Consider the following 224,971-nt stretch of genomic DNA (forward strand, 5'->3'; position numbering starts at 1 on the left):
GCACCTTCGAGGTCCGCGCACGTCCGCTCAAGCCCATCGAAGGTGCGCGGCCCGGCATGAGCGTGCTGGTGGACTGACCGGCGGCACGGATTCCCTCGATGAGCCTCCGCGGCTTCTCCACCGCCAGCGCACGGCGCGAGCTCGCGCTGCTGCGCGCGCGTCCGTGGGACCTGGCCATGATCTCCTGGGTGCCGCTGCTCGCGGTGTTCCTGATCTGGTGGATCTTCTCGGCCGGCCTGCCCGAGCGGCTGCCGATCGGCGTGCTCGACCAGGACCACTCCTCGCTCTCGCGGCAGGTGGTGCGCTTCCTGGACGCCACGCCCGGCCTGCGCGTGGCGCAGCGCTACAGCGACGAAGGCGAGATGGCGCGCGCGCTCACCAGCGGCGCGGTCGACGCGGCGGTGCAGCTGCCGCGCGAACTGAGCCGCGACGTCAAGCAGGGCCGAGTCGGCCAGGTCATGCTGCTGCACAACGCGCAGCTCGGCACGCATTCGAGCCTGATCCAGCGCGACGTTCGCACCGCCGTGGCAACGGTCTCGGGCGGGGTCGAGCTGACGGTGCGCAGCAAGCGCGGCGAGTCGATGACGGCCGCGCGCGTGAGCATGGAGCCGATCAAGGCGAGCATGGTGGCGCTGTTCAACACGTCGACCGACTACGAGCAGTTCCTGGGCGCGGCGCTCATTCCAGCACTGCTGCACATCCTCGCGATGACCGCCGGCGCATGGGCCGTGGGCCGTGAGCTGCGCGACCGCAGCATCGGCGGATGGCTGGGCGCCTCGCCGCGGTGGCACGAGGTGCTGGCCGCGCTTGCGGGCAAGCTGGCGCTGCCGTTCGCGAGCCTGTCGGCGGTGGCGCTGGCCGCGATGCTGTGGATCACCGCGGGCCGCGGCTGGCATCCAGTCGGTTCGCTCGGATGGACGCTCTTCGCGCTGGTCGTCTTCATGGCGCTTTCGATCGCGCTGGGGGCCTTCGTGGCGGCGCTCACGCGATCGCTGCGCACGGCCCTGTCGGCCACGGGCTTCATCACGGCGCCCGCCTTCGCGTTCGGCGGCGTGGGCTTTCCGCTGGTCGCGATGCCCGTGCTGGCGCAGGTCTGGGCCAACCTGCTTCCCTACACGCACTACATCCGCGTGCAGATGGAGCAGTTGCAGATGGGCTCGCCGGTGGCGTACTCGGCGGCGACGCCGCTGTGGATGGTCCTGGCCACGGGCGTGCTGCTTGCCGCGTGCGCTGCGGCGCTGGTGAAGGCCGCCAAGGCGCCCGAGAGCTGGGGTGGACGCTAATGACCGACGAACGGCTTCGCTTCGGCCCGGCATGGCGCGAGACCGCATTGGCGGTACTGCGCGACAAGGGCGTGCTGCTGATCATGCTGCTCGCGCCCATCATCTACGGCTTCTTCTACCCCTGGCCCTACGGCACGCAGGCCGTGACGCGCGTGCCGGTGGCGGTGGTCGACCAGGACCACACCGGCCTGTCGCGGCAGATCGCACGCTTCGCAATGGCCAACCCGCGGCTGGACGTGCGCATGGTCACTGGTGACGTCGGCGAGGCGCAGCAGGCGCTGTGGCGCGGCGAGATCGAGGGTTACGCGCTGCTGCCGGCCGACCTGAAGCGCAGCGTGCTGCGCGGCACCTCTGCGGTGGTCACCATCGAGGGCAACGGCGCCTATGCGCTGCTCAACAAGGCGGTGCTGTACGGTTTCTCGGAGGCCGTGGGCACCGTCTCGGCGGGCGTCGAGATCCGCAAGCTGCAGGCCGGCGGCCAGAGCGCGATCCAGGCGGCTCGCAGCCGCAGCCCGCTCAATACGCAGCTCGTCGCGCTCTTCAACCCGACCGAAGGCTACGGCAGCTACGTGGTGCCCGCGGTGGCCCTGCTGATCCTCCAGCAGACGCTGCTCATGGGCGTGGCGATGCTGGCCGGCACCTGGGCCGAGGCCGGACGGCTGCGGGCATCGATGGGCGCCTGGCTGGGCCGGCTGGGCGCGCTGTCGGCATTCGGCTTCCTCAGCGGCGTCTTCTACTTCGGCTGGGTGTTCTTCCTGCAGGACTACCCGCGCGGCGGCAATCCGTGGGGGGCGCTGGTGCTGCTCGCGTTCTACGTGCCGGCGATCTGCACGCTCGGACTGCTGCTGGGCTGCTGGTTCCGCGAGCGCGAACGGGCCTTGCAGGTGCTGTTGTTCACGGCACTGCCGATGGCTTTCCTCTCAGGCTTCTCGTGGCCCGTGGAGGCCCTGCCGGAGCCGCTGCAGGCGCTGCGCTGGCTCTTTCCGAGCACCGCGGGAATCCAGGCCTCGCTGCGGCTCAACCAGATGGGCGCGCCACTGCACGACGTGCTGCCCCATCTGGGCGTGCTGCTGGCGCTGACGCTGGCTGGGCTCTTCACGCTGTGGCTCGCTGCCACGGCGCCGAAGCATCGGCGGGCCTAGCGTCGGCTCTCTGCAGCCACTGCGCGCACGAGCCGCGTGGCGGGTTCCACCAGCTCGCGCAGATCGCCTGCCCTGTTCTGCTCGATTGCCTGCAGCACCAGTTCGTTGATGCCGCCCACCACCGTCATCGCCATCTCGCTCGTCAGGTGCACCGCGGGGCTGTCGGCATTGCCGTCCGAACTGGTGTTGATGGCGGTCTGGATGAAGTTGGCGATCTCGTCGTTCACGCGGCGGCGTACCGCGAGGCCCGGCAGGCCGAGCCCCAGGATCTCGACGAAGAGCGTGCGCAGCAGCGCCGGGTCTTGCGCAAGGTAATCGAAGTACGCCGTCATGGCCTGCTCGACCTGCGCATGCCAGGGTTGGGCCGGATCGAAGGCCTCGCTCACCGTCTGCAGCGCGAGGCGGCTTGCGGTTTCGTAGAGCGCGATCAGGCACTCGGTCTTGGTGCTGAAGTGCTCGTAGAAGGTGCGGCGCGACACGGCCGCCTCTCGCACGATGTCCGCAATGGTGGTCTCGGCATAGCCCTTGGCAGCCACGGCATGCGCCATGCCTTGGAGCAGGCGCGCGTAGTGCTCGCTCCCGGGGCCCTCCGCGGACTTGGACGGAGCAGTTTTTTCGATGGTTTCGCTCATGGACGACACATTTTCCTACGCCCAGGTACTTGACAGTACCAAATCACAATTGCAACATGGCGGCACGCGGTACGAAGATGTACCAGCAATTCCGCTCCACGCAATCAGTGCTTATTCGAGGCTTGTTCTCATGACCGATCTTGTCGTACGCCGCCTTCTGATCGACCTGCAACCGCCGTTCGCCCGTGACTGGTGTGGCGGCGACGCATTCTCTACCGCTTTCTTCAACGCGCTGTCGATGAGCTTTCCCTTCGGCGAGCAGTTCTTCATCGACGCGGTGCGCGACGCCGTCGCAACGCTGCCGCCAGAGCTTCAGGAGCAGCACAAGGCCGACGTGCGCGGCTTCATCGGGCAGGAGGCCACGCACCGGCGCATCCACTCGCTCTTCAACAACCATCTCGAGAAGCAGGGGCTGGTCGACCGCTGGACGGCTCGCGCCAGCAAGCGAATGGAACTGATGGAAGGCGCCGACCCGCGCCACGCGCTGGCGGTGACGGCGGCCACGGAACACTTCACCGCCATGTTCGCCGAATGGCTGCTGGCCCACCCGGGCGTGCTCGACGGCGCCGAGCCGCGACTGCGCACCATGTGGCTGTGGCACAGCGCGGAGGAGCTGGAGCACAAGAGCGTGGCCTTCGACATCTACAAGGCCGCGGGCGGCTCCGACGAGTGGCGCACGCGCTGGTTCCGCCGCGTCACCTTGATGTTCCTCGGCGACCTGATGCGCCAGACCGTCGACAACCTGCGCCACGAGAAACAACTGTGGAAGTGGTCGACCTGGAAGAGCGCCGCGCGCATCCTGCTGAGCCGCGACGGCCTGCTGCGCGGCAACCTCGCCGGCTGGCGCAGCTACCTGCGCGCCGACTTCCATCCGATGCAGCAGGACAGCAGCCTCTCGGCGCGCTGGCTTGCGGACAACCGCGCGCAGTTCACGCCCGTGGGCGCGGCGCCAGAGGCAGCTGCCGCCGGCTGAAGCCCGGCAGGCCCGACGGCGGAGCCGCGCTCAGTAGAAGTTGGCGCGGTTGGTCGTCGCGGCACCCGCCTGCTGGTGCTCGGGGCGCATCTGCAGATCGTGCAGGGTGTCGAAGTCGGAAGGGGCGTCCGGCACCCGCATCACCACTTCCAGTTCGTGCATCGAGGCCACCCAGCGGCCTGCCGGCGATTCGGCCGGCTCGTCGTTGGCGAACACGCCGTCGCGGATGTACAGGGTTTCGCCCTCGGGGCGCTCGGCGTGCAGCTCGATGAGGCGCGAGATCGAGAAGTTGTAGGTCACGAGCTTCTCGCGCGTCTTGCGGTCCTTGCCGCCGCAATTGAACGAGCCCTCGGCCGCGATGACGATGCAGGAGCCATCGACTCCGCCATCCATGTCGATCTCGTTGCCGGAACGCCAGATCGCGTTGGGCAGGCGAACGCGAACCTTGTCGATGACCAGATCGCGCTGCTTGTTGAGGCTGCCCAGCGGAGGCACCAGCGAACGCAGCTGCCGAAGACGCTCGGCGAAGTTGTCGTCCATCAGGAATTCGACATGGTGCGTCGCGCTGCCCGAGGAGCGCCTGACCACCTGCATGACCACGTGGCGCGACTTACCCATGGCAGAACCCCTTGGCAAAGGTTGAATTCCGTAGCCCGCGGGGGGTGTAAACGGCGTGGCAGCAATTCATTGGAAATCAGCTACTTAGTAGGACTCTTGATTACATGCAATTACATGCATCATTTGTGTCCAACTGTATAGCGAATCCCGGGAATGTGGAAGGCCATTCCGTGACTTATGCACGAGGAAATGTCGCCCAAATGCCACCCCTCTGTGGTAGCGGCTAACCCGCCCCGGGGGCTCGACGCGCCTACTCCAGGGCTTCGTCGAGGGCCTTGCACGAAGGCGCGCAGACCGTCTGCGATTTGCCCAGCACCTGGCGGGTGCGCAGCTGCGAGCGCACCCGGTGCTTGCCGCACATGAAGCACGACATGGTTGCCCCGCTGAACGAGGCCGAGGCCCGGAACGGGGAACCCGGCGCCTTCGATTTGTAGCGCAGGCCGTCCGCCACCACTGCCGTCTTCACTTCACCCTTCGCCATGCATCTTGTCCTTGCTGTTCGGTTCGGCACGGCGCATCGCGCGTGCAATGGCTTCCCGGGCGCTGATTTCGGCCGCCAGGGAAGCGTCCAACGCCGAGCGGCAAAGCCCGGCGTGCTTGTAGTTGAGGTTTTCGTACACCTCGGCCGCGGCCGGATAGGCATCGAGCAGGCGACCCAGTTCGGCGCCCTGCCCGATGTCCTCGAACTCGTGCACAAGATGTTCGACCACGGAGCGGTACTGTTCTGCACCCACGGGTACAGGGCTGTGCTCGAGCTTTTCCAGCAGCTGCGCCAAAACATGGGTCACCGCCAGATCGGCCTTGGAAGACGGATTATCGGTCGTGTTCATGGTCCGCATCTGGGGGCAGCATACGCCTATGCAAGTGGCTGCTCGTATAGGGTGGTCTCCGGCTGGCCGGTATTGCGCTGGGCCGCCTGCATCCGCTGCAGCAGGCTGTGAAGCATTTCGGTCGACAGCCCGTGGATCACCAGCCGGTGCCCCGCCCGCAGGGTCGACAGCGGCACCAGCGGGTGCTTGTTGTTGACCAGGATCAGGTGCTCCGGGGCGTTCAGGATCGTCGCCGCGTAGATGCCGATGGTCTCGTCCAGCTGCAGGGAGTTCGCCGCCCGCCAGAAATCGTTGTCCGTGAGCATCAGCTGGTAGAGCGGCGTGAACAGCTCGATGGCGCTTTGCAGGTCCAGGAAGTTCAGCCTGCCCTGGGGCATGTCCTCCAGGCGCAGCCCCGGCTCCTTGATCATCGAGAAGTCGACTTTTTCCGCCTTGCACAGCGCCAGCCCCTTGTCGCGCAGCGCGGTGTTCAGCCTGATCACGAAGTTGAAGAGGTTCAGGTCGTGCTTCAGGAACATCTCGTCCTTGAGCGCGTCGATGTCCGCCGGCTCCAGCGGGCTTGTGGCCACGGGCGCCGGCGAATTGCGCCCGATGAAGGCCAGGATCTGCGAGCCCAGGTGGAAGTGCCGCAGGATCAGCCAGTTGGCCTCCGGCGACACGAAGCGCTTCAGCCCCCAGGCCAGCAGGCGGTGCAGGAGGATCGAATGCGACCAGTTGCGCGGCACGAACACCTTCGCGATCTGGATCAGGATGATCGTCAGCCGCGCGATCGGCCGCAGGAACGGCAGCAGGTACTGACGCGAGCCCGAACTCGAATCGGCCAGCCAGGCGGACTTGACGTCGTCCGGCAGCGGCGTGCTCTGGTCGAGATACAGCGCCAGCCAGGGGCTGGGATCGCGTTCGTCGTGGGCTTGCTTCAGGAATTCAGGCGTTCGATCCATGGGGCATCCGCTGCGTGATGTGTTGGAACTGCATCAGGTACAGCGCGGCCGTGTGGCGCGCCGTCTCGACGATCTGGCTGGCGGCGCGCGACTGCCCTTCCACCGCCATCACCATCTCCACCGCCGTGAGCCAGCGGCCGAGGTGGTTCTCGTCGTTGTGGCCGTGGTACTCCAGGAAGCGGAAGGCATCCGGCGGCAGCTTCAGGCTCGCCTTGAGCAGCGGCAGCAGCGCAGGCACGATGCGCTGGCCCGTGCCCTCGATGATGTAGATCGCGCCCAGCAGGCCGATCGGGTCGCGCGTGGCGGCCAGTCCGTGCAGGTAGGCATTGAGCGCCTCGCCGCCCGGGTTGCGCCGCAGCTCCTCGATGTTCTCCACGGTGCCGCCGGCCTTGCGGTAGTCGCTGAAGAGGATGTTGAAGTCGTTCTGCTCCTCGCCCGCGTGCACGCCGATCAGCGATGCCAGCATCTGGTAGGGCTCGCTCAGCGAGGCGGCGCCTTCGCGCATCCACTTGCTGCCCTCGCGCACCTGGGGCACCCATTGCTCCATCCAGTTCAGGTAGTCGGGCACGGCGAAGCGGCGCTCGCGGATCTGGCGGACGAGCGGCGTGCGCCACACGCGCGAACGGTAGTCGTGCCAGATGGCGGCCAGCTCGGTCAGCAGCGCACCCAGCCCTTCGGGCGCGGCGGCAGGGTCGTGCGGGGGCGCGATCATGAGGTCGTCGTCCGGCACGGCCGCAGCGCGCGGCGCCACCGCGACGGGTGCCGCGTCGACGGCCTCCACCTCCCACAGCATGTACGCCGCCATGAAGCGCCCCGACTCCGGCACGTAGCAGAAGATCTGCTCGCCCGGCTTGAGCGCCTTGGTGTGCAGGAACTCGGCCAGCATCACCAGGATCGACGCCGCGCCCGTGTTGCCCCGCCATGCGAGGTTGCTCCACCAGCGCTCGCGCGGGATCGACAGGTCGGCCTTGGCCATCAGGTCCTCGACCACCGGGATGAATTTCTCCGACGAGTAATGGCACAGGAAGTGATCGACCCGCTTCGGATCGACCCAGCCGTCGCGCACCAGCCCCGCGTATTCGTGGATGCCGATGTCGAAGAGGTGCGGCAGCAGCCGGATGTCCTGGCGCAGCGACAGCGCACCCGCCGCCTCCGCCTCCGCCCACGAGCCGAAATCGAGATGGCCGCGCGCGCGGTCCTCGGTCAGCCCCAGCTGCATGCAGACCGGATAGTCGCCCGAGAAGGCGCGCTGGTGCACCCATTTCAGCTTCAGCCGCAGGCCCGGCGAGCCGGCCAGGGCCGATGCCCCGTCGGACAGCAGCAGGGCCCCTGCCCCGTCGGACAGCATCCAGCGCAGGAAGTGCGAGTCGAAGTCGGTCTCGTAGCCGCGCGCCGCGAAGCGCGAACGCTTGAAAAGGCGCGACGGCATCTCGCTGGCCACGGCCATCGCCGAGCGGTGCGCGCCGAGTTCGATGCCCTGCGCAGCCGTCTGGATCGCCGACACGCCTGCGGCGCAGATGCCGTGCACCGAGTGCGTCTCCATGGGCTTCGCAGCCAGCTCGCCCTGGATCATGTTGGCGAAGCCCGGCATCAGCGCGTCGCCGCCCGAGGAGCCGCTGGCCAGCAGCGATACCCGGGAGAGCTCGGCCCCGCCGCGCTGGAGGCAGTCGCGGATCGCGCCAGCTGCCAGCTGCGCATTGGTGTGCCGCGTCACGCCTTCGGTGTCGATCGCGTAGTGCCGAGTGAGGATGCCGTTCTCCGCCAGGATGCGCCGCTTGATGCGCTCCGACATGCGGTTGAGCGGCGCGATGTACGCGTCCATGCGCTCGTTGGGGATGGGCTCGCCCGGCATGAAGTAGCCGGCGCTTTCTAGGTACACGCGTTGGAATGGAACAGGCATGGTTCAGAGAGTTGATGGATCGCGGGGCATCAGCGGGCGGCTGCGGAATCGCGGCCACACGGTCCCCAGCACGAAGACGCGCACCATGTACGGCACCAGCCCGCCCTCGTTGAGCACCGGATCCACCTGCGCGCGGTAGTGCGTGTGATGCAGGCGGGTGAGCTCGGACCAGTGGGCATGCGGGTTCTCGTGGTGTGCGGTGTGCAGGCCGATGTTGAACAGCAAGGGGTTCACCAGCCCTTCGAAATTGCGCGCGTAGTTCAAGCGGCTACCCGCGGTATCGCGCGGTGCCCCCGGCGCGCCCTCCTGCGTGGGTTTGCGGCCGTCGGCGTGCGCGTGCTGCAGGTAGTTGGTCGCCAGCAGCCAGTGCAGGCCGTGCAGCTGTGGCACGACGACGAAGAGCAGCGCCTTGCGCCAGTCGATCGCCAGCAGCACCGCCCAGCTCGCCAGCCACACTGCGTACTGCGCCATGCAGTAGCGCCAGGCGCCGCGACGGTGCCGCCGCAGCCGGGCGAGCCATGCGAAGAAGAGCGGCATGAGCACCCACACGGCCTGGAACGGGTGCAGCAGGTAGCCCCGGAGGTGGTTGGTATCGCCACCGAAGCGGTAGGTGCGTGCCACGTCCTTCGGGCCATGGCGATGGCGGTGATGGTTGGCGACGTGCGCGGGCCAGAACACGAAGGTCGGGTGGCCCTGCAGCAGCGTGATCCAGAAATCGGTGAACCTGTTCAGGCGCCGGCTGCGCCACATGCGCAGGTGCACGTGGTTGTGGTGGATCACGCCGACGCCCAGCGTCAGGAACAGCATCAGCCCGTACAGCACCGCATCGAAGCCGTGGAACCACTGCCAGGCCGCCAGCCCGGGCAGCGCCAAGAGGTAGGCGATGCTCTGCCAGTCGCGCCAGTTGCGCAGCACCGGCAGGCGGAGGTTCGCCCCGGACCCTGCGTCAGGCCGTGGTCGCGCCATGCTTCTTGCGGAAAGCCTGAAGAACCGGTTCGGCCGCATCGGCCGCCACGCGCGTGCCGAACAGCCGGTCCATGAAGGTGAACTGGAAGCCGTAGTTGCCGTTGTGCACCGCGTGGTGCAGGTGGTGCCGGCGGCTCGCCGCGAACCAGTGGCTGTACGAGACGCCCGTGAAGAAGTCGTAGTTCGAATGCCCGACGCAGTTGAAGAACAGGCTGAATACCGGCACCGCCGCCAGCGACCAGAAGCTGAAGTCGTGCACCACCATCGGCAGCAGGATCACGTTGCCCAGCATCAGCGCCTCGACGGGATGGAAGCTGTAGGTCGACCACGGCGTGGTCACGAAGGAGCGGTGGTGCGGCCCGTGGAAGCGCCGCAGCCAGCGCGTGTGCAGCAGCCGGTGGTTGATCCAGAAGTGCACGTCGTTCCAGATCGCCAGCGCGACGATCTCCACCGCGATCTGCCGCCAGCCCGCATCGGGATCGAGCCGGGCCCAGCCCAGCTGCAGCAGCCCCCACGGAAACACCATGCCCAGCCCGAAGAGCAGCACCGACACGCCCGACTGCGTCAGCTCGCGCCGCAGCTGCCCCGGCTGCAGCGGCCGCGGATCGAGCACCCGTCCGATGCCCAGCGCCGGGAGCACGCGCCTGGTGAGCAGCCAGGTGGCGGCGCCGAAACAGAGATAGATGCCGCCGAAGAAAAGCAGGCCCCACAGCATGACCTGCGGGGCGGACAACGAGGTGAAGGTCTGCGCCATCCCCCGAGGCTACAACAGCATCTCGGGGACGATCGGCGCGATCAGCATGTTGTAGAAGCGCTGGAAGAAGCCCGACTCCGGCTCCGAGGTAAGGATCATTTCCTTCTCGCCGTCGTTCGTCAGCCATTGCAGCGTGCCGGTGTCCTTGGCCAGCCGCAGCCGGTAGGAGTTCTGCAGCTTGCTGATGTTGATCACCCGCAGCATCTCGCGCGCCAGCTGCGGGCTGTCGACCACCACGCCCATCTCGGTGTTCTGGCTGGCCGAGCGCGGATCGAGGTTCATCGAGCCGATGAAGATGCGCGTCTTGTCGATGGCCGCCGTCTTCGCGTGCAGCCGCCCGAGCGACTTGCCGAACATGCCGAAGCGCTCGCCCGCGCTGGTGCGCTGCGGGCTCAGCTCGTAGAGATCGGCGCCGCTTTGCAGCAGCCGCTCGCGGTAGCGTGCATAGCCGGTGTGCACCAGGGGCTCGTCGTTGGCCGCCAGCGAGTTCGTCAGCAGCGTGAGCTTGACCTTGCGGCGGGTCAGGTCCTGGAAGGCCTCCATGCCGCGCTCGCCCGGCACGAGGTAGGGCGAGGTCAGGTCGACTTCCGTCCGGGCATCCATCAGCAGCCCCCAGACCTTCATCGTCACGCTGGTGGCGATGGCCTCCTCGGCCGTCATCGTCTTCGGCTTGGTGGGCGGATCGGCGATCGCTCGGGCCTCGCCCCACAGCAGCCCCATGCGGCCGGCGTCGAGCTCCTCGCCGATGGGGCCGTAGCCCAGGATGTCCGACGGCGGCAGCACGATCTTCGGCGGCGGCGCGGCCATGCCTACCCAGTCGTCGAAGTCGGCGCCGGTCGGCTTGCGCCCGCGCTCGCCCGTCACGATGTCGGCGATGGGCCAGACCTGCTCGCTGTTCCAGTAGGCGTCGAAGATCGACTCGAACTGCGGCACCACCTTGCCGACCACCAGCGCGTCCATGTCGATGAAGTTCTGCGCCTCGCTGAGCACGAAATACTCCTCGGCGATGTTGCGCCCGCCCACTACCGCCATCACGCCGTCGGCAATGAAGAGCTTGTTGTGCATCCGGTGGTTGAGCCGAGAGATCTCCCACGGCGACGCGGCGAAGCGCGACAGGAAGCCGTTGCGTCCGCAGCAGAACGGATTGAACAGGCGCACGTCGACATTGGGCGTCTCCGACAGCGCCAGCAGCAGCTGCTGGCTCTTGACCGTATAGAGGTCGTCCACCAGCACCCGCACCTTCACGCCGCGCATCGCCGCCTCGCGCAGCGTGCGCAGCAGCAGCCGGCCGACCGGATCGTTCTCGAGCTGGTAGTACTGCACCACCAGCGAGCGCTGCGCCCGCTGGGCGAGCTGGATGCGCGCGTCGAGCGAATACACCCCCAGCGGCATCAGCCGGAAGCCCGAATGCTCTTCGGGCGGCGTGGAGGCAGCGGCGATCTTCGCGAGCGTGGTCGACGGATCGGCCGAGGCCGCGAATTCGGCGGGCCGCTCGCGCGCGGGCGGCAGCGAGCCGCAGGCGCCGAGCGCCGCAACCAGCGCGCCAGCGAGCGCGACGCGCAGAAGTGGTCGGAGCCAGGCAGTCATGATGATGCTTCCATGAGGTCGTCTTCTTGTGGTTCTTCGTCCTTGTTGTCCTGCAGTACGCCAGCCGGTCGGCCCCGGTTTCAAGGCGCTTCGAGCTCCTTCTCGGGAAGGCTCCGGCCTAGAATTCGATCCACACCGCTGCGGAGTTACATCATGGCCCGTTCGCTTCCCCACCGCATCGCCTGCCTCGCCTTTTTTGCGGCTCTTACGAATACCGCCTCGGCCGCCCTCGACATCGGCGACCCGGCGCCCAAGTTCACCGCCAACGCCGCGCTCGGAGGCAAGACCTTCCGCTATTCGCTGGCCGAGGCGCTCGCCAAGGGCCCGGTGGTGGTGTATTTCTTCCCGGCGGCCGACTCCAGCGACTGCTCCATCGAGGCCCACGCCTTCGCCGAGGCCATCGACCAGTTCGCCGCGCTGGGCGCCAGCGTGATCGGCGTCTCGGCCGACGACATAGGTACCCTGTCGAAGTTCTCGGTCAAGTCCTGCCAGAGCCGCTTCCCGGTCGCCTCGGACGAGAGCAAGGCCGTGATCCAGGGCTTCGACGCCCTGATGCAGACCCGACCGGACTTCGCCAACCGCCTGTCGTACGTGATCGCGCCTGACGGCAAGGTCGCCTACTACTACCAGAACCTGAACCCGGACAAGCACGTGGAGCGCATGCTGAATGCGGTGAAGGCGCTGCCGAAGACAACCGCCGCCAGCAAGTAATCGGCCTCGAGGCCAGGGTCGGGGCGGCGCAGCGGCTACGGGTTTCGCAGGCTTCGCGCAAAATCCCGCCCCATGCAGCTCAACTACATCGCCAACGCGAACGTCCCGTCCTCCTCCGGCCGCACCCTGCCGGTCATCGACCCCTCCGACGGCCAGCCCTTCGACGAAATCCAGCGCAGCAATGCCGCCGACATCGACTCCGCCGTGCGCGCCGCGCGCGACTGCTTCGATGGCGTCTGGCACAAGGTCAGCGCCGCCGACCGCGGCCGCCTGCTCTTCAAGCTCTCTCAGAAGATCGCCGAGCACGTCGACGAGCTCGCGCTGATCGAGCAGCGCGACTGCGGCAAGCCCGTCAAGCAGGCGCGCGCCGACGCGGTGGCGCTGGTGCGCTACTTCGAGTTCTATGCCGGCGCCTGCGACAAGCTGCACGGCGAGACCATCCCCTACCAGGACGGCTACAGCGTCTTCACCTGGCGCGAACCGCACGGCGTGACCGGCCACATCATTCCCTGGAACTACCCGATGCAGATCTTCGGGCGCAGCGTGGGCGGCGCCCTGGCGGCGGGCAACGTGTGCGTGGTCAAGCCGGCGGAAGACGCCTGCCTGTCGCTGATCCGCGTGGCGCAGCTGGCAGCCGAGGTCGGCTTTCCGGCCGGCGCGCTGAACATCGTGACGGGCTACGGCCACGAGGTGGGCGACGCGCTCGCACGCCACCCGGGCATCGACCACATCAGCTTCACCGGCAGCCCGAAGATCGGCACGCTCATCCAGCAGGTGGCGGCCGAACGGCATTGCCCGGTCACGCTGGAGCTGGGCGGCAAGAGCCCGCAGATCATCTTCGCGGACGCAGACCTGGACGCGGCCATTCCGGTGGTCATCAACGCCATCGTGCAGAACGCCGGCCAGACCTGCTCGGCGGGCTCGCGGGTGCTGATCCAGCGCGACATCTACGAGCCGCTGCTGGAACGCCTGGGCCACGCCTTCGAGGCGCTGCGCGTCGGCCCGGCAGCCATGGACCTCGACGTGGGGCCGCTGATCCGCCAGACGCAGCAGCAGCGCGTGTGGGACTTCCTGAGCGACGCGCAGCACGCCGGCATCCCGATGGTGGCGCAGGGCATCGTGGTCGAGGAAGCGCCCGAGACCGGCTTCTACCAGGCCCCCACCCTGCTGCGCGATGTGCCGGTGGACCACCGCCTCGCGCAGGAAGAAGTCTTCGGCCCGGTGCTGGCCGCGATGCAGTTCGCCGATGAAGACGAAGCCGTCGCGCTCGCCAACGCCACCCACTTCGGCCTGGTTGCCGGCGTGTGGACGGCCGACGGCGCGCGCCAGTTCCGCATGGCCAAGCGCGTGAAGAGCGGGCAGGTGTTCATCAACAACTACGGTGCCGGCGGCGGCGTGGAGCTGCCTTTCGGCGGCGTGAAGTCGTCGGGCTACGGCCGCGAGAAGGGCTTCGAGGCGCTGTACGGCTTCACGACGCTGAAGACCGTCGCCGTCAAGCACGGCTGAGCGCCTTGGCGCGCCGCGCGTGCTGGCGCGTCAGCCCAGGGCGGTGTCGAGCAGCATCATCAGCACGAAGCCGATCATCAGCCCGCTGGTGGCGAAGGCTTCGTGCCCCTTTCGATGCGACTCGGGAATGATCTCGTGGCTGATCACGAAGAGCATCGCGCCTGCCGCGAAGCCCAGCCCCCAGGGCAGCAGCATCGCCGAGTGCCCGACCACGGCCGCGCCCAGCACGGCGCCCAGGGGCTCAACCAGCCCCGACAACATGCCGATCAGCACTGCGAAGCCACGGCCGTAGCCTGCGGCCAGCAATGCCACCGCGACAACCAGCCCCTCGGGCACGTCCTGGATCGCGATGCCGGTGGCCAGCGCATCGGCGCGCAATCCGTTGTTGGCCGCGTAGCCCACGCCGATGGCAAGGCCCTCGGGCACGTTGTGCAGCGCGATCGCGAAGACGAAGAGCCAGGTGCGGCGCAGCTGCCTGGCTGCATTGCCTTCGCGGCCCTTGATGAAATGCTCGTGCGGCAGCACACGGTCCATCAGCATCAGCGCCATGCCGCCGAGCAGGATGGCGGAGCCGATCACCCCGCCCGCTGCCCAACTGCCGCCGCCGAAGGTGCCCGCGTTCTTCGCGGCCTCCAGGCCCGGGATGATCAGCGAGAAGGCGCTGGCCGCGAGCATCACGCCGGCGCCGAAGCCGAAGAGCGTGTCCTGCAGGCGCTCCGGCAGCTTCTGCGAGAACAGCACCGGCAGCGTGCCGAGCGCCGTCGCCAGCGCAGCGACCGAGCCGCCGAGCAAGGCATTCCACGCCAGCGGATCGGATCGCACGAAATGCCAGAACTGCACAACCCCCACCACCACGCCGGCCGCGACGATGGCGAAGCCGATCCGTTCGCGCAACGGCCTGGCGGGTCTCGGCTGCCTGCCCTGCGCCACGGCGCCCTGTCGCGGCTCGTTCATGGGCTTCTCCTCAGCCGCCGATGGCGGCAGCGTGGCGCCGGGCCACCTCGGCCCAGTTCACGACGTTGTAGAAGGCGGCGATGTACTCGGGGCGGCGGTTCTGGTACTTGAGGTAGTAGGCATGCTCCCACACGTCGAGCCCGAGGATCGGCGTATTGCCCGAGCCGATGCCGCGCATCAGCGGGCTGTCCTGGTTGCCGCTGCTTTCCACCGCGAGCTTGCCGCCGGGGCCCACGGAGAGCCACGCCCAGCCGCTGCCGAAGCGCGTGAGAGCGGCCTTGGTGAATGCATCCTTGAAGGCGTCGAAGCCGCCCAGGTCGGCATCGATGGCCCTGGCGAGCGCTCCGGTGGGCAATCCGCCGCCGCCTTGGCCGACCGGTGCCATGACGGTCCAGAACAGGGTGTGGTTGGCGTGCCCGCCGCCGTTGTTGCGCACCGGCGCGCGCAGCGGCTCGGGCAGTTGCTCGACCCCGGCGATCAGTTCGTCGAGCGGTGTCTGCTCGTGCGGCGTGTCTTTCAGCGCCGCATTGAGGTTGTTGACGTAGGTCTGGTGGTGCTTGCCATGGTGGATTTCCATCGTCAGCGCATCGAGGTGGGGCTCGAGCGCATCGAAGGCATAGGGCAAGGCTGGCAGGGTGTACGGCACGGTCGGGGCGCTCCTTTGGTTAGAAGAGCCCTTTGCGTTGACGACGTGTGCGTACTCAGGCGTCCAAATGATAGGAATTCTCATTGTCTACGTCAAGACATCGAGCGTTGAATAACGCAGACCGGCCAAGCCGGAAGCTTCCGGCAACGATCGATACACTGTCCTACGGCATGTTTACGGGAGATCACCAACGATGAAGCTCGCTCGATCCGTTCTTCTTCCCCTCGCGCTGCTCCTGGGTACCGGAGTCGCGGCAGCCCAGGCCAGCGGCAATCCGCCGGCAGGCGACTACATCTACGAAGGCGGCAGCGGCTCACTGCACATCAAGCCCGGCGGCCGCTTCGACATCACCACCATCGGCACCAACGCCCACACCTGTGCGCTCGACGGCACCATCGTGCGCGGCAAGGCCAAGCTGGACGACACCGGTTGCGTGGTGAGCTTCTCGGCCGAAGCCGACAAGCTGCAGGTCACGACCAACGGCTCCGATCAGTGCCGCGGCTACTGCGGCATGCGCGCCGCCTTCGAGGGCACCTACATCCGCCCGATTCCCTCCTGCACCGACAAGGCCGTGGCCGGCTCGCGCAAGACCTTCAAGCGCCAGTACGACGCCAAGGACTACGCTGCCGCCCAGACCACCCTCGCGCCGGTGCTCTCGGACTGCGAGAGGACGCTCGACTGGATCACCAAGGCCTGGCTGCGCAACGACCTCGCCCTCACGCAATACAAGCTGAACGACCGCGCAGCCTGCCTCAAGACGCTGCAGCCGCTGGCCGAGGACGCGGCCCGCACCGACGACGGCATCAAGGAAAACTATCCGCCGGCCGATGCCGACATCTATCTGCCCGTGGTCCGGGCCACGCGCACGAACCTGAAGCTCTGCCGCGGATAGCGCCGGCCAGCGGGCGGTTCGGCACGGGCGGCGCCACGGCTGCCCTGCACGGTTTTCGTTTTTTCATCCACCACAACGAGACGGAGACGACACCATGAGATTCCTGAAGCGCAAGCTGCGCGCCGCAACGCTCGGCCTGGCACTGGCCCTGCCCCTGCTCGCGGCGGCGCAGCAATTGCCCACGGCCACGCCCGAGGAGGTCGGGCTGTCGAGCCAGCGCCTGCAGATGCTCGGCGACGTGCTGAAGGCCGACGTGGCGGCCGGGAAGATCCCCGGCGCGGTGCTGCTGGTGGCCCGCCAGGGCAAGGTGGCGTGGTTCGAGCCGGTCGGCAAGCTCGACAGCGCCGCCGGCACGCCGATGCCGCGCGACGCCATCTTCCGCATCTACTCGATGAGCAAGCCCATCACCACGGTGGCCGCGATGATGCTGGTGGAAGACGGCCGGCTGAAGCTCGACGACCCGGTCTCGGCCTACCTGCCCGAATTCGCGAACATGACCGTGGGCGTCGAGAAGCCCGGCGCCGACGGCAAGCCGGTGCTCGAGACCGTACCCGCGCGCCGCCCGATCACCGTGCACGACCTGATGCGCCACACCTCGGGCCTGACCTACGGCTTTTTCGGCCCGGGCCTCGTGAAGCAGGCCTACAACGCCGCCAACCTGGGCGCGGGCGACCCCACGCTGGCCGAGTTCTCCCAGCGCCTGGCGAAGCTGCCGCTGGCCTACCAGCCCGGCACGACCTGGGACTACAGCCAGTCGACCGACATCCTCGGGCGGGTGATCGAGGTGGTCTCGGGCCAGTCGCTCTACCAGTTCGAGAAGGCCCGGCTCTTCGACCCGCTGGGCATGAAGGACACAACCTACTACGTGCCCGAGCCCGCACGCCAGGCGCGCATCGCCGAGCCGCTGCCCAGCGACCGCAGCTTCGGCGTCGGCGCCGACTTCAACAACCCGCGCATCGTGCGCAGGTACGAGTCCGGCGGCGGCGGGCTGGTGTCGACCGCGAACGACTACGCGCGCTTCCTGCAGATGCTGATCAATGGCGGCTCGCTCGACGGCAGGCGCTATCTCGGCCCGCGCACCATCGCGCTGATGACCGCCGACCACTCCAACGCGGGCGCCGGTATCGTGCCCGGCCCGCTGTACCTGCCGGGCCCTGGCTACGGCTTCGGCCTGGGCTTCGCGGTGCGCCGCAACGACGGCGAGGCGCCCTACCCCTCGGCGGGCGGCGAATACAACTGGGGCGGCGCGGGCGGCACCTACATGTGGGTCGACCCCAAGAACGAGATGTTCGTGGTGCTGATGCTGCAGTCGCCGAAATACAGGACACATTACAGAACATTGACCCGGGACATGATTTATGCGGCCGTGATCAAGTAGCCTGTGTTCCACAGGCCCTTGGGGCCTGGCGCAAAATCGGGCCACGCCCCCAGAAGCCATGAAAAGCAGCAGCGACAGCACCGTCATCCCGATCTCCAGCATCGGCCGAGCACGCCCCGCGGTGGCCGTGCCGGAGGTCGCCGTGCCCACCACCGGCATGCTGCTCGACCGGCTGGGCCGGCCCCTGACCGACCTGCGCATCAGCGTGACCGACCGCTGCAACTTCCGCTGCAGCTACTGCATGCCCAAGGATGTGTTCGACAAGGACTACAAGTACCTGCCGCACAGCGCCCTGCTGAGCTTCGAGGAGATCACCCGGCTGGCCCGCCTCTTTGCCGCGCACGGCACTCGCAAGATCCGGCTGACCGGCGGCGAGCCGCTGCTGCGGAAGAACATCGAAGGCCTGGTCGAGCAGCTCGCCCAGATCCGCACGCCCGCGGGAGAGCCGCTGGCACTCACGCTCACCACCAACGGCTCGCTGCTCGCGCGCAAGGCCGCCGGCCTGCACGCCGCCGGCCTGCAGCGCGTGACGGTGAGCCTGGACAGCCTCGACGACGCCGTGTTCCGCCAGATGAACGACGTCGACTTCCCGGTGGCCGACGTGCTCGCGGGCATCGACGCGGCGCTGGCCGCGGGCCTCGGGCCCGTCAAGGTCAATATGGTGGTCAAGCGCGGCACCAACGAGCAGGAAATCCTGCCGATGGCGCGCTACTTCCGCAAGCACCACGGCGGCAAGGTGGTGCTGCGCTTCATCGAGTACATGGACGTGGGCGCCACCAACGGCTGGCGCATGGACGAGGTGCTGCCCTCGGCCGACGTCGTCACGCGCATCCATTCCGAATTCCCGCTGGTGCCGCTCGGGGCCGCGACGCCCGGCGAGACCGCCCGGCGCTGGGCCTATGCCGATGGCGGCGGCGAGATCGGCGTCATCAGCAGCGTCACGCAGGCCTTCTGCCACGACTGCAGCCGCGCCCGGCTGTCCACCGAAGGCAAGCTGTACCTGTGCCTGTTCGCGAGCGCCGGCCACGACCTGCGCCCGCTGCTGCGCGGCGACGCCAGCGACGAAGACATCGCCTCGGCCATCGGCCACATCTGGCAGGGGCGCGCCGACCGCTATTCCGAGCTGCGCGCCCTGCGCGGCCCCGATGGCGACAGCGGCAACGGCGACGCCGGCTCGAAGGGCCCGCGCCGCGTCGAGATGAGCTACATCGGCGGATGAGGCAGGCGCCAGCCATGCCCGCGCACGCCAGCATCGCGTCCGCCGACATCACGGGGCTGCTGCTGGCCGGCGGCCGCGGCTCGCGCATGGGCGGCGTCGACAAGGGGCTGCAGCCTTTCAATGGAGAACCGCTGGCGCTGCACGCGATGCGGCGGCTGGCGCCGCAGGTAGGCCCGCTCCTGGTCAATGCCAACCGCAACCTCGCCGAATACGAAGCCCTGGGCGCGCCGGTCTGGCCCGACAGCCTCGCCGACCACGCTGGCCCGCTGGCGGGCTTCCTGACCGGGCTTGAGCACTGCGCAACGCCCTGGCTGCTGACCGTGCCCTGCGACACGCCCCTCTTCCCGCTGGACCTCGCCGCCCGCCTCGCCGAAGCGGCAGTCGCCGACGATGCAGACATCGCCATGGCCACCGCGCCCGAGCCCGCCGAGGACGGCGGCCCGCCGGTGCTGCGCCCCCAGCCCGTCTTCTGCCTGCTGCGCGCCACCCTGCGCAACAGCCTCCTTCGCTACACCGCCGCCGGCGGGCGCAAGGTCCACGCCTGGATCGCACAGCACCGCGCCGTGCAAGTGCCCTTCGACCGCCCCGGCGACGCGCCCGACGCGTTCTTCAACGCCAACACCCTCGCCGAACTGCACGCCCTCGAAAACCGATGAGATGAGCCGCATCGCAGAACTCGCTTCCGCCCTCACGGGCCAAGACGGCGCCGACCTGAGCGTCGAAGCCGTCCACGCCTTCCTTTCCCAGCTGACGGCCACGGCCGTCGTCACCGGGCGCGAGAACGTCCCGCTGGCCGAAGCGCTCGGCCGCGTGCTGGCCGAGGACATCGTCTCGCCCATCAGCGTGCCGCCGCACGACAACTCCGCCATGGACGGCTATGCCTTCGACGGCGCCGTGCTGCCCGTCGACGCGCCCAGCGACGCCTCCGTCACGCTGCGCGTGGTGGGCACGGCGCTGGCGGGTTCGGCATGGCGCGGCGCGCTCGGGCCGGGCGATGCGGTGCGAATCATGACCGGCGCGATGATGCCGGCGGGCCTGGACACCGTGATCCCGCAGGAGTTCTGCAAGGTCGACGGCGAGCTCGTCTGCTTCCCCGCCAGGGTGCTGCGCCGCGGCGACAACCGCCGCTTCGCCGGAGAAGACCTCATGAAGGGCCAGCCCGCGCTGCACAAGGGCGAACGCCTTTCGCCCGCCGCGCTCGGCATGGTCGCGAGCCTGGGACTGCCCGGCGTGCCAGCGCTGCGGCGCCTGCGGGTGGCCTGCTTCTCCACCGGCGACGAGATACTGAGCCTGGGCGACGCGCCGCGCGAAGGCGCCGTGTACGACAGCAACCGCTACACGGTGATCGGGCTGCTCACGCGGCTGGGCTGCGAGGTGCTCGACCTCGGCCTCGTACGCGACGATCCGGACACGCTCGCCGCCACGCTGCGGCGCGCGGCGCGCGAGGCCGACGCCATCGTCACCAGCGGCGGTGTGAGCGCGGGTGCGGCGGACCACACGCGCGCGGTGATGCAGCAGCTGGGCGACATGGCCTTCTGGCGCGTCGCGATGCGCCCCGGCCGGCCGCTGGCGGTGGGGCTGATTCCCGCGGAGGAAAGCGCATCGAAGCCGCCGGCCGTGCTGTTCGGCCTGCCGGGCAATCCGGTGGCGGTGATGGTGACTTTTCTGGCCTTCGTCCGGCCCGCGCTGCTTCGCATGATGGGCTGCCACGAGGCGGCGGCCGCACCGCCGCCACTGCTGCGCGCACGCAGCACGGGTCCGATCCGCAAGAAGCCGGGCCGAACCGAATATCAACGCGGTTTTGTGAAGACCGTGCCCGGCGCGCTGCCCGAGGTGTGCGTGGCGTCCAACCAGGGCTCGGGCGTGCTCAGCTCGATGGTGGAAGCGAACGGCCTGGTGGTGCTGCGCCATGACCAGGGCAGCGTCGCGGCGGGAGAGGAAGTCGACGTGATGATGTTCGACGGGAGTATTTAGCTCTCCCCCAGGGCTTCGCGCACTTCGTATCGCTTCGCCAACCCCCTCGCCGGGGGCGACACCTGAGGACCGGGTGAGCCGGTTCGTCGGTGTCCCTTGAAAGGTGCCTTCACCGCACAAGCCCCTCGGGGTTGCTCAGATTCGGCCCAGCGCCTTTTCCACGCCCTTGTTGGCCAGCATGTCGGCGCGCTCGTTGCCCGGATCGCCGGAGTGGCCCTTGACCCAGCGCCATTCGATCTCGTGGCCGCCTTCGGTCACGAGCTTGTCGAGCCGCTTCCAGAGTTCGGCGTTCTTCACGGGCTCCTTGCTCGCGGTGACCCAGCCCTTGGCCTTCCAGCCGCGGATCCATTCGGTGATGCCCTTGCGCACGTACTGGCTGTCGAGGTAAAGCAGCACCTTGCAGGGCCGCTTGAGCGCGGACAGGCCCTCGATGACGGCGGTGAGCTCCATGCGGTTGTTGGTGGTGTTGAGTTCGCCGCCGAACAGGTCCTTCTCGCTGGCGCCCGACTTGAGCCACGCGCCCCAGCCGCCCGGGCCGGGGTTGCCCTTGCATGCGCCATCGGTGTAGATCACGACTTCGTTCAAGCTGACGTTTCCTTCTTCTTCATTCGATTCCGATCGATCTTCATGTCTTTCAATTCTTGCCGTTTCCGTCGCGATGCACCTTGCCGGCGATGGGCACGGGCGCCGTCGCGCGGGCGCCGGCGCGGCGCCACTCGGCGCTCAGCAGGCGCATGCCGCGCACGCGCTTGACCGCCACCAGGAAATAGGCCGCGCCGAAGATGGGCCACCAGCGCTCGCCGACAGTGTCCATCCAGCGCATCCGCTCCAGCCAGGCCTCGCTGCGCACCGCCGGCCGGTAGATGCCGAAACGGCCCGATTCCACCTCGAAGCTCAGCAGGCGCAGCCAGTCTCGCATGCGCCAGTAGCCGATGAACTCCCCGCCCTCGGGCAGGTAGAGATCGCCGATGCCCAGCCGCCGATAGATGTGCGCGCGGCGCTGCCGCATGCCCCAGAGGCTGGTCGGATTGAGCCCGCAGATCACCACGCGCCCTTCGGGCACCAGCACCCGCTCGACCTCGCGCAGCGTGGCGTGCGGGTCGGGGCTCAGCTCGAGCGCATGAGGCAGCACCACCAGGTCGAGGCTGTTGGCCGCGAAAGGCAGGGCAGCGAAGTCGGTGAGCAGCGTGGCCCTGCCGCCGCGGGCCGGGTCGTCCAGCGCCAGCCAGCGGTGCGGCATGCGGTTGGTGCGCAGGCCATCGACCTCGGCGGCCCCCAGCTGGAGCGCGTGATAGCCGAAGATGTCGGCCACCGCCTGGTCGAACTGGGCCTGCTCCCAAGCCAGCAGGTAGCGCCCCGGGGGGGTCGCGAACCAATCCTGCAAACCTATAATTTGACCGCTCATGACCCTTGTTCCGCTGCCCGCTTTCGCTGACAACTACATCTGGATGCTGCACGACGGGCTCCACGCCATCGTGGTGGATCCGGGCGATGCCCAGCCGGTGTTCGACGCGCTGGCGCGCGACAAGCTTCAGCTGGCCGCGATTCTAGTCACGCACCACCACCCCGATCACACCGGCGGCGTGGCCGCGCTGCATGCCGCCACCGGCGCGCAGGTATGGGGCCCCGCGCGCGAGCGCATCCCCGAGCCCTTCACGCCGCTGGCGCAGGGCGACATCGCCGAGGCGCTCGGACTGCGCTTCGAGGTCATCGACGTGCCGGGCCATACGGCCGGGCACATCGCCTACTTCCTTCCGGCCGCGCAAACCTCGCGCGAAGACGCGCCCCTGCTCTTCTGCGGCGACACGCTCTTCTCCGGCGGATGCGGACGCCTCTTCGAAGGCACGCCCGCGCAGATGCTGGCCTCGCTCGACGCGCTCGCCGCATTGCCCGGGGACACCCGCGTATGCTGCGCCCACGAATACACACTTTCTAACCTGCGTTTCGCTCAAGCCGTGGAACCGGCCAACGCCGAGCTGACTCAGTACAACGCGCGCTGCGAGAACCTGCGCGCCAAGGGGCAGCCCACGCTGCCGTCCCAACTGGCGATCGAACGCCAGGTCAACCCCTTCCTTCGCAGCCGCGAAGCCTCTGTCCTTAGAGCTGTGCGTGCCCATGCCGAGCTGGCTGCCGATGCAGCCGAGGCCGACGTGTTCGCCGCACTGCGCCAATGGAAAAACGACTTCCGATGAAACTGATCGCTGCCACCTGCCTTGCAGGTTCACTGGTGCTCGCGGGCTGCGCGGGCACGAACAACAGCTCCAGCACCTCCTCTTCCTCCCCCTCCTCGTCGTCATCGGCCGGCGGCACCGGCTCCAAGGTGGCCGGCAGCGCCACCCCCGTCTATCCGCGCGACGCCCTCACTCCCCTTGCAAGCGGCCAGGCCCATTCGCAGAGCGTCGTCACGCTCGCGCCGCCGGCCGACATGTGGGACCGCATCCGCCGCGGCTTCAAGATGCCGGACCTCGACAACGACCTCGTGCGCGACCGCGAGCAGTGGTACGCGAGCAGGCCCGACTACATCCAGCGCATGACCGAGCGCTCGAACAAGTACATCTTCCACATCGTCGAGGAGCTCGAGCGGCGCAACATGCCCACTGAGCTGGCGCTGCTTCCGTACATCGAGAGCGCGTTCAACCCGCAGGCCATCTCCAGTGCCCGCGCGGCGGGCATGTGGCAGTTCATGCCGGCCACCGGCAACGACTTCGACCTGAAGCAGAACATCTTCCGCGACGACCGCCGCGACGTGGTGGCTTCCACCCGCGCAGCGCTCGACTACCTGCAGAAGCTCTACGGCATGTTCGGCGACTGGCAGCTCGCGCTGGCCGCCTACAACTGGGGCGAAGGCAGCGTGAGCCGCGCCATCGCCAAGAACCAGCGCCTGGGCCTGCCCACCACCTACAGCGACCTCACCATGCCCGCCGAAACGCGCATGTACGTGCCCAAGCTTCAGGCGGTGAAGAACATCGTGGCGAATCCGCAGGCATTCAACGCCGAGCTGCCGCTGATCCCCAACCACCCCTACTTCCAGACCGTCACGCTCACACGTGACCTCGACGTGGAGCTCGCCGCCAAGCTGGCCGACGTGCGCATCGAGGACTTCCGCGCGCTGAACCCCGCCGCGCACAAGCCGGTGCTGATCGCCGCCGGCACGCCGCAGATCCTGCTGCCCTGGGACAACGCGGCCGTGTTCCAGCGCAACTTCGACGCCTATTCGCAGGGCCAGTACGCGAGCTGGACCGCGTGGGTCGTGCCCAACACCATGACGGTGGCCGACGCCGCCCAGCGCTCGGGCATGAGCGAGAACGACCTGCGCTCCATCAACAACATCCCGCCGCGCATGCTCATCAAGGCCGGCTCGACGTTGATCGTGCCGCGCGGCTCCCGCGTGAAGGAAGACGTGGCGGCCGTGGTGGCCGACAGCGGCCACCTGAGCTTCCAGCCCGAGATCGTCACGCGCCGCACGACCGTGAAGGCCGGCCGCGCCGACAACGTCGCGAGCATCGCGCGCCGCTACAACCTCAAGCCTTCGGCCGTGGCCGAGTGGAACGACGTGAAGCCGAACCACGCTTTCAAGCGCGGCTACAGCGTGGTGGTCTACCTGCCGGTGCGCGCAACCCCGGCTGCCCGCGCGGGCACCGGCATCCGGGCCGTTTCGCATGCCGCGGCGCCGGTTCCCAATCGCCGTGGCGGCGCGCCTTCGAAGGCTGCCGCTCCGCGCGGCGCCGGCAGCGTCGTGAAGGTGCCTGCCAGCAGCAAGCAGCAGGTCGTGCGCGAGAAGCGCGGCGGCACGCCGTCCAAGAAGAAGCGCTGAAAGCCGCGAACCGAAGGCTCAGTGAGCCTTCGGCGCCTGCTGCGCCCTTCTGCGCACCACGGCCTCCATCGCGGCAACGCCGATCATGATGACGGTGGTGAGCGTACCCACCACCAGCACCGTCATGTGCGAGGCGAACACCGCGAGCAGCGCCAGGAAGCCCAGTCCGAAGAGATGCGACTGAGGCAGAAAGCCGCGCACCACGCGCTTGAAGAGCGCGTTGCCGAAGAGATAGATCGCGGGGCCGCCGATGAGCGCGCCCAGGTACTTGAGCTCCGCATGGTGCGAGCCCTCGCCGATCGTCAGCTCGTCGGCCACGGCGCAGACGATGATGCCGGCCACCAGGATCACGTGCGTGTAGTGGAACTTCGCGCCGATGGCGCCCGGGTCCTTCGCATGCTCGATGACGTGCGTGGCTTCCCTGGCGCTGGTGTCGAAGTACATCCACCACATCGCCAGGCTGCCCGCGAAGCCCACCAGCAGCGCGAACAGGTCGATGCCGTGCCACTCGACGTGGTGCCCGAAGGCGATGCCGGTGGCCAGCACCGACTCCCCGAGCGCGACGATCACGAAGAGCTGGCAGCGCTCGGCCAGGTGGCCGCCGTCGATGGTCCAGTCGCTGGTCAGCGAGCGGCCCAGGCCCGGGAAGCGCAGGCCGATCATCGGCGCGATGTATTCGCACAGCACGCCGCCGAACCACAGCGCGAGGCGCGCCTGCCCTTCGGCCAGGCCGCCGGCGATCCAGAACACGCCGGCCACGCAGTTCCACGCCAGCAGGCGGCGGAAATTGGGCGTAAGCGGATCGTTCGGGCCGATGGCGACCAGCATGCAGAAGGTGCGCCCCGCCTGGATGCCGACGAAGCACAGCGCGAACACCAGCCCGCGCTCGGCGAAGGCGCCGGGCAGCGCCGAGGCCATCACCATCGCCAGCAGCATGATCGCGAACAGCACGCCGCGGATGCGCAGCGTGCCGGGATTGAACCAGTTGGTCGTCCAGGCGGTGTACTGCCAGCCCAGCCACACCGCGAACCACATGACCAGCGTCTGCAGCGCCCCCAGGAGCGTGAGGTGGTCCAGCAGGTAGTGGGAAAGCTGCGTGACGGAGAACGCGTAGACCAGGTCGAAGAACAGCTCTTCGTTGGAGACCCTTGCCGCCTCGCTGCGCGAGCGCAGGGTCGTGGCCCGCTTGTGGTTGTCGTCGTGGCTCATTGTTCGTTCACTCCCATGAATCATTGCAGCGCCCTGCGGCGCCGCGCGCGATCATCGCACGGAGGCGAACTGGCGCCCTCCTAGAGCTTCTCGGTCTCGCCGGTCTTCGGCTGCCACTTCATCAGCCGTCTTTCGATGACCCCGACGATCCCATCCAGCGCCAGTGCGAAGGCCGTGAGCACCACGATGCCGGCGAACACGGTATTGACGTCGAAGGTGCCCTCGGCCTGCAGGATCAGGTAGCCCACGCCGCGCGCCGAGCCCAGGTACTCGCCCACCACCGCGCCCACGAAGGCCAGCCCCACCGAGGTGTGCAGGCTGGAGAACACCCAGCTGGTCGCGCTCGGCAGGTATACGGTGCGCAGCAGCTGCCGCTGGTTGGCGCCCAGCATCTTCGCGTTGGCCAGCACCACCGGGCTCACCTCGCGCACGCCCTGGTAGACGTTGAAGAACACGATGAAGAAAACCAGCGTGACCGCCAGCGCCACCTTGCTCCAGATGCCGAGGCCGAACCACAGCGCGAAGATGGGCGCGAGGATCACGCGCGGCATCGAGTTGGCCGCCTTGATGTACGGATCGAGGATCAGGCTCGCCGTGGGCGCGAGCGCCAGCCACAGTCCGCAGGCCAGCCCGAGCACCGTGCCGATGCCGAAGGCCAGCACCGTCTCGAGCAGCGTGGTGCCAAGGTGCTGGTAGATGTCGGCGTTGCCCTTCAGGCCTTCCGGAAAGAGCGCGTTGGCCGGCACCTCGAAGGGCAGGAACCAGCTCCAGATGCGCCCCGCCACCTGGATGGGCTCGCCGAGGAAGAAGGCGATCTGCTGGTTGCGCGAGGCCACATGCCACGCCACGAGGATCAGCGCCAGCAGCGCCAGCTGCCAGAAGCGCGCGTTGCGCTCGTTCAAGCCCGGCCGTGCCATCACGCGGCCTTCCTGAGTTGCTGCGCGTAGCCCTTGAGCACCTCGTCGCGCAGCACCTCCCAGATCTGGGTGTGCAGCTCGACGAAGCGCGGCTGCGTGCGCACCTCGGCCACGTCGCGCGGGCGCGGCAGGTCGATGGCGAACTCGCCGATGGGGTGCGTGGCAGGCCCCGCCGACAGCACCACCACGCGGTCGCTCATCGCAATGGCCTCGTCGAGGTCGTGCGTGATGAAGAGCACCGCCTTCCGTCCGTGTGAGCCCCCGGGCGCTGCGCGCCCACCCCCCGAGGGGGTGAGCTCCGGCCTTGGGGCGGCCCGGCGGTCTTCGCTCTGCGCGCTCCAGAGCTCTAGCACCTCGTTCTCCATGAGCTGCCGCGTCTGGATGTCGAGCGCGCTGAAGGGTTCGTCCATGAGGATGATGTCGGGGTCGAGCACCAGCGTCTGTGCCAGCGCCACGCGCTTGCGCATGCCGCCGGAGAGCTGGTGCGGATAGCGGTCGCCGAAGCCCGAGAGCCCCACGCGCGAGAGCCACGCCTCGGCCTGGTCGCGCGCCTGCGCCTCGGGCACGCCGCGGTACTGAAGGCCGACCATCACGTTGTCGATGGCGCTGCGCCAGGGCATCAGCGCCTCCGACTGGAACATGTAGCCCGCGCGCGAGTTGACGCCCGAGAGCGTCTGGCCGAAGACCTTCACCGTTCCCGAGGAAGGCTGCAGCAGGCCCGCGCCCACGTTCAGCAGCGTCGACTTGCCGCAGCCGGTGGGTCCGACCACCGAGACGAACTCGCCCGCCTTCACCCGCAGCGTGGTGTCGGCCACCGCCGTGTAGCGCTGGCCGGGGTCGTCCTTCGAAAGAAAGGTGCAGCTGATGGAAAGGAGTTCGAGTGCGTGTTCGGACATGGCAGAAAAAACCCGGCCTGAGCCGGGTCGCGGGACATGCGTAGTCAGGCTTTGAACCTGTCCTTGGCGCGCCTTGCAAAATCGTTGGTGTAGGTCCTGGCGAGGTCGATCTTTTCGGCCTTCACCGTGGTGTCGAAGCTCGCGATGGCGCTCAGCGCGGTCTTGGGGCCGTCGGCGGGCACGAGACCGTCGGTGGCGATCGACTCGCGCACCTTGTCGAACGAGGCGAGGTACAGCGCGCGGTCGCCCAGCAGGTAGGTCTCGGGCACCGTCTTGATGATGTCGCCCGGTCCGGCCGTCTGCAGCCACTTGAGGCCGTGCACGATGGCGTTCGCCAGCGCCTGGCAGGTGTTGGGATTCTTCTGGACGAAGTCTGACGACGCATAGAGGCAGGCCGCCGGCATCGTGCCGCCGAACACCTGCTGCGTGCCCTTGAGCGTGCGCGTGTCGCTGATGATCTTCACGTCGCCCTTCTGCTCCAGCATCGTCATCACCGGGTCGGTGTTGCTGATGGCGTCGATCTGGCCCGATCGCAGCGCGGTGAGCGCCCCCGCGGCCACGCCCACGCCGATGTAGCTCACGTCGCTGGCCTTGAGCCCGCCGCGCGACAGCACAAGGTTGGCCACCATGTTGGTCGACGAGCCGGGAGCCGAGACGCCGATCTTCTTCCCCTTGAGATCCTGGATGCCGGTGTAGCCGGCCATGTTCTTCGTCGACACGCCCACCGCGATCTGCGGTGCGCGCCCCTGAAGCACGAAAGCCTGGAAGAACTGGTTCTTGGCCTGCAGGTTGATGGTGTGCTCGTAGGCGCCCGAGCACACGTCGGCCGAGCCGCCCACCACCGCCTGCAGCGCGCGCGCGCCGCCGGCGAAATCGGAGATCTCCACGTCGAGCCCTTCGGCCTTGAAGTAGCCGAGCTGTTCGGAGATGGTGAGCGGCAGGTAGTAGAACGCCGCCTTGCCGCCCACCGCGATGGAGACCTTGGTCTTCTCAAGCTTGGCCTGCTGCGCGAAGACACGCGGCAGCGCGATGGTCGCGGCAGCGATGGCGGAAGCAGTGATGAGAGTGCGGCGATGAAGCATGAAGACTTGCCTGGAACTTGCCCGGAACTGTTGCCTGGACTGTTGCTTGTGGGCTCTGTGATTCGTAAGGAACTGAATCGAGCTTAGGGGCCGCAACTGGCAACTGCATCGGGGTGATCCCGTGCGGGTTTCCACGTAAGCATGAAGGCCTCGCAGAGAAGCCTTCGGCAAGGCTTCAGCGAGCCAGAAAAAGTATCGCGATATTGACCAGGAACGCGAGTGCCCAGACGGCGCTGCGCGCGCTGCCGACGCCCCTGATGTAGAGCGCGATGTAGATCACGCGAAGCACCACGTAGGCCACCGCGAGCATGTCGAGGCGCGCCTGCGCGGCGCCGAGCTGGTGCGCGATGACCACCGCGCCGATGAAGAACGGCAGGCCCTCGAAGCTGTTGGCCTGCGCACTGTTGGCGCGTGCACGCCAGCCACTCTGCTTCGCGGCCCATTCACGCGGATGCGTGTTGTCGCGCGGACCGAAGCTGCCCGCCTTGGCGATCCATGCCGCGACGTAGGGCAGCACGCAGGCGACGAGCACGCACCAGTAGGCGACGGTGAGCAGCGAGAGGGTCATCTGCCGATCTTCTACCTGCGATCCACCAGCGCATGCGCGATGGTGCCGAGATCGACGTACTCGAGCTCGCTGCCGGCCGGCACGCCGCGCGCGAGGCGCGTCACCCTGAGGCCGCGCTGCTTCAGCCCCTCGCCGATCACATGCGCCGTGGCCTCGCCTTCGGCGGTGAAGTTGGTCGCGAGGATGACCTCGCTCACCGTGCCGTCGCGCGCGCGGTCGAAGAGCTTCTGCAGCCCGATGTCATTCGGGCCCACGCCGTCGAGGGGACTGAGCTTGCCCATCAGCACGAAGTAATAGCCGCGGAAGGCGCCGGTGCGCTCGAGCGCGGCCTGGTCGGCCGGCGTCTCGACGACGCAGAGCTTGGTCGGGTCGCGCCGGGTGTCGAGGCAGACACTGCAGATCGGCGCCTCGGTGAAGGTGTTGCAGCGCTCGCAATGCCGCACCTGCCCAGCCGCCTGCTGCAAGGCGCGCGCGAGAAGCTGCGCACCCTCGCGGTCGTGCTGGAGCAGATGGAACGCCATGCGCGAGGCCGACTTGACGCCGACGCCGGGCAGGCGGCGCAGCGCATCGACCAGGGCGTCGAGCGAACTGGCGTCTGCCATCTATGCCTGCAGCCTGTTCAGAACGGCAGCTTCATGCCTGGGGGAAGACCCGGCATGCCGGCCGTGAGCTTGCCCATCTTCTGCTCGCTGGTTTCCTCGGCCTTGCGCACGGCGGCGTTGAAGGCAGCGGCCACGAGATCCTCGAGCATGTCCTTGTCGTCCGCCAGCAGGCTGGGGTCGATGGTGATGCGCTTGACGTCGTGCTTGCAGGTCATGACGACCTTGACGAGGCCGGCGCCGGATTCGCCTTCGACCTCGATGGTGGCCAGTTCTTCCTGGGCCTTCTTGAGGTTTTCCTGCATTGCCTGAGCCTGCTTCATGAGGCCGGCCAGTTGTCCTTTGTTGAACATCGTTGGTCCTGATCTGTCGGTTGGAAAGTGGGTGAAGGATACGGGAGACGCGAACTCAGGCCGGCTTGAGCGTGCCGGGGACGATCTTCGCGTCGAAATCGCGCATCAGCGCCTGCACCTCGGGGTCGCTCATGATGGCTTCCTCGGCCAGGCGCTGGCGCTCGTCGGCCGCCTGCCTGTTGCGGCGCGCGGGGCTGTCGACCACGCTGCCGACCTCGATGGCGAGCTTGACGCTGTGGCCCGCACCGTTGAGCGCCGCGGTGAGCTTCTCGCGGGCGGACGGCTGGTTGAGCGTCTCGCGCTCGATGCGCAGCAGCCACTGGTCGGTGTCGCGGCCCACCAGCTGCGACTGCAGCGCGAGCTCGCGCGCCAGCGCGGTGATGGCCTCCGCCGCGACCAGCTGCGTGACCGTGGCGTACCAGAAATCGCCGTCCTCGCTGGTCGGAATGGGGGTGAAGGTGCTGCGCGGCTCGTCGGCGCGCGGAGTGTCGCGGGCGCTAGGCGGCGGCTGCACGCGGATCGGCACGCCGACGACCTTGGCAGGCGCATCGCCATGGCTGTCGGCACGAGGATCGGCCTGCCGGGGTTCGTCCACCACAGCGAGGCGATGGCCTGCGGGAAGCGGTGCCGACTGCGCCGGGGCCGGCGCGACGGCAGGCTCCGCCGGAGGCCTGGCAGCAACGGGTGCAGAAGCGACGGGCGCCGGAGCCGGCGCAGGCGGCGAAACGCGCGCCGCGGGAGCCTGCGGCGCTGCGGCCGCGGCTTCATTCAGAGTTTTTTTTTCCGGGGTGGCCGTCGAGGCGGCCGCGCTGGAAGGCTTGAATGCCAGCAGCCGCAGCAGCACCATGGTCAGCGCGGCGTACTCGTCCGGGGCCAGGCCCAGCTCCCCACGGCCGTGCAGGCACAGGCTGTAGAGCAGCTGGGTCTCGTCGGCCGGCATCAGCGCCGCAAGGCGCGCGGTGTCGGCCGCGTCGGGGTCGGTGGCGGCATCTGCCGCCGCTTCCGCGCGGGAGGGCACGGCCTGCAGTACCGCCATGGCCTGCAGCACGGCCGTCATTTCCTCCAGCGTGGAGGCAGCGGACATGCCGTCGACGCGCAGTGCCTCGGAAGTCTCGACCACCGTCTTGCCGTCGCCCTGCGCCAGCGCCTCGATCAGTCGGAACACGTGGCCCCGATCGACGCTGCCGAGCATCTGGCGCACGCCGGCTTCGACGAGCTCGCCGTTGCCGAAAGCGATCGCCTGGTCGGTGAGCGAGAGCGCATCGCGCATCGAACCGCGCGCCGCCCGCGCCAGCAGGCGCAGCGCCTGCGGTTCGGCAGGAACGTTCTCGGTCTGCAGGACGGCTGTGAGGTGCTCGAGCACCGTCTCCGGCGCCATCGGCCGCAGGTTGAACTGCAGGCAGCGCGACAGCACCGTCACCGGCACCTTCTGCGGGTCGGTCGTGGCCAGCACGAACTTCAGGTACTCGGGGGGCTCCTCGAGCGTCTTGAGCATCGCGTTGAACGCGGTGTTCGTGAGCATGTGCACTTCGTCGATCATGAAGACCTTGAAGCGCCCCTGCACCGGCTTGTAGACCGCCTGTTCAAGCAGCGACTGCACCTCGTCCACGCCGCGGTTGGAGGCCGCGTCGAGTTCGGTGTAGTCCACGAAGCGGCCCGCATCGATGTCGCGGCAGGCCTGGCAGACGCCGCACGGCGTGGCAGTGATGCCGCCCTGCCCGTCCGGCCCCTGGCAGTTGAGCGACTTCGCCAGGATCCGCGAAACCGTGGTCTTGCCGACACCCCGGGTGCCGGTGAAGAGATAGGCGTGATGCAGGCGCTGAGTCGTCAGCGCGTTCTCGAGCGCCTGAACCACATGCCCCTGGCCGACCATCTCACCGAAGGTTTTCGGACGGAACTTGCGGGCGAGCACGAGATAAGACATTGCGGGCATTCTAAAAGGCACGAGGGACCCCTCCCGATAGCTCGGCAGGGCCTTTTCGCAGGACATCGAGGATCCGGGCTGCGCCGGTCCTCCGGTGTCGCCCCAGCAGGGGAATTGCCGAAGCGACACGAAGTGCGCCCGGCCCGGGGGGTTACAATACGCGCTGACGGGCCTCCCTGCATGGTGAAGTGGCCAACCGGGTCAGGTGGGGAACCAAGCAGCCCTAACTGCGTAGTCAGTGCCAGGGGTAAGGCTCGTCAACTTCTTCAGCGGTTTCGTTTCATTCCATGCGAAATGAAACGGGGCCCGCAAAAACAAATTTCCAGCAAAGAATCCGGCGCTGAGGCCTTCAAAGGCTCAGCCGCTGGATGGCGCCTCGCGCAGCCGCAGCGCCGCTGGCCATCGAAGCGGTCAGCAGGTAGCCGCCGGTCGGCGCTTCCCAGTCGAGCATCTCTCCCGCCACGAACACGCCTGGCAACGCCTTCGACATGAGCTGCGCATCCAGCGCATCGAAGCGCACGCCGCCCGCGGTGCTGATGGCCTCGTCGATCGGCCGAGCTGCGACGAGCTTCAGCGGCACTGCCTTGATGGTTGAAGCAAGCTCCTGCGGGTCGTGCATCGCCTCACGGCTCAGCGCCTCGTACAGCACGCCGGCCTTGATGCCTTCCAGGCCCAGCCTGCTCTTGAGATGGCTGCTGAGCGAACGCGCGCCGCGCGGATGCTTCACGGCCGCCAGCACCTGCTCGGCGCTGCGATCGGGCAGAAGGTCGAGCAGCAGCGTCGCGCTTCCCTTTTCGGCGATCTCGTCGCGCAGCAGGGCCGACGCCGCGTAGATCAGGCTGCCCTCGATGCCGGTCGCGGTCGCGACGAACTCACCCTTGCGCGCGAAGTGGCGTCCGTGGCTGTCGGTGAACGAGATCGCGACCGACTTGAAGGGCTGGCCGGCGAAGCGGCTGGAGAAATGCTCGCTCCAGCCCGCCCCATCGAAGCCGCAGTTGGCGGGCTGCAGCGGCGCGACATCCACCCCCTTCGCCTGCAGCCATGGAGCCCACGCGCCATCGGAACCCAACCGTGCCCAGCTCGCTCCGCCGAGTGCCAGCACGACGGCATCGGCGCTGGCCGTCACCTCGCCCGAGGGTGTCGCGAATCGCAGCGAAGCCGGATCGAGGGCCTCGTCGCCCACCCAGCGGTGCCGCATGTGGAACTGCACGCCCGCCGCGCGCAGCCGATGCAGCCAGGCGCGCAGCAGCGGCGCGGCCTTCATGTCGGTCGGAAACACGCGCCCCGAGGTGCCCACGAAGGTCTCGATGCCAAGGCCGGCCGCCCATTCGCGCACCTGCTGCGGCCCGAACCGCGCGAGCATCGGCTCCAGCTGCGCACGGCGCTCGCCGAAGCGGCTCATGAACGCATCGAAGGGCTCGGAGTGCGTGAGATTCAGCCCGCCGCGGCCGGCGAGCAGGAACTTGCGGCCCACCGAGGGCATCGCGTCGTAGACGTGCACCTGCGCGCCCGAGGCGCTCAATACTTCAGCCGCCATCAGGCCGGCGGGTCCGCCGCCGATGACGGCGACGGTCGGGGAAAGATTCATTCGAGATTCACCAGTTCGCCCTGCCCGGTGAGAAACGCGACACGCACGCTGGCACCGGGATAGGCATGTTGCACTGCCGCGCGATAGCGCTGCATCTGTGCGATCAGCGCGGCGTCCCGTTCGGGGCGCGCCGCGGATTTGTAGTCGAGCACCCACCAGACGCCGCTGTCGCGCTCGCGCACCAGCCGGTCGATGCGCAGGGTCTCGCCCTCGTGCACCAGCGTGACTTCATTGCCATGCCAGTCGACCCTGCGATCGTCCCACACCCAGGCCCCCTCGCCCGCGCGGATGCGCTGGGCCAGTGCGGCGGCACCACGCGCCTGCTGTGCATCGAGCAGGAATTCGCGGGCGGCGGCACGAACGTGCGCCGCCGGCAGCGGCTCGCCCGGTACCGCCCATTCGAGCAGGCGGTGCATGGCCTGCCCGAAGGCAGCGGCGCGGGCGTCGACGGTGGTGGTCGTGGCACCCGAGGCCTTCTTCGCGGGCGGCTCTTCCGCGGGCTCGGGCGCCTCGGGCATGCGCTTCATCGAAAAGCTCGCCGCGACGGTTTCGGCCGGCAGCGCGACCAGCGGCTCGTCGGCCTCGGTCGGCTCGCACAGCGGCTGCAGGCGCGACCACCAGCTGCCTTCGTTGGCGCGCGCAGGCTTCACCGACGAGAGCACCAGCCGCTCGCGTGCCCGCGTGACGGCGACGTAGAGGCCATTGAGCTCTTCGCGATGGCGCGCGCGCTGTTCTTCCTCGAGCAGCGAAGCGGCGCAGGCCGGCGGCGTCTTCTCGCTCGCCAGAAAGATGAAGCGCGTCGGCGCGCTGTCGCTGCCCTTCCACTCGACCAGCACGCCCATGGTCTGGGCGCGCGGCGGCGGGGCATCGCAGTCGAGCATGAGCACGGTGTCGGCCTCCAGCCCCTTGGCGCCGTGCACGGTCAGCAGTTGCACCGCCTCGGGTGCGGTCACGGTCGGGGCCCGCACGCCGCCGGCGCGCAGCGCGCGCACCAGCGCATAGGGCGTGACGAAGCGCGCGCCGTCGATGTCCAGCGAGGCCGACAGCACGCCGCGCAGGTTGGCCAGCGCGCCCTGCCGCATGGCGGCGGGAACGGCAGCGCCGAACTTCGCGAGCAGGTCGCCGTCGTGGAAGATCGCGTCGAGCGCGTCGTGGGGAGGCAGCGTCATCAGCCAGCGCTGCCAACGCTTGAGCCTCACGCCCGCCTCGACGAGCACGGGCGGCAGGCTCGCGTCCTTCTGGATCAGCGAGAACCAGCTCACCGGGCCGCGCTCGCGCTGACGCAGCGCGAGCTGCACCAGGGCCTCGTCGCCAATGCCGAACACCGGCGACTTCAGTGCCCTCGCCAAAGACAGATCGTGCGCGGGCGACACCAGTGCGTCGATCAGCGCGACCACGTCCTGCACCTCGGGGGCGTCGTACAAGTCGTTCTTCTCGGGCTGCTGCACGGGAATGTGGCGCTGGCGCAGCGCCTCCTGCATGGCCGACAGCCGGCTTCGCCGGCGCGCCAGCACCATGATGCGGCTGGGCTGCGTGCCGTCGGCGATGCGCTGCGCGACCCATCGCGCGGCCTGCTCGCATTCCTTCTGCAGCAGCTGCTCCTCGGGCAGCACGCGCGGAGTGACGAGGCTGTCGCGCCAGTGCAGCATGCCGTCGTCGGCGGGCGCTGCTTCGGCCGTATCGCCGCCGACCGCGTCGCGGTCGATGGCCGGCAGGTGCAGCAGCTCGCCGTCGTCGCGGCGCTCGGTGGTGTGGGCGCGGTAGCCGTCGAACTCGCCGGCTTCCTGCGCCGCCAGCATCGCCGCATTGACCAGCCCGACCACCGACTGCGCGTTGCGGTGCGTGTGGTCGCAGTTCAGCAGCTCGCCGTCGAGCCCTTCGCGCACGAACCTCTTCGCGGCGATGAACACCTGAGGCTCGGCGCGGCGGAAGCGGTAGATGCTCTGCTTCGGGTCGCCCACGATGAACACGCGCGGCGCACGGCCCTGCGCACCGGTGTAGGCGCTGAGCCAGCCGTAGAGCGCCTGCCACTGCAGCGGATTGGTGTCCTGGAACTCGTCGATCAAGAGGTGCGCGATGCGCGCGTCGAGCCGCTCCTGCACCCAGCCCGAGAGCGCCGACTGGCCCAGCAGCAGCAGCGCCGCCTGTTCGACGTCGTTCATGTCGACCCAGCCGTGCGCGCGCTTCACGTCGGCGAAGGCAGCGATCAGCAGGCGCGTGAGGCGCGTCATGCGCTGCTGGTAGAGCCAGGCGGCGTGCTGCGACTGCGCAGCGCACAGCACCTGAAGTTCGGCCTCGGCCTCCTGCGCAGCGGGGAACTTCTGCAGGTTCTTGTTGAGGCGGTCCTCCGTCGCCACGAAGAAGTTCTTGCGCAGATGGGCGAGCGCGGCGACCAGCGCATCGCCGGCCGGCTCTCCCGTGCCGAACACGTCGATGATGGCCTCGGCGGCCCTCTGCGGCGTCTTGTTGCTCTCGCGGCCCAGGGCGGAGGCGCGGTCGAGCCAGCGTCGGCGGACCTGTTCGCCGCGCAATGAGTCGGTCGGCTCGTCCAGTCCTTCGAGCGCCGGGTACATCGCGCTGAAATGCTGCACCGCGTGCTCCGCATCGGACAGCGAGAACTCCACGCGCTTGGACAGCGCCTCGCCCAGCGCCTTGGCCGTCTGCGAGCGGCCGTGCGTGGCGACGACGGCGTAGTAGTCGGCCAGCGCCTCCCTGTCGGCGGTCACGGCCTCGAAGAAAGGCCGCCACGTGCGGCTGCGCGCCTCCGCGTCGTCCTCGAGCAGTTCGTAGTTCGAGGGCAGGCCCAGCTCCCGCAGCACGGCGAGCGGCGCGTTGCGCAGCAGGCCCGCGAACCAGGCGTGGAAGGTGCGGAACTGCACCGGCCGCCCGCCTTCGAGCAGGCGCCGGTAGAGGCCCTTGAGACGCGGCACCGCGGCCGATGCCGCCGCAGGCTCCATGCCGCGCATCACCAACTGGGCGACCAGGTCTTCCTGCGGGCGTTCGGCGAAGTCCTCCAGCCACTGGTCGAGGCGCTCGCGCATCTCGCCCGCGGCCTTCTTCGTGAAGGTGATGGCCAGGATCTCGTGCGGCTCGCAGGCAGCCTCGCCTTCCTCGAGCAGCGCACGCAGGATGCGCGAGACCAGCATCCAGGTCTTGCCCGCGCCGGCGCAGGCTTCCACTGCCACCGAGCGGCGCGGATCGCAGGCGACGGTGTAGAAGGCCTCGCGCGTGACGTGGCGGCCGTTGTGTTCGTAGGCTGCGCCGTTCATTGGGTGTCGCCTCCGGCAGCTTCGACGCCCGGCGGCGGCGCCGCCTCGTCCCAGAAGTCCTTGCGGCACAGGCCGCGTGCGGCGCAGTACTCGCAGACCGCGCCTTCGCCCAGCGGCGGCAGCGACGCGCCCTGACCGATGCGCCTGAAGTCCTCGATGATGCCGGCCACCAGCGCATCGCGCGCCTCGACCACGGCCGGCTGCTCGACGGTCTGCGTGCCGGCGGCCTTCTCGCCCACGTTCACGTAGGCCGCGCGCAGGGTGTCGTCGGCCACCAGAGCGGCGTAGAAGGCCAGCTGGGTGTCTTCGGTGGGGTCCTTCACGCGCTCCTTGCTCACCGTGGCGGACTCGGTCTTGTAGTCGATCACGAAGGCCTGGCCGTCCGGCATGCGGTCGATGCGGTCCAGCCGGCCGATCAGGCGCAGGTCGCCCAGCGGCTGCTCCTTCCAGGGCTCGGACTCGGCGAATACCGCGCCGCTCGCCTCGTGCCCCGTGAGCCAGTTCAGGTAGCCGTCGCGCACGGCGGGCCATGCTGCGGCGAAAGGCAGGAACTCCGCGTCGGAAAGCCCGAGTTCCTGCGTAGAGCGGCGGGCAGCCTCCTCGATGAGGACGATGCGCTCCTGCGCATCCTGCGTCGGCGCCTCGGCCAGCGCCTCGTGGAAGTGGCCGAGCACGGCATGCAGCCAGTTGCCGAAGTCGCGCTTGTCGACCTCGGCATCGAGCTCGTCGGCACTGCGCAGGCCCAGCTGGCGCAATGCGAAGAAGCGATAGGGACAGCGGCGAAGGTCCTCGTACACGCTGGTGGAGATGTTCTGCAGCGGCAGGAGTGCGCCGGAGGGCGTCGGGTATCCGGTCGGTCTGAGGGCCACCTCGCGCGGCGCGCGCGGGTCGGCCGAGGGCTGCAGCGTGTGGTCGAGCTGCAGCGCCTGCACCAGCGGGCTGGGCCGCACGGGCTCGCCGCTGGCGTCGGAATGGCGCCAGATCAGCTCGCACGAGGGGTTGTGCAGCGCCGCGGCCCAGGCCGCGCGCTGGGCGGCTTCAAGCGCCTCGCGCGATGGCAGTCCGAGTTCGAGGCGCTGGGCAGCGCTCCAGTTGCCGGGTGGTTCGGGCGATGCAGGCAGGCGGCGATCGTCGCAGCCCGGGATGACCACGGCGCCGAAGGACCGGCCCAGCAGCTGGTAGAGCGGCAGCACCACGACCCGGGGAGACTGGTCGCCTGCCGGGGGCACGAAGCTGGCGTCCTCGAGCACGTCGCGGACCCAGGCGGTGAACTCGGCCAGCGTGTGGCGGCCGCCGGGGAACTCGTCTTCGTCGTCGCCATGCGCGCCGGCGTCGAGCCAGAGCGCACCGATCACCTTGCCGCCGGCCAGGTCTTCTTCGAGCAGGCCCCACTGGCCGCTGGCCTCCAGCAGCTCGCGCAGTGCGCGCAACCACTCGGCCAGGGGGCGCGCGCGGGCCATGGGCGCACGGCGGGCCTCGATGGCCTCGGTGAACACAAGCAGCGCGGTGTCCTTCGACTTCTCGCTGCGGGCCATCAGGCTGCACCAGGTCGACCAGTCGCGCATCGCCTCCTGACGCAGGCGGGCCTCGAGCGAATGGACGATGGGCGAATCGCCCTCGGCGCCGCTCTTGAGCCATTCGAGCACCTGGTCGCTGGAAGCGTCATGGGCGCAGGCGCGCAGCGCACTCATCAGCGTGGCGGCGGCGCGCGTCGTCGAGAGCTTCCAGCCCGTTTCGTCGTGCGTGACGACACCCTGCGCGGCGAGCTGGGCGCTGATGCGGCGCGTGAGCGCGCGATCGGTCGCCACCAGCGCGACGGGAGCACGGTCTTCGGCGAGATGGCGCAGCACGCAGGCGGCGGCAAGCTCGGCCTCGTCCTCGGGGTCCAGGGCGACGTGCGAGGCACATGTCTGAATGGGTGTCCCCGAAGGCACGAGCGAAAGATGAAGCGCGCGGTCGCCCCAGAGCTTGCACAGCGACTGCGTGAGCGCATCGGCCTGGAAGCCCTCCAGCACGATCAGCCCATCGACCTGGGCCCGCGTGGATTCGCGCTGCAGCACGTCGGTGGCGTAGCCCGAGGTCGAGGTCCATGCGACGGCGATGCGGATCAGCGCGCTCTCGATGCGGAACCACTCCGACTCGCTGCCGGCATCGGCCACGCTGGCGGCGCGAAGAGCCCATTCACCGCCCCGCTCTTCCGGCGTTACCGCGGCAGCCAGGGGGCCGAGCTGATAGGCGAGCTCGACGACCCGGCCGGCCAGGGCGAAGCGCTCCGCATGGAAGCCCGCCTGCGACAGCAGCGCCTGGGCCGTGACCAAGTCGCGCGCCATGTCGTGGGCGATGTCGTAGCCCATGGGCACGAAGCCGCCCGCACTGCGGGCCCAGTTGTGGGTGGTTTCGAAGCGAGGCACGAAGCCGGGGCTGCCGCAGCGCGCCCACATGGCCCGCGCCACGCCCATCAGCTGCGCATAGGGCACCAGCACCACGGTGCGGGCGGCATGCAGTTCGCGCTCCACGAGAGCGCGGACGATCCGCGCGACGATGCCGTCGGCGGGGTCGCACCAAAGGGCCTGCACGGGGTGGCCATCGTTCATGTCGTTCTGTCGAGGGGTATGGAGCGCTTCGCGCAAGGGCTTTGGCTATCGCTGCCATAGCGTCTCCATTCGGAACGCCACCCCTTGGTTTCTGTCACAATGACCAGCACTTTAGCTGCACCGAAACTCTCTGCGCACAAGGATTCACACATGGCCAGCGAACTCATCAAACACATCTCCGATTCCTCCTTCGAGGCCGACGTGCTCAAGTCCAGCCAGCCCGTACTGGTCGACTACTGGGCCGAATGGTGCGGCCCCTGCAAGATGATCGCCCCCATCCTGGACGAGGTGTCGACCGCCTATGAAGGCAAGCTGAAGATCGCCAAGCTCAACGTGGACGAGAACCGCGACATCCCCGCCAAGTTCGGCATCCGCGGCATCCCCACCCTGATGCTGTTCAAGGACGGCCAACTGGCCGCCACCAAGGTCGGCGCAATGAGCAAGGCTCAGCTCACGGCCTTCATCGACCAGCAGCTCGCCTGAGCGACATTTGAACCGGCCAGCGCGCAATGCGTTGGCCGGCGCGTTTTTCCTGTCATAATCTCTTCCAGTTCACCGGTCCTTCTGCATAGAGGCAACCGGTTCGAGTTCCCCGGTTGGTGAAGCAGTTCTCGCTTCACACCCAACCTCCCCCCGTTTTCCGTTCGATTGCCCCACGAGGGGTCATTCCATGCACTTAAACGAACTCAAGGCACTCCACGTGTCTGAAGTCCTCAAGCAGGCTGAAGCGCTTGAGATCGAAAACGTTGGCCGCATGCGCAAGCAGGAGCTGATGTTCGCGATCATCAAGAAGCGCGCCAAGGCCGGCGAGCAGGTCTTCGCCGACGGCGTGCTCGAAATACTGCCAGACGGCTTCGGCTTCCTGCGCAGCCCCGACACCAGCTTCACGGCCAGCACGGACGACATCTACATCTCGCCCAGCCAGGTGCGCCGCTTCAACCTGCACACCGGCGACATGATCGAAGGCGAGGTGCGCACGCCCAAGGACGGCGAGCGCTACTTCGCGCTGACCAAGCTCGACAAGGTCAACAACGGGCCGCCGGAGCAGAACAAGCACAAGGTGATGTTCGAGAACCTGACGCCCCTGTTCCCCAAGGAGCAGATGCGGCTCGAGCGGGACGGCATCAAGGGCGACGAGAACATCACCGGCCGGATCATCGACATCATCGCCCCCATCGGCAAAGGCCAGCGCGCCCTGCTCGTGGCGCCGCCCAAGAGCGGCAAGACGGTGATGATGCAGCACATCGCCCACGCCATCAGCGCCAACTATCCCGACGTGCACATGATGGTGCTGCTGGTCGACGAGCGCCCCGAGGAAGTGACCGAAATGCAGCGCACGGTGAAGGGCGAGGTCATTGCCTCGACCTTCGACGAGCCCGCCGCGCGCCACGTGCACGTGGCCGAGATGGTCATCGAGCGAGCCAAGCGCCTGGTCGAGCTCAAGAAGGACGTGGTGATCCTGCTCGACTCCATCACCCGCCTGGCCCGCGCCTACAACAACGTCGTGCCCTCGTCGGGCAAGGTGCTGACCGGCGGCGTCGACGCCAACGCGCTGCAGCGTCCCAAGCGCTTCCTGGGCGCGGCGCGCAACGTGGAGGAAGGCGGCTCGCTGACCATCATCGGCACCGCACTGATCGACACCGGCAGCCGCATGGACGAAGTGATCTTCGAAGAGTTCAAGGGCACCGGCAACTCCGAAATCCACCTCGACCGCCGCCTCTACGAGAAGCGCGTGTTCCCCTCGATCCAGCTCAACCGCAGCGGCACGCGCCGCGAGGAACTGCTGCTGGCGCCCGAGATCCTCCAGAAGACCCGCATCCTGCGCCAGCTCATGTACAACATGGACGAGATCGAGTCGATGGAGCTGATGCTCAAGAACATGAAGGCGACGAAGACCAATGTCGAGTTCTTCGACATGATGCGTCGCGGCGGGTAACTGTTGCCCGCCTCCAGGCTGCGTGCACTTGGTGTCGCTACGCCTGCCCCCTGTCGGGGGCGGTGCCGACTGACCGGCAGAGCCGGATCAGTGGCACCCCACGAATGAATGCCCGCCTTGTGCGGGCATTTTTCATGTGCGGATCGCTCGGCCCTCTCGAGCGCTTTGGCGGCCGAGGTCGAGCAACTCCATGAGGGCGACAGCCTGCTCGGGCGGCACCGGATTGGAGCCTTGCCCGAGGATGGCATCGCGAACCGCGGCGTAATAGTCGACGTAGTTGCCGGCCCGCGTGGGAATGCTTCGCCTGGTGAAGGTCCCGCCGGGCCCTGCCAGCGATAGCTCTCCGTCCAGCGGATCGGCGCCCCACCCTTCGGCGGGCGGCCGCTGCCCGGCACGCAGAGCGTCTTCCTGCGTATCGACGCCGTGCTTGACGTAGCTCCCGAGCGTGCCGTGGACGATGTAGCGCGGCGCCGCGTGAGCCGCCAGCGTCGTCGAATGCAGCACCACGCGCAGCGGTGCGTGCGAGCCTGTCTCATAGCGCAACACGGCATGGAAATAGTCCTCGACCACGGCGCCGTCGCGCAGGACCGCCGTGTCGAGCTGGATCGTGTCGGGACGGCCGAAAAGCTGCACCGTCTGATCGACCAGATGGGAACCCAGATCGACCCAGAGGCCCGCGCCAGGCACCGCCTGTTCGCGCCAACGCTCCTTCACTTCGGGGCGGAAACGGTCGAAATGGGACTCCAGGTACACAGGGCGACCCAGCTCGCCGGAAGCGAGGAGTTCCTTGAGGGTCAGGAAATCGGAATCGAAGCGGCGGTTCTGGTAGACCGCCAGGAGCCGATTGTTGCGCCGTGACAACAATTCGAGCTCCCTCGCTTCGGCCACGTCGAGCGTGAAGGGCTTGTCGACCACGACGTGCTTGCCAGCCTCCAGCGCCGCCTTGGCGACCGGATGGTGCTGGGCGTTGGGCGTGGCAACCACGATCAGGTCGATGTCGGGACGGGCCACAAGCGCGGACACATCCGGCACGACCGCCACGCCGGGCCAGTCTGCATGCACCTTGTGCGGCTGCGAACTGGCCACGGCCGCCAGCTCCAGCCCCGGAACGGCCGAAAGAACGGGGGCGTGGAAGGTCTGGCCGGCAAATCCATAGCCGACGAGGCCCGCGCGCAGGGGGCTGGAAGTCATTGGGCGCCTTCGGTTTGCTCGAAAATGGGGCAGTATGCGATAATCGCTGGCTCCGCGAAAAGTGCGGTCAGGCAGCTTCGCCTGGCTCCTCGGGTCTCCCCCGGGCAGCGCGCCACTGATGGCACGCTGGTGGCTCTCGCATCGACCGCGCATTGATTCCAAAAGCGCAAAAGGAAACACCATGGCAAAAGAAGGCATCCACCCGAATTACCGCGAAGTCCTGTTCGTCGACATGTCGAACGGCTTCAAGTTCGTGACCCGTTCGTGCGCGAACACCAAGGAAATGGGCAAGACCGACGACGGTCGTGAGCTGCCGCTGTTCAAGCTCGATACCACGAGCGAATCGCACCCGTTCTACACCGGCACGCAGAAGTCGGTCGACAACATGGGCGGCCGCGTCGAGAAGTTCCGCAACCGCTTCGGCAAGACCACCGGCGCCGCCTCGAAGTAAGGTACGCGCTTTTGCGTCGAGGGCAGCCCGGTTTACCGCGCTGCCCTTTTTCTTTCCCGCTCCTGCCTCTTCCGTCCACTTGAACCAGCCCACCCCCGCGATCGTTGCCCAGAGCGCCGTGCGCCGGCTTCCGCGCATCGCATTGCTGCTGCTCTGTGCGGCCTATCTGCTACCGGGGCTGGTCGGCCGGGGCCCCTGGAAGAGCGCCGACATCACCGCCTTCGGCTACATGGCCGAACTGGCCCACAGCACCGAAGGCATCGCGCGCTGGTTCGATCCGATGCTGCTGGGCCTGCGTCCGGAAACGCCGGCGCTGGTTCCGTACTGGATCGGCGCACTGGCCATCAAGATCGCCCCCTCGTGGGTCAACCCGGACCTGGCCGTCCGGGTCGCGTTCGCCTTCCTGCTCTGGGGCACCTTCACCGCCACCTGGTATGCGGTGTACTACCTGGCCCGCACCGCGCGGGCCCAGCCCCTGGCCTTCGCCTTCGGCGGCGAGGCCCGGCCGACCGACTATGCGCGTGCGATCGCCGACGGCGGCCTGCTCGCGCTGATCGCCTGCCTCGGCCTCGCGCAGCTCGGCCACGAGACCACGCCCGCGCTGGCCCAGCTCTTCTTCTCTTCGAGCCTCTTCTATGGCGTGGCCGCCCTGCCCTATCGCCGGGCCGGCCCGGTGATCGCGCTCACCGTGGGCACCCTGGGCATCACCCTGAGCGGCGCGCCCACCGTCGGGCTCGCGCTGGCCATCGGCAGCGTGATCTACGTCGCGTACGAGCGCAGGCTGGCGGCGAGGTCCGCCGGCGAAGACTTCGGCATCGACGATGAAAGCGTCGGCCCCGGCTACACGCGGGGGGGCCTTCTCACGATGATCGGCATCACCGCGCTCGCCGCGGTACTGGTCTTCAGCCTGAAGCTGCCGACGTGGAAGATCACCGTGATGGGCAACACGCTGGTGAGTGACTTGCGCGGCCAGGCCAAGCTGCTGGTCTGGTTCACATGGCCGGTCTGGCCGCTCGCCATCTGGACGCTGTGGCGCTGGCGGCGGCAGCTCACTGCGCGCCACGTCGCGCTGCCCTTCTGGTTCGCGCTGGTACCGCTGGCCGCCACCTGGACCACCGATTACTCCGACCGCTCGCTGCTGCTGGCCCTGCCTGCCTTCGCCACGCTCGCGGCGTTCGCATTGCCCACCTTCAGGCGCAGCGCCTCCGCGCTGATCGACTGGTTCAACGTTCTCTTCTTCAGCGGACTCGCCGTGCTGGGCTGGATCTACTGGATCGCGATGCAGACGGGTGTGCCGCCAAAACCCGCGGCCAGCGTCGCGCGGCTGGTGCCCGGCTTCGTGCCCGAGTTCTCGCCGATCGCGGTGGTGCTCGCAGTGGCCGCCACGATCGCCTGGTGCTGGCTGGTGCGCTGGCGCACCGGACGGCACCGCGCCGCGCTCTGGAAGACGCTGGTGCTGCCGGCCGGCGGCACCGCGCTTTGCTGGATGCTGCTGATGACGCTGTGGCTGCCGCCGATCGACTATGCGCGCAGCTACGTGCCGCAGATCCGCGCCGTGGCCGAGCGCGTGGGCCAGCCGCGCTGCATCGCGGAACTGGCGCTGAGCCGACCGCACATCGCGGCGCTGCGCCATCACGGCAACTTCAACGTGCAGCCGCTGCTGCTGGGCACCGACTGCCCATGGCTGCTGGCCAGCCCCGAGACGATCGAGCGCCTGCACACCATCATCCCGTTCGACCAGTGGCGCTTCGCCGGCACGCTGCGCCGCCCGAGCAGCGCGGCCGACGACCTCCTGCTCTACCAGAAGATCACGCCGCAGTGAGGAGCGAACGTGCCCTGATCGCGCGGCACGCGGGCACGGTGCTCGTCGGGCAGCTGGCGGTGATGGCCTTCGGCGTGACCGACACCATCATCGCGGGCCGCTACTCGGAGCATGCGCTGGCCGCGCTGTCCGTCGGCGCCGCGGTCTTCGTCAGCGTCTACGTGTCCCTGATGGGCGTGCTGCAGGCGCTGCTGCCGGTCTGGGCCGAATTGCACGGCGGCGGGCGCGGCGGCGAGGTGGGCCGGTCGGTGCGGCAATCGCTGTACCTGGCGGCCATCGCCATCGTCATCGGAATGGCGATCCTGCTGCTGCCAGGGTCGGTCCTGCGATGGACCCAGGTGCCCGCGGAGATGCGCGGCGAAGTCGAGGCCTACCTCGCGGTGCTGGCCTTCGCGCTGGCGCCCGCCCTTCTCTTTCGCCTGTTCAGCACGCTCAACCAGAGCCTGGGCAGGCCTCAGCTCGTGACCTGGCTGCAGCTGGGCTCACTCGGCGTGAAGCTGCCCTTGTCGATCTGGTTCACCTTCGGTGGCGCGGGCCTCCCGGCCATGGGACTGGTGGGCTGCGGCTGGGCCACGCTGTGCGTGAACTGGACCATGCTCGGCTGCGCCGTCTGGCTGCTGCGCAACCGGCCGTTCTATGGCGACTACGGTCTCTGGAAGCGCATCGAGGCGCCCGACTGGCAGCAGATCCGGAAGTTCGCGCGACTCGGCGTGCCCGGCGGCCTGGCGGTGCTGGTCGAAGTCACTTCGTTCACGCTGATGGCGCTGTTCATCGCCCGGCTCGGCACCGCCGCAGCGGCGGCGCACCAGATCGCGTCGAACCTGCTGGCGGTGGCCTACATGACACCGCTGTCGCTGGGCATCGCCACCAGTGCCCGCGTGAGCTTCTGGCTGGGTGCCGGCGATGAAGCGAAGGCGCGGCTCGCCTGCCGCAAGGGCTTCGGTCTGACCGCGCTGTGCGCGCTTGTCTATGCCGCGGCCATGGTCGTGCTGCGCGACGAACTCGCCAACGTGTATTCCGACAACCCAGCCGTCATCGCGATGGCGGCATCGCTGCTGCTCGCCGTCGCGGCTTATCACGTGGCCGATGCCGTGCAGACCTTCTGCGTGTTCGTGCTGCGCTGCTACCGGGTCACGCTCGCGCCGCTGGTGATCTACTGCACGATGCTGTGGGGCGTGGGCCTGGGCGGCAGCTACCTGCTCGCCTATCGTGGCCTCGGCCCGTGGGAGGCGATGCAGTCGCCGTTGGCGTTCTGGATCATGAGCGCCGCGGCGCTCGCACTGACCGCCCTGCTGTTCGGCGCGCTGCTGCGCTGGACGATGCGCCGGCGCGCGAAACGCAAGTAGCAGGAAGGCGAAGAAGGCCCCGAGGGCCTACCTGGCCATCACGCGCGCTTCCCGCACGCGCGCCGCCGGAAAGACCAGCGCGAAGCGGGACCCCTTGCCGACGGTGCTCTCGATGCGCAGCTCCGCGCCGTGCCGCTGGGCGATGTGCTTGACGATCGCCAGTCCCAGCCCCGTGCCGCCGGTTTCGCGCGAGCGGCTGCGGTCGATGCGATAGAAGCGCTCGGTGAGGCGCGGAATGTGCTCCGCAGCGATGCCGGGGCCCGTGTCCTTCACGGCGTACTCGCCGCGCCCGTCCGGCAGCACCCGCCAGCTGACGGCGACTTCGCCGCCACCCGGCGTGTAGCGGATGGCATTGCTCAGCAGGTTCGACATCGCGCTCTGCAGCTCGGTCGGCGCGCCGGACACCTCCGACTCGGCTTCCACGGTGAACGACAGGCGGTGCCCCTGCGGCGTCAGCCGTCCCGAGAGGCCGCGCCCCTCGTCCTCGCACTGCGCGAAAAGCGCGCGAATGCGAATCCACTGGCTGCCCGAGGGCGGCGCGCTGCCTTCGAGCCGCGACAGCGTCAGCAGGTCGTTCACCAGCGTCTCCATGCGGTGGGACTGCTGCCCCATCAGCGACAGATAGCGCGTGCGCTCGTCGGCATCGAGCGGCAGGTTCTGCAGCGTCTCGACGAAGCCTGCCAGCACCGTCAGCGGCGTGCGGATCTCGTGCGACACGTTCGCCACGAAATCGCGGCGCATCGCCTCGGCCTGCTCGAGCGCGGTGATGTCGCGGGTGAGCAGCATGCGGCGGTTGCCGGCATAGGGGTGCACCTGCACCGAGAGCCGTACCGGATGACTGCGCTGGTGGCCATGGCCCAGCCCCGGGCCGTCGATGACGACGTCGCGGCTGTAGTTCCAGGACGCGAGGTACGCGACGAAGGCGGGATCGCGCACGAGGTTCGCCAGATGCTGCGCCAGGTCGCGCTCGGCATCGATGCCGAACTGGCTGGCCGCCGTCTGGTTGCACCATTCGATGCGCCCCTGCTCGTCGAGCAGCACCACGCCGTTAGGCGACGCCTGGATCGCCGCAAGGAACTCCTGCAGGCGATCTTCGGCCTGCCGGGTCTGTTGCTCGCGGTCGCGCAGCAGCTTGCGGATGCGCTCGGAGAGTTCGCCCCAGACACCCGGCCAGCGAGATGGCAGGCCGGCAGCGTCGTTGCGCAGGATGCGCAGCAGCCGATCGGCGCGCCACGCATCCAGCGCCAGCCAGATCACCGCGCCGAGCCAGGCACCCAGCCAGCCGAATTTCCAGCCGAAGATGCCGGCGGCGCCCGCGCCTGCTGCCAGGGACGCTATTAAAAAGGTAGCGATGCGGAAAGGCATGGCGGGCGATTATCCGCGCCCGCGGCCAAGGGAAGCCACGGCGCTCAAACCGTGACTTGGGCGGTCAGCCGGTAGCCCGCTCCGCGGACGGTCTCGACCATCGGCGCGGCGGCACCCAGCGATTCGCGCAGGCGCTTGACGTGCACGTCGACCGTGCGCTCCTCGATGTAGACGTGGTCGCCCCACACCTTGTCGAGCAGCTGCGCACGGCTGTGCACGCGCTCGGCATGCTGCATCAGGTAGGCCAGCAGCTTGAATTCGGTCGGGCCGACCTTCAGCGCATTGCCCTGCCAGGTCACGCGGTGCGTGGAGGTGTCGAGGGCCAGCTCGCCGATCTCCACCCGCTCCGTGACCACTTCCGGCGCCCGGCGGCGCAGCACGGCGCGGATCCGGGCGAGCATTTCCTGCGTGGAGAACGGCTTGGTGATGTAGTCGTCGGCGCCGGCGTCGAGACCGGCGACCTTGTCGGGTTCGTCGCCGCGCGCGGTCAGCATCAGGATCGGGATGGCCTTGGTGCGCGGGTCCTTGCGCCACTGGCGCGCGAGCTGCAGGCCGCTCTGGCCCGGCAGCATCCAGTCGAGCAGGATCAGATCCGGCAGGAAGGCGTCGATCTCGCGCTGGGCCGCGACGCCATCTTCCGACCAGATCGGCTCGAAGCCGTTGTGGCGCAGGTTGACGGCGATCAGCTCGGCGATCGAGGACTCGTCTTCGACGATCAGGACTCGGGGTTTCTTCATGCTTTTCTTGGGAGTCTTGCCGCAGCCGTTACTGCAGCGCGGACTCGATTTCCTGCATCGAAGTGTGCCGCACATCGGCACCCTTGACGATGTAGATGATGAATTCGGCGATGTTCTTCGCGTGGTCGCCGATGCGTTCGATGGCCTTGGCCAGGAACAGCAGGTCCAGGCTGGCCGAGATGGTGCGCGGGTCTTCCATCATGTAGGTGACCAGCTTGCGCACGAAGCCGTCGAACTCCTTGTCGATCAGGTCGTCGTCCTTCAGGATCGACACGGCCGCTGCCGTATCGAGCCGTGCGAAGGCGTCGAGCGCCTTGCGCAGCAGGCCCGCGGCGAGGTCGGCGGCGATGCGCAGCTCGGTGGTCGGCAGCTGGCGGGCGGCGCCGCTCTCGATGATCGACTTGACCATGCGCGCGATCTTGTTGGCCTCGTCGCCCACGCGCTCGAGGTTGGCGGTCGTCTTGCTGATGGCGATCAGCAGGCGCAGGTCGCGCGCGGTCGGCTGGCGGCGCGCGATGATGGACGACAGTTCGCGGTCGATGTCGATCTCCATCGCATTGACGCGGTGCTCGGTTTCCATCACGCGGTTGGCCGCCTCGGGGTCGAACTGCAGCAGTGCATAGACGGCCTGGTTGATCTGCGACTCGACCATGCCGCCGAGCTCCATCACGCGCGACGAAACGCCGTTGAGCTCGCTGTCGAACTGGCTGGAGAGATGTTTCTCGGTCATGTTGTCTCCTTTGACTTCAACCGAAACGGCCGGTGATGTAGTCCTCGGTCTCCTTGCGCTGCGGCTTGAAGAACATCTGTTCGGTCGCGCCGAACTCGATCAGGTCGCCGAGGTACATGTAGGCGGTGTAGTCGCTGCAGCGCGCGGCCTGCTGCATGTTGTGCGTCACGATGACCACCGTGTATTCGTTCTTGAGTTCGGCGATCAGCTCCTCGATCTTCGCGGTCGAGATCGGGTCGAGCGCCGAGCAGGGCTCGTCGAGCAGCAGCACTTCGGGCTTGATCGCGATGCCGCGCGCGATGCACAGGCGCTGCTGCTGGCCGCCGGACAGGCCCGAGCCGCTTTGCTGCAGCTTGTCGCGCACCTCGGTCCACAGGGCCGCCTTCTTCAGGGCCCATTCGACGCGATCGTCCATTTCGCTGGCCGAGAGGTTCTCGAACAGCTTCACGCCGAAGGCGATGTTGTCGTAGATCGACATCGGGAACGGCGTCGGCTTCTGGAACACCATGCCGACCTTGGCGCGGATCAGCGCCACGTCCTGCTTCGAAGTGAGGAGGTTCTCCCCGTCCAGCGCGATGGTGCCTTCGGCACGCTGCTCCGGATAGAGCTCGAACATGCGGTTGAAGGTGCGCAGCAGGGTCGACTTGCCGCAGCCCGAAGGGCCGATGAAGGCGGTGACCTTGTTCTCGGGAATCTCGAGGTTGATGCCCTTGAGCGCGTGGAACTTGCCGTAGTAGAAGTTCAGGTCCTTGACCGAGATCTTCGAGCGCGTCGGTTGTGCGACAGTGTTTGGCATTTGTTGTCTTCTTCCGGATTCAATGTTTGTTGCGCGTCAGGACCCGCGCCAGGATGTTGAGGGCAAGCACGGCGATCGTGATCAGGAACACGCCGGCCCATGCCAGCTGCTGCCAGTTCTCGTAGGGGCTCATCGCGAACTTGAAGATCGTGACCGGCAGGCTGGCCATCGGCTGGCTCACGTCGGCGGTCCAGAACTGGTTGTTCAGCGCAGTGAAGAGCAGCGGCGCGGTTTCGCCGGCAATGCGCGCCACGGCCAGCAGCACACCAGTGACCACACCGGCGCGGGCGGCGCGCAGCGTGATGTTGGTGATGACGCGCCACTTCGGCGTGCCCAGCGCGTAGGCCGCTTCGCGCAGGCCCGGCGGCACCAGCTGCAGCATGTTCTCGGTGGTGCGGATGACCACCGGAATCACGATCAGCGCGAGTGCGATGGCACCGGCAAGACCCGAGAAGGTCTTGAAGTAGGCCACCACCACGGCATAGACGAACAGGCCGATCACGATCGACGGCGCCGACAGCAGGATGTCGTTGACGAAGCGCGTGACCGAAGAGAGCAGGCCCTTGGGGTTGTACTCGGCCAGGTAGATGCCGGCCATGATGCCGATGGGCGTGCCCACGAAGGTGGCCAGCATCACCATCACGAACGAGCCGAAGATCGCATTCGCGATGCCGCCCGCCTCGTTCGGCGGCGGCGTCATCTGCGTAAACGTGGCGATGGCCAGGCCGCCCACGCCCTGGCGCAGCGTTTCCCAGAGGATCCAGATCAGCCAGAACACGCCGAAGGCCATCGCGGCGAGCGAAAGCGTGAGCGCGATCTTGTTGACGCGGTTGCGCGCGGCGAACTTGGCCTGGCGCGTTTCGGCCAGTGCCTTGGCCACGAGAAGGTTCTGGGCGGTGCTCACGACTTGGTTCCTTCGCTCTTCTTCATACGGGCCAGCAGCATCTTGGAGAGCGACAGCACGACGAAGGTGATGAAGAAAAGCACGAGGCCGAGGTACATCAGCGCGGCCTGGTGCAGGCCGGCGCCGGCTTCGGCGAATTCGTTGGCGAGTGCCGAGGTGATGCTGTTCGCAGCCTCGAACACGGAAAGGGAGTTGAGCTGGTTCATGTTGCCGATCACGAACGTGACTGCCATCGTTTCACCCAGCGCCCGGCCGAGGCCGAGCATGATGCCGCCAATGACGCCGGCCTTGGTATAGGGCAGCACCACCTTGGAAACAACCTCCCAGGTGGTGGAGCCGAGCCCGTAGGCCGACTCCTTCAGCAGCGGCGGGGTCACCTCGAACACGTCGCGCATCACCGAAGCGATGAACGGGATGATCATGATCGCGAGGATGATGCCGGCCGAAAGAATGCCGATGCCCACCGGCGGGCCGGACACCAGCGCGCCGAGGTAGGGCACGCCGGAAAGAAGCTTCTGCAGCGGCTGCTGCACCCAGGTCGACAGGATCGGCCCGAACACCAGCAGGCCCCACATGCCATAGACGATGGAGGGCACCGCAGCCAGGAGTTCGATGGCCGTGCCCAGCGGACGCTTGAGCCAGCTGGGCGAGAGTTCGGTGAGGAAGAGCGCGATGCCGAAGCTCACCGGCACCGCGATCACCAGCGCGATGATCGAGGTGGCCAGCGTGCCGTAGATCATGACCAGGCCGCCGTACTCGTCCTTGACCGGATCCCACACGCTGCTCGTGAGGAAGCCGAGGCCGTACTTCGAGATGGCAGGCCAGGCGCCGGCAACCAGCGACAGCAGGATGCCGATGAGCATCGCCAGCGTCAGCAAGGCGGCGCCCTTGGCGGCCCAGCCGAACAGCCGGTCGGCCATCGGGCCGGAACGCGGTGCCTTCACAGGCGGCGGAGGTGCGGTGGCACGACCGCGCTCGGCCGCGAGGTCGAGGGAGGTGGTGGCGGCGGGAAAGGTGGATGACACGGGTCGCTCCGGCAAAGACGAAAGCGGCGCGTCCTCGAGCGAAGAGTTGCTCATGGGCGCGCCGTTCTGGACTGGTGGGTAGGTTTACTTGAACGCGACGGCCTTGCCCGACGAGTCCTTCACCTCACCCCATGCCTTGGCGATGGTGGCCTTCACGGCGTCGGGCATCGGCACGTAGTCGAGCTCGTCGGCCGTCTTGTCGCCGCTCTTGTAGGCCCAATCGAAGAACTTGAGCACGGTGGCCGCGTTGGCGGGCTTGTCCTGCACCTTGTGCATCAGGATGAAGGTGGCGCCGGTGATGGGCCATGCATCCTTGCCGGCCTGGTTGGTCAGCACCTGGTAGAAGCTCTTGTTCCATTCGGCGCCTGCGGCGGCGGCCTTGAATGCCGAGTCGTCGGGCGACACGAAGGTGCCGGCGGCGTTCTGCATCTGGGCGTACGTCATCTTGTTCTGCTTGACGTAGGCGTACTCGACGTAGCCGATCGAGTTCGGCAGGCGGTTCACGAAGGCCGCGACGCCCTCATTGCCCTTGCCGCCCGCGCCGGTGGGCCAGTTCACGGCCGTGCCTTCGCCGACCTTGGACTTCCACTCGGCGTTGACCTTGCTCAGGTAGTTGGTGAACAGGAAGCTGGTGCCCGAACCGTCGGCGCGGCGAACCGGGGCGATGGCGGCGTCGGGCAGGTTCAGCGAACCGTTCAGCGCCTTGATGGCGGGGTCGTTCCACTTGGTGATCTTGCCCAGGTAGATGTCACCCAGGACCTGGCCGTTGAGCTTCAGCTCGCCCGGCTTCACGCCCTGGATGTTGACCACGGGGATCACGCCGCCGATGACGGTGGGGAACTGCAGCAGGCCCTTGGCCTGGAGCTCGTCGTCCTTCAGGGGAGCGTCCGAAGCGCCGAAATCGACGGTCTTGGCTTCGATCTGCTTGATGCCGGCACCCGAGCCGACCGACTGGTAGTTGATCTTGACGCCGGTGGCCTTGTTGAAGTCGGAAGCCCACTTGGCGTACAGCGGTGCCGGGAAGCTGGCGCCTGCGCCGGTCACGTCTTGTGCGAAGGCGGAAATGGAGAACATCGCGGCCACGAGACCGGCTGTTGCAAATTTGAACGTCGTTTTCATGAAGCTTCCTTTTAGAAGTAAGAAGTAGTCCCTTTCGGGCTTGGGACGGACTCTAGAAAGCTTCTATGACATCAATGTGACACCCCTCCATCGAGGGAAAATGCCTTTCCGGCACCGGTGTTTCGTGTGACGCTGTCACATAACAGTCATTTGTTGTGCCTAGCCTCTCGAAACTCGCCGCTGCAGGTTCCGGGGGCGGCGCGCCCCGTCACGGCGCTACGATCGAAACGCGAAGAATCCCCGCCCTCTCTTTCAGAACACATGCAAAACGGCACCCGCCTCGCGGCAGTCGACCTGGGGTCGAACAGTTTCCGGCTCGAAATCGGACAGGTCGACCACGGCCAGATCCACCGGACCGAATACCTCAAGGAAACGGTGCGCCAGGGCAACGGCCTGGACAGCGCACGCAACCTGACCACGGAAGCCATGCAGCGCGGGTGGGACGCCCTCGCCCGCTTCGGCGAGCGCCTGGCGGGCTTCAAGCGCTCGCAGGTCCGGGCCGTGGCCACGCAGACCCTGCGCGAGGCGCGCAACCGGGAAGAATTCCTGCTGCGCGCGCGCACCATTCTGGGTTTCGGCATCGACGTGATCCCGGGGCGGGAGGAAGCCCGCCTCATCTACCAGGGCGTGGCGCACATGCTGCCGCACAACGACGCCTCCGACCGCGAACGCCGGCTGGTGATCGACATCGGCGGGCGCTCCACCGAAATGATCATCGGCCGCGCCCTGGTCGCCGACCGGATGGAGTCCTACCGCGTGGGCAGCGTCGCGTGGTCCATGAAGCACTTCGGCGAGGGCCTCTTCACGCAGGGCGCCTTCCGCGCGGCCGAAGTCGCCGCCAAGGCCGTGCTCGACGACGCGCTCGGCAGCTACGCGCGCGACCAGTGGGATGTGGCCTACGGCGCCTCGGGCACGATCGGTGCGGTCGGCGACGTGCTTGCGGCTGCCGGCGGTGACCCCGGCCTGGTCACCCGAGCGGGCCTCGACTGGCTTCTCGACCGCCTGCTCAAGGCCGGAAGCGCCGACAAGCTGCGCATCGACGGCATGCGCGAAGACCGCAAGGCAGTCATCGGCGGCGGCCTGAGCGTGCTGCGTGCGGTGTTCGATCTCCTGTCCATCGACGAAATGAAGGTCGCGCAGGGCGCGCTGCGCCATGGCGTGCTCTACGAACTGCTGGAACGCGACGAAAGCGTCGCCGACATGCGCACCACCACCGTGGCGCGGCTGGCCACCCGGTTCGCGGTGGATCCGGCGCAGGCCCGGCGCGTGGGCGAAACGGCCGCAGCCCTTTTCGTGCAGCTGGCACCGGCCGCGCGCGGCGGCAGCACCACCAACCGGGCCGGCCGCGCGCTGCGCAAGCTCGGATGGGCCGCGCAACTGCACGAGATCGGCACGCTCGTGTCGCACAGCGACTATCACAAGCACGGCGCCTACATCCTCGACAACACCGATGCGCCGGGTTTCGCGGTCAACGAACTCCATGCCCTGGCCCAGCTGGTGCTGGGCCAGCGCGGCAAGCTACGCAAGCTCGAGGCCTCGCTGGACGACGAGACCTTCGTGATGCAGTTGCTGGCGCTGCGGCTCGCGGTGATCCTGTGCCATGCGCGCCGCGACCCCGATCCGCAGGCGCTTCATCTTGCGGCGCTCGGTGCACGGGCCTTCACCATCGCCTGCGCCCCGGATTGGGCGGAGGCGTATCCGCAATCGGCGCACCTGCTGCGCGAGGAAGTGCTGGCCTGGCAGAAGACCAGCAGCTGGCGGGTCGAGCTCAGCGGCTGCTGAGCCCTTCCCGCCTTCCGATACGGCTGGTCAGAGCAGTTCAGGCGACTGCACCGTCACCACGACGGTCTGCACGTCGCCGTCGCGCTCGCGCGTGCGGATCCACCACAGCGCACCCTTGCGCACCGGGCAGCTGTCCTGCTTCAGGCCGAGCAGCAGCGAGATCGCCTGCCCCACCGAAGGCTGGTGACCGATCATCAGCACCACCGACTTGCCATTGGGCCAGCCGGCCGCACCGAGCATCGCCTCGGCGGTGGTGTCGGGAGCAAGCTCCGAACGCAGCTTGTACTTGCGGCCCAGCGCCAGCGCGGTCTGCTCGCAGCGCCGCGCCGGGCTGCAGATGATGCGCGTGCCGTCCGGCAGCTGCCTGTCGAGCCATGCCGCCATCCGCTTGGCCTGCTTCTCGCCGCGCGCGGTGAGCGAGCGCTGCATGTCGTCGCAACCCTCGGTCCAGTCCTCGGCTTCGGCGTGGCGCCAGAAGATCAAGTCCATGGTCATCGTCTTTCGATCGTCAGTTGCCGGATGCATCTCTGAGATGCCCTCGTGATGCGTAGCGGTTCATGAGCGCCGCCTGAGCGCCGTGGGCCTCGACGGCGGGTGAGGAACCGGCCTCGGCCGCGTGCGTATCGTGGTCGACGCGCGTGTAGGTGCCGTCGGCGCCCAGGTCCCAGGCGTCGCGGCCGTCGTGCAGGTAGGCCACCAGGCATTCGTCGATCAATCGCTGGCGCAGTCCGGGGTCGGTCACGGGCCACGCGAGCTCGACGCGCCGCATCATGTTGCGGTTCATCCAGTCGGCGCTCGACAGATAGAGCGATTCGTCTTCGCCATTGCGGAAGTAGAAGACCCGCGAATGCTCCAGGAAACGGCCGATGACCGAGCGCACCCGGATGTTGTCCGTGACGCCCGGCACCTGCGCAGGCAAGGTGCAGGCACCGCGCACGATCAGGTCGATCTTCACGCCCTTCTGGCCGGCACGGACCAGCGAGGAGATGATCTCGTCGTCGGTCAACGCATTCATCTTGGCGACGATGCGGGTCGGCTGGCCGGCCGCGGCGGCCACGCCGAGGGTATCGATCTGCGCGACGATGTTCTTGTGCAGGTCGAACGGCGCCAGCCACATGCGGTTGAGTTTCGGCAGGCGGCTCTGGCTTGCCAGGTGCACGAACACGGCCTCCATGTCGGCCGTCAGCAGCGGATCGGCCGTGAGGTGGCTGATGTCGGTGTAGAGCCTGGCGGTGCGCGGGTTGTAGTTGCCCGTGGAAAGATGGCCATAGCGGCGCATCTGCTTGCCCTCGCGCCGCGTCACCAGCAGCATCTTGGCGTGCGTCTTGAGGCCGACCACGCCATAGACCACCTGGGCGCCGATCGACTCGAGCATCTCGGCCCAGTTGATGTTGGCTTCCTCGTCGAAGCGGGCCTTCAGCTCCACGACCACCGTGACTTCCTTGCCGCGGCGAACGGCTTCGCGCAGCAGGTCCATCATTTCCGAATCGGCGCCCGTGCGGTAGATGGTCTGCTTGATCGCCAGCACCTGGGGGTCCTGCACCGCCTCGCGCAGGAATGCCAGCACCCCCTCGAAGCTCTCGAAGGGCTGGTGGATCAGCACGTCACCGCGCTGCAACTGCTCGAAGAACGACTGGCCAGGCGACAGGGTGACGGGGTACGAGGCGCGATACGGCGGAAAGCGCAGCTGAGGTTCGTCGAGCAGGTCCGCCAGCTGCGTGAGGCGGGCCAGGTTCACAGGGCCGTGCACTCGGTACAGCGCCTGGGGCGGCAGGTTGAACTGCGCCAGCAGGAAGCTCGCGAGCGATTCGGCACAGCTCGCCGAGACCTCGAGGCGCACGGCCTGCCCGTAGTGGCGGTGCTGCAGGCCCTGGCGCAGCGCGGTACGAAGGTTCTTGACGTCTTCCTCGTCCACGGCCAGGTCGGAATGCCGCGTCACGCGGAACTGCGAGAAGTCGCCCACCTCGCGCCCCGGGAACATGCTGCTCAGATGCGCGCGCACCACGCTCGAAAGCGCCACGAAGAGCGTCTTGCCCTCCGACACCTTGGCCGGCATCCTGATCAGCCGCGGCAGCACGCGCGGCAGCTTGACGATCTGGATCGGGTTCTCGCGCCCGAAGGCGTCCTTGCCGCCCAGCCGCACGATGAAGTTCAGCGACTTGTTCGCCACCTGCGGGAAAGGATGCGCCGGATCGAGCCCGACCGGGATCAGCAGCGGGCGCACCTCGCGCTCGAAATACTCGCTGACCCACTTGCGCTGGGCGGGATTGCGCTCGCCGTGCGAAATGATGCGGATGCCGTGCGTCGCGAAGGTGGGCATCAGCTCGTCGTTGTACAGCGCGTACTGCCGGGCCACCAGCTTGTGGGCCGCCTCCGCGAGCCGCTCGAACGATTCGACCGTGTAGGTGCCCTTGTGGTCGCCCGCACTGCCGGCGATCAGGTGAGGTGCGGCGCGGACTTCGAAGAACTCGTCGAGGTTCGACGAAACGATGCACAGGTAGCGCAGGCGCTCGATCAGCGGCACTTCCTTGCGATGCGCCCAGTCGAGCACGCGCTCGTTGAACGAAAGAATGCTGTGGTCGCGGTCCAGCAACGTGAAAGCAGGTGCCGCAACCTCGGGAGACGGGTTGGCGGAAGCGGGTGACATGGACACTGATTCTGAAGCAGGCGACACAGGAGGGAACACAGGCTGAAATATGACAGTGTCAGCCCCTCTTGTGACAGTTCCATGACTATTCGGTGACGCCTCGGCGCCAGCGGTCTGGCGGCCGAGGGCACCAGGCGAGGAAGCGAGCGGCCCTGTCTCGGGCCGGTCAGCCGCCGGCTTCATGAACCCAGGAAGTGCTTGCGGTAACGCGCCGGCAGGTCGTCGATGCGCATCAGCATCGGCAGGTCGGCAGCGTTGAAATCCGGGTCCCAGGCCGGGGCGCCGAGCACCTTCGCGCCCAGGCGCAGGTAGCCCTTGATGAGTGCCGGCGGTTCCACGTCGAGCGTGCTGTCCAGGCGCTCGACCGGCAGCGGCAGGCGGGGCTGCACCTGGTACTGGATGGGCGCCATGTGCTTGGCCGAAACCTGACGCCAGATGCTGGCTGCAGCGTCGCCGTTCGTGACACCGTTGTGTGACATCGGGATGCTGGCGCAGCCGATCATCGTGTCCAGCTTGTTGCGGTGCATGAAGCCGGCCAGGGCACCCCAGAGCGCGAGGATCACGCCGCCCTGGCGGTGGTCCGGGTGCACGCAGCTGCGGCCAAGCTCCACCATGCGCTCGCGCAGGTCGCGCAGGCGGGTGAGGTCGAATTCAGTATCGCTGTAGGTGCTGCCGACCCGGCGTGCCTGGGCCGGCGTCAGAACGCGGTAGGTGCCGATGACTTGCTGGGTCTGCTCGTCGCGCACCAGCAAGTGTTCGCAGAAGTCGTCGAACAGGTCGATGTCGTGGCCGGCCAGCGGCGAGGAGACCCGGGCGCCCATCTCGCCGACGAACACGTCGTAGCGAAGGCGCTGTGCGGCGCGAACGTCATCGACGTGGCGTGCCCAGCCGACGGTGATGCCTTGCCTGGATTCGACGGCCTGGGGCAGGATGACTGCAGGGGCCTGGGGCACCGACGGGCGGGCGGCAGCGGTGGAGCCACCGGCTGCAGGAGCAGGCCACAAGGCCGCGCGGAGCCCGATCTGAGAAAGCGGAAACGTCGGGTTGGGCAGTTCTTTCATGTGGAAACCCTTTCTGCGAGCGAGTCTCCGCACCTGCGATGAAGCGGGCATGTCAGGAAAATTGCAGGCGCGTGACGCTGTTACAGCATCACCCCTGCCGCGGGACGCCTGCAACCGCTCGGGCCGCCTTCGTCGTCTAATGCGATGGATCCGCGAAATGGAGTTCGACCTCATGGCCACACCTGCCCCCGCCGGCACAGACAGCAGCCGCCTTCACCAGACTTTCCCGGTGCTCAGTGACACCGAGATTGCGCGCATCGCACGCTTCGGCACCGTCCAGCAGTTCCCACGCGGCACGAGGCTGTTCACCGCAGGTGAAACGGGCCCTGGCATGTTCGTGCTGCTCAAGGGCGTCGTGGCTGTCACGCAACGTGACGGCCTCGGGCATGTGGTGCCGATCGCGCGGCAGGGGCCGGGCGAATTCCTCGCCGAGGTCGGCCAGCTGAGCGGCCGCCCTGCCCTCGTCGACGGCCACGCCGACGAAGACGTGGAGGCGCTGCTGGTTTCGCCCGCGCAGCTGCGCGCGCTGCTGGTGGCGGAAGCGGACCTTGGCGAGCGCATCACCCGCGCGCTGATCCTGCGGCGCGTGGCGCTGATCGAGTCGGGCGCCAGCGGGCCGGTGCTGATCGGGCAGCCGCAGTCGCCCGACATGGCCCGGCTCGAGAACTTCCTGCGCCGCAACGGCTATCCCTATCACCTGGTCGACGCAGCGCACGACCCCGACGCCGCCGCGCTGCTCGAGCAATACGGCGCCTGCAAGCTGCTCGCCGTCTGCCCGGACGGCTCTGTGCTGGTCAACCCGAGCGACGATGCGCTGGCACGCTGCCTGGGCATGGTCGACACCGCCGAGCGCAACGAGCTCTACGACGTGGCCGTCGTCGGCGCCGGGCCTGCCGGGCTGGCGACCGCTGTGTATGCGGCGTCCGAGGGGCTTCGCGTGATCGTGCTCGACTGCCGGGCATTCGGCGGCCAGGCCGGCGCCAGCGCGCGCATCGAGAACTACCTGGGCTTTCCTACCGGCATTTCCGGGCAGGCACTCGCGGGCCGCGCCTTCGTGCAGGCGCAGAAGTTCGGTGTCGAGATGCTGATCCCGGCCAAGGTCGCATCGCTCGACTGCTCGCGCGACAACCCGCTCAAGAGCCTTGCCGTCGAGCTTGCCGACGGCCGAACGATCCGCGCGCGCACGGTGGTCATCGCCAGCGGCGCTCGCTACCGCCGCCCCGACGTCCCGCGCCTTGCCGAATTCGAAGGCCGCGGCGTCTGGTACTGGGCCTCCGCCATCGAGGCGAAGATCTGCGCGCAGCAGGAGGTCGCGCTGGTCGGAGGCGGCAATTCGGCCGGACAGGCCGCGGTGTTCCTGTCGCGCCATGCGGCTAAGGTCAACGTGCTGGTGCGCGGGCCGTCGCTCGCTGCCAGCATGTCGCGCTACCTGATCGACCGGATCGAGGCCACGCCCAACATCTCTTTGCAGCCGCACACGGAACTCGTGCGCCTTCATGGCGGCTCCGACGAAGGCCTGACCGGCGCGACATGGCGCTGTCACACCTCCGGCAAGGAACATGACTGCGCGGCACGCAACATCTTCCTTTTCGTCGGCGCAGAACCGGAAACCTCGTGGCTCGAAGGCTGCGGCGTGGCGGTCGACAAGCATGGCTTCGTGCTGACCGGCAACGCCGCCAGCCGCGGCTTTCCGGCGCAGCCATCCGCGGTGCTCGAGTCGAGCGTGCCGGGCGTCTTCGCCGTGGGGGATGTGCGCTCCGGCTCGGTCAAGCGCGTGGGCGGCGCCATCGGCGAAGGCGCGGCCGCGGTCGCCCAGATCCACCAGCACCTTTCGCAGGCCTCGGCAGTCGCCTGACGGGCGTCGGCTGCACACAAATAGAGAAGAAGGAGTTCAAAGTTGTCCATCAAACCCTGTGACCACGTGCCTGCCGAGATCGCGCACCCTCATGCGCAGCAGCATCGCGGCTGCGAAGACTGCCTGAAGACGGGCGACACCTGGGTGCACCTGCGTCTTTGCGTGCACTGCGGACACATCGGCTGCTGCGACTCGTCGAAGAACCGTCACGCGACGCGGCATTCGCATGCCGAAGGCCACCCGGTCATCCAGTCGCTCGAACCCGGCGAGAGCTGGATGTGGTGCAACGCGCACCAGCGGCAGGTCGGCTGAGAGCTCGCGCATTTCGCCAGCCACACCGCGAATTCCCGCGCCTGCACGCGCCTGGATTCGCACGTATATGCTGCCGGGCTCGCATCCAACACATCCCGCACCGGAGAGCCAGACAACATGCCCGCATCGCCCATCGACGTCTATTCCTGGCCCACACCCAACGGCCACAAGATCCACATCATGCTGGAGGAGTGCGGCCTGCCGTATCGCGCGCACCCTGTGAACATCGGCAAGGGCGACCAGTTCGCGCCAGACTTCCTGCAGATCAGCCCCAACAACAAGATCCCCGCCATCACCGACCCCGATGGTCCGGACGGCAAGCCGATCTCTCTCTTCGAGTCGGGTGCCATCCTCGTCTACCTCGCGGGCAAGACCGGCAAGTTCCTGCCGAACGGTGACCGCGAGCGCTACGAAGTGCTTCAGTGGCTGATGTTCCAGATGGGCGGCGTCGGTCCCATGCTCGGACAGGCGCATCACTTCCGCATGTACGCCCCCGAGAAGATCGCCTATGCGATCGACCGCTACAGCAACGAAGCCAGGCGCCTGTACGGCGTGATCGACAAGCAGCTGTCGCGGAGCAAGTTCATCGCCGGCAAGAGCTACTCGATCGCCGACATCGCCATCTTCCCGTGGCTGCGCAGCTGGGAAAACCAGGGCATCACCCTCACCGACTTCCCCCATCTGAAGGATTGGTTCGACGGCATCGCCGCGCGCCCGGCGGTGCAGCGCGGGGTGAAGGTGCTCGCAGACCTGCGCCAGCCGATCACCGGCGACAAGGAGCGGGAGATTCTTTTCGGCAAGACTCAGTACGAGAAACGCTGAGAGCCCCTTTATCCGGGCTAGAATGGAAGGCTTGTCGGGGTGTAGCGCAGCCTGGTAGCGCATCTGGTTTGGGACCAGAGGGTCGAAGGTTCGAATCCTTTCGCCCCGACCAAAAAATCGAAATGCACACAGTCACATTGCGGGCTGTGTGCATTTTTCGTTTGTATCTGCGCTGCGGAATGCACGCGAAGGCGCCCCTGGGGGATGCGGAAGGCCGATAACTCACCCGCGCAGGCCGGAAGCCAGGGGCTGGAACTGCGCGGGATGAAAGTTGGCCTGCCCGGAGGGGATCGAACCCCCGACAACCTGCTTAGAAGGCAGGTGCTCTATCCAACTGAGCTACGGGCAGATTTGAGGCTGGAGAGAAGCCAGCAAAATCAATGACTTGAGCGTGAATGCTCTCACGGACGAGCGCGGATTCTACCGAGTTCCGCGTCTTGGTTCGGCGGGCAGGATGCATTGCGCTGCACGCCATCGGGCCCGTCAGCCAAGCGCGACAACCGTCTCCCAATTCCAGCCCAACTGACCGGATAAGCTGGATTTCATGCTTGCCGGGAGCGGTCCGACCTGCAGACGATCCACCGGCAAGATGCAGCCACCACCATCGCCGACCTCGCCCCGAGACGCCGCAGCCACCCCGCCGAAGGATCCTGAACTTGCTCGACGCACTCCGCGCCCTCTGGGCCGCACTGGTCGCCATCGGCCGGTTCCTGGCCTGGCTGCTGAACCTGCTTTCGTGAGGCCGATCAGCTGCTTGCGGCCTGCTGCGGCTCTCCGAGCGAAAGCATCAGCCGGTTCGCCCAGTTGAAGAAGGCCGCGCCGTGGATGACGTCGGCGATCGCGAGATCATCGAGCCCCTGCGCGCGCAGTTGCGCCACGTGCTCCACCCCGAACACTGGCGGCGTGGCGGACAGCGCGACCGAAGCCGCCACGATCGCGTTCCAGCGCTCGCCCAGGTCGGCCTTCACTCCTTCGTCGAGCAGCTTCTGCACGTCTTGCGTGCGCTGCGAGAAATGCGAGGCGAAGCGCGCGTGTACCGATGCGCAATAGATGCAGCCGTTGTAGCGCGAGGCGGCGGCGGCCGAGAGTTCGCGCTCGGCGCGCGGCAGGCCGGCTTCGGGGTTGTAGAAGATGTCCTTGTCGGTGCGCGTGCGTGCGCCGAGGATGTCCGGATCGCGCGCCAGCAGGCGGAAGTACGGCGACTTCGCGCGCGATGCGTCGACCAGCCCTTCAAAATGCCGCTCGGTCAGCTCGGCCTCGGGCAGCGGCTCCAGCCAGGGCAGCCATTCGAGCTGCGCCTGCGTGAAGGCGTTCGGATGGGCGTTGTCGGGATGGGTCAGCACGGTTTCGTCGCTCATGGTGTTGGTCGCTCTCTCTGCCTCTATGTCTCTTCGTCTCGCTTGCTCAATCGACGGCGGTGACGGGACGCTGCGCCAGCGCCCTCAGGCCGGCCACCACGCGGATCTGGAACGCGATGAAAGCGACGAGCTGCGACAGCGTCACGATCTCGGTGCTGGTCCATCCCGCATCCAGCAGCGATTTCAGCGCCGCGGCGCTCGCATCGCGCGGGTGAAAGACGAGCAGGTGCGCATGCGCGAGCGCGGCGGAGAGCTTCTCGCCCAGCACCGCATGCCCTGCTTCGCTCACCGCGTATGAAGGGCCGGCCGCGTCCTCCGCGCTGAGCGGGCCGGCTGGATACCGGCCATAGGGGCCTTGCGCAGCGCCTCGCTGCGTCTCGCTGGCGATCGCGTCCGCCACGCCGGCGCGGGCGCCCTTCTCTACCAAGGCATCGGCATAGAAACGCGCCACCTCGGCCTGCCCGTGCAGCCCCGCGACGAAGGCCGCGACGGCGAACCGGTCCGCAACTTCGAAGTGCCCGAACACCGGAGGCGTCGGCGCGAACAGTGCGAGATAGCTCTGCTGCGCGTGGGTGCGTGCCTGCTCGCGATGCGCGCGAATGCGATCGAGGTGGCTGCCGGGCTCGATGCCGACCAGCCGATCGATGACGTCGGACACCGCCGGGACAGCGGAAGAAGAGACGATGGCGTTCATGAAGGGGAGGAAGAAAGAAAAGAAGAAGGCAAAAGGGGGAGGCGCAGCTACAGGAGCGCGAGGGATTGGAGGTCCTTCGATTCTTCGGCGCCGCTCGTCCAGCCCAGGGCCGGCGCAACCACGGTGGCAGTCAGTTCGATGGAGCGCAGGATCGCCTCGTGCGGCGGATCGACGGAGTGCACCTGGCAGACCAGGTCGGTCACGCGCGCGAGCGTACTGTCGGCGCGCAGGGAGGCGATCACGTCGTCGGGCGAGCCGACGTGCACGTCGTAGGCGGCAATCAGCTGTTCGAGCGGCGCCTCGGGCCCTGCGCGGTCGGCGAGGCCGGACTGTCCCGCGGCAGCGAAGCGCGCGGCCGAGCGGCGCAGGCCGATGTCGGCCAGGCGCAGCGCCTCCTTGCGGGTGTCCGCCACGAACACGCTGCGCGAGCCCACGATGCGCGGCATGCGCCCCGGAGGCAGCGCGGCCAGGTAGGCATCGACGATGGGGTTCTGGATCTCGGCGAGCGAGGCATGCGGCGCGTGCTCCGGACGCGCCTGGGTGCACGAGAGCATCAGCCCGTCGACGGCCTCCCCTGCCCGCGTCCCGCCGCCGACCGAGAAGGTGGCCTGCCAGATGCGGCCGAGCAGTTGTTCGCCCGAGGGGTACAGCGTGTCGCCGCCCTCCAGCGCCCGGCCGGCCCAGGCCGAGCGCACCGCGGCCAGCTGCCTGGCGAAGATGGCCGAGCGGTCGTTCCCGTCCAACCCGAAGGCTGCAAAGGATTCGGGCGTGCCACCCGTCCCGACGCCCACCTCGAGCCGGCCGCCCGAGAGCAGGTCCAGCACGATCGCGTCCTCGGCGACGCGCACCGCGTTCTCCAGCGGCAGCGTGACGATGCCGGTGCCCAGGCGAATGCGCCGCGTGCGCGAGGCCACGTACGACAGAAAGACGAATGGCGAGGGCAAGCCACCCTCGTGCTCGTGGAAGTGATGCTGCGCGACCCAGGCCGAGTCGAAGCCGAAAGCCTCGGCATGGGCGATCTGTGCAGCGACGAGGCGGTAGCGCTCAGCGGCGGGCGCATCGTCGAGCAGCCGGCTGAAGAAGCCGAGCCGAAGCGGGCGCGATGATTTGTCGGAAATGCCGGGCATCCGGAAAAGAAGGCGGTGTTGTGGCGGGCCTTCGAGTCTTGCCCGGGACGCGGCCCGAGGGAAATCCGGTTATCGCGCTTGCTTATGCGCTTTGCGCGTATCGGCGTGCGACCGGGTTTTCAGTCCGCCACGCGCTCGGCGGCCGTGCAGACGCGGTTGCGTCCTCCCATCTTGGCGGCGTACAAGGCCCGGTCCGCGGCCTGGATCAGCTCCTTCGGCGGCTGCCGCGTCTCGGCGGGACTCAAGGCATCCACACCGGCGCTCAAGGTGACGAAACCATCCGGCGCGCCTGCATGCACGATCTTCAGGTCGCGCACCGCGCTGCGGATCTTCTCCGCGAGCGCGGCCGCAGCCGCCACGTCGGTATTCGGCAGGAGAACGGCGAGTTCCTCTCCGCCGTAGCGGGCGGCCAGGTCGCCAGGGCGCCGGGCCGCAACATCGGCGATCGTGCGGCCGATGGTCTGCAGGCATTCGTCTCCGGCCGTGTGGCCGTAGATGTCGTTGTACTGCTTGAAGCAGTCCACATCGAGCAGGATCAGCGCCAGCGTGCTGGCGTCGCGCATGGCGCGGCTGAATTCGCTGTCGAGCGTCACGTCGAACTGCCGGCGGTTCGCGAGGCCCGTGAGGCCGTCTTCCATGGCGAGGGTGTTCAGCGTCTTGTTGAGCTTCTCGAGCGCGTCGCGCGCGCGCCGTAGTTCGGCCTCGGTCTTGTTCTGCAGCTCCATCTGCCTCACCAGGCGCCAGCCCACGAAGCCGACGATGGACACCAGAAGAATCACGCCGCCCGTATGCCTGAGCGTCTCGTCCCACCACGCAGCCAGGATCTCGTCCTTCGACAGCGCGGCCCCGACGAACAACGGATAGTTGGCAAGCCGCCTGAAGCTGTTCAGGCGCGTGACGCCGTCCTGCGAAGACTTGATCTCCGCCGTGCCGACCGGCCCCAGTGTCTTGTAGGCCCGGTAGAGATCGGTCTCCAGCATGTTGCGCCCGACCATCTCGGTGCTGAACGGGCGACGGGTCATCATCGTGCCGCTGTCGAGGATGAGTGCGACGGCGCCCGCCTGGCCGATGTCGAGGCTGTCGTAGAAGCGGGTGAAGAAGTCGACCTCGATGGTGGCGAGCGCGACGCCGCCGAAGCTGCCGTCGGGGTTGTCGATGCGCCGCGACACGGGAACCAGCAGCTTGCCGTTGGTGCGGCTCTTGACCGGTATGCCGATATGCGGCCCGCGGTCGTCGTGCTCGCGATGGAAGATGAAGTATTCGCGCTCGGCGTTGTTCAGGTTCTGCGGCCGCACCTCCCGCGAGTTCACGATCCAGCCGCCGTCCTTGTCGTAGACGTGGATCGCATCGAGCTGCGGGAGCGCGGCCACCCGCATGGCGAGCACCTTGTGAAGCCGCTCGACGGCCGCCGGCCCCGTGCCGTCGTGCTCCACGCGCTCGACGACGCCGATCAGCGCGGTGTCGGTCTCCTTGATCGTGTCGTCCGCCTGCTGCGCCATCGCGCGCGCCAGGTTGGCCGTGGCGACGCTCATCTGCCTGAGCTGGACCGCACGCGACTGCCAGCTGTTCCAGCAGTCGAGCGCAATCAACGCGAGGCAGACGACGGTCACGAAAACCGTGGTCCGGAAGGTGATGGAGGGTCGACGAAACACTATCTGCTTTCGAGGCGTCGATGTCTGAAGCGCCTCGCAGACTTTGACACATCTGCGGCCGGATCGGCAGCGATCCGGCGACGCAGCAAGGCCCCGTTTCAGACCGGACGCACGTCGAAGAACGCCTCGTCGGTGTCGCCCAGGTCGCGAAAGCCCGCGGTGCGCGCCGCGTCGTAGGCCCTCGCCCAGCGCTTGGCCAGCGCGATCTCGGCCTTCGACAGATCGCTCTCGCTCGATTCGCTCGCGTTCTGGAAGGCTCGCAAGGCCTCGACCACGTCGCCGCCGAGCTGCCTGTCGATCTCGCGCCTGAAGCGCTGCTCGGCCACCTTGACCGCATCGGCCACGGGGTGGGAGTAGTCGGCGAGCCGGACGGTGTATGCGACCCGGTCTTCCACTTCGACGTTCTCGAAACGGAACGGCTCCTCGGGCGCAGCGCCTGGAAACGATGGCTCGGGCAGCACCATCGCCTCATGTTGCTGCGACAGGGCCATGGGAAAGGCTGATGCTGCCGCGGCAGCACCTCTGGGGAAGAAAAGCTCGAACTGGTTCATGGTTCATCGCCCCGGCACGCAGTTGCGCACCGATCCGGGCTCGTGGCCAAAGACTGGATGAATATACAGTCTTTGGCGACTCTTAACCAGCCCGCGGCGGGCCGGCGCCGCCGCTTGCGCTCAGCGGCCGTCGTAGATCATCCGCCAGACATTGCACCCGTTCGGGCACGCCGCTCTCGCCGGGCTCGGATTCGCCTGGGTGGCCGCGACTGGCGCGACGGGCGATGCAAAGAGGGAAAGATCGGCAGGATCGCTGCCCGGCGACGGAGTGCCGCCGACGACGAGTGCAGTCACGCTGACCGCCACCACTTTTGTAACCATCAACATGATCGTCTCCAGCAGTTGGTCACCAATCCAAGATAGACCTGCCGAAGACAAAAATCGCGAGGATTTACCCTCAAGGAATATCGGGCGCGGACCGCTCTCCAGGAGAAAGCGCGGATCCAGGCTCGGCAGCCTCCCCCGCCTCCACGTAGTTCAACTCGACCGGATGCACGATGGAAGCCGCCGGCTCGCCATCGAAGCGCACCAGCAGGTATTCGCCGCTAGCGCCCGTGATCGCGCCGAACCTTCCTCGAAGCTCGACCCTGCCGCCGCGTCGTGCAGGAACCTTGAAGCGCACGCGGATGTATGGAAGGCCCACGCGGAAATACTCGACCATGCGAACTCCCTGAATTGCGAATGCGGTCGACGACGCTGCGGCGGTCCCACCGGGGGCCGCGCAATGTCGACAACCGCTCGTTGCAATTTCGTCGCAGCCGTGTCGAATCCTTGTCAGCCGGAATCGCTCCCCCGTGACAGCCACGGGTCATTCGGCGGGCGCGCCAAAGCCGCTCAGCGGGGGTTGCCGAGGGCGTTTTCCTCTTCCGCCTCGATGTCCTCGTCGACCTCCTCCCGGGGGCCGACACTCAGGTCTTCCGAAAGCCCCTTCAGCACGACGTAGCCCGCCTGCAGTGCCTCGGCGTAGGTTGGGAAGCCCTTGGCTGCTTCCATCAGCGGTTCGAACTCCAGGGAGTTGTCGAAGGATTCCAGGAGTACCCAGAAATAGTCGCCCTCGTCGTGCTGGTCGACGGTCAGGGCGATGGAGATGAGTTGACCGGCCATGCCGCGCATGGTGGCCCGCCCAGGTGACAGGCCCAAGTAGCGCAGATGAACATTCGGCTTCGTGCGCGAGTGCTCGAAAACACTACATCCCTTCACGCAAGAAGCCTTCACGGCGTCACTGCGGATCGGCGATGCTCTGGGCATGCCCGCAGCAAATCCACGTTCACCAGTGCGCCGCGGATGGCGCGCCGCCGCGCTGATCTACACGGTCGCCGGCGTCGCCTGCATCCTGGGCTGCGCCGTCGCGCCCGACAGCGACGTGAGCCTGCTCGTCGCCATCGCGGGCGGGCTTCCCTGGTCGCTGAGCCTGCTGACGCTGGGCCTGTCGCCGGGCGTGGCCAACACGGCGCTGCTGATGCTCGCTGCGAGCTGGACGGTCAATGCCGCACTGCTGTGGTGGCTGGCGCTGCGCCGGCCCGGGCCGCACAGCCCCTCGCATCCGGCCTGATGGAGCTTTGACGCGTCGGAGCGATTCGGTGCGATCATCTCGCCCCGAAACACCGGGCGCCCGGCGCCCGCCCCACAACAAGAACCGAGACACGAGGCCCTTCCCCGATGCCCCAAGCCCTGCAGCAAGTCAACGCGCCGCTGATCGGCGTTCCCGGCGGCCGCCATCTGCTCGACACCCCCGCCCTGCTGATCGACCTGCCCGCGATGACGCGCAACATCGAGCGCATGGCCGCCTTCGCCAAGTCGCGCGGCGTGAACCTGCGCCCGCACGTGAAGACGCACAAGTCGGTCGAGATCGCGCGCCGCCAGGTGGCGGCCGGCGCCATCGGCGTGAGCTGCGTCACGCTGGGCGAGGCGGAGGTGATGGTCCAGGGCGGCATTCCGGGCGTGCTCATCACCTCGCCGGCGGTCACGCCGAGCAAGATCGCGCGGCTCATCAAGCTGGCGCAGCAGGCGCGCCCGGGCGACGTGATGGTGGTGGTCGACAACCCGCAGAACCTCGCCGAACTTGCGCGCGCCGCCAGCGAGCTCACGCATCCGCTCGACGTGCTGGTGGACTACGGCGCAGGCTACAACCGCACCGGCGCCGCCACGCAGGCCAAGGTGCTCGAGCTGGCCGCGCTGGCCGCCGCCGAGCCGCGCCTGCGGCTGCGCGGGCTGCAGGCCTATGCGGGCAACCTGCAGCACATCGTGGCGCGCGATGAGCGCAGCGCGGCCGCCGCGGGCCTGCGCGAGACGGTGGCGGGCATCGTCGCGGCGGCGCGGCGCCAGGGCCTGAACTTCGACATCGTCACCGGCGCGGGCACCGGCACGCACGACCTCGATTCGCAGGAAAACGCGTTCACCGAACTGCAGGCCGGCTCGTACGTTTTCATGGACGCCGAGTACAGCCGCGTGCTGGCCGACGGCGACCGGCCCTCGCCCTTCGAGACGTCGCTCTTCGTGCAGACGGCCGTGGTCAGCACCAATGCAACCGACTGGGTGACGGTGGACGGCGGCACAAAGTGCTTCTCCACCGACAGCGGCGTGCCGGTGGTGGCCAAGGGTGCGGATGCCGCGAGCCGCTACGCCTTCTTCGGCGACGAGCACGGCAAGCTGATGCCGCCTGCGGGCTCTCAAGCCTCGCAGGCCCCAAGACCCGCGCTGGGTGCCCGGGTGGAATTCGTCACGCCGCATTGCGATCCGACCGTGAACCTGCACGACGCCTACCACGTGGTCGAGGGCGGCACCCTGGTCGCGATCTGGCCGGTGGACGCGCGCGGCAGGCGATAGCCGCCGAGCGCGGCCGGAAGAAGCCATCGGCATAAGAAAACGCGAAAAGCGTATTTCACAAGCGCCGCGCCGCGGGGGACAGTCGGGCGCTGTCCCTCTTTTCCCGGGCATGCCTTCAGGCCGCCCCGCCCCCATGGAATCCATCCAAGCCAAGACGCGCCCCGCGGCGCAAGCGCCGCTCGCACAGGCGCCGTCGTTCCAGCAACTCGCTGCCCGCTTCCGCCCCGTCTTCCAGCGCATCGCCGAGCGCTCCGCCCAGCGCGAGACCGATCGCGAACTCGCCTACGAACCCGTGGCCTGGCTCAACGCCGAGCGCTTCGGCGCGCTGCGCGTGCCGCTCGAGCACGGCGGCCTGGGCGGCTCGGTGGAGCAGCTCTACGACCTGCTCATCGAACTGGGCGAGGCCGACTCCAACCTGCCGCAGATCCTGCGCGCGCACTTCGGCTTCATCGAGCGGCTGCTGGCGGAAATCGACCCTGCCCTGCACGGCCCGTGGATGCGCCTTGCGGCCGAGGGCGTGATCTTCGGCAACGCCACCACCGAACTCGGCGACGGCTCGCTCAAGACGCTGCAGACCACCTTGAAGCGCGACGGCGACGCCTGGCGGCTCGACGGCGACAAGTTCTACAGCACCGGCACGCTGTATGCCGACTGGATCTCGGTTTCGGCCCAGCGCCTGAACGACGACGGCAGCAGCGACCGCGTGATCGCGCTCGTGCCCGCCGAGGCGCAGGGCGTGGAGCGCGTGGACGACTGGCGCGGCTTCGGCCAGCGGCTGAGCGCATCGGGCACCACGCGCTTTCGCAACGTGCGCGTGAAGCCCGAGAACGTGCTGCTGTACGTGCGCGACCAGCCCACCCCGCTGACAGCGCATTTCCAGCTCACGCACCTTGCAACGCTCGCCGGCATCGCGCGCGCCATCGTGCGCGACGCGGTGGCCTTCGTGCAGCCGCGCAAGCGCGTCTACAGCCATGGCAGCGGCGACACGCCGCGCGAAGACCCGCTGGTGCAGCAGGTCGTCGGACAGCTCGCGAGCACGGCATTCATCGCGACCTCGACCGTGCAGGCCGTGGCGCGCGGCCTGGGCGAGGTCGACCGCTTCCGCGAGCGCGGCGAGGCCGTGCCCGAGAGCCTGCTGTTCGAGGTGGAGCTGAACACCGCCAAGGCGCAGGCCGGCATCGTCGATGCGGTGCTGCAGGCCGGCACCCGGCTCTTCGACATCGGCGGCGCCTCGGCGCTGCAGGGAGACCGCCAGCTCGACCGGCACTGGCGCAATGCCCGCACGCTCGCCTCGCACAATCCCACGATCTACAAGGGACGCGTGGTGGGAGAATACCTTCTCAACGGAACAAGGCCGACTTTCTACTGGGCCGTGGGGAGCGCTTAAAGTCGCGGGTTCTCCAACGGACCTGCTTCTTCCATGCGCCGACTGCTGCCAGCCCTTCTCCCACTCGTCGTCCTCGCCGGCTGCGCGGCGCCGCAAACCGGCGTGCTGCGCCTCAACGACGGTGTATTCAGGGCGGCGAGCGAGCAGGAGGCGCAGGCCTATTGCCGCATCGATGGGAACCCGATCCGGTTCCTGCAGCCGGCCGACGCACCGGCCACAGCGGCTACAGCGGCCAGCGGCGTGCTCTTCAGGTGCGACTGAAGAAGATTCGGAGAGTCAGCAGCCCTCTTCAGACGCGCGGGAGCGCCGCCAGGAACGTGGACACGACGATCGCGGCAGCGCGGTCCAGCTGCAGGATGTCCGCGACGTCGAAGGCGTGCGGCGCGGTGCGTCCGCTCGAGCCGAGCGGCTTGCGGATCTCGACGAGGACTTCGGCCGCCAGCTCGCGGTCGCTGCGGGGCCGGCCGTCGGGGTGCATCACCCATTCATCGACCTGATCGAACGGAATGCTCCGAAAGACTCCCACGATGGGGACGTACTTGTAGCGATCCTCGCCCACCAGGATGGGCACGCTGAGGTTACAGAAAAACGTGGTCGTCGACATGCAGGATCGCCGTCGCTAGGCAAAGCATTCAATTGTTAATGAGTGAGCTGTCCGGAGCCATCCTCTGAGGGAGCCGTGACGGGGGGAGACGTGACCTTCTGCACACAAATTGCCTCCATCCTTGTCCATTTGGGCTACAAAACAACCACTTTATTCTTACATAAAGATACACCGAACGGGATTCTTTGATGTTTTCGGCTGCTCGAGCCCCGAATTGAAGGCCGCTGAAGGGGCGCTCTTGTAAACACGCGCTGGCAAAACCCGGCACGCGAAGGCCGGCGAAGAGTGACTGCGGCGCCCGGGCGGGCGCCCGCCTCGCTCACCGCGCAGCGATGGTTTCAGCAGGATCGGCCGCAGCGCGGCCCGGCCACACCCAGGCGGCTGTCAGCCCGGCGTGCCGAAGCGCGGTGCGCGCCGCTCGATGTTGGCCTTCACGGCCTCGACCTGGTTGGGGCTGCCGATCAGCGCCTTCTGCTCCACCGATTCGGCCAGCAGCAGCTCGGCCGCGCTCTGCGAGAGCGATGCGTTCAGAAGGCGCTTGCCCGCGCGGATCGCGTCGGGGCTCTTGCCGGCGATCTCGTGCGCCATCTGCAGCGCCTCGGCCAGCGGGTCCGCGCTGACGCGGGTGGCGAAGCCCAGTCGAAGCGCCTCTTCGCCCGAGAAGATGCGCCCGGTGAAGGTGAGTTCGCGCACCACGTCGCTACGGGCGAGTTCGCGCATCAGCACCATGCCGGCCATGTCGGGTACCAGGCCCCACTTGATCTCCATCACCGACAGCTTCGTGTCGGGCGCGACGATGCGGATGTCCGCCCCCAGCGCCACCTGCAGGCCGCCGCCGAAGGCCACGCCGTGCACAGCGGCGATGACGGGCACCGGCACCTCGCGCCAGACCATCGCGACCTGCTGGGCGGCGTTCGCGATGCCGTGCGTGCGCACGACCAGGTCGGCACCGGCGGCGCCCTCGCCCAGCACGTCGGCGCCCGCGCCCTGCTGCTGCATGCGCTCGAAGGAGGCCATGTCGAGCCCCGCGCAGAAGGCCTTGCCGCGGCCCGAGATCACCACCGCCCGCGCCGTCTTGTCGCCGCGCAGGGACTCGCCGGCCTCGATGAGCGCATCGAACATCGCCGGATCGAGCGCGTTCATCTTGTCGGCGCGCGAGAGATGCAGTTCGACCACGCCGTCGGCGTGGCGGGTGCGTTCGATGCGGTCGGTCATTCGATGTCTCCTGGGCGGTTGCTGCGCCAGTATCGCCGGGCACGGGCTCAAGCGATGATGGCGGCTGTCGCCAACACAACACCGAAGCCATGCCCCTGGACCGCCGCCATTTCCTCATTCAATCGGGTTCCGCCGCCGCCGTGGTCGCGCTGTTCGGACAGGGCTGCGCATCGACGCCAGCGCCTCCATCCGCCGGACCCGACGAGACGCTGGGCTTCACCGGCGTGCCGGCGTCCCTGCGCGACGGCATCGTGATACCGCCCGAATACGAATGGCAGTTGCTCTATCCCTGGGGCTCCCCCACCGGCGTCGCCGGCCGCATGCCGACCTTCGCGCCCGACGCCGGCAACAGCGCCGACGACCAGGCCGTGCAGGCCGGCATGCACCACGACGGCATGCATTTCTTCGCGCTCGACGCGGCCGGCGAACGCGGCCTGCTGGTGATGAACCACGAGTACACCGACGAGCAGCTGCTGCACACCGACGGCGTCAAGGAATGGACTTCCGGCAAGGTCCGCAAGTCGCTGCACGCCATGGGCGTCTCGGTGATCGAGATCCGGCGCAGCGGCCAGGGCTGGCAGCAGGTGCTGCCCTCGCCCTTCGCGCGCCGCGTGCACGGCAACACGCCGATGCGCATAGCCGGCCCCGCCGCCGGCACGCCGCTGATGCGCACTGCCGCCAATCCGGCCGGCGACGCGGTCTTCGGCACCTTCGCGAACTGCGCCATGGGCGTCACCCCGTGGGGCACCTACCTCACCTGCGAGGAGAACTTCCACGGCTATTTCGGCGGCCCGAAGGACGCGGCCCGCAACGCCACGCCGGCCCAGCGCCGCTACGGCACGGTGGCCGGCTCGCAGTGGGTCGAGTACTGGCGCTTCGACGAGCGCTTCGACCTCAGCCGCCATCCGAACGAGCCGCACCGCTTCGGCTGGGTGGTCGAGATCGACCCGTTCGACCCCACGGCCACGCCCGTCAAGCGCACCGCGCTGGGCCGCAAGCGCCAGGAAAGCGCCACCTGCACCGTCGCGAAGGACGGCCGCCTCGTGGTCTACATGGGCGACGACTCGCGCTTCGAATACATCTACAAGTTCGTCAGCCGCGACAAGGTGCGCCCCGGCACCGACGCCGCCGCGCGCGCCGCCAACCGGCACCTGCTCGACGAAGGCACGCTCTATGCCGCGCGCTACGACGCCGGCGGACGCGGCCAGTGGCTCGAGCTCACGCACGGGCGCAACGGCCTGGACGCGGCGAACGGCTTCGCCGACCAGGCGGAGGTGTTGATCCACGCGCGGCTGGCCGGCGACCAGGTCGGCGCCACGAAGATGGACCGGCCCGAGTGGATCGCCATCCATCCGCAAAGCGGCGAGGTCTACGTCACGCTCACCAACAACAGCCAGCGCGGCGACGCCGGCAAGCCCGCTCCCGATGCGGCCAACCCGCGCGCCAACAACCTCTTCGGCGGCATCCTGCGCTGGCGCGAGGACGCGGGCGATGCGGCCTCCACCGGCTTCTCGTGGGACCACTTCGCGCTCGCCGGCGACCCCGCGCAGCCCGGCAGCGGCGCGCGCTATCCCTCGGCCGGCGCCGATGCATTCGGTGCGCCCGACGGGCTGCACTTCGACCGCGGCGGCCTGCTGTGGATCCAGACCGACCTCAGCGGCCAGGTCATCGGCAAGCCGCCCTACACCTCGCTGGGCAACAACCAGATGCTGTGCGCCGACCCGGCCTCCGGCCGCATCAAGCGCTTCCTCACCGGGCCCAACGGCTGCGAGATCACCGGCTGCGTGGTCACGCCCGACCGGCGCACGCTGTTCGTCAACATCCAGCACCCGGGCGAGGCGCGCGACGACGGCGACACGAAGCACAACAGCGCCTGGCCCGACGGCACGACGCCGGGCAGCGCCCGGCCCCGCTCGGCAACGCTGGCCATACGCCGGCGCGATGGCGGTATCGTCGGCACCTGAGACAGCCAACAGGCGCAAAAAAATCAGAAGGGCCCCAGCATGAGCATCCGCATCGTCCGCCTCGGCACACCGCGCGCGCCCGACGAGGGCCTTCGCGTCGGCACCGTGCGCCGTCCGCCGCGCGGCGTTCCGAAGACCGAGTTCGCCTCGCAGGACTGGTACGACGTGTGGTATCCCAACCTCGCCCCCTCGGTCGAGGCGATGAAGCAGGCGCAGGAAGCCCAGAAGGCGGAATCGCCCGCGCAGTGGAATGCCTTCGTGCGCAAGTTCAAGGCCGAGATGGCCGAGCCCGATGCGAGCCGCAGCCTCGACCTGCTGGCCGCGCTGTCGCATGGCACGTCGCTCTCGGTGGGCTGCTACTGCGAGGAGGAATCGCGCTGCCACCGCTCGGTGCTGCGCAGCCTGCTGGCGGAGCGCGGCGCGAAGATCGTCGACTGATTCCGCTCAGACCATCGGCGCGCCGACGAAAACCGGCAGCTTCTCGGCTTGTGCGGAGTACGCGGCCAGCACCGGGAAGTCGGTCGGCGAAATCGCATCGGGCGTCAGCAACTGCGTGAACGCCCAGGCCACGGCCGTCGAGACGCCGGCCTGCGTCATCGTCTCTTCACTGGCCGACAGCGGCTCGGCAGCGAGCTCGCTTTCGAGCGCCGAATACGCAGCGGCGAGCTGACCCCGCACACGGTCCACCCACGGCTGGTGCAGCTTCTCGGCCGGGCGCAGCTGGCGCTCGTAGACGATCTGGACCGTCTTCTCGCAGGCCGCCAGCGCGAGCCCCGTGAGCCGCAGTTCGCGCAGCCGCCGCGCCGGGTCCGGCGACAGCAGGCTGCGTCCGCTGAGCGCCTGGGCGTAGTCGATGATGAGCGTCGAATCCATCAGCACCGAGCCATCGTCGCAGACCAGCGTGGGCGCCTTCACCACCGGGTTGATCGCGCGGAACTGCTCGAAGGTGCTGAAGACCGAGATCGAGCGGTGTTCGAAGGGAACGCCGAGCAGGCGCAGCGAGATGGCGGTGCGCCGCACGTAGGGCGAGTCGAGCATGCCGACGAGTTGCATGGATGTTTTCTCCTGGAAGACGGCCCACGATACCCGCCGCAGCGGCAGCGCCGAATGGCAAGGCATCGAAAATGACGGCCGCAAACCGATCAACCATCGGCGGCCACGCGCCTGCCCTCTTCCGCTCATGAACATCGACAAGAAAGACCGCCTGATCCTCGAAGCGCTGCAGACCGACGCGCGCCAGAGCCTGGCCGCCATCGGCAAGCGCATCGGCCTGTCGCAGCCGGCCATGAGCGAGCGGGTGCGCAAGCTCGAGGAAGCGGGCGTGATCGAGGGCTACGGCGCGCGCGTCAACCTGCGCGCGCTGGGCGTGGGGCTGCAGGCCATCATCCGCATCGACACCACGCATGCGGGCATTGCCAGGTACCTGAAGCTGTTCGACTCGATGCCCGAGGTGCTGAGCGCCGACCGCGTGACGGGGGAAGACTGCTTCTTCGTGCGCTGCGCGATCGCCGAGCCGTCCGACCTGGAGCGGGTGGTGGACGCGCTGGCGGTCGATGGCTCGGTGACCACGTCGCTGGTGCTGTCGAGCCCCGTGAACAAGCGGGTCACCGTGCACGCGGCCAGGCCGCCGAAGAAATAGGCGGCAGCCTTCAGCGCTGCGCCTTGTCCTTCTGGTTCTGCGCCTCGATGCGTTCGCGCGCGGCCAGCCAGTCGGCGTCGCTCCACTGGCGCAGCTCGTAGAAGTTGCCGCCGGTGGCCAGTGCATTGCCGCCGTCCATCATGATGCTCTGGCCGGTGAGCCAGTCGCACTGGCCCGGCGCCATCAGGAAGGAAGCCAGGTTCTGCAGCTCGCTCATGCGGCCGGTGCGCGCCATCGGGTTGTTCTGCTTGCTGCGCGCGCCGGGCTCCTCGCCGGGGTTCAGGCGCTTGCTCATGCCTTCCGTCGGAATCTCGCCGGGGCCGACGGCGTTCAGGCGGATGCCGTAGCGCGCCCATTCGACCGCGAGCGACTTGGTCATGACCTCGATGCCGGCCTTGCTCATGGCCGAGGGCACCACGTAGGGGCTGCCGTTGTCGACCCAGGTGACGATGATGCTCATCACGCTGCGGAAGGCGTCGCCCTGCTTCCATTCGCCCGATTTCGCCTGCGCCACCCAGCGCTTGCCCACCGCCTGCGTCACGTAGAAGCTGCCGTGGAACACGATGTTGGCGATGGCGTCGAAAGCGCGCGGCGAGAGGGCCTCAGTGGGCGAGACGAAGTTGCCTGCCGCGTTGTTAACCAGCCCGGTGAGGCCGCCGCTCTGGAACAGGCTCTCGACCATCTCGTCGACCTGCTGCGCGATGCGGATGTCCACGCCGAAGGTGTCGATGCGCCGCTGCGGAAACTGCTTGCGCCATTCGGCCGCCGTCTCCTCGCAGACCGACTGGCGCCGGCCGCAGATGGCCACGTCGGCGCCGAGGCTCAGGAAGCGCTCGGCCATCGCCCGGCCGAGGCCGGTGCCGCCGCCGGTCACCAGGATGCGCTGGCCGCTCATGAGGGAAGTCTCGAACATGAATCGTCTCCTTGGTCGATGGAAAGGCGGCACCCGCCGCCACCGGCACATGCTACGCGCGCGGCACCCTTGCGGCTTGCGTGAGGTGGTTCCGTCCCCCGGGGCGAGAATGCGCGAAACGAAATTTCCGGAGACGACGACCGATGCCCAGCCCCGCCGACGACCAAGCCTTCGCACCGCTGGAGGGCGTTCGCGTCCTCAGCCTCGCGCTGAACCTGCCCGGGCCCGCCGCGCTGCTGCGCTGCCGCCGGATGGGCGCCAACTGCCTGAAGCTGGAGCCGCCGGGCGGCGACCCGATGGCGCTCTACAACCGGCCCGCCTACGCCGCGCTGCACGAGGGCATCGAGATCCGCACCCTCGACCTCAAGACCGAGGCCGGCCAGCAGCAGCTGCACGCCGAGCTGGCGGCCACCGACGTGCTGCTCAGCTCGTTCAGGCCCTCGGCGCTCGCCAAGCTGAAGCTCGACTGGGCCACGCTGCAGGCGCGCCACCCTTCGCTGTCGCAGGTGGCCATCGTCGGCGCGCCCGGCGAGCGTGCCGAGGAGCCGGGCCACGACCTGACCTACCTGGCCGAAAGCGGCCTCGTCACCGGCACCGAACTGCCGCCCACGCTCTACGCCGACATGGGTGGCGCCCTGCTCGCGAGCGAGGCGGTGCTCAAGGCCATGCTGCTGCGCTCCCGAAGGGCTGGCGGCGTTTACCTGGAAGTGGCGCTGAACGCCTCGGCCGACTGGCTCGCCCTGCCCCGCACCTGGGGCCTGACCCAGCCCTCGGGCGCGGTCGGAGGCGCGCATGCGGGGTACCGCGTCTATCCCTGCGCCGATGGCCGCGTGGCGGTGGCGGCGCTGGAGCCGCATTTCGCGAAACGGCTCTGCGAAGCCGCGCAGATCGCCTCGCACGACATGCTGGCGCCGTCCACCCGCGAGGCGCTGGCGGCCTGGCTGCTGACGCGCACGCGCGCCGAACTCGATGCGATGAGCCGCGAGCGCGACGTGCCGCTGCTCACGCTGGCTGACTAGGACTCAGCGAGCGGGGCCGTCGCGCTGCCGGTCTTCGCGCTTGAGCGCGAGGTAGGTGTCCAGATCGATCTCGTGCAGCTGGCGCGGGTACTGTTCGGCGCCCGCGAACCATCGACGCTGGCGGCGCTCGGCCTGATCCGGCCCCGGTGCCGAGAGGTAGGCGTCGAGCGTCAGGAAGTAGCGCATCGCATTGCGCTCCACCAGCCCCCGCAGGCCGCGGATGTAGTCGGGCTGGCCCTCGGGCGTCTTGCCGACCACGGTGAAGCCCACCTTGTCGCTGCCGAAGGTCGCCAGGTAGGCCATGGTGCCCAGGCGCACCATGGTGTTGTGGTCGTAGCTGTAGCTGAAGTGCAGGAAGCTCTTGTGCTCGTCGAGCGCCACGGCCTCGAGCGTCACGCGATAGTTGCTGGTGCCCAGGGGGCCGCTTTCGGCGGAGAGCTCCACAAGCAGGTGATCGGGCGAGCTGCTGCTGACCCGGTAGACGAAGGGCAACTCGAAGGCCTGGTCCACGGGCTTGTCGTAGCGTCGCACCACGTAGAGCGTGAGCATCTCGCGCCCCTGCGGGCCGCTGGAGGTGCGGCAGCGCCGGTTATTGACGTGCAGGGTCAGCACGTCGCACCAGTGGGCCGAGCCCTTGAGCGCGGTCGCGATCTCGGAGAGCGGATGCTCGACCACTGCATGGACGTCTCCCTGCAGGCCGTCGGCAGTCTCCATCGAGTCCAGCTGAATGGCCCGGCCGAAGCCGCTGTGCGCGAGCTTGTCGCTCATGCGCTGATGGACGTCGCGCAGCGCCTGGGCGGAGGAGCTCTCCCCGGAGGCGGCCGCGAACGCCTGCGCCGAGGCAAGCACCAGCGACAACGCTGCCGCCAGGATGCGCATCCACGAAACCGGCGAGTGGGGCGAACTGCTCATGGGGCCACACCATACAACGGAGCGCCCCACCCGTGGCATCAGTCGGACTGTGCCGGCTTGCTGCGCCGCACCAGCAGCAGCATCGCGCCGGCCAGCAGCAAGGCCCCGGCCCACTGGCGCGGCGTCATCGCCTGCGAGAACAGCGCCGCAGCCAGCAAGGCCGCCACCAGCGGCTCGATCAGCGTACCGACCACCGCCGCCGTCGGCGACAGCCGCCGCGCGCCCCAGGCGAAGGCCAGATAAGCCACCGAGGTCGTCACCACGCCCGTGTAGCCCACGCCCAGCCATTGCGCGCCGCCGTCCGGCCAGGTGATGCCCGCGGGCACGGCGACGGCCAGCATGCAAAGCGCCGCCGCTGTCATCCCCCAGGCCGAGGCCGTGACTGCCGGCACCCGCGCGGGCATGCGCGCGTTGCCCAGCACCACCATCGCGTAGCAGAAGGCGGAGCCCAGCGACCACGCCACGCCGACCGCATGCCCCGGCGCCAGCGGGCCCCATCCTCCCGCAGGCATCACCAGCAGGAGCACGCCCGCCAATGCGAGCATCAGCCCCGCGACAAGCTTCGGGCCGAGGCGCTCATAGCCGCGCAGCACCGACACCAGCGCGACGATCACCGGCGCGCAGCAGATCGAGATGACCGTCGGCAGTGCCGCCCCCAGGTGCACGATGCCGGCGAACCAGCAGCTCACGTTGAGCGCCATCGCGGCGCCCGTGGCCAGCATCTGCAGCCGCTCGCGACCGCCCAGGTCAGCCCAGCCGGTCCCCGGCATGGCAGGCGCCCGCCAGTGCAGCCACCACAGCAGCGGCAGCCCGAGGGCGAAGCGCGCCAGCGACAGGCTCTGCGGCGCGATGCCGCCATCGATCAGGAATTGCGCCACCAGCGCACCACCGCCCCAGAGGGCGCCGGCCAGCAGCACGCCGCCCCAGGCCAGGGCGGCAGACGTTCTTGCGTTCATTGATGAAAGTTCTTTCTCCATGACGCCCGCCATGGCCTATGGCCGATCGCTTCAGGATCGGGGTTCAGGCAGCGGGCGTGACCATCCGAGCCGCCGGCCGGCCCTTGGGGCACGGCTGGCGGCAACCGCTTGGGTCCGAGCGCGAGCGCGCTTCAGCAGCGGACGGCGGACGGGGGAGAAAGATGGCGGGCCATGTCGCGTATCTTATGCGCCCAAGACTTTTTCGAGGAACGGCCCATGCCACTCGTGCGAATCGATCTTTCCAGCGACACCCCCGAAACCCTGGGTCCGGCCATCGGCGACCTGGTCTACCAGGCCATGCGGGACACCATCAACGTGCCGGAGCACGACAAGTTCCAGGTCATCACGCGCCACGCTCCGCAAGAGCTGGTGCATCCGGCAAGCTACCTCGGCGTGTCGTATTCGCCGGGTTTCGTGCTGATCCAGATCACCCTGAACCAGGGGCGCACGACCGAGATGAAGAAGGCCTTCTACAAGCGGGTGGCCGACGACCTCCACGGCCGGCTGGGCATCCGGCGCGAGGACGTGTTCATCAACCTCGTCGAGGTGGCGAAGGAGAACTGGTCGTTCGGCAACGGGGAGATGCAGTACGCCTGAGGGCGCTCCCCGGGGGTGGTCGACTCAGCGCGGCTTGCGGATGTTGCCGCGCACCGGGCCGGCAGGCTTGCGCCCGGCCGTACCCGTGCCCGAGCCGTTGTCGCGCGGCGGCAGGCCGGTGTGCTGCGTGAGGATGCGGCCCTTCGAGGGCTTCACCGGTGCCAGCCTGACCGGTGCGGCCTTGGCGGCAACGGGTGCCGCCGTCGAGTTCTTGCGGCGCGCGCTGGTGTAGCCGCCGTCGGTCATCGGCTGCCAGGTCGGGATGAGGTGGTGCTTGCCGTTGCCGATCAGGTCGGCGCGGCCCATGCTCTTGAGGGCCTCGCGCAGCAGCGGCCAGTTGTTGGCGTCGTGGTAGCGCAGGAAGGCCTTGTGCAGGCGGCGGCGCTTGTCGCCGCGCACGATGTCCACCGTCTCGCTCTCGCGCGTGATCTTGCGCAGCGGGTTGCGGTTGGAGTGGTACATCGCGGTGGCGGTGGCCATCGGGCTCGGGTAGAAGGTCTGCACCTGGTCGGCGCGGAAGCCGTTCTTCTTGAGCCAGATCGCGAGGTTCATCATGTCCTCGTCGCTGGTGCCCGGATGTGCGGCGATGAAGTACGGAATGAGGTACTGCTTCTTGCCAGCCTCGGCCGAGTACTTCTCGAACATCTGCTTGAACTTGTCGTAGCTGCCGATGCCGGGCTTCATCATCTTCGTGAGCGGGCCCTGCTCGGTGTGCTCGGGCGCGATCTTGAGATAGCCGCCCACGTGGTGCTGCACGAGCTCCTTCACGTACTCGGGCGACTGCACCGCCAGGTCGTAGCGCAGGCCGGAGCCGATCAGGATCTTCTTGATGCCCTTCAACGCACGCGCCCGGCGGTAGATCTTGATCAGCGGGTCGTGGTTGGTGTTGAGGTTCTGGCAGATGCCCGGGTACACGCAGCTGGGCTTGCGGCAGGCGGCCTCGATCTCGGGCGACTTGCAGCCGATGCGGTACATGTTGGCGGTGGGTCCGCCGAGGTCGGAGATGGTGCCGGTGAAGCCCTTCACCGAATCGCGGATGGCCTCGACCTCCTTGATGATCGAGTCTTCGGAGCGGCTCTGGATGATGCGGCCCTCGTGCTCGGTGATGGAGCAGAAGGTGCAGCCGCCGAAGCAGCCGCGCATGATGTTCACGCTGAAGCGGATCATCTCCCACGCGGGGATCTTGGTCGCGCCGTCGTGGCTGCCGTTCTCGTCGGCGTAGCGCGGATGCGGGCTGCGCGCGTACGGTAGGTCGAACACGTGATCCATCTCGGCCGTGGTGAGCGGAATCGGCGGCGGGTTGATCCACACGTCGCGCGCCGTGGTGCCCTCGCCGTGCGCCTGCACCAGCGCGCGGGCGTTGCCGGGGTTGGTCTCCAGGTGCAGCACGCGGTTGGCGTGCGCGTAGAGCACCGGGTCGCTGCGCACCTGCTCGTAGGACGGCAGGCGGATCACCGAGCGCTCGCGCGGAGGCACCTTGGTCTTGCCCTTGCCCTGCAGCGCGGGGTTGGGCACGAAGTTCAGCGGCTTGATGGCGGGGTTGACGGCCGCAGAGCCCGCAGCCTCGGCTGCCTTCGCGACTGCCTCGGCCTCGTCTTCCTTCGCGCAGGTGGCGCCGTTGGCCTTGGCCTGGTCGGACACCATGAGGTACGGATTGACGTGCGCCTCGACGCGGCCGGGCTCGTCGACGCTGGTGGAGACGATCTCGAACCAGCCTTCCGGCGTCTCGCGCCGCACGAAGGCGGTGCCGCGCACGTCGGTGATCTGCTGGACCGGCTCCTTGGCGGCCAGGCGGTGCGCGATCTCGACGATGGCGCGCTCGGCGTTGCCGTACAGCAGCAGGTCGCACTTGGAGTCGACCACGATGGAGCGGCGCACCTTGTCCGACCAGTAGTCGTAGTGGGCGATGCGGCGCAGCGAGCCCTCGATGCCGCCGAGGATGATCGGCACGTCGTTCCAGGCTTCCTTGCAGCGCTGCGAATACACGATGGCTGCGCGGTCGGGGCGCGCGCCGCCCACGTCGCCGGGGGTGTAGGCATCGTCGCTGCGGATCTTCCGGTCGGCTGTGTACCGGTTGATCATCGAATCCATGTTGCCGGCGGTGACGCCGAAGAACAGGTTCGGCTTGCCCAGCGCCTTGAAGGGCTCGGCGCTCTGCCAATCGGGCTGCGCGATGATGCCCACGCGGAAGCCCTGCGCCTCCAGCATCCGGCCGATGACCGACATGCCGAAGCTGGGATGGTCGACGTAGGCATCGCCGGTGACGATGATGATGTCGCAGCTGTCCCAGCCGAGCGCTTCCATCTCCTTGCGCGAGGTCGGCAGGAATTTCGCCGTGCCGAAACGGGCCGCCCAGTACTTGCGGTAGCTGGTCAGCGGCTTGGCGGCACGCGCGAAAAAGGAGACGTCGACGGGAGCGTTCATCGGTGGGAGTTGACAGCGCCGCGGGAGCGCCGTTGTGGGCAACCCTCGATTTTAGGGTTTTCCACCATGCCTGTCGCCCTGCGTTACCTGTGACCGGACTTTCCCGAAGGACTCATGTGCCGGCAATTTGATTGCCAAAGTCAACCAACCGAATGACAATGGCAACCATGTCCACGACTTCGCCTCCCATAGATACCGCCGCCGTCAAGGCGATCCGCCAGTTCAACCGCTTCTACACCCGCCGCATCGGGGCGCTCGACCCCTACCTGGGCAGCGCCATGTCGCTGACCGACGTGCGTGTCCTGTACGAGCTGGCGCACCGCGAGGTACCCGTCGCCAGCGAGATCGGACGCGACCTCGGGCTGGACGCGGGCTACCTGAGCCGCATCCTTCGCCGCTTCGAGAACGAAGGCTGGCTGGTGCGCGAGCCGCATCCGCGCGACGCGCGCCAGAGCGTGCTGCGCCTGACCGAGGCGGGCCACGCCGCTTTCGCGCCGCTGCAGCAGAAGTCGCGCGAGGAGGCAGCCGCTCTGCTCGCCTCGCTGGCCCCGGCGCAGCGACAGCAGCTGGTGCACGCCATGGGAACGGTTCAGTCGCTGCTCGATCCCCAGGCGCCGCCGGAGAGGCCGCAGGCCGCCATCCTGCGGGAGCCCGGCCCCGGCGACATCGGCTGGGTGGTGCAGCAGCACGGCGAGATCTACGCGCGAGAGTACGGCTGGAACAGCACCTTCGAGGCGCTCGTCGCGAACATCGCGGGCGAGTTCCTGCTCAAGTTCCAGCCCGAATGGGAGCGTTGCTGGATCGCCGAGCTCAACGGCGAGCGCGTCGGCTCGATCTTCGTGGTGCGCAAGTCGGCCACGGTGGCGCAACTGCGGCTCCTGATCCTCACGCCCGGCGCGCGCGGGCTGGGCCTGGGCGGCAAGCTGGTGGACGAATGCATCGCCTTCGCGCGCCTGAAGGGCTACCGCAAGATGGTGCTGTGGACCAACAGCTGCCTGACGGCCGCGCGCGGCATCTACGCCAGCCGCGGCTTCCAGCTCACGGCTTCGGAGCCGCACGAGGGATACGGCACGCCGCTGGTGGGCGAGACCTGGGAATTGAAGCTGTAGCAGGCCCTGCCTGACTGGCCCCTTCCCCCTCTGGGGGAAGGTTGGGATGGGGGCAAGCAGAGCTTTCGATGGATACGCCGCGTGCCCCACCCCGGCCCTCCCCCAGAGGGGGAGGGAGAAGGCTCACTGCATGAACCAGCCGTGGCTCACCACGAGCGATTGACCCGTGAGCGCATTGGTCGGGAACCCCGCGAACAGCAGCGCCACGCGCGCCACGTCTTCCGTGGTCGTGAACTCCCCGTCGACCGTCTCCTTCAGCATCACGTTCTTGATGACCTCCTGCTCGGTGATGCCCAGCGTCTTGGCCTGCTCGGGAATCTGCTTTTCCACCAGGGGCGTGCGCACGAAGCCCGGGCAGATCACGTTGGCGCGCACGCCGTGCTTGGCTCCTTCCTTCGCGACGGTCTTGGCCAGGCCGATGAGGCCGTGCTTGGCCGTCACGTAGGGCGCCTTCAGCAGCGAGGCCTCCTTGGAGTGCACCGAGCCCATGTAGATCACGCTGCCGCCGCGGCCCTGCGCGTACATGTGCTTCAGGCAGGCCTTGGTGGTGAGAAAGGCGCCGTCGAGGTGGATGGCGAGCATCTTCTTCCAGTCGGCGAAGCTGAACTCCTCCACCGGATGCACGATCTGGATGCCGGCGTTGCTGATCAGGATGTCGATGCCGCCGAAGGCCGCGGCGCCCTCTTCCACCGAGGCGTTGACCTGGTCTTCGTTCGTCACGTCCACGCCCACGCCGATGGCCTGCGCGCCCGTGGCCTTGAGTTCGGCCGCGGTGGCGTCGGCCGCTTCCTTGTTCAGGTCGGCGATGATGATCTTCGCGCCTTCCTGGGCGAACAGGATGGCGATTTCCTTGCCGATGCCGCTGGCCGAGCCGGTGATGTAGGCGACCTTGTCCTTGAGTTGCATGGTGATGTCCTTGAGGGTTGAGGAGAGAGAAGGATGAATTCCTGCGCCGTTTCCGAATCGGGAGACACTGCGGATCCGGCTTGGCCGGGCCGCAAGTGTCGCGCCCGGCGAGGGGATTGGCGAAGCGACACGAGGTGCGCGCAGCCTGGGGCCGTGCTCATTTCATGTAGTCGTGTTCCACGGTGCCCAGCGCGAGCGTCATGTCCGCGATGTAGTGCACCGCCGACTCCACCTTGCGCACCGGCAGGTCGGCCACCGGCGCCAATGCGTGCGGATGCAGTTCGAGCGAGCCGGGCCCGCCCCACGCGCCGTGCAGCGTCACGTCGACCATGTGATAGCGCACCAGTTCGCAGATGCGCGCGGTGCCGTCGACGTGCGGAATGATCTTGAGCAGGAAGTTCGGCTGCGCGATGCCCGCGAGGATGGGCGCTGGATCGAGCGTGCGGTGCTTGAAGCCCATCGTGGCCTTCGCCACGCGCACCTTGCCATAGTCGAGCGTGCCGACCACCACGTCGGTCTCGTAGTCGAGCACCGGAGATGCGAGCTTCTTCGGGAAGCCCCAGAGCTCGCGCCCGCCTGCAATGGGCGGATGGTCGTTCAGGTACATCGCATGCACGTAGGCGCCCTTCTCCACGCCCTTGTCGGTGCGCAGCTGCACCGGAATGACCTGGCCCGACTCGGTGTAGTCGCCAAAGCCGGTGGAGTCGGGCATGCGGATGAACTCGTACTTGACCAGCGGCTCGACGACTTCGAGCGGCTCGGGCACCACCGCGCGCAGGGCCTCGATGTCGGTGCGGTACGTGATGATCAGGAATTCGCGCCTGATGAAGCGGTAGGGACCCGGCGGAAAGGCGGGGCTGGTCAGCGGCATCGCGAATGCCGTTCGTCGCACGTCTTCAATGTTCATGATGCAAACATTTCCTCCTGGTGAAGCTGAAGCGTTGAATTGACGGCCCAGTCTCGCGCTGGTTTCTTAGCCGGGGCTGAATCGCCGCTCGCCCAGGCGGCTCATCGCGACAGCCCCGGCCGCTTGACGCGCCCCGAGCCGTGCTCGCCGAGGTCGAAGGTGGTCACACCGTTCACGGTGGCATCGGCGCGCAGCGTCTCGGGGTGGGCCAGGGTCACGCGCATGTCGCGCGCGCCGGTCTCCCAGTGCTCTTCGACCGCGGCGCGCGAGAACTCGTAGTCCTTCGACTCCAGTTCGTAGGGCTTGTCGCGGTAGATCAGGTGGAAGATGTCGATGGGCTCGTGCGTGAGCTGCGACTGCACCTCGTGGACGCTGGGATCGTTGCGCAGGTTGGCGGGCAGCTTGGAGATCAGGTCTGCAATGGCCTGCTGCAGGTTCATGTTGGCGGCCAGCGCGTCGGTGTTCATGCGGGTGCGGCTGGAGTAGGTGATGTCCTTCTGCCGCTCCATCACGCCAGCCATGTTGCGGGGCATCTCGCCGCGGGCGTTGAACAGGTCGACCTGCAGCACCACCAGCGGCTCGTTGCGCGGGTGCGTGTCGAGCACGTACTGCAGCGGCGTGTTCGAGACGATGCCGCCGTCCCAGTAGTCGTCGCCGTCGATGCTCACCGGCGCGAAACCCGGCGGCAGCGCGCCGCTGGCCATGATGTGCTCGGGCCCGATGCGCTGGCGCGTGTTGTCGAAGTACACCGAGTTGCCGGTGCGCACGTTCACCGCGCCCACGCTGAAGCGGGCCTCGCAGGCGTTGATGCGGTCGAAGTCGACGAGGCGCTCCAGCGTCGACTTCAGCGGCGAGGTGTCGTAGTAGCTCAGCAGCGGCGCGGCGCCCCCGAGCAGGAAGGCCGGCGAATAGCGCGGCTCGAAGAAGCCCGGAATGCCCACCAGGGAGGCCATGGTCGCGCTGTACTGGTTCTGCATGGCCCGGTCGCCCAGCCATGAAGGCAGCCGCTGCGATGGCCCGGAGGACACGAGGTGCCAGAACTCGCGCAGCCGGTCGACCCGTTTTTCCTGCGCGTTGCCTGCGATCAGCGCGGCGTTGATGGCGCCGATGGAGACGCCGGCGATCCAGTGCGGCTGCAGGTCGGTCTCGCTGAGCGCCGCGTACACGCCGGCCTGGTAGGCGCCGAGCGCGCCGCCTCCCTGCAGCACCAGCGCCTTGCGGGCGGTACGCATGTCCTTGCGGCGCGAGGCGAAGGGGTCGAGGGGCTTGGAGGCGGCACGGGTTTTCTTCTTCGGGGGTGTCGTCGTCATGCGTTCATTTGACACCACTCCCGATACAAGAACCTGACCAGGGGTCGCCGCCCCCGGCACGATCTCACATCTTCGGCAGCAGCTGCCCGCGGATCTCGCCGCCGGGGTTGGCGGCCGTGTGGACGTTGGCGTACCACTTGCCCGCCGACAGGTCCGCGGCCTGGGCCGGCGTGAGCGTGGCCTGGCCCTCGATCGGGCTCGCCGGGTTGGCGAAGGGCAGCACCACGCCCGCGTTCGCGCCCGCCGCGGCCGGGCCATGGAAGTGCGCCATGGTGGCCGGCCCGCTCAGGCCCGTGTAGGTGATCTTGTACTTGAGCACGTTGGTGTCCCGGTCGAGCCAGGCCTCCGCCATGCCGCTGCCGCGGGTCATGTTCGGCGGTACTTCGCTGGCCGCGTTCATCGCACCGCTGAAGCTCGCGACGTTCGACTTCGACATCATTCCGCAGCCGGCCAGCGCGGCACCGGCAACGCCGGCGACGAGCGCCGCACGCAAAAGAGAGCCATATTTGGTCATGAGCGTGATCTCCTGGTTGTGAATGCGACGACAGCATAGGCAGCTGCACGGGATCTGTCCTGTCGGCCATCGCCCCGACTTGGGGCTGCGCGCTCGACCTGAAAGAGAATGTGTCGATGACCTCCCCTGCTTCCACGACCCTCTCCAACACGCTTCCCACGGCCCGCGACGTCGTCGATTTCTGGACCGAAGCGGGCCCCGAGCGCTGGTTCGCCAAGAACGACGCCTTCGACGCCGCCTTCATCACCCGTTTTGCCGACGCCCACCAGGCCGCAGCCCGCGGAGAACTCGACCACTGGGCCGCCGACGGCCAGGGCGCATTGGCGCTGATGGTGCTGCTCGACCAGTTCCCGCGCAACGCCTGGCGCGGCAATCCACACATGCTGGCCACCGACGGAAAGGCCCTGGCGGCGGCGAAGCAGGCGATCGAGGCAGGCTTTGACCGGGAGTGCGACCCTGCACTGAGACGCTTCTTCTACCTGCCCTTCATGCATTCGGAAGTGCTGGCCGAGCAGGAGCGCTCGGTGGAACTCAACGCCGCGCTCGACGACAACACCCAGCGCTTCGCCGTGCTGCACCGCGACATCGTCGCGCGCTTCGGCCGCTTTCCGCACCGCAACAGGATGCTCGGGCGCCCCAGCACGGCGCAGGAGCAGAAGTTCCTGGACGAAGGCGGCTTCGCGGGCTGACCCGCGCAAAGCGTAGAGGTGACGCTCAGTCGTCGTTGTGCGGCAGCGGCAGCTCGCGCGTGGGCGAAGGGTTCAGCTCGGCGATGCCCTCGGCGTTCTTCATCGAGCCGTAGGTGCGCGCATAGACCCAGGTGAACTCCGCGCCCAGCAGGAAGATCTGCGCCGAGTAGTACACCCACACCAGCACCACCACCAGCGAGCCCGCCGCGCCATAGCCCGAGGCCACGCTGCTCTTGCCGATGTACAGGCCGATCAGGTGCTTGCCGACGGTGAACAGCAGCGCCGTCACCGCCGCGCCCACCCACACGTCGCGCCACTGCACCTTCACGCGCGGCATGATCTTGTAGATCATCGCGAAGATCACCGTCACCATCGCGAAGCTGAAGACGAAGTTGACGACCTGCGCCGTCGTCTCCCAGGCGCCGAACATCGGCGACCACCACTTGCCCAGCGCCGCGAGCGCCGCGCTCGCCACCAGCGACACCATGAGCAGGAAGCCGATGCCCATGATCATGCTGAACGACAGCAGCCGCACACGCAGCATGTTGAACAGGCCCTTGTTCTTGACGCGGGCCGGCGCGCGCCAGATGCGGTCGAGCGCGTCCTGAAGTTCGCCGAAGACGGTGGTGGCACCCACCACCACCAGCCCGATGCCGATCACCGTGGCGACGATGCCCTCGGCCGGCTTGTTGACGGCCTTAAGCATGCCCTGCACCGCCGCCGCGCCCTGCTCGCCCATCAGGCCCGAGAGCTGGGCAAAAATCTCGCCGCGCGCGGCGTCCTGCCCGAAGACCAGCCCGGCCACCGCGATCACGATCAGCAGGAGCGGCGCGATCGAGAAAACCGTGTAGTAGGCGAGCGCGGCGCCCATGCTCGGGGCGTAGTCGTTGGACCACGAATTGAAGGCCCGGCGGCAGAGATCGAAGAGCGCGCGCAGTTGCGTGACCATGCTGGAATGTCCTCCTTGAAACCCTTGAAGCGGCCGGGCGCCGCCGTGTCGCGGCGGCGCCCGGCATGTCGAATGCCTGCCTACGATAATCGCTCGACATGCAACCGTCTCCTCCTGCAGCCCATCCCCAGTCGCCGCGCGACCTTTTTGTCTCGTTCACCTGGCTCGCGCTGCAGGGCTTCGGCGGAGTCCTCGCCATCGTCCAGCGCGAGATGGTCGAAAAGAAGAAATGGCTCACGCCCGAGCAGTTCCTCGAAGACTGGGCCGTGGCGCAGGTGATGCCGGGGCCCAACGTGATCAACCTCGCGCTGATGATCGGCGACCGCTACTTCGGCCTGCGCGGCGCGCTGGCGGCGGTGGCGGGCATGCTGACCATTCCGCTGGTGGTGATCCTCGCGCTGGCCGTGCTGTACGCGCACTATGCGGGCAATCCGCAAGTGGCGGCGGCGCTGCGGGGCATGGGGGCCGTCTCGGGCGGGCTGATCGCCGCCACGGGCGTCAAGCTGGTGCCGCAGCTGCGCAAGCACCCGCTGGGCTTCGCGACCTGCCTGGTCATCATGGCGCTGGTGTTCGTGGCCATCGCGGTGCTGAAGATTCCGCTGGGCTGGGTGCTGCTGGTGCTCGGCGGCGCGGCCTGCATCTGGACCTGGAAGAGGATCGCCCCATGACCATCGCCATGCAATGGCACGACTGGCTGGCCCTCCTCGGGCAGTACATGCTGCTGTCGCTGCTGTCGATCAGCGGCGCCATCACCACGGTGCCCGACATGCACCGCTACCTCGTCACGCAGCACGGCTGGCTCACCGACGCGCAGTTCAGCTCCTCGGTCGCGATCGCGCAGGCGGCGCCCGGGCCCAACGTGCTGTTCGTGGCGCTGATGGGCTGGAACGTGGGGCTCAATGCCGGCGGCGGCATCGGTGCCGGGCCGCATGCCTGGGTGCTCGGGCTCTTCGGCCTGCTGGTCACGATGCTGGGCATCATGCTGCCGAGCACCACCCTCACCTACTTCGCGACCCGCTGGGGCCACCGCAACCGCACGCGCCGCGAGGTCCGCGCCTTCAAGCAGGGCATGGCGCCCGTGGTGGTCGGGCTGCTGATCGCCACCGGCTGGGTGCTGGCAGCAGGAAACCATGCCGGCGATGCGCCCGCGTGGCACCTGTGGCTGCTGACCGGCGCTGCCGCGCTTATCGTCTGGCGCACGCGCATCCACCTGCTCTGGCTGCTCGGCGCCGGCGCGGTGCTGGGCGCCGTGGGCTTCGTCTGAACTTTCCCATCCTCTTCATCAGGAACACATCGACATGTCGCAACTTCGCCCGCTCGGCCGCTCCGGCCTCCAGGTTTCCCCGCTCGCCTTCGGCGGCAACGTGTTCGGCTGGACCGTCGACGAGGCCGCCTCGTTCAAGCTGCTCGATGCCTGGCTGGACGCCGGCTTCAACTTCGTCGACACCGCGGACGTGTACTCGGCCTGGGTGCCGGGCCACACCGGCGGCGAGTCGGAGACCATCATCGGCAAGTGGCTCAAGCAGAGCGGCAAGCGCAACCGCGTGGTGCTGGCCACCAAGGTCGGCAAGCCGATGGGCGAAGGCAAGGCGGGCCTCGCGCCCAAGTACATCCGCGAAGCCGTGGAGGCCTCGCTCAAGCGCCTGCAGACGGACTACATCGACCTCTACCAGTCGCACGACGACGACGCCAACACCCCGCTGGAGGAGACGCTCGGCGCCTTCGACGAGCTGATCAAGGAAGGCAAGGTGCGCGCGATCGGCGCATCGAACTACACCGCGCCGCGCCTGGCCGAGGCGCTCGACGTGTCGGAACGCCTGGGCATCGCCCGCTACGAGAGCCTGCAGCCGCTGTACAACCTCTACGACCGCGCGGTGTTCGAAGACGAGCTGGAGCCCCTGTGCATCAAGCGCGAAGTGGGCGTGATCAACTTCTACGCGCTGGCCGCAGGCTTCCTCACGGGCAAGTACCGCACCGAGGCCGACGCGTCCAAGAGCGCGCGCGGCGCCAACACCACCAGGAAGTACCTCAACGAGCGCGGCCTGCGCATCCTCGATGCGCTCGACAAGGTGGCCCAGCAGTACAACGCCAAACCGGGCCAGGTGGCCATCGCGTGGCAGATCGCGCGCCCGGGCGTGACGGCGCCGATCGCCAGCGCCACCTCCATCTCGCAGCTCGAGGAGCTCGTGGTCGCGACGCAACTCAAGCTGGACGCAGGCACCATCGAGATGCTCGACCGCGCCAGCGCCGAAACGGCGAAGCCCGCGGCCTGACCCGATGAGCACCTTCGACGCCATCGCCGCTCCCACGCTGGAGCATTTCGCCGACCTGAGCATCCAGGTGGGCGTGCCGCAGGTGCTGGGCAGCAGTCCGCGCGGGCTGCGCCGCGTGGTGCCGATCCTCGGCGGCGAGGCCATCGGCCACGGCTGGCGTGCGCGCGTGCTGCCGGGCGGCAGCGACTTCCAGCTGATCGTGAGCGACACGCTCTCGGAGCTCGACGCGCGCTACGGCCTCGAGACCGACGCGGGCGACCTGATCTACGTGCACAACAGCGCGATGCGCAGCGCCTCGCCCGAGGTGATGGCCAGGCTGCTGCGCGGCGAGCCGGTCGATCCCTCGCAGGTGTACTTCCGCTGCAGTCCGCGCTTCGAGACCGCGTCGGCGTCGCTGAAGTGGATCAACGAGCGCATGTTCACCGGCGCCGGCGTGCGCAACCCGGCCGAGGTCGTCATGCGCTTCTTTGCCCTGAACTAGCCGTCGACCGGGTTCAGCGGCGTGGCGAGGATGCGCTGGTAGAAGGCCACGTCCAGCCAGCGCCCGAACTTGAATCCCGCCTGGCGCACCGTGCCCGAGTGCTCGAAGCCCAGGCTCTGGTGCAATGCAATGCTGCCGGCGTTGGCCGCGTCGATGGCGCCGACCATCACGTGGACGTCACGCTTGACCGCCTCTTCGACGATGGCCTCCATCAGCGTGCGGCCCAGGCCCTTGCCGCGGTGCGCGCTGTCGACGTAGACAGAGTGCTCCACCGTGTACTTGTAGGCGGGAAAGGCGCGGAAAGTGCCGTAGCTCGCGAAGCCCAGCAGCTTGCCGCTTTCGTCCTCGACCCCGATCACCGGAAAGCCGTTGGCGCGCTTGGTGGCGAACCAGGTCACCATGTTCTCGGGCGTGCGCGGCTTGTAGTCGTACAGGGCGGTGGAGGTGACGATGGCCTCGTTCAGGATGGCCAGGATCGCGGCGGCGTGGGCTTCTTCGGTGCACGTGATGAGACGCATGGTGCGGGTCCTCGTTCGGATTTCATTGAAACTTCGTTCAATATATGAGAATAATAATCTCATATGGGAAACGATTCATCTACTGATCCAGCTTCCGCCGGTATTGCCGGCCAGAGCATCGACCTGCTGATAGCCTCCCGGCTGCTGGCCCTGCGCCAGTCGCAGGGCCTGAGCCTCTCGGACCTGGCCGAGCGCTCGGGCGTGAGCAAGGCCATGATCTCCAAGGTGGAGCGCGCCCAGAGCAGTCCCACGGCGGTGCTGCTTGGCAAGCTGGCCGCGGGGCTGGGCGTGCCGCTGGCGCAACTGCTGACGGAGGAAAAGGCGCAGCCCCAGCGGCTGCGCAGGCGCGCCGAGCAGGAGGTGTGGCGCGACCCGCAGGCAGGCTACCTGCGGAGGCAGGTCGCCGAGCGCCAGGCGGGCAGCGGAATCGAGATGGTCGAGATCGAATTGCCGCGAGAGGCTCGGGTCGACTATCCACGCTGGAGCGGCAAGCCGTACCGGCAATGCCTCTGGATGCTCGAAGGCGAATTGCAGGTGGACTACGGCGACGAACGCTTCGAGCTCGCACCGGGCGACCGCCTGGACTTCGGCGTGGACCGGCCGCTGGTCTTCAAGGCGCTCGGCGGCAGCGCCTGCCGCTACCTGCTGGTGGCGAGCCCCGAGTAGGTCCGCAGCGCGCGGAAATCGCGTACCCACTCGGTAGGCACCCTCCCACAAGCACATCCGGCACGCACCGGTGCTGCGCGCCGCGGCGCCGGGAATACTGCGAGGCATCCAGACTTTAGGAGGAACACGATGTCTTTCGCGCTCTACATGATCGGTTTCCTGATCTTCCTGGCAGGCGTCGCCTGGGGTGCCTCGGTGGCCGGCGTGCCCACGCTCTACATCGGCATCGGTGCGGTGATCCTGCTGGGCATCGGCATCTTCAGCGCGGTGGGCCGAACGCGCGGCAAGGACCCGTCCTGAACCTGGTCCTGAGTTCACGCCGGCTTCACGCCACCCGCACATCGGGTCGCTAACTTCGCAGCGCGCATCGCATCAAGCGATGCGCGTTGCTTCAAGTCAGCGGCCCCATGCATACATCCACCAGCCTCTTCTCCCCGCTTCTCCCCTCCGCCTCTTCCGCGGCACCCGCACCGGCTTCCTATGCCGGCAGTGGCACGGGAACCCTCCAGGTAGACCTGCTCGTCGTGGGCGCGAGCTTCGCGGGCCTCGCCTGCGCCCGCGCCGCAGCGCTCGCCGGACTCAGCGTGATGGTGCTGGAGAAGAAGACCGCTGCGGGCGCCAAGCTCCACACCACCGGCATCATCGTCAAGGACGCGGTCGACAGCGTGCCATGGCTGGCCGAGGTGCCTCCGGCGCTGGTCCGCCGCATCGAAGGCGTGCGGCTCTATGCCCCCGACATGCACCACGTCGACCTGCATGCGCCGGGCTACTGGTTCTGGGCCACCGACGCACCCGCGCTGCTCGACTGGATGGTGGACTCGGCCCGGGACTGCGGCGTCGAGGTGCGGCTGGGCACGCTGTTCGAACAGGCGCTGTGGCTCGACGGCCACTGGGAAGTGCCGCTGACGCAGGGTCCCTGCATCACGGCGACATACCTCGTCGGCGCAGACGGTCCGCATTCGCGCGTCGCCAAGGCGCTGGGCCTGTCGCGCAACACGCGCTTTCTCTACGGCGTGGAGCACGAGTACCAGGGCGCGAAGATGGCACCCGACCTGCTCCATTGCTTCATCGACCGCAAGCTGGCACCCGGCTATATCGGCTGGGCGCTCGAAGGCGTGGGCGTCAGCCAGATCGGGCTGGCACGTCGCGTGGGGCACAGCGACGCGGGCGCGCTGAAGCTCGATCCGCTGCTGCGAAAGATCGCCCCTGCCGTCACGCCCGGCGATGCGCCGCCCGTCGCGGTGCGCGCGGGCATGATCCCCTGCGGCGGGGTGCTGCCCGTGGTGGCGCGCGATCGGGCTCTGCTGGTGGGCGATGCGGCCGGCATGGTGTCGCCGGTGACTGCGGGCGGCATCCACACCGCCCTGCTTCATGGGCAGCGCGCAGGCGAGGCGGTGGCTCGGTTCATCCGGGGCGAGGTGGGCGACCCGGCCACGTGGTTCGTGCGCGGCTACCCTGGCTTCAGGCTCAAGCGCGCGCTGCGCTGGGCCTTCGACCATTTCCAGAACGACTGGATGTTCAACCGCCTGCTGGGCACGCCGCAGATGCGGCGGGTGGCGGAACTGATCTATTTCCACCGCAAGGGTGGATCGCCGAGGGATTAGGCGCTTCGCTGGCGCAGCGCCTCGTACAGGCACACGCCGCTGGCCACCGAGACGTTCAGGCTCTCGACCGCCCCGGCCATCGGAATGCTGACGAGCTCGTCGCAGGTCTTGCGCGTGAGCTGGCGCATGCCCTCGCCTTCGGCGCCCAGCACCAGCGCCAGCGGGAGCTTGAAGTCGCTCTGGTAGATGGTGCCCGGCGCGTCGTCGCTGGTGCCCACGCACCAGATGTTGCGCTCCTTGAGTTCGTTCAGCGTGCGCGCAAGGTTGGTGACCATGAAGTACGGCACCGTCTCGGCCGCGCCGCTCGCCACCTTGGCGACGGTGGCGTTGATGCCTGCCGCATGGTCCTTGGGGGCGATGACCGCGTGCGCACCGGCGCCGTCGGCTACCCGCAGGCAGGCGCCGAGGTTGTGCGGATCGGTCACCCCGTCGAGCACCAGCAGCAGCGGCACGGTGCCGGCCTCTTCGAGGCCTTCGAGCAGTTCGTCCAGGGAGCGGACCTGGGCGACGGGCTCGACCCGCGCCACCACGCCCTGGTGGCCGTGGCTGCCGCTGAGCTTGGAAAGCCGGGCACCGTCGGCCTCGATCAGGCGCACGCCTGTTTCCTGCGCGCGGGCCAGGAACTGTTTCATGCGCGCATCGCGGCGGCTGGCGTCGAACAGGACTTCGAGCACCGACTTCGGCGCGGTCTTGAGGCGCACGCCCACGGCATGGAAGCCGAAGATCACTTTGGGGGAAGACATCCGTGGATTATCCCTGCCCCCTCGGGGTGGCTCCGTACGCCTGTCCGCTCAGGCGATCGGCAGGCCGCTGAGCGCGCGGGTGCGCTCGTCATGAAGCTCCTGGACCGCCTGCGCCTTCGGATGCACCTTCGCGCCGTTGCCCACGCTCTCCAGGTACTGGCAGGCGGCGTGACCTTCGGCAGCCTTCTCGTAGCGCGAGATCCAGGCGTCGCGCACGGGCAGCTTGTCCGGCGACACCGGCCACACGCCCGGCCGCGGCCGGATGTGATCGCCGATGCCGATGCGCCAGGGCTTGGCGCTCACGCGGGCGCGAAAGCAGTTCTGGTTGCGGCACATGCGCGCGTAGACCTTGTCGACGCCCAGCGCGTGGAAGCAGTCGGCCACCGCGGTGTCGGAAGGATTGAACACGTCGTGCATCGCCAGCAGCCGGAAACCCGCGGGTGTGCGGTAGACGCGCAGGTGCCAGTCGGGATGCTGATGGACGAAACGCGCGATGCGCTCGGCGGCGCGCTTCTCGGGCGACGGGTTGCCGCTGGGCTCGCCGCGCTTCTTGCGCTGGCCGATGAACCAGGCCACGGCGAAGACGATGAGGCCCGCGATCAGCCCGCCCAGCCACGTCCTGGCGGCCCAACCGCCGACCACGCCTGCGATCAGTGCCGGCACCAATGCGAAGCCGAAAACGCTGCCGCGCAGAGGCTCCTCGAAGTCGATGTCGACGAACAGCACGTCGGGTGTGTTGAGGCAGCGCGCGCCGTAGCCGTTGCGCGTGACGACGGCGTCGCCCTGGCGCTCGACGATCTCCTCGCGGATCGGGACGCCCTCGGCGCCGTTGTATGCCAGCTTGCGCTCGCGACGCTCGAGGTCCTCGCCCTTGTGGGCGATGCGGTCGAAGGCGTCGCGGGTGCGCTGGTCGGCATGCGCCTGCGCGGCCACGGGGCTCTCGTCGGACCAACCGTAGCGGCGCACGGTGATCTGATTGCCTGCCACGCGCTCCTGGATGCGGCCTTCGGCCCAGAACTGGGGAACGATCATCTACGGGTCTTCTCGATTCAGGCCTTCGGGCCGAACAGCAGCCACACCATGACCGCCGCCAGCAGGACGATGAGCACCGGCAGCCACTTGTAGCCGCTGTCGTGCACGCGGCCCGGCTCGTCCATGGGACGCCGGGGCATGTGCTGGGTCAGGGGGCCGAAGGCGCCCAGGGTCGGATCGTCATGGTTGTCGACCAGCCGCTTGGCCGCCGCGAGGCTCAGGCCGGTGGCCTCACGCGTGAGGCGGATCGCCTCGATCTTGTTGCCCTGTGCCAGCGCCGTGAGAGCGGTGGAAGGCATCGACGCGAAGCCGCGGTCCTGCCTTGCCGCGGTGGGACCACCGTGACCGCCTGCCACCATGGGATCGCCTTCGCCCGCCTCCTGCCGATCGACGAAGCGATCGACGGCCTCCTTGCACGACTTCAAGTCCATGCCCGTGCGGTCGCGCACGATCTTGATGGCCTCGATCATCCTGCCCCGCTGCAGCGCCAAGACGGCGTCGGGCGGAAGTTCCTCCATGAACATCTCCTTTGAATGTGGCCTGCTATTTATTTAATAGCTTATTGCTCTTGTCAGGCAGGCGCCAGAGCCACTTTTTCATTAAGTGCGACGCGTCCGGCCTCGATGGTGATGCGCCGTTCGCAACGCGCCGCGATGCCGCGGTCGTGGGTGACGAGCACGAGCGTGGTGCCCAGTTCGCGGTTGAGGTCGAACATCAGCTGCATGACCTGCTCGCCGGTGGCGAAGTCCAGGCTGCCCGTCGGTTCGTCGGCCAGCAGCAGCGCAGGCTGCACGACGAAGGCACGGGCCAGCGCCACGCGCTGCTGCTCGCCGCCGGAGAGCACCTTCGGGTAGTGGCCCAGGCGCTGGCCGAGGCCGACGCGGCCGAGCATCTCGGTGGCGGCCTTGCGGGCGTCCTTGCGGTTGGCCAACTCCAGCGGGAGCATCACGTTCTCGAGAGCACTCAGGTTGCCCAGCAGCTGGAAGCTCTGGAACACGAAGCCCACCCGCTGCGCACGGACGGCGGCGCGCTCGTCCTCGTCGATGGCGAAGATGTCCTGCCCCGCGAGCTTCACGGTGCCGCGCGTGGGCGTATCCAGCCCGGCGATGATCGACAGCAGCGTGCTCTTGCCCGAGCCGGAGGCGCCGACGATGGCGGCGGTTTCCCGCGCGCCGAGGGTGAAATCGATGTCCTGCAGAATGTCCAGCGTGCCTGCCGAATCGGTGACGGACTTGAACACATGCTCGACGGCGACAATGGCATCAGACGGGGGTTGGGACATGGAAAGGCTCTGGTTTTGAATCGACGTGACTTTATCTTGACCACCACCGCGCTCGGCAGCGCGGGGATATGGACGACGGCGGCGCAGGCCCAGGCCTCGTCTTCCACGGCTGCCTCGGGCAAGCCGCTGATCCTGGTGCTCGGCGATTCGCTGAGCGCAGAGTACGGCCTCAAGCGCGGCGAAGGCTGGGTACCCTTGCTCGAGAAAAGGCTTGCGCAGCAGAAGATTTCTGCAACCGTGGTCAACGCCAGCATCAGCGGCGACACCAGCTCCGGCGGCCGCGCCCGCTTCGCGCCGCTGCTCGCGCAGCACAAGCCCAGCCTGGTGGTGCTCGAACTCGGTGCCAACGACGCGCTGCGCGGGCTGCCGCTTTCCGACACCGAGAGCAACCTGCTGCAGATCACCAAGGCCGCCCAGGCCGCGGGCGCCAAGGTGCTGATCGTCGGCATCCAGGTGCCGCCCAACTACGGGGCCGACTACACGCGGCGCTTCGAGGCGGTGTTCTCCAAGGTGGCCACAGCGACCAAGTCGGCGCTCGTGCCCTTCCTGCTCAAGGGCGTGGCCGACGCGCCCGATGCGCTCTCGCTGTTCCAGGCCGACCGCATCCACCCGACGGCGGCTGCGCAGCCCCAGCTGCTCGACAACGTCTGGACCGAGCTGCGCAAGATGTTGCCCAAGCAATGAAAAAGCCGCCGCGGGCGATTGCCTGCGGCGGCTTTTTTGATGGATCGGCGAGCTGGGTGGATCAGCCGTTCTTGGTGGGCAGGTCCGGCACCGTGGGCGGATCGCGCTCGAGCGAGGCAACGTCGGTTTCGGGATCTCCGGGCGCAAGCCCTTCGCTGCTGGGATTGAGCTTGCGGTTCGCCTTCTCGCGAAGCTTTTCTTCCTTCTTCTTCTTCTTGGCCAGCTCCTTCTGTCGCTTTTCGTAGCCGTAGTTGGGTGTTGCCACTGCTTCTCCTTGAGGCGAGGCGGTCGGGTTGACTGCCGTGTCCTACTGTAAGCGATAAAGGTGCAGTCTCAAGGAGGTACCCCATGACGCGATCGAGGCAACAGGACGCCGGCTGCGCGATGCGATTTCTTACATCAGCGCCAGCGCCTGCTGAAGATCGGCGCGCAGGTCTTCCACGTCCTCCAGGCCGATGGAAAAACGTACGAGCGTGCCCTTGTAGGGCCAGCGCGCCACGCTCGCGTCGCGCATCAGGCCGATGTCGTAGGGCACGACTAGGCTGATCGGCCCGCCCCACGAATAGCCGAGGCGAAAGAGCTGCAGGCCGTCGCAGAAGCGGTCGACCTGCTCGGTGCTGAAGCGCTCGTCGAACACCACCGAGAACAGGCCGGCAGCCAGGTTGGTTTCGCCGCACAGCGCGCGCCAGTGGGCATGGCCGGGCGAGTCCTCGAGCGCAGGATGCAGCACCTGCGCGATCTCCTCGCAGCCGTTGAGCCAGCCGGCCAGCTCGCGCGCCGCGCGGTCGTGGGCCGCGTAGCGCAGCGCGATGCTGGGCAGCGAGCGCAGCAGCGTCTCTACGTCGCCCACGCCGATGCCGAAGCCCATGCGCATGTGCGTGAGCTTGAGCGCGCGGTGCAGGCGCTCGTCGCGCGTGGTCACGCTGCCCATGAGCACGTCGCCGCCGCCGCTGGGGTACTTGGTGAGCGCGTGCACCGAGATGTCGACGCCCTGCCCGCTGCCGTTGAAATCGAAGGGTGCGAAAGCCAGGCCTGCGCCCCAGGTGTTGTCGAGGGCGGTCAGCACGCCGCGCGAGCGGCAGATGCTCGCCAGCGCTGGCAGGTCGGGAAACTCCATGGTGACCGAGCCGGCCGCTTCCAGCCACACCAGCCGCGTGCGATCGGAGAGCTTGGCGGCGAGGTCGGCCGGGTTCATCGCATCGTAGAGGCGGTGTGTGATGCCGAAGCTGGCCAGCTCGCCGGTGGCCAGCGCCTTGTTCGGGCCGTAGGCGTTGTCGGGGATCAGCACCTCGTCGCCGGTCTTGAGAAAGGCGAAGGAGACCAGGGAGATGGCGGCCAGCCCGCTGGGCACGAGCAGGCATTCGGTGCCGCCCTCGAGCGTGGCCAGTCGCTCTTCCAGGGTGAAAGTGGTGGGCGTGCCGTGCAGGCCGTAGGTGTAGCCGGCCTTGGTGCGCCAGTCGCGCGCGCGCATGGCGGCCACGTCGGCGAAGAACACGGTCGATGCCTTGAACACGCCGGGCTGCGGCGCGGAGAAGGTGGCGGGCGGGACGTAGGGGTGATGGATCAGGTTCGTGGAAGGCTTGCTCATGGGTGCATGCTAGCGCGAGCGGCCTTGGAGGCTTTCCGGGACCTATTGGGTGGCCTCCGGCGGCCCTTGCGCGAAGCTTCGGTCGCACAATGGGCGGATCGGCTGGTGCCCCGTTCCACCCTTCATGAAGGAAGCCCCGAGACAGTGCAGCTGACGCGCCCCCCTCCTCCCCGCCTGCGGCCCTTCGTGCGGCTGATGTGGGCTTCATCGCCCGACGGCGCGCCACCGGAGCGGCTGGGTGCGCGGGAGCACGTGCTGCCCACCGGCGGCATGCACCTGGTCTTCCGGCTCTCGGGGCCCTCCCTGCGCCTCTTTCGCGGCGATGCCGATTCGCTCGGCCTCATGGTGGGCCACGCGATGGTGGGCGGAACCCGCTCGGTCTTCTACGTGCGAGACGTCTCGGTGGTTACGCGCTCGGTCGGCGTCATGCTGCTGCCGGGCGCGGCCATGGCACTGCTTGGAGCGCCGGAGGACGCGCTGGCCGAGCGGCACACCTCGCTCGAGACGCTCTGGGGCGCGGACGCGAACTTCGCGCTCGAACGGCTGCAGGCGGCCGATTCGCTGCCGCGTCAGCTCGACATCGTCGCCGCGCTGCTCGAAGCGCGCCTTGCTTCGTCCGCAGCGCACGGAATGCATCCTGCGGTGGCGCAGGCACTGGCCCGGATGTCCGGCGCGAGCGCCACGGACGACGACGGGCAGGCAATCGCCATCGGCCGGCTGGTGAAACAGAGCGGCTACAGCCACAGGCGCTTCATCGCGCTCTTTCGCGGCATGACCGGGCTGGCGCCCAAGCAGTACGCGCGCATGCTGCGCTTCGATCGCCTGCTCGGGCAGTTCGCGATCGCTCCCGAGCGACCCTGGGTCGAGCTGGCGCTGGAAGCCGGCTACACCGACCAGGCGCATCTCAACCGCGACTTCCGGGCCATCGCGGGCATGTCGCCGCAGACCTATCGGCGTGCGGCGCCGGCTTCCCCGAGGCACTTGCGCATCGAGGCAAAAGACTGAGCCCCGGGTGGCGGCAGGTCAAATTTGTCCAAGACGGCACGCGCGACGAACACCAGAATCGCGCCCACTCCACTCAACCGCAGGAACACGCAGGCCATGGCAATCCACGAACTGTTTCCGTACCTCTGCGTCCACGATGCAGGCGCAGCCATCGATTTCTACTGCAAGGTCTTCGAGGTGAAGGAGATCTTCCGGCTCACCGAGCCGAGCGGGCGCATCGGCCACGCGGAACTGGACTTCCACAACGGCGCGATCCTGATGATTTCCGACGAGTTCGCTGAGTGCAACATCCACAGCGCCCGGACGCTGGGCGGCACGGCCGTCACGCTGCACCTGCATGTTGACGACGCCGACGCCGTCGTGGCGCGCGCCGTCGAGGCGGGCGCCACGCTCGACATGGCGCCGCAGGACCAGTTCTATGGGGAACGCTCCGGCGTCTTTCGCGACCCCTTCGGCCATCGCTGGAACGTGGGGCACAGCATCGAGAAGCTGACGCCGCAGGAGATGCAGCGGCGCTACACCGCCATGTTCACCGACGCCGGGTGACCGGGCGCCGGCAGGGTCGGATCAGACCGACCACTTCTCGATCAGCTTCTCGGCGCCGAGCGAGTCGTAGCCCTCGAAGGGCTGGTGGATCCAGGGGTTGGTCGGCAGGTACTCGACCGAGTAGTCGGGCGTGAAGGTCGACAGTGCCTTGGTCCAGATCACCGCGCTGCGCAGCTCGGTGATCGGCTTGTAGTTGTTGCGCAGCATGTCCATCACCGCGTGCAGCGTGTGGCCGGAGTCGGCCAGGTCGTCGACCAGCAGCACCTTGCCTGCGATCTCGCCCTTGGGCGTGGTGATGTAGCGGGCGATGTCGAGATGGCCCTGCACCGTGCCGGCATCGGCGCGGTACGAGCTGGTCGACATGATCGCCAGCGGCTTGTCGAAGATGCGCGAGAGCACGTCGCCGGGGCGCATTCCGCCGCGCGCCAGGCACAGGATGGTGTCGAACTGCCAGCCCGACTGGTGCACCTTGATCGCGAGCTTCTCGATCAGGTTGTGGTACTCGTCGTAGCTGACGTAGAGATGCTTGCCGTCTTCAGTCAACATAGCGTGGGTCTTCCTTCAATGTCTCTTCTTTGGGAACACCGCGGAACCGGCCTTGCCGGGCCGCTGGTGTTGCCCCCTGCAAGGGGTTTGGCGGCCGCACGAAGCGGGCAAGCCTGGGAGGTTGGCCTGATCCGATCGATCAGTCGGCCAGGTAGGGGTGGCGCATCATGATCGTGTGGTCGCGGTCGGGGCTGGTCGAGACCATGTGGATCGGCACGCCGGTGACCTGCTCGATGCGCTGCAAGTAGAGGCGCGCATTGATCGGCAGCTTGTCGTACTGCGTGACGCCGACGGTGCTTTCGCTCCAGCCTTCCAGCGTTTCGTAGATCGGCGTGCAGCGCTCGATCTCGTCGGCGCCCATGGGCAGGATGTCGGTGGTCTCGCCATCGAGCTCGTAGCCGGTGCACAGCTCGAGCTTCTCGAGGCCGTCCAGCACGTCGAGCTTGGTGATGCAAAGGCCCGACAGGCCGTTGACCTGCGCCGAGCGCTTGAGCAGGGCCGCGTCGAACCAGCCGCAGCGGCGGCTGCGGCCGGTGGTCACGCCCTTCTCGGCGCCCACGGTGCTCATGTGGTAGCCGGGCGTGCCGGGCGTCGCCCAGTCGAGCTCGGTCGGGAACGGACCGCCGCCCACGCGGGTGCAGTAGGCCTTGGTGATGCCCAGGATGTAGTGCAGCATGCCAGGGCCCACGCCCGAACCGGCGGCGGCGTTGCCGGCCACGCAGTTGCTGGAGGTGACGTACGGATAGGTGCCGTGGTCCACGTCCAGCAGCGTGCCCTGCGCGCCTTCGAACAGCAGGTTGGCGCCGTTGCGGTTGGCGTCGTTCAGTTCGCGCGAGACGTCGGCCATCATGGGCTTGAGCAGCTCGGCGTGCTTCATCGCCTCGTCGAAGACCTGATCGAAGTCGATGGCGGGCGCGCCCAGCACCTGGGTCAGCACGTGGTTGTGCAGCTCGAGCAGCACGCGCAGCTTGGCGGCGAAGCGCTCGGGATGCTTCAGGTCCTGCACGCGCAGCGCGCGGCGGGCGATCTTGTCTTCATAGGCCGGACCGATGCCGCGGCCGGTGGTGCCGATCTTCTCGATGCCGCCCTTCTCGCGGTAGGCCTCGCGCGCAATGTCCAGCGCGGCGTGGAACGGCAGGATCAGGGGGCAGGCCTCGCTGATGCGCAGGCGCGAACGCACTTCGACGCCGGCCTTCTCCAGACCTTCGATCTCCTCGAACAGCTTGGCGGCCGACAGCACCACGCCGTTGCCGATGTAGCACTTGACGCCGGGGCGCATGATGCCGCTCGGAATCAGGTGCAAGGCGGTCTTCACCCCGTTGATGACCAGCGTGTGGCCCGCGTTGTGCCCGCCCTGGAAACGGACCACGCCCTGGGCGCTCTCCGTCAGCCAGTCGACCAGCTTGCCCTTGCCTTCGTCGCCCCACTGGGTGCCGACGACGACCACGTTTCTTCCGGTGGTTACGCTCATGCTCGTTCCATTACTTCAAAAAATCAGATCGCTCGGACACTCCACTGGCCGGCCTGCTCGACGAGCTCGCGGTCGCAGTGGAATTCATCGATTTCGCTGCCATGGCCCGGCAGCACGCAGACTACCGTTTCGCCGGCCTTGCGCAATTGGGCAATGGCCTGACGCAGGCCGGCCGCGTCGCTCCAGGGCGCGCGGATGGCGGCGCGCAGCGGACGGGCCGGCAGCACGCCGACCAGCTCGCGCACGTCGAGGCTGAAGCCGACGGCCGGGCGGTTGCGGCCGAACACGGCCCCCACCTCGTCATAGCGGCCGCCGCGTACCAGCGAATCGGCCGCGCCTGGCACGTAGATGCCGAAGCGCATGCCGCTGTAGTACGCATAGCCGCGCAGGTCGGCCAGGTCGAAGCTGATCTGGCGTCCGGGCACGCCCTGCAGGCCCGTAGCGAGCTGCTTGAGGTCGGCCAGCGCGGTGCCGACCGCGGGAGTGCCCTTCAGGGCCTTCGCCGCCTCGTCGAGCACCGCCTCGTCGCCATAGAGCTGGATGAGCGCGCGCAGGCCGTCGCGCGAGGCGGCGGGGAAATTCCTGGTGAGGGATTCGAGCTCGCTGGCGTCCTTGGCCGCCAGCGCCGCATGCACCTGCGCCAGGGTGGCACCGTCGACCGGCACGCCGGCGAACAGCGCACGCACGATGCGGGCATCCGCCAGGTCGACGATCACGCCCTCGCGCAGGCCGGCAGCATCGAGGCAGTCGAGCGCCAGCAGCAGGGTTTCAGTGTCGGCCTCGAGGCCCGCGTGGCCGTAGATCTCGGCGCCGAACTGCAGGGGCTCACGGGTCGCGTGCGGGCGGTCCGGGCGGGTGTGGAGCACCGGGCCGCAGTAGCACAGGCGGGCCACGCCGTCGCGGTTCAGCAGGTGGGCATCAATGCGCGCCACCTGGGGGGTGGTGTCGGCGCGAAGGCCCATGCTGCGGCCGGAAAGCTGGTCGACGAGCTTGAAAGTCTGGAGGTCGAGCGCCTCGCCGGTGCCGGAGAGCAGCGACTCGAGATGCTCGAGCAGCGGCGGCATCACCAGCTCGTAGCCGTAGCCACGGGCGGTGTCGAGCAGCTGGCGTCGAAGTTCTTCGATGTGGCGGGCCTCGGAGGGCAGCACATCGGCAATGTGATCCGGGAGGACCCAGGCGGACATGGGGATCGGGGGCGTGGTTAAAACGGGATTCTACCGGCACCGGGCAACCGGCCCGGCCAGGCGTCGATCGGCGGGCCGAATCAGGCCAGGATCCAGAGCAGGACCAGCCCCAGAAGGATGCTGCAGAGCCCGAAGAAGCGCAGCTGGCCGTCGCGCAGCTGCATGAGCTGGCCGAAGCCGCGCCGCCACCCTCCCGGCGACACGAAAGGCAGGATGCCCTCGATCACCAGGACGAGCGCCAGCGCGCTCCAGAAAGTATCGGCGCTCACGGCTCCTGAGGACGGCTGAGGCCTGGCGTGGTCAACGGCGAGGTGCGGCGGTGTTCGAGCCCGAGCCCTGCATGGCGCGGAAGAAGTCCGACGACGGGTCGAGCACCATCACATCGCTCTTCTTGTTGAAGCTCTGCTTGTAGGCCTCGAGGCTGCGATAGAACTGCGCGAACTGGGGGTCGCGCCCGAAGGCCTCGCTGTAGGCGGCAGCAGCCTGGGCATCGCCCTCGCCCTTGATCTTCTGGGCGTCGCGGTATGCATTCGCCACGATCACCTCGCGCTGGCGGTCGGCATCGGCGCGGATCTTCTCGCCCTCGGCCGTGCCGGTGGAACGCAGCTCGTTGGCCACGCGCTTGCGTTCGGCTTCCATGCGGCGGTAGACCGACTCGGTGATGGCTTCCACGTAGTCGACTCGGGTGATGCGCACGTCGACAACGTCCACGCCCCAGGGCTTGCTGCCCTTCACCACCGACAGCACCTCGCGCTGCACGTCGGCCATCAGGGCCTCGCGGCGCACCGAGATCAGGTCGCGCACGGTGCGCTTGTTGATGTTTTCCTGGAACGCGTTGCGAACCACGCGGTTGAGCTGCATCGCGCCGGCGTTCTCGTCGAGGCCGACGTTGCGGATGTAGGCCTGCGGGTCGCTGATGCGCCAGCGCACGTACCAGTCGATCACCACGCGCTGCTTCTCAGCCGTGAGCATGGGCTCGGTGTCCACGCTGGAGAGCGTCAGCAGGCGCTTGTCGATGTACGACACGTTCTGGAACGGCGGCGGCAGCTTGAAGTTGAGGCCGGGCTCGGTGATGACCTGCTTGATCTGGCCGAGTGCGTAGACCACGCCGAACTGGCGCTGGTCGACCACGAAGAGCATCGAGCTTGCCAGGACGAGCAGCACGAGGATCGAGGTGGCGATGAATCCGATTCTGTTCATGTTCTTGCGGGCCTTTCTCAACGCACGTCACGGTCACGCGAGCGGCCGTCGCGGCCGCGCACGTCGCTGGTGGTGGGGGCCACCGGGATGACCGAGGACTGTGCCGGCGCCGTGCCGGCAACGCTGGGGCTGGCCGCATCGACTGGCGTGGCAGCGTTGCCGCCGCTCATCTGCATGAGCTTGTCGAGCGGCAGGTACAGCAGGTTCGAACCCTGCTTGCTGTCGACCAGCACCTTGGTCGTGCTGGCGTAGATCTGCTGCATGGCGTCGGTGTACATGCGGTCGCGCGTCACCTGGGGGGCCTTCTGGTATTCAGACAGCACCGCGCTGAAGCGGCCCGCATCACCCTGAGCCTGCGCCACGATCCGCGCCTTGTAGGCCTCGGACTCCTCCTTCAGGCGCGAAGCCGTACCGGTGGCCAGCGGCACCACGTTGTTGGCGTAGGCCTGTGCATCGTTCTTGGTGCGCTCGCGCTCCTGGCCGGCCTTGAGCACGTCGTCGAACGCGGCCTGCACCTGCTCGGGCGGGCGCACGCCGCCCTGCTGCAGGTTGATGCCCACGACCTCGACGCCGATCTTGTAGCGGTCGAGGATGGTCTGCATCAGCGTACGCACGCGCGGCGCGATCTGGTCGCGCTCCTCGGCGAGCGCCGCGTCCATCTTCATCTTGCCGACCACCTCGCGCACGGAGGTCTCGGCCACCTGCACGACGGTGTCGGCGGGCGACTTGCTCTCGTAGAGCCAGGCGCGCGGATCACTCAGGCGGTACTGCACGGCGAACTTGATCTCGACGATGTTCTCGTCCTCGGTCAGCATGGCCGACTCGCGCAGGCCGGTGGAGCGCACGATGGCATCGCGGCCGACGTCGGCGGAGCGGATCTGCGTGGTCACCACGACTTCGTGGCGCTGGATGGGATATGGCAGGCGCCAGTTGAAGCCCGCGCCCACGGTGCTCTTGTACTTGCCGAACTGGGTGATGACGGCCTGCTGGCCTTCGTTCACGATGAAGAAGCCGGTGCCGAGCCAGATCAGCACCGCCACCGCCGCGACCAGGCCGATGCCGAAGCCGGCGTTCTTCATGTCGGGCTTGTAGCCGTTGCCACCACCGCCGCCGTTGGGGCGGTTGCCGCCGCCCTTGCCGCCGAAGAAGCCGCCGAGCTTGCGGTTGAGGTCGCGCCAGAGTTCATCGAGGTCGGGCGGGCCCTGGTTGGGTCCCTGGCCGCGGGGACGGTTGTCGTTGCCGTTGTTGCTGCCGCTATTGCTGCCTTGTGGCGGGGGCGTGGGGCCGCCGGGGGGATTGGCATCGGGGGGCCGGTTTCCGGCCGGGCGGTCGCCGCTGGAGGAGGACGGCTCGTCGCCGCGACCCCATCGGCCGTCGTTCAGGTTGAACATGCCCAGAAACCCTCTCCGCGCTGGCTTTGAATTCATTCGCTTCGTTCTCTTGTCAGTGGCGGGATTGTGCCCAATCCGTCGGTGGCGTCGTGCAATTCAGCGTCCGCCGCAGGGGTCATCGTATCGGTTGCGCAGCCCGATTGCCGGGCGAGCTCGGCACGCAGCAGCGGCACGCCCTCACCCGTCCTGGCGCTGAGGAAGATGCGCGGAACCTGGACGCCGTCGATCTCCATCTCGTCCTGCAGATGCAGCGGATGCTGCGTGCTTTCAAGGGCGTCGAGCTTGTTGAAGACCAGCAGCTGCGGCACGGCGTCCGCGCCGATCTCCTGCAGGACCGACTGCACCTCGGCCATCTGCTCGGGGTAGTGCGGATTGGAGGCATCGATCACGTGCAGCAGCAAGTCGGCATCGACCGCCTCCTGCAGCGTGGCCTTGAAGGCATCGACCAGCCCGTGCGGCAGGTCGCGGATGAAGCCCACCGTGTCGGAAATCGACACCTGCCTGCGCGCATCGCCCAGGTAGAGGTGGCGCGTGGTGGTGTCGAGGGTGGCGAACAGTTGGTCGGCCGCATAGGCGCGCGCCTTGACCAGCGCGTTGAATAGCGACGACTTGCCCGCATTGGTGTAGCCCACCAGCGAGATGTTGAAGGTGTCGCGGCGCTCGCGCTGGCGCCGCTGCGTGCCGCGCTGCTTCTGCACCTTGGCGAGGCGCTCTCGCGTGCGCTTGATCGACTCGCTGATCATCCGGCGATCGAGCTCGATCTGCTTCTCGCCCGGGCCGCCGCGCACGCCCGCGCCACCGGTCTGGCGCTCCAGGTGCGACCAGCGGCGCACCAGCCGCGTGCTGAGGTACTGCAGGCGGGCAAGCTCCACCTGCAGCTTGCCTTCGTGCGAACGCGCGCGCTGGGCGAAGATTTCGAGGATGAGAAAGGTGCGGTCGTAGACCGCCACGTCGAGCTGGCGCTCTAGGTTGCGCTGCTGCGCGGGGCTCAGGGCCTGGTCGAAGATGACCTCGCTCGCCCGATGAAGGGCAGCCAGCTCCTTGATTTCTTCGGCCTTGCCGCTTCCGACGAACAATGCCGCATCTGGCGCCTTGCGCTTGCACGCGAGGCGGGCGACGGGCGTCAGGCCCGCGGTCTGCGCGAGCAGGCCGAGTTCCTCTAGTTCGCTGTCGAAATGGGGCAGCCCGAAATCGACGCCGACGAGAACGGCGGCGCCTTCCTGGCGGGGAATCAGTTCAGACAAGCGGGATCAGAAATAGGGAAAAAGCGCGGCGGGGTTGCCGCCGCGCTCCGCGCGATCAGGCGGCGTTGTCGTCGTTCTCGGTAGCCGAGAAATTGACGGCACGGCCTGGCACGATGGTGGAAATGGCGTGCTTGTAGACCATCTGCGTCACCGTGTTGCGAAGCAACACGACGTACTGGTCGAAAGACTCGATCTGGCCTTGCAGCTTGATACCGTTCACCAGGTAAATGGAGACCGGCACATGCTCGCGACGCAAGGTGTTCAGAAACGGGTCTTGTAGAAGTTGCCCTTTATTGCTCACGATATTCTCCGTGTTCAAGAGTAGTTGTTGGAGGAGAAGACCTTAACACAGGGTTTCCGCGCCGCAGCAATCGCGCTCAAAGGCCTTTGAAAAATAACGTCTCTCAAAAGCCGGAACTTCAACCCTGGCCGGGACTCAACGGCGGCCATCCGCCGCCAAATTCTGTCAGTCGTCCTTGTCGACGAAGGGATTGTGGGAGCTCTTGAACTCGATGCGCAAGGGGGTACCCACGAGATCGAACTCCTTGCGGAAGCGCCCTTCGAGAAAGCGCTTGTAAGCATCCGTCACATGTTCGAGCGAATTCCCGTGGATCACGATCACCGGCGGATTCATGCCGCCCTGATGCGCGTAGCGCAGCTTGGGACGGAACATGCCGCTTCTCTTGGGCGCCTGGAACTGCACCGCCTCGAGTAGCAACCGGGTCAGCACCGGCGTGGACATCTTGCGCGTGGCCGACTTGTGGGCCTGCGCGATGGCCTGCCACACGGGGCCCAGCCCCTGGCGCTTGATGGCCGAGATGAAATGCAGCGCCGCGAACTTCAGGAACGCAAGCCGGGTCTCGATCTGCCTCTGGATCTGCTCGCGCTGGTAGCTGTCGACCGCGTCCCACTTGTTGATCGCGATCACCACCGCGCGGCCGCTCTCAAGGATGTAGCCCGCGATGTGCGCATCCTGGTCGGTCACGCCCTGCGTGGCATCGAGCAGCAGCAGCACCACGTTGGCCGACTCGATGGCCTGCAGCGTCTTGACCACCGAGAACTTCTCGATCGCCTCGAACACCCTGCCCTTGCGGCGCAGGCCGGCGGTATCGATCAGCTCGAAGCGCTGGCCATTGCGCTCGAAAGGCACGGAGATGGCATCGCGCGTGGTGCCAGGCATGTCGAAGGCCACGAGGCGCTCTTCGCCCAGCCAGGTGTTGATCAGGGTCGACTTGCCGACGTTCGGACGGCCGGCCACGGCGAGCTTGATCGGCTTGTTGACCTCGTCCTCTTCTTCCTCGTCGTCGGGATCGGGAAGGTTCAGCGGCTCCAGCGCCAGCTCGACCAGGCCCCGGATGCCCTGCCCGTGCGCGGCGGACACGCCATGCACCTCGCCCAGCCCCAGCTCGTAGAAGTCCACCAGCTTGGTGCCGTCGTGCATGCCCTCGGCCTTGTTGGCCACCAGCACGCAGGGCTTGCCGATGCGGCGCAGCTCGTTGGCGATGTCGTGGTCCTGCGCAGAGAGCCCCTCGCGTGCGTCCACCACGAAGATCACGACGTCGGCTTCGGCGACGGCCTGCCGCGTCTGCTTGGCCATTTCCTTGTAGATGCCGCTGCCGGCATCGGGCTCGAAGCCGCCGGTGTCGATGACGATGAACTCGCGCTTGCCCAGGCGGCCGTTGCCGTAATGGCGGTCGCGCGTGAGGCCCGCGAAGTCGGCGACGATGGCGTCGCGCGTCTGCGTCAGCCTGTTGAAGAGGGTCGACTTGCCGACATTCGGCCGCCCGACCAGGGCCACGACCGGCTTCATGGCCGGCCTTTCGAGGGCGCGGTTTTCATGGTCGGGCCTTGGAAAGAGAAAAGAACGGAGAAAAGGAAGTTACTCGGGGCGGTAGCCAAACACGCCACCCTTGGCGGTCACCACGACCACCGTGTTGCCTGCGAGCACCGGTGCCACGGTGATGGCAGAGCCATCGGGCGTGATGCGATTGAGCAGCGCACCGTCTTCGCGCGACACGAAGTGCAGCGTACCGGTGTCCTCGCCCATGATGAGCGAGCGGCCCACGGCCAGCGGCGAGGTCAGGACGCGGTTCTTGAGGCGGGACATCTGCCAGGCGCGCTCGCCATCAGCACGGCGCCAGGCCACGACGCTGCCGTCGGACTCGGTGCCATAGATGAAGCTCTCGTTGCCGCTGACGCCGTCTGCACCCGAGGCGGGCTTGCTCCAGACCAGCGAACCGCGCAGGGTGTCGACGCAGCCGACGCTGGCGTAGTAGGCACGCGCGCAGATCGTGTCGCCGAAGCGGCTCACGCTGCCGGTCAGGTCGACCAGGCGTTCGACGTCGTTGGTGCCGCGGGGCGCCGCGATGGGCGATTCCCAGCGCGAGGTACCGTTGGCGGGGTTGATGCCCACCAGACGGCCGCCAATGCCGGCCACCAGCGTATCGCCCACGGCGAGGAGCACGCCCGACTTGCGCAGCACGAGGTTCTCGCCAGCGCGCTGCTGGATCCACAGGCGGCGGCCGCTCTGGCCGTCCCAGGCGCTGACGCTGCGGTCGGCGGTCTGCACGAACACGCGGCGACCCGCCACCAGCGGTGCAGTGAAGGCCTGGGCCGAAAGCTTCTGCTTCCACAGCACCTTGCCGTTCTCGAGGGCGACCAGTTCGTTGTCGGTGGTGACGACCGCCGCCACCTGCCCGTCGCTGCCGACGCCGGCTGCCAGCCCAGCGCCGGCCTTGCCACGCCAGATCTCGCGACCGGCGCGCGCATCGATCGCGACCACGGTGCCGTCGCTGCCGGCCACGGTGATCGTGTCGCCGCTCACGTCGGTGGTCAGCGGGAACTGCACTTCCGGAATGCGCACCGTCCACGCCTGGCGCACCCCCGTCAGGGCCGGATTGGCGGGCAGCGGATCCGGCTTGGGCTTGGACGAGCCCGAGCAGGCCGCCAGGAGCGCTGCCAGAACGAGAGCTGATCCCGCGCGCAGGGCGGTGGATCCAGGCATGAGGCGCTTGAAATTCATGATGCGGTCAGGGAGTCTTGGGGGCTGCGGGAGTGACGGTGATCACGGGGGCAAGGCTCTTGGGATCGACGCCGACCGCGTTGAGCTTGATCTCCACCAGGCGGCGGTAGTCGGACGTGGGGCCCAGGCCGGTCCAGGCCTTGCGGTATTCGGCCTGCGCCTCGGCGCGCTTGCCCTGCGTCAGGTAGATGTCGCCCTTGCGGTCGGCCACCAGCGGTTCGAATTCCTTGGGCACGCTGCCGTCGAGCTGCTTGAGCGCGTCGTCGTAGGACTTGCCGTCGAGCAGTTCGGCCGCCAGCCGCAGCCGGGCGACGGCCTTGTAGCCGGGGTCGATGGCGTTCTGCGCCACCCATTCGAGCTCGGCACGCGAGCCAGCGGCGTTGCCCTTCTCGTACAGGGTCTTGGCGACCAGCAGGCCCGCCTGCTGCGCGTAGGTGGTGCCCGAGAAGCGCTTCTTCATGTCGTCGAGCACGAGCGCGATGCGCGCCGGATCGCCCGCCTGCGCGGTCTTCTCGATCTCGTCGTAGAGCGACGAGGCCTGCGCCGCCTTGTTGCGGCCATACCATTGCCAGCCGTTCCAGGCCACGAAGGCGCCGGCAACGAGCAGCACGACCGAGGTGATCAGGGTGCCGTAGGTATTCCAGAAATGCTTGAGCTGGTCGAGCTGTTCCTGTTCTTCGAGGTCGAGATGGGTTGCCATGCGTGTCAGGTATTGGGAGCCGGCGATTGTAGGGTGGCGGCCCAGGCGGCTACTTCCGAAAGAGACCGGGCGGTCTGTGCGCCGCCTGCATCACGCAGCGGCTTGACCGTGACCTCGCCGCGCGAGAGTTCGTCTTCGCCGAAGATCAGCGCGTAGCGCGCACCGCTCGCGTCGGCTTTCTTGAACTGCGCCTTCATGTTGCCGCCGCCTGCGTGCTGCAGCACGCTGACGCCTGCGGCGCGCAGTTGCTCGAGCACAACCATGACCTGCGGCAGCACTGCGGCCGAGGGCACGATGGCGTAGGCCGCAGGCGCTGCGGACGGCACCGGCAGGCCCAGCTCCTGGATCAGCAGCAGCAGCCGCTCGATGCCGAGGCCGAAACCCACGGCCGGTGCTGGCTTGCCGCCCATCTGCCCGATGAGCCCGTCGTAGCGCCCGCCTCCACAGACGGTGCCCTGCGAGCCGAGCTGGTCGGTGACCCACTCGAAGACTGTCAGGTTGTAGTAGTCCATGCCGCGCACCAGCCGCGGATTCACGCGGTAGGCCAGGCCCGCTGCGTCGAGCACGGCGCGAACGGCGTCGAAGTGCGCGCGCGACTCCTCACCGAGGAAATCCATCAGCTGGGGCGCTGCCTCGACGATGGCCTGCATCGCCGGGTTCTTCGTGTCGAGGATGCGCAGCGGATTGCTGTGCAGGCGGCGCTGCGCGTCCGCGTCCAGCGCGTCGGCATGCGCCTCGAAATGGCGGATCAGCGCTTCGCGGTGCGCCTGCCGTTCTGCCGGCTGGCCCAGGCTATTGATCTCCAGGCGCACGTGCTCGCCCTCGACGAGACCGAGTTCGCGCCAGAGAGCGCGCACCATGAGGATGAGCTCGGCATCCACGTCCGGGCCAGGGAAGCCGAGCGCCTCCACGTCCAGCTGGTGGAACTGGCGATAGCGCCCCTTCTGCGGGCGCTCATGGCGGAACATCGCCCCCATGGTCCACAGGCGCAGCGGGCCGTTGTAGAGCGCGTTGTGCTCGACCATGGCGCGCACGATGCCGGCCGTGGCCTCCGGGCGCAGCGTCAGCTTGTCGCCGTTCATCGAATCGGTGAAGGAGTACATCTCCTTCTCGACGATGTCGGTGACTTCGCCCAGACCGCGCACGAACAGCGCGGTCGGCTCGACGACCGGCGTGACGATGTAGTGATAGCCATAGCGGGCTAGCAGCTGCCGCACCTTCTGTTCGAACCACGACCACAGTGCCGAATCGGGCAGGCGGTCGGTGCGCGGCACGCTCGCCGGCAATATATCGTTCATGCCTTTGACGGCATTTATCTTGTCAGGCATAGGAGGAAGCGGTCAGGCGACGTCGGCAGCGAGAGGCTGGCCGAAGCGCTTTTCAATGTAGTTTTCGACGAGCTGATGGAACTCGTTGGCGATATTGTCGCCGCGCAGCGTGAGGGCCTTTTCGCCGTCGATGAAGACGGGTGCTGCGGGTGCCTCGCCGGTGCCGGGCAGGCTGATGCCGATGTCGGCGTGCTTGCTCTCGCCGGGGCCGTTGACGATGCAGCCCATGACGGCTACCTTGAGCGTCTCCACGCCCGGATATTTCTTGCGCCAGACCGGCATCTGCATGCGCAGGTAGTCGTCGATCTGCTTGGCCAGCTCCTGGAAGGTGGTGCTGGTGGTGCGGCCGCAGCCCGGGCAGGCGGTGACGCTCGGCACGAACACGCGCAGGCCCAGCGCCTGCAGGATCTCGGAGGCGATCACCACCTCCTGCGTGCGCGACTCGCCCGGCTGCGGCGTGAGCGACACGCGGATCGTGTCGCCGATGCCTTCCTGCAGCAGGATCGACAGCGCCGCGGCCGACGCCACGGTGCCCTTGGTGCCCATGCCGGCCTCGGTGAGGCCCAGGTGCAGCGGATAGTCGCAGCGGCGGGCCAGCTCGCGGTAGACCGAGATCAGGTCCTGCACCCCGCTCACCTTGCACGACAGGATGATCTGGTTGCCGGCCATGCCCATCGACTCGGCCAGCTTCGCGGACTCGATGGCCGAGGTGATGAGCGCCTCGTACATGACCTGCTTGGCGTCCCAGGGCTCAGTGCGACGGCTGTTGGCGTCCATCAGGCTGGCAAGCAGCTCCTGGTCGAGGCTGCCCCAGTTGACGCCGATGCGCACCGGCTTGTTCCAGCGCATCGCGGCGTCGATCATCTGGCCGAACTGCCGGTCCTTCTTGTCGCCTTTGCCCACGTTGCCGGGGTTGATGCGGTACTTGCTCAGCGCCTCGGCGCAGGCCGGATAGTCGGTCAGCAGGCGGTGCCCGTTGTAGTGGAAGTCACCCACCAGCGGCACGTCGATGCCCATGCGGTCGAGCTGCTCGCGGATGTAGGGCACCTGCGCGGCGGCCTCGGGCGTGTTGACCGTGATGCGGACCATCTCGGAGCCGGCCTGGGCCAGTTCCTTCACCTGGATCGCCGTGCCGATGGCATCGACGGTGTCGGTGTTGGTCATCGACTGCACGCGCACCGGGGCGTCGCCGCCCACCGTGACCACGCGCGGGCCCCAGACCACGCTGGCCTGGCGCGAACGGCGCGGCTTGGGAGCCGCAGCCTCGATGGGGACGGGAAGGCAATCGCTGCTGCTGGCGGAAGTCACGGCTTCACCTCGAAACGCGCCACGCCACCGCTCTTGGTGAAGGGCTTCAGGTCAAAGGGCTGGCCGCGGACCTGCACGTCGACGCTCGACGCACGGCCGACCACGACCGACAGCGGCGGCGTACCCGACAGGCCCACCGTTTCGCCGGCCTGCAGGCTGCGGCGCAGCAGCTGCTTGCCGCCGGCTTCGGTCACGGTGATCCAGCATTCCTCGCGAGCCACGAAGACGAGCGGCTGGCTGCTCGAAGCGGCGGCCACGGGCGTGGCTGCCGGTGCCGCAGCAGCCGGCGCGGCAGCGGCGGGCGCAGCAGGAGCCGCAGGCGCACCTGGAGCAGGCGTTGCCGCAGGCGCATCGCCGGCCACCGGACCGCTGGGGGCCACGGCCTGCGTAGGCACGCTCTCGGCCACCGAACCGCCGCTCGAAGCCGCCGCGCCGGCAGAACCCGATTCGGCACTGGACTCGCTGCGCGCCGTGAGCCGCGCCACGGAAGCGCTGAGCTGGTCGAAAGCCGACTGCGGCAGCCAGAACAGCGCACCCGCGCCGATCAGCAGCAGCAGCACGACGATCAGCAGCGGCCGCGAAGGCAGCCCGCTGGAGCGGCTGCTGCCACCCCAGCGCGGCGTGCCCGAGCCGATGTTCGAGCGAAGGGTGCGGTCGGTCTCGGCCAGCGACACCTTCTGCGTGGTAGGCAGCTTCGCGAGCACAGGCGCCGGATCGATGCGCAGGGCGCGGCAGACGCTGCTGGCCAGCGCACGGGCGAAGACCGGGTCGGGCAGCGAGGCGATGTCGTCCGCCTCCAGCGCCATGAGCTTCTGCGGCGGCACCTTCAGGGCCGCCGCGACCATCTCGATGTGCAGGCCATGGGCCTCGCGCGCCTCGCGAAGCAGCTCGCCGGCCGTCTTGTTCGCGATATCGCCTGTTTCCAGTGGCAATGCGGCGGAAGTGCCGAACTCCGAAACCCGATCAGTCATTGAAATTCCCGCGCTCGTACGCTGTTGCCTCCCGCGACTGGGGGAAGCGTCGTTGCAGTTGGCCTCCCAACTGCGCGACTGCTTCGCGGTTGTTCAGCTTGCGTTCGATCTTGATGCCGAGCCAGAGCGTCTCGGGACTGGCCGCGGCGCTGTTGTTGACGCGGCGGATGTAGAACTGCGCGCGCGACCACTCCTCGCGCTGCGCCAGCACCGACGCCAGGTTGAAAGCGACGACCGGATTACTGGCGTCGATCTCGTAGGCCTGCATGAGCGTGCGCTCGGCCTTTTCCCGCTGGCCGGCCTTGAGCTCGCACACGCCCTGGGTCATGAGCGTCTTGGCGCGCTCGGTGTACGTCGGCACCGCCAGGGCCTCGTTGAACTGGGCAGCGGCGTCGCCATAGCGGTTCTGCTGGCACAGCAGCCAGCCGTAGTTGTGGCGCGTGTTCGGGTCGCGCGGATTGATCGCGATGGCGCGGCGGAAGCTGTCCTCGGCCAGGCCGGCGTCGTCGAGCCGCATGTAGACGAGGCCACGCAGGTTGTACGCGTCGGCGTTGTTGGGGTCGGCGGCCAGCGCCTGCTTGATTTCGTCGAGGGCCACCGTGGTCTGGCCGTGCTCGAAATAGCCGGCGGCCAGTTCCATGCGCAGGCGCGCGCGGCGCTGGCGGTTGGACTCGTCGGACTCGGTGACGATCTCGGTGCCCTTGGGCGAATTGCTGCTGTCGGCCAGGCTGGTGGTGGTGGTGCGCGTGCTCACGCAACCCCCAAGCAGCAGCGACACGGCGACGCCCGCGAAACCCACAGTCAGCATCCGCTGCACGTTCGCGGTCGTCATCGAAATGGCCATGCTCATCGGTTCAGTGCTCCTGGGAGACGGTCTTGGTCTTGCGGACCGGGTGCAAAACGACGGGGCGCTGCTCCGCCGCGCGGCGCTGCGCCATGCGCTCGGCCGCCCGGGTGCGGTCTTTCACGTCGCCGGCGAGCTGGCCGCAGGCGGCATCGATGTCGTCGCCGCGCGTCTTGCGCACGGTGGTCACGAGGCCGGCCTCGCTGAGCGTCCGGGCGAACGCCAGCACGCGCGGCTGCGGCGAGCGCAGCAGGCCCGAGGCCGGAAACGGGTTGAACGGAATGAGGTTGAACTTGCACGAGATGCCGTGCTTGCGGACCAAGTCGACCAGTTGGCGCGCATGTTCGGGCTGGTCGTTCACGCCGTCGAGCATGCAGTACTCGAAGGTGATGAAGTCGCGCGGCGCATGGGCCAGGTAGCGTTTGCAGGCCTCGATGAGTTCGTCGATCGGGTACTTGCGATTCAGCGGCACCAGGTCGTCGCGCAGCGGATCGTTGGGCGCGTGCAGCGAAACGGCGAGCGCCACGGGGCAATCGGCGCCCAGGCGGTCGATCATCGGAACCACGCCGGAGGTCGACACCGTCACGCGGCGACGCGACAGCCCGTAGGCGTTGTCGTCCAGCATGGTGCGCAATGCAGGCACCAGCGCCGAGTAGTTCTGCAGCGGCTCGCCCATGCCCATCATCACCACGTTGGAAATGACGCGTTCGTCGCGCTTCAGGTGCTTGCGCAGGAAGTGTTCGGCAAACCAGAGCTGGGCGACGATTTCGCCCGTGCCCAGGTTGCGGCTGAAGCCCTGATGCCCCGTCGAGCAAAAGCGGCAACCGACCGCACAGCCGGCCTGGGACGACACACAAAGAGTGCCGCGGTCGTCCTCGGGAATGAATACGGCTTCGACGGCATTGCCGTCACCGACGTCGAACAGCCACTTGATCGTGCCGTCCTTGGATTCGTGCTGCGTGATGACCGGCAGGGCCTCGACGCGAGCGGTGGTCGCGAGCTTCTCGCGAAGCGACTTCGCCAGATCGGTCATCTGGGTGAAGTCGCTGGCGCCACGCTGGTGGATCCAGCGGTAAAGCTGCGTGGCGCGGAATTTCTTCTCGCCGAGTTTTTCGCAGAACGCAGCCAACCCCTCGAGATCGAAATCGAGCAGGTTGGCCGTGGTCATGGAATCAGGCGAGATCCGGCTTCAGCGTGCGTAGACGTTGAGGCCAGCGAAGAAGAAGGCGACTTCGTTCGCGGCGGTTTCGGGAGCGTCCGAACCGTGAACGGCGTTGGCGTCGATGCTGTCGGCGAAGTCGGCGCGGATGGTGCCGGCGGCTGCCTTCTTGGGGTCCGTGGCGCCCATCAGGTCACGGTTCTTGGCGATGGCGTTCTCGCCTTCGAGCACTTGCACGAACACGGGGCCGGAGATCATGAACTCGACGAGGTCCTTGAAGAAGGGGCGCTCCTTGTGCACGGCGTAGAACTGTTCGGCTTCGTTGCGCGACAGGTGCACCAGCTTGGCGGCGACGATCTTGAGGCCGGCAGCTTCAAAACGGGAAACGATCTTGCCGATGACGTTCTTGGCAACTGCGTCGGGCTTGATGATGGAAAGGGTACGTTCGATAGCCATTGAAATGCTTCCTGGAGCTTTGATTTTGAATTGTTTTGTCACAACTGCAACGAGTTTGTTTCGTCACTTGTCGACAAAGCCTCTGATTTTAACCGGCGCGGCCTTGCGGATTGGTGAAAACCCCGCGAAAGGCCGCGATGCGACGGCAGCCTTTCAGCGCCCGCGGCGGCGTCCGCCGCCCTGGCCTCCGAAGCCGCCACCACCGCCTCCGCCTCCGCCTCCGCCGCCGCCGCGGCGCTGGCCTCCGCGCTGCTCCTTGCGCTGGCGCGAAAAACTGTCTGCGCCGATGTAGCCCAGCGAGGTCTTCATCGGATCAGGCTGGTTGGCGGCGCCCTGCTGGCGATCGCCACCCTGGCGGCCGCCGTTGCCGCGGCGTCCCTGCCCCTGGGGCTGGCCACCGTTGCCGCCATTGCCGCGGTTGGGACGCCCGCCCCGCTCGCCGCGCGGCGGACGGCCGTCGCCCAGCGGATTCGGGATCGGCGCCTCGCGCCCGCCGTCGTCGCGCGCGGCCTGGCCGCCGCCTCCGTTGCGATTGCCGCGGCGCTTCTTGTTGCGGCCGCCGCGGCCGTTGCCGCCACCCTCTTGCCCCGGACCGCGCTGCTGCTGGCCCGGACGCGCCACCGCGCCACCCGAAGCCTGGAACAGCGCGCGGATGTCGCGGTCGTCGAGCTCCATCCAGGCACCGCGCTTCAGGCCGCGAGGCAGCACCATGGCGCCGTAGCGGATGCGGATCAGCCGGCTGACCGCATGGCCCACCGACTCGAACAGGCGCCGCACCTCGCGGTTGCGCCCTTCGGAGATGGTCACGCGGTACCAGCAGTTGGAACCTTCGCCCCCACCGTCCTCGATGGCCCCGAACTGCGCCATGCCGTCGTCGAGACGCACGCCGTCGAGCAGCTTCTGCTTCTCTTCGGCGGTGAGCGCGCCCAGCACGCGCACCGCATACTCGCGCTCCAGGCCGAAGCGCGGGTGCATGAGCTGGTTGGCCAGGTCGCCGGAGCTGCTGAACAGCAGCAGGCCTTCGGTATTCAGGTCGAGACGGCCCACCGACTGCCACTTGCCCTGCTGCAGGCGCGGGAGCTTGCGGAACACGGTCGGGCGGTTCTGGGGATCGTCGTGCGTGACCACCTCGCCCACGGGCTTGTGGTACGCGATGACGCGCGGCGGCGGCGGTGCGATGCGGTAGCGGATCGGCTTGCCGTTGATCTTGACCTGGTCGCCGTACTGGATGCGCTGGCCGATGTGGGCCGGCTCGTTGTTGACGGAAATGCGTCCCTGGAGGATCAGTTGCTCCATTTCGAGCCGCGAACCCAGGCCCGCCTGCGCCAGCACCTTGTGCAGCTTGGGCGAATCGGCCTCGGGCAGCAGCACGCGCTTGAGCGGCGGGACCTCGGGGCTTTCCTCGTCGGCGTCGAACTGGCCGGAGATGACGTCCGCGAACCGGATCGGCTCGGGCGGAGGCGCGTTGCGCTGCTCGCGCTCGGCGGCGCGGCGCGCGCGGTCGAGGTCGTCCTCCTCCTCGTCGGGCTCTTCCTCGTCTTCTTCGTCCTCTTCGCCGTCGTCGCGCACCTCGTCGTTGCGGTCGCCGGCGCGCTCGGGCGCCGGAGGCTGGGCCGCCACCACGGCAGCCTCGGTCGGCACATCACCAGGAGCGGCTTCAGCAACCACTGGCGCCTGCTCGGTGGCCGGCGCCGCAACTTGCGGCTCAGCGGATTCGGCGGTGGCCTCGACGGCCGGAGCGGCTACCGCTTCGCCTTCGACGGCAGGCTGCTCGACAACCTTCTTCTTGCGGGGTGCGCGCGGCTTCTTCGGCGCCTCGGCCACGGCCTCGGATGCGGGCGCCGGGGGCGCAACCGCCTCGACAGCTTCAACCGCAGCCTTTTTGGCCGTGGTCGCCCTTTTCTTCTTCTTGACTTCGGGCTCGACCGGCAGCATTGCTGCGTCTTCGGTGTCGGTTGTGCTCATGAGGTTTTTCCGGGAGAGGGAGCGTGAGGATCGGCTTCGTCCTCGGACGGGGCATCGGATTCCGACGCGGGTTCTTGTTCTTGCTCGGCGGCAGCGGATTCGGCGCCTGCCTCGTTCTCGGCGACCTGCGCCTGGGCGGCCTCGATGGCTTCGATCGCCGCGGCGGCTTCTGCCGCCTCGGAAACTTCGGGCGTGATGTCGACGGCGGCAGGCTCTTCGGATGCGTTCGTCACAGGTTCGGCTTCTTCGCCTTGCTGCGAAGCCGCAATCTCGGCATCGGGCACCGGCGCGTCGGCGGAGGAAAGCTCCAGCTCCGCCATTCCCGAGGCATCGGCGTCGCCCTCGGCGGCGGCTTCGGGTTCCGCAGCCGCATCGATCGGCAGCCCTTGCTGCTCGCCCGAGGCCTGCTCCAGCGCATCGACCAGCGCCGCCTGCTGTGCCGGCGTCTCGATCAGCGGCAGTTGATCGAGCGAGGCCAGCCCCAGGTCGTCGAGGAACTGCCGCGTGGTCGCATAGAGCGCCGGACGGCCGACCGTCTCGCGGTGGCCAATGACCTCGACCCAGCCGCGGTCTTCCAGCTGCTTGAGGATCATCGAATTGATCGTCACGCCGCGGATGTCTTCCATGTCGCCGCGCGTGGCCGGCTGGCGGTAGGCGATGATCGCCAGCGTCTCGAGCGCAGCACGCGTGTAGCGCGGCGGCTTCTCGGGGTGCAGGCGATCGAGGTGGTCGCGCATTTCAGGCCGGCTCTGGAAACGCCAGCCGCTGCCGACGCTCACCAACTCCAGGCCGCGCTGCGCCCAGTCTTCCTGCAGTTCGAGCAGCAGCGACTTGATGGTGTCCGCACCCAGTTCGTCGTCGAACAGCACGCGCATATCGCGCACCGGCAACGGCTGGCTCGAACAGATCAAGGCGGTTTCGAGAATGCGCTTGGCATCCGCCGTATTCATGGTTCGCGTTATCCGGGAAAAGGCGCCTGGGGGCGCTTGTTCAGAAGGATGGAAGGAGTAGGCGCTGCAGGCACGCGGCAGATGCAACGCGAGGCCGGTCTCGGGCGACCGGCGCGGCCCTCGGGCCGTCAGGCGCGATTGTAATCCAGGCCCCAGGCCTGCAAAGCCCGGACGAGGTCTTGCGGCAACGGCGAGCGGAACTCCAGCGCAGCCTGCGTGACGGGATGCACGAAGGCCAGCCTGAAGGCATGCAGCGCCTGGCGCGACAACCCGGCGGCCGGCGCGCCGCCGTAGAGGGCGTCGCCCACCAGCGGATGGCCGATGGAGGCCATGTGCACGCGGATCTGGTGGGTGCGCCCGGTTTCGAGCGTGCAGCGCACGGCGCAGCCCTCGGCGTTGCTGTCGAGCCGCTCGATCAGCGTGCGGGCCGTCTTGCCCGCGTGGCGTTCCAGATCGACCACCGCCATGCGCAGCCGGTTGCGCGGGTCCCGCCCGATGGGTGCGTCGACATGCCGCGCCGCCGCGCCCTCCCACTGCCTGTGGCCGATGGCCAGGTACTGCCGCTTGACCTCGCGCGCGGCGATCAGCGCCACCATCGCATCCATCGCGGCGCGAGTGCGCGCCACCACCATCAGGCCGCTGGTATCGCGGTCGAGCCGGTGCACGATGCCGGCGCGCGGCAGCAGCACGGCCTTGGGGTCGAGCGCCAGCAGGCCGTTCAGCAGCGTGCCGCTCCAGTGCCCCGGCGCCGGATGCACCACGAGGCCGGCCGGCTTGTCGACAATGCGCAGATGCTCGTCCTCGTACACGGTGACGATGTCCATCGCCTCCGGCCGGAAGGCCTGGCTCTGGGGCGTCGGGCGCAGCTCGATGCGGCCGGACTGCCCCGCCTTGACGGGGGCCGAGGCCTTGGTGACCGTACGCCCCTGCAGTTCGACGACGCCCGCCTCGATCAGCTGCTGCAGGTAGCTGCGGGAGAACTCGGGCACCAGCGCGGCGAGCGCCCGATCGAGCCGCTGGCCGTGCTGGGCCGGGTCGATGACGAAGGGCCGCTGCTCGCTGGCCTCGACCGGGTCCGCGCCCTCTTCGTGCTCGGCCACCTCCGGGCTGTCGGGGATATTGCCCAGGGGGTCGGTCGATATAATTGAGGGCAACTGTTTCACGAAAGCCGTATGTGATGATTCGCGCCAAATTATCGGTCCCCGCCTGGATCGCGCTCAGCGCGGCGGCTCTGCTGGCAGCAGGCTGCTCGTCGACACCCTCCGCCGACAAGACCGCCACCTGGAGCCCCAACCGGATCTACTCGGAAGCCAAGGACGAGGCAGGCTCCGGCGCCTACGACAAGGCAATCCCGCTCTACGAGAAGCTCGAAGGCCGCGCGGCCGGCACGCCCCTCGCTCAGCAGGCACAGCTGGAAAAGGCGTACGCCCAGTACAAGTCGGGCGAAAAGGCTGCAGCCATCGCCACCGTCGACCGCTTCATGAAGCTGCACCCGGCGAGCCCGGCCCTCGACTACGCGCTCTACCTCAAGGGCGTGATCAACTTCAACGACGACCTCGGCATGTTCGCATTCCTGACGCGCCAGGACCTGTCGGAGCGCGACCAGAAGGCCGCGAAGGAATCGTTCGAGGCGTTCAAGGATCTGGTCACGCGCTTCCCCGATTCGCGCTATGCCCCCGACGCGCGCCAGCGCATGAACTACATCGTGAACTCGCTCGCTCAGTACGAAGTTCACGTGGCCCGCTACTACTACACGCGCGGCGCCTACCTGGCGGCCATCAACCGCGCGCAGGTCGCACTGGCCGACTACCGAGAAGTGCCGGCGCTCGAAGAGGCCCTGTACATCATGGTCAAGTCGTACGACGCCCTCGGCATGAAGGACCTGCGCGACGACGCCCAGCGCGTGCTGACCACCAACTACCCGCAGAGCACCTTCCTCGCCAACGGCTTCAAGGGCAAGGACGATCCCTGGTGGAAGGTCTGGTAAGCCAGAACCCTTCCTGAACCGGCAGGGCCGCAAGCGCCCTGCCGAAGCCTCCCGCTCAGTTCTTGAGCGCCTCCAGCGCGGCATCGAAATCGGCTTCGGTCTCGAGCCGCCGCATCGGAGGCAGGGCTGCCAGCAAGCGGCGCCCGTAACCCATCGCCACCAGACGCGTATCGCAGATCGCCAGCACGCCGCTGTCGGTCTCGCGCCTGATCAATCGGCCCGCGCCCTGCTTGAGCGCCACCGCGGCTTCGGGCAGCGAATAGTCGGCGAACGAACTCCGCCCCTGCGACTCCAGGCGCTGCGAGCGCGCCTCGACCAGCGGATCGTTGGGCGGCGGGAACGGCAGCTTGTCGATCACCACCAGTTGCAGCACGTCTCCCGGCGCATCGAACCCCTCCCAGAACGAGGCGGAGGCGACCAGCACGCAGCCGGCACGCCCTGCGCTCGAACCTTCGCGGAATCGATCCATCAGCACGCGCTTGGGCAGTTCGCCCTGCACGAGCACTTCGGGCCGCAGCTGCGCGTCGAGCAGTTCGAACCGCTGCCTCATTTCATCGCCGATGGTGCGCAGCGCGCGCAGCGTGGTCGTCAGTACCAGCGTGCGGCCGCCGAGCTCCGCCGCTCCGCGCGCCGCCAGCTGGGCGACCCGCTGGCTATGGGAGGGATCGTTGGGCTTGGGAAAGGCTCGCGGCACGTAGATCGCGGCCTGCGAGGCGTAGTCGAAGGGGCTCTGCACGCGCAGCACCTCGGCGTCCTGAAGGCCGCAGGGCTCGGTGAACCAGCGCAGCGTGGGCTCGTCGCCCAGAGTGGCCGAGGTGAAGACCCAGGCGCGGCCGCCCTCTTCCCGCACGTTGCCGGATCGCGCCGGCTGCTCGCCGTAGGCGTCGAGTCCATCCTCCTGCTCGTCGCCGTCGAACCTTTCCTCATCGGCGTCGTCCGCGATCTTGAGCACCCGCTTGCGCATCGCATCGGCGATGTCCAGCGGTGATTCGATGAGCCGCAGCTGCGTACCCACGTCCACCCAGCGCACCGAATCGACCTCGCATGCCAACGCGAACTTCGACGCACGTTTCGCCAGCTGGCGCGCCCGCTCGTGAAGCCGCACGAAATCGGGCGAGATCTCGCTGACCGTGTCCAGCCCTTCCGCGGACGCCTGGAATGCGTGCAGCAGTTCGTCGAGCGCGCCCTGCCAAGCGTCTGGGTCGATGCCGTCGGGCGACGCCCCCAGCCAGCGCAGCTTGGCGCCGGGCCATTGCTTGCCGACCACCAGCCGCAGCTCGCGCGCGGCGCGCTCGGTCATGGACACCAGCTTCTGCCAGTCGACGAGCCCGCGTGCATGCTGCAGGCCTGCAGCGAGCATGTCTCGGGCGAAGTCGAGCGCCTGCCCCGTTCCGAGCTGCGCGCCCAGGAACTGCACGCCTGTCTCGTTGAGCTGGTGGGCTTCGTCGAACACCACCACGCTCACCGTCGGCAGCAACTCGGCCATGCCAGTCTCGCGTACCGCGAGGTCGGCGAAGAAGAGATGGTGGTTGATGACGACGATGTCGGCCGCCAGCGCCTCGCGGCGCGCCAGGTTGACGTGGCAGGGTTTGAACTGCGGGCATTGGGCGCCCAGGCAGTTCTCGCGGGTTGACGTGATCAGCGGGATGAGCGGCGAGCGCTCGTCGAGCCCCGGCAGTTCGGCCAGGTCGCCTGTGCGGGTGGCCTTCGACCATTGCTCGATCTTGGCGAGCGTGCGCAGGCTGCCGCGCTCGGGCAGCGAGGCGTCGTGGCGTGCCATGTCGAGCCGGTGCAGGCACAGGTAGCTCGCGCGCCCCTTGAGCAGCGCCGTGCGCACCGGCAGGCCGAAGGCTTCGACGAGGCGCGGCAGGTCGCGGCCGAACAGCTGGTCCTGCAGGGTCTTGGTGGCGGTGGAGAGCAGCACGCGCTCGCCGCTCAGGAGTGCCGGTACGAGGTACGAGAAGGTCTTGCCCACGCCGGTACCGGCCTCGACCACCAGCATGCCGCCGTTGTCGATGGTGCGGGCCACGGCCATAGCCATCTCGGTCTGCCCCGAGCGTTCGCGGAACTGCTCCGCGGCGCGGGAAAGGCCGCCGTCCTGCGCGAAGGCGTCGCGCACCTTGTCTTCGAGCGAACCCGTCACGCCGGCTCTTTCGGATCGAGGATGTTTTCGAGACGGGCGATCTGGTCGCGCAGCGCGAGGCGGCGCTTCTTGAGGCGCCGAAGCAGCAGCTCGTCCTGGGCCGAGCCTTCGGCCAGCCTGTCGATGGTGGCGTCGAGGTCTGCATGCTCGATGCGCAGTTCGATCAGCTGGCGGGAGAGGGAGTGAAGATTGGAGTCCAACGGTGGGAAGCGCACGCGTGGTTTGCGTGCCGCATGTTCATTCGATAATACGTCCTGACACGAATCCCCGAGAAGACAGGAACCCGCGCCCCAGGCGCTCATTGCTTCATGACCCAAGGCTTTCGACTCGCAGCGGCCACCGGACTCCACAAGGGAGACCGACCGTACCAGCAGGACCAGGTGCTGCTGATGAGCCACCCGCGCGTGCAAGGCTGCATATTGGGCGTGGTGGCGGACGGCATGGGCGGCCGAAGCGGCGGGCGCAAGGCCTCCGACCAGGTCCTCATGACGGCGCGGCAGCTCTTCACGCGCTACCAGCCCGGCAAGGAAGACCCCGAAGCCCTGCTCAAGCGGATCCTCGAGGACTCGCACACGGTCATCAAGCTCACCGCCGTTTCCGCCGAGCAGGAGCCGCACAGCACGATCGCAGCCTTCCTCATGAATCCCAAGGGCGACTGCGCCTGGATCCATGCTGGCGACTCGCGCATCTACCACTTCCACGACGGGCAGCTCGTCAAGCGCACGCGCGACCACTCTTACGTGCAGGTGCTGATCGACCGCGGCCAGATCACCGAGGCCGAGGCCAACATCCATCCGCAGGGCAACATCCTGCTGGGCTGCCTGGGCATGACGACCACGCCGCCGCCCATCGATCCCTACTACATTCCGAAGATGGCCCCGGGCGACCTGCTGATGGCATGCAGCGACGGGCTCTGGCACTACTTCAGCCCCGAGGAGCTGGCCAGCGTGCTCTTCGCACAGCCGCCGCGCGATGCGGTGGAGATCCTGGTGGGCGAAGCCCGCCGCCGTGCACGGGGAACGGGCGACAACATTTCCATCGCCGTCCTGAAGCTCGACGCGCTTCCCGCAGCCGCCGCCTGAGCGCGGGGCCGCGAAAAGCCTCTTTTTTCTCTTTGTCAGGGCTTTGCCGGTTCGGCAGGCGGCGGTGGCAGGGGCGCCCCGCGCGGCCTGTCGCGTTCAGCGTTGCGCCGTTCGCGATCGGCCTTGTGCTCGGCGGCGCGCCGCTGCTTCTCCTGGAAGCGCCGCACGGATTCAGGGATTTCGGCGCTACGCTGGGCCGCCTTGGCCTGCTCGTCGGCATGCGCCTGCTGCTTGGCCTGGAACTGGCGCTCGCGCTCAGCGGCTTCAGCGGCGGTGGCGGCACGGCTGGCCGCGTGGTCGGCCGCGCGCTGCTCGCGGTCCTTCTGGTTCTGGATGGATTGCTGCTGCTTCTCGGGCGTGTCCGCCGGACGCTGCGTGCCCGCCTTCTCGTCGAGCTTCCTCAGCTCGGCCGCGCCGGCGCGCTGGCGCTGGATGTCGTTGATGGCGGTTTCCTGCCGCTTGATGTTGTCGGTTTCCTTGCGGCGGCGGCTGCGGCTTTCCTGCAGGCAGTCTTCCACCGCGAACTTCTTGTAGCAGGCGGCGCGCTCCTCGACGAAGCGCTTCTCTATCGCCTCGCGCTCGGCCGACAGGCGGCGCTTCTCCGCCTCGAGGTCGGCGTTGCCCGCCGCGGCATTGGACTGGGCCCACAGCGGCAGGCTGGCCAGCGCCATGAACACGGCAAGAACGATTTTTTTCATGTGAGTCGGGTGTCGACGACGCGGCGTTCCAGGGCGAGGAACTCGCTCGATTGCATTTCGGTGAGCCGGGAGACCGTGCGCGGAAATTCGTGCGACAGCGGACCCTCGGTGTACAACGCCTCGGGCGGAACCTCAGCCGACATGATGAGCTTGCACCGCCGGTCGTACAAGACGTCGACCAGCCAGGTGAAACGGCGCGCTTCGGAAGCCATGCGCACCGGCATGTGCGGCACGTCGGACAGCAGGATGGTGTGGAACTGGCTCGCGATCTCCAGGTAGTCGTTCTGCGAGCGCGGACCGCCGCACAGCGTCTTGAAGTCGAACCAGACCACGCCGCCCGCCTTGCGCCGCGCACGGATCTCGCGCTGCTCGATGTGCAGCACCGGGTTCTCGTCGGCCGTTTCGGCCAGCCTGTCGAACGCCTTGCGCATCTCCTTCTCTGCCGCGCCGTCGTTGGGCGTGAGGTACATGCGCAGCTGCTCTAGCGTGCGGCGCCGGTAGTCGGTGCCGTTGTCGACGCTCAGCACCTCTAGCTTCTCGTTGAGCAGCTCGATGGCGGGCAGGATGCGGTCGCGGTGCAGGCCGCCCGGATACAGGTCGTCAGGCTTGAAGTTCGAGGTGGTGACGAAGCCCACGCCGTTGTCGAACAGGGACACCAGCAGGCGATGAAGAATCATCGCGTCGGTGATGTCGGCCACGTGGAACTCGTCGAAGCAGATCAGCTTGTAGCGCTTGGAGATGCGCAGGCCCAGCTCGTCGAGCGGGTTGACCGTGCCCTGCAGCTCGCGCAGCTCGCGGTGCACCTCGCGCATGAACTCGTGGAAGTGCAGGCGCGTCTTGCGCCGCAGCGGCACGGCGTTGAAGAACAGGTCCATCAGGAAGCTCTTGCCCCGCCCGACGCCGCCGTACATGTAGACGCCGCGCGGGAGCTCCGGCCTGTTGATGAGCTTCTTCAGCGCATTCGAGCGCTGGGCCTTGTACTCGGCCCATTCGCTGGCGCAGCGATCCAGCGCCTCCACGGCGCGCAGCTGCGCGGGATCGCTCTTGAACCCGCGCGCAGCGAGTTCCGCCTCGTAGGCCTGTTTGACGCTGGTCAAAAGATCGGCAGGATCAGAAGTTCAGCGTGCGCTTGTCGACGGCGAGCGCCGCTTCCTTCGTGGCTTCCGACAGCGAGGGGTGCGCGTGGCAGATGCGCGCGATGTCCTCGGCGCTGGCCTTGAACTCCATCGCCACCACGGCTTCGGAGATCAGCTCGCTGGCCTGCGGGCCCACGATGTGCACGCCCAGGATCTCGTCGGTCGCGGCGTCGGCCAGGAACTTGACCATGCCGGTCGTGTCGCCCAGCGCGCGTGCGCGGCCGTTCGCGAGGAACGGGAAGGTGCCGGCCTTGTAGGCGCGGCCCGAGGCCTTGAGCTGCTGCTCGGTCTGGCCGACCCACGCGATCTCGGGGCTGGTGTAGATCACCCACGGGATCGTGTTGAAGTTGACGTGACCATGCTGGCCGGCAATGCGCTCGGCCACGGCAACGCCCTCTTCCTCGGCCTTGTGCGCCAGCATCGGGCCGCGCACCACGTCGCCGATGGCCCACACGTTGGGCAGGTTGGTCTTGCACTCGTCGTCCACCGCGATGGCGCCGCGCTCGTCGAGCTTCAGGCCCACGGCTTCGGCGTTCAGGCCGATGGTGTTGGGCACGCGGCCGATCGAGACGATCAGCTTGTCGACCTCCAGCGTCTGGGCTTCGCCCTTGGCGTCGGTCCAGGCAACGCTCACGCCCTTCTTCGACGACTTGATCTCGCCGACCTTCACGCCGAGTTCGATCTTGAGCTTCTGCTTGTCGAAGGCCTTCTTGGCTTCCTTCGCGATCTGCTCGTCCACCGCGCCGAGGAAGGTCGGCAGCGCTTCGAGCACGGTGACTTCAGCACCGAGGCGACGCCACACCGAGCCCATTTCCAGGCCGATGACGCCCGAGCCGATCAGGCCCAGCTTCTTCGGCACGGCGCCGATGCGCAGCGCGCCGTCGTTCGAGAGGATGTTCTCTTCGTCGAAGGGCGTGCCCGGCAGCGCGCGGGCGTTGGAACCCGTGGCCACGATGATGTGCTTGCCGACGATCGACTCTTCGGCGGCGCCAGCCACCTTGATCTCGTAGCCGCCTGCGTCCGACTTCACGAACGAGCCGCGACCGTGGAAGAACGAGATCTTGTTCTTCTTGAACAGGTACAGGATGCCGTCGTTGTTCTGCTTCACGACCTGGTCCTTGCGGGCCAGCATCTTGTCGATGTCGAGGCCCAGGCCCTCGACCTTGATGCCGTGGTCGGCGAAGTGGTGGCCGGCCTGCTCGAAGTGCTCCGACGACTGCAGGAGCGCCTTCGAGGGAATGCAGCCGACGTTGGTGCAGGTGCCGCCCGGTGCTGGGCCGCCCTTGCCGTTCTTCCACTCGTCGATGCAGGCCACGTTGAAGCCGAGCTGTGCGGCGCGGATGGCAGCGATGTAGCCGCCAGGGCCGCCGCCGATGACGATCACGTCAAATTGTTTGGACATAGGTTCTTTCGTAATTCGGTGTGCCGCTTTCAAACAGGGCCGCGCGAAGCGCCGGCCAGTTCGCAGGCACCCGCGGAACCGGCTCTGCCGGGCCGCCGGGTGCGCCCCCTCGAGGGGGGAGGCGGCTACACGAAGTGAGCAAGCAACGAGGGTGGATCAAATATCGAACAGCAGGCGCGACGGATCTTCCAGCGCCTCCTTCATGGCGACCAGGCCCAGCACGGCTTCGCGGCCGTCGATGATGCGGTGGTCGTAGCTCATCGCCAGGTAGTTCATCGGACGGATCACGATCTGGCCGTTCTCGACCACGGCGCGGTCCTTCGTGGCGTGCACGCCGAGGATGGCCGACTGGGGCGGGTTGATGATCGGGGTCGAGAGCATCGAGCCGAAGGTGCCGCCGTTCGAGATGGAGAACGTGCCGCCGGTCATCTCTTCGATGCCCAGCTTGCCGTCCTGGGCCTTCTTGCCGTATTCGGCGATCTTCTTCTCGATGTCGGCGAAGCTCATCTGGTCGGCATTGCGCAGGATCGGCACCACCAGGCCGCGCGGCGAACCGACGGCGATGCCGATGTCGAAGTAGCCGTGGTACAGGATGTCGTTGCCGTCCACCGAGGCGTTGAGCACCGGGTACTTCTTGAGGGCGTGCACGGCGGCCTTCACGAAGAAGGACATGAAGCCGAGCTTCACGCCGTGTTCCTTGGTGAAGCTGTCCTGGAAGCGCTTGCGCAGTTCCATGACGGGCGCCATGTTGACCTCGTTGAAGGTCGTCAGGATGGCGTTGGTCGACTGCGACTGGATCAGGCGCTCGGCGATGCGGGCGCGCAGGCGGCTCATCGGCACGCGCTGCTCGGGGCGCTCGCCCAGGTCGGGGGCGCTCGCGGGAGCGGCGACCTGCGGCAGCGCAGGCTTTGCGGCCGGCACGGCGATGGTGGCTGCAGGTGCGGCAGGCTTGGCGCCCGAAGCGACCGCGGCGAGCACGTCGCCCTTGGTCACGCGGCCGTCCTTGCCCGAGCCGGCGACATCGCCGGTCTTCAGGTTGTTGTCGGCCAGCAGCTTGGCGGCAGCGGGCATGGCCACGTCGGCCTTCGAGCCGCCGGTGGCGGCGGCTGCAGCTGCCGGAGCGGCTGCGGGCGCCGGGGCTGCCGCGGCGGCGGGGGCTGCAGCAGGTGCTGCGGCACTGGCCTTGCCTTCGGTGTCGATCTTGGCGATCAGCTGGTCGGCGACCACGGTGGCGCCATCGGGCTGGATGATTTCGGCCAGCACGCCGGCCGAGGGAGCGGGCACTTCGAGCACGACCTTGTCGGTCTCGATCTCGATCAGGATTTCATCGACGGCGACGGCTTCGCCGGCCTTCTTCTTCCAGGTGAGCATGGTGGCTTCGGCCACGGATTCGGAAAGCTGGGGGACTTTGACTTCAACGATAGACATTTGGAGTGGGCTCCGATTTGTTCTTCAGGGTGTTCGTGTGAAAGAGGACAGGTTTACTTGGTCAGCACGAAGCCCTTGAGCTTGGCGAATGCGCCGTCGACGAGCGCCTTCTGCTGTTCCTGGTGCAGGTGCGAGTAGCCCACCGCCGGCGAGGCCGATGCGGCACGGCCGGAGTAGCCGAGCTTCTGGCCTTCCTGCATGTTTTCGTGGATGTAGTGCTGCACGAAGAACCAGGCGCCCTGGTTCTGCGGCTCGTCCTGGCACCAGACCACGTCGACGAGATTCGGGTACTTCTTGATCTCGGCGGCGAATGCCTTGTGCGGGAACGGATAGAGCTGCTCGACGCGGATGATCGCCACGTCGTCGGCTTCCTTCTCCTCGCGCTTCTTGGCCAAGTCGTAGTAGACCTTGCCCGAGCAGGCGATCAGGCGCTTGACCTTCTCGGCCTTCAGGTCGCGGCTGTCGGGGATCACGGTCTGGAAACCGCCCTTGACGAACTCGGACAGTGGCGAGGTCGCGTCCTTGTTACGCAGCAGCGACTTCGGCGTCATGATGATCAGCGGCTTGCGCAGGCTGCGCACCATCTGGCGGCGCAGCACGTGGAAGATCTGGCTGGCCGTGGTGGGCTGCACGATCTGCATGTTGGCGTCGGCGGCGAGCTGCATGAAGCGCTCCAGGCGGGCCGAGCTGTGCTCGGGGCCCTGGCCTTCGTAGCCGTGCGGCAGCATCATGGTGATGCCGTTGACGCGGCCCCACTTCACTTCACCCGAGGCGATGAACTGGTCGATCACGACCTGCGCGCCGTTGACGAAGTCGCCGAACTGCGCTTCCCAGATCACCAGGGTGTTCGGGTCGTTCGAGGCATAGCCGTATTCGAAGGCCAGCACCGCTTCTTCCGAGAGGATCGAGTCGATGACGACGAACGGAGCCTGGTTGTCGGCCACGTTCTGCAGCGGCACGTACGTGCCTTCGTCGAACTTCTCGCGGTTCTGGTCGTGCAGCACCGCGTGGCGGTGCGTGAAGGTGCCGCGGCCGGAGTCTTCACCCGACAGGCGCACCGGATAGCCGCTGGCCACCAGCGAGGCGAAGGCCATGTGCTCGCCCATGCCCCAGTCGACGTTGACGTCGCCGCGGCCCATGGCGGCGCGGTCGTCCAGCACCTTCTTCACCAGCGGGTGCACGGTGAAGCCTTGCGGCACGGTGGTGATCTTCTCGGCCAGGCGCTTCCACTCGGTCGTGGGGATGGCGGTGTCGCCGGCGTCGGTCCACTTCTTGTTGAGGAAGGGGCTCCAGTCGACCGCGTACTTGCTCTTGAAGTTGGTCAGAACCGGGTCGATGGTGTGCTTGCCGGCATCCATGGCGGCGCGGTAGGCCTTGACCATGTCGTCGCCGAGCGTGTCGCCCAGGCCCTGCGCGGCCAGCTTGTCGGCGTACAGGCGGCGGGTGCCGGGGTGCTGGGCGATCTTCTTGTACATCAGCGGCTGGGTGAGCGAGGGGGTGTCCTGCTCGTTGTGGCCCAGCTTGCGGTAGCAGACGATGTCGACCACCACGTCCTTGTTGAACTCCTGGCGGAACTCGAGCGCGAGCTGCATGCACAGCACCACGGCTTCGGGATCGTCGCCGTTCACGTGCAGCACGGGTGCCTCGATCATCTTCACGATGTCCGAGCAGTACAGCGTCGAGCGGCTGTCGCGCGGGTCGCTGGTGGTGAAGCCGATCTGGTTGTTGATGACGATGTGGACCGTGCCGCCGGTGTAGTAGCCGCGGGTCTCGGCCAGTGCCAGCGTTTCCATGACCACGCCCTGGCCGGCGAAGGCGGCGTCGCCGTGCACGAGCACCGGCAGCACCGAGTCGCCTTCCTTGTCGCCGCGGCGGTCCATGCGCGCGCGCACCGAGCCTTCGACGACCGGGTTCACGATCTCGAGGTGGGAGGGGTTGAAGGCCAGCGACAGGTGCACCGGGCCGCCAGGGGTGCTGACGTCGGAGCTGAAGCCCTGGTGATACTTCACGTCGCCGCTGGGCAGCTCTTCGGGGGCGGTGTGGTCGAACTCGGCGAACAGGTCGGCGGGCATCTTGCCCAGCGAGTTCACCAGCACGTTCAGGCGGCCGCGGTGGGCCATGCCGATCACGATTTCCTGCACGCCCTTCTCGCCGGCGCGGTTGATGAGCTCGTCCATCGCGACGATGAAGCTCTCGCCGCCTTCGAGCGAGAAGCGCTTCTGGCCGACGTACTTGGTGTGGAGGAAGCGCTCGAGGCCTTCGGCCGCGGTCAGGCGGTCGAGAACGCGCTTCTTCTGCTCGGTATTCAGCTTGGGATTGGTGCGGGCGCTCTCGAGCTTCTGCTGCCACCAGCGCTTGTGGTTCTGGTCGGTGGTGTACATGTACTCGGCGCCGATGGTGCCGCAGTACGTTTCGCGCAGAGCATTGAGCAGCTCTCGCAGGGACATCGTTTCCTTGCCGAAGAAGGTGTTGCTGGTGTTGAACACCGTCTCGAGGTCGGCGTCGGCGAAGCCGTAGAACGAGGGCTCGAGTTCGGGGATGGAGGGGCGCTCGGCGCGCTTGAGCGGATCGAGGTCGGCCCAGCGGGCGCCGACGTTGCGGTAGGCGGCGATGAGCTGCTGGACTGCCGTGCGCTTGCGGCCGAGTTCGGAATCGGCGCCGCTGGCCTGCACGACCTTGGTCGTGCCCTGCTTCGCGAGTTCTGCGAAGGCATTGATGACCGGCTGGTGGGGGACGTCGCGGGTGTTGGAGCCGTCGGCGGCAGGCACGTTCTGCAGCGCGTCGAAGTACGAACGCCAGTTGTCGGGCACGCTGCCGGGGTTGGCGAGGTAGTTTTCGTACATTTCCTCGACATACGGCGCGTTGCCGCCGAAGAGGTACGTGTTGCCTTGATAGGCGGTGTACGCCGTGGGCGTGGAAGAATCGCTCATGATCCGCTGACCTTCGCTTCCCTGAGGGAAGCACTAGTTGGTTTAAGAAACCTTCCGCGACACGGCTGAACCGATTGGCGGATGCGACTGTGGCTGGGGAAGGGCCTGAGTACCTTGGCATTGTGCCACGTCAACCATATGACGGTCCAACCCGGCTTCGCAAGCCCTCCTGTTGCTCATTCCCCGCTCATTCGGACGAAGTGAGTAACTGTTTGATCTGCTGCAGGGTGGCCGGGTCGTCGATGGTGGTCAGGTCGCCGGGATCGCGGTGCTCGCAGACGGCCTGGATGGCGCGGCGCAGCAGCTTGCCGCTGCGGGTCTTCGGCAGGCCCGAGACGAAGCGCACCCGCGCCGGCCGGGCCAGGGCGCCGAGCTGGTCGGCCACCACCTTCATGATCTCGCCCTCGAGCTTCAGGGCCGCATCGGCATCGGCCACGGCCTTGCCGTCCTTGGGCACGACGAAGGCCATCGCGACCTGCCCCTTCAGCGCATCGGCCACGCCGACGACCGCCACCTCGGCCACGTTGGAATGGCCCGAGATGCTCTCCTCGATCTCGCGCGTGCCGAGCCGGTGGCCTGCCACGTTGATCACGTCGTCGGTGCGCCCGAGGATGTAGAAATAGCCGTCCTCGTCGCGGATGCCCCAGTCGAAGGTCGAATAGACCATCTTGCCGGGCACGCTGTTCCAGTAGGTGTTGACGAAGCGCGCATCGTCCTTCCACACGGTCTGCATGAAGCCCGGCGGAGTCGGCCCCTCGACCACGACCACGCCCTTCTCGTTGGCGCCGGTCAGTTCCTCGCCGGTGGACTCGTGCAGTATCTTGATGCGGTAGCCGTACATCGGCACGCCGGGGCTTCCGAACTTGCTGGGCTTGGGCTCGACGCCGTTGGCGATGGTGATCATCGGCCAGCCCGATTCGGTCTGCCAGTAATTGTCGATGATCGGCACGCCAAGACCCTCGCTGATCCAGCGGGCGGTCGGCTCATCGAGCGGCTCGCCGGCCAGGAACAGCGCGCGCAGGGTCGAGAGATCGTATTTCTTCAGCAGCGCCGGGTCCTGCTTCTTCAACACGCGCACGGCGGTGGGCGCGCTGAACATCACCGTCACCTTGTATTTCTCGACCAGCCGCCACCAGATGCCGCCGTCGGGCTGCCGGTCGATGCCCTGCGTGGGCAGGCCCTCGTACATGATCGTCGCCATGCCCGCGATCAGCGGGCCGTAGACGATGTAGCTGTGCCCCACCACCCAGCCGATGTCGCTGGTGGAGAAGTAGGTCTCGCCCGGCCGGCCGTCGAAGATGTGCTTCATGCTCGCAGCCAGCGCGACCGCGTAGCCGCCCACGTCGCGCTGCACGCCCTTGGGCTTGCCCGTGGTGCCGCTCGTGTAGATGGTGTAGCTGATGTCGGTGGAAGCCAGCCAGGTGCATGGCACCTCGGCGTCGAGGTGCTTGCGGCGCAGCTCGGCGGCCAGATGGTCGCGCCCGGCAGTCAGCTCCATCGGTGCGAGGCCGCGGTCGGTCAGCAGCACGGCCGAGGGCTTGTGCTTCGACAGCCGGATCGCCTCGTCGAGCAGCGGCTTGTATGCGATGACCTTGCTGCCGCGCGAGCCCGCGTCGGCGCTCACGATCACCTTGGGCTCGGCGTCCTCGATGCGCGTGGCGAGCGACCCGCTGGCGAAGCCGCCGAACACCACGCAATGGATGGCGCCGATGCGCGCGCAGGCCAGCATCGCGAAGGCGGCCTCCGGGATCATCGGCATGTAGATGAGCACGCGATCGCCCTTGCCCACCCCCAGCTCGAGGAGGCTGGCGGCGGTGCGCTGCACCTCGGCGTGCAGCTCGGCGAAGCTGTAGCTCTTCTCCACACCCGTTTCGGTGGACACGAAGATCAGCGCCGGCTGGTCGCCCCGCTGCGCGAGGTGCCGATCGACTGCGTTGTGGCAGAGATTGGTGGTGCCGCCCACGAACCAGCGCGCGAAAGGCGGCTGGCTGGCGTCGAGGATCTGTTGCGCGGGCGTCTGCCAGTCGATCAGCTTCGCCTGCTCGGCCCAGAAGGCCTCGGGCGCGTCGACGGACTGACGATAGAACTCTTCATAGCGGCTCATCTCGGTTTGTCTCCTGTCATTCGTTCCGTCCTGGCCGGCGCCAAAACTGAATTCATAATTATGGAGGCCGATCTTGCAGTAAGCTGACAGCCGGGGCAACCCGGCTTCACTCCACCCCCAGGCTCAGCGGATCAGCGAGAGCACTTCGGGAAACGCCGGATGCTCGGCCGTGCGCAGCCATTCGAAGCCGACCATCTCGGTCGTCACCAGCTCGGCCCCGGCGCCAGCCAGGCGGTCGAAGGCGGCATCACGGTTGCGCTCGGTGCGCGAACTGCAGGCGTCTGTCACGACCCAGACCTCGAACTCGTCTTCCAACAGGTCGAGCGCCGTCTGCAGCAGGCAGACATGGGCTTCGCAGCCGGCGATGACGATGCTGTTGCGCTCCTCGGCGGCTTGCTGCGGCTTCTGCAGATGCTTGGGCAGGCTGCGCGCATTGCCCTGCGGCGCCTTGGCCGGCACGCGCAGCCACTCGCCGAGGCCCTCCTCCACGCCACTGAAGTGCATCTTCGACAGGGTGCGCTGGCACTGCGCGCGGATGTCGGGCAGGTTCTGGCCCAGCTTGGAGGGGTTGTGCTCGGTGCCGAACACCGGCACCTGGAACAGCTTGGCCATCTTGCCGAGCCGCACGGCGTTCTGCGCAACCGCTTCTCCCTCGAAGATCGCCGGCATCAGGCGCTCCTGGTAGTCGACCAGGATGAGTTGGGATTGCGAGGCGTCGAGCAGCATGAAAAGGTTCTTTCTTCAGGAATCGGTTGAATCGGGCTGAACCGTACCACCGAAAAGACCTGGCTGACGCGAGCCGCCGGCCACGCGCGCGACGAGCTGCGCCACGTAGGACTTGAACAGCACATCGGCCGACTGCCTGAACATGCGGATGCGCCCCGTATGCTGCATCAGCAGCAGGCCGACGCCGTGCGCGAAGAGCGCGGTGTTCTCGCGCAGGGCCGCGTCGGCGTCGAGCCCCAGTTCCTGCAGCGCTTCTTCGCAGGGTCGCAGGGCCTGGTAGAGATGGTCGTTCAGCTCGTGGTCGAGCTCGCTGGTCAGGCCGCGCGGGCGCATGCCCTGCACCAGATAGAAACCGAGGTCGAGCTCGCGCGGATTCGCTGCGTAGAAGTCGAACCAGGCCTGGGCCCTCGCAGCGAGCGCCTGTCCGGGGCCGTCCTGCGACGCAGAGGCCTCGGCCACCGCGGACTGCAGCCGCTGGATGGACTCGTTCAGCAAAGCGGCGTAGATCGCTTCCTTGCTCTCGAAGTACGAATAGATCGCACCCGGGGTGTAGCCCGCCCTCCTGGCGATTTCGCGAACGCTCGCGCCCTCGATGCCCGCCTCGAGGAAGACCGCCCGTGCAGCGTCGAGCACGAGCGCGCGGCGGGCGTCGGTGAGCGCCTGTCGGCGTTGGAGCTTGGCATGCATGGGCGGGACTATAGCCCTCCGATTGATCGTCGATCCAGTTTTCTGATCGTTGATCGAAAAGTTGAACAGTGTTTAAATCCCGGCAGAACAGCCAGGAGACAGACACGATGAACGCCCCGCTTTCCAGCGCCTCCCTCATGTCCGGCGCCGACTACCGCGAATCGCTGCGCCGCTACAAGCCCACGGTGTTCATCGACGGCCGCCGCGTCGACAGCGTGGCCGACGAAGCCGCCTTCCAGCCCGGCATCAATGCCATCGCCCTCACCTACGACTACGCGCTGAGGAAGGAGTACGAGCCGCTCATGACCGCCGTGCAGCACACCAGCGGCAAGCGGGTCAACAGGCTCTCCCACATCAACACCAGCGCCGGCGACCTGCTCAACAAGCTCGAGGCGGTGCGGCTGGTCTGCCAGGAAACGGGCTGCGCCCAGCGCTACCTGACGCACGACGCGCTCAACGCCATCGCCCAGGTGTCGGCCCGCATCGACGACGCCCGTGGCAGCACCGAGCACACCGCCCGCTTCCACGAGTACCTGCACCGCGTGCAGGACCAGGACCTGACGCTCGGCGTCGCCATGACCGACGCCAAGGGCGACCGCAGCCGCCGCCCGCACGAGCAGGCGAACGTCGACAGCTACCTGCACGTGGTCGAACGCAGCGCGCGCGGCATCGTCATCTCGGGCACCAAGGCGATCGTGACCGGCGCGCCCTATGTGCACGAGCTGCTCGTCATGCCCTGCCGCAACATGGGAAGGGAAGATGCCGACTTCGCCGTCTGCTGCGCCGTGCCGCTCGATGCGCCCGGCCTGACCATCGTCGCGCGCCCGGCGGGCAGGCCCGGCGAGAAGCTGGAGCATGGGGAGGCCCTCTTCAGCCGCAAGTACGGCCAGAGCACCGGCGTGTGCATCTTCGACAAAGTCTTCGTGCCCTGGGAGCGCGTGTTCTACGCGGGCGAGTGGGAGCACTCCGGCCACCTGACCTACAGCTACGCCACGCACCACCGCCACAGCTGCATCGGCGCGCGCGCCGGCTTCGGCGACCTGCTGATCGGCGCGGGCGCGCTGATGTGCGAGGCCAATGGCTTCGACCCGGGCAAGGAGAGCCACCTGCGCGAGCAGATGGTCGAGCTCATCACCATCACCGAGAGCTTCTTCGCCTGCGGCGTGGCGGCCAGCGTCTACGGCAAGGCCGACGAGCATTGCGAGGTGTTCATGCCCGATCCGGTGTTCAGCAACATCGGCAAGCTGCTGCTGGCCACGAAGATCTACGACATGCACCGCATCGCGCACTACGTGAGCGGCGGCCTGATCGTCACCCTGCCCGGCCCCGACGAAGACCACAACCCCGAGACTGCCGCCCGCCTGTCCGACGTGCTGCGGGCCAACCCGGCCATTCCCTACGAACAGCGCATCGAGACAGCCCGATTCATCGAGGACCTGACGGCCGGCTACCAGGGCGGCTGGTACAGCGTGATCAGCCTGCACGGCGGCGGCTCGCCCGCGGCGATGAAGCAGGAGATCTGGCGCAACTACCCGGTGGGCTCCAAGGTCGAGCTGGTGGAGCGCATCCTGGAACGCGGCATCGCGGCCGATGGCTCGCCCGCCGCCGCGCCGCACGACCCGGCCCGCGCCATCACGCGCAACCGCCAGCCCGGCAGGTGCTGCGACACCGGCTGCACCACGCCCGGCCAGGCCGTGATGGTCGAGCTGCCCGTCTCGCGACGCGCCTAGACTCCGGCGGATGAAGCTCTCATCGAAAAGGCTCTGCCTCGCGGCACTGGGGTTGGGCACCGCGCTCCTCCTCGTCACCGCCTGCGGCGGCGTGCGCAAGACCACGGTGCCGATGACGACCTCGCTCGAAAAGAGCAACTGCGCGCGCGGCAACGTCGACACGCTGCTGGTGATGCTCCCCGGCGCCTACTCGACGATCGACGAATTCGAGCGCGAGGGCTTCGTGCGCGCGGTCGGCGAGAACCGCATCGCGGCGGACGTGATGCTGGTGGACTCCCATCTCGGCTACTTCAACGACAAGACCATCCTCGATCGCCTCGGCGCGGACGTGGTGGCACCGGCGCGCAGCCAGGGCTACCGCCACATCTGGTTCGTCGGCATTTCCCTGGGTGGCTTCGGCAGCATGCTCTACGCGCAGACGCATCCCGGCGACCTCGCAGGCCTGGTGGCCCTCGCCCCCTACCTCGGCGAACGCACGCTCGCCACGGACATCGCCAATGCCGGCGGCCTCGCCAAATGGAAAGGGCCGCTGGTCGATCCGGCCGCGGCAAATCCACGAACGCCCGACGAGACGCAGCTGTGGCAATGGCTGCGCGGCTACGAGGGCTTCACGAACACAGCGGGCGCCCGGCCCCCGCTCTACCTGGGCTACGGCCTCGACGACCGCTTCGCCTTCAGCCACCGTCTGCTGGCCGGCGTGCTGCCGCCCGAGCGCGTCTTCACGACCGAGGGCGGCCACGACTGGCCCGAGTGGAACCGGCTCTGGCGCCGGATGCTTCCGACATTGCCGCTGCCGGGCTGCCCCGGCTGAACGTCAATCGCGCTGAATTCGGCTCAGTTCGGCCGCAGGCGCAGCAGCTTGCCGTCGGCCTCGTCGGTCAGCACATAGAGCAATCCGTCCGGGCCCTGCTTCACGTCGCGGATTCGGGCCCGGCCTTCCGCCAGCAGCTTGTGCTCGGCCGCCACCTTGCCGCCCTTGATTTCGATGCGGTCCAGGTAGCCGAACTTGAGCGAGCCCACGAACAGGTTGCCCTTCCAGGCGGCGCCGTAGCGGTCGCTGGTCAGGAAGGCCATGCCCGATGGCGCGATCGACGGCACCCAGTAGTGCAGTGGCTGCTCCATGCCCTCCTTGGCCGTGATGCCGTCGCCGATCTTTCCGCCACCGTAGTTCTCGCCGTAGGTGATCACGGGCCAGCCATAGTTGCGGCCGGCCTGCGGGATGTTGATCTCGTCCCCGCCCTGCGGGCCGTGCTCCGTCATCCAGAGGCGGCCGTCGGGCGCGAGCGTGGCGCCCTGTCCGTTGCGGTGGCCATAGCTCCAGATCTCGGGCAGCGCACCCGCCTTCCCGACGAAGGGGTTGTCCTCGGGCACCGAGCCGTCCTTGCCGATGCGCACGATCTTGCCCAGGTGGTTGTCGAGCTTCTGGGCGTCTTCCTTGCGGCTGAAACGGTCGCCGAGCGTGAGGAACAGCGTGCCGTCGCGCGCCTCGACGATGCGGCAGCCGAAGTGGGCGCGGCTGGCCACCTTGGGCTGCTGGCTGAAGATGATCTTCAGCTCCTCGAGCTTCGTGCCGTCGGCCGACAGGTTGGCGCGCGCCAGCGCGGTGCTGTTGGCCGAGCCGCCCGCATCGGGTTCGGAGAAGCAGAAATACAGCGTGCGGTTCTTTTCGAAGCCGGAGTCGGCCAGCACGTCGAGCAGGCCGCCCTGCCCGCCCGCCGCGATGGAAGGCAGGCCTGCGATGGGTGCGCCGATCCTGCCGTCGGCACCGACCAGCCGCATGCGGCCGGGCCGCTCGGTCACCACGAAACGGCCGCCTGGAAGGAAGGTGACGCCCCACGGGTTTTCGAGCCCGGTCGCCACGGTTTCGGGCCGGGTCTGCGCGGCAGCGAGACCGCAGAACCCAATTACCGTGACAAATGCCCAGCGGCGAAGGGATGTCGAAAGAGGAAGGCGCGGCAAGTTCATGGCTTTTCCGTGAAGTTGAAGCGATCTTGACGAGAAATAGCGACCGAATCCAGCACGAGCGTCGATCCACCCGAGGTCCGAAGGCCTTTCGGCCGTCAACCATTTATGGACCATAAACGTTCGCCGTTACATTTTTTCTTTGACCGGATCGAAATTTTTCATGTAAATCAATGACTTACAGAGGGATCCGCTAATTCTGTTTAAATTGACATAACCGCGCGTCATCAATATCCTACGCGCCATGCGTTTTTTCGTCCTACCCGCATCCCTCCTCTTTGCCGTTGCAGTCCATGCAGCCCCCCAACAGGAAAAAACCGATGACGAGCTGGCACGAATGCTTGCCGACAAAGGCCTGATCGGACAGCTCAAGCAGGTTCGCCAAACCGTCACCGAACGCACTTCCGACCTGGTCGTCACCGCCATCGGATTCCTGGGCGTCCCCTACCGTCGTGGCGGCAACACCGCCGAATCCGGCTTCGACTGCAGCGGCTTCGTCCGCGCCATGTACAACGAGACGGTCGGCCACATGCTCCCCCGCCGCGCCGAAGAGCAGGCCGCAGCCACCGAGAAGATCGACCGCAGCCAGCTCAAGCCCGGCGACCTCGTGTTCTTCAACACCATGCGCCGCGCCTTCAGCCATGTCGGCATCTACGTCGGCGAAGGCAAGTTCATCCACTCCCCCCGCTCCGGCGCCCAGGTTCGCGTCGAGGACATGAACGGCAGCTACTGGCAGCGCCGCTTCGACGGTGCCCGCCGCGTGCTCGGCGGCTCGGCGGAAGAAGTGAAGGCAGCTGCAGTCGCCAACACCGGCAACTGAGCCCGCTCAAAATCCAACCACCTGGTCTCCAGGACGAAAAAAATCCCGCCTCGGCGGGATTTTTCATGGGCGCCTGAAAAACGGCGCCCTCGGATCGCTCGGCTTCTTCCTCAGCCCTTCTTCTGCGGCGGCAGGTCCGTGCAGGTGCCGTGCGCCACTTCCGCCGCCATGCCGATGCTTTCGCCCAGCGTCGGGTGCGGGTGAATGGTCTTGCCGATATCGATCTCGTCGGCGCCCATCTCGATGGCCAGCGCGATCTCGCCCAGCATGTCGCCGGCATGCGTGCCGACGATGCCGCCGCCCAGGATGCGATGCGTTTCTGCGTCGAACAGCAGCTTGGTGAAGCCCTCGTCGCGGCCGTTGGCGATGGCGCGGCCCGAGGCGGTCCACGGGAAATGGCCCTTCTTGACCTTGATGCCTTCGGCCTTCGCCTGGTCTTCGGTCAGGCCGACCCACGCCACTTCGGGGTCGGTGTAGGCCACGCTCGGGATCACGCGGGCGTTGAAGGCCGCGCTCGACAGTTCCTTGTCACCCTTGAGCTCGCCGGCAATGACTTCGGCCGCCACGTGCGCCTCGTGCACTGCCTTGTGCGCCAGCATGGGCTGACCCACGATGTCGCCGATGGCGAAGATGTGCGGCACGTTGGTGCGCATCTGGATGTCGACCGGAATGAAGCCGCGGTCGCTCACCGTGACGCCGGCTTTCTCGGCACCGATCTTCTTGCCGTTGGGGCTGCGGCCCACGGCCTGCAGCACCAGGTCGTACACCTGCGGCTCCTTCGGCGCGTTCTCGCCCTCGAAGGTGACCTTGATGCCTTCCTTCGTGGCCTCGGCGCCGACCGTCTTGGTCTTGAGCATGATGTTGTCGAAGCGCGGCGCGTTCATCTTCTGCCAGACCTTTACCAGATCGCGGTCAGCGCCCTGCATCAGGCCGTCGAGCATCTCGACCACGTCCAGGCGCGCGCCCAGCGTGGAATACACCGTGCCCATCTCCAGGCCGATGATGCCGCCGCCGAGGATCAGCATGCGCTTGGGATCGACGCCCATTTCCAGCGCGCCGGTCGAGTCGACGATGCGCGGGTCCTTCGGCATGAAGGGCAGGCTCACCGACTGCGAACCCGCCGCGATGATCGCGCTGCGGAACTTCACGGTCTGCTTGCTGCCGGTGGTGTCCCAGCTGGTGCCGGAGGTTTCCTCGACCTCGATGTGGTGCGGGTCGATGAAGTTGCCGACGCCGCGCAGCACCGTCACCTTGCGCATCTTGGCCATGGCGGTGAGGCCGCTGGTGAGCTTGCCCACCACCTTGTTCTTGTGGCCGAGCAGCTTGGCGCGGTCGACCGTGGGCGCGCCGAAGCTCACGCCGAGGTCGGCGAAGTGCTTGACCTCATCCATGACCGAAGCCACGTGCAGCAGCGCCTTCGACGGGATGCAGCCGACGTTCAGGCACACGCCGCCGAGGGTGGCGTAGCGCTCGATCAGCACGACCTTCAGGCCGAGGTCGGCCGCGCGGAAGGCGGCCGAGTAGCCGCCGGGGCCTGCGCCGAGCACGATCACGTCGCACTCGACATCGACCTTGCCGCCGTAGCTGGACACGGCGACCGCCGGCGCAGCGGGGGCCGCAGCCGGGGCAGCCGCCTTCGGCGCAGGAGCTGCCGCCGCCGGGGCGGGCGCCGCCGCAGCGGGCGCTGGAGCTGCTGCAGCACCATCGACCTCCAGCGTCAGCACCACCGAGCCTTCGCTGACCTTGTCGCCCACCTTCACCGCGAGCGACTTCACCACGCCCGCGGCGGACGACGGGATCTCCATCGAGGCCTTGTCCGATTCGACCGTGATCAGCGACTGCTCGGCCTTGACCGTGTCTCCGACGTTGACCAGCACCTCGATGACCGCGACTTCGTCGAAGTCGCCGATGTCGGGCACCTTGATTTGTTGTTCGCTCATTTGGACACTTTCAGTTTGAGTGTGAGAACGTCGACCGGTGGGGCCGAATTGCGATCGAATTCGCAGGCGGCGGCGATGCCCGCCTCCGCCACGTCGCGCGAAGTGCGCGACTTGATGTCATAGGCCGCGTGCATGGCGCCGAGCGCAAAGCTGCGTCCCGAGCCGATGGCCCAGAACTCCTTGAACTCGAACACCTCGCGGTAGCTGTAGATGCCGTAGATGCCGCTCTGGTTGGCCATCAGCATCGTGAACTGGCTCGACTCGTACGGCTCGTGCTCGTCTTCCTTGGTCTGCATGAAGAACGAGTCCTTCAGCACCGGATGCAGCATCGTGAAGGTGCGGAAGATCTCGTGCTTGCTGCCGAACAGCAGTTGCTCGCGCGGCTGCGCAGCCAGCGCATGCTGCAGCACCAGGAAGTGCGCGGCTGCGCCGGCCATGGCGAACAGGCTGGAGCCCGCCGCGTCCTCGACGGTGAAGATCTTCTGGTTCGCCTCGGCGCGGTGCGAGAGCCGCGTGTCGCCGAAGGTCACCAGAGAATCCGCTGCCATCGTGACCTGGCCGCCCTTGCGGACGGCCACTACGGTGGTCATAACAGGATTCGACGGTAGTCCGCGAGCACCTGGCCCAGGTAGGCGTTGAAACGCGCAGCCAGGGCGCCGTCGATCACGCGGTGGTCGTACGACAGCGACAGCGGCAGCGTGAGGCGGGGCACGAACTGCTTGCCGTCCCACACCGGCTTCATCGCGCTCTTCGAGAGGCCGAGGATGGCCACCTCGGGCGCGTTGATGATCGGCGTGAAGTGCGTGCCGCCGATGCCGCCGAGCGAGCTGATCGAGAAGCAGCCGCCCTGCATGTCGGCCGAGCCGAGCTTGCCGTCGCGCGCCTTCTTGGCGAGCTCGCCCATCTCGGCGCTGATCTGCAGGATGCCCTTCTTGTCGGCGTCCTTCAGCACGGGCACCACGAGGCCGTTGGGCGTGTCGGCCGCGAAGCCGATGTGGTAGTACTGCTTGTAGACGAGCTGGTCGCCGTCCAGGCTGGTGTTGAACTCCGGGAATTTCTTCAGCGCCGCGACCACCGCCTTGATGACGAAGGCCAGCATCGTCACCTTGACGCCCGACTTCTCGTTCTCCTTGTTGGTGGAGACGCGGAAGGCCTCGAGCTCGGTGATGTCGGCTTCGTCGTTGTTGGTGACGTGCGGGATCATCACCCAGTTGCGGTGCAGGTTCGCGCCGCTGAGCTTCTTGATGCGCGACAGCTCCTTGCGCTCGACCGTGCCGAACTTGGTGAAGTCGACCTTCGGCCAGGGAATGAGGCCCAGCGCAGCGCCATCGGCGCCACCGCCGGCCGGGGCCTTGGCCGCGGAGGCCTTGGTGCTGACCTGGCCGCTCATCACCGCCTTGGTGAAGCTCTGGATGTCTTCCTGCGTGATGCGGCCCTTGGGACCGGAGCCCTTGACCTCTTCGAGCGGCACGCCGAGTTCGCGGGCGAACTTGCGCACCGAGGGCGAGGCGTGCGGCAGCTTGCCGGTGGGCGCGACCGTCGGGTTGTGGGCCGGCGCCGCCGCTGCGGGAGCGGCTGCAGGCGCGGGAGCCGATGCCGCCGGAGCGGGAGCGCTGGCCGTGGCGGTCGCCGGAGCGGCGGCGGCGGCGGCTGCAGCCGGTGCCGGTGCCGGTGCCGGTGCCGGTGCCGGTGCCGGTGCCGGTGCAGCGGAGCCTGCCGCGCCTTCGAGCACGGCGATCAGGTCGCCGATGTTGACCGTATCGCCGACCTTGACCTTGAGTTCCTTGAGCACGCCGGCGGCCGACGACGGAATCTCCATCGAGGCCTTGTCCGACTCGACCGTGATCAGCGACTGCTCGGCCTTGATCGTGTCGCCCACCTTCACCAGCACTTCGATGACGGCGACGTCCTTGAAGTCGCCGATGTCGGGCACCTTGACCTCGACCGGGCCCGAAGCTGCCGGCGCAGCGGCAGGAGCAGCCGGCGCGGGCGCTGCCGCGGCCGGCGCAGGCGCGGCAGGCGCCGGAGCCGGAGCAGCCGCACCCGAGCCTTCAGCCTCGAGCACGAGCACCACCGAGCCCTCCTTGACCTTGCCGCCGACCTCGACCTTGAGTTCCTTGACCACACCGGCGGCCGACGACGGGATCTCCATCGAGGCCTTGTCCGATTCGACCGTGATGAGCGACTGTTCGGCCTTCACCGTGTCGCCCACCTTCACGAGCACCTCGATCACCGCGACTTCATCGAAATCGCCGATGTCAGGCACCTTCACTTCCACTGCTGCCATATCGTTGTCTCCCGCCGTCAGGCGCCGTTCGTTCGTTGGTTGGTTGTTGATTGGGGATCAGGCGTAGAGCGGGTTGACCTTGTCGACATTGATGCCGTACTTCTTGATCGCTTCCACCACCTTGGCCACCGGCACGGTGCCGTCTTCGCTCAGCGCCTTGAGCGCCGCCACCACGATGTAGTGGCGGTTGACCTCGAAGTGCTCGCGCAGCTTGCTGCGGAAGTCGCTGCGGCCGAAGCCGTCGGTGCCAAGCACCTTGTAGTTGCGGCCCTTCGGAATGAAGGGGCGGATCTGCTCGGCGTAGGCCTTCATGTAGTCGGTCGATGCGACCACCGGGCCGGCCGTGGCGCCGAGCTGCTCGGCCACGAAGGGCACGCGCGGGGTCTGGTCGGGGTGCAGCAGGTTCCAGCGGTCGGCGTCCTGGCCGTCGCGGGTGAGCTCGTTGAAGCTCGGGCAGCTCCACACCGAAGCAGAAACGCCCCAGTCCTTCTCGAGCAGTTCCTGTGCCGCGAAGCTCTCGCGCAGGATGGTGCCGCTGCCCAGCAGTTGCACGCTCGGCGCATCCTTGCCCTTGCCGGCCTTGATCGCGGGGCCCTGCTTCGACAGGTACATGCCCTTGATGATCTGCTCCTCGGTGCCGGGCTGCAGGCCGGGCATCGCGTAGTTCTCGTTGAGCAGCGTCAGGTAATAGTAGACGTTGTCCTGCTTCTCGACCATGCGCTTCAAGCCATGGTGCAGGATCACGCCGACTTCATGCGCGAAGGTCGGGTCGTAGCTCACGCAGTTCGGGATGGTGTTGGCCAGGATGTGGCTGTGGCCGTCCTCATGCTGCAGGCCTTCGCCGTTCAGCGTGGTGCGTCCCGAGGTGCCGCCCAGCAGGAAGCCGCGCGCCTGCATGTCGCCGGCAGCCCATGCCAGGTCGCCGATGCGCTGGAAGCCGAACATCGAGTAGTACACGTAGAACGGCACCATGATGCGGTTGTTGGTGCTGTACGAGGTGGCGGCAGCGATCCAGCTCGACATGCCGCCGGCCTCGTTGATGCCTTCCTGCAGGATCTGGCCGGCCTTGTCTTCCTTGTAGTACATGACCTGGTCCTTGTCGACCGGGGTGTACTGCTGACCGTGCGGGTTGTAGATGCCGACCTGGCGGAACAGGCCTTCCATGCCGAAGGTTCGGGCCTCGTCGACCAGGATGGGGACGACGCGCGGGCCCAGCGCCTTGTCGCGCAGCAGCTGCGTGAGGAAGCGCACGTAGGCCTGGGTGGTCGAGATCTCGCGGCCTTCTGCCGTGGGTTCGAGCACTGCCTTGAAGGTGTCAAGCGCGGGCACGGTGAAGCTCTCGTCGCTCTTCACGCGGCGGTGCGGCAGGTAGCCGCCCAGGGCCTTGCGGCGCTCGTGCAGGTACTTCATTTCCGGCGTGTCGTCGGCCGGCTTGTAGAACGGCAGCTCGGCGATCTGGCTGTCGGGGATCGGGATGTTGAAGCGGTCGCGGAAGGCCTTGATGTCCTCGTCGCCGAGCTTCTTGGTCTGGTGGACCGTGTTCTTGCCTTCACCGATCTTGCCCATGCCGAAGCCCTTGACGGTCTTCACGAGCAGCACGGTGGGCTGGCCCTTGTGGTTCTGCGCGGCGTGGAAGGCGGCGTACACCTTCTGCGAGTCGTGGCCGCCGCGCTGCAGGTTCCAGATCTCGTCGTCGGTCATGTGCTCGACCATCTTCAGCGTGCGCGGGTCGCGGCCGAAGAAGTTCTTGCGGACGTAGGCGCCGTCGTTGGCCTTGAACGACTGGTAGTCGCCGTCGTTGCACTCCATCATGATCTTGCGCAGCGCGCCGTCGTGGTCCTTCTCGAGCAGGGCGTCCCAGCCCTTGCCCCAGACCAGCTTGACGACGTTCCAGTTGGCGCCGCGGAACTCGCCTTCGAGCTCCTGGATGATCTTGCCGTTGCCGCGCACCGGGCCGTCCAGGCGCTGCAGGTTGCAGTTGATGACGAAGATCAGGTTGTCGAGGTTCTCGCGCGCTGCCAGGCCGATCGCGCCCAGCGATTCGACCTCGTCCATTTCGCCGTCGCCGCAGAAGACCCAGACCTTGCGGTTCTCGGTGTTGGCGATGCCGCGGGCGTGCAGGTACTTGAGGAAGCGCGCCTGGTAGATGGCCATCAGCGGGCCCAGGCCCATCGACACGGTGGGGAACTGCCAGAACTCCGGCATCAGCTTGGGGTGCGGGTAGCTGGAAAGGCCCTTGCCGTCGACTTCCTGGCGGAAGTTGAGCAACTGCTCTTCGGAGAGGCGGCCTTCGAGGTAGGCGCGGGCGTAGATGCCGGGAGAGACGTGGCCCTGGATGTAGAGCAGGTCGCCGCCATGGTTCTCGCTCTCGGCGTGCCAGAAGTGGTTGAAGCCGGCGCCGAACATGCTGGCCAGCGAGGCGAAGGAGCCGATGTGGCCACCGAGGTCGCCGCCCTCGGCCGGATGATGGCGGTTGGCCTTGACCACCATGGCCATCGCGTTCCAGCGCATGTAGGCGCGCAGGCGCTGTTCGATCTCGAGGTTGCCGGGGCTGCGGGCTTCCTGCGAAGGTTCGATGGTGTTGACGTAGCCGGTATTGGCCGAGAACGGCATGTCGACCGTGTTCTGGCGGGCATGCTCGAGAAGTTGCTCGAGGAGGAAGTGAGCCCGCTCAGGCCCCTCGCTCTGGATGACGGAAGACAGGGCATCCATCCATTCACGGGTCTCCTGGGCGTCCGCGTCGTTAGCGGCCGAGCCGAACAGGTTCTCGGGGTTTGCCGACATGCTTTGTCTCCTTTAGGGCTGTGGCAGTAATTTAAGTGCGCTCTGCAGCGAACGCGGCGGAGTTTCGCATAGAAACATCGTGATTTCAAATAGTGCTCATTGATTTTTCAATGTGAAATTTGAAGGAAATCGGAGCAGAAGCGGATGTCCCCATGGGGCATGGCAAGCCGAGGGGGCAAGCCTAGAATCCGCCCCATGCCTCTCTCCTCCCCGCTGGCGGTTGCCCGCAGTGCCGTGAACGCCTCGCCGCTGTCCTGGTGGCGCAGGTGGTGGCGACGCCAGACCCCGGTGCTGCAGGACGCGGTCGCCATGCTCGCTCCGATGGCGGCCGTGCTGCTGTTCCTTGCCGCCATCGTTTCCGCCTTCTGGTACCTGCGCACCGAGGAAGTCGAGCGCGAGCAGGAATCGGTGCGCCGCGACGTCGAATACGCGCAGCAGCGCATGCGCCTGCGGCTGCTGGAGCGGCAGGAGCAGCTGATGCGCATCGCGCGCGATGCCTCCAACCGCGAGATCGACCCGATCGAATTCACCAGCCGCGCCGAGTCGCTGGTGAGCCAGTTCCCAGAACTGCAGACCATCACCTGGATCGACGACCGTCGCCGCTTCAAGGCCGGCTATGCGGCGCCCAGCGTGCATCCGGCGCAGCAGCACCTGATCGGCGACGTGCTGCGCCCCGGCGACATCGAGAGCAACTACGCCCTGGCCCGCGAGCTGCGCCAGCCGGTCTTCTCGCAGCCCGTGGCAGGCGGCGACCCGCCGGCGATGCTTCAGCTGCACATCCCCCTTTTCGACCAGGGCTTGTTCGCGGGCGTCGTGCTTGGCGAGTTCTCGGTCGACGGGCTGCTGCGCTACGGCATGCCCTCCGAGGTGCAGGCGCGCTATGCGGTGTCGCTGCTCGACGCCAAGGGCCACGTGATCGCCGGCAACACCGCCAACCTGAAGGAAAGCGGCACTCGCCTGCTGCCCTGGTCCGAGCGCACCAACGAATATGAAGTGCCGGTGTCGCCGGTGGGCAATGCGCTGGTGCTGCGGGCACAGGCCTACCGCACTTCGCAGGGCGTGGTCGGCAACGGGCTCTTCTGGCTGGTCTGCGCGTTGAGCGTGCTCACGAGCTGGATGCTGATCGGCACCTGGCGCCACACGCGCCGGCGACTGCAGGCGCAGCAGCGTCTGGTGGCCGAGACCAACTTCCGCCGGGCGATGGAGAACTCCATGCTCACCGGCATGCGCGTGCTCGACCTGCAGGGCCGCATCACCTACGTCAACGCCGCCTTCTGCGCGATGACCGGCTGGAGCGAGGAAGAACTGGTCGGCCAGTCGCCGCCCTTCCCCTACTGGCTCGAATCCGACCGCGAGGTGATGAACGAGCGGCTCGAGGAAGAACTGCACGGCCGCGCGCTGCCCGGCGGTTTCCAGGTGCGGGTGAAGCGCAAGAACGGCAGCGTGTTCAATGCCCGCCTGTACGTCTCTCCGCTGATCGACGCCCGCGGCCACCAGACCGGCTGGATGACGTCGATGACCGACATCACCGAGCCTACGCGCATCCGCGAGCAGCTCTCGGCCTCCTACGAGCGCTTCACCACGGTGCTGGAGGCGCTCGACGCGGCCGTGTCGGTGGCCCCCATCGGCAGCGAGGAACTGCTGTTCGCCAACAAGCTGTACCGCCTCTGGTTCGGCTCCGACACCGTGGGCCACCTGGGCATGGTGGCGCAGGCGGGTGTGCCTGCGTCGAACGCGCACGACGAGGGTCTGGACGACGTGGACCCCTACGCCGGCCTGCCGATCGACACCCTCACCGCCGCACAGACCGCCAACAACGAGATCTTCGTGCCCCACCTGGGCAAGTGGCTCGAGGTGCGCTCGCGCTATCTGACCTGGGTGGACGGCCGGCTCGCGCAGCTCGTGATCGCCACCGACATCACGCCGCGCCGCGATGCCGAGGAACAGGCCGCCGCGCAGGCCGACAAGGCCCAGGCCGCCAGCCGCCTCATCACCATGGGCGAGATGGCCTCCAGCGTGGCGCACGAGCTCAACCAGCCGCTGACCGCCATCACCAACTACTGCAACGGGATGATGTCGCGCATCAAGGGCCAGTCGATCGACAACGAGGCCCTGCTGGCCGCGCTCGAGAAGACGTCGAAGCAGGCCCAGCGCGCGGGCCAGATCATCCAGCGCATCCGCTCCTTCGTGAAGCGCAGCGAGCCCAACCGCACGCCGGCCGACGTGGCCACCATGGTGAGCGAGGCGGTCGAGCTCGCGGGCATCGAACTGCGCCGGCGCAACGTGCGCCTGAACCACTACGTGGCGGCGCGGCTGCCGGTGGTTCGGGTCGACCCGATCCTCATCGAGCAGGTGATGGTCAACCTGCTGAAGAACGCGGCCGAATCCATCGACCTCGCCGACCGGCCGCTGGCGCGCCGCAGCGTGGAGCTGCGCGTGCTGCCCAAGGTGATCGAGGGCCACAACGCGATCGAGTTCTCGGTGCAGGACACCGGCAAGGGCCTGGCGCCCGAGGTGATGGACCGTCTGTACGAGGCCTTCTTCTCCACCAAGCCCGAGGGTATGGGCATCGGCTTGAACCTGTGCCGCACCATCGTCGAGTCGCACCGCGGCCGGATGCAGGCGGAGAACATCTACAATGGCCCGGATGTGATCGGATGCCGTTTTTCCTTCTGGATTCCGGTGTTGGACGCTATCAGTTCCGTAGCTAGCGACGAGGCAAAGGTACCTGCATGAGTTTGATTCCGAAGAAGGGCACGGTCTATGTCGTCGACGACGACGAAGCCGTACGCGATTCGCTGCAATGGCTGCTCGAAGGCAAGGACTACAGAGTCCGCTGCTTCGATTCCGCCGAATCCTTTCTCTCCCGATACGACCCGCGCGAAGTCGCCTGTCTGATCGTCGACATCCGCATGGCCGGCATGACCGGCCTCGAGCTGCAGGACCGGCTGATCGAACGGCGCTCCCCGCTGCCCATCGTGGTCATTACCGGCCACGGCGACGTGCCGATGGCCGTCGACAGCATGAAGAAGGGCGCGATGGACTTCATCCAGAAGCCCTTCAACGACGAGGAACTCGTCACGCTGGTCGAGCGCATGCTCGAGCATGCGCGCGGCGCCTTCACGCAGCACCAGCAGTCGGCCAGCCGCGACGCGCTCCTGTCCAAGCTCACGGGCCGCGAGGCGCAGGTGCTCGAGCGCATCGTCGCCGGCCGCCTGAACAAGCAGATCGCCGACGACCTTGGCATCAGCATCAAGACGGTCGAGGCGCACCGCGCCAACATCATGGAAAAGCTCAACGCCAACACCGTGGCCGATCTGCTCAAGATCGCGCTGGGTCAGGCGGCGCCAGCAGCCAAGGCCTAGAAGCAGCTATCCGCCCGATAGCGACGAATGACCCCCACGCCTGCGAAAGCGGGCGTTTTTACTTGGAAAATCGAAACCGATGACCGCCCAACTGATCGACGGCAACGCCCTCGCCAAAACCATCCGCGCCGAGGTGTCCGGCCGCACCGCCGCACTCAAGGCCCGTGGCGTGAACCCGGCCCTCTCCATCATCCTCGTGGGCGAAGACCCGGCCAGCCAGGTCTACACCAAGCACAAGGTCAACGACAGCGCGCAGACCGGCCTCGACGCCACGCTCGAGACCTACCCCGCCGACATGAGCGAGGCCGACCTGCTGGCCCGCATCCGCACCCTCAACGACGACCCGGAGGTGCACGGCATCCTGGTGCAGCTGCCGCTGCCCAAGCACATGGACAGCCAGAAGGTCATCGAGACCATCTCGCCGGCCAAGGACGTCGACGGCTTCCACGTCGCCAGCGCGGGCGCGCTCATGACCGGCGCCCCCGGCTTCTGGCCCTGCACGCCGCACGGCTGCATGAAGATGCTCGAATCGATCGGCTACGACCTGCGCGGCAAGCATGCCGTGGTCATCGGCCGCAGCAACATCGTCGGCAAGCCGATGGCCATGATGCTGCTCGCCAAGAGCGCCACCGTGACCATTTGCCACAGCGCCACCAAGGACCTGGGCGCCATCACGCGCCAGGCCGACGTGATCGTCGCGGCAGTGGGCAAGCTCGACCTGCTGACCGCCGACATGGTCAAGCCCGGCGCGGTCGTCATCGACGTGGGCATGAACCGCAAGGCCGACGGCAAGCTCGCCGGCGACGTCGACTTCGACGGCGTCAAGGAAGTGGCCGGCTGGATCACGCCCGTGCCGGGCGGCGTCGGCCCCATGACGCGCGCGATGCTTCTGGTCAACACCCTTGAAGCGGCCGAACGCGCCGCCAAGTAACTTCCATGGCCATGACGAACAACCCCCTCCTCGATTTCACCGACCTCCCGCTGTTCGACCAGATCAAGCCGGAGCACGTCGCACCAGCCGTGGACACGCTGCTGGCCGAAGGCGAGGCCAATCTGGAAACAGTGGTCGCGCCCGAATTTCCCGCCGAATGGGCCGCGATCTCGCGCGTGCTCGATGTCGGCGGCGAGCGCTTCACACGCGCTTGGGGCGCCGTCAGCCACCTGAACGCTGTCGCGGACACCCCCGAACTGCGCGCCGCCTACAACGAAGCCATGCCCCGCGTCACAGCCTTCTGGACCCGCGTAGGCTCCGACGAGCGGCTATACGCCAAGTACAAGGCCATCGACGTCACGACGCTCAATGCCGAGCAGCGCCAGGCCCACAGCAACGCGGTGCGCAACTTCGTGCTGGGCGGCGCCGAGCTGCAGGGCGAGGCCAAGAAGCGCTTCGCCGACATCCAGGAGCGCCTGGCCGAGCTGAGCCAGAAGTTCAGCGAGAACGCGCTCGATGCCACCGATGCCTTCGCCTACTACGCCACGCTCGGCGAGCTCGAAGGCGTGCCCGAGGACGTGGTGAGCGCCGCGCGCGCGGCCGCCGAGGCCGACGGCAAGGAAGGCTACAAGCTGACGCTGAAGATGCCGTGCTACCTGCCGGTGATGCAGTTCGCAAAGAGCAGCGCGCTGCGCGAGAAGCTCTACCGTGCCTACGTCACGCGCGCCAGCGAGTTCGGCGACGCGGCCTTCGACAACACCGCGCTCATCACCGAGATCCTCGCGCTGCGCGAGGAAGAAGCCAGGCTGCTGGGCTACCGGAACTACGGCGAGCTGTCGGTGGTTCCGAAGATGGCCGAGTCGCCCGAGCAGGTCGTGAAGTTCCTGCGCGACCTCGCGGCCAAGGCCAAGCCCTTCGGCGAACGCGACCTGGCCGACCTGCGCGTCTTCGCTGCAGAGCAATTGGGCATCACCGACCCGCAACCCTGGGACTGGAGCTACATCGGCGAGAAGCTCAAGGAAGCGCGCTACGCCTTCAGCGAGCAGGAGGTGAAGCAGTATTTCCCGGCACCGAAGGTCATGGCCGGCTTGTTCAAGATCGTCGAGACGCTGTTCGAGGTGTCCATCCGCCGCGATTCGGCGCCCACCTGGCACCCGAGCGTGGAGTTCTATCGCATCGAACGCGCCGGCCAGAAGGTCGGCCAGTTCTATCTCGACCCGTCGGCCCGCGCCGCCAAGCGCGGCGGCGCGTGGATGGACGACGTGCGCGCCCGCTGGCTGCGCCCCGACACCGGCGTGCTGCAGACGCCCGTTGCGCAGCTGGTGTGCAACTTCGCGAGCGGTGTCGACGGCAAGCCGCCGCTGCTCACGCACGACGACGTGACCACCCTCTTCCACGAGTTCGGCCACGGCCTGCACCACATGCTCACGCAGGTGAACGAACGCGACGTCTCGGGCATCAGCGGCGTCGAGTGGGATGCGGTCGAACTGCCGAGCCAGTTCATGGAGAACTTCTGCTGGGAGTGGGACGTGCTCAAGCACATGACGGCCCACGTCGACACCGGCGAGCCGCTGCCGCGCGCCCTCTTCGACAAGATGACCGCCGCGAAGAACTTCCAGAGCGGCCTGCAGACGCTGCGCCAGATCGAGTTCTCGCTGTTCGACATGCTGCTGCACACCGAATACCAAGCCGCCACCGCCAAGCCGGGCGACGTGATGGCGCTGCTGGGCCGCGTGCGTGCCGAAGTCGCGGTGATGCCCTCGCCGCCTTTCAGCCGCACGCCGAACACGTTCAGCCACATCTTCGCGGGCGGCTATGCGGCCGGCTACTACAGCTACAAGTGGGCCGAGGTGCTCAGCGCCGACGCCTATGCCGCCTTCGAGGAAACCGTGGGTGCCGACGGCGAGCCGAACATCGAGACCGGCCGCAAGTACCGCCAGGCCATCCTCGAGGCCGGCGGCAGCCGCAGTGCCATGGACTCGTTCAAGGCCTTCCGCGGCCGCGAGCCCCAGCTTGATGCGCTGCTGCGACATCAGGGCATGGCCGAGCCCCAGCCGGCTTGATGCATCGCTGAAGCTTGCGATACTCGGGCGATGCATACGATTTACAAAATCTCACCATTGCATCGCCTGACCGGCCTTGCCCTCGTGCTCGTTGCCGCGGGCGCGATGGCGCAACCCATCTACCGCCAGGTGGACAAGAACGGCAAGGTCACTTTCTCCGACCGCGCCCCGAGCGCAAGCACCGAGCCGGCGCCGGCCGGCCAGCCGGGCTCCGCCCCGCCCTCCACCGCCAACACCTCGGGCCTGCCGTATGAACTGCGCCTGGTCTCGCAGCGCTATCCCGTCACCCTCTACAGCGGGGACGAATGCGGCCCCTGCGGGGCGGCGCGCACGCTGCTCACGACGCGCGGCATCCCGTTCGAGGAACGCACCGTCAAGAGCAACGCGGACGTCGAAGCCCTGCAGCGCCTGAGCAACCAGAATGCGTTGCCGCTGCTGACGATCGGTTCGCAGCAGCTCAAGGGCTTCTCGGACGTGGAATGGTCGCAGTACCTCGACGCGGCCGGCTATCCCAAGAGCAACAGCCTGCCCGCGGGCTATCGCAACGGCCCGGTCAGGCCGCTGGTGGCGCAGCAGGCGACGCCGGCGCCTCGCGCGGCCGAAGCGCCCGCACCTGCCGCGCAGCCCGTGGCGCCGCCGCCAGCATCGAGCGAGCCGACGCCGAGCAACCCGGCCGGCATCAAGTTCTAGGCTGTCGAAGGGCCTGGGCCGAGCCTCAGGCCCCAAATTCCATCGTCTTCACACCAGCTGCGGTGCCCAGCAGGCACACGTCGGCCTTCTGATGCGCGAAGACGCCGACCGTCACCACGCCCGGCCATTGGCTCACGGTCGATTCGAAGCCCAGCGGATCGGTGATGCGCAGCCCCGTCACGTCGACGATGTGCTGGCCGTTGTCGGTGACCAGCGGCAGGCCGTCCTTCTCGCGCACTTGGGCGATGCCGCCCATGGCTGCGAACTGGCGCATCACGCGCTGCGCGGCCATCGGGATCACCTCCACCGGCAGCGGGAACGCGCCCAGCACCTCCACCAGCTTGGACTCGTCGGCGATGCAGACGAACTTGCGCGACTGCGCCGCGACTATCTTCTCGCGCGTGAGCGCGGCGCCGCCGCCCTTGACCATGAAGCCGCGGTGATCGATCTCGTCGGCGCCGTCGATGTAGACCGACAGCTCCTCCACCTCGTTGCTGTCGAACACCGGAATGCCCAGCGCGCGCAGGCGTTCGGTCGAGGCGACGGAGCTGGAGACGGCGCCCTTGATCTCGTCCTTGATGGTGGCCAGCGCATCGATGAACTTGTTCACCGTCGAGCCGGTGCCCACGCCCACGATTTCGCCTCTGGCGACATAGGCCAGCGCGGCACGGCCGACCTGGGCCTTGAGTTCATCCTGGGAAAGCGGTTGGGAGGAGGTTGGGGAGGCGGGTGCGGTCATCACGGACAATCCTTGGCTCATTGAAGCCCTGAATTATCCGATGCCCCTGCTGATGCCCTCCTCGCTCTACGGCCTGGCCCGCCCCTTCCTGTTCGGCTTCGATCCCGAACATGCCCATGAAATCACGCTGGACGGGCTGGCGCGCACCCAGAACACCCCCCTGGCCTGCGCCTACTCGGCACCGCGCGTCGACGACCCGGTCCAGCTCGCCGGCCTGACTTTCCCGAACCGCGTGGGCCTGGCGGCCGGCCTGGACAAGAACGCCCGCTGCATCGACGCCTTCTCCGCCATGGGCTTCGGCTTCGTCGAAGTCGGCACGGTGACGCCGAAGGCCCAGCCCGGCAACCCCAAGCCGCGCATGTTCCGCCTGCCGCAGCGCGAGGCGCTGATCAACCGGCTCGGCTTCAACAACGAGGGGCTGGACGCCTTCCTGGCGAATGTGCAGAAGGCGCGTTTCCGCAAGAACGGCAGCGGAACGAAGCCGCCGATGCTGCTGGGCCTGAACATCGGCAAGAACGCCGCCACGCCGATCGAGCGAGCGGTCGACGACTACCTGGCCTGCCTCGACGGCGTGTACCCGCACGCCGACTACGTGACGATCAACATCTCCAGCCCCAACACCGCCAACCTGCGTTCGCTGCAGAGCGACGAAGCACTCGACGCCCTGCTAGGCGCGGTGGCCGAGCGGCGCGAAACGCTGGCCACGCGCCATGGCGGCAAGCGCTCGCCGCTCTTCGTGAAGATCGCGCCCGACCTCGACGAAGCGCAGGTCGCGGTGATCGCCGCCACCCTCAAGCGCCACGGCATGGACGGCGTGATCGCCACCAACACCACGCTGGCGCGCGATGCGGTAAAGGGACTGCCCTACGCAGAGGAAGCGGGCGGGCTCTCGGGCGCGCCGGTGCGCGAGGCGAGCAACCGCGTGATCGCTCAGCTGCGCGCGGCACTGGGCGCGGGCTTTCCGATCATCGGCGTGGGCGGCATCCTCAGCGGGGTCGACGCCAGGGCGAAGATCGCAGCAGGTGCGGACGTGGTGCAAATCTACACCGGCCTGATCTACCGCGGTCCGGCGCTGGTCCGCGAAGCGGCCCAGGCGCTGCTGCGCGATCGTGGCAGCAAGGCCTGAGCGCCTTCTCTTCGCGGTCTCTCAGCGCATGCGCCAGAGCACTGGCGCAATGACCGCGGCCCAACGCAGCAGGCGCCTAGGCCGGATCACCACCACGGCGGCCGCTGCGGCCACGCCCGTGGCCACCGGATGCGCCCGGGCGATGCGCAGTGCGGCGGCAGCAGCCGACTCATTGGGCGGCGGGGCCTCCGCCTCGTCCGCCGGCTGGGTCTCGCGTCCACCCTGCATCGTCTGGATGCGCTGGCGCTGGATCTCCATGCGGGCCAGCAGTTCTTCGCGCGTGCCCGGACGGCGGACGCGGCGCGGTGCCTCCTCGTCCTCCCCCGGATCCTTGCCGAGGCCGAAACGCTCCCGGGCCCAGGCCCAGTCACGCTCGAATTCCTGGCGAGCGGGCACGAAGCTGTTGGACGCGTTGCGCAGCGTCAGCAGCAGGCCGACGATGGCGGCGAGCCAGAGCACGATCCACACGCCGGCCACCAACCAGGCGGCGGTGACACGGTGAGGCGTGTCCCAGAAGTTCACCACCACCGCCACGGACAGCAAGGCCACCGTGACAGTGGTCAGCCCCAGCACGGCCAACCCGAGAAGAAGCATCAGCTTGAGCCGCTGCTTCTCGTCCTCCCAGGCCATGCGCAGCAGTTGCACCCGGTCCTCGGCCGCCAGGGCGCCCTCGGCCGCGGCGATGCGCAGCCGGCGGATGCGGCCGTTCAGTCCGAACAGGGAGAGCAGCCTCATCGGCTGGCTCCGGTCATGCCCGGGTGAACGGAAGTACTGCTGCTGCCGTACGCTCCCAGGTCAGCGGCGGCCAAGCAGCAGGCCCACCAGCACGCCGACAGCCAGTGCGGCACCGGCGATCTGCCATGGTTCGTCGTGGGCGTAGGCGTTGGCGGAGCTGGCCGCTTCGCGGGCCTTCTTGGCGGCGAGCTTGCTCTTCTCGGCCGCGAGTTCGCGTGCGATGGCCAGCTTGGTGTCGATGCGCTGGCGCAGCGCCTTGATGTGGGGAACCGAATCCAGCTCCTTGCTTGCCAGCACGCCGCGCACGTCGCTTGCAATGTCCTCGGCAGCTGCTTCAAGATTTTTGGATGCACTCATTGGAAACTTTCCTCCGTGATGACACCGGCACCGCGCCGGCGGCTTCGCGCCAGCAAGTGGCGTGCTGTCATGTTACAGGCTCGAAAGGCCCTCGGGCGCTACAGATGTGCAGACTTTGTCGCACGATGGGTATCGTCTGACATCCGAAGCCTCCTCGATCACGCTCCGGCCAGCATGCTGGCGACGTGTCGCCCGATGGCCAGGCTGCTCGTGAGGCCTGGCGACTCGATGCCGAAGAGGTTTACCAGCCCCTGCACGCCGTGCGACGCAGGCCCGTCGATCATGAAGTCGGCTGCCGGCTCGCCAGGTCCGGAAATCTTGGGACGCATGCCCGCATAGCCCGGTATGAGCGCCCCGTCCGGCAGCGCGGGCCAGTACTTGCGGACCTCGGCATAGAAACCCTCGCCGCGCAAGGGATCCACCACCAGGTCGTCGGGCGAGGCCACCCACTGGACGTCGGGCCCGAACTTGGCCTGCCCACCCAGGTCGATCGTGAGATGAACGCCCAGCCCGGCCGGCTCGGGCACCGGGTAGACGAGGCGGCTGAAAGGCGCACGGCCCGACAGGGTGAAGTAGTTGCCCTTGGCGAAGTACTCCTTCGGTACCGACGATGCCGGCAGGCCCTCGAAGCGCCGGGCCAGTGCAGGAGCGCCCAGTCCCGCCGCATTGACCACGCTGCGGCAACGCAGCACGGTGCCGTCTTCCGCCGTCAGCACGATCGCGCCATCGCCGCACTCGGCGCGCGTGATGGGCGACTTCAGCGCCAGCATTCCGCCAGCGTTCTCCAGGTCGCCCAGCAGGCTCAGCATGAGTGCGTGGCTGTCGACGATGCCGGTGCTCGGCGAATGGAGCGCCGCGATGCAACGCAGTTGCGGCTCCATGGCAATGGCCTGCTGCGCCGTGAGCAGGACCAGATCGTCCACGCCGTTGGCAGCCGCCTTCTTCTGGATGGCTTCGAGCTGCGCCGCCTGCTCGGGAGAGGTCGCCACGATCAGCTTGCCGCAGCGCTGGTGCGGCACGCCGCGCTCGGCCGCATAGGCATACAGCATCTGCTTGCCCTCCACGCAGAGTCTCGCCTTGAGCGAACCCTGGGGATAGTAGATGCCGGCATGAATGACCTCGCTGTTGCGCGAACTCGTTCCCGTGCCGATGGCACCTTCGGACTCGAGCACCAGCACCTCCCGGCCCGCGAGAGCCAACGCGCGCGCGACAGCCAGCCCAACCACACCACCGCCGATGACGGCGCAATCTATTTCGTCCATCGCGCGAGCTTAGCGCGGCTCGCACCGACATCGGCGCGCCGCGGGCTCACAGCACCGAGGGCGGCGGCTCGGGATCGGTCGGCTCGTCGGGCTGCTTCTCGGGCCCTTCGTCGGGCTCTACGGGCAGATCCGGTGCGACAGGCGGCGGAATGTCGGGATGAGTGGCCATGGCAGTGCTCCTTTCACTCAGGTTCTAAGCCTCGCGGGAGAAAAGATCGACAGCACTCGGCTGCACTTGCCGTCGGCGCGTGCCGACAGTGGAGATCGAGGCTTCATGTCATGGTCATGACTGCGCTGCCGCAGTGTCGCTCGAGGGCAGCGTTACTACTTCCTGCGACTTGGGCATCGACTGCGGATGTGTTGTACTGCCTCGCGCTGCCGGCGCCTTCGGCAGACAAGCGTCATCGCACCAGCCATCGCGTCATTTTCTTCAGGGAGAAAAATGTCCACCATCGATGCAAACGGGATGCTGATCGACCCCAAGGTGATCCTCCGAAGATCGCCAGGAATCGAACACGGCACCCTCTCCGGCGTGGCCGCCATCGTGATCCACCAGACCGATTCGCCCACTGCCGAATCCAGCCTCAACGGCTACCAGGTGGGCGGCAACGGCGCCCACTTTCTCATCGACAAGAACGGCCAGATCTACCAGACGGCGAGCGTCCTCGCGCGCTGCTACCACGTCGGCAAGCTCATCAAGTCGAAGTGCCTGACCATCGACAGGAGCACCTGCGACACGGGCGCCATGGCCAGGATGCTGGCGATGTCTTGGGTCAGCCAGATCAACGCGATCGACGCGCACGAGCGCGCGAAGCCCTACCCGGACCGCTATCCGGTGAACGGCGATTCGATCGGCATCGAGCTGGTCGGCATGCACATCGACGACAGGAACTACGAGGCCGTGACCGCGGCGCAGAACACTTCGCTTCAATGGCTCATCGACGTGCTGTACGCGCAGTTCAACCTCAAGCCGGAGGATGTCTACAGGCACCCGACGGTGTCGTACAAGAACCCTGGCGAAGCGAGCTCGGCGATATGGAAGTGAGACTCCGTGCCCTGGGGCTCGCGGTGGGCACGATGCTCCTCGCATCCTGCGCGACGACGCGCGACCCCGCGTTCAGCAACATCTACGTCGCCGACTTCCACTCGGACTCGCCGGCCACCTGCCGCAGCTCGGATGTGCCGCGCAACCACGGGCAAGCGCGGGAGTTCTTCTCGAAAGCCCGCGAGGTCGACTACAAGACGCTGCATGACAACTACGAACTGGCGCCCTGCTATGCAGAAGGCACGCTGCTGCGCCAGGGCAAGTCGTGCGACTGGCAGATCCGAGCCGGCGCGACGGGCTCGGTGCAATGCGGCGAGCAGAAGATGTACTTCGCGTGCGACGACTGCGGCGATCTGCTCGGCGACACGAAGTAGCCAGACGAGGCACGGAGAACAGCCCACTGCGCGTTGGGCGCACAAAACAAAAAAGCGACCTGGAAATCCAGGTCGCTTTTTGATTTGGTGGGCGGTGGAGGCTTCGAACCTCCGACCCCAGCAGTGTGAATGCTGTGCTCTACCCCTGAGCTAACCGCCCTTGGCACCGCTGCTTTTTGCCTCAGTGCCTAGAAAACGTATCGCGTTCTGCGAAGCCTCAGATTATGCCATAGCTTTTCAGCTGCTTTCAAGAAACTGCAATGTTTTCGCGAAACAGCGTTCGGCCACCGCTGGATTTGTCGAGTTGGGCCAGCACGGCCTCGTGCGCGGTCAGCTCGTGCTCGGCCGCCATGATCACCGGCAGTTCGAACTGGCTCAGGTCGACGGCAACGACGGTCGTCCCCTGCACTGGCTCCGCGGCCGCCACGTCGATGAGCAGCGCATCCTGTCCGCGCGTGAGGTTGATGTAGACGTCCGCCAGCAGCTGGGCGTCGAGCTTGGCGCCGTGGAAGGTGCGGTTGGAGCGGTCGACGCCGAAGCGGTCGCACAGCGCGTCGAGCGAATTGCGCTTGCCGGGGTACACCTGCTTGGCCATCGCCAGCGTGTCGGTCACTTCGCTGACGAAGGTGCGCAGCGGCGGCAGGCCCACGCGCTCGAACTCCTTGTTGAGGAAGCCGACGTCGAACGCCGCGTTGTGGATGATGATCTCGGCGTCGCGCAGGTACTCGACGATGTCGTTGGCCAGCGTGCCGAACTTCGGCTTGTCGCGCAGGAAGTCGGTCGTCAGGCCGTGGACCTTGAGCGCGTCCTCGTGGCTCTCGCGCTCCGGGTTGAAATAGATGTGCAGGTCGTTGCCGGTGAGCTTTCGGTTGAACAGCTCCACGCAGCCGAGCTCGATGATGCGATCGCCGTTCTCGGCGGAAAGGCCGGTGGTTTCGGTGTCGAGGACGATCTGGCGACTCATGTGCTCTCCCTGCTCATCAGTGGTTTTCCTTGGCGTGGTTGATCGAGTACTTCGGGATCTCGATCGTCACATTCTCCTGCGCAAGGATCGCCTGGCAACTCAGGCGCGACTGCGGCTCCAGGCCCCAGGCGCGGTCGAGCAGGTCTTCCTCGCCCTCTTCCGCCTCGTTCAGCGAGTTGAAGCCCTCGCGCACGATCACGTGGCAGGTGGTGCAGGCGCAGCTCATCTCGCAGGCGTGCTCGATGTCGATGTGGTTGTCGAGCAGCGCCTCGCAGATCGAGGTGCCGGCGGGCGCGGTGATTTCTGCGCCTTCGGGGCAGTACTCGGGATGCGGGTAGATCTTGATCGTGGGCATGTCGTTGTTCTAGAGAGATTCGACCTTGCGCCCGGCAAGCGCGCGCGCGATGCCCGCGTTCATGCGCTGTGCGGCGAAGGCTTCCGTGTCGTCGGCCAGCTTCTTGGTCGCTGCCTCGATGGCGGCGGCGTCGCTGCCGCCCTTGGCGGCTTCGCGCAGCTGGGCCATCGATGCGTCGATGGCCGCGCGCTCTTCGTCGCTCAGCAGGTCGCCATCGGCATCGAGCGCGCTCTGCGTGGCCAGCAGCATGCGATCGGCATCGACGCGCGCCTCGACCAGTGCGCGGGCCTGCATGTCCTGCTGCGCGGTGGAGAAGCTCTCCTGCAGCATGGTCGCGATCTGGTCGTCCGACAGGCCGTACGAGGGCTTGACCGCCACGCTGGCCTCGACGCCGCTGGTCTGCTCCTTCGCGCTGACGCTCAGCAGGCCGTCGGCGTCGACCGTGAAGGTCACGCGGATGCGCGCCGCACCGGCGGCCATCGGCGGAATGCCGCGCAGCGTGAAGCGCGCGAGGCTTCGGCAGTCGGCCACGAGGTCGCGCTCGCCCTGCACCACGTGCAGCGCCAGTGCGGTCTGGCCGTCCTGGTAGGTGGTGAAGTCCTGCGCCATCGCGGTCGGGATGGTCTGGTTGCGCGGCACGATGCGCTCGACGAGCCCGCCCATGGTCTCGATGCCGAGCGACAGCGGGATCACGTCGAGCAGCAGCAGTTCGCCCGCACCGTTGTTGCCGGCGAGCTGGTTGGCCTGGATGGCGGCGCCCAGCGCCACGACTTCGTCAGGGTTCAGGTTCACCAGCGGCTCGCGGCCGAAGAAATCGGCCACCGCGCGGCGAACCTGCGGCATGCGCGTGGAGCCGCCAACCAGAACGATGCCCTTCAGTTCTTCCGCCTTGAGCTTCGCGTCGCGCAGCGCCTTTCGCACGGCAGCAATGGTGCGATCGGTGAGCGATTGGGTGGCCGAGTAGAACTGCTCGCGCGTGACGTCGAGCGAAACCGTCTTGCCTGCGACTTCGGCCTTGAACACGACCGTCTCCGAATCGGTCAGCGCCTCTTTCGCGGCACGGGCGGCCACGAGCAGCGCGGCCTTGTCGGCGTCGCTGGCGGCTTGCACGCTCGTCTGCGCAAGCACGAAATCCGTCAGCGCATGGTCGTAGTCGTCGCCGCCGAGGGCCGAGTCGCCGCCAGTGGCGATCACCTCGAACACGCCCTGCGTGAGACGCAGGATCGAGATGTCGAAGGTGCCGCCACCCAGGTCGTACACCGCGTAGACGCCTTCGCTCGCGTTGTCCAGGCCGTAGGCGATGGCCGCGGCCGTCGGCTCGCTGATCAGGCGCAGTACGTTGAGGCCGGCGAGCTGCGCGGCGTCCTTGGTCGCCTGGCGCTGGCCTTCGTCGAAGTACGCCGGCACGGTGATGACGGCGCCGTAGAGCTCGTCGTCGAAGGTGTCTTCCGCGCGGAAGCGCAGCGTGGCAAGGATCTCGGCACTGATCTCGACCGGCGACTTCTCGCCCGCGAGCGTCTGCACCTTGACCATGCCGCCGTCGCCGCTGCCGATGCGGTACGACATCGACTCGCGGTTCGCGATGTCGGCCAGGCCGCGGCCCATCAGGCGCTTCACAGAGGTGATGGTGTTGGCCGGGTCCTGCGCGCGCGCAGCCAGCGCGTCGTACCCGATCTGGCGGCGATCGCCTTCGAGGTACCGCACCGCCGAAGGCAGCAGCAGGCGTCCCTGGTCGTCGGGCAGGCATTCGGCCACGCCGTTGCGCACCGAGGCGACCAGCGAGTGCGTGGTGCCCAGGTCGATGCCGACTGCGATGCGGCGCTGATGCGGATCGGGCGCCTGGCCGGGTTCTGAAATCTGGAGAAGAGCCATGCGTCTATTGTCCCAACTGATCGAACTTGGCTTCGACGTCCTGTGCGAAGCGCTCAATGAACATGAGGGCTCTCACCTGCTTGGCTGCGGCGGGGTAATCGCCCTTCTCGTCGATGAGCCAGTCGAGCGACGACAGCGCCTTCGTGCGGCCGGCCTCCACCTCCGCATGGAGCTTTTCGAGCGAAGCGATGTCAGCCACCTCGTCGAGCGACTCGCGCCATTCCATCTGCTGCATCAGGAACTCGGGCGGCATCGCCGTGTTGTTCTCGGCGTCGAGCGGCGCGCCGTTCAGCTCGCAGATGTAGCTGGCGCGTCGGATCGGGTCCTTCAGCCGCTGGTAGGCCTCGTTGATGCGCACCGACCACTGCATGGCCACGCGCTGCGCCGCAGCGCCCTGCGCGGCGAAGCGGTCCGGGTGGGCCTCGCGCTGCAGTTCCTTCCAGCGCGCGTCGAGCACCTCGCGTTCCTGCGCGAAGGTCGCCGGGACGGCGAACAGTTGAAAGTCGGTGTCGTTCAGGTTCATGGCAAGAAAAAACCGCCAGCACATGACGTGTTGGCGGCCGTGGTCGCAGTCAGCGACGGCGCATCAGTTCAGATGCGGAAGCTTTCCCCGCAGCCGCAGCGGTCGCGTTCGTTGGGGTTGTTGAACTTGAAGCCCTCGTTCAGGCCCTCGCGCACGAAGTCGAGCTGCGTACCGTCGATATAGGCAAGGCTCTTCGGGTCGACCAGCACCTTCACGCCGTGGTCTTCGAAGACCACGTCCTCCGGCGCCAGTTCGTCCACGTACTCGAGCTTGTAGGCCAGGCCCGAGCAACCCGTGGTCTTCACGCCCAGCCGCACACCCACCCCCTTGCCCCTCTTGCCGAGGTAGCGGGTGACGTGTCGGGCAGCGGCTTCTGTCAGCGTGACGGCCATGTCAGTGGACAGCTTCGGCAGCGGCACCGGTTTCGGTCTTCGCGCCGTGCTTGGCCTTGTAGTCGTTCACCGCTGCCTTGATGGCATCTTCCGCCAGGATGGAGCAGTGGATCTTCACCGGCGGCAGTGCCAGCTCCTCGGCGATCTGCGCGTTCTTGAGCGCAGCCGCTTCGTCGAGCGTCTTGCCCTTGACCCATTCGGTCACGAGCGACGACGAGGCGATGGCCGAGCCGCAGCCGTAGGTCTTGAAGCGTGCGTCTTCGATCACGCCGGTTTCGGGGTTGACCTTGATCTGCAGCTTCATCACGTCGCCGCAGGCCGGTGCGCCGACCATGCCGGTGCCGACGGAGTCGTCGCCCTTTTCGAAGGAGCCGACGTTGCGCGGGTTCTCGTAGTGGTCGATGACCTTGGAAGAATATGCCATGGTGTACCTCTCAAACTTTGTTCAATCGTGGTGCCTGGTGCGGGCCTGACCTGTCGTTTCCCGGGTCAGTGGGCCGACCACTGGATCGTGCTGATGTCGACGCCGTCCTGGAACATCTCCCACAGGGGGCTCAGCTCGCGCAGCTTGGCAACGTTGTGCTTGATGGTCGAAATGGCGTAGTCGATTTCTTCTTCGGTCGTGAAGCGGCCGATGGTCATGCGCAGGCTGCTGTGGGCCAGTTCGTCGCTGCGGCCCAGCGCCCGCAGCACGTAGCTGGGCTCGAGGCTGGCCGAGGTGCAGGCCGAACCCGACGACACCGCCAGGCCCTTGATGCCCATGATCAGCGACTCGCCCTCGACGTAGTTGAAGCTCATGTTCAGGTTGTGCGGCACGCGGTGCTCGAGGTCGCCGTTGATGAACACCTGCTCGATGTCCTTCAGGCCGTCGAGCAGGCGCTTCTGCAGGCGGCGCGCGTGCTCGATGTCCTTGTGCATCTCCAGCTTGGCGATGCGGTAGGCCTCGCCCATGCCGACGATCTGGTGCGTGGGCAGCGTGCCCGAGCGCATGCCGCGCTCATGGCCACCACCGTGCATCTGCGCTTCCAGGCGCACGCGCGGCTTGCGTCGCACGAACAGCGCGCCGATGCCCTTGGGGCCATAGGTCTTGTGCGAAGCCAGGCTCATCAGGTCGATGGGCAGCTTCGTGACGTCGATGTCGATCTTGCCGGTGGCCTGGGCAGCGTCGACGTGGAAGACGATGCCCTTCTCGCGGCAGATGTTGCCGATGGAGACCACATCCTGGATCACTCCGATCTCGTTGTTCACGAAGAGCACGCTGACCAGGATGGTGTCGGGACGGATCGCTGCCTTGAACTCCTCCAGGTCGACAAGCCCGTTTTCCTCGACGTCGAGGTAGGTGACCTCGAAGCCCTGGCGCTCCAGTTCGCGCATGGTGTCGAGCACGGCCTTGTGCTCGGTCTTCAGGGTGATGAGGTGCTTGCCCTTGCCCTTGTAGAAATTGGCCGCGCCCTTGAGGGCGAGGTTGATCGACTCCGTGGCGCCCGAGGTCCAGACGATCTCGCGCGGGTCGGCGTTGATGAGCTCCGCCACCTGGCCGCGCGCCTTCTCGACCGCCTCTTCAGCCTCCCAGCCCCATGCGTGGCTGCGCGACGCCGGGTTGCCGAAGTGCTCGCGCAACCAGGGAATCATGGCGTCGACCACACGAGGGTCGACCGGCGTGGTCGCGCCGTAATCGAGATAGATCGGGAAATGAGGAGTTACGTCCATGGCTGGCTCGTGCTGGCGTGGGGGTTGTTCTTTGATCTGGGCTGCTCAGGCTGGCGCCCGAAGGCGCCGCCGGGACTCTGACTCGGCGCTATCAGGACTTGGCGAAAGCGTTCCCGAGCGCGAACACCGAATTCGGCGCGTTCACGCGAATCGGCTTGACCACCGGCTGCGCGGAGATCGCGCGCTTGACGACCGGCTTGTTCTCGATCTGCACGCCCTTGGCGATCTGGTCGTCGACCAGCTTCTGCAGCGTGACGGAGTCGAGGAACTCGACCATGCGCTGGTTCAGCGAGGCCCAGAGCTCGTGGGTCATGCAACGGCCGGCTTCGCCGAGGCAGTTTTCCTTGCCACCGCACTGGGTGGCGTCGATGGGTTCGTCGACGGAGACGATGATGTCGGCCACGGTGATGTCCGCGGCCTTGCGGCCGAGACTGTAGCCGCCGCCGGGGCCACGGGTCGACTCGACCAGCTCGTGGCGGCGCAGCTTGCCGAACAGCTGTTCGAGGTACGACAGCGAGATCTGCTGCCGCTGGCTGATCGCGGCCAGCGTGACCGGACCGGTGTTCTGACGCAACGCCAGATCGATCATGGCTGTGACCGCAAAACGGCCTTTGGTAGTGAGACGCATCGCAAGCTCCTTCAAGTGCTTACCGTTGAAACGACACCTTGGTCCAGGACCGCGGTGACTTCGTCTCCGCCCTGCCCGGCCCCTGACGCTGGTGAACCAGTCAGTAGGAGTCGGTCCTTCATCGCGAAGTTCTTCTGGTTGTTGTTGAGTATTTCGCTCAAGTATAACAGAAGGCCCCGAGGTCTGCTCGGGTAAACCCCAGCGCGGCCCGATCCGGGCTTGAAGACGTTCGCGCTACTTCCCGATGCTGACGATGTTGTCGCCGCCGGAAGCCCCGAAAGCCTGCTCCCGAAGCAGGGCCAGCTGGTCGCGGACGCGGGCCGCCTTCTCGAACTCGAGATTGCGGGCGTGCTCCAGCATCTGCTTTTCGAGCCGCTTGATCTCCCGGGAGATGTCCTTCTCGCTCATGTCCTCGACCTTGGCGCGTTCCAGGTCGAGCTTGGCGGCCTCCTTGCCGCTCTTTTCGCTGTAGACGCCGTCGATCAGGTCGCGCACCTGCTTGACGATGCTGCGCGGCGTGATGCCGTTGGCCTCGTTGTACGCGATCTGGCGGGCGCGGCGGCGTTCGGTTTCGTCGATGGCCTTCTTCATCGAGTCGGTCATCCTGTCGGCGTAGAGGATCGCCTTGCCGTTCAGGTTCCGCGCGGCGCGGCCGATGGTCTGGATCAGCGAGCGCTCCGCGCGCAGGAAGCCTTCCTTGTCGGCATCGAGGATCGCCACCAGCGACACCTCCGGAATGTCCAGCCCCTCGCGCAGCAGGTTGATGCCCACCAGCACGTCGAATGTGCCCAGCCGCAGGTCGCGCAGGATCTCCACCCGCTCCACCGTATCGACGTCGCTGTGCAGGTAGCGCACCTTCACGCCGTTGTCGCCCAGGTAGTCGGTCAACTGCTCGGCCATGCGCTTGGTCAGCGTGGTGATCAGCACCCGCTCGTTCTTCTCGACGCGCGTGCGTATCTCGCCCAGCACGTCGTCGACCTGGTGGGTGGCGGGACGCACCTCGACCTCGGGGTCGATCAGGCCGGTAGGCCGCACCAGCTGCTCGACCACGTTGCCGGCATGGTCCTTCTCGTACTGCGCCGGCGTGGCCGACACGAAGATGCACTGCCGCACACGGGCCTCGAACTCCTCCAGCTTGAGCGGCCGGTTGTCCAGGGCGCTCGGCAGGCGGAAGCCGTACTCGACCAGCGTGAGCTTTCGCGCGCGGTCGCCGTTGTACATGCCGCCGAGCTGGCCGACCATCTGGTGGCTCTCGTCGAGGAACATCAGGGCGTCCTTCGGCAGGTAGTCGGTCAGCGTGGGTGGCGGGTCGCCCGGGGCGGCGCCCGAAAGGTGCCGCGTGTAGTTCTCGATGCCCTTGCAGTGACCGATTTCCGACAGCATCTCCAGGTCGAAGCGCGTGCGCTGCTCCAGCCGCTGCGCCTCCACCAGCTTGCCGGCGCCGACCAGTTCCTTGAGCCGCTCGGCCAGTTCGATCTTGATGGTCTCCACCGCCGCCAGCACCTTGTCCCGCGGCGTCACGTAGTGGCTCGACGGGTACACGGTGAAGCGCGGCACCTTCTGCCGGATGCGCCCGGTCAGCGGGTCGAAGAGCTGCAGCGACTCGATCTCGTCGTCGAACAGCTCGAATCGGATCGCCAGCTCGCTGTGCTCGGCCGGAAACACGTCGATGGTGTCGCCGCGCACCCGGAACGTGCCGCGCGCGAAGTCCTGCTCGTTGCGCGTGTACTGCATGCGGATCAGCTGCGAGATGAGGTCGCGCTGGCCGACCTTGTCGCCGACGCGGGCAATCAGCCGCATCTCCATGTAGTCCTCGGGGGTACCGATGCCGTAGATCGCGCTCACCGTGGCCACGATGACCGTGTCGCGCCGCTCCAGCACGCTTTTTGTGGCCGACAGGCGCATCTGCTCGATGTGCTCGTTGATCGACGAGTCCTTCTCGATGAACAGGTCGCGCTGGGGCACGTAGGCCTCGGGCTGGTAGTAGTCGTAGTAGCTGACGAAGTACTCCACGGCGTTCTTGGGGAAGAACTCGCGGAACTCGCTGTACAGCTGCGCCGCCAGTGTCTTGTTGGGCGCGAACACGATGGCGGGACGGCCCATGCGGGCGATCACGTTGGCCATGGTGAAGGTCTTGCCCGAGCCGGTCACGCCCAGCAGGGTCTGGAACGACTCGCCGTCCTTCACGCCCTCCACCAGCCCCTCGATGGCCGCGGGCTGGTCGCCGGCAGGCGGATAGGGCTGGTAGAGCTCGAAGGGCGAGCCGGGAAATTTGACGAATTCGCCCTGTTTCGCCGGCCCGCTCGGGTCGAGTTTCTTCAGGTCTGCTATGGCTTCGTTGTTCTCTGGCATGGCTGTTCCCGACAGGTGGCGCTCGCGCCGGTAAAATTCAAGGCAACCGGAAAGCATAAAGCCTCATCCGGTTGCAGCGCAGCTTTCATCCCAAAGGACCTTTCCATGTCTATGTTCACCGCGGTCGAAATGGCACCGCGCGACCCGATCCTCGGCCTCAACGAACAATTCGCAGCCGACACCAACCCCAACAAGGTCAATCTCGGCGTCGGCGTCTATTACGACGACAACGGCAAGCTGCCCCTGCTGCAGTGCGTGCAGGCGGCCGAGCAGAACATGATGAAAGCGCCCACCGCGCGCGGCTACCTCCCCATCGACGGCATCGCCGCCTACGACAACGCCGTCAAGGCGCTGGTCTTCGGTGCCGACAGCGAGCCCGTCACCTCCGGCCGCGTCGCCACCATCCAGGCCATCGGCGGCACGGGTGGCCTGAAGGTCGGCGCCGACTTCCTGAAGAAGCTCAACCCCAACGCCAAGGTGCTGATCAGCGACCCGAGCTGGGAAAACCACCGCGCGCTCTTCACCAACGCCGGCTTCGAAGTCGAGAGCTACCCCTACTACGACGCCGCCAAGCGCGGCATCAACTTCGACGGCATGCTGGCCGCGCTCAACGCAGCTCCCGCCGGCACCATCGTCGTGCTGCACGCCTGCTGCCACAACCCGACCGGCTACGACATCACCCCGGCCCAGTGGGACCAGGTGGTCGCCGCCGTCAAGGCGAAGGGCCTGGTGCCCTTCCTCGACATGGCCTACCAGGGCTTCGGCTACGGCCTGAAGGAAGACGGCGCGGCCGTCGCCAAGTTCGTGGCTGCCGGCCTGACCTTCTTCGTCTCGACCTCGTTCTCCAAGAGCTTCAGTCTCTACGGCGAGCGCGTCGGCGCCCTGTCGGTGCTGTGCGAGAACAAGGAAGAAGCCGCCCGCGTGCTGTCGCAGCTCAAGATCGCCATCCGCACCAACTACAGCAACCCGCCCACGCACGGCGGCGCCGTGGTGGCCGCAGTGCTCGGCAACCCCGAGCTGCGCACCCTCTGGGAGAAGGAACTGGGCGAGATGCGCGTGCGCATCAAGGCCATGCGCCAGGCGCTGGTCGACGGCCTGAAGGCTGCCGGCGTGAAGGAAGACATGAGCTTCATCACCACCCAGATCGGCATGTTCAGCTACTCGGGCCTCACCAAGGACCAGATGGTGCGCCTGCGCAGCGAGTTCGGCGTGTACGGCACCGACACCGGCCGCATGTGCGTGGCCGCGCTCAACAGCAAGAACATCGAGCACGTCTGCGCTTCGATCGCCAAAGTCATCTAGGTGACAGCAATGTGTGAGGGAATCCGCCACGGGCGACGATTCCTTCACACTCTTTCCCGGAAGAGCCCCGGCGGCGAGTGAATGTAGGGGTTAGGCCTCCTGCAACGCAGCGGATGCGCTGATATATTGCGCCGCAACATTCCACTCCAAGACCTCCGATGCTCTATCAACTCTACGAAGCCCAGCGTTCCCTGATGGAGCCGTTTGCGGACTTCGCACAGGCGGCCTCCAAGCTCTACAGCCCTGGTGCCGTGTGGGGCCAGCTTCCGATCTCCCAGCGCATGGCCGCGAGCTACGACCTGCTCTACCGCCTGGGCAAGGACTATGAGAAGCCCGAGTTCAACATCAAGTCGGTCAAGGTCGATGGCGCGGAAGTGGTGATCCAGGAGGTCGTCGAGTTCGACAAGCCCTTCTGCGAGCTGCGCCGCTTCAAGCGCTTCACGGACGATCCGCACACCCTCAAGACGCTCAAGAGCCAGCCCGTGGTGCTGATCGTGGCGCCCCTGTCGGGCCACTACGCCACGCTGCTGCGCGACACCGTGCGCACCATGCTGCAGGATCACAAGGTCTACATCACCGACTGGAAGAACGCACGCATGGTGCCGCTCGCCGAAGGCGAGTTCCACCTCGACGACTACGTCAACTACGTGCAGGAGTTCATCCGCCGCCTGCAGGCCGAATACGGCAACTGCCACGTGGTGAGCGTGTGCCAGCCGACCGTGCCGGTGCTCGCGGCCGTCTCGCTCATGGCCAGCCGCGGCGAGACCCTGCCGCTCACCATGACGATGATGGGCGGCCCCATCGACGCTCGAAAGTCGCCCACCGCGGTGAACAACCTTGCAATGAACAAGAGCTTCGAGTGGTTCGAGAACAACGTGATCTATCGCGTGCCGCAAGGCTTCCCTGGCGAGGGCCGCAGGGTGTATCCGGGCTTCCTGCAGCACACCGGCTTCGTGGCGATGAACCCCGACCGCCACGCCAGCAGTCACTACGACTACTTCAAGAACCTGATCAAGGGCGACGACGCCAGCGCCGAGGCCCACCGCAAGTTCTACGACGAGTACAACGCCGTGCTCGACATGGACGCCGATTACTACCTCGAGACCATCCGCACGGTGTTCCAGGAGTTCGACCTGGTCAACGGCACGTGGGATGTGCGCAACCCCAAGGGCCAGCTGGAGCGCGTGCGCCCGCAGGACATCCGCTCGACCGCCCTGCTCACCGTCGAAGGCGAGCTCGACGACATCTCGGGCTCGGGCCAGACCGAGGCCGCGCACAGCCTGTGCACCGGCATCGCGAACGACAAGCGCGAGCACTACGAGGTCAAGGGCGCCGGCCACTACGGCATCTTCAGCGGCCGCCGCTGGCGCGAACTGGTCTACCCCAAGATGCTGAAGTTCATCGCCGCCAATGACCAGCCGCAAAGCCGCGCCAGCAGCCGCGGCGGCCTGGGCGCCGAAGACACCGTCAAGCCCGGGCGCAGGATTCCCGCTTCGGTCGCCGCCAAGAAGGCGCCGGCGAAGAAGACCGCCACCGTGGCGGCGAAGAAGCGCGCCGCCTCCTGAGGCGGCCGCGCATCGACGACAACAGCCAGGTGAACGGGCTCGCCGCACGCATCAACGACGCACTGCCTCAGACGCAGTGCACACGTTGCGGCTACCCGGATTGCGCAGGCTACGCGCAGGCCGTGGCCGACGGCGAGGCCGGCATCAACCAGTGCCCGCCGGGCGGCGCCGAAGGCATAGAGCGGCTCTCCCGCATCACCGGCCGCCCAGCCCTGCCCCTCGATCCCCAGTTCGGCATCGAAGGTCCGCGCGCCATGGCCGTGATCGACGAGGCCTGGTGCATCGGCTGCACGCTGTGCCTCGACGCCTGCCCCACCGACGCCATCGTGGGCATCAACAAGCGCATGCACACGGTGATCGAGGCCCATTGCACGGGCTGCGAGCTGTGCATTCCGGTCTGCCCCGTCGATTGCATCTCGCTCGAGGTCGAGACGCCGGGCCGCAGCGGCTGGCAGGCCTGGTCGGCCGAGCAAGCCGACAGCGCGCGCGCCCGCTACGAGGTGCACGGCAGGCACCGCAACACCGACGCCCGCCTTGCCGAAACAGCCCCCGAAGCCGAAGCCCCCCAGGACGCCGACGCCCGCAAGCGCTCCATCGTCGAGGCCGCCCTGGCGCGCGCCCGCGCCTCCTCCCTGCAGCGACGCCCTCCCGCTGGCAAAGCATGACGCTCGACACCCTGCTGATCTACGTCGTCGCCTCGCTGGCGCTGGCCCTGATTCCCGGGCCGACGATGCTGCTGGCGCTGTCCAACGGCATCGAAGGCGGCATGCGCCGCGCGAGCTGGGGCATCGCGGGAGCGTCGCTGGGCAGCAGCACGCTGATCGCGGTCGTGGCGCTCGGGCTGGGGTCGCTGCTGGCGGCCTCCGAATGGCTCTTCAATGCCATCCGCGTGGCCGGCGTGGCCTATCTGGTTTGGCTGGGCATCAAGCTCTGGCGCAGCGAGGCGACCGACCTGCGCACCGCGCTGGCCAGGTCGCCGCTCGAAGCGCGGCCGCACGGGCGCATCGCCCTCCTGCGCAGCCTCGCGGTGGCGCTGTCGAACCCGAAGACGGTGCTGTTCTTCGCGGCCTTCCTGCCGCAGTTCGTCGACATCACGAAGCCGCAGGGCCCGCAGTACCTGCTGCTGGGCGCGGTGTTCGTCGCGCTCGACACCTGCGTGATGCTGGCCTACGCGGGCGCCGGCACGCAGGCCGTGCGGTTCCTCTCGCAGCGCGGCATCAGGTTGATGAACCGCGGCTGCGCGGCCGGCATGTGGCTGCTGGCCGCCACGCTGGCCGTGTGGCGCCGCCCCGGCTTGTAACAAGTTCTCCCCCAGGCTTCGCGCACTTCGTGTCGCTGCGCCACCCCCTTCCGGGGCAACACCTGCGGCCTGGCAAAGCCGGTTCCGCGGTGTTCCTGGCAATACCGGTTCAACCTCTGCGCTTGAAGAGCATCAGCAGCACGCCGGCCAGCACGACGGCCACGGCGTACCACTCGAAGCGCGTGACGGCCTCGTTGGCGATCCACACGCCCAGCAGCATCGCGATCACCGGGTTGACGAAGGTGTAGCTCGCGGCCAGGCCGGCCGGCGCACGCGCCAGCAGCACCATGTAGGCATTGAAGGCGATCAGCGAGCCGAACACCACCAGGTAGACCCAGGCGGCGAGCGCCTCGGGCCGAGGCGGCCAGCTCATGGTCTCACCCGAGACGGCCGCCAGCCCCATCAGCACCACGCCACCGCAGAGCATCTCGCTCGCGAAGCCCATCGCGCCGGGCGCGAGCGGCAGGCTGCGCTGGCTCAGCACGCTGCCCAGCGACCAGCAGGCGGTCGCGATGCAGATCGCCACCAGCCCCTCAGGCGACGCGCGGAAGCCGCTGCCCTGCGTGAGCATCAGCACGCCGACGAGGCCGAGCGCGATGCCGGCTGCTTCCAGCTTCGACGGCTTCACGCCCCATATCAGGTTTAGCAGCGCGATCAGCAGCGGAATCACCGCAATGAACGCCACCACCAGCCCCGAGCCGATCGACACCTCGGCGTAGGCCGTTCCGCCCATGCCGCCGCCCAGCATCAGCGCGCCGACGATCAGGGCGTTGCGCCATTGCGCGAGCGACGGCCACGGCGCCCCGCGCCAGCGCATCCAGGCCGCGAGCAGCACGCCCGCGAACAGGAAGCGCGAGCCCATCTGCAGGAAAGGCGGGAAGCTGATCAGCGCGTACTTGATCGCGAGGTATGTCGAGCCCCACACCAGCCACGTGGCGGCGAGGCAGAGCCACAGCAGCGGCGGCAGCCCTGGCCGGGCGGCGCCGGGCGAGGCGTGTGCGGGAGAAGCGAGGGTCGGCATCGAGGTGTCTCTTCTTGTCTTGGGTCTTGGCGCCCGATGTCAGGGTGGTCTCGGGGCGTCGGTCATGGTATGAAAGCCGACCCGGCGCAGCCATGCATGTTTCATGGTTCTGCGCTCTTCCCACCGTCGATTTGAAGGAGTTGCATGGACTTCGCCTTGAACCCCGCCCTGGACGCTCACGACACCCGCATCCTGGCCGAACTGCAGGCCGACGCGCGCCTGACCATGGCCGAACTGGGCCGTCGCGTGCACCTGAGCCAGCCAGCCGTGACCGAGCGCGTGAAGAAGCTGGAGGCCGCCGGCGTCATCAGCGGCTACCGCGCCACCGTCAACCTCGGCAAGCTGGGCTACGGCATCCGCGCCATCATCCGCGTCGGCCGTGCCGACTACGATCTGGTCGTGAGGCTCGTGCAGGAGACGCCCGAATGCGTCAATGCCTACAACGTGACCGGCGAGGACAGCTGGATCCTAGAGATCGCAGTGATCGACGTGAGCCACCTCGACGCGGTGGTCACCAAGTTCTGCATCCTGACCGAGACGGCGACCTCGATCATCCTGAACCCGGCGCGCGAGCACCAGCCGATGCTGCCGCCGCGCAGTTCGGACGTAAAGCCGCCCATCAGGAAGATCGTCAACGCGTAGCGGCCAGCGCGCCGAAGGCCGCCACAACCTCGGGCGGCGCCTGCACCATCTCGATGAGCACGCCCTCGCCCGCGATCGGGAACTCGTCGTTCGCCTTCGGGTGCAGGAAGCAGATGTCGAAGCCCGCCGCACCTTTCCGGATGCCGCCCGGCGCGAAGCGCACTCCCTGGGCAGTGAGCCATTCGACAGCCCTGGGCAGGTCGTCGATCCACAGGCCCACGTGGTTCAGCGGCGTCGTGTGGACGGCGGGTTTCTTCTCGGGGTCCAGCGGCTGCATCAGGTCGACCTCGACCTTGAACGGGCCCGCGCCCATCGCGCAGATGTCCTCGTCGACGTTCTCGCGCTCGCTCTTGAAGGTGCCGGTGACCTCGAGCCCCAGCATGTCGACCCACAGCTTCTGCAGCCGCAGCTTGTCGGGCCCGCCAATGGCGATCTGCTGGATGCCCAGCACCTTGAAGGGACGCTCGGTGACGGCGGTCATACTGCACACCCTTCCGCCTGCTCCTGCACCTGGCGCGCATTCAGGCCGAGCTTGCGCAGCAGCACCGTGTCGGCCTCGACGTCGGGGTTGCCGGTGACGAGCAGCTTGTCGCCGTAGAAGATCGAATTGGCACCCGCCATGAAGCACAGCGCCTGCACCGCATCGCCCATCTGCTGGCGGCCGGCGGACAGACGCACGCGCGCGGTCGGCATCGTGATGCGCGCGACGGCGATCATGCGCACGAAGTCGAAGGGGTCGACCGGCTCCGAGTCGGCCAGCGGCGTGCCGGGCACGCGCACCAGGCTGTTGATGGGTACCGATTCCGGGTACGGATTCAGGTTGGCCAGCTGCGCGATCAGCCCTGCGCGGTGCACCGGCTGCTCGCCCATGCCGACGATGCCGCCGCAGCACACGCTGATGCCGGCGCTGCGCACGTTGGCCAGCGTGTCGAGACGGTCCTGGTAGGTGCGCGTGTCGACCACGTCGGTGTAGTACTCGGGCGCGGTGTCGAGGTTGTGGTTGTAGTAGTCGAGGCCGGCGGCCTTGAGCTGGTGCGCGTGGTGCGGCTCCAGCATGCCCAGCGTGGCGCAGGTCTGCATGCCGAGGCCTTTGACGGCCTCGACGAGCACGGCGACCTTCTCGACGTCGCGGTCCTTCGGTGCGCGCCATGCGGCGCCCATGCAGAAGCGCGTGGCACCGGCGTCCTTGGCCGCCTGCGCGGCGCGGACCACCTCTTCCACCTCCATGAGCTTCTGCGCCTTCACGCCGGTGTCGAACTCGGCCGACTGCGGGCAGTAGCCGCAGTTCTCGGGGCAGCCGCCGGTCTTCACCGACAGCAGCGTGGCCAGCTCGATGTCGCCTTCGGGGAAATGCTGGCGGTGCACGGTCTGCGCCTCGAACAGCAATTCCATCAGCGGCTTGTCGAGCAGCGCCTGGATCGCCTCGACGGACCACGGACCTTGCGGCGTCGCGATCTTCGCGGGCCGGTGGAGCGTGACTGCTTGTTGGAAGTCGTTGGCACCCATCAGTTGAACTCCAGAATGATCTGATCGACGGCGAGCGATTCGCCCTTGTTCGCCGAAATCTTGCCCACCACGCCGTCCTGCGCGGCGAAGAGCACGTTCTCCATCTTCATGGCTTCGATGACGGCCAGCTTCTCGCCGGCGCGCACCTGCTGCCCCGGCTGCACCGACACCTCCACCAGCAGCCCCGGCATCGGCGACATCAGGAACTTGCTGAGGTCCGGCGGCGCCTTGTACGGCATGAGCTCGAGCAGCCGCGCGCCCAGCGGCGACAGCACCATCGCCTCGATCTGCGTGCCGTCGTGCGACACGCGCAGCGCCAGCGGGCTCTTGCCCGCGCCGCGCTCCACCTGCGCCGTGAAGGGCTTGTCGTTGGCGATGCCCTGCACGCGGATCGCACCCAGGGTGGAGTTGCTGTCGATCTTGTAGGTCTTGCCGTCCACGGTCACCGAGCTCGCGCCGGTCTTGCCGTGGAAGTCGGTCACCGAGACCGGGTGGTGCACGTGCTTGCCTTCGGGCCCCAGCTCGACCACCACGAACTGCTCGCCCACCTTCACACCGTGCCCTTCGAGCTGCCCGCTGATGCCCGACGCCCGCGCGCGGTAGCGGCGATGCACGTAGGCCGCCAGCGCGACCAGGAACGAGGGATCAGCGTGCGGCACGTCCTCGGCGTGGAAGCCCTTGCCGTAGTGCTCGGCGATGAAGCCGGTGTTGAAGTCGCCCGAGACGAACTTCGGATGCGCCAGCAGTGCCGCCTGGAACGGGATGTTGCTGCTGATGCCGCGGATCACGAAGCCGTTGAGCGCCTCGCGCATGCGGGCGATCGCATGCTGGCGGTCCTTTCCGTGCACGATGAGCTTGGCGATCATCGAGTCGTAGTACATCGGAATCTCGCCGCCCTCGTACACGCCGGTGTCCACGCGCACGCCGTTCAGGTGCTGCGTGTCGCTCGCGAACATGGTCTCGCCCGGCGGCTGGAACTTCACCAGCCGGCCGGTGGAAGGCAGGAAATTGCGGAACGGGTCCTCGGCATTGATGCGGCACTCGATGGCCCAGCCCTCGCGCTTCACCTGCTCCTGCGTCAGCGGCAGCTTCTCGCCGGCGGCCACGCGGATCATCAATTCGACCAGGTCGAGGCCGGTGATGCACTCCGTCACCGGGTGCTCCACCTGCAGGCGGGTGTTCATCTCGAGGAAGTAGAAGCTCTGGTCCTTGCCGACCACGAACTCCACCGTGCCCGCGCTCTGGTACTTCACCGCCTTGGCCAGCGCCACGGCCTGCTCGCCCATCGCCTTGCGCGTGGCGTCGCTGATGAAGGGCGACGGCGCCTCCTCGATCACCTTCTGGTGGCGGCGCTGGATGGAGCACTCGCGCTCGTTCAGGTAGATGACATTGCCGTGCGAGTCGCCCAGCACCTGGATCTCGATGTGGCGCGGCTCCTCGACGAACTTCTCGATGAACACGCGGTCGTCGCCGAAGCTGTTGCGCGCCTCGTTGCGGCAGGAGGTGAAGCCCTCGAAGGCTTCCTTGTCGTTGAAGGCCACGCGCAGACCCTTGCCGCCGCCGCCGGCCGAGGCCTTGATCATCACCGGGTAGCCGATGTCCTTCGCGATCTCGACCGCACGCTCCGCCGTCTCGATGGCGTCGTTCCAGCCCGGAATGGTGTTGACCTTGGCCTCGTTCGCGAGCTTCTTGGAGGCGATCTTGTCGCCCATGGCCGCGATCGAGTAGTGCTTGGGCCCGATGAAGGCGATGCCCTCTTCCTCGACCTGCCGCGCGAAGGCCTCGTTCTCCGACAGGAAGCCGTAGCCCGGGTGCACGGCCTCGGCGCCGGTCTTCTTGCAGGCCGCGATGATGCGATCGGCCTGCAGGTAGCTCTCGCGGCTGGGCGCGGCGCCGATGTGCACGGCCTCGTCGGCGAGCTCGACGTGTCGGGCCTCCTTGTCGGCGTCGGAATAGACGGCGACTGTGAGGATGCCCATCTTCTTGGCCGTCTGAATCACACGGCAGGCGATCTCGCCGCGGTTGGCAATCAGGATTTTCTTGAACATGCTATTTACGTCCAATGTCTTTCAAGGGAACACCGCGGAACCGGCTTTGCCGGGCCGCCGGTGTCGCCCCCGGTAGGGGGTTGGCGAAGCGACACGAAGTGCGCGAAGACTGGGGCGAGCCATTTAGAGCGGAATGTTCCCGTGCTTGCGCCACGGGTTCTCGAGCTTCTTCTCGCGCAGCATGACCAGCGAGCGGCAGATGCGCTTGCGCGTCTCGTGCGGGAGGATCACGTCGTCGATGTAGCCGCGCGCGCCCGCCACGTAGGGGTTGGCGAAGCGGGCCTTGTACTCGGCCTCGCGGGCGGCGAGCTTCTCGGGGTCGTTCTTGTCCTCGCGGAAGATGATCTCCACCGCGCCCTTGGCGCCCATCACCGCGATCTCGGCGCGCGGCCAGGCCAGGTTGACGTCGCCGCGCAGGTGCTTGGAGGCCATCACGTCATAAGCGCCGCCGTAGGCCTTGCGGGTGATGACGGTGATCTTCGGCACCGTGCATTCCGCGTACGCGTAGAGCAGCTTGGCGCCGTGCTTGATGATGCCGCCGTACTCCTGGCCGGTGCCGGGCATGAAGCCGGGCACGTCGACGAAGGTGACGACCGGGATGTTGAAGGCATCGCAGAAGCGCACGAAGCGCGCGGCCTTGATGCTGCTCTTGATGTCGAGGCAGCCCGCCAGCACCAGCGGCTGGTTGGCGACGATGCCGATGGTCTGGCCTTCCATGCGGGCGAAGCCGATCACGATGTTCTTCGCGTAGTCGGGCTGCAGCTCGAAGAAGTCGCCGTCGTCCACCACCTTCAGGATCAGCTCCTTGATGTCGTAGGGCTTGTTGGGGTTGTCGGGTACGAGCGTGTCGAGCGAGTAGTCGAGCCGGTCGGCCGGGTCGCCCAGGCCGTTGTTGCCCAGGCGTACCGGCGGCTTCTCGCGGTTGTTCAAAGGCAGGTAGTTGTAGAGGCGGCGCAGCATCATCAGCGCCTCCACATCGTTCTCGAAGGCCATGTCGGCCACGCCGCTGCGCGTGGTGTGGGTGATGGCGCCACCGAGCTCCTCGGCGGTCACGCTTTCGTGCGTGACGGTCTTCACCACCTCGGGGCCTGTGACGAACATGTAGCTGGAGTCCTTCACCATGAAGATGAAGTCGGTCATGGCGGGCGAGTACACGGCACCGCCGGCGCAGGGGCCCATGATCATGCTGATCTGCGGCACCACGCCCGAGGCCATCACGTTGCGCTGGAACACGTCGGCATAGCCGCCGAGCGAGGCCACGCCTTCCTGGATGCGCGCGCCGCCCGAGTCGTTCAGGCCGATGACCGGTGCGCCGACCTTCATGGCCTGGTCCATCACCTTGCAGATCTTCTCGGCGTGCGCCTCGCTGAGCGCACCGCCGAAGACGGTGAAGTCCTGGCTGAACACGAACACCAGGCGGCCGTTGATCATGCCGTAGCCGGTGACCACGCCGTCGCCAGGCACCTTCTGCTCGGCCATGCCGAAGTCGACCGAGCGGTGCTCGACGAACATGTCCCACTCTTCGAAGGTGTTGTCGTCGAGCAGCAGCTCGATGCGCTCGCGCGCCGTGAGCTTGCCCTTGGCGTGCTGCGCGTCGATGCGCTTCTGCCCGCCGCCGAGACGCGCCTGGGCACGGCGCTTTTCGAGTTGTTCGATCAGTTCTTGCATGGTGTGCTTTCGAAGCTGTGGTCCTGGATTGCGTGTCTTTTCTTCATGGTCCGGCCGCGACGGCGGCCGCGGCGAGCAGGTTGCGCGCGGCCGTGGAGGCCGGCAACGTTCCCTGCGCCACCTGCTGCGTGAGCTGCGGCAGCAGCTCGCGCACCTGGGGGTGATGCCTGAATGCCTGCTTGAGGCCGGCGTCGATGCGCTCCCACATCCACGCGGTGGCCTGCTTCTCGCGGCGCTTCGCGAGGCGGCCGTTGGCGGTCTGCAGTTGCCTGAACTGCGTGACGGCGTCCCAGAAGGCGTCGACGCCGGTGTTGGCCAGCGCGCTGAGCTGCAGCACCTTGGGCAGCCAGAAGCGCACTTCGGCGCCGCTGTGCGCGTCATGCACGGCAGGCGCGTGCTCGGGGTTGCCCTGGTGGCCGAAGAGCCGCAACGCCGAAGTGATCTGCGCCTGCGCGCGGGTGGCGGCGTCCTTGTCGATGTCGGCCTTGTTGATGACGACGAGGTCGGCCAGCTCCATCACGCCCTTCTTGATGGCCTGAAGGTCGTCGCCCGCGTTGGGCAGTTGCATGAGCACGAACATGTCGGTCATGCCGGCCACCGCGGTTTCGCTCTGGCCCACGCCGACGGTCTCGACGATCACGATGTCGTAGCCGGCGGCCTCGCACACCAGCATGGCCTCGCGCGTCTTCTCGGCCACGCCGCCCAGCGTGCCGCTCGACGGGCTGGGCCGGATGTAGGCGCGCTCGTGCACCGACAGGCGTTCCATGCGCGTCTTGTCGCCGAGGATGGAGCCACCCGACACGGTCGATGACGGATCGATGGTGAGCACCGCCACGCGATGCCCCTTGCCGATCAGCAGCAGGCCCAGCGTCTCGATGAAGGTCGACTTGCCGACGCCCGGCACGCCCGAGATGCCGAGGCGGAACGAATTGCCCGTGCGCGGCAGCAGCGCCGTGAGCAGCTCGTCGGCCTGCGCGCGGTGGTCGCCGCGCGTCGATTCGAGCAGCGTGATGGCCTTGGCGATGGCGCGCCGCTGCGGCATGCCTTCGGTGCCGGCGATCGCGTTCTCGAGGGACTTTGCCTTGTCGCTCAGCACGCAGCCTCCGACGCCACGCGCCAGCGGTAATGCAGGTCGACGCCCTCGCCGCCTTCGAGCACGAAGCCGTGGCGCAAATAGAAGCGGTTGGCGTCGCTCTTGACGAGCGCGGTGAGCTTGATGTCCAGCCGCTGCTCTCGCGCCTGCGACTTGGCCCATTCGAGCACCCATTCGCCGATGCCCAGGCCCTGGAAGCCGGTGCGCAGGTAGAGATGGTCGAGGCGCAGCGCGTCGCTGTCCTCGGGCTTCAGCGTGACGAAGCCGATGCGCTGGTCGCCATCGAGCACGATGTGGTGCATGTACGGAACGACGAAGCCCGCGCTCAGGCGCTCGCGCGAGCGCGCCACGTCGAAGCGGCCGACGCGCTCCAGGCTCGGGCGCATCGCGTCGATGCGCAGGGCCAGCATGGCCTCGAAATCGCTGGAATCCACCGGCTGCAGCGATAGCCGCGACAAGAGATCGCTCACGACGGCGCGCCTCAGGCCGTGACCGCCGCGCGAATCTGCTCCAGCACGTCCTTGGCGCTGGCGGGAATGGGTGTGCCCGGACCGTAGATTCCCTTGACACCGGCGTCGTAGAGGAACTCGTAGTCCTGCCGCGGAATGACGCCGCCGACGAACACGATGATGTCGTCCGCGCCCTGCTTGCGCAGCTCGTCGATGATGGCGGGCACCAGTGTCTTGTGGCCGGCCGCGAGCGTGCTCACGCCGACGGCGTGCACGTCGTTCTCGATGGCCTGGCGCGCGCATTCTTCCGGCGTCTGGAAGAGCGGGCCCATGTCCACGTCGAAGCCCAGGTCGGCGAAGGCCGTGGCCACCACCTTGGCGCCACGGTCGTGGCCGTCCTGGCCGAGCTTGGAGATCATGACGCGCGGGCGGCGGCCCTGCTCCTCGGCGAAGGCGTTGATCTCCGTCTTGAGCGTATCCCAGCCCTCGGCGGAGTCGTAGGCCGCGGCATACACGCCGGTGACCTTCTGCGTGTCGGCACGGTGGCGGCCGAACGATTTTTCGAGCGCATCGGAGATCTCGCCCACCGTGGCGCGCAGGCGCACCGCATCGATGCTCAGCGCCAGCAGGTTGCCGGTATTGTTCTCGGCGGCCTCGGTAAGCGCGTCGAGCGCAGCCTGCACCTTGGCGCCATCGCGCGAGGCACGGATCTTCTGCAGGCGCGCGACCTGCTGCTCGCGCACCTTCACGTTGTCGATGGAGAGGATCTCCACCGGGTCTTCATTCTTGAGCTTGTACTTGTTGACGCCTACGATCACGTCCTTGCCCGAGTCGATGCGCGCCTGCTTCTCCGCGGCGGCAGCCTCGATCTTGAGCTTGGCCCAGCCGCTGTCGACCGCCTTGGTCATGCCGCCCATGGCCTCGACCTCCTCGATGATGGCCCAGGCCGCGTCGGCCATGTCCTGCGTGAGCTTCTCCATCATGTAGCTGCCGGCCCAGGGGTCGATCACGTTGGTGATGTGGGTCTCCTCCTGGATGATGAGCTGCGTGTTGCGCGCGATGCGGGCGCTGAACTCGGTGGGCAGCGCGATGGCTTCGTCTAGGGCGTTGGTGTGCAGGCTCTGCGTGCCGCCGAACACCGCGGCCATCGCCTCGATGGTGGTGCGCACCACGTTGTTGTATGGGTCCTGCTCGGTGAGGCTCCAGCCCGAGGTCTGGCAGTGGGTGCGCAGCATCAGGCTCTTGGGGTTCTTGGGCTCGAACTCCTTCATGATGCGGCACCACAAGAGGCGCGCCGCGCGCATCTTGGCGACTTCGAGATAGAAGTTCATGCCGATGGCCCAGAAAAAGCTCAGGCGGCCGGCGAAGCCGTCGACGTCGAGGCCCTTGGCCAGCGCGGTCTTCACGTATTCCTTGCCGTCGGCCAGAGTGAAGGCGAGTTCGAGCGCCTGGTTGGCGCCGGCTTCCTGCATGTGGTAGCCGCTGATCGAGATCGAGTTGAACTTGGGCATCTTCTGCGCCGTGTACTCGATGATGTCGCCGATGATCCGCATGCTCGGTGCGGGCGGGAAGATGTAGGTGTTGCGGACCATGAACTCCTTGAGGATGTCGTTCTGGATGGTTCCGCTGAGCTGGTCCTGCGCCACGCCCTGCTCCTCCGCCGCGACCACGTAGCCCGCGAGCACCGGCAGCACGGCGCCGTTCATCGTCATGGACACGCTCACCTTGTCGAGCGGGATCTGGTCGAACAGGATCTTCATGTCCTCGACCGAGTCGATCGCCACGCCTGCCTTGCCGACGTCGCCGGTCACGCGCGGGTGGTCGCTGTCGTAGCCCCGGTGAGTGGCGAGGTCGAAGGCCACGCTCACGCCCTGCCCGCCTGCGGCCAGCGCCTTGCGGTAGAAGGCGTTCGACTCCTCTGCGGTGGAGAAGCCAGCGTACTGGCGGATGGTCCAGGGGCGCACCGAGTACATGGTGGCCTGCGGGCCGCGCAGGTAGGGCTCGAAACCGGGAAGCGTGTCGGTGTACTTGAGGCCCTGCAGGTCGGCGGCGGTGTACAGCGGCTTGACCGTGATGCCGTCTGGCGTGATCCAGTTCAGCGCGCTCAGGTCGCCGCCGGGTGCGGACTTGGCTGCGGCCTTGGCCCAGGCTTCGAGATCGGCTTGCTTGTAGGAGGGTTCGGGTTTGCTGCTCATGAAGGGGCCGTTCGCAGTGTCTTGCAGGGTGTTCGCAAATTCGCCTGCAGGGATCTGCAAGCCGGCCGCGAGTCTAACCGATCCATAATTATTAATTCAAACGCCATTTTTGAAGTACAGTCCGGCCCATGTCCGCCGTCACCCTCACCCCCCGCGCCCTCTACGAAGAGGTCGCTGAACTGCTGCGCCAGCGGATCTTTCGCCGCGAGCTGGAGCCCGGCAGCTGGATCGACGAACTCAAGCTGGCCGAGGAATACGGCATCAGCCGCACCCCGCTGCGCGAGGCGCTGAAGGTGCTGGCCGCGGAAGGCCTGGTGACGATGAAGGTGCGCCGCGGCGCCTACGTGACCGAGGTGTCGGAACAGGACCTGGCCGACGTCTACCACCTGCTCTCGCTGCTGGAGAGCGACGCCGCCGGCGTGGTGGCCGAGCGCGCCACCGACGCCCAGCGCGCCGAACTGAAGGCGCTGCACGCCGAGCTGGAGGCCGCGGCCTCGCCCGAGGACCGGGAACATTTCTTCGCCGTGAACGAGCGCTTCCACATGCGCCTGCTGGCCATCGCCAACAACAAGTGGCGCGACCAGATGGTGGCCGACCTGCGCAAGGTGATGAAGCTCAACCGGCACAACTCGCTGCTGAAGGCGGGCCGCATCGGCGAATCGCTGGCCGAGCACCGCTCCGTGATGGCCGCCATCGAGGCGCGCGATGCGCAAGCGGCCATGGCGCGCATGCGCGAACACTTCAAGAACGGGCTGGAAGCGGCGAATTAGGCCCACCCCCAGGCTTCGCGCACTTCGTGTCGCTTCGCCACCCCCTCACGGGGGCGATACCGGCGGCCCGGCAAAGCCGGTTCCGCGGTGATCACGACCACCCCCGGGGCTTCGCGCACTTCGTGTCGCTTCGCCACCCCCCTCACGGGGGTGATACCGGCGGCCCGGCAAAGCCGGTTCCGCGGTATCCCGCGAATTTGGGGATCGCTTCGCTTCCCCTCTCTTCATGATTCGAAACAAGTCCGCTGGGCTCGGATCGGGTCAATCTATGTTGAGCGTGCCGGTTTCGTTGGCCAGGTGCTGGGCGGTTTCGAGCAGGAGCGGGGCGATGCGGGTCACCATGGTGTCCTTGGGCAGCAGGTAGGCGGGGCCGCCGCAGCTGACCGAATAACGTTCGCCGCGCGGGCCCTCCAGTGCGAAGCCGATGGCGTGGATGTGGGGGTTCCATTCGCCGAAGGAGCCGCAGTAGCCGAGGCGGGCGTACTCGTCCAGGCCAGCCATCAGGCTCGACTCGATGGCCTCCCAGTTCTCTCCGCTCTCGACGCGGATCTGCGCCAGCAGCTCGGCCTGCTCGGCCGGGGGCAGCGCCGCCAGATAGGCGCGGCCGCCAGCCGAGGTGGCGATAGTCATGCGCGTGCCCACCTCGATGCGGGAGCTGATGACCACGGAGCGCGGCCGCAGCGAATCGATGACGAGCATGTCGAGCTCGTCGCGCACGCCGAGGTGCACGCTCACGCCCGCCGCCTCCGAAAGCGCCGCCAGATGCGGTCGCGCCACGGTACGCAGGTCGAAATGGCGGAGATAGCGGCTGCTCATGTCGAGCAGCGCAGGACCGAGGCTGAAGCGCTCGCTGTCCTGTGACTGTCGCAAATACCCCGCACTCACCAGGGTTGCGGTGAGTCTCGACACCGTGGCCTTGGGGATGCCTGTGGTGTCTGCCAGTTCGCGATTGCCTATCGGTGCCGAGGCCATGCCGATGACTCTCAGGAGAGCCAGTCCTCTGGCGAGCGCACTTACTTCTTCTTTGCCGCCAATCGCGTCACTCATGTATCCAAACCTTTTTTATGTCCCTGACGTCCTCATTTTTCAGCAAAAAACGGTTGACGCGCTACTTATCGTGAAGTAGCGTTTTTCGGAACATCGTTTCAGGAAAGGCTTGGCGACCGATCGCGGCTCTGGCGCCGGATCGCAAGAGGCGCGCGGCGCGCCCGATTCAGGCTGCGTGCGCGGCGGCAGGCTCTCGCGCGAGCGCCATCACTTCGTGCGCAGGCAGCGTCTTGAGCCGGTGGTCGCTCCAGACCTGCCGCCAGCGGCGTGCGCCCGGCAGGCCGTTGCGCAAACCCAGCATGTGGCGGGCGATCGGCCACCAGTGGGTGCCGTGCTCGGCCGCCTCGCGGGCCATGTAGTCGCACATCAGCGACTCGACCTCTTCGCGCGTCAGCGTCTGCTCGCCGGCGCCGAAGAACTCGGCCTCCCATTCGGCGAGCCACCAGGGGTTGTGGTACGCCTCGCGCCCCACCATCACGCCATCGAGCAGCCGCAGATGCTCATGCACCTGCGCATTGACCGTGATGCCGCCGTTGATGGCGATGTGCAGGTCCGGAAACTCGTGCTTCAGCCGGTGCACCAGCTCGTAGCGCAGCGGCGGGATCTCGCGGTTCTGCTTCGGGCTCAGCCCCTGCAGCCAGGCGTTGCGCGCATGCACGATGAAAGTGTTGCAGCCAGCTTCGCTGACCTTGCCGACGAAGTCGCGCACGAACTCGTAGCTCTCGATCTTGTCGATGCCGATGCGGTGCTTGACGGTCACCGGGATGCCGACCACATCGACCATCGCCTTCACGCAATCGGCCACCAGCTGCGGCTCGTTCATCAGACAGGCCCCGAAGGCGCCGCGCTGCACCCGCTCGCTGGGGCAGCCGCAGTTGAGATTGATCTCGTCGTAGCCCCACTCCTCGCCGAGCTTCGCGCAGTGCGCCAGGTCGGCCGGCTCACTGCCGCCAAGCTGCAGCGCAACAGGGTGCTCCTCGGCGTTGAAGCGCAGGTGGCGCGGTACGTCGCCGTGCATCAGCGCGCCGGTCGTGACCATCTCGGTGTAGAGCAGCGCGTGGCGTGACAGCAGGCGATGGAGGTAGCGACAGTGCCTGTCGGTCCAGTCCATCATGGGGGCAACCGAGACCCGCATGCCTTCGGTGGCACGCTGGTTTCGAGGCAAATCGGGCTGCAGCCCAGTGTTTTCGGGGTTCTCGTTCGGTGTCATTAGGAAGCTTTTGGCGCTGTTTTTTCGGTCTCGGTGGTACATTGAGTGCCACAAAATTGGCATGTACCACCGGGAGGCCCCCATTTGGGAACCATCACGAAGCGCAAGCGCTTAGACGGGAGCGTAGCGCACATGGCCCGCATCCGAATCAAGGAGGGCGGCGTCATCGTTCATAGCGAGACCGAGACTTTTGATCGCGAGCCAGCCGCTCGCCTCTGGCTGAAGAACCGGGAAGCCGAACTGGCGCAGCCTGGCGCCCTGGCCAAACTCAAGGCGCCCGACCCCACGTTCGCAGAGACCATCCAGAAGTACGTCGCCGAGTACCGCAAAGGCATCGGAAAAACCAAAGCCCAGGTCCTCAACGCCGTGGCCGCCACCAGCCTCGCAAAGCGCCGCGGCTCGACCATCACCAGCGCCGATTGGGTGCAGTTCGCAAAAGACCTCGGCGTACTGCCGCAGACGGCCGACAACTATCTGTCGCACATCTCGGCGGTCTACCAACTGGCGCGACCGGCCTGGGGTTATCAGCTCGATGCCCAGGTCATCAACGACGCGCGTAAGGTGTGCAAGGCACTCGGCCTGACTTCGAAATCCAGACAGCGCGACAGGCGCCCGACCCTTGAAGAGCTGGACAAGCTCATGACCCTCTTCGGCAACCGCCGCAAGGGATCAATCCCCATGCAGGAGATCGTCTGCTATGCAATCTTCAGCACGCGACGCCAAGACGAGATCACCAGGCAGACTTTCGAAGACCTCGATGAAGCGCACCCGGATATCTGGGTACGAGACATGAAGCACCCTGGCGAGAAATTAGGCAACGATGTCCGTTGTGGCCTCACGCCCGAAGCGCTGGCTATCATCCTCAACCGACGCAAAGAAGTCGGGCAGACTGGCCGCATTTTTCCCTATGACAGTGGGACCATCAGCCGCGTCTTCACCGATGCCTGCACCTTGTTAGGTATAGAGGATCTGCACTTCCACGATTTGCGCCATGACGGCATCAGCCGCCTCTTCGAACTGGGGTGGAACATTCCAAACGTCGCGGGCGTATCCGGTCACCGAACGTGGAGCTCACTGCGCCGCTATACGCACATCCGCCATCGCAGCGACAAGTACGCTACTTGGCCGTGGCTGGGGAAGTTAGGCATCCGCCCCCAGCAATAGCACGCGGCCATGCGCAAATCCACCAAGTCCTGCGTCAATGCCCCCCCCCCCTGAAGCAAGAGACGTGACGGTGCCGGCGCAAGGAAGCGCCCCACGAGCTATGCGACCACGAAGTAGATGAGCATTGGCTCGCGGGCCAACCGTAGCGCCCTGCGCCCTCCAAGCCGGCCCAAAATCCATACGAAGCCGCCGAGTCCGCATCCGCATTCGCGCCGTTCAGCTGCAAAGCCAGCATCCAAGAGGGACATTTGCCACCTCTACAACTCCCGCCCGGGAGGTGTAAACTGTCAAGCAGAATGTCAAGTAAGGACGGAATGATGACCAAGAAGATGAAGCATGCACCCCTCTACTTCACCATTGGCCAAGTTAAGCACAATCCACTCCTGAACCTGAATTCGTATATTCCGGCAATTCAGGAACGTATGCGCAAGGCTGGCTTTCCTGACTTCAAGCGTGCGACGCAGGTCCAGATTGATTTGACCCTATCGACCGCCAATCGCACCCAAGAAGTGGAACGATTCCAATTCTCAAATACAGAGAACACACAAGGCTTCGTGCTCGGACCGGATGCGTTGTCATTCATGACCACTGACTACGACACCTTCGAACCATTTCTAACCAATTTGAAGCTCGGGTTGGAGATTCTTGGCGCCGAGGTGGGCGGCCTCTCGTTCACCGAGAGATTGGGGCTTAGGTACTTGGACGCGATCGTGCCGAAGGCCGGTGAACCAATAAACCAATACATTGAGCCTCATCTACAAGGGCTACCAGGAGGCGTCCAAGCCTCCTTGCCGAACGCCAAGTTTGCCTATTCGTTTGCGGAGTCAACGCTTATAGACGACGAGGTCGGAAAGATTGTTGCCCGCGCCATCATTCAGAACGGTCCTCTCGGCTTTCCTCCAGATCTGCAACCAGTAATCTTGCAGATGAGCGAGCGCTTCCGTGAGTTCGTTGGTGAGCATGCTGTCTTGGACACCGATGGTTCTTTTACGGAAAGACGATCATTCTCGATGGAAGAAGTCGAAGCTCGCTTGCATCAACTACATAAGCTGATCGGTGTAGTTTTCCGCGCATCTGTGACAGACTACGCACGTAACGCATGGGGTGAGGAGGAAGAACAATGAATACAGCCATTGTCAGATCCCACGACATACCTGGCTATGCCTATGGGAATGCTTGGAAAGAATTCTCTCGATCCGAGCAGCGCGCTGTCGAACCAGCAAGCAAGGCGAATTCCTCAAAGTTCCTGTCTGTTCAGGGTCTCGGAGGCGCTATGGTTGCTCTGGTCGTCGGTACAGGCGGCGTATTTTCGACAGACTATGTGGTTGCTCGGGATTCGAAGGGCTATCCCCTGCCGGAATTCAACTATGGAGCCGAACACGAGCGAAACTTTTCCAGTCGCGCTCGCCAACGAAGCTCGGTCGAATCTATCTCATTGATCCGGGAGGTTTTCAAGCCTTCCATCACGGAACTGGCGTCCGCTTTCGGCGTATCTCGCCAAGCCATCTACAACTGGCAGGCGGGGCAACCCATCGCAGAACAGAACGAGATTCGGCTTGCTGAGATGGCAAACGCCGCAGAGCTCCTGTCTTCGCACGGATTTGCCAACACGGCCAATCTAGCTCGACGGAGGCTTCCTGGCGGTACCTCGTTTTTTGAAGCTGCGAAATCTGGCGCAAATCTGGAGGCAGCGGCCAAGCAGCTGATCGCCCTTCTTGCTAGCGAATCAGCCCAGCGCACCGCTTTGTCAGAACGGCTTGCGACAAGGCGCTCCAAATCTGTAGCGCTGGATGATCTTGGCTCCCCTCACCTCAACGAGCAAGTTTGATCGGCAACTCGCAATATGGCGAAGTGGGATCGAAGCACTCTTTGGAGACAAGGGCATCTTCTTACTCTAGATGCTGTCGTCGCATTCGGACTAGATTGTGGTGAGGGCCCGGAGAAAACGGCCGTCGTAGTGATATCGCACGATTGCGATATTGCTCAACTCGACACGAACGAGCCCTATGTCGAAGTCATTGTGGGAAGATTCGTCGAAGGCCCCGCAAACGGAAACTACACAAACAGCAAAAATCTTCGCAAGCTGCAGATTGAGTGCACCTCTGGCACCACTACGAAGATTGTGGAGTTGGAGATCGCCAAAAGATGTGCCTTGCCGAAGAACACCAAATCTGAAGGATCTCCGGCGCTCGGAGACTATGCGCCCTGCACGGCTCAATCTCTGAGTAGAGCCGATCGCAATACCTTGCAGATCTGGCTGGCTGCTCGCTATCGCCGCGCTGCGTTCCCTGACGAATTTGATCGCCGGCTTGATGCAGAAACGAAGGTCGCGGAAAGGCTGGCGAAGGTTTTCAAAGATAGTGGGAAGCACATCGTTGCCGTTTTCTTCGACGTTGATCAAGGCGAGGAAAAGACGCGAACCGGTGCGACCGATCCTTATGAGTTGCATGTAACCCTTCTCTACCGCACCGACGAAGACCCCCGAGTCGCGGAGGCTGCTGCGAAGGATGCAAGCAAACGAATCACCACGATCTTCAATGATCGGTGTACGGCCAAAGACGCAAAAGGCAATGTCGTCCACCACTGGATCGAGTTGATTGGTGTAGACGTCATTTCAGATCAGGCGATGACATACGCAGATTCCCAGCTGCTAAAGAAGTGGCAAGCGGATCACATCAGTCTTCGGATCGATCCTCCGCAACCTTTGCTCGGGTCATAGCATCAGAACGCAAGTCACATGCATCGACGTTCGCCCTTCGTTAATTTATGGGAGCAAGTGTCAGATGGGACAGGCCAAGAATAAGCAGCTGCTTGCTTTTGCACCCGAGCGCGTTGTGGAGTGGGAAGCTAACGACTGTGTGAACTTTGCTGTAGCACTGGCTCGACTGACTGGCTGGCTGCTCCATGTTGACTGGTGGGCAACCTCCCGACATCCTCGCCTCGACCAAATGCATCCACTTCGCGTCTACGTGGGGGACAACGGCGATCAGGTGTTCGACGTTCGCGGAATTCGAAGCATCTTTGAATTCAATCGAAGGATCATTCGAGATCTTGGACAAAGGGCCGGCAGAACCTATGGCCCGGGCGGAGTTCTCACTCGCTATTACGCCGAGTCGAAGCTCGCTTCGCTCCCGCTGCGTTCGCAGCCCGATGACGACAACGTCCGTTTGGCGATTGAAGCTATTCAGGCACACCCGAGATACCTCTCCGAAGTGCCCGCCAGACCCCAGCCGAACATGCCCGCGCACGAAGCGGCCGCGTTCACGTTTGGGAAGTGCGGCCCGTTCGCAGAAGCTATGCACGAACTCACAGGGCTTCAGCCGGCGGCGCTTCTTGCTTTGCGCTTTCTGCCCGGTTGGGAGCAAACGGCGCGTGGCGACAGCGGCTACTTTCATAGCGTCGTGCTCCACCCAGACGGGAAGGCTGAGGACTCATGGGGCATCGCACCCTTGGAAGACATCGCGGCTCGCTATGGCGTCGTCGAATTCAAGACGAGCATCGAAGAGCATTCACGAGTGATGAACAAGCTGCGGACCAACACGCCGGATAACTACAAACGCGCGATCAATCACGCGAAAGAGTTGATTCAAAAGTACCGTCACGAATACTGGCTGGCGCGCCCAGGCCGTTTGGCATATCACGCCAGTCAACTTCCGTAAAAACAGGTAATAGCGAGCCGGCCGCGGAGCACCCGCCGCGCCAGCGTTGGCGCGGGCGCCCATGGCGCCGACCCGGTCGTAAAAACAACTACCCCAAGCGCGCAGGCTCGGTGGGGGCTAGACCGCGCGCCGGCGGGGACGGGCGGCCCGCGTCGGGGGGACGGTCGTGAAGGCGACGGGGTCGCTACGAGGCCCGTGGCAGCCCCATGGAGAGGCCGAGCGGCCCAAGGCAAGGGCCAGGGGACCTTTGAGCGAACAAGTCGTGTTTGGAGGCTATCTGCGCGAATCTGCTCATCCAAACCACCACGGCGGTGCGACGCTGGACGAAGTGGCTGAACTCAACAGCGTCTCGCGCGAAGTGGGCGGCCAGCCGCAGGGCGTGCAAATGGCAGCGCGTCCCGATAACATCGCCGCCACATTTGTTTCCTAAAGTAAAAAAAATGCCGCCACTGCCCTGTCGCACCCGCCTGAGCCTCGCCCTGGCCATCGCCGTGCCCTTGATGCTTGCATCGTGCGGCGGCGGTGGAGGCGGAGGCTTCTCCTTTGGTCCCTTTCCTCCGGCGAACAGCGGCGTAGGCGACGCGCCGCCGCCGCCACCTCCGCCACCTCCGCCGCCTCCCCCTGCGCCGCCAGCGGGCGCGCTGAAGTTCACCGTCGGCGGCACCGTCACCGGCCTGGCAGGCAGCGGGCTGGTGCTGCAGAACAACGCAGGTGACGACATGGCCGTCGCAGCCGACGGCAGCTTCAGCTTCGCTTCTTCGCTGGACGACGGTGCCGAGTACGGCGTGACCGTGAAGACGCAGCCCACGGCGCTGCAGGTCTGTGTTGCGAAACAAGCCTTCGGGACGATCGCAGGGGCTGCGGTGAGCTCGGTGACGGTCAATTGCTCGGAGGCCGGAGCCGACCGTTTCGGCTTTGCGGCCAATGAGGGATCGAACAATCTGTCTGCATACACCGTTTCTCCGGATGGCAGTTTGTCGGCAGCCACTGCGTACCCCTTGGCAGGCACGCCCCAGCACGTGACCGCGCATCCCTCGGGGAAAAAGCTCTACACCAGCGTCTACGTCGGGACCGAAGGCGTCACTCAATCCACCATCGATCCCGCCGGCACGCTGTCGCAGAACCTCAATCTCACCACCGGCGTCGGCACGAGCCCGGTCTTTGTCGGCGTCGAACCCAAGGGACGTTTTGCCTACGTGATCGGCGATGGGCAGATCCATCGACTCAATATCGACGCCACCACCGGCGACCTCGACGGCAGCACGGCCGTGGCCGTGGCCGGCGGCAACAGTCGCAAGCTGGGTTTCGATCCCGAGGGGCGATTCGCGTTCGTGCCCAACGGCGCGTCCATCGAAGTGTTCCGCTTGGATCAGAGCACCGGCGTTCCGATCTCGCCACCCGCGTCGGTCGCGCTGCCAGTCGGCGGCTTCGTCGACGTCGCGGCTGAACCCAGCGGTCGTTTCGCCTACGTAAGCACTGGCAACAACCCCGGCACCCTGCGCGCTTATTCCATTGACCAGACCACAGGCGCGTTGACTTCGATCGGCTCGGTGCCCTCCGGTAACACGCCCTTTGGCATGGCCATCGATCCGACCGGACGCTTCGTGTACGTTGCGAACAGGAATTCCCACAACGTCTCGGCCTACGCCATCAACCCACGAACCGGCGCGCTGACGGCCGTACCGGGCCAGCCGTTCTCCGTCGGCGCCAACACGCCCAACTCCGTCACCGTGGATCGCACAGGCCGGTTCGCCTATACGGCGAACCAGGGCGACAACACGATCTCGGTCTTTACGATCGACCGGAGCACCGGCACGCTCACTCTGCAAGCCGTGCACGCGGCCGGAGCCAACCGGCCGCAGTTCTTCGCGCTCGCCAAGTAGCGCGCACTCAGGATCAGGAGACATCGGGCCTCTCCCATACGCCCCTAGTCGCAACTGTGCAATCGTAGGAAGGCACCCGAAGTCTCTGAGCGCGTAGGTTCACTGGCCTTACGCGGCCTTCCGCTCCGGCACGAGGAACCGCACCAGTTCCTCCCCAGCCCACTCGTTGAGTTCCCGAAAGCGCTGCATCAGCGGCTGGATCTCGTTGTCGATGAACACCCCCAGCGCGTCCGGTGCATTGCCGAAGCCGCCGGCGTTGGTGGGCACGATGCCGAGCAGGCCAGGCGGCACGCGGTGAGCAGCGAGCACGTCGTCCTTGCTCACGTTCTTGATCGCCGCGAAGTCGTCCTTCGCAGCCACCTCGCTGACGGGGATCAGCTTCAGGCCATCGGACTTGCCACCAGGCGCATGCAGGAACAGATTCCGGAAATTGCCCGGCCCCTTCGCTCCCTTCAGCGCCTCGCGCAACGCATCCGCATCGGCGGTGCTGACCTGCGCATCCGACAGGTACAGGATGAAGCCCGCGTGCGAACCGTTCGCGTAGTACTTGCGCCGGAACATCGTGGCTGACTCGTTGAGCCAGGCCGACTGCAGAGCGCTGATGTACTCGGGCAGGCCATAGACCTCCTGATTGACGTCGTCCTCCCGAAGATGGAAGACCGAGCCAGCGGGGAACTCATGCTCCTGATGCCAGCCACGCACAAAGGAGTAGCGGCCCGCCTCTTCCCCGCGCCGCGTGAATTTGGCCAGCGCGTGCTGCAGTGCCAGCGGCCGGCCAGTGAGGGCGCGCGGCTGCTCGACATAGGCATTGCCGAAGACCAAAAAATCCAGCGCCATCGCGCCGAATGTCGCGCTCGACACCGCCAGCGGCATCGGCAAGCTCTCGGCAGACCAGCACCGCCTGCAGGCCGACATCGCATCGACAAACAACGCCATCGCCCAGCAGAAGGCGCGCCTCGAAGCGCTGGCCAACGCCGGCAACCGGAAGGCGCAGCTGCAGAAGAGCTTCAACGGCATCCGCGCCACGGCCGGGCATCTGGCCATGGCGGGCGCCGCGGGCGTCGGCACCGCCTACGCCGTCCGCCGAGGCGTCGCCGAGCCGCTGCATCAGATACGGGAAAACGAAACCACCAGAGCACGCATCGCCGCCCTCGGCCTGAAAGCTGACGAGACTCAGCAAATCATCGCCTACTCCACCCGGGTGCTGGGGTTCGCGGCGACGGCCGTCATGTGGCTCGGCCGCGCGCTGCTGCTCAACCCGATCGGCCTGGCCGTCACTGCCATCGCAACGGCCGCGTTCCTGATCTACAAGTACTGGGGGCCGATCAGCGGCTTCTTCGTCGGCCTTTGGGAGCGCGCGAAGGGCGCGTTCGCGGCCTTCTGGCAATACCTCGGCGGGTCGATGCCCGCGGCCCTGGCCACGGTGGGAGCGGCCATCGTCAACTGGTCGCCCCTCGGCCTGTTCTATCAGGCCTTCGCGGGCGTCATGCAGTGGTTCGGCATCGAGCTCCCGGCCAAGTTCACGACCTTCGGCGCGCAGATGATGCAGGGCTTGGTGAGCGGCATCACCAGCATGCTCGGCACCGTGCAGGACACCATCAGCGGCGCGGCGGACTCCACCGTCGGCTGGTTCAAGGAAAAGCTCGGCATCCGCAGCCCCTCGCGCGTGTTCATGCAGGCCGGCGAGAACATCGTCGAAGGCGCCGCCATCGGCATCGACCGCACCCGGCCGCTGCTGCGCGCCGCGGCGCTCGGCCTGGCCGGCGCCACGGCTGCGGCCATGCCCGCCATGGCGGCAGAGTTCCCCCGTGCACCCGGCAACTTCGACACCCGCGCGCCGCTCGCAGCAGCGCCCTCCGGCCGGGCCGCCGGCGGTGTCGTCGTGCAGGGCGACACCATCACCATCCACATCACCGCAGCGCCCGGCGCCGACGCCGCGCAGCTCGCCCGCGCCATCCGCGCCGAACTCGACAAGCGCGACGCCGACAAGCGCGCCCGCGCCCGCGGCGCCTTCATCGACTACGACAACTGACACCCGCCATGCTCTGCCTCGGCCTCTTCGTCTTCATGCTCGACACAATGAGCTACCAAGAGCTTCAGCGGCGCAGCAGCTGGAAGCACGCCTCGCAGCCCCTCGTGGGCGCCCGCAACGCCTCGCAGTACCTCGGGCCCGGCGACGACATCATTACGCTCAATGGCGTCGTGGTGCCCGAGTTCGCCGGCACCGCGGCCAGCCTCTCGGTGCTGCGCCTCATGGCCGACCAAGGCGCCGCATGGGTGCTGGTGGAAGGCACCGGCACCATCTACGGCGCCTTCGTCATCACCGAGCTGCAGGAAACCCGAACCCTCTTCTTCGAGACTGGCGAAGCGCGCCGCATCGAGTTCACCCTCACCCTACAGCGCGTCGACCAAGACGCCCAGGAAGTCGCCGAGCAACTCATCGCCGACAGCATGGGCGACCTGGGCGCCCTGCTGCAGGACGCGGCGGACAACACAGGCCTGTCGCTGGGCGTGGGCGCCAGCGTGGTGTGAACAGACCATGACCGACGTAGACGCCATCACCGCCACGCTGCCGACCGTCAACGTCAGCGCCAACAGCTGCAGACGCGACACCCGGCGCGCCGCGGCGCACCTCACGCCCATCTGGCGCATCACCGTCAACGGTGCGAACGTGTCCGATCGCATCCTGCCGCGCTTCGTTCGCCTGACCATCACCGATGACCGGCAGAACGATGCCGATGAGGTTGAGCTTGTCGTGAGCGACCACGATGGCGCCGTAGAGCTGCCGGACACCGGCGACACCGTCGAAGTGGCCATCGGCTGGCTTGCCGAGCCCAACGCCGCGCCCTACCGCCAGCTCACCACCGAAGAGATGGGCTTCCCCGTCGGGCTGGTCGAGAAAGGCGCATATACCGTGCAGGCGGTCGAATACGCCGGCACGCCCGACGAGATCACCATCCGCGCCCGCGCCGCCAACCTGCTCGACAGCCTGCGCACCCTGCGCGATGAGTCATGGCACAAGACCACCGTCGGCGCCATCGTCAACAGCGTGGCCAGGCGCAACCGCATCGAGGCCGTCGTCGCCAAGGAAATCGCCTCGCGCAAGGTCAAGCACGCCGACCAGCTCGGCGAATCGGACGCCTCCTTTCTTCGCCGGCTCGCTCAGACCTACGACTGCCTCTGCACCGTGAAGAACGGCAAGCTCCTGTTCAGCCAGGCGCGCGCCGCGCGCACTCCGAGCGGCAAGGTGCTGCCGGCGGTAGTCATCACGCGGCAGGACGGCGACAGGCACCGCTGGAGCCGCGCAGATCGGGACGCGTACAGCGGCGTGAAGGCTTGGTGGAACAACATCAAGACCGGGCGCCGCAGCAGCGTCATCGCCGGCCTGAGTGGCCGTGCGAAAGAACTGCGCACGACCTTCGCGAGCGAAGCGGACGCCCTGGCCGCAGCCCGCGCCGAGTGGCTGCGCATACAGCGCGGGATCTTCGATTTCGAGATCACCCTGGCATACGGCCGCGCTGACATCACGCCGCAGCGTCCTGCGCGCGTGGTTGGCTACAAGCGGAAGATCGACGAGACACCTTGGATAGTGGCCAGCGTGCGCCATACGATTGACCAGGCCGGCTACATCAGCCTGCTCACGCTGGAAACCGAGCAAGCCGAGGGCGTGGAAGGTCAAGAAGGTGCCGACATCTGATGGCCGATTGAAAAGTGCACTCCAAAAGCATGCGAATTCGCTGAAGGGCTGCTACTTTCGGTCTCTATCGTTGCGATCACACCCGCTTACATAATCTCTGCGTCCACTTTGCAATGTTAGATCTCTGCCGCTTGCGATCGCATCTGCCGCAATGATGTGTTCGCACTGGAGAAATAAAAGCGCCTCGGCAGATCTCTGACCCAGTTGAATATTTTCATCGGGAGGAATTTGCATGAAACGCCTACGTGAGTTGTTTCTCTCTGCGCTAACACTTTTCGTCTTTTTCTCTAATTCAGCGCATTCAGCAGAATATCAACCGGTCACCGCCAGCAGCTCCAGTCAACTGTGGCCTCTGGCCTCCGCCTACGATAACAATACTTCAACAATCTGGAGCAGCAATACTCATGCGTCTCCGGTAGCCACCGAAGAAATCGCATTCTGGTGGTCGGGTACTCAAAGCATCAACTACGTGAAGCTGATGCCGCGCTACGTGCAGACCTGCGCCGCACTCGGGTTTCCCGTGGACTTCAAGATTTACTATTCGGGCGGACCCAATAATTGGGTAGAAATCGGAAACTATGTCGACTACCCCCGCCCCAACCGATGCGATTGGATAGTCATTCCTCTCCCTGCCACTGTGCAGACAGAAGGAATTCGCATCGTCGCTACAAGACTGGGAGGGGACGACGCGGGAACTCCAGTCTTCCAGCTCGCCGAGGTTAAGGCGGGGGGCGACGCCGGCTTCAATCAACTTTCCTTTGGCGGCAACAATGCGGGTGCTTTGCCAAACAAGATGCAAGTGGCCGGAGTTCAGGCTAATGCATTCAATCCGAATCGGCTTAGCAACTGGAACTACGACGAGCGCGGATCTTCAATGATCGCGCCCAATCCTGGCGCGTATCGAAACATCTACTCCCCTCAAGCAGTTCAGCTAAGCGGTTCAGTTTGGCGGATATATTTTCACGGCTGGGACGGAGTTTCCGCCCCTCTGTATGACCGCATATACACCACAGTCACTTTTGACGACTATCTGAATTTTGATGCTCACTATCTTCAGATCGATCACGGCAATTGCCAGAATGTAGGAAACGAGTCGGTAGTACGAGTCGCCCCTGGTGATTGGCGCATGACATATACGTGCATGCGGTCCGACAACCTCAACAAGACCGGATACGCAACATCAGGTGACGGAGCAAACTGGTCTCCAAACGCTGGCGGTTCAACCATGATCAATGTCACCGGTTATCCGAACTGGGCAGCAGGCGATTACAACGGTGTCAATCCAATTATTAAAGACTCCAACGCGGTGTGGCACTACTACTTCATGGAGTCGAGCACCAATCCCGGGGTGGAGCACGCGACAAGCACCGACGGCGTGAACTTTGCGTTCGTCAATCGCGCTCAGCAAGAGCCGATGCGAGCATTGAACGATGTAAAGGCCTTTTCGTACGGAGGCTCCACTCACTATCTTTCGTGCTATCACATGGGACAGTCGAATTTGTGGATGTCCACCAGTACGAGCCTGAGCGATCTTGGTCCGACCAAGGTTGCCTTCAGCAACTACAGCAACGAAGACAAGATGATGATTACCTGCGGGTGGGTGCAAGACGGCACGCGGGTCTATGGCATGTTGTACGGCGCATGCGCTGCCGATTGCGACCCGGCTTTCCCGAGCCGAAATCGCTTGTTTGCTCGCTGGCTTCAGAAGAAGGTGGTCTTCCAGAATAACTACGTGACCTGGGACGTGAATACCGGATTCGGAATGAAAAATTCTCGGCTGGCTATGAGCAACAAGATTGAGACTGGCGTCTTCAAAATTTACGACACAGACGGCCAAACTCTCCTCTATACGAGCCCGGTCGTCACAGTGCGAGAGGGTGATCTGTGGAACTACGCAGGCCCCTAGTCGGTCCCTCTTCCCATTCCTAGCTTGACGTCGCGCAGCCCCGCCGGCTCGCTGCACTACGACCTCACAGCCCGGCCGGCGACCATCACAACTGGAGCCGCGCAGACCGCGACGCATGCAGAGGCGTGTAGGCTTGGTAGAACATTAAGACCGGCACCGGCAGCAGCGTCCTTTTCCTGCCTCAGTGGCAGCGGGAAGGAGCTGAGCTCGACCTCCGCGAGCGAAGCTGATGCCCTGGTCACAGCGCGAGCCTATTAACTGCGCATCCGGCGCGAGGCCTTTGATTTCGAGATCACCCTCGCCTACGGCCGGGCCTACATCCCGCCGCGGCGTCCGGCGTGGGTGGCCGGCTAGAAGCGGAAGATCAACGTGACGCCATGGATCGTGGCTAGCGTTCGGCACACGTTCGGCCAACTGGCCACATCAGCCAGTTGACCTAGACACTGAGCAGGGCGAAGACGTCGAAGCACAAGAAGGATCAAGCTCTGCCGACTGAGCATTCCCTCCAGCTTTTCGCACACAGCGCGAGACCCGGCGACACCTCTCGACCCGCCTTTCACCTTGGAAGCGTTCAATGGTGGGAACGAGCTTGCGCCCGCACGGAAGCCGTGGATAAGATTCTCCTATACGGCCACCATCAATTTTCAAAATCCATGAATAACTATGAAGCAGCCAAATTAAGCTTGGAGCAAATCATCATCGAAACCAAAGGGCTAGATGATTTTAACGAAGCCACAGCGCGCTTTCAAATTATTGATAGGATTTTGACTGAAGTCTTTTGTTGGAACAGAGACGGCATTACTGTTGAGAAGCACGAGCGGGGTGACTTCACGGACTACGAATGTGGTTCGCCGACCCAATTATTAGTCGAAGCCAAGCGCGAATCGATTGGATTTACTTTACCCGTCAATATCGACAAACATCTCTTGCAACTAGCGACTTTAATAGAAAAGAATAAATACTTCTCGGATGCTATTGAGCAAGCTGTAGGTTACTGCCAAAAAAGAGGGATACCTTATGCAGCAGTCACAAATGGTCGGCAATGGGTTTTCTTGCTTGGAGCAAGAACCGACGGAATTACGGCGGAGAATGGAAAATGCATCGCATATTCAAGCCTGGAGAGTATGCAGGAAAATTTTAGGGAATTATGGGATCTTGTCACGCCGCCCGCATTGGCCGACGGAAGTTTAAAATCTCTGCTGACCAAGAGCGCGCAGATACCGCCACCAAGAAAACTCTCATCAAGGCTTTCCGATTACCCAGGACACAAAAGCAGAAATCCCATAGCAAGCGAGCTTCAAATTCTTGGTGGTTTGTTTTTTGATGACATTATCACCGCCCCAGAAATTGAAGAAAAATTTCTAAAGGATGCATACTGTCAGAGTGGAGCACTTTCTCAATACGCCTTGGTTAGTAAAGAGCTTCTGCGTACTCGCTATACCACCTTTTTTGAAAATCAAGCGGGGGTGAGCGCTCTACCAGCCACGGGCAAAAAGGGAACAAACCCTCAAATCACTCAAGACGTTCTCGCAGCGTCATTGAGCAAGAGGCCGATTTTATTGGTAGGAGACGTCGGCGTTGGAAAAACGACTTTCATTCGCAACCTCGTAAAGAATGACGCAAAGGAAGAGTTCAGCCGGGCGCTTGTTCTTTTCTTAGATTACGGTGTCAAACCCGCCGTTTCTGGCGACCTCAAGAGTTATACCTCCGCCGAAATCATTCGCCAGCTCAGAGAGAACGAGAATGCAGATATCTTTGAGAGAAATTTTGTTCGGGGTGTCTATCACCATCGCTTGATGGATTTTGCCAAGGGAATATATGGAGATCTAAAGGAAAGCGCACCTGAGGTCTTCAAGCTGAAAGAATTAGAGTTTCTTGGTGAACTCATCAAGAATGAAGAGGAGCACGTTCGGCATTCGTTGGAGCATATATTTCGCGGACAAAAGCGGCAAATTGTTATTTTTCTCGACAACGTTGATCAACGGCCACCGGCATTTCAAGAAGAAGTATTTCTGATAGCTACAAGCATGGCCGGCAGTTGGCCGGTTACGGCTTTCGTTTCCTTGAGACCGGAAACGTTCGCGCTTTCCCGAGCGCGCGGCGCTATAGCTGCTTATCAGCCTCGGGTCTTCACCATCGAACCGCCTCGGATTGATCTGGTGATCAAGAAGCGCCTCGAATTTGCACTCGGACAATTGGTCAATGCGGGAAAAATTGGAGGACTTGTCGACATCACCCTCTCCTCAAAGAATCTCGAAAATTATTTGCGCATGCTCATTCGAGCCTTTGACACTCAGACGGAAATAATAGAATTTATCGACAACATGTGCGCCGGCAATGTTCGAGCGGCACTTGAATATGTCGCCTCTTTTGTAGGCAGCGGCCATGTTGACAGCGCAAAGATCCTAGGGGTGATTGAAAATCGTGGAGCGTATGTTCTGCCTCTACACGAGTTTATGCGCGCTGTAATTTATAAGGATGCGGAGCACTACGATCCGTCGGATTCCCCAGTACCTAACCTTTATGACATTGGCTCGTCGACGAGCAAAGAGCATTTTGCAATGCTGTTGCTATTGGATTACGTAGAGCGTGCCGGACAAGTGGGCGGGCGCCACGGATTTGTAGAGCGGCACTTGGTTTTGGAGTTCATGCAATCTGCCGGCTTCGCAGTTGAGCAGGTTCTTCCCCATATTAGACGAGCGTTTGACAAGGGCCTTCTATCCTCGCCAGAAGGTCTAAAAGATGAGGGAGCTGACCGGCTGAGAATTACTTCGGCGGGAGCTTACTCCACCAAGAAGCTGTGCGCGATATTCTCCTATTTGGATGCAGTTATTGTTGACACGCCCATTGTCGACCCAGTTGCACGCAACGCGATTCACGACGTCCGTATGATCGACGAACGCCTGACGCGTGTGGAGCAATTTATTGCCTATCTGGATAAGGCTTGGACACAAGCGCCTGAACTGCATGACAAGTTTGACTGGGGCCCGCTATCAAGTTCTGCACGCCGTCAATTGTCTGAAATTAGGGGCAAGCTGGGCCATTTCGGATGAACCGGGGGACTGGTTGACCTGCTTCGGGGCAAGATGGCGAACTCCTCACCATCACCAGCATTGCAAGAGCCTTTCGGCAAGGCAGTCAGACCATGCCCCTAAACGTGTCCTCATCGATGACGGTAACGCCATGCGCCTCTGCTTGCGCAAGCTGCTGCCGACCGGCCAAGTTTCCCTTTACCACGTAGTCAACCGAGCGGCTGATCGCAGTTCTGACGTCGATGTCCGCAGCTTCGGCCAACGCAGCCAATTCACCGTACTGATTCGCGCCGAAGCCAGCGAAGTACACCGCGGTCTGCCAACCAGGCCGACGCGTGGGGACTGGAGCCCTCGCCGCAGCAGAAAAGCTGTTGACCTCAAGTGACTTTGAAGGAGCGCCAAGGCGGCGATACATCTCCCCGGCTGAGATTAGCTCGCCAGTTTCCATGTCGGTCACACGCCCCTGAACTCTGTCCAAGCGGAAAGAACGCGATGCGCCAGCATTGCTGCAATAGCCTTCTACGTACTTGCTGGAGCCATCAAAGCCATGACGCTCGACGCGAACGGTTCGGCGGCTTTCGCTGCCGTCCGGCTTGCGATAAATGAACGCGAATGTGTTTTTGGCCTCAGGACCCTGAGATCTTTCTCCGGACAACGATGCCCGAGGGGCAGGCGGGACCGTCGGGCCAGCAGCTCCCCGCGCAGCAGCCCTATGCTCAAGCCGCTTCGAAAGATCAACTGTGGTCAAACGCCAAAAGGCCCAGAGCATTGCGGCCAGGATAGGCAGTACCAGCAGGCGCCCAATTAGGTCGATGCTTGGGGCAGCCACCATGGCCACCGCAAGCAACGCCACTACCGCGGCAAACGCCCCGGCTGCTGCGCCGACGCAATGCGATGGAACTGGACGCCAGCCACGAAGCGCCAGCGCTGCGCGCGTGCGGCGCCAAGCCCAGGCCCAACTGGAGACCATCACCGCGAGGAACACCAATGCCCAAAGTATTGGCATCCGCCAGCCTTCTCAGCGCGTCGGGCTGTACGGTACGAACGCAGAGCGATCCGTCCACAGGCTCGGTGTATCCGCCTTACTCGCGGAGTTGACGAACTCAATGGCCCCAGGCGTTATCGCAACGATCCTGAGAACCTGGGAATCTGTGAGCGCCAGGCAGACGAACTTGTAGAGCGCCTTATGGAGATCGAAACGGCTCATGCCGCCTTGGGCTCGGAGCTTGAGGGCTTTCTGAACATCGGCCTCCGTGGTGCAAAAGAACTGATCGCCAGGCGCAGCTTTCACCAACATGCCGACCTTCAGCTCCGCCTGGGCCGCGGCAGGCGCCGCCGAGAACAGCAGCCCGCTAACGATCGATAGCGCTACAAGCAAGCGTCGCATCAGTTCCCCTACTCCGCCGCTTCGGTCGCGGCGTCCCCCATTTGCCATAAACAACCAACGGGCCAAGGTCCAGAGGACCAGACCCAACCTACCCGTTGGCCCTCTTCGGTTGCGCGAGCGCATCAAGAACGCTGCGCGCTGCGGCTCGGCCTCGCTCGTCCGCCGCTTCATAGTTATCTAGCAGTGCGGCCTCTTCCCGCGTGACAACCCGCATGACAGTGTCCCCCGTCGCTGCTGGCTGCTGCTCGTCATTTGCAGGCGCACCTCTTCCGGCGAGCATCCGCTGGCCCGAAAACAAGAACGCCACATCGACTCCGTGCGCAGCCACACGAGTCAGGTAGTCCGCATCGGGCGCGCGCTTCCCCGTCTCGTAGTTCGACTGAGCGTTCAGCTTCACGCCGCCAAGCTCTGCCAGGGCCTCTTGCGACAGGCCAAGGCGCTTGCGCTCTTCCCTCAGTCGAGACGAAAAATCACCCATATGGATAAAAACTGGTTGAACTTTATCCATTCGAGCGATAAAGTCCGCCACACACACAAATTAATCCGTTCGGATATTAAACGCATGGCTCACACCGCCCGTCGCCGTGGTCGCCCTCAGCTTCCCCCCGAGATCCGCCTCGTCAACGAAGCGCCCATCGCCATGCGCCTCGCACCGGACGAGAAAGAACGCACTCAGCAATACGCAGCGCGCGAGGGCCGGTCCCTCGGCAATTTCGCGCGCCGCGTCTACCTCAAGGGCCTCGCGCAGTACGAGGCCGAACAGGCCGGCGCCACCACATCCGCCGCCTAACCACCGCACCAGTCTCTCCCCTCCTTTGCCCGAAGGACTCTCGACGATGTACCCCGATCCCAAGCGCGTGCGCGACAACCGCCAGACCGTCCGGTTTGACGACTACGAAGACGAGCTGCTGCGAATCCTGTCCAAGATGACCGGTGCGCAGACCTCGACGCTCATCCGCGAGCTGGCCACGCGCCAGGCCGAAGAAATGCTGGCGGACGCCTTCTTCGGCCAGGAACCCAAGGCCGACGCCAGTCTGCCCCGCGCCGCGGGCTAAGCCCAGCCGCATCAACGCGGCCTGAAGCCAGCGCAACCAACGCCGAATGTCTGACGAAAAAATGACGTCCACAGAGATCGAACTCACCGACGCCGAACACGACGTGTTCGACCGGGTGCGCGGGAGCAAGGTCTTGCGGACGTCGCCGAGGCCATCGAATGGCTGGTGCGGACCCGGCTGCGCAAGGGCATAGAACACATCACCGGCCGCCGTCTGGTTGCCTCGGGAGGAAAGCGGCAATGAGCCAGAGCCTTCACGAGCAGGCCGGCGAAGCCGGCAACCGCTACATGCGCATCACCATCGAGTGTCCGCACTGCGGCACCCGGTGCGTGGCTTGCGACAGCCGCGCCATGAGCAAGACCATGCGCGAGATCACCTACCGCTGCCGCAACTGGCGGTGCAGCTTCACGAGCGTGGCCACGCTGGAATTTCAGCGCGTGCTGGTGCTGTCCAGCATTCCGGCGGCTGACGTTTCGCTGCCGCTTTCGCGCCACATCCGTCCCGGCCAACTCGCCCTGGCGTTGGCGGACGAAGGCAACGTCGCCGACGACGAAGCCGCCTACGTCGCGAACCTGCACACACCCACCAATGACTGGGGCGACCACATCGCCGGCGAGCGAACCACGTTCCGCATGCCTGAGTGCGTCCGGAGCGCGCCCGCCACCCCGGCCACGACCCCACCCGCCAACGACCTCGACGCCCTGCTCGCCCGCATGAAGGCCTTCGCGCCAGTCATGCGCGAGTTGGCCGCGGCCGGTCGATGAGCTTCCCCATGCACCCAACCCTTTCAACCACCAACCGGAGCCGTATCAGCGGGCAATAGAAGCGCGTGTCACGGGCTGGCTTCGGCTCGATCTCCAACACGATGATGGTCTCGCGGTACTGCGCGAACACCGGGTCGAGCAGTTCGCGGCCGTCGTCGCCGCAGGACTGCCAATCGGCGAAATGCACGCACCCCTTGCCGGTGGCCACGCCGAGTTCGGCCGGCACCAGCGCGCTGCGGCCGGAGGATGTGAAAGGAGGCGTAAAAGATTGCGGCGTGGCCATATGTACTGTGCGGGCGAGGTCGTTGTTGATGAAGACCTCCCCACGATATGGCCGCGCATGCCGACGAGTCTTGTACGCTGGTGATCCGCCAGCGCAGGGTTCTACGGCAGATGAAGGCGTTGTCCGACTCGATGCGCCGCAGCCGCAGGGACAATGCCCGCATCGGTCCGAGACAAACCGACGACAAGCGAAACCAGCACAGAACGAGAAGCCCTCACTGCGAACAAATGACCCGCATCTATCTGATAGAAGACAACCCCCTGATCGCCACCACACTGTCCGATGGCCTGCAGGAATTCGCCGATTGCGACGTGATCGGCACCGCTTCCACTTCGGGTGGCGCGATCGACTGGCTCAAGAACAACCCCCAGGAATGGGATGCGGCGGTCATCGACATCTTCCTGGCCGAGGGCAACGGCCTCACCGTGGCGCAGTACCTGCAGGAACACAAGTCACCAACGCAACGCACCGTGGTGCTGATGAACCACGCCACCTCCGAGGTGCGCGAGGGCGCCCTCTCGGCAGGTGTGGACGCGGTGTTCGACAAGTCGCTGGAGCTCGAGGCCTTCTACGACTTCTGCAAGAAGCTGAACATCTCGCCAAGGCGCTGAGCGCCCAAAGGCGATACGACACGACGCAACGCGCCGCTTCAGTCCCCCAGCACGCCCGTCACCCGCTGTTCGACCAGGTCGCTGGCGCGGCTGAGGTGCCTGCGCATGTGTTGAGCCGCGGCCTCCTGGTCGCCGCGCTCCACCGCATCCAGAATTTCCAGGTGCTCGTGGCAGGACTTGTGCAGCAGGTCGATGTTCACGAGCGGGTAGTCCGAGAGGTCGGACATGCGCCGCAACCGGTTCTGCTGCTGCACCGCGTCGAGAAAGAAGCGGTTCCCCGATGCGCTGGCCAGCAGTTCGTGGAACTGCGCATTGGCCTCGAAGAAATCCATCCATGAATAACGCGACGCCTGCGCGAGCAGCCCCTGCTGGCGCTCGCGGCAGGCGCGCAGCCGCTGAATGTCGACCCGGAAACCCGGCTCGCGCAGCCCGGCGCATTCGACGGTCAGGCGAAACCGGTAGCTCTCGCGCTCGCTCTCGACCGAATCCAGCGTCTCGGTGAACTCCCAGCGCTGGTAGTGGCGCCCGCGCAGCACGCCGTCTTGCAGCAGCGTGGTGAGCACGGTGCGCAGCAGCGGACGCGGCACGGCATAGGCCTGCGCCAGTTCCAGTTCGTTGACGCGCGTCGGCAGCTTGCCGCTGAGGCGGTCGCGCAGCAGGCGGTAATAGAGCGTCTTCTCCTCGTCCTCGGGCATCTCGCGCCGGGCGCGTGCCAGTGCGTGTCGATCGCCGAGCAGGGTGTAGCCGCGGTTCGGCGTGTGTGCGAGCAGCGCCCGTTCGTGCAGGAAGCGCAGCGCCGCGCGCACCGGGGTGCGGGAAATGCCGAGCCGGCCGGCGAGCTCGGATTCGGTGAGGTGATGCCCGCTCTCGTAGCCGCCGGCCAGCGCCTGGTCGAGCACATAGCGGCTCACCCGCTGGACCAGCGGAGCGATCGTGGGCGATGCGGTGGGTCGGTCGTCCGTCTGGGATGCCATCCAGGGTCTCCGGAATCGCGGGTGGAAGTTCAGGGGCCGATCATCACCCGGATTTTGTATTTTTGCCCTGAAAAAACCATGTACAACCTGCGCCAAAAATACAATCCGAGTTTCAAGATCGGCCCCACGACGACCCAGGAGCCGGGTCGCTTTCCCAACGGAGAACCATCTCGTGGCCCTTGCCGACACCCTCGCCTCCCCCGCGTCGCTCGACGCGTTCTGGATGCCCTTCACCCCCAACCGCAAGTTCAAGCAGTCGCCGCGCCTCATCGTCGGCGGCGAAGGCCTGCACTACGACCTGGCCGACGGCCGCCGCGTGCTCGACGCGATCGCCGGCCTGTGGTGCGTGAACGCCGGGCACCGCCACCCGCGCATCAGCGCAGCGATGAAGGCGCAGATCGACGTGCTCGACTACGCCTCCAACTTCCAGATCGGCCACCCGGGCGCCTTCGTGCTCGCGCAGCGCCTGGCCGAGATGGCGCCGGCCGGCATGAACCACGTGTTCTTCACCAATTCAGGCTCCGAGTCGGTCGACACCGCGCTGAAGATCGCGCTGGCCTACCACCGCGCGCGGGGCGACGCCGCCCGCTACCGCCTCATCGGCCGCGAGCGCGCCTATCACGGTGTGGGCTTCGGCGGCATCTCGGTGGGCGGCATCGGGCGCCAGCGCAGCACCTTCGGCCCGCTGCTCAACGGCGTGGACCATCTGCCGCACACGCTCGACCTGGCACGCAATGCCTTCTCGCGCGGAGAGCCGGCGCACGGCATCGAGAAGGCCGACGCGCTGGAGGCACTGCTCGCGCTGCACGACGCCTCGACCGTCGCGGCCGTGATCGTCGAACCTGTCGCCGGCTCCACCGGCGTGCTGCCGCCGCCGCGCGGCTATCTCAAGCGCCTGCGCGAGATCTGCGACAAGCACGGCATCCTGCTGATCTTCGATGAGGTCATCACCGGCTTCGGCCGCCTGGGTACCAACTTCGCGGCCGACCTGTTCGGCGTGACGCCCGACCTCATCACAACCGCCAAGGGCCTGACCAACGGCGCGGTGCCCATGGGTGCGGTGCTGTTGCGCGACGAAGTGCACGACGCCTTCATGCAGGGCAGCGTGAGCGGCATCGAGCTTTCGCATGGCTACACCTACTCGGGCCATCCGCTGGCCTGCGCCGCGGCGATGGCCACGCTCGACGCCTACACGCAGGACGGCCTGATCGCCCAGGCGGCCGCCACCGCGCCCTACTTCGAGGAATGCCTGCATGCCCTGCGGGGCCTGCCGGGCGTGATCGACGTGCGCAACGTCGGCCTGCTGGCCGGCATCGAGCTGCAGCCCTGGACCGAGGGCGCAGGCACCCACGCGCAGGCAGTCGCCCAGCACTGCCTGGACAAGGGCGGAGTGCTGGTGCGCTCGGTGGGCGACACCATCGCGCTGTCGCCGCCCTTCACGCTCGAGCGCCGGCACGTCGACCAGATCGTCGACAGCCTGCGCGCCGCCATCGCGCAAACCGCCCGACCCACCGACGCCGCTGCCTGAACACACACGAAAGCACCAGATGGACATCGAATCGTTCCCCCTCTACGACATCGAAGGCGACGCCCGCCAGTGCGGCCAGCAGTACGGCCGCGCGGCCGGCGACCGCATCGACCTGAGCCTGCGCACCTACCGCGCCGCCTTCGAGCGCGTCGGTCTCAGCTGGGAGCGCACGCGCGCGCTGGCGCGCCGCTTCATGCCGGTGGTCGAGGCCTTCGACGCCGGCATGCTGCGCGAGATCGAAGGCGTGGCCGAAGGCGCAGGCGTGCCGCCGGAGGACATCGTGGCGCTGAACGCGCGCAGCGAGATGCTGTACGCCTTCCAGCAGCTCGAAGCCACCGAGCCGCCCGACGGCTGCACCGGCGTGGTGGTGATGCCTTCGGCCTCGCGCGAGGGCCGGCTCATCCACGCGCAGAACTGGGACTGGCGGGTTGAGAGCCTGGAGTTGGGCATCGTGCTGCGCATCCAGCCCGCCAAGGGACCGTCGATGCTGACCTTCGCCGAAGCGGGCACGCTCGCGCGCGCCGGCCTCAACAGCGCGGGCATCGCCGTCACCGGCAACTTCATCAAGGCCGACAGCGACGGCAGGCAGCAGGGCGTGCCGCTGGCGCTGATCCGCCGCGGCATCCTGCAGTCGGAGCTCTATGCCAACGCGCTGGGCGTGGTGTGCCGCACCGCACGTTCCATCTCCAACAACATGATCGTCACGCACGCCGAGGGCGAGGCCGTGAGCCTGGAGACCTGCCCCGAGCAGGTGTTCTGGCAGCAGCCCGAGGGCGGCATCCTGGTGCATGCCAACCACTTCAAGACGCCGGCCGCCCTCGCGCGCGTGGTGGACCGCAGCCTGGAAACCACGCCCGACTCGCTCTACCGCGACCGCCGCGTGACCGAGGCGCTGCACAACCGGCGCGCCGCGGGCCCGCTGGGCGAGCAGGACGTGATCGACGCGCTGCAGGACCGCTTCGGCGCACCGCGCGCGGTGTGCCGCAGCCCGAGCGCGGGGCCTGGCGGCGCCTCGTCGGCCACCGTGGCGACCATCGTCATGGACCCGGCGGCACGGAAGATGCGCATCGCCCCGGCGCCCTTCAAGGCCCATCGCTTCACCGAATATTCCCTCTGACCCCGAACGCCCTACCGCTGCCGAGCCCGCCCACGCCAGGAGTGTTGCCATGAAGAAAGTACCCGTTCCTCCGTCTCGCCCACCCTCCACATCGCCAGCATCGCTGATCGCCGCCCTGGCGTTCGGCCTGGCAGCCGCGGCTCCCGCGCTCGCCCAGCCGGCCGTGGGCGCGGGCCAGACGCTGCGCATCCAGATGAACTCCGACATCCGCAGCACCGACCCGGGCGGCAACCGCGACGACAACACCGACAACGTGCTGCTGCACGTGGCAGAAGGGCTGGTCGCGCTGCGCGAGGACACCTCGGTGGGCCCGATGCTGGCGAGCAAAGTCGACACCTCGGCCGACGGCCTGACCTACACCTTCACGCTGCGCGACGGCGTGAAGTTCCAGAACGGCGTCACGCTCACTGCCGACGACGTGGTCTGGAACTGGCAGCGCTACTTGAAGCCCACCAGCGGCTGGCGCTGCCTGCCCGAGTTCGACGGCAAGGGCATGACCAGGGTGCTCTCGGTGGAAGCGCCCAATCCGAAGACGGTGGTGTTCAAGCTGGAGCGCGCGAGCGCCCTCTTCCTCACGATGATGGCCCGGCCCGACTGCGGCGGGGCGGCCATCCTGCATCGCAGCTCGGTCGGCCCCGACGGCCAATGGAAGGAGCCCGTGGGCACGGGCCCCTACAAGCTCAAGGAGTGGAAGCGAGGGCAGTACGTGGAACTCACGCGCTTCGACGGCTACACCTCGCGTGCCGAACCGCGCGACGGGCTGGCCGGCGGCAAGAAGGCCGAGATCGAGAACCTGCGCTTCGTCGTCATTCCCGATTCCGCCGCTGCCAAGGCCGCGCTCTACAGCGGCGGCATCGACGCATTCGTCAACCCCAGTCCGGCCGACGTGGTCGAGATGCGCAAGCGCTCCGACGTTCTGGTCGACACCACGCCGGTGATGTCGATGGTCGCCCTGCTTCTGCAGACCGGCGACCCGGTGCTCAAGGACGTGCGCATCCGCCGCGCGCTGGCGCTGTCGCTCGACACGCCCGAGATCGCACGCTCCGTCACCGAGGGCCTCTCGCCCGTCAACAACTCGGTGGTGCCTTCGTCCAGCCCCTACTACGACGCGGTGCAGGCCGGCGGCTTCAAGCGCGACCTCGCCGCCGCGAAGAAGCTGCTGGCCGAAGCGGGCTACCGCAATCAGCCGATCCGCATGATCGCCAACAAGCGCTACGAGGCCCTGTACTCGGCGGCGGTGCTGGTGCAGGCCATGGCCTCCGAGGCGGGCATCAACATCGAGCTGGAGGTGCTCGACTGGGCCACGCAGCTCGACCGCTACACCAAGGGCCAGTACCAGAGCATGGCCTTCATCTACTCGGCGCGCATCGATCCCTCGCTCAATTTCGAGATGGTGTCCGGCGACAAGGCCGCGCAGCCGCGCAAAGTCTGGGACAGCGCCTACGCCCAGCCACGGCTGGCCGAGTCGATGGTCACGCGCGACAAGGCGCGCCGCCAGGTGCTGTTCGACGAGATGCACAGGCAGATGCTGCAGGACGTGCCGATGATCGTGCTCTTCAACGCCAGCGACGCCACCGCCATGCGCAAGAACGTGGTCGGCTTCAAGGGCTGGGCGCCGGCCAAGCCGAGGTTCTGGAACGTGCGGCTGGCCGCTGCCGGCTGAACGGAGCCGCGCGAGCAATGCCCGCCTATCTCCTGCGCCGGATCGCGATGACGATCCCGACGCTGCTGCTGGTCTCCATCGCGGTGTTCACCCTGATGCGGCTGATTCCGGGCGACCCGGTGCTGCTCATGCTGGGCGAAGGCGCCGACCCCGCCCAACTGGCGCTCATGCGCCACCAGATGGGGCTGGACCAGCCCCTGCCCGCGCAATACCTCGTGTGGCTGAAGCACGCGCTGGCCGGCGACCTGGGCGCGTCGACCACCAACGGCCTGCCGGTGCTGCCGCTGATCTGGGAGCGCTTTCACGTCAGCGCGGTCATCGTGCTCGTCGCGGTGGCGCTGGCCTCGCTGATCGCCGTGCCCGCCGGCCTCGTCGCCGCCTGGCGCAAGGACAAGCCCACCGACCTCGCCATCATCGGCGCCGCGACGCTGATGCTCTCGGTGCCCAGCTTCTGGCTGGGCCTGCTGCTGCTGATGTTCTTCGGGCAGTACCTGGGCTGGCTGCCGGTGGTGGGCTACGTACCGATGTCGGAGAGCTTCTCGCAGGGCGTGCTCTACGTCGTGCTTCCGATCGCCACGCTGCTGCTGGTGGAGACCGGCGTGCTTACACGCATGTCGCGCGCCAGCACCATCGAGATCCTGCGGCTCGAATACGTGACGCATGCGCGCGCCAAGGGCGTGCCCGAATCGCAGGTGCTGCGCCGCCACGTGCTGCCCAATGCCTTCAACCCGACGCTCACCATGATCGGGCTGATCCTCGGGCACCTGCTCAGCGGCATCGCGGTGCTGGAGACGGTGTTCACCCTGCCGGGCCTGGGGCGGCTGATGATCGATTCGATCTTCGCGCGCGACTACCCGGTGCTGCAGGGCTGCCTGCTGTTCACCGCCTGCATCTACGTCGTGATCAACCTGATCGTCGACATGTGCTACCCCCTCTTCGACCCGCGGGTGACTGTGCAGTGAAGACGAAGTTCAAGACCCATACCCTCATCGGCGGCGCGCTCGTCGCGGTGCTGCTGGCCATCGCCGTGGCCGCGGCGCTGTGGACGCCCTACAACCCGCTGGGCATCGACCTGCGCTCCAAGCTGCAGCCTCCCTCGGCCGCCCACTGGCTGGGCACCGACGAATTCGGCCGCGACGTGGCCAGCCGCGCGATGCAGGGCGCCTCCACCAGCTGCCTGGTGGCGCTGCTCACCGTGACGCTGGCCACCGCCATGGGCCTGGTGGTCGGCGTGGTCGCGGGCTTCGTGCGCGGCTGGACCGACCGCGTGCTGATGGCCTTCAACGACACGCTGCTGGCCTTCCCCGGCCTGCTGCTGGCGCTGGGCGTGATGGTGATCGTGGGCGCCAACAAGTGGGGCATCGTGCTGGCGCTGAGCATGGCCTATGCGCCCTCCGTGGTGCGCGTGGTGCGCGGCACGGTGCTGTCGCTGCGCGAGCGCGAGTACGTGGAGGCCTCGCGCATGATCGGCAACGGCGAGCTCTACACCATGTGGCGCCACGTGCTGCCCAACTGCATGGCGCCGGTGGCGGTGCTCGCCACCAGCATGTTCGGCTGGGTGCTGCTCTCGGAAAGCGCACTGAGCTTCCTGGGCCTGGGCGTGCCGCCGCCCGCGCCCACCTGGGGCAACATGCTCGCGAGCGCGCGTCCCTACATGGCCTCGGCCGTGTGGCTGTGCGTGGTGCCCGGGCTGTGCATCGCGCTCACGCTGCTGGGCATCAACCTGCTGGGCGAGTCGCTGCGCGACCGGCTCGATCCGCGGACGGAGAAGCCATGAACGCCGCATCGAACCCCACCGTGCTGTCGGTGGAGCACCTGAAGATCGAATTGCGCAACGGCGCCCAGCCGTTGGTGCACGACCTGTCGTTCGAAGTGAAGGCGGGCGAGTTCCTCGCAGTGGTGGGCGAATCGGGCAGCGGCAAGACGATGGCGGCGCGCGCCATCCTGCAGCTGCTGCCGCCGGGCATCTCGCAGACCGGCGGGCGCATCGTGTTCGACGGGCAGGACCTGGCCGCGTACGACGCGAAGGCCATGCGCCCCATCCGCGGGCCGGGCATCGGCATGGTGTTCCAGGAGCCGATGGTCTCGCTCAACCCGGTGCACCGCATCGGCGAGCAGATGGCCGAAGGGCTGCGCATGCAAACGCAGCTGCCGGCCGCGCAGATCCGCGCACGCATCGTCGACATGCTGCGCCGCGTGCAGATCGCCGACCCCGAGCGCTGCATGCACGCCTACCCGCACGAGTTCTCCGGCGGCATGCGCCAGCGCATCATGCTGGCCAGCGTGATGCTGCTGAAGCCACGCCTGCTGATCGCCGACGAGCCGACCACCGCGCTGGACACGCTGAGCCAGCGCGAGGTGCTCGACCTGATGGTGGGCCTGGCGCGCGACAACGGCACCGCCGTGCTGCTCATCACGCACAACCTCGGCCTCGTGGGGCGCTATGCGCAGCGCGCCATCGTGCTGGAGAAGGGCCGGCTGGTGGAGACCGGCGAGGTACCGGGCATCCTGCTGGCGCCGAAGCAGCCCTACACCCGCAAGCTGGTCGACGCGCTGCCGCGGCGCCAAGAGGCCAAGCTGGCGCCGGCGCAAGCGCAGCAGCCACTGGTGCAGGTGCGCGGCCTGTGCGTGAGCTACCCCGGCGCGCGCGCCGGCTTTTTCAGGCGGCATGCGCCGGTCCGCGTGATCGACTCGCTCGACCTCGACATCCACCCGGGCGAGATGGTCGCGCTGGTGGGCGGCAGCGGCTCGGGCAAGACCACGCTGGGCCGCGCCATCCTGCGGCTCGCGCCTTCGCAGGCAGGGCAGATCCTTTTCCGCGGCGAGGACATCCGCAGCGCCGGCCGCACGGCGCTGCACCGCTTCCGGCTGGCCTGCCAGCTGGTCTTCCAGGACCCGTTCTCCTCGCTCGATCCGCGCATGCGCGTGGGCGACATCGTGGCCGAGCCGCTGCGCCACCTACCCGAACTCGACGCGGCGGCACGCACGCGGCGCGTGAAGGAGACGCTGGACGAAGTCGGCCTGGACGGCCTCGGCGCGCGCTACCCGCACGAGCTCTCGGGCGGCCAGCGCCAGCGGGTGGCGATCGCCCGCGCACTGGTGCGGCGCCCTGCCTTCGTGGTGGCCGACGAGCCGGTGTCGGCGCTCGACATGACGATCCAGGCGCAGGTGCTCAGGCTGTTCCAGAGCCTGCAGAAGCACCATGGCTTCGCATGCCTGTTCATCAGCCACGACCTCGCGGCGGTGGAGCAGATCGCCGACCGAGTCATCGTGATGGAGCGCGGGCGCATCGTCGAGCAAGGCGCACGCGACGCGGTGTTCGACGACCCGCGCCATGCCTACACGCAGGCGCTGCTCGCGGCCACGCCGCGGCCCCTGATGACGATGGACGTGGCGCTCGATGCGGCCCAGTCGATGCCCCAGGCGGAACGGGCAGTCGCGTGAACGCGAGCGGCACAGCGGCACGACGGCACAATGGGCTGCGTGCCGCTCATCCGACATCACCTCCCCACCGCCCTCCTCGCACTGACGCTCGCCTCCGCCGCGCCCATGGCGCAAGCGGCGGAGCCGGTGCTGCTCGTCACTTCGCCTGCAGCGCTGCAGGCGGCCGAGAAATCCGGCGCCGGCTTCGCGCGCTGGATGAACGGTGAGTCTGCGCCGTCCGCCGATGGCGTCGCCACCAACGATGCGCTGACGCGCACGCCTGCCTGGCGCTCGATCGCCGAGCCGCTGGGCGCGAGCCTCGCCGGCATCCAGCGCCGCGACAAACAGGCGGGCGTGGGCATCTCGCGCTATCCGCATCGGCTGTTCGATGCGCGCTGGCTCGCGAGTCCCGACGCCTTCTTCGAGCTGGTCGGCGTCGCCAATCGCATGGACCGCCGGCCCTTCCAGGACGGCGCCTGCGGAGAGACGCGGCTGGTGTACCGGCTGGCCTACCGCACGGCCGCGATGCAGTCGCGCCTGCCGATGACGGTCAACGTCGAGCTGCGCGGCGATGCGCCCGATGCCGACGGCAGCTGCGCTACGGCCGCGAAGCGCTGGCAGCCACCGCAGGCCGCGATGGGCGACGAGGTGCTGGGCCGCTGGCTCACATCGGCCGACGGCCCGCTGGCGCCCAAGCGGCTGGAGCACGCGCGCATCGCGCAGGTCACGACCAACCTGCAGAGCGTGCGCTGGCCCTCGGCGGTGCGGCCCGACCTGGGCGGCCATGCCGAATACATGCTGCGCGCCTTCCGCTGGAATGCGCGCGCCGGGCGCTTCGACGTGGCACCGCTGGAGAACACGCCCGACGTCGCGAAGCTCAAGGCCAGCGCCGCGCTGCGCAAGGAACTGCAGCAATGGCTGCAGCAGCCCGCCAACCTGCGCGCGCTGGACGAGGCCACGCTGCAGATTCCCGACAGGTTCCTCGCGACCGAGGCCATCTCGGTCGCGCCGCGCGGGCTGGAGCGCCTTGCCAACCGGACCTTCGAGCAGATCTTCCCGGCCGGCGAATGGAAGGCCGTGCCCGGCAGCCGCACGCTGCAGTCGCCGCAGGCGGTACTGCGCCGCCTCGACGACCTGAGCTGCATGGGCTGCCACCAGAGCCGCGCCGTTGCGGGCTTCCACCTCCTGGGCGTCGACCGGCGCGGCGCATCGCGGACATTCACCACCGGCAACGCGCTCGCGGTGCCGCATTCCCCGCACGTGCAGGACGAACTGGCGCGGCGCGAAAGCTACGTGCGGGCCGCGCTCACCACGCCGCGGCCCGATCCGTTCCGCCCTCTGGCCGAACCGCTGGCGACGGACGCGCCCGCCGAGCGCGCAACAGTGGGGGCGCGCTGCGAGCCCACGCGCATCACGCAGTCGGCCAACGCGTGGCTCGACCGCGCCGAGAAACTGCCGCGAATCTCCTGCGAAGGCGCCGCGTCGGTCTGTGAGAAGACCTCGGTCGGCTTTCCGGGCGGCATGTGCTCCGGCCCCTGCGACCCCAAGGACCCGAACGGCACCTGCGGCGGCATCGCGATCCTCAGCGACTTCAATAGCTGCCTGGCCGCGAAGAAGCCTTTTGGCGAATGCCTGGCGAAGCACACGCGCCCCGGCAACCTGCGCACCTGCTCCGCGCAGCAGGCCTGTCGCGACGACTACATCTGCGCGCAGGCCGAGGGCCGGCCCGAGGGGCAAGGCGCCTGCATACCGCCCTACTTCCTGTTCCAGATGCGGGTGGACGGGCACTCCTGAGCGCCCCGCCCTCCCGCGCCGATGCGCTGACGACGAAGGGGCCCGCCACGGGCCCCTTGCCATTTGCCGGGCTGCAGGAGCCCACCTTCCGGCGACCTCTTAGTATTCGGGACAAACAACACCAAGACAGAGGCCCCGATGGACGTCTTCGAGAACGTGCTCGTCATGCTGATCGCCGCCTGCCTGCTGCTGCAGCTGTCGCGGCGTCTCGCACTGCCCTACCCCTCGATGCTGGCGCTGGCCGGCGTGTGCCTGGGCGCGATGCCCTGGGTGCCGCACGTGAGCCTCGATCCGCAGCTGGCGCTCGCGCTGTTCATCGCGCCCGCGCTGCTCGACTCGGCCTTCGACACCTCGCCGCGCGAGCTGCGCCGCAACTGGATGTCGCTGGTCTCGCTGGTGCTGGTGGCGGTGCTGCTGACCACGGCCGTGGTCGCGTGGGCGGGCTGGGCTTTCGCGGGACTGCCGCTGGCAGCGGCGATCACGCTCGGCGCCATCGTCGCGCCGCCCGACGCGGTGGCCGCGGCGGCGGTGATGCAGCAGTTCCGCATCCCGCGGCGCACGCTGTCGATCATCAACGGCGAGAGCCTGCTCAACGACGCGGTGGCGCTGCTGGTGTTCGGCGTGGCGGTGTCCGCGGCGGGCGCCGCGCACGTGCCGATGACGAGTTCGCTGCCGATGCTGCTGGTGGCGGTGCCGGGCGGCGCGCTGGTGGGCTTCGCGTTCGCCAAGCTCAACATCCACTTCGGCGCGCCGCTCTTCGCAGGCACGCGCTCGGCCATCATCTTCCAGTTCGTGATGACCTTCGGCGCCTGGATCGTGGCCGAGCGGCTGCACCTGTCGCCCATCATCTCGGTGGTGGCCTTCGGCATGACGCTGGGCCAGTACGCACCGAGGCGCCATGCGCCGCGCGACCGCGTGCACTCCTATGCGGTGTGGGGTGCCGTGGTGTTCACGCTCAACGTGCTGGCCTTCTTCCTCATGGGGCTGCAGGCGCGCGGCATCCTCACGCGGCTGTCGGGGCCGCAGCTCACGCATGCGCTGGAGTTCGCCGCCCTCGTGCTGGCGCTGGTCATCGGGGTGCGGGTAGCGTGGTTGCTGATCTACGGCGCCGCGATGCGCAGGTACAAGCTGCGGCTGATCGCGCGCGGGCGCAAGGTGCCGCTGCCCTCCAGGCGCATCAACCTGCTGGTCGGCTGGTCGGGCATGCGCGGGCTGGTGACGCTGGCCACCGCCTTCGCGCTGCCGGCGGAGTTTCCGGGGCGCGACCTCATCGTGCTAAGCGCGTTCGCGGTGGTGCTGGGCACGCTGGTGATCCAGGGCTTCACCATCGGGCCGCTGATCAGGATGCTGAAGATCGAGCCCGACGATTCGCAGGACGAAGAGATCTCGCTCGCCCGCACCGCGATGATGGACGCGGCCCTCGCAGCCATCGAAGCCGAGCACGGGCGCGAGGCCGATGCGGTGCGCGACGAATACCGCGCCGCGCGCGCGCTTGCCCAGGACAGGCACCAGACGCAGGCCAAGACGGCGCAAGACAGACTGCGCACCGTGGCCATCCGCGCGCAGCGGGAGGCGCTCGACTCGCTGCGCCAGGCGGGCAGGATCGAGGACGACACCTATCACCAGCTGGAGGAGGAGATGGACTGGGCCGAGCTCAACGCCATGCCGGCGAACGACGTGCGGCTGCAGAGCGTCTGAGGCCATCGGCCTGCACGTCGAGGCCGCGCGTCATAGACGGCGCAGCGCCCTCACCCCAGCCCTCGAGAGGGGACAAGACCTTCAGACCTCCTCGTACCACCGGTCCTTCGCCAGCATCACCCGATGGTGCCCATGGCCCGAGGGCATCATCGGGAAGCAGTTCTCCTGCGCTTCGACCTGCACGTCGAGGAAGAACGGCCCCTCGCTGGCAAGGCACTCGGCCAGCGCGTCTTCCAGCTCCGCCGGGTCGCTCACCCGCCTCGCGCCCCAGCCGAAGGCCTTGGCCAGCGCGACGAAGTCGGGCAGCGCCTCGTTCCAGCTGTGACTCAGGCGGTTGCCGTGGTTCAGCTCCTGCCACTGGCGCACCATGCCCATGTAGCCGTTGTTGCTCAGCACCAGCTTCACCGGCACGCGGTGCTGCACTGCCGTGGAGAGCTCCTGGATGTTCATCAGCACCGAGGCATCGCCGCTCACGCACACCGTGAGCGCGCCGGGGTGGCCGATCTGCGCGCCGATGGCGGCGGGCAGCCCATAGCCCATGGTGCCGGCACCGCCGGAGGTGAGCCAGCGGCGCGGGCTGTCGAAGCGCAGGTATTGCGCGGCCCACATCTGGTGCTGGCCCACGTCGGTCGACACGATGGCGTTGCGCCCGGCAACGGCGCGCTGCAGCGACGACATCAGCTGCTGCGGCAGGATCGAACCGGCCTTCGGCTCGAAGGCCAGGCAGTCGACGGCGCGCCAGCGCTCGATGCGCTCCCACCACGGCGCCAGCCGCTCGGGCGCGAAGCCCTCGGCGGGTAGCAGCGCGAGCAGGCTCTCGAGGATCGCGGCGCAGTCGCCCACCATCGGCACGTCCACGCGCACCACCTTGTTGATGCTGCCGGGGTCGATGTCGATGTGGATCTTGCGGGCGTGCGGGCAGAACTCGTCGAGCTTGCCGGTCACGCGGTCGTCGAAGCGCGCGCCGATGCAGACGACCAGGTCGGCCTCGTGCATCGCCAGGTTGGCCTCGAGCGTGCCGTGCATGCCCAGCATGCCGATGAACTTCGGGTCGGACGCCGGGAAGGCGCCCAGCCCCATCAGCGTGAGCGTGCACGGCGCATGCATCAGGTCGACCAGCCTGGTGAAGGCTTCGCAGGCAGCCGGGCCCGAATTGACGAGCCCGCCGCCGCCGTAGATGACGGGCCGGCGCGCGGTGGAAAGCAGATCGGCCGCGCGCTGCACCATGGCCTTCGGCGGCAGCGCGGTGCGGCTGGTGCGCAGGGGGCGCAGCGGCGCTGCCTCGGGGGCGCGGCCCAGGCGCTGCAGCTGGATGTCCTTCGGCACGTCGAGCAGCACCGGGCCGGGTCGGCCGGTCGATGCGATCTCCAGCGCGCGGCGCACCAGGGCGGGCACGTCGTCGGCGGCACGAACCTGGCGGTTCCACTTCGTCACGGGGCGCGACATGCCCAGCGCGTCGCTTTCCTGGAACGCCTGCGTACCGATGACGGCCGTGGCGACCTGCCCGCTGATGCACAGCACCGGCACCGAATCGCTCATTGCGTCCAGCAGCCCGGTGATGGTGTTGCCCACGCCCGGCCCCGAGGTGACCAGCACCACGCCCACCCGGCCGGCGCTGCGCGCATAGCCCTCGGCCGCGTGCACGGCCGCCTGCTCGTGGCGCACCAGCACGTGGCGCAGCCGGGGTTCGCCGTGCAGTGCGTCGTACAGCGGCAGCGCCGCCCCGCCGGGGTAGCCGAAGATGGTGTCCACGCCGCACTCGACCAGCGTGTCGAGCAGGGCCTCGGCGCCGTTGCGGATGCGAACCGGCTTCGTGTCAGGGTGGAGGGACGGGGAGGACGTGGGGGGTAGGTCGAGCAGTCGCATGCCGTCAATTCTTCCGTTTCGGGCGCAGAATATGCATCTTTCTTTTGGCTCTTTAAGCTCGATTCATGAAAACCAATCGGCAAACACCGAGCGACAGCGAAGGATCTTTCGACAAGACCGACCTGGCGATCCTGCGGGTGCTCCTGCTGGACTCGCGCAAGACCCTGCAGGAGATCGGCAACGAGGTCGGCCTCTCGCCCACCAGCTGCTGGACGCGTATCAAGAAACTGGAAGCCACGGGCGTCATCAAGCGCTATACGGTCGATGTCGACCCGGCCAGGCTCGGCTACCACGACTCGGTGATCGTGCAGGTCACGCTGGAGAGCCACACCGACGAGACGCTCTACGACTTCGGCCGCACGCTCGCCACCATCCCTGAGATCCAGGAGGCCTACCTGGTCTCGGGCGACTACGACTACTACATCCGCATCGCCGTGCGCGACACGCGCGACTACGAGCGGCTGCTGCGCGAGAAGCTCTACAAGATCCCGGGCATCCGCCACAGCAAGTCGCATTTCGTGCTGCGGGTTCTGAAGGAAGCGAGCGTGCCCATCATCTGAGGCACGCCGCCATGGCCGGGCTCAGAGGCGGATCAGCTCCACCCGGCGGTTCTTCGCCCGCCCCGCCTCGCTGTCGTTTGGCGCCACGGGCTCGGAGGCTCCGGCACCGCGGGTGGTGAAGCGCCGCGGGTCCACGCCCGCCTTCACCAGCACGGCGATCACCGCCAGCGCCCGGCGCTTCGACAGGTCGTCGTTGTGCCTGGCGTCGCCCTGCGCGTCTGTGTGGCCCACCACCGACAGCTTCAGCGGCGGGTTGTTGCGCATGAGCTTGGTCATCTCGTCGAGCGTGGGCTGCGACTCGGGGCGGATCACGTCCTTGTCGAGGTCGAACAGGATGCCGTAGAGATTGACGCGCCCCGTCTCCGCCAGGCTCTTCTGCATGGCCGTGGCGTCGAGGAACACGATCTTGTTCTCCTCCATCGCCTTGCTCTCCACCACCCGCACGAAGGCGTGGTTGCCGACCTCGGCGTTGTGCTCGGCCAGCGCGATGCTGGCGTAGACGGTGCCCGAGGGGCCGGTCTTTCTTGCGAGCAGGTAGCGTCCGCTCACCGAGAAATAGTTGCGCGCGTAGTCGCCCCGGCTGCCCAGGCGCGGCCACTCGGGCTCGTCGAAGGCCAGCGCGAAGTCGTAGGGCGTGGTGGTATCCACGCGGCCGTCGCGCGGCTTGTAGCAGGAGCCATTGGCGGTGCCGCAGCTGAACAGCACCTCGAAGCCCTTGGCCTTGAGGCTGGACTCGTAGTTGCGCTGCACCTCCAGCAGCGAGCGCTCCTTGGGCAGCCTGTATAGATAGAGCGTGACCTTGCCCTCGACCTTGAGCAGGTCGGGCTTGCCGCCGCCCCAGTTCTGGAACGGCTCCTTGATGAGGCCGACTTCGTCATAGGCAGCCGCCTTGTAGCCGTCGAGCACCGAGCCCTCGTAGCGGCCGATCAGCGGGTTGTCCTTGGCCGGCTCGGCGGCGAACGAGCCGGCGGCGGTCGAGAGCAGTGCGCCTGCCGCCAGGCGGGCAACGAGAACCATGAAGGCGGACTGTTTCATCGGCAGGGCCTGGAATAGGTAGGAAGGCGGGCGCGGGCGCGGAACGCGGAGTTCCGTCCATGCTAGGGAATGCCGCCACCGCTGTGCATTCGACGGACGGCCTATGCCGCGCCCCCCGCCGGAAGCCCCCGCAGACACGGCCCGCCCCGGGGTCGCGGCCGTGTTAACAGGCGTAATCGCACCAATATTCGACGGGGAACATAATCGCGCCCGTCTCGCGAGGGCGGGATCCGGGCTCCACGGCCCGAAGCCGTAAAGCAACGGTTTCGGGCCGTTGCAAATCACAAAGAAGCGACTTCCAAGGCAGAGCGATCTATGAGGCTTGGCAGCAAGAGCTGTTGGCGAATCGGCAGGTGGATCGCAAAGCTTTTGCTGGCCGCCGCGCCGGCACTCCTGTCTTTCGCAAACGCCGCCGAGCCCGCGGCGGGGCAATCGCCGCACGAAGCCGAGGCCGTTCACATCACGCGGGTCGAGCTGCTTTCCGTCCCTGGCAACGGCTATACCGCGCCTCCCCGCGACGTGCAGGACGCCGCGCTGCCCGAAAAAGGCTGGAGAAAGGTCAACCTCCCGCACACGGTGGGACGCGAGCTGGTGCCCGACGAAGGCAGCGGCGCACGCACCGTGACCGACTGGTACCGCATCGACCTGTCCGCCAGGGCTTCGGTGCGCGAGCCTCAGCTGCTCTATCTCCCGCGCTGGAAGA

217 protein-coding genes, 3 tRNA genes and 1 other RNA gene (2 of these 221 only partly in view) are annotated in these 224,971 nt (G+C 67.0%); 90 read left to right on the forward strand and 131 right to left on the reverse strand.

Translation table 11 applies throughout. The features are described from left to right. The 3 genes in view from G369_RS0105610 to G369_RS0105620 are tightly spaced (at most 21 nt apart) and all read left to right on the forward strand, a layout consistent with a single transcriptional unit that may run on beyond the window. Positions 1-77, forward strand: the final stretch of a protein-coding gene (locus G369_RS0105610) for an HlyD family secretion protein (RefSeq protein ID WP_019653002.1). Its footprint begins 910 nt before the window's first position; the window shows 77 of its 987 coding nt (coding positions 911-987); its start codon lies beyond the left edge, outside the window; its stop codon occupies positions 75-77. Between the two features lie 21 nt (positions 78-98). After that, positions 99-1,283, forward strand: coding sequence for an ABC transporter permease (locus tag G369_RS0105615; protein ID WP_019653003.1), 1,185 nt, complete (start codon positions 99-101; stop codon positions 1,281-1,283). After that, positions 1,283-2,425, forward strand: coding sequence for an ABC transporter permease (locus G369_RS0105620; protein WP_019653004.1), 1,143 nt, complete (start codon positions 1,283-1,285; stop codon positions 2,423-2,425). Before G369_RS0105615 ends, G369_RS0105620 begins: the two co-directional genes overlap by 1 nt. On the opposite strand, the gene G369_RS0105625 is transcribed toward G369_RS0105620, so the two are convergent. Continuing rightward, positions 2,422-3,057, reverse strand: a complete 636-nt coding sequence (locus G369_RS0105625) for a TetR/AcrR family transcriptional regulator (protein WP_019653005.1) — start codon at positions 3,055-3,057, stop codon at positions 2,422-2,424. The two genes, G369_RS0105620 and G369_RS0105625, sit on opposite strands and share 4 nt — an antisense overlap. A gap of 130 nt (positions 3,058-3,187) precedes the next feature. Here G369_RS0105625 and G369_RS0105630 point away from each other — a divergent pair, with 130 nt between their 5' ends. After that, the gene (locus G369_RS0105630; protein WP_019653006.1) at positions 3,188-4,030 is read left to right on the forward strand and encodes a metal-dependent hydrolase; all 843 of its coding nucleotides are present in this window, start codon (positions 3,188-3,190) and stop codon (positions 4,028-4,030) included. 30 nt (positions 4,031-4,060) lie between these two features. Here the strand turns inward: G369_RS0105630 and G369_RS0105635 are convergent, their stop codons facing one another. The 8 genes from G369_RS0105635 to G369_RS0105670 all read right to left on the reverse strand — a co-directional run bounded on the left by G369_RS0105635 (position 4,061) and on the right by G369_RS0105670 (position 11,626). Continuing rightward, positions 4,061-4,648 carry a hypothetical protein gene (locus G369_RS0105635; protein ID WP_019653007.1) on the reverse strand — a complete coding sequence of 196 codons (588 nt, stop codon included), beginning with the start codon at positions 4,646-4,648 and terminating at the stop codon, positions 4,061-4,063. 250 nt (positions 4,649-4,898) lie between these two features. Next, a complete protein-coding gene (locus G369_RS0105640) occupies positions 4,899-5,129 on the reverse strand; it encodes a hypothetical protein (protein WP_019653008.1) in 231 nt (76 codons plus the stop codon). After that, positions 5,116-5,487, reverse strand: coding sequence for a hypothetical protein (locus G369_RS0105645; protein WP_026346217.1), 372 nt, complete (start codon positions 5,485-5,487; stop codon positions 5,116-5,118). The genes G369_RS0105640 and G369_RS0105645 overlap by 14 nt, the downstream gene beginning before the upstream one ends. Positions 5,488-5,504: 17 nt before the next feature. Then, a complete protein-coding gene (locus tag G369_RS0105650; protein WP_019653010.1) occupies positions 5,505-6,419 on the reverse strand; it encodes a DUF6999 family protein in 915 nt (304 codons plus the stop codon). Beyond that, complete coding sequence (locus G369_RS0105655; protein ID WP_019653011.1) at positions 6,403-8,319, reverse strand: StlD/DarB family beta-ketosynthase; 1,917 nt, start codon at positions 8,317-8,319, stop codon at positions 6,403-6,405. The genes G369_RS0105650 and G369_RS0105655 overlap by 17 nt, the downstream gene beginning before the upstream one ends. Before the next feature lie 3 nt (positions 8,320-8,322). After that, positions 8,323-9,285, reverse strand: coding sequence for a fatty acid desaturase family protein (locus G369_RS0105660; protein ID WP_026346218.1), 963 nt, complete (start codon positions 9,283-9,285; stop codon positions 8,323-8,325). Next, positions 9,266-10,039, reverse strand: a complete 774-nt coding sequence (locus tag G369_RS0105665) for a sterol desaturase family protein (protein WP_019653013.1) — start codon at positions 10,037-10,039, stop codon at positions 9,266-9,268. The genes G369_RS0105660 and G369_RS0105665 overlap by 20 nt, the downstream gene beginning before the upstream one ends. Positions 10,040-10,048: 9 nt before the next feature. Then, positions 10,049-11,626 carry a phospholipase D family protein gene (locus G369_RS0105670; RefSeq protein WP_019653014.1) on the reverse strand — a complete coding sequence of 526 codons (1,578 nt, stop codon included), beginning with the start codon at positions 11,624-11,626 and terminating at the stop codon, positions 10,049-10,051. 153 nt (positions 11,627-11,779) lie between these two features. Here G369_RS0105670 and G369_RS0105675 point away from each other — a divergent pair, with 153 nt between their 5' ends. Both G369_RS0105675 and G369_RS0105680 read left to right on the forward strand, forming a co-directional pair. Further along, a complete protein-coding gene (locus tag G369_RS0105675) occupies positions 11,780-12,337 on the forward strand; it encodes a peroxiredoxin (protein WP_019653015.1) in 558 nt (185 codons plus the stop codon). A 72-nt stretch (positions 12,338-12,409) separates the two neighbouring features. Beyond that, complete coding sequence (locus tag G369_RS0105680) at positions 12,410-13,843, forward strand: aldehyde dehydrogenase family protein (RefSeq protein WP_019653016.1); 1,434 nt, start codon at positions 12,410-12,412, stop codon at positions 13,841-13,843. 30 nt (positions 13,844-13,873) lie between these two features. Here the strand turns inward: G369_RS0105680 and G369_RS0105685 are convergent, their stop codons facing one another. Further along, positions 13,874-14,797, reverse strand: a complete 924-nt coding sequence (locus G369_RS0105685; protein WP_019653017.1) for a ZIP family metal transporter — start codon at positions 14,795-14,797, stop codon at positions 13,874-13,876. Between the two features lie 10 nt (positions 14,798-14,807). After that, on the reverse strand, positions 14,808-15,443 hold the full coding sequence (locus tag G369_RS0105690; RefSeq protein WP_019653018.1) for a superoxide dismutase: 636 nt from the start codon (positions 15,441-15,443) through the stop codon (positions 14,808-14,810). Positions 15,444-15,636: 193 nt separating this feature from the next. On the opposite strand from G369_RS0105690, the gene G369_RS0105695 reads away from it, so the two are divergent. From G369_RS0105695 to moeA, 5 genes are all read left to right on the forward strand, one after another. Beyond that, complete coding sequence (locus G369_RS0105695) at positions 15,637-16,335, forward strand: hypothetical protein (RefSeq protein ID WP_019653019.1); 699 nt, start codon at positions 15,637-15,639, stop codon at positions 16,333-16,335. A 94-nt stretch (positions 16,336-16,429) separates the two neighbouring features. Further along, complete coding sequence (locus G369_RS0105700; protein WP_019653020.1) at positions 16,430-17,713, forward strand: serine hydrolase domain-containing protein; 1,284 nt, start codon at positions 16,430-16,432, stop codon at positions 17,711-17,713. 58 nt (positions 17,714-17,771) lie between these two features. After that, positions 17,772-18,932 (forward strand): GTP 3',8-cyclase MoaA, encoded by a 1,161-nt coding sequence (moaA, locus tag G369_RS0105705; protein ID WP_019653021.1) that lies wholly within the window; start codon positions 17,772-17,774, stop codon positions 18,930-18,932. A 14-nt stretch (positions 18,933-18,946) separates the two neighbouring features. Continuing rightward, positions 18,947-19,588, forward strand: coding sequence for a molybdenum cofactor guanylyltransferase MobA (gene mobA, locus G369_RS0105710; RefSeq protein WP_019653022.1), 642 nt, complete (start codon positions 18,947-18,949; stop codon positions 19,586-19,588). Between the two features lies 1 nt (position 19,589). Then, the gene (moeA, locus tag G369_RS0105715) at positions 19,590-20,906 is read left to right on the forward strand and encodes a molybdopterin molybdotransferase MoeA (protein WP_019653023.1); all 1,317 of its coding nucleotides are present in this window, start codon (positions 19,590-19,592) and stop codon (positions 20,904-20,906) included. Between the two features lie 135 nt (positions 20,907-21,041). On the opposite strand, the gene rnhA is transcribed toward moeA, so the two are convergent. Further along, positions 21,042-21,491 (reverse strand): ribonuclease HI, encoded by a 450-nt coding sequence (gene rnhA, locus G369_RS0105720; RefSeq protein WP_019653024.1) that lies wholly within the window; start codon positions 21,489-21,491, stop codon positions 21,042-21,044. 49 nt (positions 21,492-21,540) lie between these two features. Continuing rightward, positions 21,541-22,311 (reverse strand): class I SAM-dependent methyltransferase, encoded by a 771-nt coding sequence (locus G369_RS0105725; protein WP_240650026.1) that lies wholly within the window; start codon positions 22,309-22,311, stop codon positions 21,541-21,543. On the opposite strand from G369_RS0105725, the gene gloB reads away from it, so the two are divergent. Then, positions 22,310-23,098 carry a hydroxyacylglutathione hydrolase gene (gene gloB / locus G369_RS0105730; protein WP_019653026.1) on the forward strand — a complete coding sequence of 263 codons (789 nt, stop codon included), beginning with the start codon at positions 22,310-22,312 and terminating at the stop codon, positions 23,096-23,098. The two genes, G369_RS0105725 and gloB, sit on opposite strands and share 2 nt — an antisense overlap. Beyond that, entirely contained in the window at positions 23,095-24,720 is a 1,626-nt protein-coding gene (locus G369_RS0105735; protein WP_019653027.1) for a transglycosylase SLT domain-containing protein, read from the forward strand. The genes gloB and G369_RS0105735 overlap by 4 nt, the downstream gene beginning before the upstream one ends. Before the next feature lie 18 nt (positions 24,721-24,738). Here G369_RS0105735 and G369_RS0105740 read toward each other — a convergent pair whose 3' ends face one another. The 8 genes from G369_RS0105740 to dnaX all read right to left on the reverse strand — a co-directional run bounded on the left by G369_RS0105740 (position 24,739) and on the right by dnaX (position 32,268). Then, complete coding sequence (locus G369_RS0105740) at positions 24,739-25,929, reverse strand: low temperature requirement protein A (protein ID WP_019653028.1); 1,191 nt, start codon at positions 25,927-25,929, stop codon at positions 24,739-24,741. An 80-nt stretch (positions 25,930-26,009) separates the two neighbouring features. Continuing rightward, positions 26,010-26,846, reverse strand: a complete 837-nt coding sequence (locus tag G369_RS0105745; RefSeq protein WP_019653029.1) for an ABC transporter permease — start codon at positions 26,844-26,846, stop codon at positions 26,010-26,012. Beyond that, entirely contained in the window at positions 26,846-27,742 is an 897-nt protein-coding gene (locus G369_RS0105750) for an ABC transporter ATP-binding protein (protein ID WP_019653030.1), read from the reverse strand. Before G369_RS0105750 ends, G369_RS0105745 begins: the two co-directional genes overlap by 1 nt. A gap of 44 nt (positions 27,743-27,786) precedes the next feature. Beyond that, complete coding sequence (locus G369_RS0105755; RefSeq protein ID WP_019653031.1) at positions 27,787-28,824, reverse strand: ABC transporter substrate-binding protein; 1,038 nt, start codon at positions 28,822-28,824, stop codon at positions 27,787-27,789. A gap of 175 nt (positions 28,825-28,999) precedes the next feature. Continuing rightward, on the reverse strand, positions 29,000-29,392 hold the full coding sequence (locus tag G369_RS0105760) for an MAPEG family protein (protein ID WP_019653032.1): 393 nt from the start codon (positions 29,390-29,392) through the stop codon (positions 29,000-29,002). Positions 29,393-29,403: 11 nt separating this feature from the next. Next, on the reverse strand, positions 29,404-29,994 hold the full coding sequence (gene recR, locus G369_RS0105765; protein WP_019653033.1) for a recombination mediator RecR: 591 nt from the start codon (positions 29,992-29,994) through the stop codon (positions 29,404-29,406). A gap of 17 nt (positions 29,995-30,011) precedes the next feature. Continuing rightward, complete coding sequence (locus G369_RS0105770; protein WP_019653034.1) at positions 30,012-30,344, reverse strand: YbaB/EbfC family nucleoid-associated protein; 333 nt, start codon at positions 30,342-30,344, stop codon at positions 30,012-30,014. Positions 30,345-30,399: 55 nt separating this feature from the next. After that, entirely contained in the window at positions 30,400-32,268 is a 1,869-nt protein-coding gene (gene dnaX, locus G369_RS0105775; protein WP_019653035.1) for a DNA polymerase III subunit gamma/tau, read from the reverse strand. A gap of 165 nt (positions 32,269-32,433) precedes the next feature. On the opposite strand from dnaX, the gene ffs reads away from it, so the two are divergent. Then, positions 32,434-32,530, forward strand: an RNA gene (gene ffs / locus G369_RS37325) — signal recognition particle sRNA small type. Between the two features lie 87 nt (positions 32,531-32,617). Here the strand turns inward: ffs and G369_RS0105780 are convergent. The 3 genes from G369_RS0105780 to G369_RS0105790 are packed head-to-tail and all read right to left on the reverse strand — an operon-like array spanning position 32,618 to position 39,719. Then, positions 32,618-33,856 carry a TIGR03862 family flavoprotein gene (locus G369_RS0105780; RefSeq protein ID WP_019653036.1) on the reverse strand — a complete coding sequence of 413 codons (1,239 nt, stop codon included), beginning with the start codon at positions 33,854-33,856 and terminating at the stop codon, positions 32,618-32,620. After that, on the reverse strand, positions 33,853-37,125 hold the full coding sequence (locus G369_RS0105785) for a UvrD-helicase domain-containing protein (RefSeq protein ID WP_019653037.1): 3,273 nt from the start codon (positions 37,123-37,125) through the stop codon (positions 33,853-33,855). Before G369_RS0105785 ends, G369_RS0105780 begins: the two co-directional genes overlap by 4 nt. Then, a complete protein-coding gene (locus tag G369_RS0105790) occupies positions 37,122-39,719 on the reverse strand; it encodes a PD-(D/E)XK nuclease family protein (RefSeq protein ID WP_019653038.1) in 2,598 nt (865 codons plus the stop codon). The genes G369_RS0105785 and G369_RS0105790 overlap by 4 nt, the downstream gene beginning before the upstream one ends. Positions 39,720-39,869: 150 nt before the next feature. Here G369_RS0105790 and trxA point away from each other — a divergent pair, with 150 nt between their 5' ends. Both trxA and rho read left to right on the forward strand, forming a co-directional pair. After that, positions 39,870-40,202 carry a thioredoxin TrxA gene (trxA, locus tag G369_RS0105795; protein WP_019653039.1) on the forward strand — a complete coding sequence of 111 codons (333 nt, stop codon included), beginning with the start codon at positions 39,870-39,872 and terminating at the stop codon, positions 40,200-40,202. Positions 40,203-40,389: 187 nt separating this feature from the next. Further along, complete coding sequence (rho, locus tag G369_RS0105800) at positions 40,390-41,655, forward strand: transcription termination factor Rho (RefSeq protein ID WP_019653040.1); 1,266 nt, start codon at positions 40,390-40,392, stop codon at positions 41,653-41,655. A 132-nt stretch (positions 41,656-41,787) separates the two neighbouring features. Here the strand turns inward: rho and G369_RS0105805 are convergent, their stop codons facing one another. Then, positions 41,788-42,846, reverse strand: a complete 1,059-nt coding sequence (locus tag G369_RS0105805; RefSeq protein ID WP_019653041.1) for an oxidoreductase — start codon at positions 42,844-42,846, stop codon at positions 41,788-41,790. A gap of 181 nt (positions 42,847-43,027) precedes the next feature. Between G369_RS0105805 and G369_RS0105810 the strand changes: the two genes are divergently transcribed. From G369_RS0105810 to G369_RS0105820, 3 genes are all read left to right on the forward strand, one after another. Further along, a complete protein-coding gene (locus tag G369_RS0105810; RefSeq protein ID WP_019653042.1) occupies positions 43,028-43,297 on the forward strand; it encodes a type B 50S ribosomal protein L31 in 270 nt (89 codons plus the stop codon). A gap of 79 nt (positions 43,298-43,376) precedes the next feature. Next, positions 43,377-45,119, forward strand: coding sequence for a membrane protein (locus tag G369_RS0105815; protein WP_019653043.1), 1,743 nt, complete (start codon positions 43,377-43,379; stop codon positions 45,117-45,119). Next, positions 45,116-46,465 carry an MATE family efflux transporter gene (locus G369_RS0105820; RefSeq protein WP_019653044.1) on the forward strand — a complete coding sequence of 450 codons (1,350 nt, stop codon included), beginning with the start codon at positions 45,116-45,118 and terminating at the stop codon, positions 46,463-46,465. Before G369_RS0105815 ends, G369_RS0105820 begins: the two co-directional genes overlap by 4 nt. A gap of 27 nt (positions 46,466-46,492) precedes the next feature. Here the strand turns inward: G369_RS0105820 and phoR are convergent, their stop codons facing one another. Genes phoR through pstS form a run of 7 tightly spaced genes read right to left on the reverse strand, consistent with a single transcriptional unit; the run spans position 46,493 to position 53,141 of the window. Beyond that, the gene (phoR, locus tag G369_RS0105825) at positions 46,493-47,830 is read right to left on the reverse strand and encodes a phosphate regulon sensor histidine kinase PhoR (RefSeq protein ID WP_019653045.1); all 1,338 of its coding nucleotides are present in this window, start codon (positions 47,828-47,830) and stop codon (positions 46,493-46,495) included. A 44-nt stretch (positions 47,831-47,874) separates the two neighbouring features. After that, positions 47,875-48,567 carry a phosphate regulon transcriptional regulator PhoB gene (gene phoB, locus G369_RS0105830; protein WP_019653046.1) on the reverse strand — a complete coding sequence of 231 codons (693 nt, stop codon included), beginning with the start codon at positions 48,565-48,567 and terminating at the stop codon, positions 47,875-47,877. A gap of 28 nt (positions 48,568-48,595) precedes the next feature. Further along, positions 48,596-49,297, reverse strand: coding sequence for a phosphate signaling complex protein PhoU (phoU, locus tag G369_RS0105835; protein WP_019653047.1), 702 nt, complete (start codon positions 49,295-49,297; stop codon positions 48,596-48,598). Between the two features lie 16 nt (positions 49,298-49,313). Then, a complete protein-coding gene (gene pstB / locus G369_RS0105840; RefSeq protein ID WP_019653048.1) occupies positions 49,314-50,093 on the reverse strand; it encodes a phosphate ABC transporter ATP-binding protein PstB in 780 nt (259 codons plus the stop codon). Positions 50,094-50,112: 19 nt separating this feature from the next. Further along, positions 50,113-50,997: a phosphate ABC transporter permease PstA gene (pstA, locus tag G369_RS0105845; protein ID WP_019653049.1), complete on the reverse strand. Its 885-nt coding sequence runs from the start codon at positions 50,995-50,997 to the stop codon at positions 50,113-50,115. Continuing rightward, positions 50,994-52,076 carry a phosphate ABC transporter permease subunit PstC gene (gene pstC, locus G369_RS0105850; protein ID WP_019653050.1) on the reverse strand — a complete coding sequence of 361 codons (1,083 nt, stop codon included), beginning with the start codon at positions 52,074-52,076 and terminating at the stop codon, positions 50,994-50,996. The genes pstA and pstC overlap by 4 nt, the downstream gene beginning before the upstream one ends. Positions 52,077-52,106: 30 nt before the next feature. After that, positions 52,107-53,141 (reverse strand): phosphate ABC transporter substrate-binding protein PstS, encoded by a 1,035-nt coding sequence (pstS, locus tag G369_RS0105855; RefSeq protein WP_019653051.1) that lies wholly within the window; start codon positions 53,139-53,141, stop codon positions 52,107-52,109. Positions 53,142-53,402: 261 nt separating this feature from the next. Between pstS and G369_RS0105860 the strand changes: the two genes are divergently transcribed. Beyond that, positions 53,403-54,923, forward strand: a complete 1,521-nt coding sequence (locus G369_RS0105860) for a Ppx/GppA phosphatase family protein (RefSeq protein WP_019653052.1) — start codon at positions 53,403-53,405, stop codon at positions 54,921-54,923. Positions 54,924-54,950: 27 nt separating this feature from the next. Here G369_RS0105860 and G369_RS0105865 read toward each other — a convergent pair whose 3' ends face one another. The 3 genes from G369_RS0105865 to G369_RS0105875 are packed head-to-tail and all read right to left on the reverse strand — an operon-like array spanning position 54,951 to position 58,631. Then, positions 54,951-55,412 carry a SixA phosphatase family protein gene (locus G369_RS0105865; protein WP_026346220.1) on the reverse strand — a complete coding sequence of 154 codons (462 nt, stop codon included), beginning with the start codon at positions 55,410-55,412 and terminating at the stop codon, positions 54,951-54,953. Positions 55,413-55,431: 19 nt separating this feature from the next. Further along, on the reverse strand, positions 55,432-57,753 hold the full coding sequence (gene ppk1 / locus G369_RS0105870; protein WP_020722961.1) for a polyphosphate kinase 1: 2,322 nt from the start codon (positions 57,751-57,753) through the stop codon (positions 55,432-55,434). Further along, complete coding sequence (locus G369_RS0105875; RefSeq protein WP_019653055.1) at positions 57,750-58,631, reverse strand: GNAT family N-acetyltransferase; 882 nt, start codon at positions 58,629-58,631, stop codon at positions 57,750-57,752. Before G369_RS0105875 ends, ppk1 begins: the two co-directional genes overlap by 4 nt. A 172-nt stretch (positions 58,632-58,803) precedes the next feature. Here G369_RS0105875 and G369_RS0105880 point away from each other — a divergent pair, with 172 nt between their 5' ends. The 4 genes from G369_RS0105880 to G369_RS0105895 all read left to right on the forward strand — a co-directional run bounded on the left by G369_RS0105880 (position 58,804) and on the right by G369_RS0105895 (position 61,732). Then, positions 58,804-60,486, forward strand: coding sequence for an FAD-dependent oxidoreductase (locus G369_RS0105880; protein ID WP_207918265.1), 1,683 nt, complete (start codon positions 58,804-58,806; stop codon positions 60,484-60,486). A 42-nt stretch (positions 60,487-60,528) separates the two neighbouring features. Continuing rightward, a complete protein-coding gene (locus G369_RS0105885) occupies positions 60,529-60,798 on the forward strand; it encodes a UBP-type zinc finger domain-containing protein (RefSeq protein ID WP_019653057.1) in 270 nt (89 codons plus the stop codon). A 117-nt stretch (positions 60,799-60,915) separates the two neighbouring features. After that, positions 60,916-61,620, forward strand: a complete 705-nt coding sequence (locus G369_RS0105890) for a glutathione binding-like protein (RefSeq protein WP_019653058.1) — start codon at positions 60,916-60,918, stop codon at positions 61,618-61,620. 35 nt (positions 61,621-61,655) lie between these two features. After that, positions 61,656-61,732 (forward strand) — tRNA-Pro (locus G369_RS0105895). Between the two features lie 160 nt (positions 61,733-61,892). Here G369_RS0105895 and G369_RS0105900 read toward each other — a convergent pair. From G369_RS0105900 to G369_RS0105940, 9 genes are all read right to left on the reverse strand, one after another. Further along, positions 61,893-61,969: transfer RNA gene (locus G369_RS0105900), tRNA-Arg, on the reverse strand. Positions 61,970-62,366: 397 nt separating this feature from the next. Continuing rightward, positions 62,367-62,978: an alkylhydroperoxidase domain protein gene (locus tag G369_RS0105910; protein WP_019653059.1), complete on the reverse strand. Its 612-nt coding sequence runs from the start codon at positions 62,976-62,978 to the stop codon at positions 62,367-62,369. Positions 62,979-63,024: 46 nt separating this feature from the next. Beyond that, positions 63,025-63,672, reverse strand: a complete 648-nt coding sequence (locus G369_RS0105915; protein WP_019653060.1) for a CMD domain protein — start codon at positions 63,670-63,672, stop codon at positions 63,025-63,027. Between the two features lie 47 nt (positions 63,673-63,719). Then, positions 63,720-64,799, reverse strand: coding sequence for a putative FMN-dependent luciferase-like monooxygenase (locus G369_RS0105920; RefSeq protein ID WP_019653061.1), 1,080 nt, complete (start codon positions 64,797-64,799; stop codon positions 63,720-63,722). A gap of 119 nt (positions 64,800-64,918) precedes the next feature. Beyond that, complete coding sequence (locus tag G369_RS0105925) at positions 64,919-66,451, reverse strand: GGDEF domain-containing protein (RefSeq protein WP_019653062.1); 1,533 nt, start codon at positions 66,449-66,451, stop codon at positions 64,919-64,921. A gap of 98 nt (positions 66,452-66,549) precedes the next feature. After that, complete coding sequence (locus tag G369_RS39210) at positions 66,550-67,002, reverse strand: hypothetical protein (protein WP_019653063.1); 453 nt, start codon at positions 67,000-67,002, stop codon at positions 66,550-66,552. Positions 67,003-67,122: 120 nt separating this feature from the next. Continuing rightward, positions 67,123-67,329 carry a hypothetical protein gene (locus tag G369_RS38435; RefSeq protein WP_145759154.1) on the reverse strand — a complete coding sequence of 69 codons (207 nt, stop codon included), beginning with the start codon at positions 67,327-67,329 and terminating at the stop codon, positions 67,123-67,125. Between the two features lie 70 nt (positions 67,330-67,399). Beyond that, positions 67,400-67,663 carry a hypothetical protein gene (locus G369_RS0105935; RefSeq protein WP_019653064.1) on the reverse strand — a complete coding sequence of 88 codons (264 nt, stop codon included), beginning with the start codon at positions 67,661-67,663 and terminating at the stop codon, positions 67,400-67,402. A gap of 173 nt (positions 67,664-67,836) precedes the next feature. Then, the gene (locus tag G369_RS0105940) at positions 67,837-68,250 is read right to left on the reverse strand and encodes a hypothetical protein (protein WP_244164276.1); all 414 of its coding nucleotides are present in this window, start codon (positions 68,248-68,250) and stop codon (positions 67,837-67,839) included. Between G369_RS0105940 and G369_RS0105945 the strand changes: the two genes are divergently transcribed. The 4 genes from G369_RS0105945 to G369_RS35475 all read left to right on the forward strand — a co-directional run bounded on the left by G369_RS0105945 (position 68,249) and on the right by G369_RS35475 (position 71,476). Further along, positions 68,249-68,554, forward strand: coding sequence for a hypothetical protein (locus G369_RS0105945; RefSeq protein ID WP_026346223.1), 306 nt, complete (start codon positions 68,249-68,251; stop codon positions 68,552-68,554). The two genes, G369_RS0105940 and G369_RS0105945, sit on opposite strands and share 2 nt — an antisense overlap. Before the next feature lie 107 nt (positions 68,555-68,661). After that, on the forward strand, positions 68,662-69,828 hold the full coding sequence (locus G369_RS0105950) for a DSD1 family PLP-dependent enzyme (RefSeq protein ID WP_019653067.1): 1,167 nt from the start codon (positions 68,662-68,664) through the stop codon (positions 69,826-69,828). Between the two features lie 133 nt (positions 69,829-69,961). Further along, positions 69,962-71,215, forward strand: coding sequence for an acyl-CoA dehydrogenase family protein (locus G369_RS0105955; RefSeq protein ID WP_019653068.1), 1,254 nt, complete (start codon positions 69,962-69,964; stop codon positions 71,213-71,215). Positions 71,216-71,248: 33 nt separating this feature from the next. Continuing rightward, positions 71,249-71,476 (forward strand): hypothetical protein, encoded by a 228-nt coding sequence (locus G369_RS35475; RefSeq protein WP_019653069.1) that lies wholly within the window; start codon positions 71,249-71,251, stop codon positions 71,474-71,476. A gap of 28 nt (positions 71,477-71,504) precedes the next feature. On the opposite strand, the gene G369_RS0105965 is transcribed toward G369_RS35475, so the two are convergent. Both G369_RS0105965 and G369_RS0105970 read right to left on the reverse strand, forming a co-directional pair. Then, on the reverse strand, positions 71,505-71,819 hold the full coding sequence (locus G369_RS0105965) for a hypothetical protein (RefSeq protein ID WP_019653070.1): 315 nt from the start codon (positions 71,817-71,819) through the stop codon (positions 71,505-71,507). Between the two features lie 384 nt (positions 71,820-72,203). Continuing rightward, entirely contained in the window at positions 72,204-73,034 is an 831-nt protein-coding gene (locus G369_RS0105970) for a crotonase/enoyl-CoA hydratase family protein (RefSeq protein ID WP_019653071.1), read from the reverse strand. An 89-nt stretch (positions 73,035-73,123) separates the two neighbouring features. Between G369_RS0105970 and G369_RS0105975 the strand changes: the two genes are divergently transcribed. Continuing rightward, on the forward strand, positions 73,124-74,998 hold the full coding sequence (locus G369_RS0105975; protein WP_019653072.1) for a PhoX family protein: 1,875 nt from the start codon (positions 73,124-73,126) through the stop codon (positions 74,996-74,998). A 39-nt stretch (positions 74,999-75,037) separates the two neighbouring features. Further along, positions 75,038-75,436, forward strand: coding sequence for a DUF488 domain-containing protein (locus G369_RS0105980; protein ID WP_019653073.1), 399 nt, complete (start codon positions 75,038-75,040; stop codon positions 75,434-75,436). A 6-nt stretch (positions 75,437-75,442) separates the two neighbouring features. Here the strand turns inward: G369_RS0105980 and G369_RS0105985 are convergent, their stop codons facing one another. Next, complete coding sequence (locus G369_RS0105985; RefSeq protein WP_019653074.1) at positions 75,443-76,051, reverse strand: glutathione S-transferase; 609 nt, start codon at positions 76,049-76,051, stop codon at positions 75,443-75,445. A 127-nt stretch (positions 76,052-76,178) separates the two neighbouring features. Between G369_RS0105985 and G369_RS0105990 the strand changes: the two genes are divergently transcribed. After that, entirely contained in the window at positions 76,179-76,637 is a 459-nt protein-coding gene (locus G369_RS0105990) for an Lrp/AsnC family transcriptional regulator (RefSeq protein WP_019653075.1), read from the forward strand. A gap of 10 nt (positions 76,638-76,647) precedes the next feature. Here G369_RS0105990 and G369_RS0105995 read toward each other — a convergent pair whose 3' ends face one another. Continuing rightward, positions 76,648-77,550, reverse strand: coding sequence for an SDR family oxidoreductase (locus G369_RS0105995; RefSeq protein WP_019653076.1), 903 nt, complete (start codon positions 77,548-77,550; stop codon positions 76,648-76,650). 143 nt (positions 77,551-77,693) lie between these two features. Here G369_RS0105995 and G369_RS0106000 point away from each other — a divergent pair, with 143 nt between their 5' ends. After that, positions 77,694-78,569, forward strand: a complete 876-nt coding sequence (locus tag G369_RS0106000; protein WP_019653077.1) for a CoA transferase — start codon at positions 77,694-77,696, stop codon at positions 78,567-78,569. 3 nt (positions 78,570-78,572) lie between these two features. Here G369_RS0106000 and G369_RS0106005 read toward each other — a convergent pair whose 3' ends face one another. Both G369_RS0106005 and G369_RS0106010 read right to left on the reverse strand, forming a co-directional pair. Continuing rightward, positions 78,573-79,481 carry a hypothetical protein gene (locus G369_RS0106005; RefSeq protein WP_019653078.1) on the reverse strand — a complete coding sequence of 303 codons (909 nt, stop codon included), beginning with the start codon at positions 79,479-79,481 and terminating at the stop codon, positions 78,573-78,575. Between the two features lie 38 nt (positions 79,482-79,519). Beyond that, entirely contained in the window at positions 79,520-80,437 is a 918-nt protein-coding gene (locus G369_RS0106010) for a DMT family transporter (protein WP_019653079.1), read from the reverse strand. A 237-nt stretch (positions 80,438-80,674) separates the two neighbouring features. Between G369_RS0106010 and G369_RS0106015 the strand changes: the two genes are divergently transcribed. Beyond that, complete coding sequence (locus G369_RS0106015; protein ID WP_019653080.1) at positions 80,675-81,055, forward strand: tautomerase family protein; 381 nt, start codon at positions 80,675-80,677, stop codon at positions 81,053-81,055. A 24-nt stretch (positions 81,056-81,079) separates the two neighbouring features. Here the strand turns inward: G369_RS0106015 and G369_RS0106020 are convergent, their stop codons facing one another. Further along, complete coding sequence (locus G369_RS0106020) at positions 81,080-83,479, reverse strand: YgiQ family radical SAM protein (protein ID WP_019653081.1); 2,400 nt, start codon at positions 83,477-83,479, stop codon at positions 81,080-81,082. A gap of 158 nt (positions 83,480-83,637) precedes the next feature. On the opposite strand from G369_RS0106020, the gene G369_RS0106025 reads away from it, so the two are divergent. Next, positions 83,638-84,588, forward strand: a complete 951-nt coding sequence (locus G369_RS0106025) for a bifunctional helix-turn-helix transcriptional regulator/GNAT family N-acetyltransferase (protein ID WP_019653082.1) — start codon at positions 83,638-83,640, stop codon at positions 84,586-84,588. 123 nt (positions 84,589-84,711) lie between these two features. Here G369_RS0106025 and G369_RS0106030 read toward each other — a convergent pair whose 3' ends face one another. From G369_RS0106030 to G369_RS0106045, 4 genes are all read right to left on the reverse strand, one after another. Then, positions 84,712-85,494 carry a 3-hydroxybutyrate dehydrogenase gene (locus tag G369_RS0106030; RefSeq protein WP_019653083.1) on the reverse strand — a complete coding sequence of 261 codons (783 nt, stop codon included), beginning with the start codon at positions 85,492-85,494 and terminating at the stop codon, positions 84,712-84,714. A 157-nt stretch (positions 85,495-85,651) separates the two neighbouring features. Further along, positions 85,652-86,401 carry an acetoacetate decarboxylase gene (locus G369_RS0106035; protein WP_019653084.1) on the reverse strand — a complete coding sequence of 250 codons (750 nt, stop codon included), beginning with the start codon at positions 86,399-86,401 and terminating at the stop codon, positions 85,652-85,654. A gap of 101 nt (positions 86,402-86,502) precedes the next feature. Further along, positions 86,503-87,633 carry a patatin-like phospholipase family protein gene (locus tag G369_RS0106040; RefSeq protein ID WP_051127550.1) on the reverse strand — a complete coding sequence of 377 codons (1,131 nt, stop codon included), beginning with the start codon at positions 87,631-87,633 and terminating at the stop codon, positions 86,503-86,505. Between the two features lie 142 nt (positions 87,634-87,775). Beyond that, positions 87,776-88,225: a CHRD domain-containing protein gene (locus G369_RS0106045; protein WP_019653086.1), complete on the reverse strand. Its 450-nt coding sequence runs from the start codon at positions 88,223-88,225 to the stop codon at positions 87,776-87,778. 116 nt (positions 88,226-88,341) lie between these two features. Between G369_RS0106045 and G369_RS0106050 the strand changes: the two genes are divergently transcribed. Beyond that, complete coding sequence (locus G369_RS0106050) at positions 88,342-88,914, forward strand: DUF924 family protein (protein WP_019653087.1); 573 nt, start codon at positions 88,342-88,344, stop codon at positions 88,912-88,914. Between the two features lie 25 nt (positions 88,915-88,939). Here the strand turns inward: G369_RS0106050 and G369_RS0106055 are convergent, their stop codons facing one another. Further along, positions 88,940-89,863, reverse strand: coding sequence for a YihY/virulence factor BrkB family protein (locus tag G369_RS0106055; RefSeq protein WP_019653088.1), 924 nt, complete (start codon positions 89,861-89,863; stop codon positions 88,940-88,942). Positions 89,864-89,961: 98 nt separating this feature from the next. Here G369_RS0106055 and G369_RS0106060 point away from each other — a divergent pair, with 98 nt between their 5' ends. Genes G369_RS0106060 through G369_RS0106075 form a run of 4 tightly spaced genes read left to right on the forward strand, consistent with a single transcriptional unit; the run spans position 89,962 to position 92,617 of the window. After that, the gene (locus G369_RS0106060) at positions 89,962-90,531 is read left to right on the forward strand and encodes a chromate transporter (protein ID WP_019653089.1); all 570 of its coding nucleotides are present in this window, start codon (positions 89,962-89,964) and stop codon (positions 90,529-90,531) included. Further along, entirely contained in the window at positions 90,528-91,127 is a 600-nt protein-coding gene (locus tag G369_RS0106065) for a chromate transporter (RefSeq protein WP_019653090.1), read from the forward strand. The genes G369_RS0106060 and G369_RS0106065 overlap by 4 nt, the downstream gene beginning before the upstream one ends. Positions 91,128-91,161: 34 nt before the next feature. Then, on the forward strand, positions 91,162-92,136 hold the full coding sequence (locus G369_RS0106070) for an aldo/keto reductase (RefSeq protein ID WP_019653091.1): 975 nt from the start codon (positions 91,162-91,164) through the stop codon (positions 92,134-92,136). A 4-nt stretch (positions 92,137-92,140) separates the two neighbouring features. Beyond that, the gene (locus tag G369_RS0106075; protein ID WP_019653092.1) at positions 92,141-92,617 is read left to right on the forward strand and encodes a DUF3237 domain-containing protein; all 477 of its coding nucleotides are present in this window, start codon (positions 92,141-92,143) and stop codon (positions 92,615-92,617) included. Here the strand turns inward: G369_RS0106075 and G369_RS0106080 are convergent. Continuing rightward, positions 92,614-93,135, reverse strand: coding sequence for a GNAT family N-acetyltransferase (locus G369_RS0106080; protein ID WP_019653093.1), 522 nt, complete (start codon positions 93,133-93,135; stop codon positions 92,614-92,616). The genes G369_RS0106075 and G369_RS0106080 overlap by 4 nt on opposite strands. Positions 93,136-93,198: 63 nt before the next feature. On the opposite strand from G369_RS0106080, the gene G369_RS0106085 reads away from it, so the two are divergent. The 3 genes from G369_RS0106085 to G369_RS0106095 all read left to right on the forward strand — a co-directional run bounded on the left by G369_RS0106085 (position 93,199) and on the right by G369_RS0106095 (position 95,405). Further along, a complete protein-coding gene (locus tag G369_RS0106085; protein ID WP_019653094.1) occupies positions 93,199-93,801 on the forward strand; it encodes a helix-turn-helix domain-containing protein in 603 nt (200 codons plus the stop codon). A 129-nt stretch (positions 93,802-93,930) separates the two neighbouring features. After that, entirely contained in the window at positions 93,931-94,101 is a 171-nt protein-coding gene (locus G369_RS39050) for a hypothetical protein (protein WP_019653095.1), read from the forward strand. A 107-nt stretch (positions 94,102-94,208) separates the two neighbouring features. Beyond that, positions 94,209-95,405 carry an NAD(P)/FAD-dependent oxidoreductase gene (locus tag G369_RS0106095; protein WP_019653096.1) on the forward strand — a complete coding sequence of 399 codons (1,197 nt, stop codon included), beginning with the start codon at positions 94,209-94,211 and terminating at the stop codon, positions 95,403-95,405. Here the strand turns inward: G369_RS0106095 and rlmB are convergent. From rlmB to G369_RS0106115, 4 genes are read right to left on the reverse strand one after another with little or no spacing between them, the layout of a single operon-like run. Continuing rightward, on the reverse strand, positions 95,402-96,148 hold the full coding sequence (rlmB, locus tag G369_RS0106100; protein WP_019653097.1) for a 23S rRNA (guanosine(2251)-2'-O)-methyltransferase RlmB: 747 nt from the start codon (positions 96,146-96,148) through the stop codon (positions 95,402-95,404). The two genes, G369_RS0106095 and rlmB, sit on opposite strands and share 4 nt — an antisense overlap. A 48-nt stretch (positions 96,149-96,196) precedes the next feature. Then, a complete protein-coding gene (locus G369_RS0106105) occupies positions 96,197-97,180 on the reverse strand; it encodes a hypothetical protein (RefSeq protein WP_019653098.1) in 984 nt (327 codons plus the stop codon). A gap of 17 nt (positions 97,181-97,197) precedes the next feature. Further along, on the reverse strand, positions 97,198-97,698 hold the full coding sequence (locus G369_RS0106110) for a hypothetical protein (protein ID WP_051127551.1): 501 nt from the start codon (positions 97,696-97,698) through the stop codon (positions 97,198-97,200). Between the two features lie 53 nt (positions 97,699-97,751). Next, positions 97,752-98,462, reverse strand: a complete 711-nt coding sequence (locus G369_RS0106115; protein WP_026346226.1) for an ABC transporter ATP-binding protein — start codon at positions 98,460-98,462, stop codon at positions 97,752-97,754. Between the two features lie 36 nt (positions 98,463-98,498). Between G369_RS0106115 and G369_RS0106125 the strand changes: the two genes are divergently transcribed. Further along, a complete protein-coding gene (locus tag G369_RS0106125; RefSeq protein WP_019653101.1) occupies positions 98,499-99,146 on the forward strand; it encodes an arylesterase in 648 nt (215 codons plus the stop codon). A gap of 61 nt (positions 99,147-99,207) precedes the next feature. Here the strand turns inward: G369_RS0106125 and G369_RS0106130 are convergent, their stop codons facing one another. Beyond that, complete coding sequence (locus G369_RS0106130) at positions 99,208-99,411, reverse strand: hypothetical protein (protein WP_019653102.1); 204 nt, start codon at positions 99,409-99,411, stop codon at positions 99,208-99,210. Positions 99,412-99,540: 129 nt separating this feature from the next. Further along, a complete protein-coding gene (locus G369_RS0106135; protein ID WP_019653103.1) occupies positions 99,541-100,734 on the reverse strand; it encodes a PLP-dependent transferase in 1,194 nt (397 codons plus the stop codon). A 144-nt stretch (positions 100,735-100,878) separates the two neighbouring features. Here G369_RS0106135 and G369_RS0106140 point away from each other — a divergent pair, with 144 nt between their 5' ends. Together G369_RS0106140 and G369_RS0106145 are read left to right on the forward strand one after the other, a co-directional pair. Next, complete coding sequence (locus tag G369_RS0106140; RefSeq protein ID WP_019653104.1) at positions 100,879-101,739, forward strand: AraC family transcriptional regulator; 861 nt, start codon at positions 100,879-100,881, stop codon at positions 101,737-101,739. A 96-nt stretch (positions 101,740-101,835) separates the two neighbouring features. Beyond that, the gene (locus G369_RS0106145; protein WP_019653105.1) at positions 101,836-102,285 is read left to right on the forward strand and encodes a VOC family protein; all 450 of its coding nucleotides are present in this window, start codon (positions 101,836-101,838) and stop codon (positions 102,283-102,285) included. 21 nt (positions 102,286-102,306) lie between these two features. Here the strand turns inward: G369_RS0106145 and G369_RS0106150 are convergent, their stop codons facing one another. From G369_RS0106150 to G369_RS0106245, 20 genes are all read right to left on the reverse strand, one after another. Further along, positions 102,307-102,831 carry a phosphoribosyltransferase gene (locus G369_RS0106150; RefSeq protein ID WP_019653106.1) on the reverse strand — a complete coding sequence of 175 codons (525 nt, stop codon included), beginning with the start codon at positions 102,829-102,831 and terminating at the stop codon, positions 102,307-102,309. Positions 102,832-102,970: 139 nt separating this feature from the next. Beyond that, positions 102,971-104,302, reverse strand: coding sequence for an adenylosuccinate synthase (locus tag G369_RS0106155; protein WP_019653107.1), 1,332 nt, complete (start codon positions 104,300-104,302; stop codon positions 102,971-102,973). A 23-nt stretch (positions 104,303-104,325) separates the two neighbouring features. Further along, positions 104,326-105,486, reverse strand: a complete 1,161-nt coding sequence (locus G369_RS0106160) for an ATP phosphoribosyltransferase regulatory subunit (RefSeq protein WP_019653108.1) — start codon at positions 105,484-105,486, stop codon at positions 104,326-104,328. Positions 105,487-105,566: 80 nt separating this feature from the next. Then, complete coding sequence (locus G369_RS0106165; RefSeq protein ID WP_019653109.1) at positions 105,567-105,755, reverse strand: DUF2065 domain-containing protein; 189 nt, start codon at positions 105,753-105,755, stop codon at positions 105,567-105,569. Between the two features lie 31 nt (positions 105,756-105,786). Beyond that, positions 105,787-106,686: a protease modulator HflC gene (gene hflC, locus G369_RS0106170; protein WP_019653110.1), complete on the reverse strand. Its 900-nt coding sequence runs from the start codon at positions 106,684-106,686 to the stop codon at positions 105,787-105,789. 17 nt (positions 106,687-106,703) lie between these two features. After that, positions 106,704-108,077 carry an FtsH protease activity modulator HflK gene (gene hflK / locus G369_RS0106175; RefSeq protein WP_019653111.1) on the reverse strand — a complete coding sequence of 458 codons (1,374 nt, stop codon included), beginning with the start codon at positions 108,075-108,077 and terminating at the stop codon, positions 106,704-106,706. 32 nt (positions 108,078-108,109) lie between these two features. Further along, entirely contained in the window at positions 108,110-109,321 is a 1,212-nt protein-coding gene (hflX, locus tag G369_RS0106180; protein ID WP_019653112.1) for a GTPase HflX, read from the reverse strand. Positions 109,322-109,376: 55 nt separating this feature from the next. Next, the gene (gene hfq / locus G369_RS0106185; RefSeq protein ID WP_026346229.1) at positions 109,377-109,622 is read right to left on the reverse strand and encodes an RNA chaperone Hfq; all 246 of its coding nucleotides are present in this window, start codon (positions 109,620-109,622) and stop codon (positions 109,377-109,379) included. A 165-nt stretch (positions 109,623-109,787) separates the two neighbouring features. Next, positions 109,788-111,131 (reverse strand): ribosome biogenesis GTPase Der, encoded by a 1,344-nt coding sequence (gene der, locus G369_RS0106190; protein WP_019653114.1) that lies wholly within the window; start codon positions 111,129-111,131, stop codon positions 109,788-109,790. Between the two features lie 69 nt (positions 111,132-111,200). Then, positions 111,201-112,343, reverse strand: coding sequence for an outer membrane protein assembly factor BamB (bamB, locus tag G369_RS0106195; RefSeq protein WP_019653115.1), 1,143 nt, complete (start codon positions 112,341-112,343; stop codon positions 111,201-111,203). A gap of 7 nt (positions 112,344-112,350) precedes the next feature. After that, positions 112,351-113,043, reverse strand: coding sequence for a YfgM family protein (locus G369_RS0106200; protein ID WP_019653116.1), 693 nt, complete (start codon positions 113,041-113,043; stop codon positions 112,351-112,353). Positions 113,044-113,048: 5 nt separating this feature from the next. Further along, entirely contained in the window at positions 113,049-114,371 is a 1,323-nt protein-coding gene (gene hisS, locus G369_RS0106205; RefSeq protein WP_019653117.1) for a histidine--tRNA ligase, read from the reverse strand. Positions 114,372-114,383: 12 nt separating this feature from the next. After that, complete coding sequence (gene ispG / locus G369_RS0106210) at positions 114,384-115,679, reverse strand: flavodoxin-dependent (E)-4-hydroxy-3-methylbut-2-enyl-diphosphate synthase (protein WP_019653118.1); 1,296 nt, start codon at positions 115,677-115,679, stop codon at positions 114,384-114,386. Beyond that, a complete protein-coding gene (locus G369_RS0106215; RefSeq protein WP_019653119.1) occupies positions 115,676-116,650 on the reverse strand; it encodes a helix-turn-helix domain-containing protein in 975 nt (324 codons plus the stop codon). Before G369_RS0106215 ends, ispG begins: the two co-directional genes overlap by 4 nt. Next, positions 116,643-117,500: a type IV pilus biogenesis/stability protein PilW gene (gene pilW, locus G369_RS0106220; protein ID WP_019653120.1), complete on the reverse strand. Its 858-nt coding sequence runs from the start codon at positions 117,498-117,500 to the stop codon at positions 116,643-116,645. The genes G369_RS0106215 and pilW overlap by 8 nt, the downstream gene beginning before the upstream one ends. Positions 117,501-117,504: 4 nt before the next feature. Further along, entirely contained in the window at positions 117,505-118,662 is a 1,158-nt protein-coding gene (rlmN, locus tag G369_RS0106225) for a dual-specificity RNA methyltransferase RlmN (RefSeq protein WP_019653121.1), read from the reverse strand. Between the two features lie 21 nt (positions 118,663-118,683). Then, positions 118,684-119,109 (reverse strand): nucleoside-diphosphate kinase, encoded by a 426-nt coding sequence (gene ndk / locus G369_RS0106230; protein WP_019653122.1) that lies wholly within the window; start codon positions 119,107-119,109, stop codon positions 118,684-118,686. Positions 119,110-119,262: 153 nt separating this feature from the next. Further along, positions 119,263-121,074, reverse strand: a complete 1,812-nt coding sequence (locus G369_RS0106235; RefSeq protein ID WP_019653123.1) for a pseudouridine synthase — start codon at positions 121,072-121,074, stop codon at positions 119,263-119,265. Beyond that, positions 121,071-122,024 carry an SMC-Scp complex subunit ScpB gene (gene scpB, locus G369_RS0106240; protein ID WP_019653124.1) on the reverse strand — a complete coding sequence of 318 codons (954 nt, stop codon included), beginning with the start codon at positions 122,022-122,024 and terminating at the stop codon, positions 121,071-121,073. The genes G369_RS0106235 and scpB overlap by 4 nt, the downstream gene beginning before the upstream one ends. A 128-nt stretch (positions 122,025-122,152) precedes the next feature. Further along, a complete protein-coding gene (locus G369_RS0106245; RefSeq protein WP_405054239.1) occupies positions 122,153-123,178 on the reverse strand; it encodes an RluA family pseudouridine synthase in 1,026 nt (341 codons plus the stop codon). A gap of 23 nt (positions 123,179-123,201) precedes the next feature. Between G369_RS0106245 and G369_RS0106250 the strand changes: the two genes are divergently transcribed. Next, positions 123,202-124,011 (forward strand): outer membrane protein assembly factor BamD, encoded by an 810-nt coding sequence (locus tag G369_RS0106250; RefSeq protein ID WP_019653126.1) that lies wholly within the window; start codon positions 123,202-123,204, stop codon positions 124,009-124,011. A 55-nt stretch (positions 124,012-124,066) separates the two neighbouring features. Here the strand turns inward: G369_RS0106250 and G369_RS0106255 are convergent, their stop codons facing one another. Both G369_RS0106255 and G369_RS0106260 read right to left on the reverse strand, forming a co-directional pair. Continuing rightward, the gene (locus tag G369_RS0106255) at positions 124,067-126,154 is read right to left on the reverse strand and encodes an ATP-dependent DNA helicase (RefSeq protein WP_019653127.1); all 2,088 of its coding nucleotides are present in this window, start codon (positions 126,152-126,154) and stop codon (positions 124,067-124,069) included. Further along, positions 126,151-126,354, reverse strand: coding sequence for a YdcH family protein (locus tag G369_RS0106260; RefSeq protein WP_019653128.1), 204 nt, complete (start codon positions 126,352-126,354; stop codon positions 126,151-126,153). The genes G369_RS0106255 and G369_RS0106260 overlap by 4 nt, the downstream gene beginning before the upstream one ends. A 108-nt stretch (positions 126,355-126,462) precedes the next feature. Here G369_RS0106260 and G369_RS0106265 point away from each other — a divergent pair, with 108 nt between their 5' ends. Next, on the forward strand, positions 126,463-127,236 hold the full coding sequence (locus G369_RS0106265; protein WP_019653129.1) for a PP2C family protein-serine/threonine phosphatase: 774 nt from the start codon (positions 126,463-126,465) through the stop codon (positions 127,234-127,236). Positions 127,237-127,271: 35 nt separating this feature from the next. Here G369_RS0106265 and G369_RS0106270 read toward each other — a convergent pair whose 3' ends face one another. From G369_RS0106270 to G369_RS0106305, 8 genes are all read right to left on the reverse strand, one after another. Next, positions 127,272-127,934 carry a hypothetical protein gene (locus tag G369_RS0106270; RefSeq protein ID WP_019653130.1) on the reverse strand — a complete coding sequence of 221 codons (663 nt, stop codon included), beginning with the start codon at positions 127,932-127,934 and terminating at the stop codon, positions 127,272-127,274. After that, the gene (gene zapE, locus G369_RS0106275; RefSeq protein WP_019653131.1) at positions 127,931-129,031 is read right to left on the reverse strand and encodes a cell division protein ZapE; all 1,101 of its coding nucleotides are present in this window, start codon (positions 129,029-129,031) and stop codon (positions 127,931-127,933) included. The genes G369_RS0106270 and zapE overlap by 4 nt, the downstream gene beginning before the upstream one ends. Before the next feature lie 13 nt (positions 129,032-129,044). Beyond that, positions 129,045-130,472 (reverse strand): dihydrolipoyl dehydrogenase, encoded by a 1,428-nt coding sequence (gene lpdA, locus G369_RS0106280; protein WP_019653132.1) that lies wholly within the window; start codon positions 130,470-130,472, stop codon positions 129,045-129,047. 156 nt (positions 130,473-130,628) lie between these two features. After that, a complete protein-coding gene (odhB, locus tag G369_RS0106285) occupies positions 130,629-131,900 on the reverse strand; it encodes a 2-oxoglutarate dehydrogenase complex dihydrolipoyllysine-residue succinyltransferase (protein WP_019653133.1) in 1,272 nt (423 codons plus the stop codon). A gap of 53 nt (positions 131,901-131,953) precedes the next feature. Further along, a complete protein-coding gene (locus tag G369_RS0106290; RefSeq protein WP_019653134.1) occupies positions 131,954-134,830 on the reverse strand; it encodes a 2-oxoglutarate dehydrogenase E1 component in 2,877 nt (958 codons plus the stop codon). A gap of 187 nt (positions 134,831-135,017) precedes the next feature. Beyond that, complete coding sequence (locus G369_RS0106295; protein ID WP_279615598.1) at positions 135,018-137,033, reverse strand: propionate--CoA ligase; 2,016 nt, start codon at positions 137,031-137,033, stop codon at positions 135,018-135,020. Between the two features lie 24 nt (positions 137,034-137,057). Continuing rightward, positions 137,058-137,660: an isochorismatase family protein gene (locus G369_RS0106300; RefSeq protein WP_019653136.1), complete on the reverse strand. Its 603-nt coding sequence runs from the start codon at positions 137,658-137,660 to the stop codon at positions 137,058-137,060. A 15-nt stretch (positions 137,661-137,675) separates the two neighbouring features. Then, positions 137,676-138,347, reverse strand: a complete 672-nt coding sequence (locus G369_RS0106305; protein ID WP_019653137.1) for a TetR/AcrR family transcriptional regulator — start codon at positions 138,345-138,347, stop codon at positions 137,676-137,678. A gap of 107 nt (positions 138,348-138,454) precedes the next feature. On the opposite strand from G369_RS0106305, the gene G369_RS0106310 reads away from it, so the two are divergent. Both G369_RS0106310 and G369_RS0106315 read left to right on the forward strand, forming a co-directional pair. Further along, positions 138,455-140,077, forward strand: a complete 1,623-nt coding sequence (locus G369_RS0106310) for a 4-hydroxyphenylacetate 3-hydroxylase family protein (RefSeq protein WP_019653138.1) — start codon at positions 138,455-138,457, stop codon at positions 140,075-140,077. A 10-nt stretch (positions 140,078-140,087) separates the two neighbouring features. Beyond that, entirely contained in the window at positions 140,088-140,888 is an 801-nt protein-coding gene (locus G369_RS0106315) for an alpha/beta fold hydrolase (RefSeq protein ID WP_026346231.1), read from the forward strand. A gap of 23 nt (positions 140,889-140,911) precedes the next feature. Here the strand turns inward: G369_RS0106315 and G369_RS0106320 are convergent, their stop codons facing one another. Then, positions 140,912-142,042, reverse strand: coding sequence for a PQQ-dependent sugar dehydrogenase (locus tag G369_RS0106320; protein WP_019653140.1), 1,131 nt, complete (start codon positions 142,040-142,042; stop codon positions 140,912-140,914). A 241-nt stretch (positions 142,043-142,283) separates the two neighbouring features. On the opposite strand from G369_RS0106320, the gene G369_RS0106325 reads away from it, so the two are divergent. Further along, the gene (locus tag G369_RS0106325; protein WP_019653141.1) at positions 142,284-142,859 is read left to right on the forward strand and encodes a C40 family peptidase; all 576 of its coding nucleotides are present in this window, start codon (positions 142,284-142,286) and stop codon (positions 142,857-142,859) included. A 110-nt stretch (positions 142,860-142,969) separates the two neighbouring features. Here the strand turns inward: G369_RS0106325 and lpdA (G369_RS0106330) are convergent, their stop codons facing one another. Genes lpdA (G369_RS0106330) through aceE form a run of 4 tightly spaced genes read right to left on the reverse strand, consistent with a single transcriptional unit; the run spans position 142,970 to position 149,870 of the window. Continuing rightward, on the reverse strand, positions 142,970-144,799 hold the full coding sequence (gene lpdA / locus G369_RS0106330) for a dihydrolipoyl dehydrogenase (RefSeq protein WP_019653142.1): 1,830 nt from the start codon (positions 144,797-144,799) through the stop codon (positions 142,970-142,972). Next, positions 144,796-145,389, reverse strand: coding sequence for an Ntn hydrolase family protein (locus G369_RS0106335; RefSeq protein ID WP_019653143.1), 594 nt, complete (start codon positions 145,387-145,389; stop codon positions 144,796-144,798). The genes lpdA (G369_RS0106330) and G369_RS0106335 overlap by 4 nt, the downstream gene beginning before the upstream one ends. Then, the gene (aceF, locus tag G369_RS0106340) at positions 145,386-147,086 is read right to left on the reverse strand and encodes a dihydrolipoyllysine-residue acetyltransferase (RefSeq protein ID WP_019653144.1); all 1,701 of its coding nucleotides are present in this window, start codon (positions 147,084-147,086) and stop codon (positions 145,386-145,388) included. The genes G369_RS0106335 and aceF overlap by 4 nt, the downstream gene beginning before the upstream one ends. A 57-nt stretch (positions 147,087-147,143) precedes the next feature. Continuing rightward, on the reverse strand, positions 147,144-149,870 hold the full coding sequence (aceE, locus tag G369_RS0106345; protein WP_019653145.1) for a pyruvate dehydrogenase (acetyl-transferring), homodimeric type: 2,727 nt from the start codon (positions 149,868-149,870) through the stop codon (positions 147,144-147,146). 195 nt (positions 149,871-150,065) lie between these two features. Between aceE and G369_RS0106350 the strand changes: the two genes are divergently transcribed. The 5 genes from G369_RS0106350 to G369_RS0106370 all read left to right on the forward strand — a co-directional run bounded on the left by G369_RS0106350 (position 150,066) and on the right by G369_RS0106370 (position 156,919). Beyond that, positions 150,066-152,606, forward strand: a complete 2,541-nt coding sequence (locus G369_RS0106350) for a PAS domain-containing sensor histidine kinase (protein ID WP_019653146.1) — start codon at positions 150,066-150,068, stop codon at positions 152,604-152,606. Further along, on the forward strand, positions 152,603-153,235 hold the full coding sequence (locus G369_RS0106355) for a response regulator transcription factor (protein WP_012747279.1): 633 nt from the start codon (positions 152,603-152,605) through the stop codon (positions 153,233-153,235). The genes G369_RS0106350 and G369_RS0106355 overlap by 4 nt, the downstream gene beginning before the upstream one ends. A gap of 79 nt (positions 153,236-153,314) precedes the next feature. Continuing rightward, positions 153,315-154,166 (forward strand): bifunctional methylenetetrahydrofolate dehydrogenase/methenyltetrahydrofolate cyclohydrolase FolD, encoded by an 852-nt coding sequence (gene folD, locus G369_RS0106360; protein WP_019653147.1) that lies wholly within the window; start codon positions 153,315-153,317, stop codon positions 154,164-154,166. Positions 154,167-154,171: 5 nt separating this feature from the next. After that, positions 154,172-156,229: a M3 family metallopeptidase gene (locus G369_RS0106365; protein WP_019653148.1), complete on the forward strand. Its 2,058-nt coding sequence runs from the start codon at positions 154,172-154,174 to the stop codon at positions 156,227-156,229. A 30-nt stretch (positions 156,230-156,259) separates the two neighbouring features. After that, positions 156,260-156,919: a glutaredoxin family protein gene (locus G369_RS0106370; RefSeq protein ID WP_026346232.1), complete on the forward strand. Its 660-nt coding sequence runs from the start codon at positions 156,260-156,262 to the stop codon at positions 156,917-156,919. Between the two features lie 25 nt (positions 156,920-156,944). On the opposite strand, the gene rpiA is transcribed toward G369_RS0106370, so the two are convergent. Next, a complete protein-coding gene (gene rpiA, locus G369_RS0106375) occupies positions 156,945-157,658 on the reverse strand; it encodes a ribose-5-phosphate isomerase RpiA (protein WP_019653150.1) in 714 nt (237 codons plus the stop codon). 40 nt (positions 157,659-157,698) lie between these two features. Between rpiA and G369_RS0106380 the strand changes: the two genes are divergently transcribed. After that, positions 157,699-158,784: a quinone-dependent dihydroorotate dehydrogenase gene (locus G369_RS0106380; RefSeq protein WP_019653151.1), complete on the forward strand. Its 1,086-nt coding sequence runs from the start codon at positions 157,699-157,701 to the stop codon at positions 158,782-158,784. Between the two features lie 21 nt (positions 158,785-158,805). On the opposite strand, the gene G369_RS0106385 is transcribed toward G369_RS0106380, so the two are convergent. From G369_RS0106385 to G369_RS0106400, 4 genes are all read right to left on the reverse strand, one after another. Beyond that, complete coding sequence (locus tag G369_RS0106385; RefSeq protein WP_019653152.1) at positions 158,806-159,519, reverse strand: phage holin family protein; 714 nt, start codon at positions 159,517-159,519, stop codon at positions 158,806-158,808. 60 nt (positions 159,520-159,579) lie between these two features. After that, positions 159,580-159,876: a glycine zipper domain-containing protein gene (locus G369_RS0106390; RefSeq protein ID WP_019653153.1), complete on the reverse strand. Its 297-nt coding sequence runs from the start codon at positions 159,874-159,876 to the stop codon at positions 159,580-159,582. A 158-nt stretch (positions 159,877-160,034) separates the two neighbouring features. Next, positions 160,035-161,138, reverse strand: a complete 1,104-nt coding sequence (locus G369_RS0106395; RefSeq protein WP_019653154.1) for an NAD(P)/FAD-dependent oxidoreductase — start codon at positions 161,136-161,138, stop codon at positions 160,035-160,037. Positions 161,139-161,184: 46 nt separating this feature from the next. Continuing rightward, a complete protein-coding gene (locus tag G369_RS0106400) occupies positions 161,185-161,307 on the reverse strand; it encodes a hypothetical protein (protein ID WP_019653155.1) in 123 nt (40 codons plus the stop codon). A 273-nt stretch (positions 161,308-161,580) separates the two neighbouring features. Here G369_RS0106400 and G369_RS0106405 point away from each other — a divergent pair, with 273 nt between their 5' ends. Next, on the forward strand, positions 161,581-162,183 hold the full coding sequence (locus G369_RS0106405) for a peptidoglycan recognition protein family protein (RefSeq protein WP_019653156.1): 603 nt from the start codon (positions 161,581-161,583) through the stop codon (positions 162,181-162,183). Beyond that, positions 162,174-162,557 carry a hypothetical protein gene (locus G369_RS0106410; protein WP_020722965.1) on the forward strand — a complete coding sequence of 128 codons (384 nt, stop codon included), beginning with the start codon at positions 162,174-162,176 and terminating at the stop codon, positions 162,555-162,557. The genes G369_RS0106405 and G369_RS0106410 overlap by 10 nt, the downstream gene beginning before the upstream one ends. An 85-nt stretch (positions 162,558-162,642) precedes the next feature. Here the strand turns inward: G369_RS0106410 and G369_RS0106415 are convergent. The 10 genes from G369_RS0106415 to uvrB all read right to left on the reverse strand — a co-directional run bounded on the left by G369_RS0106415 (position 162,643) and on the right by uvrB (position 171,353). Next, positions 162,643-162,717, reverse strand: a tRNA-Val gene (locus tag G369_RS0106415). Positions 162,718-162,804: 87 nt separating this feature from the next. Further along, positions 162,805-163,521 carry a DNA polymerase III subunit epsilon gene (dnaQ, locus tag G369_RS0106420; RefSeq protein ID WP_019653158.1) on the reverse strand — a complete coding sequence of 239 codons (717 nt, stop codon included), beginning with the start codon at positions 163,519-163,521 and terminating at the stop codon, positions 162,805-162,807. 16 nt (positions 163,522-163,537) lie between these two features. Beyond that, complete coding sequence (fdx, locus tag G369_RS0106425) at positions 163,538-163,876, reverse strand: ISC system 2Fe-2S type ferredoxin (RefSeq protein WP_019653159.1); 339 nt, start codon at positions 163,874-163,876, stop codon at positions 163,538-163,540. Between the two features lie 9 nt (positions 163,877-163,885). Next, complete coding sequence (gene hscA, locus G369_RS0106430; protein ID WP_019653160.1) at positions 163,886-165,748, reverse strand: Fe-S protein assembly chaperone HscA; 1,863 nt, start codon at positions 165,746-165,748, stop codon at positions 163,886-163,888. A gap of 4 nt (positions 165,749-165,752) precedes the next feature. Next, on the reverse strand, positions 165,753-166,271 hold the full coding sequence (gene hscB, locus G369_RS0106435) for a Fe-S protein assembly co-chaperone HscB (RefSeq protein ID WP_019653161.1): 519 nt from the start codon (positions 166,269-166,271) through the stop codon (positions 165,753-165,755). A 68-nt stretch (positions 166,272-166,339) separates the two neighbouring features. After that, complete coding sequence (gene iscA, locus G369_RS0106440) at positions 166,340-166,663, reverse strand: iron-sulfur cluster assembly protein IscA (protein WP_026346233.1); 324 nt, start codon at positions 166,661-166,663, stop codon at positions 166,340-166,342. 1 nt (position 166,664) lies between these two features. After that, positions 166,665-167,087 carry a Fe-S cluster assembly scaffold IscU gene (gene iscU, locus G369_RS0106445; RefSeq protein ID WP_019653163.1) on the reverse strand — a complete coding sequence of 141 codons (423 nt, stop codon included), beginning with the start codon at positions 167,085-167,087 and terminating at the stop codon, positions 166,665-166,667. Positions 167,088-167,152: 65 nt separating this feature from the next. Then, a complete protein-coding gene (locus G369_RS0106450; protein WP_019653164.1) occupies positions 167,153-168,373 on the reverse strand; it encodes an IscS subfamily cysteine desulfurase in 1,221 nt (406 codons plus the stop codon). Positions 168,374-168,464: 91 nt separating this feature from the next. Then, positions 168,465-169,001 (reverse strand): Fe-S cluster assembly transcriptional regulator IscR, encoded by a 537-nt coding sequence (iscR, locus tag G369_RS0106455; RefSeq protein ID WP_007828186.1) that lies wholly within the window; start codon positions 168,999-169,001, stop codon positions 168,465-168,467. Between the two features lie 234 nt (positions 169,002-169,235). Next, positions 169,236-171,353, reverse strand: coding sequence for an excinuclease ABC subunit UvrB (uvrB, locus tag G369_RS0106460; RefSeq protein ID WP_019653166.1), 2,118 nt, complete (start codon positions 171,351-171,353; stop codon positions 169,236-169,238). A 105-nt stretch (positions 171,354-171,458) separates the two neighbouring features. Here uvrB and G369_RS0106465 point away from each other — a divergent pair, with 105 nt between their 5' ends. The 4 genes from G369_RS0106465 to G369_RS0106480 all read left to right on the forward strand — a co-directional run bounded on the left by G369_RS0106465 (position 171,459) and on the right by G369_RS0106480 (position 175,520). After that, positions 171,459-172,655, forward strand: coding sequence for an amino acid aminotransferase (locus tag G369_RS0106465; protein WP_019653167.1), 1,197 nt, complete (start codon positions 171,459-171,461; stop codon positions 172,653-172,655). Between the two features lie 158 nt (positions 172,656-172,813). Continuing rightward, a complete protein-coding gene (locus G369_RS0106470) occupies positions 172,814-174,220 on the forward strand; it encodes a polyhydroxyalkanoate depolymerase (RefSeq protein WP_019653168.1) in 1,407 nt (468 codons plus the stop codon). A gap of 29 nt (positions 174,221-174,249) precedes the next feature. Beyond that, positions 174,250-174,885, forward strand: coding sequence for an RnfABCDGE type electron transport complex subunit B (locus tag G369_RS0106475; RefSeq protein WP_019653169.1), 636 nt, complete (start codon positions 174,250-174,252; stop codon positions 174,883-174,885). After that, on the forward strand, positions 174,882-175,520 hold the full coding sequence (locus G369_RS0106480) for a LysE family translocator (RefSeq protein WP_019653170.1): 639 nt from the start codon (positions 174,882-174,884) through the stop codon (positions 175,518-175,520). Before G369_RS0106475 ends, G369_RS0106480 begins: the two co-directional genes overlap by 4 nt. A 109-nt stretch (positions 175,521-175,629) precedes the next feature. On the opposite strand, the gene yedA is transcribed toward G369_RS0106480, so the two are convergent. After that, positions 175,630-176,541, reverse strand: coding sequence for a drug/metabolite exporter YedA (yedA, locus tag G369_RS0106485; protein ID WP_019653171.1), 912 nt, complete (start codon positions 176,539-176,541; stop codon positions 175,630-175,632). Positions 176,542-176,685: 144 nt separating this feature from the next. On the opposite strand from yedA, the gene G369_RS0106490 reads away from it, so the two are divergent. Continuing rightward, a complete protein-coding gene (locus G369_RS0106490; protein ID WP_019653172.1) occupies positions 176,686-177,183 on the forward strand; it encodes an Lrp/AsnC family transcriptional regulator in 498 nt (165 codons plus the stop codon). Here the strand turns inward: G369_RS0106490 and G369_RS0106495 are convergent. The 7 genes from G369_RS0106495 to scpA all read right to left on the reverse strand — a co-directional run bounded on the left by G369_RS0106495 (position 177,173) and on the right by scpA (position 186,142). Next, a complete protein-coding gene (locus G369_RS0106495; protein WP_019653173.1) occupies positions 177,173-177,664 on the reverse strand; it encodes a VOC family protein in 492 nt (163 codons plus the stop codon). The genes G369_RS0106490 and G369_RS0106495 overlap by 11 nt on opposite strands. Next, complete coding sequence (bioB, locus tag G369_RS35480) at positions 177,661-178,689, reverse strand: biotin synthase BioB (protein WP_019653174.1); 1,029 nt, start codon at positions 178,687-178,689, stop codon at positions 177,661-177,663. The genes G369_RS0106495 and bioB overlap by 4 nt, the downstream gene beginning before the upstream one ends. Further along, complete coding sequence (accC, locus tag G369_RS0106505) at positions 178,689-180,737, reverse strand: acetyl-CoA carboxylase biotin carboxylase subunit (protein WP_019653175.1); 2,049 nt, start codon at positions 180,735-180,737, stop codon at positions 178,689-178,691. Before accC ends, bioB begins: the two co-directional genes overlap by 1 nt. A gap of 123 nt (positions 180,738-180,860) precedes the next feature. Then, the gene (locus tag G369_RS0106510) at positions 180,861-182,405 is read right to left on the reverse strand and encodes an acyl-CoA carboxylase subunit beta (protein ID WP_019653176.1); all 1,545 of its coding nucleotides are present in this window, start codon (positions 182,403-182,405) and stop codon (positions 180,861-180,863) included. 43 nt (positions 182,406-182,448) lie between these two features. After that, a complete protein-coding gene (gene meaB, locus G369_RS0106515; RefSeq protein ID WP_208604385.1) occupies positions 182,449-183,447 on the reverse strand; it encodes a methylmalonyl Co-A mutase-associated GTPase MeaB in 999 nt (332 codons plus the stop codon). Between the two features lie 47 nt (positions 183,448-183,494). Next, on the reverse strand, positions 183,495-183,968 hold the full coding sequence (locus G369_RS0106520; RefSeq protein WP_019653178.1) for a GNAT family N-acetyltransferase: 474 nt from the start codon (positions 183,966-183,968) through the stop codon (positions 183,495-183,497). A gap of 11 nt (positions 183,969-183,979) precedes the next feature. Further along, on the reverse strand, positions 183,980-186,142 hold the full coding sequence (gene scpA / locus G369_RS0106525; RefSeq protein ID WP_026346234.1) for a methylmalonyl-CoA mutase: 2,163 nt from the start codon (positions 186,140-186,142) through the stop codon (positions 183,980-183,982). Positions 186,143-186,270: 128 nt separating this feature from the next. Here scpA and G369_RS0106530 point away from each other — a divergent pair, with 128 nt between their 5' ends. Beyond that, positions 186,271-186,912: a GntR family transcriptional regulator gene (locus G369_RS0106530; protein WP_019653180.1), complete on the forward strand. Its 642-nt coding sequence runs from the start codon at positions 186,271-186,273 to the stop codon at positions 186,910-186,912. Positions 186,913-187,173: 261 nt separating this feature from the next. Here G369_RS0106530 and G369_RS0106535 read toward each other — a convergent pair whose 3' ends face one another. Beyond that, the gene (locus tag G369_RS0106535; protein WP_019653181.1) at positions 187,174-187,959 is read right to left on the reverse strand and encodes an IclR family transcriptional regulator; all 786 of its coding nucleotides are present in this window, start codon (positions 187,957-187,959) and stop codon (positions 187,174-187,176) included. Between the two features lie 166 nt (positions 187,960-188,125). Beyond that, positions 188,126-189,169 carry a tRNA dihydrouridine(20/20a) synthase DusA gene (gene dusA, locus G369_RS0106540; protein WP_019653182.1) on the reverse strand — a complete coding sequence of 348 codons (1,044 nt, stop codon included), beginning with the start codon at positions 189,167-189,169 and terminating at the stop codon, positions 188,126-188,128. Between the two features lie 132 nt (positions 189,170-189,301). Between dusA and G369_RS0106545 the strand changes: the two genes are divergently transcribed. The 7 genes from G369_RS0106545 (at position 189,302) to G369_RS0106565 (ending at position 195,875) form a co-directional block, all read left to right on the forward strand. Further along, the gene (locus G369_RS0106545; protein ID WP_020722966.1) at positions 189,302-190,333 is read left to right on the forward strand and encodes a tyrosine-type recombinase/integrase; all 1,032 of its coding nucleotides are present in this window, start codon (positions 189,302-189,304) and stop codon (positions 190,331-190,333) included. Positions 190,334-190,650: 317 nt separating this feature from the next. Then, positions 190,651-191,457: a TIGR04255 family protein gene (locus G369_RS0106550; RefSeq protein WP_157773634.1), complete on the forward strand. Its 807-nt coding sequence runs from the start codon at positions 190,651-190,653 to the stop codon at positions 191,455-191,457. Further along, on the forward strand, positions 191,454-192,161 hold the full coding sequence (locus tag G369_RS38440) for a Cro/Cl family transcriptional regulator (RefSeq protein WP_157773635.1): 708 nt from the start codon (positions 191,454-191,456) through the stop codon (positions 192,159-192,161). Before G369_RS0106550 ends, G369_RS38440 begins: the two co-directional genes overlap by 4 nt. Positions 192,162-192,290: 129 nt before the next feature. Next, entirely contained in the window at positions 192,291-193,052 is a 762-nt protein-coding gene (locus G369_RS37330; protein ID WP_208604378.1) for a hypothetical protein, read from the forward strand. A 64-nt stretch (positions 193,053-193,116) separates the two neighbouring features. Then, complete coding sequence (locus G369_RS38445; RefSeq protein WP_157773636.1) at positions 193,117-193,992, forward strand: hypothetical protein; 876 nt, start codon at positions 193,117-193,119, stop codon at positions 193,990-193,992. 247 nt (positions 193,993-194,239) lie between these two features. Beyond that, a complete protein-coding gene (locus G369_RS38450) occupies positions 194,240-194,422 on the forward strand; it encodes a hypothetical protein (RefSeq protein WP_157773637.1) in 183 nt (60 codons plus the stop codon). Between the two features lie 10 nt (positions 194,423-194,432). Further along, positions 194,433-195,875 (forward strand): lactonase family protein, encoded by a 1,443-nt coding sequence (locus G369_RS0106565; protein WP_019653188.1) that lies wholly within the window; start codon positions 194,433-194,435, stop codon positions 195,873-195,875. Between the two features lie 108 nt (positions 195,876-195,983). On the opposite strand, the gene G369_RS35485 is transcribed toward G369_RS0106565, so the two are convergent. Further along, entirely contained in the window at positions 195,984-196,748 is a 765-nt protein-coding gene (locus G369_RS35485; RefSeq protein WP_019653189.1) for a phage portal protein, read from the reverse strand. Here G369_RS35485 and G369_RS0106580 point away from each other — a divergent pair. From G369_RS0106580 to G369_RS38455, 5 genes are all read left to right on the forward strand, one after another. Further along, positions 196,684-197,907 (forward strand): phage tail tape measure protein, encoded by a 1,224-nt coding sequence (locus G369_RS0106580; protein ID WP_026346238.1) that lies wholly within the window; start codon positions 196,684-196,686, stop codon positions 197,905-197,907. The genes G369_RS35485 and G369_RS0106580 overlap by 65 nt on opposite strands. A gap of 8 nt (positions 197,908-197,915) precedes the next feature. Further along, positions 197,916-198,407, forward strand: coding sequence for a phage tail protein (locus G369_RS0106585; RefSeq protein WP_019653191.1), 492 nt, complete (start codon positions 197,916-197,918; stop codon positions 198,405-198,407). A gap of 7 nt (positions 198,408-198,414) precedes the next feature. After that, on the forward strand, positions 198,415-199,572 hold the full coding sequence (locus G369_RS0106590; RefSeq protein ID WP_019653192.1) for a contractile injection system protein, VgrG/Pvc8 family: 1,158 nt from the start codon (positions 198,415-198,417) through the stop codon (positions 199,570-199,572). Positions 199,573-199,804: 232 nt separating this feature from the next. Then, positions 199,805-201,478 (forward strand): discoidin domain-containing protein, encoded by a 1,674-nt coding sequence (locus tag G369_RS37465; RefSeq protein ID WP_080647802.1) that lies wholly within the window; start codon positions 199,805-199,807, stop codon positions 201,476-201,478. Positions 201,479-202,131: 653 nt separating this feature from the next. Beyond that, positions 202,132-204,531 carry an AAA family ATPase gene (locus tag G369_RS38455; RefSeq protein WP_157773639.1) on the forward strand — a complete coding sequence of 800 codons (2,400 nt, stop codon included), beginning with the start codon at positions 202,132-202,134 and terminating at the stop codon, positions 204,529-204,531. A gap of 85 nt (positions 204,532-204,616) precedes the next feature. Here the strand turns inward: G369_RS38455 and G369_RS38460 are convergent, their stop codons facing one another. From G369_RS38460 to G369_RS37040, 3 genes are all read right to left on the reverse strand, one after another. Beyond that, positions 204,617-205,516, reverse strand: coding sequence for a WYL domain-containing protein (locus G369_RS38460; protein WP_157773640.1), 900 nt, complete (start codon positions 205,514-205,516; stop codon positions 204,617-204,619). Between the two features lie 12 nt (positions 205,517-205,528). Further along, positions 205,529-205,897, reverse strand: a complete 369-nt coding sequence (locus G369_RS0106610; protein ID WP_019653196.1) for a hypothetical protein — start codon at positions 205,895-205,897, stop codon at positions 205,529-205,531. A gap of 88 nt (positions 205,898-205,985) precedes the next feature. Continuing rightward, positions 205,986-206,405 (reverse strand): helix-turn-helix domain-containing protein, encoded by a 420-nt coding sequence (locus tag G369_RS37040; protein WP_244164278.1) that lies wholly within the window; start codon positions 206,403-206,405, stop codon positions 205,986-205,988. Positions 206,406-206,537: 132 nt separating this feature from the next. Here G369_RS37040 and G369_RS39215 point away from each other — a divergent pair, with 132 nt between their 5' ends. The 3 genes from G369_RS39215 to G369_RS37335 all read left to right on the forward strand — a co-directional run bounded on the left by G369_RS39215 (position 206,538) and on the right by G369_RS37335 (position 207,716). Continuing rightward, positions 206,538-206,687: a hypothetical protein gene (locus tag G369_RS39215; RefSeq protein ID WP_019653198.1), complete on the forward strand. Its 150-nt coding sequence runs from the start codon at positions 206,538-206,540 to the stop codon at positions 206,685-206,687. Between the two features lie 46 nt (positions 206,688-206,733). Next, on the forward strand, positions 206,734-206,952 hold the full coding sequence (locus G369_RS35495; protein ID WP_019653199.1) for a hypothetical protein: 219 nt from the start codon (positions 206,734-206,736) through the stop codon (positions 206,950-206,952). Positions 206,953-207,191: 239 nt separating this feature from the next. Continuing rightward, positions 207,192-207,716 (forward strand): Ogr/Delta-like zinc finger protein, encoded by a 525-nt coding sequence (locus tag G369_RS37335; protein ID WP_019653200.1) that lies wholly within the window; start codon positions 207,192-207,194, stop codon positions 207,714-207,716. Here G369_RS37335 and G369_RS39220 read toward each other — a convergent pair. Next, positions 207,685-207,999: a hypothetical protein gene (locus G369_RS39220; RefSeq protein WP_019653201.1), complete on the reverse strand. Its 315-nt coding sequence runs from the start codon at positions 207,997-207,999 to the stop codon at positions 207,685-207,687. The genes G369_RS37335 and G369_RS39220 overlap by 32 nt on opposite strands. A gap of 227 nt (positions 208,000-208,226) precedes the next feature. Here G369_RS39220 and G369_RS0106640 point away from each other — a divergent pair, with 227 nt between their 5' ends. Continuing rightward, complete coding sequence (locus G369_RS0106640) at positions 208,227-208,610, forward strand: response regulator (RefSeq protein WP_020722972.1); 384 nt, start codon at positions 208,227-208,229, stop codon at positions 208,608-208,610. Between the two features lie 38 nt (positions 208,611-208,648). On the opposite strand, the gene G369_RS0106645 is transcribed toward G369_RS0106640, so the two are convergent. Next, entirely contained in the window at positions 208,649-209,584 is a 936-nt protein-coding gene (locus G369_RS0106645) for a GntR family transcriptional regulator (RefSeq protein WP_019653203.1), read from the reverse strand. A 172-nt stretch (positions 209,585-209,756) separates the two neighbouring features. Here G369_RS0106645 and aptA point away from each other — a divergent pair, with 172 nt between their 5' ends. The 8 genes from aptA to G369_RS0106685 all read left to right on the forward strand — a co-directional run bounded on the left by aptA (position 209,757) and on the right by G369_RS0106685 (position 220,807). Then, complete coding sequence (aptA, locus tag G369_RS0106650; RefSeq protein ID WP_019653204.1) at positions 209,757-211,112, forward strand: omega-aminotransferase AptA; 1,356 nt, start codon at positions 209,757-209,759, stop codon at positions 211,110-211,112. Between the two features lie 19 nt (positions 211,113-211,131). Beyond that, entirely contained in the window at positions 211,132-212,229 is a 1,098-nt protein-coding gene (locus tag G369_RS0106655; protein WP_019653205.1) for a C45 family autoproteolytic acyltransferase/hydrolase, read from the forward strand. Positions 212,230-212,278: 49 nt separating this feature from the next. After that, positions 212,279-213,892 carry an ABC transporter substrate-binding protein gene (locus G369_RS0106660; protein ID WP_020722973.1) on the forward strand — a complete coding sequence of 538 codons (1,614 nt, stop codon included), beginning with the start codon at positions 212,279-212,281 and terminating at the stop codon, positions 213,890-213,892. 17 nt (positions 213,893-213,909) lie between these two features. Continuing rightward, the gene (locus G369_RS0106665) at positions 213,910-214,854 is read left to right on the forward strand and encodes an ABC transporter permease (protein WP_019653207.1); all 945 of its coding nucleotides are present in this window, start codon (positions 213,910-213,912) and stop codon (positions 214,852-214,854) included. Then, complete coding sequence (locus G369_RS0106670) at positions 214,851-215,669, forward strand: ABC transporter permease (protein WP_019653208.1); 819 nt, start codon at positions 214,851-214,853, stop codon at positions 215,667-215,669. The genes G369_RS0106665 and G369_RS0106670 overlap by 4 nt, the downstream gene beginning before the upstream one ends. Continuing rightward, complete coding sequence (locus tag G369_RS0106675) at positions 215,666-217,336, forward strand: ABC transporter ATP-binding protein (RefSeq protein ID WP_019653209.1); 1,671 nt, start codon at positions 215,666-215,668, stop codon at positions 217,334-217,336. The genes G369_RS0106670 and G369_RS0106675 overlap by 4 nt, the downstream gene beginning before the upstream one ends. A gap of 30 nt (positions 217,337-217,366) precedes the next feature. Next, positions 217,367-219,109 (forward strand): hypothetical protein, encoded by a 1,743-nt coding sequence (locus G369_RS0106680; protein WP_019653210.1) that lies wholly within the window; start codon positions 217,367-217,369, stop codon positions 219,107-219,109. 138 nt (positions 219,110-219,247) lie between these two features. After that, entirely contained in the window at positions 219,248-220,807 is a 1,560-nt protein-coding gene (locus tag G369_RS0106685; protein ID WP_019653211.1) for a cation:proton antiporter, read from the forward strand. Between the two features lie 81 nt (positions 220,808-220,888). Here the strand turns inward: G369_RS0106685 and ilvB are convergent, their stop codons facing one another. Next, complete coding sequence (ilvB, locus tag G369_RS0106690) at positions 220,889-222,673, reverse strand: biosynthetic-type acetolactate synthase large subunit (protein WP_019653212.1); 1,785 nt, start codon at positions 222,671-222,673, stop codon at positions 220,889-220,891. Between the two features lie 65 nt (positions 222,674-222,738). On the opposite strand from ilvB, the gene G369_RS0106695 reads away from it, so the two are divergent. Next, positions 222,739-223,233: an Lrp/AsnC family transcriptional regulator gene (locus G369_RS0106695; RefSeq protein ID WP_019653213.1), complete on the forward strand. Its 495-nt coding sequence runs from the start codon at positions 222,739-222,741 to the stop codon at positions 223,231-223,233. A 21-nt stretch (positions 223,234-223,254) separates the two neighbouring features. On the opposite strand, the gene G369_RS0106700 is transcribed toward G369_RS0106695, so the two are convergent. Beyond that, entirely contained in the window at positions 223,255-224,250 is a 996-nt protein-coding gene (locus tag G369_RS0106700) for an OmpA family protein (RefSeq protein ID WP_020722974.1), read from the reverse strand. Between the two features lie 333 nt (positions 224,251-224,583). Between G369_RS0106700 and G369_RS35505 the strand changes: the two genes are divergently transcribed. Next, positions 224,584-224,971, forward strand: partial view of a sensor histidine kinase gene (locus G369_RS35505; RefSeq protein ID WP_038113821.1) — the 5' end (the start) only. The gene runs 1,592 nt beyond the window's last position; 388 of the gene's 1,980 nt are visible here — the first part of the coding sequence; it begins with the start codon at positions 224,584-224,586; the stop codon falls past the right edge of the window.

It is taken from the genome of Variovorax atrisoli 110B, from assembly GCF_000382045.1.
GTDB classification, from domain to species: Bacteria; Pseudomonadota; Gammaproteobacteria; order Burkholderiales; family Burkholderiaceae_C; genus Variovorax; species Variovorax atrisoli.

Coding starts and splice junctions, on each gene's coding strand:
- iscA (WP_026346233.1), bottom strand. CDS start 166,663: ATGGCCGTCACGCTGACAGAAGCCGCTGCCCGACACGTCACCCGCTAC.
- G369_RS0106155 (WP_019653107.1), bottom strand. CDS start 104,302: ATGAGCGTAACCACCGGAAGAAACGTGGTCGTCGTCGGCACCCAGTGG.
- rlmN (WP_019653121.1), bottom strand. CDS start 118,662: ATGACCACGGCCAACCTGCTCGATTTCGATCTCGAGGGGTTGGCTGCG.
- G369_RS0106380 (WP_019653151.1), top strand. CDS start 157,699: ATGCCCCTGCTGATGCCCTCCTCGCTCTACGGCCTGGCCCGCCCCTTC.
- G369_RS0105745 (WP_019653029.1), bottom strand. CDS start 26,846: ATGGCACGGCCGGGCTTGAACGAGCGCAACGCGCGCTTCTGGCAGCTG.
- dnaQ (WP_019653158.1), bottom strand. CDS start 163,521: ATGAGTCGCCAGATCGTCCTCGACACCGAAACCACCGGCCTTTCCGCC.
- G369_RS0105770 (WP_019653034.1), bottom strand. CDS start 30,344: ATGTTCAACAAAGGACAACTGGCCGGCCTCATGAAGCAGGCTCAGGCA.
- G369_RS0106400 (WP_019653155.1), bottom strand. CDS start 161,307: ATGGCCACTCATCCCGACATTCCGCCGCCTGTCGCACCGGATCTGCCC.
- G369_RS0106110 (WP_051127551.1), bottom strand. CDS start 97,698: ATGGAGGAACTTCCGCCCGACGCCGTCTTGGCGCTGCAGCGGGGCAGG.
- G369_RS0105680 (WP_019653016.1), top strand. CDS start 12,410: ATGCAGCTCAACTACATCGCCAACGCGAACGTCCCGTCCTCCTCCGGC.
- scpB (WP_019653124.1), bottom strand. CDS start 122,024: ATGAATACGGCGGATGCCAAGCGCATTCTCGAAACCGCCTTGATCTGT.
- rho (WP_019653040.1), top strand. CDS start 40,390: ATGCACTTAAACGAACTCAAGGCACTCCACGTGTCTGAAGTCCTCAAG.
- G369_RS37335 (WP_019653200.1), top strand. CDS start 207,192: ATGAGCCAGAGCCTTCACGAGCAGGCCGGCGAAGCCGGCAACCGCTAC.
- bamB (WP_019653115.1), bottom strand. CDS start 112,343: ATGAATTTCAAGCGCCTCATGCCTGGATCCACCGCCCTGCGCGCGGGA.
- yedA (WP_019653171.1), bottom strand. CDS start 176,541: ATGCCGACCCTCGCTTCTCCCGCACACGCCTCGCCCGGCGCCGCCCGG.
- lpdA (WP_019653132.1), bottom strand. CDS start 130,472: ATGTCCAAACAATTTGACGTGATCGTCATCGGCGGCGGCCCTGGCGGC.
- G369_RS0106410 (WP_020722965.1), top strand. CDS start 162,174: ATGGAAGTGAGACTCCGTGCCCTGGGGCTCGCGGTGGGCACGATGCTC.
- G369_RS0106675 (WP_019653209.1), top strand. CDS start 215,666: ATGAACGCCGCATCGAACCCCACCGTGCTGTCGGTGGAGCACCTGAAG.
- G369_RS0105670 (WP_019653014.1), bottom strand. CDS start 11,626: ATGACTGCCTGGCTCCGACCACTTCTGCGCGTCGCGCTCGCTGGCGCG.
- G369_RS0105920 (WP_019653061.1), bottom strand. CDS start 64,799: ATGCCCGGCATTTCCGACAAATCATCGCGCCCGCTTCGGCTCGGCTTC.
- G369_RS38455 (WP_157773639.1), top strand. CDS start 202,132: ATGAATAACTATGAAGCAGCCAAATTAAGCTTGGAGCAAATCATCATC.
- G369_RS0105940 (WP_244164276.1), bottom strand. CDS start 68,250: ATGCCCAGAGCATCGCCGATCCGCAGTGACGCCGTGAAGGCTTCTTGC.
- G369_RS0105860 (WP_019653052.1), top strand. CDS start 53,403: ATGCAAAACGGCACCCGCCTCGCGGCAGTCGACCTGGGGTCGAACAGT.
- G369_RS0105890 (WP_019653058.1), top strand. CDS start 60,916: ATGCCCGCATCGCCCATCGACGTCTATTCCTGGCCCACACCCAACGGC.
- G369_RS0106005 (WP_019653078.1), bottom strand. CDS start 79,481: ATGAGCAGTTCGCCCCACTCGCCGGTTTCGTGGATGCGCATCCTGGCG.
- dusA (WP_019653182.1), bottom strand. CDS start 189,169: ATGACACCGAACGAGAACCCCGAAAACACTGGGCTGCAGCCCGATTTG.
- G369_RS0106290 (WP_019653134.1), bottom strand. CDS start 134,830: ATGAGCGATTCTTCCACGCCCACGGCGTACACCGCCTATCAAGGCAAC.
- G369_RS0105785 (WP_019653037.1), bottom strand. CDS start 37,125: ATGAACGGCGCAGCCTACGAACACAACGGCCGCCACGTCACGCGCGAG.
- G369_RS0106075 (WP_019653092.1), top strand. CDS start 92,141: ATGAGCACCTTCGACGCCATCGCCGCTCCCACGCTGGAGCATTTCGCC.
- G369_RS0105945 (WP_026346223.1), top strand. CDS start 68,249: ATGCCCGCAGCAAATCCACGTTCACCAGTGCGCCGCGGATGGCGCGCC.
- G369_RS0106150 (WP_019653106.1), bottom strand. CDS start 102,831: ATGTTGACTGAAGACGGCAAGCATCTCTACGTCAGCTACGACGAGTAC.
- G369_RS0105965 (WP_019653070.1), bottom strand. CDS start 71,819: ATGTCGACGACCACGTTTTTCTGTAACCTCAGCGTGCCCATCCTGGTG.
- G369_RS0106135 (WP_019653103.1), bottom strand. CDS start 100,734: ATGAGCAAGCCTTCCACGAACCTGATCCATCACCCCTACGTCCCGCCC.
- pstB (WP_019653048.1), bottom strand. CDS start 50,093: ATGCCAAACACTGTCGCACAACCGACGCGCTCGAAGATCTCGGTCAAG.
- G369_RS0105755 (WP_019653031.1), bottom strand. CDS start 28,824: ATGCTTCATCGCCGCACTCTCATCACTGCTTCCGCCATCGCTGCCGCG.
- G369_RS0105955 (WP_019653068.1), top strand. CDS start 69,962: ATGGAATCCATCCAAGCCAAGACGCGCCCCGCGGCGCAAGCGCCGCTC.
- G369_RS0105615 (WP_019653003.1), top strand. CDS start 99: ATGAGCCTCCGCGGCTTCTCCACCGCCAGCGCACGGCGCGAGCTCGCG.
- G369_RS0106250 (WP_019653126.1), top strand. CDS start 123,202: ATGATTCGCGCCAAATTATCGGTCCCCGCCTGGATCGCGCTCAGCGCG.
- G369_RS0106655 (WP_019653205.1), top strand. CDS start 211,132: ATGGACATCGAATCGTTCCCCCTCTACGACATCGAAGGCGACGCCCGC.
- G369_RS0106105 (WP_019653098.1), bottom strand. CDS start 97,180: ATGATCGTTCCCCAGTTCTGGGCCGAAGGCCGCATCCAGGAGCGCGTG.
- G369_RS37040 (WP_244164278.1), bottom strand. CDS start 206,405: ATGGATAAAGTTCAACCAGTTTTTATCCATATGGGTGATTTTTCGTCT.
- G369_RS0106025 (WP_019653082.1), top strand. CDS start 83,638: ATGGCAACCATGTCCACGACTTCGCCTCCCATAGATACCGCCGCCGTC.
- G369_RS0106235 (WP_019653123.1), bottom strand. CDS start 121,074: ATGAGCACAACCGACACCGAAGACGCAGCAATGCTGCCGGTCGAGCCC.
- G369_RS0106010 (WP_019653079.1), bottom strand. CDS start 80,437: ATGAACGCAAGAACGTCTGCCGCCCTGGCCTGGGGCGGCGTGCTGCTG.
- phoR (WP_019653045.1), bottom strand. CDS start 47,830: ATGCCTTTCCGCATCGCTACCTTTTTAATAGCGTCCCTGGCAGCAGGC.
- G369_RS0106080 (WP_019653093.1), bottom strand. CDS start 93,135: ATGCGTCTCATCACGTGCACCGAAGAAGCCCACGCCGCCGCGATCCTG.
- rpiA (WP_019653150.1), bottom strand. CDS start 157,658: ATGACCGCACCCGCCTCCCCAACCTCCTCCCAACCGCTTTCCCAGGAT.
- phoB (WP_019653046.1), bottom strand. CDS start 48,567: ATGAAGAAACCCCGAGTCCTGATCGTCGAAGACGAGTCCTCGATCGCC.
- G369_RS0106465 (WP_019653167.1), top strand. CDS start 171,459: ATGTCTATGTTCACCGCGGTCGAAATGGCACCGCGCGACCCGATCCTC.
- G369_RS35495 (WP_019653199.1), top strand. CDS start 206,734: ATGTACCCCGATCCCAAGCGCGTGCGCGACAACCGCCAGACCGTCCGG.
- G369_RS0105790 (WP_019653038.1), bottom strand. CDS start 39,719: ATGAACGATGGCCACCCCGTGCAGGCCCTTTGGTGCGACCCCGCCGAC.
- G369_RS0106370 (WP_026346232.1), top strand. CDS start 156,260: ATGCATACGATTTACAAAATCTCACCATTGCATCGCCTGACCGGCCTT.
- G369_RS0106365 (WP_019653148.1), top strand. CDS start 154,172: ATGGCCATGACGAACAACCCCCTCCTCGATTTCACCGACCTCCCGCTG.
- G369_RS0106095 (WP_019653096.1), top strand. CDS start 94,209: ATGCATACATCCACCAGCCTCTTCTCCCCGCTTCTCCCCTCCGCCTCT.
- ppk1 (WP_020722961.1), bottom strand. CDS start 57,753: ATGAAGCCGGCGGCTGACCGGCCCGAGACAGGGCCGCTCGCTTCCTCG.
- G369_RS0105630 (WP_019653006.1), top strand. CDS start 3,188: ATGACCGATCTTGTCGTACGCCGCCTTCTGATCGACCTGCAACCGCCG.
- bioB (WP_019653174.1), bottom strand. CDS start 178,689: ATGGGTGCCAACGACTTCCAACAAGCAGTCACGCTCCACCGGCCCGCG.
- G369_RS39220 (WP_019653201.1), bottom strand. CDS start 207,999: ATGGCCACGCCGCAATCTTTTACGCCTCCTTTCACATCCTCCGGCCGC.
- G369_RS0105980 (WP_019653073.1), top strand. CDS start 75,038: ATGAGCATCCGCATCGTCCGCCTCGGCACACCGCGCGCGCCCGACGAG.
- G369_RS0106470 (WP_019653168.1), top strand. CDS start 172,814: ATGCTCTATCAACTCTACGAAGCCCAGCGTTCCCTGATGGAGCCGTTT.
- pilW (WP_019653120.1), bottom strand. CDS start 117,500: ATGAGCATGGCCATTTCGATGACGACCGCGAACGTGCAGCGGATGCTG.
- G369_RS0105685 (WP_019653017.1), bottom strand. CDS start 14,797: ATGAACGAGCCGCGACAGGGCGCCGTGGCGCAGGGCAGGCAGCCGAGA.
- G369_RS0105995 (WP_019653076.1), bottom strand. CDS start 77,550: ATGTTCGAGACTTCCCTCATGAGCGGCCAGCGCATCCTGGTGACCGGC.
- G369_RS38435 (WP_145759154.1), bottom strand. CDS start 67,329: ATGTTGATGGTTACAAAAGTGGTGGCGGTCAGCGTGACTGCACTCGTC.
- moaA (WP_019653021.1), top strand. CDS start 17,772: ATGAAAAGCAGCAGCGACAGCACCGTCATCCCGATCTCCAGCATCGGC.
- G369_RS0106405 (WP_019653156.1), top strand. CDS start 161,581: ATGTCCACCATCGATGCAAACGGGATGCTGATCGACCCCAAGGTGATC.
- G369_RS0105750 (WP_019653030.1), bottom strand. CDS start 27,742: ATGTCCGAACACGCACTCGAACTCCTTTCCATCAGCTGCACCTTTCTT.
- G369_RS35475 (WP_019653069.1), top strand. CDS start 71,249: ATGCGCCGACTGCTGCCAGCCCTTCTCCCACTCGTCGTCCTCGCCGGC.
- G369_RS0106145 (WP_019653105.1), top strand. CDS start 101,836: ATGGCAATCCACGAACTGTTTCCGTACCTCTGCGTCCACGATGCAGGC.
- accC (WP_019653175.1), bottom strand. CDS start 180,737: ATGTTCAAGAAAATCCTGATTGCCAACCGCGGCGAGATCGCCTGCCGT.
- aceE (WP_019653145.1), bottom strand. CDS start 149,870: ATGTCGGCAAACCCCGAGAACCTGTTCGGCTCGGCCGCTAACGACGCG.
- G369_RS0106355 (WP_012747279.1), top strand. CDS start 152,603: ATGAGTTTGATTCCGAAGAAGGGCACGGTCTATGTCGTCGACGACGAC.
- folD (WP_019653147.1), top strand. CDS start 153,315: ATGACCGCCCAACTGATCGACGGCAACGCCCTCGCCAAAACCATCCGC.
- G369_RS0105910 (WP_019653059.1), bottom strand. CDS start 62,978: ATGAGCGACGAAACCGTGCTGACCCATCCCGACAACGCCCATCCGAAC.
- G369_RS0106695 (WP_019653213.1), top strand. CDS start 222,739: ATGAAAACCAATCGGCAAACACCGAGCGACAGCGAAGGATCTTTCGAC.
- G369_RS0106215 (WP_019653119.1), bottom strand. CDS start 116,650: ATGACTGATCGGGTTTCGGAGTTCGGCACTTCCGCCGCATTGCCACTG.
- G369_RS0106645 (WP_019653203.1), bottom strand. CDS start 209,584: ATGGCATCCCAGACGGACGACCGACCCACCGCATCGCCCACGATCGCT.
- G369_RS0106395 (WP_019653154.1), bottom strand. CDS start 161,138: ATGGACGAAATAGATTGCGCCGTCATCGGCGGTGGTGTGGTTGGGCTG.
- G369_RS0106270 (WP_019653130.1), bottom strand. CDS start 127,934: ATGAAAAAAATCGTTCTTGCCGTGTTCATGGCGCTGGCCAGCCTGCCG.
- G369_RS0105915 (WP_019653060.1), bottom strand. CDS start 63,672: ATGAACGCCATCGTCTCTTCTTCCGCTGTCCCGGCGGTGTCCGACGTC.
- G369_RS0105865 (WP_026346220.1), bottom strand. CDS start 55,412: ATGGACTTGATCTTCTGGCGCCACGCCGAAGCCGAGGACTGGACCGAG.
- G369_RS0105880 (WP_207918265.1), top strand. CDS start 58,804: ATGGCCACACCTGCCCCCGCCGGCACAGACAGCAGCCGCCTTCACCAG.
- G369_RS0105805 (WP_019653041.1), bottom strand. CDS start 42,846: ATGACTTCCAGCCCCCTGCGCGCGGGCCTCGTCGGCTATGGATTTGCC.
- G369_RS0105970 (WP_019653071.1), bottom strand. CDS start 73,034: ATGACCGACCGCATCGAACGCACCCGCCACGCCGACGGCGTGGTCGAA.
- G369_RS35485 (WP_019653189.1), bottom strand. CDS start 196,748: ATGCCGCTGGCGGTGTCGAGCGCGACATTCGGCGCGATGGCGCTGGAT.
- G369_RS0106550 (WP_157773634.1), top strand. CDS start 190,651: ATGACCAAGAAGATGAAGCATGCACCCCTCTACTTCACCATTGGCCAA.
- G369_RS0106480 (WP_019653170.1), top strand. CDS start 174,882: ATGACGCTCGACACCCTGCTGATCTACGTCGTCGCCTCGCTGGCGCTG.
- G369_RS38445 (WP_157773636.1), top strand. CDS start 193,117: ATGGGACAGGCCAAGAATAAGCAGCTGCTTGCTTTTGCACCCGAGCGC.
- G369_RS0106565 (WP_019653188.1), top strand. CDS start 194,433: ATGCCGCCACTGCCCTGTCGCACCCGCCTGAGCCTCGCCCTGGCCATC.
- G369_RS0105625 (WP_019653005.1), bottom strand. CDS start 3,057: ATGAGCGAAACCATCGAAAAAACTGCTCCGTCCAAGTCCGCGGAGGGC.
- ndk (WP_019653122.1), bottom strand. CDS start 119,109: ATGGCTATCGAACGTACCCTTTCCATCATCAAGCCCGACGCAGTTGCC.
- uvrB (WP_019653166.1), bottom strand. CDS start 171,353: ATGCCAGAGAACAACGAAGCCATAGCAGACCTGAAGAAACTCGACCCG.
- hscA (WP_019653160.1), bottom strand. CDS start 165,748: ATGGCTCTTCTCCAGATTTCAGAACCCGGCCAGGCGCCCGATCCGCAT.
- G369_RS0106070 (WP_019653091.1), top strand. CDS start 91,162: ATGTCGCAACTTCGCCCGCTCGGCCGCTCCGGCCTCCAGGTTTCCCCG.
- G369_RS0105665 (WP_019653013.1), bottom strand. CDS start 10,039: ATGGCGCAGACCTTCACCTCGTTGTCCGCCCCGCAGGTCATGCTGTGG.
- G369_RS0106030 (WP_019653083.1), bottom strand. CDS start 85,494: ATGCAACTCAAGGACAAGGTCGCCTACATCACCGGCTCGGCCAGCGGC.
- G369_RS0105645 (WP_026346217.1), bottom strand. CDS start 5,487: ATGCGGACCATGAACACGACCGATAATCCGTCTTCCAAGGCCGATCTG.
- lpdA (WP_019653142.1), bottom strand. CDS start 144,799: ATGAGCGAACAACAAATCAAGGTGCCCGACATCGGCGACTTCGACGAA.
- G369_RS38440 (WP_157773635.1), top strand. CDS start 191,454: ATGAATACAGCCATTGTCAGATCCCACGACATACCTGGCTATGCCTAT.
- G369_RS0106115 (WP_026346226.1), bottom strand. CDS start 98,462: ATGTCCCAACCCCCGTCTGATGCCATTGTCGCCGTCGAGCATGTGTTC.
- G369_RS39210 (WP_019653063.1), bottom strand. CDS start 67,002: ATGAACCAGTTCGAGCTTTTCTTCCCCAGAGGTGCTGCCGCGGCAGCA.
- ilvB (WP_019653212.1), bottom strand. CDS start 222,673: ATGCGACTGCTCGACCTACCCCCCACGTCCTCCCCGTCCCTCCACCCT.
- G369_RS0106045 (WP_019653086.1), bottom strand. CDS start 88,225: ATGACCAAATATGGCTCTCTTTTGCGTGCGGCGCTCGTCGCCGGCGTT.
- G369_RS0105950 (WP_019653067.1), top strand. CDS start 68,662: ATGCCCCAAGCCCTGCAGCAAGTCAACGCGCCGCTGATCGGCGTTCCC.
- G369_RS0106335 (WP_019653143.1), bottom strand. CDS start 145,389: ATGACCACCGTAGTGGCCGTCCGCAAGGGCGGCCAGGTCACGATGGCA.
- G369_RS0106700 (WP_020722974.1), bottom strand. CDS start 224,250: ATGGTTCTCGTTGCCCGCCTGGCGGCAGGCGCACTGCTCTCGACCGCC.
- G369_RS0105635 (WP_019653007.1), bottom strand. CDS start 4,648: ATGGGTAAGTCGCGCCACGTGGTCATGCAGGTGGTCAGGCGCTCCTCG.
- G369_RS0106040 (WP_051127550.1), bottom strand. CDS start 87,633: ATGCGTACCGCCCGCAAGGCGCTGGTGCTGCAGGGAGGCGGCGCGCTC.
- G369_RS0105975 (WP_019653072.1), top strand. CDS start 73,124: ATGCCCCTGGACCGCCGCCATTTCCTCATTCAATCGGGTTCCGCCGCC.
- G369_RS0106450 (WP_019653164.1), bottom strand. CDS start 168,373: ATGGACGTAACTCCTCATTTCCCGATCTATCTCGATTACGGCGCGACC.
- G369_RS0106265 (WP_019653129.1), top strand. CDS start 126,463: ATGACCCAAGGCTTTCGACTCGCAGCGGCCACCGGACTCCACAAGGGA.
- G369_RS0105655 (WP_019653011.1), bottom strand. CDS start 8,319: ATGCCTGTTCCATTCCAACGCGTGTACCTAGAAAGCGCCGGCTACTTC.
- G369_RS39050 (WP_019653095.1), top strand. CDS start 93,931: ATGTCTTTCGCGCTCTACATGATCGGTTTCCTGATCTTCCTGGCAGGC.
- G369_RS0105695 (WP_019653019.1), top strand. CDS start 15,637: ATGAAGCTCGCTCGATCCGTTCTTCTTCCCCTCGCGCTGCTCCTGGGT.
- iscU (WP_019653163.1), bottom strand. CDS start 167,087: ATGGCATATTCTTCCAAGGTCATCGACCACTACGAGAACCCGCGCAAC.
- recR (WP_019653033.1), bottom strand. CDS start 29,994: ATGGCAGACGCCAGTTCGCTCGACGCCCTGGTCGATGCGCTGCGCCGC.
- hscB (WP_019653161.1), bottom strand. CDS start 166,271: ATGAACCTGAACGACACCGACTTTCAACTGTTCGCCGTCCCGGCGACC.
- dnaX (WP_019653035.1), bottom strand. CDS start 32,268: ATGTCTTATCTCGTGCTCGCCCGCAAGTTCCGTCCGAAAACCTTCGGT.
- gloB (WP_019653026.1), top strand. CDS start 22,310: ATGACCCTTGTTCCGCTGCCCGCTTTCGCTGACAACTACATCTGGATG.
- G369_RS0105935 (WP_019653064.1), bottom strand. CDS start 67,663: ATGGTCGAGTATTTCCGCGTGGGCCTTCCATACATCCGCGTGCGCTTC.
- G369_RS0106300 (WP_019653136.1), bottom strand. CDS start 137,660: ATGCTGCTCGACGCCTCGCAATCCCAACTCATCCTGGTCGACTACCAG.
- G369_RS0106085 (WP_019653094.1), top strand. CDS start 93,199: ATGGGAAACGATTCATCTACTGATCCAGCTTCCGCCGGTATTGCCGGC.
- iscR (WP_007828186.1), bottom strand. CDS start 169,001: ATGCGTCTCACTACCAAAGGCCGTTTTGCGGTCACAGCCATGATCGAT.
- rlmB (WP_019653097.1), bottom strand. CDS start 96,148: ATGTCTTCCCCCAAAGTGATCTTCGGCTTCCATGCCGTGGGCGTGCGC.
- G369_RS38460 (WP_157773640.1), bottom strand. CDS start 205,516: ATGCCAATACTTTGGGCATTGGTGTTCCTCGCGGTGATGGTCTCCAGT.
- odhB (WP_019653133.1), bottom strand. CDS start 131,900: ATGTCTATCGTTGAAGTCAAAGTCCCCCAGCTTTCCGAATCCGTGGCC.
- G369_RS0106640 (WP_020722972.1), top strand. CDS start 208,227: ATGACCCGCATCTATCTGATAGAAGACAACCCCCTGATCGCCACCACA.
- G369_RS0106015 (WP_019653080.1), top strand. CDS start 80,675: ATGCCACTCGTGCGAATCGATCTTTCCAGCGACACCCCCGAAACCCTG.
- G369_RS0106495 (WP_019653173.1), bottom strand. CDS start 177,664: ATGACCGCCGTCACCGAGCGTCCCTTCAAGGTGCTGGGCATCCAGCAG.
- G369_RS39215 (WP_019653198.1), top strand. CDS start 206,538: ATGCGCCTCGCACCGGACGAGAAAGAACGCACTCAGCAATACGCAGCG.
- G369_RS0105985 (WP_019653074.1), bottom strand. CDS start 76,051: ATGCAACTCGTCGGCATGCTCGACTCGCCCTACGTGCGGCGCACCGCC.
- aceF (WP_019653144.1), bottom strand. CDS start 147,086: ATGGCAGCAGTGGAAGTGAAGGTGCCTGACATCGGCGATTTCGATGAA.
- trxA (WP_019653039.1), top strand. CDS start 39,870: ATGGCCAGCGAACTCATCAAACACATCTCCGATTCCTCCTTCGAGGCC.
- G369_RS0106310 (WP_019653138.1), top strand. CDS start 138,455: ATGAACGCCCCGCTTTCCAGCGCCTCCCTCATGTCCGGCGCCGACTAC.
- G369_RS0105620 (WP_019653004.1), top strand. CDS start 1,283: ATGACCGACGAACGGCTTCGCTTCGGCCCGGCATGGCGCGAGACCGCA.
- G369_RS0105875 (WP_019653055.1), bottom strand. CDS start 58,631: ATGAAAGAACTGCCCAACCCGACGTTTCCGCTTTCTCAGATCGGGCTC.
- G369_RS0106055 (WP_019653088.1), bottom strand. CDS start 89,863: ATGGTCACGCAACTGCGCGCGCTCTTCGATCTCTGCCGCCGGGCCTTC.
- G369_RS0106390 (WP_019653153.1), bottom strand. CDS start 159,876: ATGAGTGCATCCAAAAATCTTGAAGCAGCTGCCGAGGACATTGCAAGC.
- G369_RS0106200 (WP_019653116.1), bottom strand. CDS start 113,043: ATGGCAACCCATCTCGACCTCGAAGAACAGGAACAGCTCGACCAGCTC.
- hflC (WP_019653110.1), bottom strand. CDS start 106,686: ATGAACAGAATCGGATTCATCGCCACCTCGATCCTCGTGCTGCTCGTC.
- G369_RS0105675 (WP_019653015.1), top strand. CDS start 11,780: ATGGCCCGTTCGCTTCCCCACCGCATCGCCTGCCTCGCCTTTTTTGCG.
- G369_RS0105810 (WP_019653042.1), top strand. CDS start 43,028: ATGGCAAAAGAAGGCATCCACCCGAATTACCGCGAAGTCCTGTTCGTC.
- G369_RS0106610 (WP_019653196.1), bottom strand. CDS start 205,897: ATGCGACGCTTGCTTGTAGCGCTATCGATCGTTAGCGGGCTGCTGTTC.
- phoU (WP_019653047.1), bottom strand. CDS start 49,297: ATGACCGAGAAACATCTCTCCAGCCAGTTCGACAGCGAGCTCAACGGC.
- der (WP_019653114.1), bottom strand. CDS start 111,131: ATGAAGCCGGTCGTGGCCCTGGTCGGGCGGCCGAATGTCGGCAAGTCG.
- G369_RS0106050 (WP_019653087.1), top strand. CDS start 88,342: ATGACCTCCCCTGCTTCCACGACCCTCTCCAACACGCTTCCCACGGCC.
- G369_RS0106020 (WP_019653081.1), bottom strand. CDS start 83,479: ATGAACGCTCCCGTCGACGTCTCCTTTTTCGCGCGTGCCGCCAAGCCG.
- G369_RS0106545 (WP_020722966.1), top strand. CDS start 189,302: ATGGCCCGCATCCGAATCAAGGAGGGCGGCGTCATCGTTCATAGCGAG.
- G369_RS0105990 (WP_019653075.1), top strand. CDS start 76,179: ATGAACATCGACAAGAAAGACCGCCTGATCCTCGAAGCGCTGCAGACC.
- G369_RS0105780 (WP_019653036.1), bottom strand. CDS start 33,856: ATGAATCTTTCCCCGACCGTCGCCGTCATCGGCGGCGGACCCGCCGGC.
- G369_RS0106035 (WP_019653084.1), bottom strand. CDS start 86,401: ATGAACATTGAAGACGTGCGACGAACGGCATTCGCGATGCCGCTGACC.
- G369_RS0106060 (WP_019653089.1), top strand. CDS start 89,962: ATGCAACCGTCTCCTCCTGCAGCCCATCCCCAGTCGCCGCGCGACCTT.
- G369_RS0106315 (WP_026346231.1), top strand. CDS start 140,088: ATGAAGCTCTCATCGAAAAGGCTCTGCCTCGCGGCACTGGGGTTGGGC.
- G369_RS0106665 (WP_019653207.1), top strand. CDS start 213,910: ATGCCCGCCTATCTCCTGCGCCGGATCGCGATGACGATCCCGACGCTG.
- scpA (WP_026346234.1), bottom strand. CDS start 186,142: ATGAGCAGCAAACCCGAACCCTCCTACAAGCAAGCCGATCTCGAAGCC.
- G369_RS37465 (WP_080647802.1), top strand. CDS start 199,805: ATGAAACGCCTACGTGAGTTGTTTCTCTCTGCGCTAACACTTTTCGTC.
- G369_RS0106320 (WP_019653140.1), bottom strand. CDS start 142,042: ATGAACTTGCCGCGCCTTCCTCTTTCGACATCCCTTCGCCGCTGGGCA.
- meaB (WP_208604385.1), bottom strand. CDS start 183,447: ATGCCGCAGCGGCGCGCCATCGCCAAGGCCATCACGCTGCTCGAATCG.
- G369_RS0106490 (WP_019653172.1), top strand. CDS start 176,686: ATGGACTTCGCCTTGAACCCCGCCCTGGACGCTCACGACACCCGCATC.
- G369_RS0105740 (WP_019653028.1), bottom strand. CDS start 25,929: ATGAGCCACGACGACAACCACAAGCGGGCCACGACCCTGCGCTCGCGC.
- moeA (WP_019653023.1), top strand. CDS start 19,590: ATGAGCCGCATCGCAGAACTCGCTTCCGCCCTCACGGGCCAAGACGGC.
- fdx (WP_019653159.1), bottom strand. CDS start 163,876: ATGCCCACGATCAAGATCTACCCGCATCCCGAGTACTGCCCCGAAGGC.
- mobA (WP_019653022.1), top strand. CDS start 18,947: ATGCCCGCGCACGCCAGCATCGCGTCCGCCGACATCACGGGGCTGCTG.
- pstC (WP_019653050.1), bottom strand. CDS start 52,076: ATGAGCAACTCTTCGCTCGAGGACGCGCCGCTTTCGTCTTTGCCGGAG.
- G369_RS0105725 (WP_240650026.1), bottom strand. CDS start 22,311: ATGAGCGGTCAAATTATAGGTTTGCAGGATTGGTTCGCGACCCCCCCG.
- G369_RS0106350 (WP_019653146.1), top strand. CDS start 150,066: ATGCCTCTCTCCTCCCCGCTGGCGGTTGCCCGCAGTGCCGTGAACGCC.
- G369_RS0105735 (WP_019653027.1), top strand. CDS start 23,095: ATGAAACTGATCGCTGCCACCTGCCTTGCAGGTTCACTGGTGCTCGCG.
- G369_RS0106590 (WP_019653192.1), top strand. CDS start 198,415: ATGACCGACGTAGACGCCATCACCGCCACGCTGCCGACCGTCAACGTC.
- G369_RS0106660 (WP_020722973.1), top strand. CDS start 212,279: ATGAAGAAAGTACCCGTTCCTCCGTCTCGCCCACCCTCCACATCGCCA.
- G369_RS0105650 (WP_019653010.1), bottom strand. CDS start 6,419: ATGGATCGAACGCCTGAATTCCTGAAGCAAGCCCACGACGAACGCGAT.
- G369_RS0106585 (WP_019653191.1), top strand. CDS start 197,916: ATGCTCTGCCTCGGCCTCTTCGTCTTCATGCTCGACACAATGAGCTAC.
- hflK (WP_019653111.1), bottom strand. CDS start 108,077: ATGTTCAACCTGAACGACGGCCGATGGGGTCGCGGCGACGAGCCGTCC.
- G369_RS0106065 (WP_019653090.1), top strand. CDS start 90,528: ATGACCATCGCCATGCAATGGCACGACTGGCTGGCCCTCCTCGGGCAG.
- hisS (WP_019653117.1), bottom strand. CDS start 114,371: ATGCCTGACAAGATAAATGCCGTCAAAGGCATGAACGATATATTGCCG.
- G369_RS0106535 (WP_019653181.1), bottom strand. CDS start 187,959: ATGAGTGACGCGATTGGCGGCAAAGAAGAAGTAAGTGCGCTCGCCAGA.
- G369_RS0106685 (WP_019653211.1), top strand. CDS start 219,248: ATGGACGTCTTCGAGAACGTGCTCGTCATGCTGATCGCCGCCTGCCTG.
- G369_RS0105660 (WP_026346218.1), bottom strand. CDS start 9,285: ATGGCGCGACCACGGCCTGACGCAGGGTCCGGGGCGAACCTCCGCCTG.
- G369_RS0105700 (WP_019653020.1), top strand. CDS start 16,430: ATGAGATTCCTGAAGCGCAAGCTGCGCGCCGCAACGCTCGGCCTGGCA.
- G369_RS0106160 (WP_019653108.1), bottom strand. CDS start 105,486: ATGTCCGCCTGGGTCCTCCCGGATCACATTGCCGATGTGCTGCCCTCC.
- G369_RS0106530 (WP_019653180.1), top strand. CDS start 186,271: ATGTCCGCCGTCACCCTCACCCCCCGCGCCCTCTACGAAGAGGTCGCT.
- G369_RS0105760 (WP_019653032.1), bottom strand. CDS start 29,392: ATGACCCTCTCGCTGCTCACCGTCGCCTACTGGTGCGTGCTCGTCGCC.
- G369_RS0106510 (WP_019653176.1), bottom strand. CDS start 182,405: ATGCAAGAACTGATCGAACAACTCGAAAAGCGCCGTGCCCAGGCGCGT.
- G369_RS0106000 (WP_019653077.1), top strand. CDS start 77,694: ATGCCCAGCCCCGCCGACGACCAAGCCTTCGCACCGCTGGAGGGCGTT.
- G369_RS0106325 (WP_019653141.1), top strand. CDS start 142,284: ATGCGTTTTTTCGTCCTACCCGCATCCCTCCTCTTTGCCGTTGCAGTC.
- G369_RS0106305 (WP_019653137.1), bottom strand. CDS start 138,347: ATGCATGCCAAGCTCCAACGCCGACAGGCGCTCACCGACGCCCGCCGC.
- G369_RS0106385 (WP_019653152.1), bottom strand. CDS start 159,519: ATGAGGCTGCTCTCCCTGTTCGGACTGAACGGCCGCATCCGCCGGCTG.
- G369_RS0105640 (WP_019653008.1), bottom strand. CDS start 5,129: ATGGCGAAGGGTGAAGTGAAGACGGCAGTGGTGGCGGACGGCCTGCGC.
- G369_RS0106680 (WP_019653210.1), top strand. CDS start 217,367: ATGGGCTGCGTGCCGCTCATCCGACATCACCTCCCCACCGCCCTCCTC.
- pstS (WP_019653051.1), bottom strand. CDS start 53,141: ATGAAAACGACGTTCAAATTTGCAACAGCCGGTCTCGTGGCCGCGATG.